Genomic DNA, 228,408 nt, shown 5'->3' with positions numbered 1-228,408 from the left:
CCGCCCCGGCCCGGACGGCACGCCGGTTCCCGGCAGCAACTACGCCCGGGCCGGCACGGAGGAGATCGACCGCCTCTTCGACCGCGCCGCCGCCGAGCCCGACCCGGACGCCCGCCGCGCCCTGATCCAGGAGACCGATGTGCGGATCTGGCAGCTCGGCCACTCGGTGCCGCTGTTCCAGCGCCCCGAACTGGTGGCCGTCCGCGAGGGCCTCACCGGCGCCGGCGTCTGGGGCTTCACCCGCCCGCGGCTGCGGGACATCGGCTGGTCGGGGCCCAGTTCCTAGCGGACCTCCACCGGGAGGGCGGCGGACCAGTCGTCCAGCTGCCGTGCGACCAAGGCGGTCCGGGCCAGCTCCGGGCATTCCCTCCGGGCCCGGGACAGCGCCTCGTGCGCCTCGTCGAGGCGGCCGACGGCGCCGAGCGCGGCGGCCAGGGCACAGCTCGACTCGGCCCGCCAGACACGGGACATGTGCAGTCCGCGCTGCTTGCGCCCGAGTGCCACCGCGTCGTCCGGTCGACCCTCCCAGCGGGCCAGGTCGATCGCGGCGGGGACGGTCACGTCCACGGAGCGCGGGTCGCCGTCGAACATGCCGACGGCGGCCATCAGCCGGGGCAGCGCGTTGGTCCGCGGCAGCTCGCCGGAGTCCCCGGCGCAGACGACCGCACTCGTGACCACCAGACCGATCTCCACCAGGAGGCCGGGCGACTGCTTCTCGGCCAGTTCCGTCCGGGCGAGCTGCTCCGCCTCCGCGTACCGGCCGGCACCGAGGGCGAGCTTGGCCCGGGTGATCCCGGGGTTGTCGGTGGGCCTCATGTGCGGGGCCGCGGCCCCGGCGTCGGAGAACCGGCCCTGGAAGAGCGCCGCCGTCGCCAGATGGCCCGACTCGGAGGCCGGCTCGACGGAGGAGGGCCGGAACGGGAGCCTCAGCAGCTGCGAGCCGAAGCAGTACGGATCGCGGAGTCCGGTGACGATCCGGCTCATGAGCGCCAGGGCGATGCCGGCGGCCGCGTGCCGTTGGCCGGAGTTCCAGAGCCACCAAGCGAGCGCGGCCGGTCCTGCCGTCAGGAGGACGGCCGAGAGCCACAGCCGCAGCCGTACCAGCCGACCGGACGCGATCGTCCAGAAGACGTGCAGCGCGGTCGGGAACGGGCGGAGCTGGACCAGCACCCCGCCGAGCACCGCTTCGGCGACCACCCGGCCGGTGCCGATGGTGACCAGCAGCTTGCGCTTGCCGCCGAGCCGTCCGGTCAGCAGGACCCAGATCTCCGCGGACACCCGGGGCACCGCGTAGCCGAGCGCGAACGCCAGCACGGGTCCGAGTATCCGGGACCGGACCGAGGCGTCGTCCTCGACGAGGAAGGCGACGAGCGCCGCGAGGAGGCCCAGCGGGGCCAGCAGGGGGAGCATCTTCTTCACAGCCGAGAACCCTGGAGTACGGCGCTGACCGGCGGAAGTAAAGTCACCGACCTGTGATCTTGCTCCCCCGGACGGCTCCCGTTTCGGCCGAGCTGGGCGGTTCCCCGTACGATAGGAGGAAGCCGTGGCATGTCGTGCCCGGCGGGTGGACCGGTAGTAGCAGGCGGAACGGGCGGCGGCGATCAACAGGGATCGCCGGTCGGCGTCACGCAGCCGGGCGCCGTAACCCACGATTCCGGGAGAATCCGCTCAGCATGCCCACGCGCAATGACATCCGCAACGTTGCCATCGTCGCCCACGTCGACCACGGCAAGACCACCCTGGTCGACGCCATGCTGAAGCAGGCCGGCGCCTTCGCCGCCCACCAGCACCTCGACGACCGGATGATGGACTCCAACGATCTGGAGCGCGAGAAGGGCATCACCATTCTCGCGAAGAACACCGCCGTCAAGTACCACCCCAAGGAAGGTGGCGCGCCGATCACGATCAACATCATCGACACCCCCGGCCACGCCGACTTCGGTGGTGAGGTCGAGCGCGGCCTGTCGATGGTCGACGCGGTCGTGCTGCTGGTCGACGCCTCCGAGGGCCCGCTGCCGCAGACCCGCTTCGTGCTCCGCAAGGCCCTGACGGCCAAGCTTCCGGTCATCCTCTGCATCAACAAGACCGACCGCCCGGACTCCCGGATCGACGAGGTCATCAACGAGACCTACGACCTCTTCCTGGACCTCGACGCCACCGAGGACCAGATCGAGTTCCCGATCGTCTACGCCTGTGCGCGTGACGGCGTCGCCTCGATGACCAAGCCGGAGAACGGCACCGTGCCGGCCGACAGCGACTCGCTGGAGCCGTTCTTCTCCACCATCCTGGAGCACGTGCCGGCCCCGACCTACGACGAGGACGCGCCGCTCCAGGCGCACGTCACCAACCTGGACGCCGACAACTTCCTCGGCCGTATCGCGCTCTGCCGGGTCGAGCAGGGCGAGCTGCGCAAGGGCCAGCAGGTCGCGTGGATGAAGCGGGACGGTTCGGTCCAGCAGGTCAAGATCACCGAGCTGCTGATGACCGAGGCGCTCACCCGCAAGCCGGCCGAGGTGGCCGGCCCCGGCGACATCTGCGCCGTCGCGGGCATCCCGGAGATCATGATCGGCGAGACCCTGGCCGACCTGGAGAACCCGGTCGCGCTGCCGCTCATCACGGTGGACGAGCCGGCCATCTCGATGGTCATCGGCACCAACACCTCGCCGCTGGTCGGCAAGGGCGGCAAGGGCCACAAGGTCACCGCCCGCATGGTGAAGGACCGCCTGGACCGCGAGCTGATCGGTAACGTCTCGCTCCGCGTGCTGCCGACCGAGCGTCCGGACGCCTGGGAGGTCCAGGGCCGCGGCGAGCTGGCGCTGGCCATCCTGGTCGAGACCATGCGCCGGGAGCTCTTCGAGCTGACCGTCGGCAAGCCGCAGGTCGTCACCAAGGTCATCAACGGCAAGACCCACGAGCCGGTCGAGCGGATGACCATCGACAGCCCCGAGGAGTACCTCGGCGCGATCACCCAGCTGATGGCGACCCGCAAGGGCCGCATGGAGACCATGACGAACCACGGCTCCGGCTGGGTCCGCATGGAGTTCATCGTCCCGTCGCGCGGCCTGATCGGCTTCCGGACCCAGTTCCTGACCGACACCCGCGGCACCGGCATCGCGCACAGCATCTTCGAGGGCCACGAGCCGTGGTTCGGCGAGCTGCGCATGCGCAACAACGGTTCGCTGGTGGCCGACCGCGCGGGCGTCGTGACGCCGTTCGCGATGATGGGCATCCAGGAGCGCGGCACGCTCTTCGTCGAGCCCACCACCGAGGTGTACGAGGGCATGATCGTCGGCGAGAACTCGCGCCAGGACGACATGGACATCAACATCACCAAGGAGAAGAAGCTCACCAACATGCGTGCGGCTTCCTCCGACACCACCGAGAACCTGGTGCCGCCGCGCAAGCTCTCGCTCGAGCAGTCGCTGGAGTTCTGCCGCGAGGACGAGTGCATCGAGGTGACCCCGGAGACCGTGCGTATCCGTAAGGTCGTCCTGGACCAGAAGGAGCGCGGGCGTACCGCTTCGCGCGCCAAGAAGGCCTGATTCTGGCCTTCTGAGCTTCTCCGGCCGTGCTTCGGCCGGAAACAGTCGCCCCCCTTTCCGATGGAGAGGGGGGCGAACTTTTTCAACTACTCGATGATGTCGGCGCAGGTATAAACCGAATAGCGCTTACCACGTCAAGGTGTCCGCTGAGCGAACGTGACAGTCCGTCATTCATGACGACTGTCCGTTTGATGCCTGTCTGAGTATGTCTCTTATGTCCGATTTTCGAAACTTACCGACCGTTCATGTGACCTAATTGAGATCGGCAGTGGTCACTTTCGTGTCCATGGGTGACACATAGTGGGTGCAGTCAGGCTCGGGTCAAGGGTTAACGCGCAGGGGTGCGCGCCGAAACCACGAGCGCGGACGGCACAGCGGAGCGGTGACAACCGACCGCGGTGCTCTCCTCGTTGGAAAGTCGAATTCAGGAGGCATCCCCCCATGCGTGGTGCAACCCAGACCAAGTGGCTCGTGGCAGCGACCGCGATCGCTCTCGCGGCGACCGCCTGCAGCACCAGCTCGAAGAGCAGCGACAAGGCTGCCTCCGGCGGCGGCACCATCGCCGTTCAGCTCGGTGAGCCGCAGCACGGCCTGATCCCGCAGAACACCGCGGAGTCCGAGGGTGCCGAGGTCCTGGGCGCGCTGTTCGCCGGCCTCATCGAGTACGACAGCAAGACCAACGAGCCGAAGCTCCGCGTCGCCGAGTCGATCGAGTCCCCCGACAGCAAGCTGTGGACGATCAAGCTCAAGGACGGCTACACCTTCCACAACGGTGAGAAGGTCACCGCGCAGTCCTTCGTCGACGCGTGGAACTGGGGCGCCAACCAGGACAACGCGGCCGAGGGCCTGCCGTTCTTCGCCAAGATCGACGGCTCCGCGGACCTGGCCCCGGGCAAGGACAAGAAGCCGACCACCGACAAGCTCAAGGGCCTGACGGTCGTCGACGACAAGACCTTCACGGTCGCGCTGACCGCCCCGTTCTCCCAGTTCAAGACCATGCTGGGCTACAACGCGTTCTACCCGCTGCCGAAGGCCTTCTTCCAGGACAAGAAGACCTTCGAAGAGGCCCCCATCGGCAACGGCCCGTTCCAGATGGACGGCAAGTGGGAGCACAACCAGCAGATCAAGGTCAAGCGCTACGACAACTTCCCGGCCTCCGACGGCAAGGCGAAGCTGCAGGGCGTCACCTTCAAGATCTACGACAAGCTGGAGACGGCGTACAACGACCTGCGCGCCGACAACATCCAGGCGACCGACAAGCTCCCGATCTCGGCCATGGGCACGGTCAAGGGCGAGTTCGGCGACCGCTACATCTACAAGCCGGAGTCCGGCGTCGGCTACATCGGCTTCCCGATCGCCACCAACCCGGCCACCTACGGCAAGCCCGAGGTCCGCAAGGCGATCTCGATGGCGATCGACCGCGAGGCGATCACCAAGACCATCTTCTCGGGCACCCGCGTCCCGGCCGACGACTTCGTCAACCCGCTGATCCCGGGCTACCGCAAGGGCGCCATGGGCGACGCGGCGAAGTACGACCCGGCCAAGGCCAAGGCGCTGTGGGACTCGGTCGGTGGCGTCCCGAACAACACCATCGAGCTGGGTTACAACGCCGATGGTGGCCACAAGGAGTGGATCGAGGCCGTCGCCAACCAGCTGAAGAAGAACCTGGGCGTCGAGGTCACCACCAAGCCGTTCGAGAAGTTCGGCAAGATCCTGGACGCGCTGGGCGAGAAGCAGTACTCCGGTGCCTTCCGCATGGCGTGGTCGATGGACTACCCGTCGATCGAGAACTACGAGCGTCCGATCTTCTCGAAGGTCGCGATCGAGAACGGCTCGAACTACGGCGGCTACGTCAACGAGAAGTTCGAGTCGCTGCTGGACCAGGCCGACCAGGCGAAGAGCCCGGAGGAGGGTCTGAAGCTGTACCAGCAGGCCGATGACGTCCTCATCGAGGACCTGCCGTACATCCCGGTCTACACCTACATGTCGTCCGCGGCGTACAGCAAGAAGATCAAGAACTTCGACACCGACGCCCAGGGTCGCATGAACCTGGACGAGGTCGAGCTCGCCGGCTGATCCGGTTAATCAGACGATCGGGGGCGGGCGGACCGGACTACAGTCCGAGTCCTCCCGCCTCCCTTCCTTGTCCGAAAGTGTGGAGGTCTGATGGGCCGCTATGTGATCCGCCGACTGATACAGGCGATCCCTGTTCTGATCGGCGCGACGTTCCTGATCTACTGGCTGTGCTTCAGCCTGCCCGGCGACCCGGTGCAGGCGCTGGCCGGTGAGAAGAAGGCCGACCCGATCGTGGCGGAGATGATCCGCCAGAAGTACCACCTGAACGACCCGTTCCTGCTCCAGTACTGGAACTACATCACGGGCGTCTTCCAGGGGAACCTGGGCGAGAGCCTGACGGGTCGCCAGGTGAGCGACATGATCAGCGAGGCGTTCCCGTTCACCGTCAACCTCGCCATCGTGGCTTTCGTCATCGAGGCGATCATCGGTGTGCTGGCGGGCGTCATGGCGGCCCTGCGCAAGGGCAAGTTCCTGGACCAGCTGGTCCTCATCAGCACGCTGTTCGTGATCTCGATCCCGGTCTTCGTCACCGGCTTCGTGCTCCAGCTCGTCCTCGGCGTCAAGCTGAAGAACGACTACGGCATCGAGATCTTCTCCGTCTCGTTCAACGAGGAGGACGGGCTGCGCGGCTACCTGCTGCCGGCCTTCGTCCTGGCCTCGACCTCGCTCGCGTACGTGGCCCGACTGACCCGCACCAGCCTGATGGAGACCATGCGCGCGGACTACGTCCGCACCGCGGTCGCCAAGGGTCTGAAGAAGCGCCGGGTCATCGGTCGGCACGCCCTGCGCAACGCCCTGATCCCGATCGTCACCTTCCTCGGTGCCGACCTCGGCGGTCTGATGGGCGGCGCGGTCATCACCGAGAAGATCTTCAACATCCACGGCATCGGCGGTCTGCTCGCCCAGGCCGTGTACCAGAAGCAGGGCACCATCATCGTCGGCGTCGTCACGCTGCTGGTGATGATCTACCTGGTCACCACCCTGCTCGTGGACATGCTGTACGCCGTGCTCGACCCGAGGATCCGCTATGAGTGAGACCATCACCAAGGGCGCCGAGGCCCCTTCCGGGGACAACACCCCCAAGTCCTCGCCGGAGAAGAAGCAGAAGCCGGAGCGCGTCGCCAGCCTCTGGTCGGACGCTCTGCGCGACCTGCGCCGCAACCCGGTCTTCATCATCGGCGCAGCGCTGGTGTCCTTCCTGATCATCCTGGCCGTCGTGCCGGGCTGGTTCACGGACGGGAGCCCGTTCGACAACAACGCCTGCGACCTGGCCGACTCGCTGAAGCGCCCGAGCGCCGAGCACTGGTTCGGCTTCGACGTCCAGGGCTGCGACATCTACACCCGCACGGTGTGGGGCGCCCGCAACTCGATCATCGTCGGCGTGCTGACCACCTCGATGGTCACGCTGGTCGGTGCCCTGCTCGGCCTGCTGGCCGGCTGGAAGGGCGGGATCGTCGACTCGATCCTGTCCCGCTTCACCGAGATCTTCTTCTCGATCCCGCTGCTGCTCGGCGGCATGCTGATCATGTCGATGCTCGGCAAGGGCAACGCCTGGACCGTCTCGGTCGTCATGACCGTGCTCGGCTGGCCGCAGATCTTCCGCATCATGCGTGCCTCGGTGCTGGCCAACAAGAACAACGACTACGTGATGGCCGCCCGCGCCCTCGGCGCCGGCGCCGGCCGGATCACCTTCCGGCACATCCTGCCGAACGCCATCGCGCCGGTGATCGTCGTGTCCGCGATCTCGCTGGGTGTCTACATCGGCGCCGAGGCCGCCCTGTCCTACCTGGGCATCGGCGTCCAGCCGCCGGAGATCTCCTGGGGCCTGATGATCAGTGACGCGTCGGTCCGCTTCCTCGACGCGCCGCACGTCCTGCTCTTCCCGTCGGCCGTACTGAGCGTCACCGTTCTGGCCTTCATCATGCTCGGCGACGCGGTCCGCGACGCCCTCGACCCGAAGCTCCGCTGAGAGAAGAGGTGACGACCCGATGACCACCGTGATCGAGAAGAACCAGAAGAACGGCCGCCTGGAGGTTGGCACCCCGCTGCTGGAGGTCAAGGACCTCCACGTGGAGTTCCACACTCGGGACGGCGTCGCGAAGGCCGTGAACGGAGTCAACTACTCCGTGGCCGCCGGTGAGACGCTGGCGGTGCTCGGCGAGTCCGGCTCCGGCAAGTCGGTGACCGCCCAGACCATCATGGGCATCCTCGACATGCCGCCGGGCAAGATCAGCCAGGGCCAGATCCTCTTCCGCGGGCAGGACATGCTCGCGATGAGCGAGGAGGACCGCCGGCAGATCCGAGGCCAGAAGATCGCGATGATCTTCCAGGACGCGCTGTCCTCGCTGAACCCGGTGATGACCGTCGGCGCCCAGCTCGGCGAGATGTTCCGGGTGCACCGCGGCGCCTCCAAGAAGGAGGCCCGGGAGAAGGCCATCGAGCTGATGGAGCGGGTCCGCATCCCCGCCGCCAGGCAGCGCGTCGGCGACTACCCGCACCAGTTCTCCGGCGGTATGCGCCAGCGCATCATGATCGCCATGGCGCTCTCCATGGAGCCGGACCTGATCATCGCGGACGAGCCGACCACCGCGCTGGACGTCACCGTCCAGGCCCAGGTGATGGACCTGCTCGCGGAGCTGCAGGCCGAGTACAACATGGGCCTGATCCTGATCACCCACGACCTCGGCGTGGTCGCCGACGTCGCGGACAAGATCGCCGTGATGTACGCCGGCCGGATCGTCGAGACCGCCCCCGTGCACGAGCTGTACGCCAACCCGGCGCACCCGTACACCAAGGGCCTGCTCCGCTCGATCCCGCGCCTGGACCAGAAGGGCCAGGAGCTGTACGCGATCAAGGGCCTGCCCCCGAACCTGCTCAAGGTCCCGGCCGGCTGCGCGTTCAACCCCCGCTGTGACGTCGCCACCGACGTGTGCCGCACGGACATCCCGAAGCTGCACCAGGTGACCGACAAGGACGGCAAGGAGCTCACCGGCCGCCGCAGCGCGTGCCACCTCTGGAAGGAGACCCTCCATGGCTGAGCCCATCCTGGAGGTCAAGGACCTGGTCAAGCACTACCCGCTGACCCAGGGCATCCTGTTCAAGAAGCAGGTCGGCGCCGTCAAGGCCGTCGACGGCGTCTCCTTCGACCTGGCGAGGGGCGAGACCCTCGGCATCGTCGGTGAGTCCGGCTGTGGCAAGTCCACGCTGGCCAAGGTGCTGATGAACCTGGAGCGGGCCACCTCCGGCCAGGTTCTGTTCAAGGGCGAGGACATCTCCAAGCTGTCCGGTGCCGGCCTGAAGGCCGTCCGCCGGAACATCCAGATGGTGTTCCAGGACCCGTACACCTCGCTGAACCCGCGGATGACGGTCGGCGACATCATCGGCGAGCCGTTCGAGATCCACCCCGAGGTGGCGCCCAAGGGCGACCGCCGCAAGGCGGTGCAGGACCTGCTCGACGTCGTCGGTCTGAACCCGGAGTACATCAACCGGTACCCGCACCAGTTCTCCGGCGGTCAGCGCCAGCGCATCGGCATCGCCCGCGGTCTGGCGCTCAAGCCCGAGATCATCATCTGCGACGAGCCGGTCTCGGCCCTCGACGTCTCGGTCCAGGCCCAGGTGATCAACCTGCTGGAGCAGCTCCAGAACGAGTTCGAGCTCTCCTACATGTTCATCGCCCACGACCTCTCCATCGTCCGGCACATCTCCGACCGCGTCGGCGTGATGTACCTCGGCAAGATGGTCGAGATCGGCACGGACGAGGAGATCTACGAGAACGCCACCCACCCGTACACCCAGGCGCTGCTGTCCGCGGTGCCGGTGCCGGACCCGACGGCCCGTGAGTCCCGCGACCGGATCATCCTGACCGGTGACATCCCCTCGCCGGCCAACCCGCCGTCCGGCTGCCGCTTCCGCACCCGCTGCTGGAAGGCGGAGGAGCGCTGCTCGACCGAGGTCCCGCTGCTGGCGGTGCCCGAGGTGCTGAGCGGTGCGGCCAAGCACGAGTCGGCCTGCCACTTCGCGGAGGTGCGGGAGCCGGCCGCGGCCTGATCCCGCGTCCGACCCCGCCCGGAGGGGCCCGTAGCCGTTCGCGGCACGGGCCCCTCCGGCGTTCCCGGCCCGGTCGGGCGGGGCGTCAACCGGACGCGGCGGCCGTGCACCCGTCCGGGGGTACCCGACTCGCGCCGCCACGGTGCCGCGCTTCTCATGGGGTGTGATGCGTCACACACCTTGAGGAGGGACCTCCATGCCCGTGGCCACCCGTGCTCGATGGGTCCTCGCCGCAGCGACGTCCGTGGCCCTGGTGGCCAGCGGGTGCAGCAGCAGCAGCGACGGCAGCAGCGGCTCGTCGGACACCAGCAAGACCTTCAGTTACCAGAGCAGTGAGCCGCAGAACCCGCTGCAGCCGGCCAACGCCAACGAGACCGGCGGCGGACGCATCATCCAGAACCTCTTCAAGGGGCTGGTCGACTACGACCCCTCGAACGCGAAGATCCGGATGCAGGTCGCGGACAAGATCGACACCAGCGACTCGCAGACCTTCACCATCACGCTGAAGGACGGCTGGACCTTCCACGACGGCACCCCGGTGCACGCCAAGAACTTCGTGGACGCCTGGAACTGGGCCGCGACCACCGCGAACAACCAGATCAACAGCACCTGGTTCTCCGACATCGAGGGCTACCAGGACGTCCACCCGGCGAGCGGCCAGCCGGCCACCAACAAGATGTCCGGGCTCACCGTCGTCGACGACCTGCACTTCACGGTCAAGCTGAGCGGCAAGGTCTCGTACTTCGAGTACAAGCTCGGCTACATCGCCTTCTCCCCGCTGCCGGACGCCTTCTTCAACGACCCCGCCGGGTACGGGCAGAAGCCGGTCGGCAACGGCCCCTACCAGTTCGTCAGCTGGGACCACAACCAGCAGCTGGTCACCAAGGCGTACCCGGGCTACCAGGGCGTGGACAAGCCGAAGAACGGCGGCGTCGTCTTCAAGATGTACAGCACCGCCGAGGCCGCCTACGCCGACCTCCAGTCCAACAACCTGGACGTGATGGACCAGGTGCCGCCCTCCGCCCTGGCCACCTACAAGACCGACCTGGGGGACCGGGCGGTCGACTCGCCGCAGGGCGCCATCCAGAACATCGGCTTCACGCTCTACCAGGCGGACTGGGCCTCCCCGGACAAGGCGAAGGTCCGGCAGGGCCTGTCGATGGCGATCGACCGCGACACCATCACCAAGACGGTGCTCCAGGGCTCGCGCAAGCCGGCCACCGCCTGGGTGGCCGAGGGCGTCGAGGGCTACAAGGACGGCCAGTGCGGCCAGTTCTGCACGTTCAACGCGGCCCAGGCCAAGCAGCTGGTCACCGAGGGCGGCGGCGTCCCCGGCAACCGGCTGACCATCACCTACAACGCCGACGGCGGCCACAAGGAGTGGGTCGACGCGGTCTGCAACTCGATCCGGCAGAGCACCGGCGTGGACTGCGTGGGCGACCCCCGGCCCGACTTCAAGACCGCCCGCGCGGCGATCACCGGCCACCAGATCAACGGCGCCTTCCGCACCGGCTGGGTCCAGGACTACCCGCTGAACGCCAACTTCCTGGCCGACGTCTACCGCACCGGCGCCGCGTCCAACGACTTCGGCTACAGCAACCCGCAGTTCGACCAGCTCTCCACCCAGGCCGACCAGGCCGCCAGCGTGGCCGACTCGGTGACCGGCTACCAGCAGGCCGAGGCCGTGCTGGCCGGCGGCATGCCGGCCATCCCGCTCTGGTACTACCGCACCAACTCGGGCTACTCCACCAAGGTCCAGAACGTGAAGTTCGACTCCTTCGGCAACCCGGCCTGGACCCAGGTCGAGGTCAAGGGCTGACGAGCTCCCCCGCGCAGGCCCCGCCCTTCCCGCACGGAGGGCGGGGCCCCGGGCACTCGACCACATCCCTAGGAAGGAGGCTCGAATGGGCAGTTATGTGCTGCGGCGGGTGCTGCAGATGATCCCGGTGTTCTTCGGCACCACGCTGCTGATCTTCCTGATGGTCTACACGCTGCCGGGCGACCCGGTCTCGGCGCTGTTCGGGGACAAGGCAGCGGACCCCGCCGTGGTGGCCAGCATCAAGCACAAGTACTACCTGGACCAGCCGATCTGGAAGCAGTACCTGCACTACATGGGGAACCTCTTCCAGGGGGACTTCGGCACCAGCTTCACCGGCCGTCCGGTCAGCGACATCATGGCGGACGCCTTCCCGGTCACCATCCGGCTGGCCCTGATGGCCTTCGCCTTCGAGCTGGTCTTCGGCCTGCTGCTCGGCCTGGTCTCCGGCCTCAAGCGCGGCAGCATCCAGGACACCCTGGTGCTGGTGCTCACCCTGCTGGTGATCTCCATCCCGGTCTTCGTGCTGGCGTACATCGCCCAGACGGTCTTCGCCACCAATCTGGGCTGGGTCACCCCGACGGTGCAGAACTCCAAGGACCTCTCGCAGCTGATCCTGCCCGCCGTCGTGCTGGGCTCGCTCTCGCTCGCCTTCGTCGCCCGGCTCACCCGGACCTCGATCGGTGAGAACCTGCGGGCCGACTACATGCGCACCGCGGTCGCCAAGGGGCTGCCCCGGCGCACCATCGTCACCCGCCACCTGCTGCGCAACTCGCTGATCCCGGTGGTCACCTTCCTCGGCACCGACCTCGGCGCGCTGATGGGCGGCGCGATCGTGACCGAGGGGATCTTCAACGTGCAGGGCATCGGCAACGTCCTGTACCGGGCGATCAACCAGAAGGAGGGGCCCACCGTGGTCGGTATCGTCACCGTCCTGGTGATCGTCTACCTGGTGGCCTCCCTCGTCGTCGACCTGCTCTACGCGGTCCTGGACCCGAGGATCCGCTATGCCTGACATCCACGACGAGAGTTCCTTCGAGCGGCATCCCAAGCCGGGGGTGGACCACCTGGACTACGCCGGCGAACAGGGCATGGCGGTCGAGCAGGAGACCCTGGTCGAGCCGGACCCGGAGAAGCGGGAAGAGGCCCGCAGCCTCTGGGGCGACGCCTGGCGGGACCTCCGGCGGCGCCCGATCTTCCTGATCTCGGCGGTGCTGATCCTGCTGCTGATCGTGATGGCGATCTTCCCCGGGGCGTTCACCGACGCCGACCCGCGCAAGGCCGACCTGGTGAACGACTACCTGAAGCGGCCGGACTGGACGGACTTCTTCGGCGCGGGCTGGTTCGGCTACGACGGCCAGGGGCGCTCGATCTACGCCCGGGTCGTCTACGGCGCCCGGGCCTCGATCACGGTCGGCATCTTCGTGACCGCCATCGTCACCCTGCTCGGCGGGCTGTGCGGCATGGTGGCCGGCTACTTCGGCGGCCCGGTGGACGCGCTGCTCTCCCGGATCATCGACATCTTCTTCGGCATCCCGCTGCTGCTCGGCGCGCTGGTCCTGCTGAACGCCTTCTCCACCCGCACGGTGTGGACCGTGGTCGTCGCGCTGGGCGTGCTGGGCTGGACCCAGATCGCCCGGGTCATGCGCGGCGCGGTGCTGACCGTCAAACAGGCCGACTACGTGATGGCCGGGAAGGCGCTCGGCGCCGGCACCGGGCGGCTGATGTTCCGGCACATCCTGCCGAACGCGGTCGCGCCGGTGATCGTGGTGGCGACCATCGCGCTCGGCGGCTACATCGCCACCGAGGCGACGCTGAGCTTCCTCGGCATCGGCCTGCAGGACCCGACCATCTCCTGGGGCATCGACATCTCCTCGGCCCAGAAGGTGATCCGGACGGCGCCGTACGTGCTCTTCTTCCCGGCCGCGGCGCTCTCCATCACCGTCCTGGCCTTCATCATGCTGGGCGACGCGGTGCGCGACGCCCTCGACCCGAAGCTGCGCTGAGCGAGGGGACGCATCGTGACCACAGCAGTCGACACCGGTACCTCCCGCCGGGAGGCACCGTACGAGGGCCCGTTGCTCGACGTCCGCGACCTGCACGTCGAGTTCGTCACCCGGGACGGCGTGGCCAGGGCCGTCAACGGGGTGAGCTACTCGGTGGCGGCGGGGGAGACGCTGGCGGTGCTCGGCGAGTCCGGTTCGGGCAAGTCGGTGACCGCACAGGCGATCATGGGCATCCTCGACATGCCGCCGGCCCGGATCCCCCGCGGCGAGATCCGCTTCCGCGGCGAGGACATGCTGGCGATGGACAAGGAGCGGCGGCGCCGGATCCGGGGCCAGAAGATCGCGATGATCTTCCAGGACGCGCTGTCCTCGCTCAACCCGGTACTGACCGTGGGCTTCCAGCTCGGCGAGATGTTCCGCGCCCATCACAAGAGCTCGCGCAAGGAGGCCAAGGAGAAGGCCGTCGAGCTGATGGAGCGGGTGCGCATCCCCGCCGCCAAGGACCGGGTCAACGACTATCCGCACCAGTTCTCCGGGGGCATGCGCCAGCGCATCATGATCGCGATGGCGCTGGCGCTGGAGCCGGACCTGATCATCGCCGACGAGCCGACCACCGCGCTGGACGTCACCGTCCAGGCCCAGGTGATGGACCTGCTCGCGGAGCTGCAGGCCGAGTACCACATGGGGCTGATCCTGATCACGCACGACCTGGGCGTGGTCGCGGACGTCGCCGACAAGATCGCGGTGATGTACGCGGGCCGGATCGTGGAGACGGCACCCGTGCACGAGCTGTACGCCCGCCCCGCCCACCCGTACACCCGGGGCCTGCTGGACTCGATCCCGCGCCTGGACCAGAAGGGCCAGGAGCTGTACGCGATCAAGGGCCTGCCGCCGAACCTGCTGCGGATCCCGCCGGGCTGTGCCTTCAACCCGCGCTGCCCGCGGGCCCAGGACGTCTGCCGGCAGGAGGTGCCGGAGCTGTTCCCGGTCACCGCGGAGGACGGCACCGAACTGGCCGGGCGGGGCAGCGCCTGCTTCTTCTGGAAGGAGACCCTCCATGACCGATGACGGGGCCGGCGCACTCGACTCGCCGGCGGAGGCCGCCTTCGCCCAGGAGGTGGCGAGCGGCGAGCCGATCCTCGAAGTCCGTGACCTGATCAAGCACTTCCCGCTCACCAAGGGCGTGCTGTTCAAGAAGCAGATCGGTGCGGTGAAGGCGGTCGACGGGGTCTCCTTCGACCTCATGCAGGGCGAGACGCTGGGTGTCGTCGGTGAGTCCGGCTGTGGCAAGTCCACGCTGGCCAAGGTGCTGATGAACCTGGAGCCAGCCACCGGCGGCTCGGTGAAGTACAAGGGCGAGGAGATCTCCAAGCTGTCCGGCGCCGGGCTGAAGGCGGTGCGCCGGAACATCCAGATGGTGTTCCAGGACCCGTACACCTCGCTGAACCCGCGGATGACGGTCGGCGACATCATCGGCGAGCCGTTCGAGATCCACCCCGAGGTGGCGCCGAAGGGCGACCGCCGCAAGGCGGTGCAGGACCTGCTCGACGTCGTCGGTCTGAACCCGGAGTACATCAACCGGTACCCGCACCAGTTCTCCGGCGGTCAGCGCCAGCGCATCGGCATCGCCCGAGGTCTGGCGCTCAAGCCCGAGATCATCATCTGCGACGAGCCGGTCTCGGCCCTCGACGTCTCGGTCCAGGCCCAGGTGATCAACCTGCTGGAGCAGCTGCAGGGGGAGTTCAACCTCTCCTACATGTTCATCGCGCACGACCTCTCGATCGTGCGGCACATCTCCGACCGGGTCGGCGTGATGTACCTCGGCAAGATGGTCGAGGTCGGCAGCGATCTGGAGATCTACGAGCACGCCACCCACCCGTACACCCAGGCGCTGCTGTCCGCGGTGCCGGTGCCGGACCCGGCGGCGCGCGAGGTCAGGGACCGGATCGTGCTGACCGGCGACGTGCCCTCGCCGGCCAACCCGCCGTCCGGCTGCCGCTTCCGCACCCGCTGCTGGAAGGCCCAGGAGCGCTGCACCACCGAGGTGCCGCTGCTGGCGGTGCCGGGCGGACTGGCCGGGCTCGCCGCACACGAGTCGGCCTGCCACTTCGCGGCCGAGCGCGCGGGGACGACCCCGGGGGAGCCGTCGGAAAGCGGTTGACAGCGGGGCCCCGCCCCGTCGGACGAGCGCGTCCTCCTTTCGGAGGGCGCGCTCCCTTTTTGTCCACCCGCCGACCTGCGGGAATTCCGGCGGATGCCCGCGGGCGATCATCGAAATTGATCATTACGCTTCGTAAATATTCGAATACCGGTGTTATCGGTTCGCTATCCGGAAAGCGGAACCGACGACTCCGCGCGCGATATGGCGGAATTTGCCGAGTATTGTCACGGGTTGGTCCCGGCCTGTAATTGAAAAGAGATGTGACGGCGATTCCACCGAAGGGGTCGGGTGATCGATAGTTGCTCTGCGCGTATCAGTGGTCACCTCGCCGGCTGTGCGGATCGGCCCTGAGATGTCGACCCCCGCCGTGCGCGGCACACCGACTGGCGGGGCGCCGTTCGTTCCCAAGCCCCTAAATCGAGGAGCAGTTGAATGAGGCTCACCAAGACGATGCGCTGGACCGCGCTGGCCGCGTGCACCGCGCTCGCGATCTCCGCGTGCACCACCGGCAGCGGCAAGAAGTCCACGGACGGGGCGAACGCGTCGGGCAAGAAGGGCGGCTCGATCAGCATCGAGTCGGGTGAGCCGCAGCACGGTCTGATCCCGCAGAACACCGCGGAGTCCGAGGGCGCCCAGGTGCTGGCGCAGGTCTTCGCCGGCCTGGTCGAGTACGACCGGAAGACGAACGAGCCGGGGCTGCGCGTCGCCGAGTCGATCGAGACCCCCGACAGCAAGGTCTGGACGATCAAGCTGAAGGACGGCTACACCTTCCACAACGGCGAGAAGGTCACCGCGCAGTCCTTCGTCGACGCGTGGAACTGGGGCGCCAACCAGGACAACGCGGCCGAGGGCCTGCCCTTCTTCTCCAAGATCGAGGGCTCCGAGGAGCTGTCCCCGGGCAAGGACAAGAAGCCGACCACCGACAAGCTCAAGGGCCTGAAGGTCGTCGACGACAAGACCTTCACCGTCACGCTGAGCGCCCCGTTCTCGCAGTTCAAGGTCATGCTCGGTTACACCGCCTTCTACCCGCTGCCGAAGGCCTTCTTCCAGGACAAGAAGAGCTTCGAGGAGTCCCCGATCGGCAACGGCCCGTTCCAGATGGACGGGAAGTGGGAGCACAACCAGCAGATCAAGCTCAAGCGTTACGAGAACTTCCCGGAGGCGGACGGAAAGGCCAAGCTGGATTCCGTCACGTTCAAGATTTACGACAAGCTGGAAACAGCCTACAACGACCTCCGGGCCAACAACATCCAGATCACCAACAAGCTCCCGATCTCGGCGATGGCGACCGTCGCCCAGGAATTCGGTGACCGCTACATCTACAAGCCGGAGTCGGGCGTCGGCTTCATCGGCTTCCCGATCGCGACCAACCCGGCCGCGTACGGCAAGCCGGAGATCCGCAAGGCGATCTCGATGGCGATCGACCGCGAGGCGATCACCAAGACCATCTTCTCGGGCACCCGCGTCCCGGCCGACGACTTCATCAGCCCGATCATCCCGGGCTACCGCAAGGGCGCCATGGGTGACGCGGCGAAGTACGACCCGGCCAAGGCCAAGCAGGTGTGGGACGCCGCCGGCGGCGTCCCGAACAACACCATCGAGCTGGGCTACAACGCCGACGGCGGCCACAAGGAGTGGATCGAGGCGGTCGGCAACCAGCTGAAGAAGAACCTGGGCGTCGAGGTCACCTTCAAGCCGTTCGAGAAGTTCGGCAAGATCCTGGACGCGCTGGGCGCCAAGGAGTACTCCGGCGCCTTCCGGATGGCCTGGCAGATGGACTACCCGTCCATGGAGAACTACCTCCGCCCGATCTTCTCGAAGGTTGCGATCGAGAACGGCTCGAACTACGGCGGTTACGTCAACGAGCAGTTCGAGTCGCTGCTGGACCAGGCCGACCAGGCGAAGTCGGTGGAGGACGGCCAGAAGCTGTACCAGCAGGCCGACGACATCCTGATCAAGGACCTGCCGTACATCCCGGTCTACACCTACATGACCTCGGCGGCCTACACCAAGGGTGTCAAGAACGTGGTCGTGGACGCCCAGAACCGCATCGACCTGGCCAACGTCGAGCTGGCCTGACCTCCGTCCAGTCCGAACGGCACGCCGTGACGGGCGGCGCGGGCAACCTCCGCGCCGCCCGGTGCCGGCGTGCCCCGATCATGAGGAGACCGCATGGGCCGCTATGTGGTCCGCCGGATCATCCAGGCCATACCTGTGATCCTCGGCGCGACGTTCCTGATCTACGCACTGGTCTTCCTGCTGCCTGGTGACCCCATCGCCGCACTGGCCGGTGAGAAGAGGCAGGACCCCGCCGTCGTGGCCGTCCTGCGGGACCGGTACCACCTCGACGACCCGTTCTTCGTCCAGTACTGGGACTACCTGACCGGCCTGTTCAAGGGCGACTTCGGCGAGGACTACCGGGGCAACCAGGTCGTCGACGTGATGCAGCGGGCCTTCCCGTACACCATCAACCTGGCGTTCGTCGCCCTGGCCATCGAGATGGTGGTGGGTGTCACCGCCGGCGTGATCGCCGCCCTGCGGCGCGGCAAGTTCATCGACAACGTGGTGCTGATCTCGACCCTCATGGTCATCTCGATCCCGGTCTTCGTGATCGGCTTCGTGCTCCAACTGGTCATCGGGGTGAAGCTCAACACCGACTACGGCATCGACTTCTTCCCGGTCTCCTTCAACGAGGAGGCCGGTTTCCGTTCGTACCTGCTGCCGGGCTACGTCCTGGCCTCGACCTCGCTGGCGTACGTCGCCCGGCTCACCAGGACCAGCCTGATCGAGGTCATGCGGGCCGACTACGTCCGTACGGCGGTGGCCAAGGGGCTCAGCCCGCTGCGGGTGGTGGTCCGGCACGGCCTGCGCAACGCGCTGATCCCGATCGTCACCTTCCTGGGCATGGACCTCGGCGGCCTGATGGGCGGCGCGGTCATCACCGAGGGCATCTTCAACATCCCCGGCGTCGGACACCAGCTCTTCCAGTCCGTCTACCTGCGGGAACGCACCATCGTCGTGGGCATCGTGAGCGCCCTGGTGATGGTCTACCTGTTCGCCAACCTGGTGGTCGACCTGCTGTACGCCGTCCTGGACCCGAGGATCCGCTATGAGTGAGCCGACGAAGAGCGAGAACACGGGCGCGGCGATCCCGGGGCAGTCCGGCTCCGGGCCGGCCGCGGCGGCGGCCCCGGCGACCGGCAAGGGTTCCGGCGCGCCGGACGCCGGCAGCGAACGGGTCGCCAGCCTCTGGACCGACGCCTGGACGGACCTGCGGCGCAGCCCGCTGTTCCTGATCGGCGGCTTCCTGGTGCTGTTCATGGTCGTCCTCGCGATCGCCCCGCAGCTGTTCACCGACGGGGACCCGCGGGCCGGCGGCTTCTGCAACCTGGCCGACTCGTTGAAGCGGCCCAGCGGTTCGCACTGGTTCGGCTTCGACGTCCAGGGCTGCGACATCTACACCCGCACCATCTGGGGCGCCCGCAACTCCATCATCGTCGGCATGGTGACCACCACGCTGGTGGTCCTGGTCGGCGGCAGCCTCGGTCTGTGGGCCGGCTGGATCGGCGGGATCGGGGACAGCGTGCTCTCCCGGGTCACCGAGATCTTCTTCGCGATCCCGCTGCTGCTCGGCGGCATGCTGATCATGTCCACCTGGGGCGAGGGCAACGCCTGGACCGTCTCCGCGGTGATGGCCGTGCTCGGCTGGCCGCAGATCTACCGGCTGATGCGCTCGGCGGTCCTGGCCAACAAGCACAACGACTACGTGGTGGCCGCCCGGGCGCTCGGGGCGGGCACCGGCCGGATCGTCGGCCGGCACATCCTGCCGAACGCCGTCGCGCCGGTGATCGTGGTCTCGACGATCAACCTGGGCGTGTACATCGGCGCCGAGGCCGCGCTGTCCTACCTGGGCATCGGCATCCAGTCCCCGGCGATCTCCTGGGGCCTGATGATCAGTGACGCCCAGGCCCGCTTCCTGAACGCCCCGCACGTGCTGCTCTTCCCGGCCGCGGTGCTGAGCGTCACCGTCCTGGCCTTCATCATGCTCGGCGACGCGGTGCGCGACGCCCTCGACCCGAAGCTGCGCTGAGGAGGGCCGCGGACCATGACTGACATGACGAAACCGGCGAGGGACGGCGCCGGGCCGGGCCCGGACGCGGTGCAGCTGCTCGGCAGGGGCCGGGAGAGCCTGGTGCCCGGAACGCCCCTGCTGGAGGTCGACGACCTGCACATCGAGTTCCACACCCGGGACGGCGTGGCCAAGGCCGTCAACGGGGTGAGCTACTCGGTGGCGGCGGGGGAGACCCTGGCGGTGCTCGGCGAGTCCGGTTCGGGCAAGTCGGTGACCGCGCAGGCGATCATGGGCATCCTCGACATGCCGCCGGGGCGGATCACCAACGGCTCGATCCGGTTCCGGGGCGAGGACCTGCTCACCATGAGCCCCAAGGCGCGGCGGGCGGTGCGGGGCCGGAAGATCGCGATGATCTTCCAGGACGCGCTGTCCTCGCTCAACCCGGTGCTCAGCGTCGGCTACCAGCTCGGCGAGATGTTCCGGGTGCACCAGGGCGCAAGCCGCAAGGAGGCCAAGGAGAAGGCCGTCGAGCTGATGGAGCGGGTGCGCATCCCCGCCGCCAGGCAGCGCGTCGGCGACTACCCGCACCAGTTCTCCGGCGGTATGCGCCAGCGCATCATGATCGCGATGGCGCTGGCGCTGGAGCCGGACCTGATCATCGCGGACGAGCCGACCACCGCGCTGGACGTCACCGTCCAGGCCCAGGTGATGGACCTGCTCGCGGAGCTGCAGGCCGAGTTCAACATGGGGCTGATCCTGATCACGCACGACCTGGGCGTGGTCGCGGACGTCGCGGACAAGATCGCGGTGATGTACGCGGGCCGGATCGTGGAGACCGCCCCGGTGCACGAGCTGTACGCCCGCCCGGCGCACCCGTACACCAAGGGCCTGCTCAACTCGATCCCGCGGCTGGACCAGAAGGGCCAGAACCTCTACGCGATCCAGGGCCTGCCGCCGAGCCTGCTGCGGATCCCGTCGGGCTGTGCCTTCAACCCGCGCTGCGACCGGGCCCAGGACGTCTGCCACACCGAACTCCCGCGCCTGGTCCCGGTGCTGGACGCCGAGGGGGCCGACCTGCCGGGCCGCCGCAGCGCCTGCCACTTCTGGAAGGAGACCCTCCATGGCTGAGCCGATCCTGGAGGTCAGGGACCTGGTCAAGCACTACCCGCTGACCCAGGGCATCGTCCTCAAGAAGCAGGTCGGCGCGGTGCGGGCGGTGGACGGCGTCTCCTTCTCGCTGGTCAAGGGCGAGACGCTGGGCATCGTCGGCGAGTCCGGCTGCGGCAAGTCCACGCTGGCCAAGGTGCTGATGAACCTGGAGAAGGCGACGTCGGGCCAGGTGCTGTTCAAGGGCGAGGACATCACCCGGCTCACCGGGGCCGGCCTGAAGGCGGTGCGCCGGAACATCCAGATGGTGTTCCAGGACCCGTACACCTCGCTGAACCCGCGCATGACGGTCGGCGACATCATCGGCGAGCCGTTCGAGATCCACCCCGAGGTGGCGCCCAAGGGCGACCGCCGCCGGGCGGTGCAGGACCTGCTGGACGTGGTGGGTCTGAACCCGGAGTACATCAACCGGTACCCGCACCAGTTCTCCGGCGGTCAGCGCCAGCGCATCGGCATCGCCCGGGGCCTGGCGCTCAAGCCGGAGCTGATCATCTGCGACGAGCCGGTCTCGGCGCTGGACGTCTCGGTCCAGGCCCAGGTGATCAACCTGCTGGAGCAGCTGCAGAACGAGTTCCAGCTGTCGTACATGTTCATCGCGCACGACCTCTCGATCGTGCGGCACATCTCCGACCGGGTCGGTGTGATGTACCTCGGCAAGATGGTCGAGATCGGGACGGAGGAGGAGATCTACTCCCACCCGACCCACCCGTACACCCAGGCGCTGCTGTCCGCGGTGCCGGTGCCGGACCCGACCGGGCGCGAGCACCGCGAGCGGATCCTGCTCAGCGGTGACATTCCCTCGCCGGCCAATCCGCCGTCCGGCTGCCGCTTCCGCACCCGCTGCTGGAAGGCGGAGGAGCGCTGCTCGACGGAGATCCCGCTGCTGGCGGTGCCGTCGACGCTGCGCGGGCCGGCCGCGCACGAGTCGGCCTGCCACTTCGCGGAGGTGCGGGACGTGATCGGTTCGGGCTGACCGCGCCCGGCACCGCCCCCGGGGCCCCGGAGTCGACGCGACTCCGGGGCCCTTCCGGTGGCCGGACCGGCGTCACTTCTGGAAGCCGACGTTCTCCCAGACGATGTCGGACAGGCCCTGGGCGCCGATGTTGGCGAGGTCGGCGCGGCTCCCGTACAGCTGCGGGCGCTGGTAGAGCGGCAGCACCCCGGCCACCTTCCACAGTTCGGCGTCGGCCTGGTTGATGGCCTCGAAGGCGCCGGCCGCGTCGCCCGCGGCGGAGGCCCGGTCGAGTGCGGCGTCGACGGAGGGGCTGCCGGACTGGGAGTGGTTGGTGCCGCCGTTCTGGACGAAGTTGGCCCGGTTGCCGCTGGCCGGGAACGGCGTGCCGAGCAGCGAGTAGGCGGCGATGTCGAAGTCCCGCCGGTTGACGTACTTGTCGAAGTACTCGTTGGGGTTGGCGGTGACCGTGGTGACCTTCACCCCGACCTCCTTGAGCATGCCGGTCGCGACGGCGGCCTCGTTCTGCGCCTGGGTGACCCCGGCGGGGATGACCAGCCGCAGATTGAGCTCCTTGCCGTCCTTGCGGCGGACGTCGCCGTCGAGCTTCCAGCCGGCCGCGTCGAGCTTGCGCACGGCCTCGGCCGGGTCGTAGCGGCTGAGGCCGAGGGAGTTGTCCCGGTAGGCGTTCTGGTTGGCCACCAGCAGGTGGTTGTTGAGGGTGACGGTGGGCCAGTCGAGCCCGGCCAGGTCGGAGCGGGCGATGACGTCCCGGTTGATCGCCTGGAACACGGCCTGGCGGACGGAGGGATCGGTGAGCGCCGGGCTGCGGCCGTTCAGGGTGAACTGGCGGAAGTCGGGCCCGCCGGCCCGGCGGACGGCGGCCCCGGGGGTGCTGCGGATCAGCTGGTAACCGGCCACGTCCGGGCCGTTGTTGAACAGGTCGATCTCGCCCTTGTTGAAGGCGGCGGCCATCGTGTTGGGCAGCATCGCGCGGAAGACGATCCGGTCCAGCAGCGGCTTGTCGCCCCACCAGGCCGGGTCGGCGACCAGGGTGACGGTCTGTGCCGCCCGGTCCATCCGCTCCACCTTGAACGGGCCCGCGGTGACCGGGATGGCCTCCAGGTAGGAGGTGTTGAAGAGCTCGGGGGTGGAGATCCGGCTCGCGGGCAGCAGCGGGGCGTTGGCGGCCCCGTTGAACATCGACTGCCACTCGGAGAACGGCCGCTCGAAGGTCATCACGGCCTGGAAGTCGTCCTTGCCGCGCTCGACCGCCGAGACCAGCTCGAAGCCGGTGCTGCTGGCCGACCGGTAGGCCGGGTCCTTGCCGTTCAGCGCCCGCCAGTTGGCCTCGATGTCGCGCCAGGTGATCGGGACGCCGTCGGACCAGTGGGCCTTCGGGTTGAGCGTCCAGACCACCACCTGCCGGCCGTCCCGCTGCTCGCTGTGCGCGTCCTGGAGGTAGGCCGGGTTGGGGGTCTGGGTGCCGGCCGCGTCGGAGCGGAAGAAGGTCGGCAGCAGCGGCTTGGTGACGGCGATGGTGGACGACTCGCCGCCGTCGGTCTGGACCGGCGACCACTGGGTGGAGTACTGGGCCACCGCGACCCGCAGGGTGCCGCCCTGGCGCAGCTCGGCGCGTTCGTGCGGATTGATGTCGACGGCGGTGAGCTTGGGCGTCTCGAGCGAGCTGGGGAGGGCCCGGGCGTCGGCTCCGGAGCCGTTGCCGGGACCGCAGGAGCACAGCGTCAGCGAGAGCGAGACGGCGGTGAGACCGGCGAGCAGGGCCGTGCGGTGGTACAGGGGGCGGCCCATGGTGGTTCTCCCGGGACGGATGCGGCGGACGATAGGCGTCACATCTTGCTGACCGGGGACCGGAGTTGTCGAGGGGCGGGTCCGGATCCGGACCCGCCCCCGGGTAACGGTTCGATCAGACCGGGAACTTGAAGGTCCGGTCCTTGTCGCCGCTCTTCTCGAACAGCGCGGTCACCTGGTCCGCGACGTCCTGCGGGGTGATCGGGACGAGCTGGCCGTTCTTCTTCGTCTTCACCTTGTCGAAGGCGCCGGCGAGCTGGCGGTTCAGCGCGTCGAGGTCCCACTTCGGCACGAGCTTGCCGTTGGCGTCCGGCACGAGGGTGAGCGCCGCGGCGGCGGTCTTCGGGCCGAAGTCGAACTTCTTGGCGCCGGCCGTGATGTGGATCTGGCCGTTCGTCACCGACTTGCCGAGGGTGTCCGCCGCGCCCTGGAGGGCCTGCGGGGAGGTCTTCGGCTGGGCGGCCGTGACGGCGAGGGCGATGGGCTGCTCCGGCTTGCCCGCGGCGCGGTCGCGGTAGGCCGTGTCGACCAGGTCGACGGCGGCGGCGGAGTCCACCGCCTGGCCGGCCTTGCCCGGGACGACGACGGCGTCGCCGTTCTCGGCGAACTTGACGTAGCCCTCCTGGAGCCCCTGGCCGGATCCCCCGGCCAGCGCCTCCAGCGCGGACTTGAGCTTGGCCCGGTCGACCTTGACCTCCGGCGGGACGGCCTTCTCGCTGCCCTTGAGCGACTTGAGGACGTCCACCGGGTTGTAGGAGTGCTGGGTGAGCCGGTCGACGGTGGCCGTGGTGTCGAAGGCCAGCCCGGCGGCGGTCGGGTCGAGGTCCACGGTCTGCTCGCCGACCTTCAGCTTGACCGGCTGCTGGCCGGCCTTGCCGACGCTCTCGTCGAGCTGGTGGATGGCCTGGTCGCGGTTGCTGCCACCGATGTCCGTGCCGAGCACCACGGTGCCCTTGGGGATGTCGGACTGGTTCAGCATCAGCCCGGTGCCGTAGGCGGCGGCGCCGAGGAAGGCCACGCCGACGACCGCGTAGGTGGTGAGCTTGACCAGCTTCTTGGCGGCGCTCGGCCGGGGCTTGGCGGCCGCGGCGGGCTTGGCGGCCGGCGCGGGCTTCGGGGCGGACGGGCCGTCCGCCGCCGGTGCGGCGGGCGGTGCGGAGTCCGCGCCGCCGGGGTGCGGGTGGGCCCGGGGGGCTCCGGGGTGCGGGCCGGCGGGCGCCCCCATGGCGTCGGGGACACCGGGGAACAGGCTGCCCGGGGCGCCCTGCGGGCCGGCGGCCGGCGGGCGCTGGGCGGCGAACGGGTCGGCGCCGGCCGGGGCGGAGGCGAACAGGCCGGGCTGCGGGCCGCCGCCCGGAGCGGCCGGTCCGGCGGGGGCCCCGGGTATGGGGCCGGCCGGGGCGTTGCCGCGGACCGGGGCGAAACCGTCGACCGAGGTGTCCTCGGGGTCCGCGGTGCCGGGCCCGGCGGGGGCCTGGCGGCCCCGGCCCTGCGCGGCAGCGCCGGGCAGGCCCGGGCCGGGGTTGAACGGGTCGGCCCCGGGGTTGAACGGCTCGGGGCCGGGGCTGAACGGGTCGGCCGGGCCGCCGGTGGCGAAGGGATCGGCCGGGGCGCCCGGCGCGAACGGGTCGACCGGGCCGCCGGTGCCGAAGGGGTCGACCGGGGCACCGGGCGCGAACGGGTCGGCCGGGGCGTCCGCGTAGACGCCGGCCTCGTCGGCGGGCAGCTCGCCGCCGGCGCCGTACGGCGAGGCGGGCGCGCCGGTCGGGCGCGGACCGGGGGCCTGCGCCTGGGCCTGGGCGGGCACCGGGCGGCCGTTGGCACGGGCCGCGGCGGGGCGCTCGGTCTGCGGGCGGCCGCCCTCGGGACGGGCGCCGTTCGGCCGGGCGGTGCCGCGCTGGGCCCCGGCGGGCGCCGCGGCCGGGGCCGCCGCGGCGGCGGCGGGAGCGCCGGCCGGCACCGTGGCCGGGGCGGCACCCTCGCCGGGAGCGGCCTTCTTCTGCCGGGGGCGGAACCAGGCACCGGTGGACTCGGCCTCGGAGGTGGCCGGCGGGATCTGCCACTCCGGCGGCAGGTCCGGCGGGGTGGAGCGGCCGCCGCCGTCCATCACACCGAGCACCGGGGAGGCGGGCGCGGCGGACCGGTGGCGGGGGCCGGCCGGGTCGGCGGCGGGCGCGGGGGCCTCCTCGCCGGTGCCGTCCTCGTTCTTGACCGTGCTGCGCACCACCACCGGCGGGATCGGGCGCGAGCCGGGGATGTTGATCCGGACGCGGGTGGTGAGGGTGGTCTCGGTCTTCGGGCTCTCGTCCTCGGCCTCCGGAGCCGAGCCCTTGGCGGCGGCGCCGGCACCCGCGCGGTCGCCGCCGGGGAACCCCGGTGTGCCGTAGGGCGGGGTGCCCGACGGGTAGGCGTCCGGTCCCGTGCGCCGAGGCGTCGGGTGGGCGTTGTCAGATTCGCGGCTGCTCAATGCTGCTCTGCTCCGGGTTCGCGGGCCGGGCCGTGCGGCGCGACCGCGGTTGTCGGCGCCGGACCAGGCGGGCGGCGTCGGGTACGGCGTTCTGCGGCACCACCATACTGGGAAGAACCGGCCGGTGAACCGGTTCGGACAGATCCCGATACGTCCGGTTCCTCCGGTATGAGAGTACGACCGGACGGTATTGACTGCCCGTCGTACCGGCCACCGTACGCGGATCCGCTCAGGGGCGGCGCGGCGGCCCCGGAACGCCGGGGAACCAGCCGGCGCGGGTCGGCAGGGTGGCGCAGATCACGCCGAGGATCGAGCCGACGAACAGCCAGCAGAGCGACGTGGCATTGGTCCAGAGCACGTTGTCCCCCTCCGGGCGGGGCACCATCACCAGCAGCAGGGCCAGGAACCAGCCGGCCGCCGGGACCCCCGCGCCGAGCCGGGTGCCGGTCACCCGCAGGCCGCCGTAGAAGGTGGCGGCGGTGGCGGCGAGTGCCAGCAGGACTCCCACGGGCGGCCACAAGGCCTGCACAAATGCTCCGCAGATCGACACCGCGATGCCCAGCAGGAAGAACAGGACATAAGCCGCGATCCGTGCGACGCGCGGGGGCTGGGACTCCTTCAGCCGCTCGTCCCGGCTGCCGAGCAGCGCCGCCGGGATCGAACGGCGCGCGGGCCGGGCGTCGGTCGCGGTCATCGGGCGGGCTCCTCGGGGGTCGCGGTGGGGGCTTCGGGGCCGGGGCCGCCCGTGGTGGCGTCGGCGTCGGAACCGGCGAAGAGGTCCTCCTCCGGCAGTCGCGACCCGGCCCGGCCGCGCACCAACTGGTAGTACTCGGTGGCGAGCAGCGGCTGGCCGAGATCGTTGGAGAGCGCGAAGAAGGTGCCGTCCACGGTGATCTGGGTCGCGTGCGCGGCCATCGCGGCGGCCTTGCGGTCGGCGTACGCGGTGCCGTCCACCACGGTGGTGACCAGCTCGTCGGCCACCACGCCGGGGACGTCGGCGGCCTGCGCCACGCCCGGGAACGGCGCCTTCGCGGCGGTCTCGGCGAGGCCCCGCTCGATCACCGACCTGGGCACCCGGTTCCAGTAGACCTTGGCGATCCGCCAGGCCGGGCCGAGGTCGGGCCGGTGGGCGGGGTCGGCGGCCAGCTCGTGCGCGCGCATCGCGACCCGGTGCGCCTGGATGTGGTCGGGGTGCCCGTAGCCGCCGTCCTCGTCGTAGGTGACCAGTACCTGCGGGCGCACCTCCCGGACCACCGCGGCCAGCCGGTCGGCCGCCTCGTCCACGTCGGCCTGCCAGAAGCAGCCGGGCACGTCGTTGTCGGGCACGCCCATCATCCCGGAGTCGCGGTAGCGCCCCGGGCCGCCGAGGAAGCGGAAGTCGGTGACCCCGAGTTCGGCCATCGCCCGCGTCAGCTCGCCGATCCGGTGGGCGCCGAGGGCGTCCTCCCGGTCGGCCGTCAGCCGGGCCAGCTCGGGCGGGATCACCTCGCCGCCCTCGCCGAGGGTGCAGGTCACCAGGGTGACCCGGGCGCCCTCGGCGGCGTACCGCGCCATCGTGGCGCCGTTGTTGATCGACTCGTCGTCGGGGTGCGCGTGCACCAGGAGCAGGCGGCGTCCGGTAGTCGCGGTCATGGGGCGAAGCCTAACGACCGTACGGCGGGGGTCAGAGCTTCAGGCCGTTGATCATTCCGGCGAGGTTGCTGGTGACCTGGCTGATCGAGGGGGCGATGGAGCTGGACGCCAGGTAGAAGCCGAGCAGCGCGCAGACGATCGCGTGCGCGAGCTTCAGGCCGGAGCGGCGGATCAGCACCACCACGATGACCAGCATCAGCATGGCTGCGGAGATGGACAGGGCCATGGCTCACACCCCTTCCGGGTGCGCCGCTCCTCCCGGGGAGGGGCGGCGGTCGTACCGTGCGGGACTTGCGGTCGGGCGACCGGGGCCCGGGACGGAGCCTGACGATCACTCGTGGACCAGTCATACCCGATCAGTGAGGCGGGCATTACGTTGAGTGAGGCCGCGCACCCCGGGGCACAGTCGCACGCAAGGGGCGCATGGGCCGGTCGGAGGGGGTGCGACCCCCGTCCGGGCGTACTTGCGCACGATGCTCCGAACGAGTGATCACCACCGGTGCGGCGGCGTCATAGGGTCTGGTGCCATGACCACCCACACCCCAGCGGACACCTTCCCGAGGCAGTACGCGCGCACCCTGCGCTACACCGTCGGCGCTCCCCGGTCGTTCTCCGTCGCACCCGACGGCTCCCGGGTCGTCTTCCTGCGCTCGCCCTCCGGCGGCGACCGCGCCAACCTGCTCTGGACCCTCGACACCGCCACCGGCGAGGAGCGGATCGCCGCCGACCCGGCCGTCCTGCTCGGCGGTGGCGAGGAGGACCTCTCCCCGGCGGAGAAGGCCCGCCGCGAGCGCAGCCGCGAGGGCTCGGCCGGCATCGTCGGCTACGCCCTGGACGGCGCGGGCCGGCTCGCCGCCTTCGCCCTCTCCGGCCGGCTGTTCGTCGCCGACCTGGTCGCCGGCACCGCCACCGAGCTGCCCGCCGAAGGCCCGCTGGTCGACCCGCGGCTCTCCCCGGACGGCGTCCACGTCGCCTACGCCAATACGGCCGGCGAGCTGCGGCTCACCCGTACCGACGGCACCGGCGACCGCGCCCTCGCCTCGCCCGAGGGCCCGAACGTGACCTGGGGCCAGGCCGAGTTCATCGCCCAGGAGGAGATGGACCGCGACCGGGGCCACTGGTGGTCCCCCGACAGCGACCTGCTGCTGGTCGAGCGGGCCGACGACACCCCGGTGCGCCGCTGGTGGATCGCCGACCCGGCCAACCCGGACCGCGAGCCGGCCGAGGTCGCCTACCCGGCCGCCGGCACCCCGGACGCCGAGGTCGGCCTCTGGCTGCTCGGCCTGGACGGCAGCCGCACCGAGGTGGTCTGGGACCGCGCGGCCTTCCCCTACCTGGCCCGGGTGCACTGGTCCCGGGGCGGCGTGCCGCTGCTGCTGGTCCAGTCCCGCGACCAGCGGGTGCAGCGGATCCTCGGTCTGGACACCGCCACCGGCGCCACCGAGCCGCTGCACGAGGAGCGGGACGACATCTGGCTGGAGCTGTTCCCGGGCGTCCCGGCCTGGACCCCGGACGGCAAGCTGGTCCGGATCTCCGACGAGTCGGGCGCCCGCGCCCTGGTGATCGGCGGGAACACCGTCACCGGCCCCGACCTGCACCTGCGCTCGGTGCTCGCGGTCACCGCCGATGAGGTCCTCTTCACCGCTTCCGGCGGCGCCGCCGAGACCGACCCCGAGCCCGGCTGGGTCGCCGTCGGCCGGATCGGCCACGACGGCAAGCGGCTCTCCTGGGAGGCCGCCAACGGTCGCCCGTTCACCTCCGTCACCACCGCCGTGCACGCGGCGGGCATCACGGTGCGGGCCACCGCCGAGCCCGATCTGCCCGGCACCCTGGTGCGGGTCTCCCGGGACCTGCCCGAGGGCGTCGCGGTCGACGACATCGCCACCGTCGCCTCCTACGCGGAGACCCCGGTGATCACGGCCAGGCCGGTGTTCCGCTTCGCGGGCGAGCGCCGGATCCCGGCCGCGGTCTTCCTGCCCACCGGCTACGACCGGGAGCGGGACGGCCTGCTGCCCGTCCTGATGGACCCGTACGGCGGCCCGCACGGCCAGCGCGTCGTCCAGGCGCACAACCCGCACCTGAACTCCCAGTGGTTCGCCGACCAGGGCTTCGCGGTCGTCGTCGCCGACGGCCGGGGCACCCCCGGACGCGGCCCGGCCTGGGAGAAGTCGATCGCCTTCGACTTCGCGGGGGCGACCCTGGACGATCAGGTGGACGCGCTGCGGGCGCTCGCCGCGGAGTTCCCGCTGGACCTCGACCGGGTCGCGATCCGCGGCTGGTCGTACGGCGGCTACCTGGCCGCGCTCGCCGTGCTGCGCCGCCCGGACGTGTTCCACGCGGCGGTCGCGGGCGCGCCCGTCACCGACTGGCGGCTCTACGACACCCACTACACCGAGCGCTACCTGGGCCACCCGGACGAGCGGCCCGAGGTGTACGAGGCCAATTCGCTGACCGGCTACGCGGCGGGCCTGGAGCGGCCGCTGATGATCATCCACGGCCTCGCCGACGACAACGTGGTGGCCGCGCACACCCTGCGGCTCTCCTCGGCGCTGCTCGCCGCCGGTCGCCCGCACACCGTGCTGCCGCTGTCGGGCGTCACCCACATGACGCCGCAGGAGGAGGTCGCGGAGAACCTGCTGCTGCTCCAGGTCGACTTCGTGAAGAAGTCGCTCGGCGGCTGAGTCAGGCCGCCGGTCCGGTGGGGGACGAGGGAGGGGGAGCGGAGCCGGAGCAGGGTGCCCGGGCCCGCGGACGAGCGGTGCCGGGGCGTACCCATCCCGCTCCCCCTGGGCCGCGTGTACCCGCACGGGGTCGATCTGTCCGGCCTCGACGTGGCCACACCGTAGCCCCGGCCACCGACAACCCCTCGGCCGCCGCCCGCTCCGTGCGTTCGGCATGACATCCGTCATGCCGAACGCACGACGGCGGTTACTGCCGCCGGACCCCGGTCGCGCGGGACTCTGAGGTGGTGCGAAGGACACCAGCCGCAGGGGAGAGGACCGGGACGATGGACACGGGAGAGGTCGCCGCCTTCAGGGGCGTCGGCAAGAACTACGGACGGGTACGGGCGGTGGACGGCCTGGACCTGGTGCTGCGGCCGGGCGAGACCGTCGCCCTGCTCGGCCCGAACGGCGCCGGCAAGTCCAGCAGCCTGGACCTGCTGCTCGGCCTGCGCGAGCCCGACCGGGGCAGCGTCACCCTGTTCGGCGGCACCCCGCGGGCCGCGATCGAGGCCGGCCGGGTCGGCGCGATGCTGCAGAGCGGCGGCCTGATGACCGACGTCAAGGTCCGCGAACTGGTGCGGCTCGCCTGCGAGGTCCACCCGCGCGGCCGGTCCGTCGCCGAGGTGCTCGAGGACGCGGGTGTCACCGAGCTCGCCGAGCGCCGGGTCGACAAGCTCTCCGGCGGCCAGGAGCAGCGGGTCCGGTTCGCCCTCGCCATCGCCGGGGCCAACGACCTGATCGTGCTGGACGAGCCCACCACCGGTATGGACGTCTCGGTCCGGCAGTCCTTCTGGGCGAGCATGCGGGCCCAGGCCGACGCCGGCCGCACGGTGCTGTTCGCCACCCACTACCTGGAGGAGGCCGACTCGATCGCCGACCGCGTCCTCGTCCTGCACCGGGGCCGGCTGATCGCCGACGGCAGCTCGGCCGAGATCAAGGCCCGGGCCGGTGCCCGCCGGATCACCTTCGAGCTGCACGAGGCGGACGGCCCGTTCGACGAGGCACCGCTGCGCCGGCTGCCCGGCACGCAGGGACTGGAGGTCACGGCCCGCGTCCCGGGCGTGCGGACGGTGCGGATCCGCACCGCCGACGCGGACGCGGCCGTCGCCGCCGTCTACCGGGCGGGCCTGTACCCGCGCGGTCTGGAGGTCACCGGACTGGGTCTGGAGCAGGCCTTCCTGACCATCACCGGCGAGCAGGACGCCGCCGGGGCCACCGAGTCCACCGGGACCGCCGGGTCCGCCGAGAACGTGCTGGAGCGTGCGCGATGACCACCCTGATCCGGCTGGAGATCCTGCGGACCTTCCGCAACCGGCGCTACCTGCTCTTCACGATCGCCTACCCGGCGCTGATGTACTTCTTCTTCATCCACGCCTACAGCGGGGACGAGCTGGCCGGCGGCCTCCCGGTGAAGACCTACTTCATGGTCTCGATGGCCACCTTCGGGGCGGTCGGCGCGGTGCTGACCGGCAGCGCGCAGCGGATCTCGCTGGAGCGCAAGAGCGGCTGGGTGCGCCAGCTGCGGCTGACCGCGCTGCCCGGGCGGGCGTACACCGTCGGCAAGATCGCCGCCGCCGCGGTGACCACCCTGCCCGCGATCCTGGTGGTCTTCGCGGTCGGCGCGAGCCAGGGCGTCTCGCTGACGGCCGGGCAGTGGGCCGGTCTGGTGGTCGCCCTGTGGCTGGGCAGCTTCGTCTTCGCGGCACTCGGGGTGGCGCTCGGGTACGCGGCGGCGCCGGACTCGGTGCAGAGCATCGTCATGATCGCCTACATGGCGATGGCCCTGTTCGGCGGGACGTGGTTCCCGGTGAGCGGCTCGCTGGAGTCCTTCGCCCGGTTCGACCCGGTGTACCTGTACAACCGGCTGGCCGGCTTCACCCGGCCCGGACACTCCCTGGACACCGTCGCCGTCGCCGGGCTGGCGGCCTTCCTGGTGGTGTTCGTCGCCGCCGCGGCGGCCCTGTACCGACGCGACACCCGCCAGGCATGATGACCGACATGATCGAGCCGCGCCGGACCCACCGCACCGACGAACAGCCGGAGGCGGGGCCGGCGCGCTCGTCGTTCATGAACGTCCCCGGCGCCTCGGTGGAGACCGGACGGCAGCTGCTGGTGAAGGTCGCCTGGATGCTGCTATGGATGATCTACCTCGCCTACCCGGTGGGCGACCTGCTGAACGGCGGTCACAGCGCCGGTGCCCGGGTGCTCGGCTGGATCTGCCTGGCGGTCTTCGTCGTCGGCTACGTCCTGCTGGTCGTCCTCCGCTCGATGCCCGGGATGCGGCCGCGGACCTGCCGGGTGATCGTCGCGACGATGGTGGCGCTCGCCGTGGCGTCCACCTTCGTGCTCGGCACCGCCTTCCTGTCCCTGTTCATCTACGCCTCGGTGTGCGTCGCGATCATCAGCCCGGCCCGCCACGCCCTGCGCGCGCTGCTCGCGATGGCGGTGCTCACCGCCGGGGTCGGCGTGCTGGCCCACGCCGACATGGACAACGTGTGGACCTTCACGCTCAGCGCGTTCCTCGCGGGCGCCGCGATGAGCGGCCTGCAACGTCTGGTCGGCACCATGAAGGAGCTGCGCGAGGCGAGGGCCGCCGTCGCGCACCTGGCCGCCTCCGAGGAGCGGCTGCGGCTCGCCCGCGACCTGCACGACCTGCTCGGGCACTCGCTGTCGCTGATCACCCTGAAGAGCGAGCTGGCCGGGCGGTTCATGGACGCCGGCAAGGACGAGGCGGCGCGGGCGCAGGTCGCCGACATCGAGAACGTCGCCCGGCAGTCGCTGATCGACGTCCGGGAGGCGGTCACCGGCTTCCGTCGGCCCACCCTGCCGGTCGAGCTGGCCGCCGCCCGCACCGCGCTGGCCGCCGCCCAGGTCACCCTGGAGACCGCGCCGGAACTGCTCGACGCCTGGCCGGGGCTGGCCGCCGAGGAGGCCGGCGCGCTCGCCTGGGCGCTGCGCGAGGCGGTCACCAACATCGTCCGGCACGGTGAGGGCGCCACCGTCTGCACCGTGCGGTCCGACGAGGCATGGGAGGGGGACGGCGAGCGCTACGCCGTCCTGGAGGTCACCGACGACGGGCGCGGCCCCGGCAAGTCCCAGCCCGGCAACGGCCTCTCCGGGCTGGAGGAGCGGCTCGCCCTGGTCGGCGGCCGGCTGGAGACCGGTCCGGGCGAGCGGGGCCGGGGCTTCCGGCTGCGGGCCCTGGTGCCGCTGCGGACGACCTCCGTCGCCGCCCCGTAGCCGACTGGTCCGGGCGGCCGTACCCCGTCCCCCGGGTGCGTCGGCGCACGGGCGCCCGCCGCCGGCGGCGGGCAGCATGGCAGGCATGCCGAAGCCGGTCCTGGCGGTCCTCGTGGTCCTGTTCCTCTCCCTGCTGCTGTGCGCCGCGTTCACCGAGGCGGCCGGCCCGGCCCCGGGGGCGGCCCCCGGCGGCACCCGGACCGCGCCTCCCGGCCACCCCCGCTGACCTCCGCCCCCCGCCGGGGCGGGGACGCCGTAGGGTCGGGCGGCATGAGTGACAATCAGGGCGACCGGCCCACCGTGCGGGTGCTGTTGGCGGAGGACCAGGGGATGGTCCGGGAGGCGCTGGCCGCGCTGCTCGGGCTGGAGGGGGACATCGACGTCGTCGCCCAGGTCGGGCGCGGGGACGAGGTGGTGGACGCCGCGGTCGCGCACGACGTGCAGGTGGCGGTGCTGGACATCGAGATGCCGGGAATGACCGGGATCGAGGCCGCCGCACTGCTGCGGCAGCGGCGGCCGCAGACCAGGGTGGTGATCGCGACGACCTTCGGCCGCCCCGGCTACCTGCGGCGGGCGATGGAGTCCGGCGCGGACGCCTTCCTGGTGAAGGACGCGCCCGCCGCCGAGCTGGCCGAGGCCATCCGCCGGGTGCTGCGCGGCGAGCGGGTGATCGACCCGGTCCTGGCCGCGGCGGCGCTCGCGGAGGGGGCGAACCCGCTGACCGCCCGCGAGCGGGACGTGCTGGCGGCCGCGGCGGACGGCGCGGTGAACACGGACATCGCCCGGCGGCTGCACCTGTCCGAGGGCACGGTGCGCAACTACCTGTCGATGGCGATCCAGAAGACCGAGGCCCGCAACCGCGCCGAGGCGGTCCGGATCGCCCGCGAGAAGGGCTGGCTCTGAGCCGACCGGCCGGTCGCCGCCCGGCACCGGCTCAGTTGAGCCGGTGCCGGGCGGCGCGGGCCTCCTGCCGGACCTTGGCGGCGGAGTCGGGGTCGAAGGCGTCCAGGATCGCGGCGTACTCGTCCATCTCCCCGGCCCCGCCCAGGAAGTCGCCGGTGCGCACCAGCAGTTCGGCGCGTTCGAGCCGCAGCTGGGCGGGGTGGCGGGGCAGCAGCAGCGCGAGTTCGGTGGCCCAGAGCTGGGTGCGGGCGTGCTCGGGCCGGTCGGCGGCCCAGCCGCGGATGTTGCCGAGCACCCGCAGCACGGTGTCCAGCGGCTGTGCGGGGGTGAGCAGTTCGGGCGTGAACTCGTGCCCGGCGGCGCGCACCAGCTCGGCCACCCCGTCGAGGTCGAGCAGCCGGCCGCCGTGGAAGGGGTCGGCAAGCACGTAGTCCTCGCCGCCCGCGGGCCCGCCGACCGCGACCACGAAGTGGCCGGGCAGGGCGATCCCGTGCACCGTGATCCCGGCCCGGCGGGCGACCGCCCACCAGACCAGCGACAGCATGATCGGCAGTCCGCGGCGGCGCCGCAGCACCTCCGGCAGCAGCGAGGACTCCAGCCGCCGGTAGTCGGACTTCCGCCCGTGGAAGCGCTCTCGGCCGCCGAGCACGGCGGCCAGCAGGGCCGCGGTCTCCTCCGGTCCGGCCGGGGCGCGTTCGGCGACGGCGCGCCGCACCGCGGCCGCGTGCCGTTCCAGCGCCGCCTCGCAGGCGGCGAGCAGGGCGTCGAGCGCGGGCGGTCCGTCGAGGCCGTCCGGGTCGGAGGGGTCGGGGGCGGGGGTGTGTTCGGCGGCCGCGAGCAGACAGAGCAGCACCGGATCGGGGTGCTCGGCCCTGGCCTCGGTCCGGAAGCGTGCTCTGCTCTGCTCGGTCACGGCGGTGGCGGCGGCTTTCGTACGGACGGGCGGGGAGGACGGGACGCGCGGGGGAGCGGCCGGGACTCCTACCCCTGCGGCAGGAGTGCGTACTGGTAAGTGTGACTGGTCGTGAAGCCCAGCTCGTCATAGAGCGCGATCGCCCCGGAGTTCTCCGCCCCGACCTGCAGGTACCCGCCGGTCGCGCCCTCCTCGGCGGCCCGTGCCGCGAGCACCGCCATGACCGCGGTGGCCAGTCCGGCCCGGCGCGCGTGCGGGGCGACCTCGACCGCGCCGAAGCCGGCCCACGGCCCGTCGACGACGCAGCGTCCGACGGCCTGCGGCGTCCGGTCGGGACCGGTGCCCGGCACGTCGGCGAACCAGACCGACGGCCCGCCGTTGACCACCCGCAGGGCGGCCTCCTCCTCCGCCGGGCCGCCGCCCGCCCGCCGGTACAGCGACAGCCGGGCCGCGTCGGCGGTCCGGGAGAGCCGCACCCGGTCGAGGGCGGCGGGCGCGCCGCTGCGGGCGAGTCCGGCCAGCGGCGCGACCCGGACCAGGGTGCGCGCCGCCCAGGTGGCCCCCCGGCGCTCCAGCTCCTCCCGCAGGCCCTCCGGCGAGCCCGGGGCGCTGACCTCCAGCAGGGCCGGCAGCCCGCGCGCCGCGTACCAGGTGCGGACGGCCGCCAGTGCCCGGTCGAGCGGCAGGCCGGGATCGCCGAGTGCCAGGGCGGAGTTGGCCCGCCGGGTGAAGCCGGCCGAGGCCCGCAGGGTCCATTCGCCCAGCTGCTCCTGCTCGACGGCCGGCCAGCCGCGGGCGGCGGTCCGCCGGAGCCCGACCGGGTCGACCGGCGGCAGCGGCGCGCGCCGGGCGGGGAAGAGCGGCACCGTCTTGCCCGCGACCAGCAGCCGCTCGTCGAAGGAGACCGGTCCGCCGGTCCGCGGCACCACCGTCAGGCCCTCGTCGTCCCAGGAGACCAGCACGCCGATCACGTCGCGGAAGACTGGCCGGTTGTTGTCGGCGAAGCCGGTCAGCCGTCGTACGGAGACCCTCCGGCCCACGTCGGAACGATCCATCCGGACCTCCGGACGGTCCTGAACCGGCCCTTCGACGGCCATCTGGGCACCTCCTGTGCATTTGCGGTCTCCGACCCGCGATACTAGGGGCGGGCATCGACGACACCGCGCTCACCCGCGCACGCGAGAAAACAGAATGGGCCTCCGAGCCCTTCCGAGGAGGAACGACAGCGTGACCTACGTCATCGCGCAGCCTTGTGTCGACGTCAAGGACAAGGCCTGCATCGAAGAGTGCCCGGTTGACTGCATCTACGAGGGCGAGCGATCGCTCTACATCCACCCGGATGAGTGTGTCGACTGTGGCGCTTGCGAGCCGGTCTGCCCGGTCGAGGCGATCTTCTACGAGGACGACACTCCGGAGGAGTGGAAGGACTACTACAAGGCGAACGTCGAGTTCTTCGACGACCTCGGTTCGCCCGGCGGTGCCTCGAAGCTCGGCCTGATCGAGCGCGACCACCCGTTCATCGCCGCTCTGCCGCCGCAGAACGCCGACCACTGACCGGATCGGTGGCAATTCAGCTGTGACTACCAAGAACAGCACGCTCGCGCCGTTCCCGGGCCACCCGGGGGCGGCGCGCCGCGTTTCCGACCTCCTGCCGGTGTTCCCCTGGGACAAGCTGGAGCCCTACAAGGCCACCGCGCTCGCCCACCCGGGCGGGCTCTGCGACTTCTCCGTGGGCACCCCGGTGGACCCGGTCCCGGAGGTGATCCAGAAGGCGCTCGCCGCCGCCACGGACACCCCCGGCTATCCGACCGTGTGGGGCCCGGCGGAGCTGCGCGGGGCCGTCGCCGGCTGGCTGCGGCGCCGGCTCGGCGCGGAGATCGGACCGGAGGCCGTTCTGCCGACCGTCGGCTCCAAGGAGCTGGTGGCCTGGCTGCCGACCCAGCTCGGCCTCGGCCCCGGCGACCAGGTCGCCTACCCGCGGCTGGCCTACCCGACGTACGAGGTGGGCGCCCGGCTGTGCGGTGCCGAGCCGGTCGAGTACGACTCGGTGGACGAGCTGGACGGCTCCCGGGTGCGCCTGCTGTGGGTCAACTCGCCGTCCAACCCGACCGGGCGGGTGCTCGGTGCCGAGGAGCTGCGCCGCACGGTGGCGTGGGCGCGCGAGCACCGGGCGCTGCTGGTCAGCGACGAGTGCTACTTCGAACTCGGCTGGGAGGCGGAGCCGGTCTCGGTGCTGCGCCCGGACGTCTGCGGGGAGGGCCACGAGGGCCTGCTCGCGGTGCACTCGCTGTCCAAGCGCTCCAACCTGGCCGGCTACCGCGCCTCCTTCGTGGCGGGCGACCCGGTGGTGGTCAGGGAGCTGCTGGAGGTGCGCAAGCACGGCGGCATGATCGTGCCGGCCCCGGTGCAGGCCGCGACGGTGGCCGCGCTCGGCGACGACGCGCACGTGGCCGAGCAGCGGGAGCGCTACGCGGCCCGGCGGGCGGCGCTGCGGGCGGCGCTGGAGGCGTACGGCTTCCGGATCGAGCACTCGGAGGCGAGCCTCTACCTGTGGGCGACCCAGGACCGGCCGTGCTGGGAGACCGTCGCCGAGCTCGCCGCACTGGGCGTCCTGGTGGCGCCCGGCGACTTCTACGGTCCGGCCGGCGACCGGTTCGTCCGGGTGGCGTTCACCGCGACCGACGAGCGGGTCGCGGCGGCGGTGGAGCGGCTGAACGCGGCGCGCTGACCGGCGGGAAGGCCGAAGGGGCCGGTGTTCCGAGGAGGAACACCGGCCCCTTCGCCGTCGTCGTACCGGGGTGCCGCCGACCCCGGGGGGCACGCGAGCGGCGGGGGGAACGCGCCGGGGCCGGACTAGAGACCGAGGCCGCCGCCGTTGACGCCGCCCAGCAGGCCGCCGATCGGGCCGAGCGCGCCGGTGAGGCCGCCGAGGCCGTTCAGCGGGCTGTTCGGGCCGAGGTCGGCGCCGCCCAGGCGGTTGGCCGAACCGTGCTCGGCCAGGCCGAGCACGTCGGCGCCGGGCAGACCGGAGGTCAGGCCGCCGGGGACGGCGCGGCCGACGGCGCCGAGCGGCAGCGCGTCGGTGACGGCGTTGGTGCTGGGGACGGCCTGGGTCAGCCCGCCCGCGCCCGGGACGGCGTTGGCGACCGCACCGGCCTGGGAGAGCCCGCCGACCGGGTTCGCGCCGCTCTGCGCGCTGCGCTGCGGGCCGGCGGCGTGGCCGGTGACGGCCTCGCCGAGCTTGCCGGCCAGGGTCTTGGCGACCTTCGGGGTGACACCCGACAGCTGGCCGGTGGTGGCGGCGGTCTGGTCCACCGGGGCGGTCAGCGAGCTGGCCTTCTCGTTCGCCTCCGGGAGCTGCTGGGCGACGATGTTGCCGGTGGCGTCCGCGGTGGCGGGCACACCCGCGGCGACGGTCGCGGCGCCGGTGGTCCCGGCGGCCTGGCCCAGCTCGTGGGTGGTGTGCTGCAGGGTGGAACCCGTGTCGGTGTTGGTCAGCTGGCCCAGTGGGGCGGCCAGGTCGCTCTTCGGCAGCAGGGCGTCCGCGGCGGACGCGGAGCCGGCCGCGACCAGCGGGGTCGCGCCGGCCGCCACGAGCAGTGCGGCCTGGGCGATCCGGCGCGTGAGGGGGTGAGACATGGGGCTCCTCGAAAGGGGTCTGGGTCCGTTCCGTCCGCCGGGCGGACGACGGTGTTACCGCTTGAGAAGCCAGAAGGTTTCGGCCGGTGCAAGGAAAACGTCGTACCGACCATCCGACGGTATGACCGCGCGAGGAGCCGCTCCCGGGGCCGGGCCGGAGCCGCGGGCGCACGGCGGGCCAAGGGGAGTGACGGTTCTGCACCCCGTCCGGCCCGGCGGACCGTCCGTCCACCTGCGTTGACGCGAATCACTCGTACGGCGGCAACCCGGACACCAGTGCGTCAGCGGCCCGCAGGCCCCGGTCTCAGCCCTTCGCGGGAGCCGCCAGCGAGACCAGCACCAGCTTGGTCGACGTCCCGGTCGACTGCGGCTTCCAGCCGTCCTCGGACTTCGCCTTCCGCCAGATCCGGCCGTCGTAGGCGACCGTCTCGATACCCAGCCGCTGCGCCTGCGTGACCGCCCAGTGCGCCACCGCCCAGCCGTTCTGCCGTTCGGCCTCCGGCCCGGAGTCGGTGGACGCGGTCGGGTCCGGGGTCAGCGAGACGGCGTTCTCGGCGCCCTTCACCGTGGAGGTGTAGCCGGCCGCCGGGGTCACCGTCCGGCCGAACTCGCGGCGCACCCGGTCGCTCAGCACCTGCGCCCGGTCCGGGCGGGCGGCCGCCGTCGCGTCGGAGGTCGGCGCGGCCCCGGCCGGGGCCGGCGGGAACTGCTCCTCGTCGGTGTCCGCGGCGGCGAAGTCGTGCACCACGCAGTTCAGCGAGGCCGCCTCCCGGCCGGTCAGGGCCGAGGCCAGCAGGGTGGCCTTGGTCTCGTGCTTGGCGTAGGCCTGCGGGTACCCGCTCTTCTGCACCTGCTGGGCCGCGTCGGTCAGCGGCAGCCGGGTGTAGCCGGGCACCTTCACCAGGCCGTCCAGGAACTTGTTGGTCGCGTAGACCGGGTCCATGATCTGCTGGACGGTGCCCCAGCCCTGCGAGGGCCGCTGCTGGAACAGGCCCACCGAGTCCCGGTCGCCGCCGGCCAGGTTGCGGATCTTGGACTCCTGCATGGCGGTGGCCAGCGAGATGGTCACCGCCCGGTCCGGCAGGCCGCGGGCGTGCGCGACGGCGGCGATGGTGGCGGCGTTGGCGGCCTGCGGGACCTCCAGCGTCCCCTCGCCGGCCGGGGTCTTCACCGAGCAGCCCTCGGGGGTCAGCAGCTTCTGGTCGCGCAGCCAGTAGAGGCCCACCGCGACCACGGTCAGCACCAGCAGGACGATCAGCACCGCGCGCACCGGCCTCCGGCGCCGCGGCGGCGCCGCGTCCCCGTCCTCGCCGCCGCTCTTCCGCCTGGCCACCGCCGCCCCTCTCCACCGAGCACTCCGAACCGACACCGTACCCACTCGGACGGGTGTGCGGCGGCGGACGGTTGCCCCCGGACCGCACCGAAGGCGTCACGGCCCGGCCACGGCCCGGACCCGTCCGGGAGCGGGCGGGGCGCCGGTCAGGAGCGGGCCGGGAGCGGTGCGGGATCCGTCCGCGCCCCCGGACGGGACTACGCTGGACGACCATGAGCAGCTCGAAGACGCCCCTTGACCTCACCCTCGACGGCGGCGCGCTGACCGCCCAGCTGGTCGACTTCCCCTCCGTCAGCGGCGACGAGCAGGCGCTCGCCGACGCCGTGGAGGAGGCCCTGCGGGCCCTCCCGCACCTGACCGTCGACCGCTACGGCAACAACGTCGTCGCCCGGACGGACCTCGGCCGCGCCGAACGCGTCCTGCTCGCCGGCCACATCGACACCGTGCCGATCGCCGACAACCTGCCGTCCTGGGTCGAGGGCGACCTGCTCCACGGCTGCGGCACCTCGGACATGAAGTCCGGCGTCGCCGTCCAGCTCCGGCTCGCGGCCACCCTGCCCGAGCCCAACCGGGACCTCACCTTCGTGTTCTACGACTGCGAGGAGGTGGAGGCCCACCGCAACGGCCTCGGCCACCTCGCCCAGGCCCACCCGGACTGGCTGGCCGCCGACTTCGCGGTGCTCATGGAGCCCAGCGGGGCGGTCGTCGAGGGCGGCTGCCAGGGCACCCTGCGCGCCCAGGTCCGGCTCACCGGCGTCCGGGCCCACTCGGCCCGCAGCTGGCTCGGCGACAACGCCATCCACCACGCCGGCGAGGTGCTGCGCCGGCTCTCCGAGTACCGGGCGCGCAAGGTCGACATCGACGGCCTGGAGTACCACGAGGGCCTCAACGCGGTGCGGATCGACGGCGGAGTGGCCGGCAACGTGATCCCCGACGAGTGCGTGGTGACGGTCAACTTCCGTTTCGCGCCGGACCGCGACGAGGCCGAGGCCGAGAAGCACGTGCGCGAGGTCTTCGACGGCTTCGAGGTCACCGTCACCGACTTCGCCCCGGGCGCGCTGCCCGGCCTCAACCAGCCGGCCGCCAAGGCCTTCCTCGCCGCCACCGGCGGCACCGCCCGGGCCAAGTTCGGCTGGACCGACGTGGCCCGGTTCAGCGCGCTCGGTGTCCCGGCGGTCAACTACGGCCCGGGCGACCCGAACATGGCGCACAAGCGCGACGAGCACTGCTCGCTGAGCGCGATCGCCGAGACCGAGGAGCGGCTGCGCGCCTGGCTGACGGCCTGAACCCGGCGGACGGCCGGACCGGTCCCGCGGCCGGTCCGACCGTCCGACCATCGGCCGAACGCCATCTTCCGGTTGCCCAACCGACCTTCCACCGTTGCCTGAAAAAGGGGAGGCCGGGGCGTAGGGTTTCGTCATGACAGGCACTGGAGACGAAAAGCACTACGGCCACGGTCCTGAGCAGGTGGGCGAGCCGCGCCCGAAGAAGGCGTGGCCCGAGAAGCAGAAGGGCCCGGTGCTGGTGCGCCGGGACCAGGTCGGCGAGAGCACCACGGACCAGCGGCTGCTGGACACCACCGGCCCGACCGACTGGCTGCACACCGACCCCTGGCGGGTCCTGCGGATCACCTCGGAATTCGTCGAGGGCTTCGGCGCGCTCGCCGAACTCCCGCCCGCGATCAGTGTCTTCGGTTCCGCGCGGACCCCGGTCGACTCGCCCGAGTACGCCGCGGGCGTGGCGATCGGCCGGGCCCTGGTGGAGGCCGGCTTCGCGGTGATCACCGGTGGCGGCCCGGGCGCGATGGAGGCGGCCAACCGGGGCGCCTCGGACGCCGGCGGGCTCAGCGTCGGGCTCGGCATCGAGCTGCCCTTCGAGCAGGGGCTCAACGAGTTCGTCGACCTCGGGCTGAACTTCCGTTACTTCTTCGTCCGCAAGACGATGTTCGTGAAGTACTCGCAGGGCTTCGTCGTCCTGCCCGGCGGCCTCGGCACCCTGGACGAGCTGTTCGAGGCACTCACCCTGGTGCAGACGAAGAAGGTCACCCGCTTCCCGGTGATCCTCTTCGGCAGCGCGTACTGGGGCGGACTGGTCGACTGGCTGCGGAACACCCTGGTCGCCCAGGGCAAGGCGGCCCCGCACGACCTGGAGCTCTTCCACGTGACCGACGAGATCGACGAGGTCATGAAGATCCTCGCCGACGCCCGCCGGCCCGTGAACGAGATCTAGGGGCCGGAAGGGCGCCCCGGGAGGGCGCCTACGCCAGCCCCCGGCGGGCCACGGCCGGCGGACGGGTGCCGCGGATCGACGCGACCATGTCGAGCACCTGCCGGGTCTCCGCCACCTGGTGCACCCGGTACACCTGGGCGCCCAGCCAGGCGGAGACCGCCGTGGTCGCCAGGGTGCCGAGCAGCCGCTCGTCCACCGGCCGGTCCAGCGTCTCGCCGACGAAGTCCTTGTTGGACAGCGACACCAGCACCGGGAAGCCGGTCGCGGTCATCTCCGGCAGCCGCCGGGTCGCCTCCAGCGAGTGCCGGGTGTTCTTGCCGAAGTCGTGCCCCGGGTCGATCAGCACCGCGTCCCGCCGGACCCCCAGCCCCACCGCGCGCTCGGCCAGTCCGACGGTGACCCGCAGGATGTCCGCCATCACGTCCTGGTAGCCGGCCCGGTGCGGCCGGGTGCGCGGCTCCGCGCCGCCGGCGTGCGTGCAGACCAGCCCGACGTCGTGGCGGGCGGCCACCTCGGCCAGCCCCGGGTCCACCCCGCCCCAGGCGTCGTTCAGCAGGTCGGCGCCGACCTCGCAGACCGCCTCGCCGACCTCGTGCCGCCAGGTGTCCACACTGATCACGGCCCCGGGGTGGCGCTTGCGCAGCTCCGCCACGAACGGCACCGTGCGCCGCAGCTCCTCCTCGACGGTCACCTCGTCACCCGGCCCGGCCTTCACCCCGCCGATGTCGAGGATCGCCGCACCCTCCGCCATCGCGCGGTCGGCGGCCTCGAACGCGGCCTCGTCGGCGAAGGTCGATCCCTTGTCGAAGAACGAGTCCGGTGTGCGGTTGACGATCGCCATGATCACAAGCTCGTCGTCGCCGAATTCCCGTGGTCCCAGGCGCAGTGCCACCGATGTCTCCTCCACAGCTGCTGCGGGTGCGATGATGGCCCCCGGCCCATCGGGACCATGATCCCACTCCTGTCGGGGCCGGCCGGAGAATCGGGAGGACCGCTCGTGTTCTGGGTGATCGTGGTGGCCATGGCCGTAGTGGTCGGCGGCGCCGCGCTGGTGGCGCTGGGCGGCGGCGGTTCGCTGCCGGAGGCCGTGCAGGACCGGATCTCCGCCCGGCTGCCGCAGGACCGCCCGCTGGGCCGGGCCGACGTCGACGCGCTGCGCCTGCCGATGGCCCTGCGCGGCTACCGGATGGACGAGGTGGACGACGTCCTCGACCGGCTGGGCGCCGAACTCGCGCACCGGGACGACCGGATCGCCGAACTGGAGGCGCTGGCCGCCGTGCACGGCGCCGTCGGGGCGACCGACCGCCCCGAGCCCGGCGCCGAGCCGCTGCCCGGCCTGGAGGAGTTCGCGCTGGTCGTCGAACCCGCCGTCGCCCTCACCAAGTCCGCCGCGGCCCCCGCGCCCGGCGGCCCCGAGGACGCCGTGCCGGACGGGGAGCGGTGAGCGCCGGCACCGGCGCCGTCCTGGGTGCGGACGGGCTGCGCCGCTGCGCCTGGGGCGATTCGGCGGACGACTACCGGGTCTACCACGACACCGAGTGGGGCCGCCCGGTCCGCGGCGACGACGCCCTGTTCGAGCGGGTCTGCCTGGAGGCCTTCCAGTCCGGCCTGTCCTGGATCACCATCCTGCGCCGCCGCGAGGGCTTCCGGGCCGCGTTCGCCGGCTTCTCGATCGCCGAGGTCGCCGGGTTCGGCCCCGCCGACGTCGAGCGGCTGCTCGCGGACACCGGCATCATCCGCAACCGGGCCAAGATCGAGGCCTCGATCGCCAACGCCCGGGTCGCCCGCGACCTCGACGGCGGACTGGACGCGCTGATCTGGGGGTTCGCCGGGGACCCGGACCGGCCGGCGCCCCGCACCCCGGACGAGGTGCCGGCCGTCACGCCCGAGTCGACGGCGCTCGCCAAGGCGCTGAAGAAGGCCGGCTTCCGGTTCGTCGGCCCGACCACCGCGTACGCGCTGATGCAGGCCTGCGGGCTGGTGGACGACCACCTCGCCGACTGCCACGTCCGCACCGCGCTCCGCACCGCGCCCACGGGCCCGGGCCGGGCCTGAACCGCTCCCGACCCCGGCCCGGGTCCCCGGGCCGGGGCTACCGGCCCAGGTAGGCCGGCTTCTCCTTGGCGATGAAGGCGCGGACCGCGATCCGGTGGTCCTCGCTCTCGCCGGCCAGCGTCTGCAGCTCGTCCTCCTTGTCGAGCAGCTCGCTCAGCGAGTGCGAGGCGCCGTACGCCAGCGACTCCTTGATCGCGCCGTAGGCCACCGTCGGGCCCTCGGCCAGCTCCTTGGCGAACACCCGGGCGGTGGCGGCCAGTTCGGCGGCCGGCACGACCTTGGTGGCCAGGCCCAGCTCCATCGCCTCGGCCGCCTTCACGGTGCGCGGCAGCATCAGCAGCTCGGTCGCCCGCGCGTGGCCGACCAGCCGCGGCAGGGTCCACGAGGCCCCGGAGTCGGCGGTCAGCGCGATGCCGGCGAACGCGGTGTTGAAGCCCGCGGTGTCCGCCACGATCCGGAAGTCGCAGGCGAAGGCCAGCGAGGCGCCCGCCCCGGCCGCCACCCCGCCGACCGCGGCCACCGTCGGCTTGCGCATCCCGGCCAGCGCCCGCAGCAGCGGGTTGTAGTGCTCGGCCACCGTCCGCAGCGCGCCCTCGCCGGTCTCCTCGGCCCGCTTCAGCAGACCCAGGTGCTCCTTGAGGTCCTGTCCGACGCAGAACGCCCGGTCGCCCGCACCGGTCAGCAGCACCGCGCGCACGGCCGGGTCCTCGGCGGCGGCCGTCACGGTGTCACGCAGCGCCACCTTGGTCGGGACGTCCAGCGCGTTCATCGCCCCGGGGCGGTTGATCGTGATGACGGCCAGGCCGCCGTCCAGCTCGTACAGCACCGAATCGGACATGGACGAGAGCTCCCTTGCTCGTGGTCGTGGGCTGCCAGGATGCCGGAGCGCCGGGCCGCCTGGGGAGTGTGAGGTATCGCACCTTCCGGTGGCGTACGGACGGGCGCCGCGCCGGGGCTTATGCCGGTTATTGGGATGGATTGCGGCGGTCCGGACGAGGTTGCACCGAGAGTGATGTTGGTCATCAGGCCGTGGCATGCGGGATAATGGCTTCCGATCAATGCGTTCGATACCGGCGGTGGACGGACTGCCGGTGCGTAGCTGAGCGGTTGCAGGAAGGGGAACGAGCATGGCGGCCATGAAGCCGCGGACGGGTGACGGCCCGCTCGAAGTCACCAAAGAGGGGCGGGGCATCATCATGCGCGTTCCGCTCGAAGGCGGCGGACGCCTCGTGGTGGAGCTCACGCCCGACGAGGCCCACGCCCTCGGCGAGGCCCTGAAGAAGGCCTGCGGCTGACCGCAGCAGGTGCTCGCCATCTCCTGGAGATGTGCCGCCGGGCCCGGGTACGACCATCGCGTCGTCCCGGGCCCGGTACGTTCCGCCGCCGGTCCGGGCCCCGTGTTCCCGCGGCCCCGTGCTGCCGCTACCGCTTCACGGCGCAGAGCAGCCCGTCCGACACCGGCAGCAGCGCGGGCAGCAGGGCGTCGCTCTCCCGGACGTCCCGGACGAGGTCGCGCACCGACCTGGTCCGCGGGTCCTGGAGCTCCGGTTCGGCCAGTCGGCCCTCCTGGAACACACCCTCGAAGCAGACCATCCCGCCCGGCCGCAGCAGCCGCAGCGACTCCTCCAGATAGGCGCCGGACTCCGCCGGGTCCCCGTCGCAGAACACCAGGTCGTACTGGCCGTCGGCGAGCCTCGGCAGCACCTCGAGGGCCCGGCCCGGTATGAACCGGGACCGGTTGGCCGCGAACCCGGCGGCCTGGTAGGCCTCCTTCGCCAACTGCTGGCGCACCGGCTCCGAGTCGACGGTGGTGAGCACGCCGTCCGACCGCATCCCGCGCAGCAGGTACACCCCGGAGACGCCCGTCCCGGTGCCGATCTCGGCCACCGCCTTGGCCCCCAGCGCGGCGGCCAGCAGCCGCAGACAGGCGCCGCCGCTCGGGCCGATCGCCCTGATCCCGGTGCGCGCGGACTGCGCCCGGGCGTAGGTCAGCACCGCGTCCTCGCCGACGAAGGTGTCGGCGAGCGCCGCACGCGCGGGCCCGAACTCGCTGATGGCTGCCTCTTTCGGAGCCCCGGGTGGCGGCCCGGCGCCGAGCGGATGTCGATATTTCCTGCCACAGATTACTGGCCGGGCGGGAACCGCGTACGGCGGCGGGCCGTTGAGGGAGTAGGGACCGGGTGAACAGGCCGTCCCGGGCACCTTCCGGGAGCCGCTTCGGCGGGCCGGACGGTGCCGCGGACGCCGGAGGCGGTCCCGGACACACTTCTTATCCGGGCTTGACGGGCGAGGTGGATATGGTGGTGGCCCTGCTGGGCAGAAGAGCCGACCGAGGAGGTGTGGCCGAGGGCGACGTCCCCGTGCGGCGGCACCCCCGCGGCACCGCGTCGGCCCGTACGCCGAAGCCCGTGATGAACCAGCCTGCGCACTCCACCCTGGACCAGTCGGCCGCCGCGCCCGAGGCGCCCGCCGGCACTGCCGAGGCCCCCGCCCTCGCGACCTTCGCCGAGGGCCCCGACGCGCAGACCTGGACTCCGCCCAGCTGGGAGGAGATCGTCGAGGCCCACAGTGCGCGCGTCTACCGTCTCGCCTACCGGCTGACCGGTAACCAGCACGACGCCGAGGACCTCACCCAGGAGGTCTTCGTCCGGGTCTTCCGTTCGCTGTCCACCTACACCCCCGGCACGTTCGAGGGCTGGCTGCACCGGATCACCACCAACCTCTTCCTGGACATGGTCCGCCGCCGTCAGCGCATCCGTTTCGACGCGCTCGGCGACGACGCGGCGGAGCGGCTCGCCTCCCGCGAGCCCAGCCCGGCCCAGCACTTCAGCGACACCCACTTCGACGCCGACGTCCAGCACGCCCTGGACACCCTGGCGCCCGAGTTCCGTGCCGCCGTGGTGCTCTGCGACATCGAGGGCCTCTCCTACGAGGAGATCGCGGCCACGCTCGGCGTCAAGCTCGGCACCGTCCGCAGCCGCATCCACCGCGGCCGCTCGCACCTGCGCGCCGCGCTCAAGCACCGCGCCCCCGGCTCGGCCCCCGGCCGTGAGCGCCGGGGCGGCGGCGAGGAGCAGCCGGTCCCGGTCGGCGCCGTCGCCGGCGAGGCCCCGGCCGCGCCGGGCGGGCGTGGCCGGAGGCGATCGTGAGCGGAACCGGTCGGTCCGGGCCGGGCCACTCGGACACCCCCGGCCGTACGGCCGCCCGCCGGGCCGGCTGGCCCGCGCTGGGCCGCCGGGGCCAGGACGGGCCGGGAGCGGCGGACGGGCCCGCGCTGCCGGCCGAGCCGGCCCTGCGCGCCGTCGCCGTCCGGTCGGCGGACCCCGCGGAGGAGCACCATCTCGGGGAGCGGCTGTCCGCCTTCGTCGACGGTGAGCTCGGCCACGACTCGCGCGAGCGCGTCCAGGCCCATCTGGCGACCTGTCCGCAGTGCCTCGCCGAGGCCGACGAGGGCCGCGCGGTCAAGCACCTGCTGACCCGGACCGGCACGCCCGGTCCGTCCTCCGGGCTGATGGCCCGGCTGATGGCCGTCGGGGCGCTCCCGGAGGACGAGCCGCAGCCGCGTGCCGACCGGCCGCGCCGGGACGACGACGACTTTCCCGGCGGCGGCGTGGCCGGCACCGGGACCCTCGGCGGCAGCCGGCTGAACGGCGGCTCCTTCGGCCGTGGCGCCGGCGCCTCCTTCGGCGGCGGCGCGCTCGGCGCCGACACCCCGGTGCCCGGGGTCGACCCGCGCGCCTTCGGCCGCGGCGGCGCGGTGCTGCGCCCGCTGATGGGACGCCGCACCGTCCGTCCGGAAGCCCCGGTCCAGCCGCTGGCCGCGGCCGCGGCCGCGATCACCCCGGTGGTCCGGCCCGTCCCGGCGCGCGGCCGGCGCTTCGTCTTCGCCGCCGCCGGTGCCTTCTCGGTGGCCGCGGTGACGCTCGGCGGGGTCGGCGGCGTGGCCGGTCCGGGCGACGACCAGCACGGCACCGTGATCAGCCCGGCCGGCGGCGGCCGGGGCGGCATGGTCCCGATGAACGCCCAGGTGCCGGCGGCGGACCTGCCGGTCCGCCCGGTGGCGGTCACCCGGGGCGCGATGCCGCCGCGCGACCTCCCCGAGCGCACTCCGAGCTCCGGTGTGGCCGGGCTGCACCACGAGAACAGATAGGCCTCACCGGGCCCTTCGGGTCCGCGGTCATCGGCGGGTCTTCACCACGGCTTCATCACACCGGGGGTCATGGACCCGCCGATGGCCATTACGCTGTGGGGAGCGTTTGTCCGATCCGCCCGCGACCGTAGGGAGCTTTGGTGTTCAGTGACGTGGGCACACTGGAGGTCCTGACCCTGGCCATCATGGCCATCGTGATCTTCGGTCCGGACAAGCTGCCGAAGCTGATCCAGGACACCATGGGGTTCATCCGGAAGATCCGGTCCTTCGCGGACACCGCGAAGGAGGACATCCGCAGCGAGCTCGGTCCCGAGTTCAAGGACTTCGAGTTCGAGGACCTCAACCCGAAGACCTTCGTCCGCAAGCAGCTGATGGGCGGCGAGGAGGACCCGCTGGGCCTCAAGGACATGCGGGACTCCCTGGACATCCGCTCGGTGCTGGACGACAAGCCGGCCGCCCCGGTGAACGGGCACGGCCGCAGCGGCAGCGTCTCCTTCGACAAGTCCGCCGCCGCCCCGGCCGCCGCGGCGGCCGCCCCCCTCGCCCCGGGCGAGCGGCCCCCGTTCGACCCCGACGCGACCTGATCCGCCCGCCCGCTCTCCTGGTCCCCGGCCTCCGGCTCCCGGGTCCTTCGCGCCCCGCCGAACCGCACGGCTGAGCGGGCCCCGGCGCGTGCGCCGCTATTGTGCTGATTGTTCCCGCTGTGCCGTCCGTCACTTCCGGGCCCGTCCGGGCCCGAGTCGGCCGGCGGGGGCGCCGGGGTGCGCCACGATGGGAGCGCACCACGGCAGGCAAACGTCGTTGAGGAGGCCCCGGGGATGGACGCGACGAGTCAGGCGGTGGGAACGGCCACGGCCGGCGGACCCATGGTCGGCGGACAGGCCGGCCCGGCGGACCCGCTGGTGCCGTACCTTTCCGCGGACTTCCCCTGGTACGGACTGGACGACGGCTGGTCCGGCCGCCGCTTCCTGCTGCCGAGCGGCTTCGGCGGCCCGCGTTCCGGCGCGCACGGCACCGTCGACTACGGCAGCCTGGGCCACGGCGAGGAGCCGGCCCGTCAGTACGAGCCGCGCGACATGCGCAAGTTCGCGGTGGTCGTCACCGTCGCCCGCCGGGACAGCCGGCGCAGCGCCGACAACACCGGCACCCTGGAGGCCACCTCCGCCGCCTCCGCGGCCTGGCTGGCCGGCTCCGGCCTGCTGGCCGCGACCTGGCCGGGCCAGCTGGACCGCGCGCTGCGCCAGGACTGGCTGGACCAGCAGTCCGCGCTCGCCTGGGATCTCGCCGACGACCTGGACGGCCCCGGCTGGTCCACCCTGAGCCTCCCGGTGAACGGTCTGCCGCAGCCCTTCCGCTACCGCGAGTCCGAGTACGGCTGGGTCCTGGCCGGCGAGGCTCCCGGCGTCCTGCTGGGCGCCTACGGCCGCGGCGTCAGCGCCTACGGCGCCGGTTTCGCCACCGTCCCCGACCTCACGGCCTACACCCGCCCGTAGGGCCGGGACGCACGACAGGGGCCCGCCGGTCCGGACCGGCGGGCCCCTGTCGTGCTCGCGTGCTGCTGCCGCGTCAGTTGTCGCGTCAGTTGTCGCGTCAGAACTTGTTCTTCGGGGTGAGGCCCAGGGAGAGGCCGGAGAGGCCGCGCTGGCGGCCGCCGAGCTTGCCGGCGACGGCGCGCAGGGCGGTGCCGGCCGGGGAGTCGGGGGCGGCCAGGACGACCGGGCGGCCGTCGTCGCCGCCCTCGCGCAGGCGGACGTCGATCGGGATCGAGCCGAGCACGGGGACGGTGGCGCCGACGGTGCGGGTCAGCGCGTCGGCGACGGTCTGGCCGCCGCCGGTGCCGAAGACGTCGATCATCTCGTCGCAGTGCGGACAGGGCATGCCGGACATGTTCTCGATCACGCCGACGATCTTCTGGTGGGTCTGCACCGCGATGGTGCCGGCCCGCTCGGCGACCTCCGCCGCGGCCATCTGCGGGGTGGTGACGATCAGGATCTCCGCGTTGGGGACCAGCTGGGCGACCGAGATGGCGATGTCACCGGTGCCGGGCGGCAGGTCCAGCAGCAGGACGTCGAGGTCGCCCCAGTAGACGTCGGCCAGGAACTGCTGCAGCGCGCGGTGCAGCATCGGGCCGCGCCAGACCACCGGCGCGTTGCCCGGGGTGAACATGCCGATCGAGATGACCTTCACGCCGTTCGCCTGCGGCGGCATGATCATGTCCTGGACCTGGGTGGGCCGGCCCTCGACGCCCAGCATGCGGGGCACGCTGTGGCCGTAGATGTCGGCGTCCACGACGGCGACCTTCAGGCCGTCGGCGGCCATCGCGGCCGCGAGGTTGACGGTCACCGAGGACTTGCCGACGCCGCCCTTGCCGGAGGCGACGGCGTAGACACGGGTGAGGGTGCCGGGCTTGGCGAACGGGATCTCGCGCTCGGGGGCGCCGCCGCGCAGCAGCTGGGAGAGCTCCTTGCGCTGCTCGTCGCTCATCACGTCGAGCTCGACCTCGACCCCGGTCACGCCGGGGACGCGGCCGACGGCCTCGCGGACCCGGGCGGTGATGGTGTCGCGCATCGGACAGCCGGAGACGGTCAGGTAGACCGCGACCCGTACGGCGCCGTCCTCGCCGATCCCGACCGATTTCACCATGCCGATCTCGGTGATCGGGCGGTTGATCTCCGGGTCGTTGACGGTCGACAGCGCCTGGCGTACGGACTCTTCCGTGACGCCGGCCGCGACCTCTGTCTCGTTGGCCATGACTTGATGGTACGGCGCCGCGCGGGGGCCTCGTCCGGTCGGTGGCGTGCCGCCGGTCACAGCGTCCTGGGGGCCTCCTGCCGCTCGTCGATCTCCTTGAGCAGCGACTGGATCTCGGAGCGGACGCTGCCCAGCTCGGAGGCGATGAAGGCCCGGGTGGCGACCTCGCCGAGGCCCTGGCGCAGGGCGGCGACCTCGCGGGTGAGGTACTCGGTGTCGGCGATGTTGCGGTCGCTGCGGGCCCGGTCCTGCTCCATGTTGACGCGGTCCCGGTTGTCCTGGCGGTTCTGCGCGAGCAGGATCAGCGGCGCCGCGTAGGAGGCCTGGAGCGAGAGCATCAGGGTGAGGAAGATGAAGGGGTAGTCGTCGAACCGGACCACGTCGGGCAGCAGGGTGTTCCAGGCGACCCAGAGGATGATCACCACGGTCATCCAGACGATGAACCGTCCGGTGCCGAGGAAGCGGGCGATCCGTTCGGAGAGCTTGCCGAAGGCCTCCGGGTCGTAGGCCGGCAGGTTGATCAGACCGGTGCGGGCGGTGCGCGGCTGGTCCAGCCGGCTGCGGGCGGACGACCCCGAGGGGGCGGGCTCGGTCCGGCGGTCCCTGGCGCCCTCGCGGGCGCGCAGTTCGCGCAGCTGGCGCAGTTCCCGCAGCTCGCCCTGGAGCCGCTGGCGCGGGGTCTCCTCGCGCCGGCCCTTGCGGTCAGCGTCCACCGGTCACCTCCCTCTCGTCCCGTCCGTCGGCGCCGTCCTCGGCCGGACCGCCGTGCAGCGCGGCCTCCCGCCAGTCCTCCGGCAGCAGGTGGTCGAGCACGTCGTCCACGGTGACGGCGCCGACCAGGTGGTCCGCCTCGTCGACGACCGGCGCGGCGACCATGTTGTACGTGGCCAGGTAGCTGGTGATCAGCGACAGCGGGGTGTCCGGCGGCAGCGGGTCGAGGTCGTCGTCGACCAGCGAGCCGACCAGGGTGTACGGGGGCTCGCGCAGCAGCCGCTGGAAGTGCACGGTGCCCAGGTACTTGCCGGTCGGGGTCTCGTTCGGCGGGCGGCAGACGAAGACCTGCGCGGCCAGCGCCGGCTTGTGGTCGGAGACCCGGACCCGGGCCAGCGCCTCGGCCACGGTGGCGTCCGGCTCCAGCACGATCGGCTCGGTGGTCATCAGGCCGCCGGCGGTGTTCTCCTCGTAGCTCAGCAGACGGCGGACCGGCTCGGCCTCGTCCGGCTCCATCAGCTGGAGCAGCCGCTCGGCCTCGTCGCCGGGCAGTTCGGAGAGCAGGTCGGCGGCGTCGTCCGGGTCCATCGCCTCCAGGACGTCGGCGGCCCGTTCGTCCTTCAGCTTGCCGATGATCTCGACCTGGTCGTCCTCGGGCAGCTCCTCCAGGACGTCGGCGAGCCGTTCGTCGTCGAGCGCGGCGGCGACCTCGGCGCGGCGCTTGGCGGAGAGGTGGTGCATCACGCTGGCGAGGTCGGCGGCGCGCAGCTGGTCGAAGGTGGCGAGCAGGTTGGCGGCGCCCTGGTCCTCCTCGGGCAGGGTGAAGCCGGTGACGTCCTGCCAGTCCAGGGTGACGGTCTCGCCGCGGGCCTTGCGCAGCCGGCCGACCCGGCCGACCTGGACGAAGACCTTGCCGATCTCCCACTCGCGGAGCCGGGTCTGGGTCATCGCGACGTCCAGGACGGTGACCTCCTGGCCGGTCTTGGTCCAGGTGACGGTGCGGTCGAGCAGTTCGGCGAGCACGAGGGTCTCGGCGGGGCGCTGCTCGAAGCGGCGCATGTTGATCACGCCGGTGGTGATGACCTGGCCGGACTCCAGGCTGGTCACCCGGGTCATCGGGAGGAAGATCCGGCGCCGGGCGACCACCTCGACGAGCAGGCCGAGCACCCGGGGCTGGCGGCCGCCGGTCCGCAGGGCGACCACGACGTCCCGGACCCGGCCGACCTGGTCGCCGTTCGGGTCGAAGACGGCGATGCCGGACAGGTGCGAGATGAAGACGCGGCTGCCTGGTCCTGCCATGGACTCCGGTCTCCCTCGCCTCGCTCGACGCGCCTCGTTCGACGCCCGGCCGGGCGCGGCCACGCCCCGCGGCCAAGGCTACTCGGGCATCTCCGCCCGGGCTCGGTGAAAACGGGCGAACCGGGCGACCGGGGGAGGCGGTCCCGGGGCGGGCCGCGGTGAGGGCGGGCCGCGGTGCGGGCTGAGCCGCGGTGAGGGCGCGTCAGCCCCTGCGGCGCTTCAGCAGCAGCTTCGGGAGTCCGGCGGGGACGGGCCGGCGGGTGGTGGCCGGGGTGGGCATCGGCGCCGCCGCGTGCGGCTCCTCCGGCATCGCCCCGGGCCGTTCGGTGAGCTCGGCGCCCGCCGTCCCGGCCGGCTCCAGCCGCAGCACCCGGCACTCGCGGGCCCAGCGGTCGGTGATGGCGTCGGTGTCCGGCGCGTTCAGCCGCTTGCCCTTCAGCTCCTCGACGGCGCCCTGCCAGGCCTCGCTCCGCGGGGCCAGTTCGACCACCCGGGCCGGCCATCCGGTCAGCCGGCCGCCCTTGTCCTTGCTGCGGACGGTGACGGTCGCGCCCGCGCCACCGGTGAGCCCGTGCAGCGGCTGCTCGGCGCCGTCGCCGACCACCACCACGGCGCCGTCGTGCCAGGCGTGCCAGAGGGCCCGCCCGTGCTCCTGGCCGTCCGCCCGGACCCAGAGCAGGCCGGACTTCTTCGCCGCCTCCTCCAGCAGGGCCCGGTCGAGGAAGTCGTCGGCGGTCGCGGCTGCGGCAGGCGTACGGTCCATGGCGCACAGCGTACGGCCTGCGTCACAGGGGCGATGTCTCGCGGTTCGGGCGACAGTTCCATGAGTGCCGCACGGGCCTTACGGTAGGAGCCGCCCGTACCGCCGACCGGATCCAGAGGAGCGCCGTGCCCGCCGCCCGGCCCGAGAGCGACGCCGCCGCCGTCCCTGTCGCCACCGTCCCCGTCCCCGCTGCCGCTGCCGCCGGCGCTGCCGTCCCCGACACCGCCGCGACCGCGCGCCCGCTCCCCAGGACCGACCTGCTGCTGCTGGCCGTCTCGGTCGGCGCGATCTCGCTCTCCGCCCCGCTGATCAGTGCCACCGCCGCACCCGCCCTGGCCATCGCCTTCTGGCGCAACCTCATGTCGGTCGGCGTGCTCGGCCCCTACGCGCTGCTGCGCCACCGGGCCGAACTGCGTGCCGTCCCCAGGCGCGCGCTGCTGCTGGCCGCGGCGGCCGGGGTGCTGCTCGCCGTCCACTTCGCGCTGTGGATGCCCAGCCTTCGGATGACCTCGGTGGCCTCCGCGACCGCGCTGGTCACCACCACCCCGCTGTGGACGATCGTGCTGATGCGGCTGCTCGGGGTGCGGGCGCCCCGGATGGTGTGGCTCGGCACGGTGACCGCCTTCGCCGGTGTCCTGGTGCTCACCGGCGTGGACCTGTCGCTCTCGCCGCGGGCCCTGGCCGGTGACGCCCTGGCGCTCGGCGCGGGTCTCGCCGCGGCCGGCTACATGCTGCTCGGGGCCGAGGTCCGGCGGACCGTCAGCACCACCGCGTACACCCTGGTCTGCTACGCCACCACGGCGGCCGTACTGCTCGTGGTCTGCCTGGTCGCCGGGACGCCGCTGTCCGGCTGGTCCGCCGGCGCGTGGTGGCAGATCGTGCTGCTGATGGCCACCGCCCAGTTGCTCGGCCACTCGCTCAGCAACCGGGTGCTGCGCACCCTGGGCCCCTCGGTGACCTCCACCGCGATCCTGCTGGAGACCCCGGGGGCCGCGCTGATCGCCGCGTTCTGGCTGGGCCAGTGGCCGCCGGCCGCCGCCTACCCGGCGGTGGTGCTGATCCTGCTCGGTCTGGTCGTGGTCGCCCGGGCCGACCGGAAGTAGTCCGGGGCGGCCGGGCGGCCGGGGGCGCCCCCGGCTACAGCCAGCCGTTGCGGCGGAAGCCCCGGTACATGCCGATGCAGATCAGCACCACGCTGCCGAGCACCATCGGGTAGCCGTAGCGGTGGTGCAGCTCGGGCATGTAGTCGAAGTTCATCCCGTACACGCCGGTGATCATGGTGGGCACCGCGAAGATCGCCGCCCAGGCGGTGATCTTGCGCATGTCCTCGTTCTGCGCCACCGAGACCTGCGCCAGATTGGCCTGGAGCAGCGAGTTCAGCAGCTCGTCGAAGCCGTGCACCTGCTCGGTGACCCGGGCCAGGTGGTCCGCGACGTCCCGGAAGTACTTCTGGATCTCCGGGTCGACCAGTCGCTGCAGCGGCTCGGACAGCTGCTGCATCGGCCGCAGCAGCGGTGCCACCGCCCGCTTGAACTCCAGCACCTCGCGCTTGAGCTGGTAGACCCGCCCGACGTCCGCGCCCCGGCCGCCCCGGTTGGAGAACACCTCGAACTCGATCTCGTCCACGTCGGTCTGCAACTGGTCCGCGACCAGCATGTAGTTGTCCACCACGTGGTCGGCGATCGCGTGCAGCACCGCCGACGGGCCCTTGGCCAGCAGTCCGGTGCCGTCCGCGTCGGCCTCCAGCCGGTGCCGCAGCTCCTTGAGCGAGCTGTGCCCGCCGTGCCGCACGGTGATCACGAAGTCCCGCCCGGCGAACACCATCAGCTCACCGGTCTCGACCACCTCGCTGGTCGGGGTCAGCTGGTCGTGGTCGACGTACCGGATCGTCTTGAACACCGCGAACAGCACGTCGTCGTACCGCTCGACCTTCGGCCGCTGGTGCGCGTGCACCGCGTCCTCCACCGCCAGCGGGTGCAGCCCGAAGCGCTGGGCGATGCCCTCGAACTCCGCCTCGGTCGGCTCGTGCAGCCCGATCCAGCTGAACGAGCCCTCGCCCTCCGGCAGTTGCTTCGAGGCCTTGACCAGCCGGGCGGCATCGCGCGGGCTGCAGGTCTCGCCGTGCCGGCGGCCGTGCTGGTAGACCGCGCAGTCCACCACCGCCGACGGGGTCTCACCCGGGTGGATGGAGTCGAACAGGCCGGCCGCGGAGCGGCGGCGGTTGGTGCGGACGGCTGCGCGCAGGCTGTTGATCATCGACATGGCAGGCTCCCTGGGGCAGGAACCGCCGCACGACGGCGTGGTGACGAACGGCCGCGGTGCGACGGCGGAGGAACACCGATGGAATCCGGCGCCTGCGGTCGCTCCCGGGCCTTGCTGGGGCACACGGAACGGAGCGACCGGACGTCGGTGGGGTGCTCTCCCGGCCGGAGCGGAGGACCGCCGTGCCGTCCGCACGGGACGGACGGAACCAGGGTGCCGGTGGGGAGGCCGGTCGGCTGTCGCCGAGGCTCCCGGGGGTCCGCTGTTTCAGTCCGCGTGGCGAGGGGTACGGGGAAGGCGTCCGGGCCGGGTAGAGCTGCCGGTACTGCATGGTCGGCTGGTATCCACCGCAACCACCTCCTTCGCGCCGCTGCCCCGGAGGAGGGGAAACTCCCCGGTGGCCAGTCGCTCACACTAACATCCGATCGGCCTCCGTCGCGCCCGCGTTCACGTAAAGGCCGTGCCAACGGCCCGGGGAGCGCGGGTTACGCTCACCGGCATGGCCCACGACTTCCCGCTCTTCGGCGACCCTTCCGGCGGCAGCGCGCACGGCCCCTCCCGGACGGCGGTCCTGGCCGCCGTCGAGGCCCGGCTGCTCACCACCTTCGGCGAGCCGGGCGGCCGCGCCGCCGTGACCTTCCTCGGTGCCGACCGGATCGAGGTGCTGCGCTTCGGCCCCGACGCCGAGGGACTGGTCCGGTACGCCACGCTGGGCATGTCCGCCGCGCCGATGGCCGACCCGGGCGCCGCGGTCGCCGACCAGGTCCGCGGCCCGCGGGCGGAACTCGTGCTGACGATCCGGGGCGGGCGCGACGGCGTGCTCCGCCCGCTGGCCACCTTCGCGGCGACGCCGCAGGTGGAGGGCCTGGTGGTGGCCCCCGGTGGCTCGCTGGACCTCGGCGCTCCGCTGTGGGACGGCGCGCCCTTCACCTCCGTCCTGGCGGCCGAGCCCGGCGGGCTGGTGGAGGACCTGGAGCTGGACGAGCCGGCCGACCCGGTCCACTTCCTGCCGCTGCTGCCGATGACCCCCAACGAGGCGGGCTGGAAGCGGGTGCACGGGGCGGCGGCGCTCCAGGAGCGCTGGCTCCAGCACGGGACCGATCTGCGCGACCCGGAGCGGCGGGGCGTCGCCCTGGACTGACGCCCGGGCAGGGGTGGGCGGGCACGCGACGGGTGGACGGGGCCGCGAGGAACGGGACCGCCCGCCCGGGGTGCCCGCCGGGATCAGCCGCCGATCGGCTTGGCCCCGGTCGCCTGGTCCACGAGCGCCTCGTACACCTGGGGGTCGGTGGTGTGCTCGCCCAGCCGGACCGTCTTGCGGCCGCCGTGGTAGTCGCTGGACCCGGTGGTGAGCAGCCCCAACTCGGCGGCGAGGCCGCGCAGGTGGGCCCGGGTCGGCTCGTCGTGGTCGATGTGGTCGACCTCCAGCGCGGCCAGCCCGGCCGCCGCGAGGTCGGCGATCACCTGGTCGGAGACGGTCTGCCCGCGCTTCACCGCCCCCGGGTGGGCGAAGACCGGCACCCCGCCGGCCGCCCGGACCAGCCGGACCGCCGTGACCGGGTCGGTCTCGTGCTTGCGGACGTCCGCCCGCCCGCCGTTGGCCAGCCAGTCGGCGGTGAACGCGTCCGACACCGAGGCCACCACGCCCGCCTCGACCAGCGCGCTGGCGATGTGCGGACGGCCCACCGAACCTTCTCCTGCGATCCGCTCCACCTGCTCCCAGCTGATGTCCGCGCCCAGCTCGCGGCAGCGCTCGACGATCGCCCGGCCCCGGCGGAACCGGTCGGTGCGCACCAGCTCGCGCTCCGCCGCGAAGGCGGGCTCGGCCGGGTCGAAGAGGTAGGCCAGCAGGTGCATCGAGATGTCACCGGCCACGCAGGAGAGCTCCGCGCCCGGGACGAGCGTCAGCCGGGTGCCGGCGGGCAGGGCGTGCACCGCGTCCGCCGCCTCGGTGTGCCCGGCCACCGTGTCGTGGTCGGTCAGCGCCACCACGTCCAGCCCGGCCCCGACGGCCGCCGCGACCAGTTCGGCCGGGGTGTCCGTGCCGTCGGAGGCGTTGCTGTGGGCGTGGAGGTCGATGCGCACGGACGGTGCTCCTCGGAGTCGGCGCGGCGCGGGCCGGCGCTCGGGGCCGGCGCGGCGGGCCGGCGGGGTGCCGCCCAGGATAGTGCTGCCGCGGTGGTCGGCCCGCCCGGCGCGGACGGCGCGTCAGCCGAGCAGGTGCGGGGAGAGGGCGCCGCAGGGCAGCAGGTCCAGCTCCGCGCCGGCCTCCCGCAGGTCCGTCAGGACCAGTTCGTCGTACATCACCAGCGCGGACTGCTCGGGCCAGGCGACGGCCCAGAGCCAGAGTCCGCGGGCCTCGCCGACGAACACCGCGCGGTCCGCCGGGGCGTCCGGCACGTGGAACATCGGGGTCGGCCGGCCGGCCGCCATCAGCTTGGCGTCGGCGGGCTTGTAGAGGGCCACCGACTCGCCCGGGTCGGGGCCGGACAGCCCGGCGTACCGGGCACCCAGGCCGACGCCCAGTTCCTCGGCCACCAGCACGAGTTCGCCGAAGCCGCCCAGCGGCGCCGGTCCCGAACAGGCGACGGCGGTGGCCCGGGCGCCGGAGACGTCGTCGCCGACGTGCGCGATGCCGGTGTAGAGCCAGCCCACCGGGAGCGGCCAGGGCAGCCAGACGGGGACCTGGGAGCGGGCGACGGCGACGCCGAGTGCCTCGATGCTCGGGGGCAGTACCGGCTGCATCGGGTGCACGGCTCCGTGCCGGTCGCACTGCCAGGTGTCTGAGAACAGACCGGGAGCGCGGACCCGACCGGCGCACCTCGGGCAGCTTGGCTCGCCCCTCATAGCCGACAACGCTCCTCCCTCCGGGCCGCCGCGTCAAGGACGATCACCCGTACGGAGGGCGGCTCGGCGGCACCTGTCGGTGGCGGCTGCCCGTCCGGCGCGGGTGGGCGTGGTGCCGGCGGCTCCCGTTGGGAAATGTCCAGCGGGGGGCGGCGGCAAACGTCGGGGGTGTGCGCCGGGGTGCGCCCCGGCCGAGTTCGAGTCGTGTTCGATCCGCGGCCGCGTCGAGGGGCGGGAGCGGGAGCGGGGGTGGGGCCGAGGGGCCGGAACGCGCTGACGCCCCGTGCTCGCTGCGGCGATGACGGGGCGTCAGTCGGGTATCGGGACGTCCGGATCGGACGGGTCGGGCTCGGCGGCGGGGGAGTCCGGGGACTCCGCGGCGGCCGGCCCGGTCAGACGGCCGGGCACGGGCGGATGAGCAGGCGTTCGCCGGTGCGGGCGGCGGCCTGGACGAGCTCGCGGACGGTTTCGGCGTCGGCGATCAGGCGGTCGGTGGCGGTGCCGTGGGCGTCGTCCAGTCGGAGGATCTCGAAGCGCATGGGCGTCTCCTTTCCTGGCCCCGCGGTGCGGGGCGGTCGTGGCTGAGTGGGTATCAGCCCTTTCGGGGTCTGTCGGGTCGAGTCGTCGACCGGCTGCTGTCGCGGCAAAGAGGGCTCCCCCCTGATTGCCAAGGGCGCCGATGGCCCTCGTGAACCACACTGCGGTGGCGCTGCTACCGGGCCGTTGCCCGTCCGTAACGTCCTGGTTTCGGATGGATCGTGTCGACCGCGTGCCGACGTCGATGTCGACGATGTTTCCAGGACCGAATCAAATATTACCGCAACTAACGAATTTTGTCGCCCCCTTGTACCAGGGGGCCGCGGGAGCCGGTGGATCGGGGTCCCGCTCCGGGCCGGTCCGGGGTGCTGCCGGGCGGGCGGGAGCCGGGTGCCGGGCGGTACGGAGCGGTGGGGGAGGTGGCGGTGGCCGGGGCGGGCGTGTCAGCCCCAGTGCGCCAGCAGTGCCTCGGCGGTGGCGGCCGGCTGCTCGGCGTTGGGGGAGTGCCCGGCGTCCGCGACGACCACCCGGCGGGCCCCCAGCCGCTCGGCCATCGCGGTCTGCTCCGGGACGGGCCAGGCGTAGTCCTGGACGCCGGAGAGCACCAGGGAGGGCAGTCCGGCGGTGACCGCGGCGGCCAGCTCGGCCACCCGGTCCGGCGCGGCGACCAGGTGGCCGCCGGTGGTGATCAGCGCCTGCGGCACGTTCGCCAGCCAGCGGCGGTGCAGGAACGCGGCCACCTCGGGGGACGGCAGGCGGCGCGCCCGCGTCCCGTCGGCCTCCTCCATCTGCTGCATCACCTGCCAGATCTCCTCCAGGCCCATCGTGGGCAGGACCTCGACCAGCAGCCGGGTCCGCTCCGCCTCGGCCGGATCGATCGGGCCGGGGCCGGTGGACATCAGCGTCAGCGAGGCCCACGGCAGCGGAGCGCCGCCGGGGGCCGCCGCCCCGGTCGCCGCGGCCAGGACGGCCTCGCGCACCACCTGACCGCCGAAGGAGTGGCCCAGCAGGTGCAGCGGGCCGGTGCCGCCCTCGGCCGCCAGGGCCCCGGTCAGGGCCCGGACGTCCGCACCCAGGGCGGCCACCGTGTAGGCGGCCGGGTCGTCGTGCGGCCCGCCGGTCTCGTACTGGCCGCGCTGGTCGACCGCGGTCACCCGGTAGCCGGCCGCCGCGAGCGGCTCCAGCAGCGCGATGAAGTCCTCCTTGCTGCCGGTGAAGCCGGGCACCAGCAGGGCCGAGCCCCGCACCGCCCCGGCGGGCTCGGCCCGCAGCGCCGCGAACCGCCCGCGTGCCGTCGCCACCCGCAGGGCACGGGCCGAGGGCGGCAGGGTGAGGAACGGCGGCGTGCTCATGGACGGACCTCCGGCGACCGGTGCGAACTCGTGGGTGACCCGAGCATAGGGGCGTCCGGCCGGTCGTTCCGGGGCCCGGCGTGCCGGGACGTCGCGCGGCCGCCGGGCGTCCCCGGGGCGCGCGCGGGACGCCGAAGGGGCGGTCCGGAGGTCCGGACCGCCCCTTCGGGGAGCGCGGGTCAGCTCTCCGGGGTCGCCTCGGCGGCGGCCGGACGGCGGGCCCGGGTGCGGCGGCGCGGGGCCGGGGCCTCGACGTCGGCGGCACCTTCGGCCGGAGCCGGTGCGGTGCCCGCCTCGGCGGCGGCCTCGGCCGGAGCCGCGGCCTTGGCCCGCGAGCGGGTGCGGGTACGCTTCGGCTTCTCCTCGGCGGCCGGGGCCTCGGCGACGGCCGGAGCGGCGGTGGCCGGCTCGACCGCGGCGGCCTCGGCGACGACGGCGGCGGCCTCGGTGGCCGTGCCCTCGCCGGACGCCGGACCGCGCGAGCGGCGGCGACGGCGGCGCGGGGCGGCGCCGTCCTCGGTGCCCTCGACGGCCGGGGCCTGCGGTGCCGCGGGCGCCGCGGTGGCGTCCGCGGCCTCGTCGACGAGGCCGCCCTCGACCGAGCTGCCCCGGCGGGTCCGCCGACGCTCACGGGTCTTGCGGGAGGCCTTCTCCTCGGCCGCGGCCGGCTCGGCGGCCTCGGGCCGGGCGGAGCCGCCCCGCCCGGCGGGGCGGGCGCCCCGTCCGCCGGAACGCGAACCGCGCCCGCCGGTCTCGCCGAGGTCCTCGACCTCCTCCGCGCCGAGCCCGGCCCGGGTCCGCTCCGAGCGGGGCAGGATGCCCTTGGTGCCCGGCGCGATCTTCAGCAGCTCGTAGAGGTGCGGCGAGGTGGAGTAGGTCTCCTCCGGCTCGTTGAAGGACAGCTCCAGCGCCTTGTTGATCAGCTGCCAGCGCGGGATGTCGTCCCAGTCGACCAGGGTGACCGCGGTGCCCGAGGCGCCGGCCCGGCCGGTGCGGCCGATCCGGTGCAGGTAGGTCTTCTCGTCCTCGGGGCACTGGTAGTTGATCACGTGCGTGACGCCCTCGACGTCGATGCCGCGGGCGGCGACGTCGGTGCAGACCAGCACGTCGACCTTGCCGTTGCGGAACGCCCGCAGCGCCTGCTCGCGGGCGCCCTGCCCGAGGTCGCCGTGCACCGCGCCGGCCGCGAAGCCGCGCTGGGTGAGCTGGTCGGCGACATCGGCGGCGGTCCGCTTGGTCCGGCAGAAGATCATCGCCAGCCCGCGGCCGTCGGCCTGCAGGATGCGCGCGACCATCTCCACCTTGTCCAGCGAGTGCGCACGGAAGATGTGCTGCTCGGTGTTGGCGACGGTGGTGCCGGTGTCGTCCGGCGCGGCGGCCCGGATGTGGGTCGGCTGGCTCATGTAGCGGCGGGCGAGGCTGATGACCTGGCCCGGCATGGTCGCCGAGAACAGCAGGGTCTGCCGCTTCGCCGGCAGCATGGTGATGATCTTCTCGACGTCCGGCAGGAAGCCGAGGTCGAGCATCTCGTCGGCCTCGTCCAGCACCAGCGAGCGGACCTTGGAGAGGTCCAGCTTCTTCTGGCCGGCCAGGTCGAGCAGACGGCCCGGGGTGCCGACGACGATGTCGACGCCCTTGCGCAGCGCCTCGACCTGCGGCTCGTAGGCACGGCCGCCGTAGACGGCCAGGACGCGGACGTCACGGACCTTGCCGGCGGTCTGCAGGTCGTTGGTGACCTGGGTGCACAGCTCGCGGGTCGGGACCACGATGAGCGCCTGCGGCGACTCGGTGAGCTGCTCCTCGGTGGCGCGGCCGGCGTCGACGTCGGCGCGCACGACGACCCGCTCGATCAGCGGCAGGCCGAAGCCGAGCGTCTTGCCGGTGCCGGTCTTGGCCTGGCCGATGACGTCGTGGCCGGTCAGCGCGACCGGGAGGGTCATCTCCTGGATGGGGAAGGGGTGGACGATGCCGACGGACTCGAGGGCCTCGGCGGTCTCCGGGAGGATCCCCAGGTCCCGGAACGTCGTCTTCATGGGTTCAGCGGTGGTGGACAGGGTGCTGCCTCTTCCGTGTGGAGGGGCCGAGAGCGAGCGACGGGCGGGCAGTCCGCGCGACTGTGTACGGGCCTGGACGGCCTCGAATACAGCTGCGCGGACGCACAACCGCGCCGGTCCCTGCGGCCGGCCGGTGCGCGCGGCCCGGTGAAGGGGCGCGTCGCCGGCGGCGTCGGGGAGGATTCCCGTGAGGGACCTGCGCGGGACCTGCGCCGACCGGCGCGGTCTCGGCGGCCCTCGCTCGGCCACTGATGCGGTGCCAAGGCTTGAAGTCCAAGCCCTGGTCGGAGCCGATCGGCTCTCCGACCGGGCATCCGCGTACGTTGAGGTCCCGGCTTCCGTACGACGCGTCCGGAGGGACGGCGGCGTTCCGGAGCGGGCTCGCCCGGCACACCGAGACGGCGGTGACACCGTGCGAGCACGACGGGCCTCCGTACCACCATACAGTCACCCGACGACTCGAACACGTGACGCGGGCGACATCGCAGGTCGGAGAGGTGGGTGAGGTGCCCGGGGACGGACCGGGAGCGGGAGCCGCCCCCGGTGCGGTCGCCTGGCCCCACCGTGGAGACAGCGCCTAAGGTGGCGGGTCATGGAGAACCGTGGTGAGACGCAGGACGACGTGGCGGCCGGCTCGATCGGCGACTGGGCGACCTGCTCGGCCGAACCCGGCTACCGGGCCGCCGTACTGGACCTGCTCGGTGCCCTCGCGTACGGCGAGCTGAGCGCCTTCGAGCGGCTGGCCGAGGACGCCAAGCTCGCGCCCGGCCTCGCGGACAAGGCGGAGCTGGCCCGGATGGCCTCCGCCGAGTTCCAGCACTACCAGCGGCTGCACGACCGGCTCGCCGAGATCGGGGCCGAGCCGGAGGAGGCGATGCGACCGTTCGTCGAGCCGCTGGAGCTGTTCCACCGGATGACCGCGCCCTCGGACTGGCTGGAGGGCCTGGTCAAGGCCTACGTCGGCGATGCGATCGCGACCGACTTCTACCGCGAGGTGGCCGTCCGGCTGGACGACGACACCCGTGAGCTCGTCCTCGGCGTGATGTCCGACACCGGCCACGCCCAGTTCGCGGTCGACAAGGTCCGGCAGGCCATCGAGGCCGATCCGCGCTCCGGCGGCCGGCTCGCCCTGTGGGGCCGGCGGCTGATGGGCGAGGCGCTCAGCCAGGCCCAGCGGGTGGTCGCCGAGCGGGACGCGCTGTCCAACCTGCTGGTCGGCGGCGTCCAGGTGCAGGGCTTCGACCTGGTCGAGGTGGGCAAGATGTTCAACCGGATCACCGAGGCGCACACCCGGCGGATGGCCGCCCTGGGCCTGGCCTCCTGATCCGCCGACCGCACCGGGGCGGCCCGTCCGCCCGGGCCGGGACGCTCAGGCGGGCCGGTGGCGCCGGTGCGCACCCGTGCGGTGCCCGCCGGCCCGGTGCCCGCCCGTCCGGTGCTGGCGGTGCCGGTGCGCCGGTGCCCGCCCGGCCGCGAGGTCGGGCCGGGCCAGTACCGAGGTGAGCAGGGCCGAGGCCACCGCCGAGACCGCGATGCTCGCCGCCGGGTACCGGCCGTCCATGGTGAAGTGCGCGATCACGCCGGTCAGCAGCGCCGACCCGAGGGCGGTGCCCAGGGTCAGTGCCCGGGGGGCCGGGAAGTACGCGGGCAGCGACAGCAGGGCGGCGGCGCCGACGATCAGGCCGACGAGGGCGAAGGCGACGGTCTCGACCAGCAAGGATGCCTCCCCGGGGTACCGGTGCGCGGCCTGCGGTCGGCCGCACTGTCGCCGTACCCCGGGTGTCCCGCCGCTACACCCCGTGCGCACCGCCCGCCCCGGGAACGCGCTCCGGGAACGCGCTCCGGGTACGCGCTCCAGGTACGGGCCCCGGGAACGGGCCCCGGGAACGACGGTGCCCCGCCCCCTCGACCGAGGGGACGGGGCACCGGGCGAGGCCCGTCGGGCTCAGAGCGTGCCGAAGCCGACCTTGCGCACGGCCGGCTCGCCGATCTCCACGTACGCCAGGCGGTCCGCCGGGACGATGACGCGACGCCCGTGCTCGTCGGCCAGGGTGAAGAGCTTCTCGGTGCCCTCCAGCGCCTTGGCGATCGCGTTCTGGATCTCCTCGGCAGTCTGCGAGCTCTCGATCACGATCTCGCGCGGCGCGTTCTGCACGCCGATCTTGACCTCCACGGCTTCCGTCCCTCCGGGGTTGCAGCCATCCACGCGCGGCACCGGACCGCCTGGGACAAGCGTTCACGTCTACCGCGCCGTACGGCTTCACCATAGAGCACCGGATCGGTGCCCAGACGAAGGTCAGTGGATCACCGGTCGGAGGACCCGTCCGCGGACTCCGCGTGGGGGTGCATCGGGAAGCCCTTGAGTCCGCGCCAGGCCAGGCTGGCGACCAGCCGGACCGCCTCGTCGCGCGGGATCTCCAGACCCTGCGACAGCCAGTACCGGGCGGTGATCTGGGCCAGGCCGCAGACACCTGCGGCGAGCAGCTTGGACTCCGCCTCCGGGAGGTCGGTGTCCTCCTGGATCACCGTGCTGACCAGCGTCGCACTGGCCTCGGCGGCCCGCTCGACGCGCTCGCGCACGGCCGGTTCGTTGGTCAGGTCCGACTCGAAGACCAGCCGGAACGCACCGGACTCGCTGGAGACGTAGTTGAAGTACGCCTCCATCGTCGCCGCCACCCGGAGCTTGTTGTCGGTGGTGGTCTCCAGCGCCTCGCGGGTCGAGTCGACCAGCGCGTCGCAGTGCTTGTCCAGCAGCGCCAGGTAGAGCTCCAGCTTCCCGGGGAAGTGCTGGTAGAGGACCGGCTTGCTCACCCCGGCACGATCGGCGATGTCGTCCATGGCGGCCGCGTGGTAACCCTGCGCGACGAACACCTCCTGGGCGGCACCGAGCAGTTGTTCACGGCGGGCGCTTCGCGGCAGGCGGGCACCGCGCGGGCGCTCCTGCGCCTCCTGGATGGCCGTCACGGCGCTCCTCACTTCACGGGTCGTACGGGGTCGGCGGGATGGCCGATTCTACTTTCGGGTAACCGCGTCCGCGCTTGCCAGGCGCGAGAAAAGCGGCCGTCCCCCTTGTCAGGAGCCCACAATACGGCGCGCACCACGGCCGTCGGCAGTGCTGCGGACCGCTGAATGGGACACCTTCCGGCCCCGGGCGGTCGAGGGGCCGCGACCGCACCGGCTCACTACCATCGTCCACCATGAGCGGTGCTGAGCAGCAGATACTTCCGGAACCGGTCTCCCCGGCGCCCTTCCGGGCCGTCGAAGTGCCCGGAGCGGTCCTGGCCGTGCACCGGCCCGCGACCGGCTCCGGCGCCGTTCCGGCCGCTCCCGCCCCGGCCGGCGGACGGGCTCCGGCCCTGTTCGTGCACGGGCTCGGGGGCTCCGCCGCGAACTGGAACGCGCTGATGGCCCGGCTCGGCGGGGAGCTCGACGGCGAGGCCGTGGACCTCCCCGGCTTCGGCGAATCCGCCCCGCCCGCCGACGGCGACCTCGGCCTCTCCGGCCACGTCCGGGCCGTCACCGGCTACCTGGAGGCCGCCGGCCGGGGGCCCGTCCACCTCTTCGGCAACTCGCTCGGCGGAGCGGTCTCCGTCCGGCTCGCGGCGCTCCGCCCGGACCTGGTCCGCAGCCTGACCCTGGTCTCGCCGGCCCTGCCCGAACTGCCCCCGCAGCGCTCCGCCTGGCCGACCGCGCTGCTCGCCGTCCCCGGCGTCCCCGGGCTGCTGCGCCGGCTGCCGAGCGGTGCGCGCGAGCCCGAGCGGGCCGCCGACAGGCTGCTCCGGCTCGTCTACGGGGACCCGGACAGCCTGGGCCCGGCCGCCCGGGCCGAGGCGGTGGCCCAGTACCGCCGGCGGACCGAGCTGCCCTGGGCGGCGGGGGCCCTGGTGGGCTCGGCGCGCGGGATCGTCTCCGCGTACACCGAGCGCGGCGAGCAGGCGCTGTGGCGGCAGGCGGCCCGGGTGACCGCGCCCGTCCTGCTGGTGTACGGGCTGCGGGACAAACTCGTCTCCTACCGCTCCGCCCGCCGGGCCTGCGCGGCCTTCGTGGACTCCCGGCTGCTGGTGCTGCCGGACTCGGGGCACGTCGCGATGATGGAGCACCCCGACGCCGTCGCCAGGGCGGTCAAGGAGCTGCTGGGCCGGGCCTGACGCCCGCCCCCGTCATGGTGGGGCGGGGGTTACCCCGTGCGGGGCCGCCGTTAACGCCATGATCGGGAAGAGGTCACTCCGGTTCACTCGTTCAGGTGGCAACCAGGCATGTGACCGATGGATTGCCCCGGGCCGGTCCTACCTTTCTGCTGTCGGACCGAACAGGTGTGGGGGAGCCGCGGCCGCCGGAGAACCCGGAGGGCGGCCGCGCGAGGGACGCCGACGGCCGGTGGCGGCCGACGGCGGCCACCGGTCCGGGCCGCCGTGTCTGCGGCGGAACGCCTCCTCCGCCCCGGGCCGCCCCCACGTCGCACGCGCCGCACGCGTCGCCGTGGGGCGGCCGGGCGCCGACCGGCCCGCTCGGCCGGCACCGCCCGCTCGGCCCGGCCATCCGTCGATCCGTTCTGTCCTGGAGGTCTCCCGTGCGCGTAGCACTGCTCACCGAGGGTGTGCGCCCGCGCTCCCCGCGTGGCGCCGGCGGCTGGTGCGACCGGTTGGTGGACGGCCTGCGCGAGCACGACTTCGCGTGGTACGTCCTCGCCGGGACGGCGGGGTCCGCGGGGCCCGCGCGGCCGACGGGGCCCGGCGGATCGTCCCGGCCGGCCGGGGGAGCGGGCGCGGCCGACGCGGAGGGCACGGCCGGGCCCGCGATCCACGAGCTCGCCCTCTGGGGACGCCGCCCGGCCGGCCGCGCGCCCGGTGCCCTGCGCGGCCGGCAGTACGCCGCCGCCTACGACCGGCTGGTCCGGTCCCTGCTGCGCCCCGGCGAGCGGTCCGGCTTCGGCCCCGGCCTCTACCGGCTCGCCGAACTCGCCCGGGCCGACGGCGCGCTGCCCGCCTTCCTGGTCTCCGACCGGGCCCGGCGGGTGCTGGAGCGGGTCTGGCGCTCGCCCGGCGCCGACACCTCCGCCGGCCAGCCGCTGGTCTGCGACGTCCTGGTCGCCGCCGACCTGCTCGAACAGTGCCTGCGGCCGCTCTCCGCCCCCTGGTACGGCACCGCGCCCGGCGGCCTCGGCGCCGCCGACCTCTGCCACGTCGTGGGCGGCGGCCCGGCCGCGCTGCCCGCGCTGGTCGCCAAACAGCTGCACGGTGTGCCGTTCGTGGTCACCGAGCACGGACTGCACCTGCGCGAGCAGTACCTCGGCTACCGCGAGGCCCCCTACCGCTGGCCGGTCCGGGCCCTGCTGCTCGCCTTCTTCCGGGCGCTCACCGAGGAGACCTACCGGCAGGCCGCGATACTCACCCCGGGCAGCGCCCACGACCAGCAGTGGCAGCGCCGCTGCGGGGCCGACCCGGCGCGGACCCGGGTCGTGTACGAGGGCACCCCGGCCGTGGAGCGGCCCGCGGCCGGCCCCGAACCGGCGGCCCCCACCCTGGTCTGGGCCGGCGCGCTGGAGCCGGGCCGCGACCCCGAACTCGCGCTGCACGCCTTCGCCCGGGTCCGCGCCGAACTGCCCGCCGCGCGCCTCGTCCTGCACGGGGAGGAGGCCGTCCCCGGCTACCGCGCGCACTGCGCGGCCGTCGCCGAACGGCTCGGGGTGGCGGACGCGGTCGAGTTCGCCGGGCGGCCCCGCTCGGCCGCCGACGCCTGGGCGGACGGCACCGTCGTGGTCTTCTCCGCCCTCTCCCAGCGCCGCCCCCGCCTGCTGGCCGACGCGATGCTGAGCGGCCGGGCGGTGGTCAGCACCGATGTCGGGGTGGCCCGCGAGGTGGTCGGCCCGACCGGGCTGCTGGTGCCGCCGCGGGACCCGCAGGCCCTGGCCGGCGCCTGTCTCGCCCTGCTGCGCGACGGCGAGCGCCGGGCCCGGCTCGGGCTGGCCGGCCGCCTGCGGGCGCAGGAACGCTTCGCCGTCGAGCCGGTGACCGGTGCCTTCCGGGAGATCTACCTGGAGCTGGTCTCCCAGTGGCCGGCCTTCCCGGCCGCCGCGCCCGACGCCGGTGCCGGCCCGCGGCCCCGCCCGTTCGCCCGGCCCGCCGAGTACTGGATCACCGACCGCCGTCGCACCGGGCCGGAGGAGTCCGCCGCGGAGTCCGCCGCCCCGGGGACGGCGGACCGGGCGACGGCGGAGCCGGCGGCGGCCGAGGGCGAGGACACCGGCGGCACCGACGCCGACGGCACCGGGACCGCCGGCAGCGCGGACCCGGGTGACGGGGCCGGCGCCGTGCTGGCGCTGGCGCGGGGGCGGCTGCCGGTGACGGGCGAGGCGCCGGACCGGGCCGGGTCGTTCGCGGAGGCGGTCTGATGGCGGGCGGCGGGCGAGCGGCGGCCGTGGGGCTCGCGGACGGGTCCGGTGATCCGGTCCGGGAGGTGATGGCCGAGCACCGAGTGCTGTGCGAACGGGCCGTGGACCCGCTGGAGATCGCCGCCGGGCTGGCGGAGGCCGGGCTCGGACCGGACGCCGCCGCCCGGTGCCGGCACGCCGACCTGTTCTCGCTCGCCGAGGAGCTGTACGCCCGGGTGCCACGCCGGCCGCCCTCGGCGGAGCCGGTCGAGCCCGCCCGGGGCCGTCGGCGGCGGCGCGGGGCGGCGGTGCGGACGGCGGGGCTGGCCGTGCTCCCGTGCGCGGCAGCGGCCGCGCTCGGCGCCGGCCGGCCCGTCCTGCTGGCGGCGGCCGTTCCGCTGGCCCTGGTCCCGGCCGCCGCCGGGACCGCCGGCGCGGGCGGTCCGGCGGCCGCGCCCTGGGTCGGCCCGGGCCCCGGGGAGGGGCCGGAGGCGGAGCTGGGCCCGCCCGGACCGGAGCGACGGCCGCCGGGCCCGCCCGCCGGGGCCCGCCGCTGGTGGGACCCGGCCGCGCGGGGGGCCGGGCTGGCCGCCCTGCTGCTGGTGCCGCTGGCCGTCGCGGCCGACGGGCCGGAGCAGCGGCGGGTGACGGCCGCGCTGGTGCTGGCGGCGGCGATCTCCACCGGGTCCGCGGAGTGGGCGGCCCGGTGGTACCGGCATGTCGGCCGGGGGCACCTGGGGGCGGCGGCGACGCTGGCCGAGTTCAGGTCCCGGATGCGGCCGGTGCTCCCGGTGGCGCTGGCGCTGCACCTGGCGGTGCTGGCCGTGCTGAGTTTCGCGGCGCTGGCCGTGCTGACCGCGCTCGCCCCGCGCCCCGGCCCGGCACCCGGCGGTGGGCTGCTGCACCTGGCGGCCGAGCGCGCCGGGCCCGCGCAGTGGGCGGCGCAGGGCGTGCTCGGCCTGCTGCTGGTGCTGCCCGTGCTGCTGGCGCGCTGCGGCCGTCCCGCGGCGGCCGCGCTGGGCGCGCTGGCCGGAGCGGCGGCCACGGCGGCGCCGCCCGCACCGTACGCCGGGCCGCTCGGCGGCGGCGCGGTGGCGCTGGCCCTGCTGCTGTACGCCTGGCCGGTGCTGGGCCGCCCCGATGCGCACCGCTGACCGCCGTCCGGGCCGGACGGCGCCCAGGGGCCGTCCGGCCCCTCGAACTCCCGCTTTCCCGTTGTTCACTCGGACCCGCCAGACCGTGCCCGGTCTGGCTTCGTGGAAGGACGCCCCCCGATGAGGGTGCTGCTGCTGGGCGCCGACGGCTTCATCGGCCGTCGGGTCACCGATCGCCTGCTCGTGGATCCGGAACTGCAGGTGACGGTACTCGGCCGGCGTGACTCCGCCGACATCCGTTTCGACCTGACCACGGGCAGCCCCGGGGCGCTGGCCCGGTTCCTGGACGCGGTCGCGCCGCAGGTGGTGATCAACTGCGCGGGTGCCACCTACGGCAGTTCGCGCACGCTGATCCGGGCCAACACGCTCGCCGTGGCGACCGTCTGCGAGGGGATCCGGCGCAGCCGGGAACCGGCCCGGCTGGTGCACGTCGGTTCGGCGGCCGAGTACGGGCCGGTCCCGGGCGGGGTGCCGGTGTCGGAGAGCGCCGAGCCCCGGCCGGTGGGGCCGTACGGGGTGTCGAAGCTGGCCGGGACGGAGCTGGTGCTGGCCTCCGGGCTGGACGCCGCGGTGCTGCGGGTGTTCGACGTGGTCGGGCCGGGGGCGCCGACGGCCTCGCTGTTCGGGCGGTTGGCGGAGGGGCTGCGGCGGGCGCTGGAGCGCGAGGAGTCCCAGGTGCGGATGCCGGACCTGTCCGGATACCGGGATTTCGTGGATGTCAGGGACGTCGCGCGGGCGATCCAGGCGGCCGCGGTCTCGGCCGCCACCGGGGTGATCAACGTCGGCAGCGGGCATGCCGTCCGGGCCCGGGAGGCGGCCCAGCTGCTGGTCCGGGCGTCCGGCTTCGAGGGGTCGGTGGTCGAGGAGAACCGGCAGGTCGTCCTGCCCGCGCAGGCCGGCGGGCCGGTCGAGCACGTGCCGGGGCACGTGCCCGCGCACCACCTGCCCGGCCACCGTCCGGCGGAGCCCCGCCCGGGCGAGGGGCGGGCGCCGGCGGGGGAGCCGGTGCCGTGGCGGCAGGCCGACGTGCGGACCGCCCGGGACCGTCTCGGCTGGCGGACACAGGTGCCGCTGGAGGAGTCACTGGGGGACGTCTGGCTGGAGACGGCCTGCCGGGTCTGAGCCGGCGCCGCCGCCGCGGTCCGGACCGGTCCGGACCGCGGCAGCACCGGGAACCCGCTGTTTCCGGGCCCCGGGACGGTCCGCGGCGACCGTTCCGGGGCCCGGTGCGTGGTCCCACCATCCGGCGCGGCCCGTCTCGTCCTTCGGACGGGCTGTCTCGGAATACCGGGGCGGCGTGACACTGTTGGCCTAGCAGAGCCACCGCGGTGGCGGAGCAACAAGCCCCAAGAGGTTGGCCCCGGCCACCCGAACCGACGAGCAACGGAGAACCCGTGTCGCTGCCACCCCTGGTCGAGCCGGCCGACGAGCTCACCGTCGACGAGGTCCGCAGGTACTCCCGCCACCTGATCATCCCCGACGTGGGCATGGCCGGGCAGAAGCGGCTGAAGAACGCCAAGGTGCTGTGCGTCGGCGCCGGCGGTCTGGGCTCGCCCGCGCTGATGTACCTGGCCGCGGCCGGCGTCGGGACGCTGGGGATCGTCGAGTTCGACGTCGTCGACGAGTCGAACCTGCAGCGGCAGATCATCCACGGCCAGTCGGACATCGGCCGCTCGAAGGGCGAGTCGGCGCGGGACTCGGTCAAGGAGATCAACCCCTACGTCGAGGTGATCCTGCACGACGAGCGCCTCGACAACTCCAATGTCATGGAGATCTTCTCCGGCTACGACCTGATCGTGGACGGCACCGACAACTTCGCCACCCGTTACCTGGTGAACGACGCCGCGGTGCTGCTCGGCAAGCCGTACGTGTGGGGCTCGATCTACCGCTTCGACGGCCAGGCGAGCGTGTTCTGGGCCGAGCACGGCCCCTGCTACCGCTGCCTCTACCCGGAGGCGCCGCCGCCGGGCATGGTCCCGTCCTGCGCCGAGGGCGGCGTGCTGGGCGTGCTGTGCGCGTCGATCGGCTCGATCCAGGTCACCGAGGCGATCAAGCTGCTGGCCGGGGTCGGCGACCCGCTGGTCGGCCGGCTGATGATCTACGACGCCCTGGAGATGAACTACCGCCAGGTGAAGGTCCGCAAGGACCCGAACTGCGCGCTCTGCGGCGAGAACCCGACCGTCACCGAGCTCATCGACTACGAGGCCTTCTGCGGCGTCGTGTCGGAGGAGGCGCAGGCCGCGGCCGCCGGTTCGACGATCACCTCGAAGCAGCTCAAGCAGTGGCAGGACGAGGAGGAGGACATCTTCCTGATCGACGTCCGCGAGCCCGGTGAGTACGAGATCGTCAGCATCCCCGGCGCGGTGCTGATCCCGAAGAACGAGTTCCTGATGGGCAACGCGCTGGAGCAGCTGCCCCAGGACCGGAAGATCGTGCTGCACTGCAAGTCGGGCGTCCGCTCGGCCGAGGTGCTGGCCGTGGTCAAGTCGGCGGGCTTCTCCAACGCCGTCCACCTGGGCGGCGGCGTGCTCGGCTGGGTGAACCAGATCGAGCCGCACAAGCCGGTGTACTGACCGCACCGCGCGGTACCGACCACCGTGAAGGGCCCGCTCCGGCGGGCCCTTTCCGCGTTCCGGCTTCCGCGTTCCGGCTGCCGCGTTCCGGGCTCCTTCGTTCCGGGCTTCCTCCCGAAGGGGACCGGAACGAGGGGCTAGAGCGCGCCCTTGCGCTGGAGCACGTTGTAGGAGATCCAGCCGGGCACCACCGGCAGCCAGAAGGTGAGCGCCCGGTAGAGGAACACCGCCGGGGTGGCGACGGCGGCCGGCACGTCGGCGACGGTGAGCGCGCCGATCAGGGCGACCTCGACCGGGCCGATGCCGCCCGGGGTGGGGATGGCGGAGCCGGCCGCGTTGGCGGTCAGGAAGACCACGGCGACCGCCGAGAAGGAGATCGAGCCGCCGAACGCCTGCACCGAGGCGTCCAGGCAGGCGGTGAACGACAGGGTCAGCAGCAGGATGCCGCCGAAGCCGGTGACCAGCTTGCTGGGCGTCTGCATGAGGTCGAGCATCCGCGGCACCACGCCGAAGAACAGCGAGCGCAGCCGGTTCAGCACGAACCGCCGCAGCGGGGCGACCGCGGCCACCACCAGCGCCAGCACGGCCGCGCTCAGCACGCCGATGATCACCGCGCGGGAGGCGGAGAGGTCGCCGTTGGTCTGGCTGCCGGTGATCAGACCGAAGCTGAACAGCAGCAGCAGGTGCCCGGTCAGGCCGGCCAGCTGGGAGGCGCCGACCGAGGCGACCGCCTGGCCGGAGCGGATGCCCGCCTTCTGCAGGTAGCGGGTGTTCAGCGCGATGCCGCCGATCGCGGCCGGGGCGACCAGCTTCACGAAGGACCCGGCGATCTGGGCGGCCACGGTCCGGCGGAACGGCAGCTTCTCCGGGACGAAGCCGGTCAGGCTCATCGCCGCGGCCACGTAGGAGAAGCCCGCCGCGGCGAGCGCCACCGCCGCCCAGGCCCAGTCCATCTGGGAGAGCTTGAGCTGGGCCGGCTTGACGGTGGTCAGCGTCAGATAGGCCGCGAAGGTCAGCGCGATCACCATGATCAGCGTCTTCGGCTTGAGCCGCTCCAGCCTGGCCGGCTCCATCGGCGCCTCGGGCGCGATCTGCAGGATCTGGCCGCGGATCCGGCTGAGCAGGTCCTCACCGGCGACCGCGATGTCCTCCTCGGCCTGTTCCTGGGTGCGCTCGCCCGCGGCGACCTGCTCCAGCGCCTTGGCCTGGGCGGCGGCCTTGCGCTCCTTGCCGAGCTTCTTCAGGTCGACCCGGGTCGAGCGGCTCATCCCGACCGGCTGGAGCAGCGGCAGCGCCTGGGCGACCCGCTCGGCGCCGAGCACCGCGTTGGCGGTGGCGACCGTGCGCTCCGGGCCGATCCGCAGCGCGAAGGTGGTGAGCAGCTGGGCGACGTCGATGCGCAGCGTGAGGTCGGTGGCCGCGATGTCGCCGCCGGAGAGGTTGACCAGGCAGGCCGTCTTCCCGTCGACGACCAGCAGCGACTCGCCGGTGAGCCGGCGGTGCGCGATCCGGCGCTCGTGCAGGGCGGCGACCGACTCCCACAGCGAGGCCATCACCCGGTCGGTCACCTCCTCGTCGGCGAGGTCGTCCAGGGTGCGGCCCTCGACGTTCTCGTAGACCAGGATCGCGGCGTCCGGGCCCAGCTCGGAGGTGGCGACCAGCTGCGGGGCGCGGGCGCCGGAGGCGGCGGCCGCGTAGGCGATCAGCGCCTCCTGCTCCAGCGCCTGGCGCAGTGACTGCGGGCTGCGCCGCACGGCCACCGAACGCAGCCGCAGCCGGCGCCAGGCCCGGTAGAAGAAGCCGGAGGCCTGCTGCTCGCGGTCGACGATGTGGACGTCCAGCGGCGGGCCGCTCTGCTGGGCGACCAGGTAGCGGCGGGTGCCGCCGGGGGCGTCGGGGGCGCGGTGGGCGCTGGCCGGGGTGAAGCCGACCTTGCGCAGGCCGATCATCAGGTGCTGCCCGGTGGGCCGGATGTTCGGCGAGCCGATCGCGTAGAGGGTGCCGTAGGCGACGGACCAGCCGATCAGCACGGTGAGCAGCAGGGACAGCGGGGTGGTGTAGCCGCCGAGCAGTTCGGTGATGCCGCTGAAGACCACCACCACCCACAGCGCGACCCGCCAGCGCGGTCTGCTCGACATCCCGACCGCCGTCATGTAGGCGATCACCGGGGCGAGGTAGCCGTGCACCGGGTCGGTCAGGGTGCCGACGGAGTCCAGCGGGAAGCGGGTCAGCGCGTCCCGGATGTGGTCGGAGGCGCCCTCGGCCACCCACCAGTCGATGCCCAGCGAGACGCCGTAGGCGAGGACCGAGGCGAGGACGCCGTCGGCGACCCGCAGCCCGTCGCGCTTGATCAGCCGCTCGACCGCGAAGGCGAGCGGCACGGCCAGCACCGCGACGTTGGAGACCAGGCCGGTGATGGTGGACAGCACCGGGGAGAAGCGCGGCGCGTTCTCGGCGATGTCGATCTCGATGCCGGTGGTGGTCGAGGTCGCCACGCCGGCGAGCACGAACACCGCGACGATGCCGAAGACGCCGGCCAGGAAGCGGATGAGGTCCGAGGGGCGGTGCGCGCGGGCGGCGAGCAGCGGTTCGTCGACATCCAGGTGCGGGGCGTCGTCCAGGGGGTCGTGCGCGAGCTGCGGGGCCGGGGCCCCGTCGGTCACGGTGCCCGGTCCGGGGTCGGCCGCGGTCGGTTGGCCGGGTACGGCGGCGGGCGCCCCGGTCGCGGGGCCGGTCGGCTGGGGGCTCTTGATCGTCCGGTCCTTGATCAGGGAGACTTCCGGTGACGGCGCGGCGGCGGGCTGTCCGCCGCGACCTGCGGGCATGCTGTCGGAGGACTCGTCGGAGCCCTCGTCCACGCCCACGTCAGCCGTCCCGGTCATCTGGTCTTGTCCTCGTATCACCACTCACCGCCCCGAAGATGGTGGCATGCCTCGGCGCCCCGCGCTGGACAGGGGCCGGATCGGGCGCGGCGGATCGTTCGCACGGGCCCCGTCGTCCGGCCGGATGCGGAAGAATGCCGCAGGTGACGGACGCCCCCGAGGAGGCAGGCCGCGGCGAGCTGCCTCCCTTCGCCGAACTCGTGCTCGACCTGACCGAGCGGATTCCACCCGGCCGGGTGATGACCTACGGGGACATCGCCGAGTACCTCGGGCAGGGCGGGCCCCGGCAGGTCGGCCGGGTGATGGCCCTCTACGGCGGCGCCGTCCCGTGGTGGCGGGTGGTCCGCGCCGACGGCCGCCTGCTGCCCGGCCACGAGCACCGCGCCCTGGGTCACTACGGCGACGAGGGCACCCCGCTGCGGGAGCTCGCCGACCCGCCCCGGGTCGACCTGCGGCGCGCCCGCTGGGACGGCGGAGCCGACGGGGAGTAGCAGGGGGCGCCGGGGCCCGGATCGGGCGGAATCACGTGCGCGGACGGGAATGACGGGGCAGGATCGTAGGCTCGATGTACGGCGGGCCCCTCGGCGGGGCCCGCCCGCAGTTGCCCGAGCACGACCCCCAGGACGTCCGTGAGCTCCCCCTACCGTCTGGTGCGCAGCCCCCTCGTACCGCCCGTACCGCCCGAACTCGACGCCTACCAGCGCGCCGTGGTCGAGCACACGGGCGGTCCGCTGCTGGTGCTCGCCGGTCCGGGCACGGGCAAGACCACGACGCTGGTCGAGGCCGTCGCCCGCCGGATCGAGAACGGCACCGACCCGGAGCGGATCCTCGTCCTCACCTTCAGCCGCAAGGCCGCGGTGGAACTGCGGGACCGGATGGCCGGCCGGCTCTCCGCCACCCCCGCCGGCGCCCGCGCCGCCGCCCCGCAGGCCACCACCTTCCACTCCTTCTGCTACGCCCTGCTCCGCGCCCACCAGGACCCGGCCGACTACGCCGAGCCGCTGCGGCTGCTCTCCGGGCCCGAGCAGGACGTCATGGTCCGCGAGCTGCTCGCCGGCGGCGCCGAGGACGCCCGGCGCGGCCGTTCCCGGATCGCCTGGCCGCTCGACCTGCGCGCCTGCCTGACCACCCGCGGCTTCGCCGACGAGGTCCGGGCCGTCCTCGCCCGCAGCCGGGAGCTCGGGCTGGGCGAGGCCGAGCTGGCCCGCTTCGCCGAGGGCGTGCGGCGCCCGGACTGGGCCGCCGCCGCGCACTTCCTCGCCGACTACCTCGACGTGCTCGACCTGCGCGGCGTCCTCGACTACGCCGAGCTGGTGCACCGCGCCGTGCTGCTCGCCGAGCGCCCCGAGGTCGAGCGGAGCCTGCGCGAGCGCTACGACGCGGTCTTCGTCGACGAGTACCAGGACACCGACCCGGCCCAGGTCCGGCTGCTCCGGCGGCTGGCCGGCGGCGGGCGCGAGCTGGTCGCCGTCGGGGACCCGGACCAGTCCATCTACGCGTTCCGCGGTGCCGACATCAACGGCATCCTGGAGTTCCCGCAGACCTTCCGGCACGCCGACGGCCGTCCCGCCGAGGTCAAGGTGCTGCGGGTGTCCCGCCGCTCGGGCGCCGTGCTGCTCGCCGCCGCCCGCGAACTCACCCGGCGGATGCCGATGGGCCGGCTGCCCAGCGACAAGCTCGCCCAGCACCGCGCCCCGCTGCCCGCCCGGGAGGGCGGCCGGGTCGAGGTCCGCACCTACCCGACCCCGGGCGCCGAGCTGGACTCGGTCGCCGACCTGCTGCGCCGGGCCCATCTGGAGGACGGCGTGCCGTGGGGCGAGATGGCGGTGCTGGTCCGGGCCGGCGCCCGGTCCATCCCCGGGGTGCGGCGGGCGCTCGGCGCGGCCGGGGTGCCGCTGGAGATCGACGGCGACGACCTGCCGCTGCGCGAGGAGCCGGCCGTCGCCCAGCTGCTGCTGGCGCTGCGGGTCTGTGCCGAGCAGGCCGTCCGCGACCGCCGGGACGACGCCGAGGACGGCGGCCCCGGCCCCGGCGGGCCCGACCCGCTCACCACCGAGCTCGCGCACGCCCTGCTCACCGGTCCGCTCGGCGGCCTGGACGGCGCCGACCTGCGCCGCCTCGGCCGGACCCTGCGCGAGGAGGAACGCGCCGCGCTGCGCGCCGAGGCCGCGGACCGGGCCCGTGCGGCCGGGCGGGCCCGCACCGCCGCCGGGACGGACGCCGAGCCGGACGGCGACGAGCGCGGCGACGAGGACGGCGAGGGGAACGGCGGGGCCGCCCCGGCCGCGCCCGCCCCGGTGGCCACCGTCCCGCGCCCGGCCGGCGAACTGGTCCGCGAGGCCCTCGCCGAACCCGAGCGCCTCGCCGTCCTGGACACCCCCTACGCCCGCCGCGCGCACGCCCTCGGCAGCCTGCTGCGCAAGGTCCGCGAGGCCCTCGCCGGCGGCTGCACCGCCGAGGACGCCCTCTGGCAGCTGTGGGAGGGCTCCCGCCGCTGGCGCGAACGCCTGGAACGCGCCGCCCTGCGCGGCGGCGCCGCCGGCCGCAACGCCGACCGGGACCTCGACGCCGTCTGCGCCCTCTTCGAGACCGCGGCCCGCGCCGAGGAGCAGGTCACCGGCCACCGCGGCGCCCTCGACCTGCTCGCCGAGCTGGAGGCCCAGGACATCGCGGCCGACACCCTCACCGTGCGGGCCGTGCGCCCCGAGGCGGTCCGGCTGATGACCGCCCACCGCGCCAAGGGCCTGGAGTGGCGGCTCGTCGTCGTCGCCGGTGTCCAGGACGGCCTCTGGCCCGACCTGCGCCGCCGCGGCTCCCTGCTGGAGGCCGACCGGATCGGCCGCGACGGCCTTGCCGAACCCCTCACCCCCGCCGCGCTGCTCGCCGAGGAACGCCGCCTCTTCTACGTCGCCGCCACCCGGGCCAAGGACCGGCTGGTCGTCACCGCCGTCAAAGCCCCCGCCGACGACGGCGACCAGCCGTCCCGCTTCCTGCGCGAGCTCTACCGCGAGGACGTCGATCCCAGGACCGGCCGGGTGCTGAGCCGCACCCCGGCCGTCACCGTCGAGGACGTCACCCACCGCCCGCGCCGCCCGCTCGCCGTGCCCGCGCTGGTCGCCGAGCTGCGCGCGGTCACCGTCGACCCCACCCGCTCGCCCGAGCTGCGCCGCGCCGCCGCCGAACGGCTCGCCACGCTCGCCCTCGCCACCGACGACGAGGACCGCCCGCTCGTCCCCGCCGCCCGCCCCGAGGCCTGGTGGGGCCTGGACGACCCCACCGCCGCCCCCGCCCCGCTGCGCGACGCCGCGCTGCCGGTGCGGCTGTCCGGCAGCGGCCTGGAACAGCTGGAGAGCTGCTCGCTCCAGTGGTTCCTGGACAAGGAGGTCAAGGCCCGCGGCACCTCCTCCGCCGCGCAGGGCTTCGGGAACGTCGTGCACGCCCTCGCCGACGAGGTCGGCTCCGGCCGCACCCCCGCCGACCTCGCCGTCCTGATGGAACGCCTGGACACCGTGTGGGACGCGCTCGCCTTCGACGCGCCCTGGAAGTCCCAGCAGGAGAAGTCCGAGGCCCGCGACGCCCTGGAGCGCTTCCTCACCTGGCACGTCATGGCCCGCGGCCGCGACGTCGTCGCCACCGAGCACGGCTTCGACGTCACCCTCGACGCCGGCGGCGTCCAGGTGCGGATCCGCGGTTCGATGGACCGGGTCGAGCAGGACGAGGCCGGCCGCGCCTACGTGGTCGACTTCAAGACCGGCAAGCAGGCGCCCACCGACAAGTCCCTGCCCGACCACAAGCAGCTCGCCGTGTACCAGCTCGCCGTCCGCTCCGGCGCGCTCAACGGGCTGCCCGGCTTCGACGCGGCCACCGCCGCCGAGTCCGGCGGCGCCGAACTCGTCCAGCTCCGCAAGCCCGACAAGGCCGTGCCCGAGGCGCCCAAGGTGCAGCGGCAGGACCCGCCCGACGGCGAGCCGTGGATCGAGAACCTGCTCGCCGACGCCGCCGGGCGGATCCTCGCCGAACGCTTCGTCCCGCAGACCGGCGGCGGCTGCGACCGCTGCACCTTCCGGCGCAGCTGCTCCGCCCAGCGCGAGGGCGTCCAGGTGGTCGAGTAGCCCGCCCCTCCGCCTCCGTGACCCGGGCGGCGGCAGCGCGGCGTGGCCCTCGCAACACGTGGCCGTCGCCACAGCGGCGCCCGGGCTGTCGGCGGGCCCCGTTACCGTTGCGTGGTGACCGCCGTGCTCAGCCATCCCGATCAGCTCAAGGAGCTGCTGGGCATCCCCTTCAACCGGGAGCAGATCGCGGCGATCGGCGCCCCGTTGCGGCCCGCCGTCATCGTCGCCGGCGCCGGCTCCGGCAAGACCACCGTGATGGCCGCCCGGGTGGTCTGGCTGGTCGGCTCCGGCGCCGTCCGCCCCGAGCAGGTCCTCGGCCTCACCTTCACCAACAAAGCCGCCGGCGAACTCGCCGAGCGCGTCCGCGCGGCCCTGCGCCAGGCCGGGGTCGGGCAGCCCCCGGCGGACGACGACCGGTACGCCGCCCCCGCCGACGAGGCCCTCGGCGAACCCGAGATCTCCACCTACCACGCCTTCGCCGGTCGCCTCCTCAAGGAGCACGGCCTGCGCATCGGCATCGAGCCGGACGTCCGGCTGCTCGCCGACGCCACCCGCTTCCAGCTCGCCGCCAAGGTGCTGCGCTCCGCCCGGGGCCCCTTCCCCGCCCTCACCGGCACCTTCACCGGCCTGGTCGCCGACCTCACCGCCCTCGACGGCGAACTCGCCGAGCACCTCGTCACGCCCGAGCGGCTGCGCGCCCACGACGAGGAGCTGCTCGACACCCTGGCCGGCGTCCGGCTGAGCAACGAGGACCTGCGGGCGGTGCCCGCCGGCGCCCGGGCCCGGCTGGAGCTGCTGCGCCTGGTCGAGGACTACCGGCGCCGCAAGAGCGCGGCCGGTCTGATGGACTTCGGCGACCAGATCGCCGCCGCCGCCCGGCTCGCCCAGCAGCGGCCGGAGGTCGGCGCCCTGCTGCGGGACCAGTACCGGGTGGTGCTGCTCGACGAGTACCAGGACACCTCCGTCGCCCAGCGCCTGATGCTGGCCGGTCTGTTCGGCGCCGGCCCGGACGGCCCCGCCCCCGGCCACCCGGTCACCGCCGTCGGCGACCCCTGCCAGGCCATCTACGGCTGGCGCGGCGCCTCCGTCGCCAACCTCGACGACTTCCCGCACCACTTCCCCGCCGCCGACGGCACCCCCGCCGACCGGTACGCGCTCAGCGAGAACCGGCGCAGCGGCGGCCGGCTGCTCGCCCTCGCCAACGGGCTCGCCGCGCCGCTGCGTGCCATGCACGAGGGCGTCGAGGCGCTGCGCCCCGCCCCCGGCGCCGAACTCGACGGCCGGGTGCTGGCCGCGCTGCTGCCCACCCACGCCGAGGAGATCGACTGGCTCGCCGACCGGATCGCCCACCTGGTGCGCACCGGCACCGCCCCCGGCCGGATCGCCGTGCTGTGCCGGGGCGGCGCGGCCTTCCCCGACGTGCACGCCGCGCTGGTCGCCCGCGAGGTACCGGTCGAGGTGGTCGGCCTCGGCGGGCTGCTCCACCTGCCCGAGGTCGCCGACCTGGTGGCGGTGTGCGAGGTGCTCCAGGACCCGACCGCCAACGCCGCGCTGGTCCGGCTGCTGATCGGCCCGCGCTGGCGGATCGGCCCGCGCGACCTCGCGCTGCTCGGCCGGCGCGCCGCCGAACTGGTCCGCACCGCGCGCCCCGAGGGCGTGGAGCCGCTCGCCGCCGCCGTCGCCGAGACCGACCCGACCGAGGTGGTCTCGCTCGCCGACGCCCTGGAGAGCTTCCTGGACGGCGAGGAGCCCGAGGAGCCGGACGCCCCGCAGTTCTCCGCCGAGGCCCGGATCCGCTTCGCCCGGCTCGCCCGCGAACTGCGGGAGCTGCGCCGCTCGCTCGCCGAACCGCTGATGGACGTGCTGCACCGGGTGCTCGCCGTCACCGGCCTGGAGGTCGAACTCGCCGCCTCCCCGCACGCGCTCGCCGCCCGCCGCCGGGAGACCCTGCACGCCTTCCTCGACGTCGCCGCCTCCTTCTCCGACCTCGACGGCGACCCGGGCCTCGCCGCCTTCCTCGGCTTCCTGCGGGCCGCCCAGGAGCACGACCGGGGTCTGGACGCCGGTCTGCCCGGCGGCGAGGACACCGTCAAGGTCCTCACCGCGCACAAGTCCAAGGGCCTGGAGTGGGACGTCGTGGCGGTGCCCGGTCTGGTCCGGGGCGCCTTCCCGTCCTCGACCCCGCGCGAGCGGTGGACCAGCGCCAAGCGGGTCCTGCCGCACGCCCTGCGCGGCGACGCGGCCACCCTGCCCGATGTGCGGGGCGGCTGGAACGCGAAGGCCATGAAGGAGTTCAAGGCCGCCCTGGCCGAGCACTCCGCCACCGAGGAACTGCGCCTCGGCTACGTCGCCTTCACCCGCCCCCGCTCCCTGCTGCTCGCCTCCGGCCACTGGTGGGGGCCCAGCCAGAAGACCCCGCGCGGCCCCTCGGCCTTCCTGGAGCAGCTGCGCGAGCACGCCGAGCTGCCGGGCAACGGCGAGATCGACCACTGGGCCGAGCCGCCCGCGGAGGACGCCGAGAACCCGGCGCTCGCCGCACCCGTCGAACGCCCCTGGCCGCTGCCGCTGGACCCGGCCGCCCAGCACGCCCGCCGCCGGGTCGCCGAGGTCGTGCACCGGCGCCTGGCCGGGCAGCCCGCCCCCGAGCCCGGGCCGATGGCGCCCGAGGACCGCCGGCTGGTCGAGTCCTGGGACCGCGACCTGACCGCGCTGATCGGCGAGTTGGAGCGCTCCCGCGGCCGGGTGCGGGAGGTGCCGCTGCCGGCCTCGCTCTCCGCCACCCAGCTGCTGCGGCTGGCCGCCGACCCGGACGGCTTCGCGCACGACCTCGCCCGCCCGATGCCCCGCCCGCCGCAGCCCGCGGCCCGGCGCGGCACCCGCTTCCACGCCTGGGTGCAGTCGCGGATCGAACCGCTGATGCTGATCGGCCCGGGCGCGCTGCCCGGTGCCGACGACGACGGAATCGAGGACGAGCAGGACCTGGAGCGCCTCAAGGAGGCGTTCCTGCGCACCCCGTACGCGGACCGGGCCCCGCTGCGGGTCGAGGCACCGTTCCAGCTGGTGCTGGCGGGCCGGGTGGTGCGCGGCCGGATCGACGCGGTCTACCGTGACGGTGACGGCGGGTCAGAAATCGGCGGCGCGTCACGCTACGAAGTGGTGGACTGGAAGACGCACCGCGAGGAGACCGCCGACCCGCTCCAACTCGCCGTGTACCGACTGGCGTGGGCCGAACAGGCCGGCGTTCCGCCGGAGCAGGTCACGGCCTCGTTCCTGTACGTCCGGAGCGGCCGGATCGAACAACCCGCAGGACTTCCCGACCGAAAAGAGTTGGAACGGCTCCTGATCGGGAACAGTGAAGAATGAGTCACAGAGAGCATTCAAGTCATCACGGCATCGGGCGAAACCTGTGCGTAGTGCACGTTTCGCGCCTATTGTGGGGTCGGTAACCGGTCAACCCCCGTGCTCCGGCCGCCAGCGAGGCCCGTATTCCCTAACCCTCAGTCATCACCGCAGGTGCCCCCGGGCATCCGCGTCTTCTGCTGGAGAACCGAAGTTGAGCGCGACCGGATGGATCAGAGAACGGTTCGCCGGGCCGACCCCGGGAACCGCACCCGGCGCGACCGGCACCTGGCCGAGGACGGCGTTGTCGCTGCCGTTCATCGGTATGGCGCTGGTTGTCGTCCTCGACTACTTCACCGACGCCGCGGTGACCGTCGAACCGGCGCTCACCGCCGTCCCCGCGCTGGCCGCCGTGGTCAGCCGCCGCACCTGGTACCCCCTCGCCATCGGCGCCTGCACCGAGCTCGCGGCCTTCGCCATGGCCGTGCGCAACGACGTGCTCGCCGAGTCCGTGCACAGCGCCACCGTCTTCGCCATCGTCCTCGTCGCCGTGATCAGCTGGGTCAGTGCCACCCTGAGGCTGCGCCAGGAGCGCCTCCTCGCCGACGCCCAGCTGGTCGCCTCCATCGCCCGGCGCGTCCTGCTGCGCCCCGTCCCCGACCGGGTCGGGACCGTCCGCGCCGCCGTCCACTACGCGGCCGCCGCCGCCCACGCCCGCATCGGCGGCGACCTCTACGAAGTCGTCAACACCCGGCACGGTGTGCGCGCCGTCGTCGGCGACGTGCGCGGCAAGGGTCTCGGCGCGGTCGAGACCGCCGCCGCCGTGCTCGGCGCCTTCCGCGAGGCGGCCCACCAGGAGGCCGCCCTCGACAAGGTCGCCGGCTGGCTCGCCGACAGCCTCGACCGCGCCCTGCACGAGAACGACCACCCCGGCGTCGAGGAGGAGTTCGTCACCCTCGTCCTGATCGGCGTCGGCCCCGACGGCACCGCCGAGATCGTCAACTGCGGCCACCCCGCCCCGCTGCTGCTGCGCGGCGGCGAGGCCGTCCGTCCGCTCGAACTCGCCGAGACGGTGCCCCCGCTCGGCGTCCTCGACCCCCTCGACGTCCGGCCCCCGGTCCACCGGGTCCCGCTCCGCCCCGGAGACCGGGTCCTGCTCTTCACCGACGGCGTCATCGAGGCCCGCGACCGGGCCGGCGTCTTCTACCCGCTCGCCGAACGCTTCCCCCGGCACGCCGACGGCGGACCGGTGGAGGTGCTGCGCCGCCTGCACGAGGACGTCGTGCGCCACGTCGGACGCCAGCTCGGCGACGACGCGGCCATGCTGCTGCTCCAGTACGACCCGCCGCCGGTCACCGACCGGCCCGTCACCGCCACCGCCGTCGCGGCCGCGCCGGCCCCGGCCGATCCCGGCGGGCAGCCCGCCCCGCCGGCCCCGCGCGCGCCGTCCGTCCCGCACGTCCCGCAGCAGAACGCGCACCTGACCCGGCAGTAGCGCGCCCTCTCCCGGCGGCGGGATCCGCTACAGCGAGACCCGGACCACCAGCGGGCGGTGGTCCGACACCGCCGTGCGCGGCGCCGTCGCCGGGCCCACCGCCGTCCGCGGCACCCCCACCGCCAGCACGTGGTCGAACTGCACCGCCGGCCGGTGCGAGGGGTAGGTGGGCGTGCGCGCCAGGTCGTACCAGCCCTGGAGCCGCGCCCGCGGCTCCCGCACCCGCCGCCGGCGCGGCTCCACCAGTGCGGGCCGGGCCCGCCGGGCCGCCCGCAGCTCCCGCACCCGCGCCCGGGGGGCCGAGCGCTCCAGCGCGCTCGCCCCGCCCAGCACCGTGCGCGGCACCGCGCCGACCAGGTTGAAGTCCCCCAGCACCAGGTACGGCTGCGGCAGGTCGGCGATCCACCGGCGGATCGCCGCCAGCTGCGCCATGTTCCAGCCCGGGACGAACGAGAGGTGCGCCGCGACCACCGTGAACGGCCCCTGCCCGCCCTCCAGCACCGCCGCCAGTGCCGCGCGCGGCTCGTCCGGAACGGGCGTCAGCCCGCGCCGGCCGGCCACCCGCAGCGGGAGTCCGAACGGCGCCGGCGCGAACCGGCGGGCCCGCCAGTGCAGCACCGGCAGCCGGGTCAGCAGCGCGGTGCCGTAGGCGGGCGGTGCCTGCCCGTCGAGGTCGGCCGGTCCGTACACCTGGATCCCGGGCGGCGCCGAGGGCTCCGGCAGCCAGCCGGCCACCGGCGCGGGGCGGCCGTGCAGGGCCGCGGCGAAGCGCCAGTCGGTGGCGCCCATCGCGGCGGCGGCGACGGCCGCCTGGTCGGTTCCGCCCGAGCGGGCCTGGTGCCGGTCCACTTCCTGGAGGGCCAGTACGTCGGCGTCCAGCGCGGCCACCGCCTCCGCGAGCGGTGCCGCGGGGTCGGGCGGGAAGGGCCGCGGGGCGCCGTCGGGGGCCAGCGGTCGGCCGTGCAGCAGGTTGAAGGTGGCGATGCGCAACTGGCTCACGCGGTACGACGTTACCGGTCGCCGTCGGCCCGCCCGCGTCGGCTCCCGCTCCGGGGGTCCGGGCGGAGGTCTCCGCTGGGTCCCGGCAGGTCCTCGGCGGGGCGTCCCGGCAGGGCTTCTCGGCACGGCGCCCCTCGGGGTCCCGGCTTGACCCGTCGAGCATACCGGGTATACATACTCGGTATGTCCATTCGCCACGGCCTGCTCGCCCTGCTCGACCAGGGGCCGCGCTACGGCTACCAGCTGAGAACCGAGTTCGAGGCGCGCACCGGCGCCACCTGGCCGCTCAACGTCGGCCAGGTCTACACCACCCTGGCCAGGCTGGAGCGCGACGGACTGGTCGTCCCCGCCGGCGAGGACGAGGAGGGCCACCAGTTCTACGAGGCCACCGAGGCCGGCCGGGCCGAACTGCGGACCTGGTTCGACACCCCGGTGCCGCGCACCAACCCGCCCCGGGACGAACTCGCCATCAAGCTCGCCATGGCCGTCACCGTCCCGGGCGTCGACGTCCCCGCCGTGGTCCAGGGCCAGCGCCGGCACAGCATCAAGGCGCTCCAGGACTACACCCGGCTCAAGGCCCGCGCCCTGGCCGGGGAGAGCCGGCCCGGCGGGCCCGGGCAGCCCGGCGCCGACCTCGCCTGGCTGCTCGTGCTCGAACAGCTGATCTTCCAGACCGAGGCCGAGGTCCGCTGGCTCGACCACTGCGAGTCCCGGCTCGCCCAGCACGCGGAGACGGAGCAGGCCCGCGCGGCCGAGCAGCGCGCCGCGGGGGCGGGTGACGGCGCTGCGGCCGCGCCCGCCCGCTTCGGCCGCCGCCGCAGCAAGGCCTGACACCCGGCCCGCCGCGTCACCGGCGGGCCGGACCCGAACCGGCCCGAACGACCGGCCGGCCCGAACCGAAGCACCGGCCGAACCGGCCCGAACCCGAACCACCGGCCCGAACGACCGGCCGGCCCGAACGCGAACCACCGGCCCGAACGACCGGCCGGCCCGAACCGAAGCACCGGCCCGACCGCCGCCACCGCGCGACGGGCCCCACCACAGCAGGGGGAACCGTGTCCCACACCGATCCGACCAGCAGCGGCGCCGCCGTCCTGCACCTGGACAACGTCACCCGTGTCCACGGCCAGGGCGCCGCCGAGGTCCAGGCACTGCGGGGTGTCGACCTCAAGGTCCGCCCCGGCGAGTTCGTCGCCGTCATGGGCCCGTCCGGCTCCGGCAAGTCCACCCTGCTCACCCTCGCCGGCGGGCTCGACACCCCCAGTACCGGCCAGGTCCTGGTCGAGGGCGTCGCGCTCGGCGGCCTCAACCGCAAGAAGCTCGCCGAGGTCCGCCGCCGCTCCGTCGGCTACGTCTTCCAGGACTACAACCTGATACCGGCCCTCACCGCCGCCGAGAACATCTCGCTGCCGCGCGAACTCGACGGCGTGTCCGCCCGCGCCGCCCGCCGGGAGGCCCTCGTCGCCCTGGAGGAGCTCGGCATCCCCGAACTCGCCGACCGCTTCCCCGACGACATGTCCGGCGGCCAGCAGCAGCGCGTCGCCATCGCCCGCGCCCTCATCGGCGACCGCCGTCTCGTCCTCGCCGACGAGCCCACCGGCGCCCTCGACTCCACCACCGGCGAGTCCGTGCTCGCGGTGCTGCGCGCCCGCTGCGACGCCGGCGCCGCCGCCATGATGGTCACCCACGAGGCCCGGCACGCCGCCTGGGCCGACCGCGTGGTCTTCCTCCGCGACGGCCGCATGGTCGACGAGAGCGCCAGCCAGGACGCCGGCAGCCTGCTCGTCGCCGCCGCCACCAACGCGAAGGGCCCGGTGGCGGAGTGAAGCTCAGCTCCTGGCGGGTCGCCCTGCGCATCGCCCGCCGCGACGCCCTGCGCGCCAAGGGCCGCAGCGCCCTCGTCGTCGCCATGGTCGCCCTGCCCGTGCTCGGCGTCGCCGGCGCCGACGTCGTCTTCCGCAGCGCCGAACTCGACCCGGTCGAGAAGGTCGTCCGCACCATGGGCCAGTCCTCCGCCGACCTGCGGATCCTCGACCGCGGCGCCGTCGTGCTCCAGGCCCCCGACCCCGAGGAGGACTTCCGGGTCACCGACGCCGGGGAGACCAAGAAGGAGAACGGGCAGCCCGCCTACACCCCCGAACAGCGGCTCAGCCTCGACACCGAGCCCGCCGACCTCGCCCGCCGACTGCTGCCCGGCGCCACCCTGGTGCCGTACCGCGAGGGTCCCTTCACCGCCACCAGCACCGCCGAGGGCCTCACCAACGTCCGGATCACCGAGGCCGACCTCGCCGACCCCGTCTGGCGCGGCCGCTACAACATCGTCAAGGGCCGTGCCCCCAGCGCCGACCACGAGGTGGCCGTCAGCCAGGAGTTCCTGAACACCTCCGGGCTGAGGATCGGCGACCGCACCGCGCCCCGCGGCCTCCAGGCCACCCCGTACACCATCACCGGCGTCGCCGAGTACCCCGGCGAGCTGCGCTCCGCCGTGCTGTTCGCCCGCCCGGGCGCCCTGATCGACAAGCTCGAGAACCCGTCCGGCGCGCCCCGCGGCACCACCTCGGTGAGCGAGGGGGTCAGCCACTGGCTGGTCAAGCTCCCGGCCGGGGCCGGTCTCGACTGGTCCAAGGTGATGGAGCTCAACAAGTACGGCTTCATCGCCTCCTCGCGCGCCGTGCTGCTCGACCCGCCGGCCCGCTCCGAGGTGCCCTTCTACGCCTACCTGGACAGCCGCGGCAGCGGCAGTCCCACCCCCTTCTTCGACCGGACCGCGGTCGTCATTCTCGGCACCGTGGTCGGCATGGCCCTGCTGGAGATCGTCCTGCTGGCCGGTCCCGCCTTCGCCGTCGGCGCCCGCCGCTCCCGCCGCCAGCTCGGTCTGCTCGCCGCCGGCGGCGGTGACCGTGCCCAGGTGCGGGCCGTCGTCCTCGGCGGCGGTGTCGTGCTCGGCCTCACCGGCGCCGTCGTCGGCCTGGTCGGCGGCATCGGCCTCGTCGCGCTGTTCCGCACCCGCGCCGAGGCGGCCGCCGGCGAGCGCTTCGGCCACTTCGACCTGCAGCCGCTCGACCTGCTCGGCATCCTGCTGATCGGTCTCGTCACCGGTCTGCTCGCCGCCGTCGTGCCCGCCGTCCAGGCCTCCCGGCAGGACGTCGTCGCCGCCCTCACCGGGCGCGACACGCTCAAGCCGCCCAGCCGCAAGCTCGCCCTGCTCGGCCTGCTGATGCTCGGCGGCGGCTCCGCCCTCGCCCTGCTCGGCTCCACCGGCGGCTTCGGCGGCCGCTCCCTCTCCGTGCTCGGCGGCTCCGTGGTCGCCGAACTCGGCATGGTCGCCCTCACCCCCTACCTGGTCGGCCTGTTCGGCCGGATCGGCCGCTGGCTGCCGCTCGGCCCCCGCCTCGCCCTGCGCGACTCCGTCCGCCACCGCGGCCGCACCGCCCCCGCCGTCGCCGCCGTCATGGCCGCCGTCGCCGGCAGCGTCGCCGTCGGTGTCTACGTCGCCAGCAGCGACGAGCAGCACCGCCGCGAGTACGTGGCCGCCGGACCGGCCAACGCCGTCATCCTGGCCAGCGGCTGGGGCGCCTCCGCCGACGGTTCGATGCTGGCCCAGCAGCGCGGCGCCGTGCAGAACTCCGTCCCCGGCCTCGGCGCCCGCGCCGACGTCCAGCGGGTCACCTACCTCGGCGACTGCCGGGCCGGCGGCAACAGCTGCGGCAGCGTCTCGGTGGCCCTGCCCGAGGAGCGGCAGTGCCCGATCTGGGGCAAGAACCGGCGCAGCCTCACCCCGGAGGACATCGACCGGCTCGGCCGTGAGGACCCGCGCTGCAAGGAGGACCGGATCAGCCGGGGCAACAGCTTCGGCTCCGTCCAGGTCGGCGACGCGAACCTGCTGCGCAACCTCTACGGCATCGCCGACCCGGCTTTCGGGCAGGCGGTCGCCGCCGGCAAGGCCGTCGTCTTCGACGAGCGGTACCTCAAGGACGGCAAGGTCTCCATCGACCTCACCGAGCCCTACCCGGCCGGGCCGATGGACGCGAACTTCGAGCCCGCCGTGCGCACCGTCACCGTCGACGCCGTGCTCGCGGCCGGAGACGCCGCCCTCGGCGGAACCGCCGTGGTCGGCGCCGACACCGTCCGCCGCCTCGGCCTCACCAGCACCGACGCCGGCTCCGTCTGGCTGCCCGACACCGCGCCCACCGACGGCAGCGAGCAGCGGGCCCGCGCGGCCCTGGCCAAGCTGTCCGACGGCATCGACTTCGAGGTCGAGCGCGGCTACCGGTCCCCGGGCGACCTGATCAGCCTCGGGCTCACCGCGTTCGCCGGCCTCGTGGCCCTCGGCGCCGCCGGGATCGCCACCGGCCTCGCGGCCGCCGACTCCCAGCGCGACCTCACCACCCTCGCCGCCGTCGGGGCCGCGCCCCGGATCCGGCGCACCCTCTCCGGGTTCCAGTGCGGGGTCATCGCCGCCATGGGCGCCCTGCTCGGAGCGGTCGCGGGCGTGGTGCCCGCGGTCGCCCTGCGCAAGGTCGAGGCGGCCTCGGCGGCCTACCCCGGGATGAGCCTCCAGGAGGAGGCGGCCAAGGGCGCCCTGGTGTTCCCCTGGTTCACCATCGCCGGCACCGTGATCCTGCTGCCGCTGCTCGCGGTCGGGCTGGCCGCGCTGCTCACCCGCTCGCGGATCTCGCTGCTGCGCCGCTCCGGCTGATCCGGGCGGTCCGTCCCGTCGTCCCGTCGACCTCTCCGTCGACCCGTCGCCCCCGGCGCCGCTCCCCGCGCGCGTCCGGGGGTGACGGACGTTACAGGCCCCGCGACGGCCACCGGGTGGGACCGGGGCCGCTGCGGGGTGCCCGGGCGAACTAAAGTCGTCGGTATGACGAGAACCCCGGACAGCGTCGTCCGCTCCTTCATCGACCAGCACCAGACCGCCTTCCTCGCGGACCTCGCCGACTGGCTGCGCATCCCCTCGGTGTCCGCCGACCCCGGCCGGGCCGGGGACGTGCGGCGCTCCGCCGAGTGGCTGGCCGCCAAGCTGCGCGACACCGGCTTCCCGGTGGCCGAGGTGTGGGAGACGGACGGCCTGCCGGCGGTCTTCGCCGAGTGGCCGTCCGGGGACGCGTCCGCGCCGACCGTGCTCGTCTACGGGCACCACGACGTGCAGCCCGCCGCCCGTGAGGACGGCTGGGCGACCGACCCGTTCGAGCCGACCGTGGTCGGCAACCGGCTGTACGCCCGGGGCGCCGCCGACGACAAGGGCCAGGTCTTCTTCCACACCCTCGGGGTGCGGGCCCACCTGGCCGCCACCGGCCGCACCGCGCCGGCCGTCAACCTCAAGCTGCTGGTCGAGGGCGAGGAGGAGTCCGGCTCGCCGCACTTCGCCGAGCTGGTCCGCCGCGAGGCCGAGCGGCTGGCCGCCGATGTCGTCATCATCTCGGACACCGGCATGTGGTCCGAGACCACGCCGACCGTCTGCACCGGCATGCGCGGTCTCGCGGACGCCCAGATCGACCTGTTCGGCCCGGACACCGACATCCACTCCGGCTCCTTCGGCGGCGCCGTGCCCAACCCGGCCGCCGTCGCCGCCGAGCTGGCCGCCGGCCTGCACGACGCCGACCACCGGGTCGCCGTGCCCGGTTTCTACGACGGCGTGGTCGAGCTGACCGACCGCGAGCGCGAGCTCTTCGCCGAGCTGCCCTTCGACGAGGCCGCCTGGCTGAAGGTCGCCAAGTCGTACGGCACCCGCGGCGAGGCCGGCTACTCCACCCTGGAGCGGATCTGGGCCCGCCCGACCGCCGAGGTCAACGGCATCTGGGGCGGCTACACCGGCCCCGGCGGCAAGACCATCGTGCCCGCCTCGGCCCATCTGAAGCTGTCCTTCCGGCTGGTCGCCGGGCAGGAGGTGGAGAAGGTCCGCGAGGCCGTCCGCTCCTGGGTGGCCGACCGGGTGCCCGAGGGCATCAGGTACGAGCTGGTCTTCCCGGGCGCCACCAGGCCCTGCCTGACCCCGCTGGACCACCCGGCCCTGCAGTCCACCGTCCGGGCGATGGGACGGGCCTTCGAGCAGCGGATCCTGTTCACCCGTGAGGGCGGTTCCGGCCCCGCCGCCGACCTGCAGGACGTGCTCGGCGCGCCGGTGCTGTTCCTCGGCATCTCGGTGCCCTCGGACGGCTGGCACTCGGTGGACGAGAAGGTCGAGCTGGACCTGCTGGCCAAGGGCGTCGAGACCGCCGCCTACCTGTGGGCCGACCTCGCCGAGAACTGGCGGCCCGGCGGCGGGCAAGAGTGAATCGGCAGCGCGCGGCCGGGGCGCCGGGGGACGCCCGTCGCCCCGCCCGCGCGGCGCACCCGACCCGTCCGGAAGACTCATCACGTGGGGATGGAACAGTTGAGCACCGTGCCTGAGACCGAACACCCGCTGCACCTGGCGCTGGCCCGGGCCGGGGTGGACCGGGCGGCCCAGCACCGGTTCGACGAGCCCTGGCTGGCGGCCGCGTGGAGCCACCCGTCCACCAAGGTGCTGCCGATCGCCGGCGGCGAGGCGTTCGTGGTGGACAGCGGGCAGGGGACCGAACTGGTCCTGCTGCCCTCCTTCGAGGCACCGCAGACCGGCGACCGGTACTTCCTCGGGACCGACGAGGACGGCGTCTCCTACTTCGCGCTGGCGGGCGAGAGCCTGCCGGGCCGGCTGGACGGCGACGCCCGTCCGGCCGGGCTGCGCGAGGTCGGGGCGCTGCTCTCCGACCGGGACGCCGGGCTGCTGGTGCACGCCGTCGCCCTGGAGCACTGGCACCGGCTGCACAGCTTCTGCTCGCGCTGCGGCCACCCGACCGAGAAGGCCGGTGCCGGGCACGTGCGGCGCTGCACCTCCTGCGCGGCCGAGCACTACCCGCGCACCGACCCGGCCGTGATCATGATGATCACCGACGAGCAGGACCGCTGCCTGCTCGGCCGCCAGGCGCTCTGGCCCGAGGGCCGCTGGTCGACGCTGGCCGGTTTCGTCGAGCCGGGGGAGTCGATCGAGCAGGCGGTCGTGCGCGAGGTGTTCGAGGAGGCCGGGGTGAAGGTCGCCGAGGTCTCCTACGTGGCCAGCCAGCCGTGGCCGTTCCCGTCCAGCCTGATGCTGGGCTTCCTGGGCAAGGCGCACCCGGACGGCACCGCGATCACCGTGGACGGGGAGGAGCTGGCCGAGGCGCGCTGGTTCTCCCGGGAGGAGCTGCGGGCGGGCATGGCGGCGGGGGAGATCCTGCCGCCGTCCGGGATCTCGATCGCCCGGCACCTGGTCGAGCTCTGGTACGGCGAGCCGCTGCCGTCGGCGGCCCGCTGGTAGTTCCGGCGGCGGTCCCGCGGGGCCGGTCCGGATCCTGGGTTCCGGGTCCGGATGTTCGGAACTGTTCGGGGCCGGGGCCCGGATCCGGGGTTCCGGTCCGGGGTTTCGGAGCGTTCCAGGGATTGGGGGCGCGCGGAGTTGATTCGCGCGCCCCCAATTTCCATTCCGAACCCGTCTCCCCAGGATGTTCGTAACCGGAGCGGCCCTGCCCGGAAGGGGCGGGGGGCACCGACCGGACACCGTCACCGATCCCGGGCGACTTTGCGGCAAACGCCTGAAAGCCGCTCACCCGTCTCGCTACATTCACTCGGGTGACAATCCCCCGGGGCACCGCCCAATCCCCCAAATACCAGCGCCTCGCCGCGGACCTGCGCCGCCGGATCGCGGAGGGCGAGTTCACCACCGCCGCCGCCCTCCCGGTCGAGAGCGAGCTGGAGCGCCAGTACGGCGTCGCCCGCAACACCGTCCGCCTCGCCGTCGACGTCCTCGTCAACGAGGGCCGGCTCGTCCGGCTCCAGGGCAAGGGCACCTATCTGCGCGAGCACCCGGTGCTCGATCACCGCGCCTACGGGCCCGCCCCCCGCCTCGAACCGCAGGGCCCCGCCGCGCTGGACTGCCTGGCCACCCCCAGCGAGGTCTACCGGGGCGAGGCCGACGACAGTGGCCGCGAGCTCACCGTCGACTTCGAGATGATGATCGTCCGGGCCCGCGTCGACATCGCCGAGCGGCTCGGAATGCGTCCCGGCGAGGCGATCGTGGTCCGCCGCCAGCTGCGGCTGCTCGACCGCGAGCCGTACTCCATCGAGGAGAGCCACTACCGGGCCGGTCTCGCGGCCGGCACCCCGCTGATGGAACCCGACCAGATCGACGGCGGCGACGAGGCCGTGCTCGCCGCCCTCGGGCGCACCGAGGTCGGCGCCGTCGACCACCTGGTGGCCAGGATGCCCGGTCCCGAGGAGGCCCAGTGGTTCCAGGGCGGCCCCGGGGTGCCGCTGGTGGTCCAGACCCGGGTCACCTACGACCGGCGCGGGCCGGTCCGGGTGATCGAGACCCGCTACTCGGCCGACCGCAGCCGGCTGGTCTACGGGGTCGGCGACCTCGCCGCCCGGACCACGCTGCCCGCGCCGGCCGCCCCCGTCGACCCGGCCCGGGCCGACGCGCAGTGACCCGCGGGGCGGGCGCGCGCCGGCCGGGACCGCCCGGGGCCGGGCCGCCGGGGCCCTGCCGTCGGGCGTCGGGGCCGTACCGCCGGGTGTCGGGCCGCCGGGGCCGTACCGCCGGGTGTCGGACCGTCCGGCGTCAGGACGCCAGGGCCTTCTTCACCTGGAGCAGGCTCGGGTTGGTCATCACGACCCGCTCGCCACCGGCGGTCGGCGTCACCAGCACGGTCGGCACGGTCTGGTTGCCGTTGTTCACCGACTCCACGAAGGACGCCGACGCCGGGTCCTCCTCGATGTTGATCTCGGTGTAGCCGATGCCCTCGCGCTCCAGCTGGCTCTTGAGCCGGTTGCAGTAGCCGCACCAGGTCGTGCTGTACATCGTCACGCTGCCGGACATCGAGGGGACTCCTTCGGATAGCGAATCGGGTGGAGAGGGCGTGCGGACGCCAACGCGCGCGCGTACCGGTACCGCGTGCGTTCCACGGCTCCGGGGGGAGAACGTCCACCGCCCGGCGGTCATTCCACGGCGTCGGCCCCGCCGTACCGGCGCATGCCCCGGGGCACGCGCCCCGAGTGTGCCACCACCCGCCGTCCGCGCCGCGATCATCCGGCGATCGCACCGGGCTTGTGGACAACCCCGCCCGGGATGTCCGCCCGGGCTGAGAGGATGGAACGCATGCAGGAAGACCTCTTGAGCGGCAGCCCGTTCGACGGACACCAGGACGCCCACCGGACCGGTCACCCCGCCGCCGGCGGCCCCGACGCCGTCCTCGCCGGACTCGACCCCGAGCAGCGGGCCGTCGCCACCGCCCTGCACGGTCCCGTCTGCGTCCTCGCCGGCGCCGGCACCGGCAAGACCCGGGCCATCACCCACCGCATCGCCTACGGCGTGCGCAGCGGTGTCTACCAGCCCCAGCAGGTGCTCGCCGTCACCTTCACCGCCCGCGCCGCCGGCGAGATGCGCGGCCGCCTGCGCCAGCTCGGCGCCGAGGGCGTCCAGGCCCGCACCTTCCACGCCGCCGCGCTGCGCCAGCTCCACTACTTCTGGCCCCGCGCCATCGGCGGCCCCGTCCCGCAGCTGCTCGAGCGCAAGGTCCAGCTGGTCGCCGAGTCCGCCGGCCGCTGCGGCCTGCGCGTCCAGCGCACCGAGCTCCGCGACCTCACCGCCGAGATCGAATGGGCCAAGGTCACCCAGACCGGCCCGGACGACTACCCCGCCGCCGTCGCCAAGTCCGGCCGCGACGCCCCCCGCGACCCCGCCGAGACCGCCCAGGTCTACCGCGTCTACGAGGAGACCAAGAGCCGCCGCGGCAACATCGACTTCGAGGACGTGCTGCTGCTCACCGCCGCCATCCTGGAGGACCGGCCGGACATCGCCGACCAGGTCCGCGCCCAGTACCGGCACTTCACCGTCGACGAGTACCAGGACGTCTCCCCGCTCCAGCAGCGCCTCCTGGACCAGTGGACCGGCCCCGGCGGCGGCACCAGCCTCTGCGTCGTCGGCGACGCCAGCCAGACCATCTACTCCTTCACCGGCGCCACCCCGGACTACCTGCTCGGCTTCCGCGCCCGCCACCCCGAGGCCACCGTCGTCAAGCTGGTCCGCGACTACCGCTCCACCCCCCAGGTGGTCCACCTCGCCAACGGGCTGCTCGCCCAGGCCCGGGGCGAGGCCGCCCGTCACCGCCTCGAACTCGTCTCCCAGCGCGAGGCCGGCCCCGAGCCCCTCTACACCGAGTACGAGGACGAGCCCACCGAGGCCGAGACGACCGCCCGGCGGATCAAGGACCTCATCGCCGCCGGGGTGCGCGCCAGCGAGATCGCCGTCCTGTTCCGCACCAACGGCCAGTCCGAGGTCTACGAGCAGGCCCTCTCCGACCTCGCCGTCCCCTACCAGCTCAAGGGCGCCGAGCGGTTCTTCGAACGCCCCGAGGTCCGGGACGCCGGCGTCCTGCTCCGCGGCGCGGCCCGGGCCGGTTCCGACCCCGTCACCGACGGCGCCCCCGACCTCGCGGGGCAGGTCCGCGCCGTCCTCGCCGCCCGCGGCTTCACCCCCGAACCCCCCGCCGGTTCCGGCGCGGTCCGGGACCGCTGGGAGTCCCTCGCCGCCCTGGTCCGGCTGGCCGAGGAGTTCGAGCGGGGCCGCGCGGCCGAGGGCCTGACCACCGACCTCGCCGCCTACGTCGCCGAACTCGACGCCCGCGCCGCCGCCCAGCACGCCCCCGCGGTCGAGGGCGTCACCCTGGCCTCCCTGCACGCCGCCAAGGGTCTCGAGTGGGACGCCGTCTTCCTCGTCGGCCTCACCGAGGGCACCATGCCGATCATCTACGCCAAGACGGACGAGCAGGTCGAGGAGGAGCGCCGCCTCCTCTACGTCGGTGTCACCCGCGCCCGCAAGCACCTCACCCTCTCCTGGGCGCTCTCCCGCTCCCCGGGCGGCCGGGCCTCCCGCAAGCCCACCCGCTTCCTGGACGGGCTGCGGCCCGGCTCCAGCGCCCCCGGCAGTCGCCCCGCGAGCCGCGGCGGACGCGGCGGGGCCGAGGGCGGCGAGCGCTCCGCCGGGCGCCGGGTCCGCGGCCCGGTCACCTGCCGGGTCTGCGAGCGCGTCCTCACCGAGGCCGTCGAGCGCAAGCTCCGCCGCTGCGAGACCTGCCCCTCGACCATGGACGAGGCGCTCTACGAGCGGCTGCGCGAGTGGCGTGCCGCCCAGGCCAGGGAACAGGGCGCGCCCGCCTACGTCGTCTTCACCGACGCCACCCTGATGGCCATCGCCGAGGACGTCCCCGCCAACCGCCAGGAGCTGGCCTCGATCTCCGGGGTCGGGGCCATGAAGCTGGACAAATACGGGGCGGCCGTGCTCTCGTTGTGTGCGGGGGAGGAGCCCGAGGGGGATCCGGCGGACGTCATGGACGGTCGGTCGGACGAACCGGCCTGAGCCGGTCCGGGGCGATCACAGCCGGCGCCGGGGAGCGCCGAGGAGACCGTCGGGAAACTCGCCGGAAAAATAGTTTGCGCGCCGTACCGGGAGCGCAATAGCCTGCCGGAGCGGTCAAGGGGACGCGGTCGCACGGGGTGAAACCTGTCGCTGTGCCCCCCTGCCCCACCAGCTTCACCGAGACAGACATCCGAACAGTTCGGAGCCCGGGAGACCAGGCTCCGCGAGACGCCGAGAGGAGGCGAAGACAGTGGACATCATGAACACCAAAGTGACTGGCCAGACCGTCGACGCTGCCTCCCTGCGTGCCGCCAGCCTGCGGATCACCGCCGAGCTGTGCGGAACCGGTCTGGGTCTCGACGCCACCCGTGTCGCAGTCGCTCCCGTCTTCGCCGCCTCCGTTGTCAGTGGTCTTGGACACACTGGCCTCGGCAGCAATGGCAATGAGGGCGGCAGCTTCGACGGCACCCGTGTCGAGACTGGTCTGTCCCGTGACTGGGCCTCGGTCGATGCGTCGCGCTCCCCGCGTGACGAGCGACCGACCCAGGCACCGAAGGCGGCCGTAGCCGCCGCCATGCATGGCGGCTATGCGCAGGTCATCGGTGCCGGAAACGCCCAGAAGCAGAACGAGCAGCAGATCAAGCAGGCCATGGCCGTCTTTACGGACGCCACGGCCGTCCGGATGCGGGCCTTCCGCGGGCCTGAACCCTGGAGAGAACGAACCTGAGCAACCTCAGGTCGGCGCCTCCAGGGCCGCGGAACCCCGTCACACCGGGATCCGCGGCCCTTCTGTTTTGTCCGGTACGCAAGACCACCCAGGCCCTCCGGGGCCTCCGGCCCAGCCCCACCAGTCAGCTGAGCCGGACCCACTGAGAAGACGAGGAAGACGCACACAGTGTCCACGGTCATCACACCGCCCACCCCGTCCGTACCGCCGACAAGCCAGATCAAGGCCGACCAGGCCGACCCCCCGGAGGTTCTCCCCATGCAGTTCACCTCGATCGACCAGGCCGAGCAGCTCGGTCTCCCCATCCCGTGCCGCGCCTTCGACCCCGAGGTCTTCTTCGCCGAGACGCCCGCCGACGTCGAGTACGCGAAGTCCCTCTGCGGCACCTGCCCGGTCAAGGACGCGTGTCTCACCGGTGCGGTCGAGCGCCGCGAGCCGTGGGGCGTCTGGGGTGGCGAGCTCTTCGTCCAGGGTGTCGTCGTGGCCCGCAAGCGGCCCCGCGGCCGCCCGCGCAAGACCGAGGTCGCGGCGTGAACCCCGCGTCCGGGGCCGAGGCCGTCCGCCGGGGAGAGCAGCCCCTGCCGGACAACTCCCTCCGGCGCTCCGTACGCCTCGCGGCCGCCAAGGCCGACGCCGCCCGCATCCACCCCTTCCCGACGACGCACCCCGAGCAGGACCACCACATGACCGCCGCCGCCATCGATCCGACCGTCCGCGCTGAGCAGACCACCGAACTTCAGATCCAGAACAGGACCCTCGAAATGCAACTTCTCCACGAATCCCTGGCCCGGGCCCATATGCAAGAGCGCCTCCAGGAGGCCGAGCACCAACGGCTCGTCGGCCGGGTCGCCCGGGCCCACCGGCTCAAGCAGAAGGCCGAGCGCGCCTCGCTGCGGGCCCGCAAGGCCATCGCCGTCGCCCTGATGTGACATCGCCCCGAGGTCGGACCGCCGAAAGGTGGGGACGACCCGAGGCGATGTCGCCATGCCCGGGCAGTGCCGCCGGGTGACCGGGACGCCGGCACCCGCCCGGCCCCGCCGGACCCCCGTCGCGCCGCAGGCCGCCCCCCGACATCGGGGGGCGGCCTGCGGCCGTTGCCGCCGCGCCGCGCGGCGGGGCGAACGGTGGGGCGAGTGGTGGGGCGGCGGACGACGCCGCGGTCAGCCCTCGGCCGAAGGGCCCCGGCGCCGCGGGGCCGTCGACCGCTTCGCCGCCGCGGCCTTCCGGGTCGGGGCCTTCGGGGCCGTGCCCTTCGGGGCCGCCGCCTTCGCGGTCGGTCGGCCGGCCGCCGAGCCCGGCGCCGCGAACTCCGGCAGCCACTCCAGCATCTCGACCCGGAACGGCGCCTTCGCACCCAACTGGCACAGCACCCCGATGGTGCTCAGCGTCACCCGATGGATCAACAGGTACGACGGCGGCAGGTTCAACTGCTTGCCCAGGTTGTACGCGGGGGAGCGCGGATCCGCGATCCGCGCCGCCTGGGCCCGCATCCACGCCCGCGTGAAGTGGAACGACTCCACCGCCGCCGGCTCGATGATCGGCACCAGGTAGTCCAGTACCGCGTCCGGGTCCAGCTCGATCGAGGGCTTCACGAAGCCCTCTTCGCGCAGCATCGCCAGCACCCCTGCCGCGTCGCCGGCCAGTGCCATCCGCAGGGACGCCCCGATCGGCGCCGGCAGCCCGCCCGGCAGTCGGTCGACCGTGCCGAAGTCCAGCACCCCCAGCCGCCAGCCCTCCACCGGGCCGTCGTCCTTCAGCAGCCGGAAGTTGCCCGGATGCGGATCCGCGTGCAGCAGCCCCGTCCGCGACGGACCGGCGAACAGGAACCGCGCCAGCAGCTTTCCCGCCCGGTCCCGCTCCTCCTGCGACCCCGAGGCGATCACCTCGGCCAGGGGCGTGCCGTCCATCCACTCCGACACCAGGACCTGGTCGGCCTGGGCGACCACCCCGGGCACCGCGATCTCCGGATCGTCCGCGAACTCCTCGGCATGACGGCGCTGGGCCTGGGCCTCCAGCTCGTAGTCGAGCTCCTCGGCGACCCGCTCCCGCAGCTCGGTGATCAGCGGCTTGATGTCCAGGCCCGGAATCAGCGGTCCCAGCAGCCATGCCACCCGGCTCAGCTGCGACAGGTCCGCCAGCAGCGCGTCACCGGCTCCCGGGTACTGGACCTTGACCGCGACGGTGCGGCCGTCGTGCCACACCGCCCGATGCACCTGGCCGATCGACGCGGCCGCCGACGGGCGGTCCTCGAACTCCAGGAACAGGCTCCGCCAGTCCGCGCCCAGCCGCTCCGCCAGCGCCGCGTGCACCTTCGCGGCCGGCATCGGCGGCGCGGCGTCCTGCAGCTTGGTCAGCGCCGCCCGGTACGGTCCGGCCACCTCCTCGGGCAGCGCGGCCTCGAAGACGGACAGCACCTGTCCGAACTTCATCGCCCCGCCCTTGAGCTCGCCCAGGACCTTGAACAGCTGGTCGGCGGTCGCCTGTTGCAGTTCGGCGGTCACCACCTCGGCCGACCGGCCGCCGATCCGCTTCCCCAGCCCCAGGGTGGCCCGGCCGGCTATCCCCAGCGGCAGGGCGGCGAGTCTTGCCGTGCGGGTCATTGCCTTGCGCGGAAGATCGCTCACCCGGGCCTCCAAGTCGACATGCCCCAGGCCCCCGCGGCGGGGGCCGACCGTCATACGCCATTGTGCCCGCTCGACGGTGCGGCCCCGGCCGGAATCGGCCGCCCCGCCGGGGCGGTGCCGGTCGCGGTCGGGCCCGGACCTCGGGCCCGGACCTCGGGCCCGGACCTCGGGCCCGAACCTCGGGCCCGAACCTCGGGCCCGAAGATCCGAGTCCGGAGATCCGGCCCGGCCGTGGGGCACGGGCCCCACGGCCGGGCCGGATCAGGCGCCGACGGCCTGGGCGAAGGAGAACAGCCGGTGCGGGTCGTACCGGCGCTTCACCGCGACCAGTCGGGGATAGTTCTCCCCGTAGTAGGCGTGCCGCCAGTCCGGCAGCCCGGGATCGACGAAGTTCTGGTAGGTCTCGCCGGAGGAGTGCGGGTCGAGCACTGCGAAACCGGCGTCCGCCCAGCTCCGGGCCGCCGCGATCGCCGTCGCGTCCACCGGCCCGGAGGCGATCACCGCGCCGAGGCTCGCGTTGAACAGCGCGTTCCGGTGGACGTAGGCGGTGGCCGTGCGCGCCGGATCGTTGGCGGCGCCGCCGAGCGCGTTCAGCTGCACCATTCGCTGCTGCCCGGCCAGCCGGTCCCGGTCCAGCAGGCCGACCGCGGCCTCCCAGACCGAGCGCGGCGGCGGGGCGTCGAACAGCCGGCCCCGGTCCACGGCCGCGGTCGGCCGGGGCAGCACGGCGGCCGGCCCGGTACCCGTCCGGTGGCACTGGTCCTGGGTGTAGGAGCCGCAGCCGTAGAAGCCCATCATGACGGACAGGTAGGGGGCGGTGTAGCCGCTCCGGGAGGCCGGCACCGCGCCCACCAGGTCGACCAGTCGGCCTGTCTGGGTGTTGAGTTCGGCCTCGGTGCCGATCGAGCCGACCAGTACCGAGACGAACGGGGTGGCGCCGGGCGCGGCGTCACGAAGGCCGACCACCGCCCCGCCGCCCAGGGTCCGCGGGGCGTCGGGGAGCCAGTGCGTCCAGGCGTCCAGCACATCCACCGCGCGGTCGAAGGACCAGCTGAGGCTGGCCATGGTCAGGGTGGTCACCGGCACCGGGGTCACCGTGTAGGAGGTGACGACACCGAAGTTGCCGCCGCCACCGCCGCGCAGCGCCCAGTACAGGTCGTCGTGCTCCTCGGCCGAGGCGGTGACGGTCCGGCCGTTCGCCAGCACCACCCGGGCCGAGGTCACCTTGTCGCTGGAGATGCCGGCATGGCGGGTCAGCAGGCCGATTCCGCCGCCCTGGAGGAAGCCGCCGAGGGACACGGTGGGGCAGAAGCCGCCGGAGACGGCCAGGCCGTGCGGGGCGACCGCGTTGGTCACGTCGACGAGCTGGGTGCCGCCGCCGAAGGTCGCGGACCCGGGCGTCACCGCGGCGCTGTTCAGCCGGGAGACGTCGACCACCAGGCCGGTGCCGGTGGACCAGCCGCCGCCGCTGTGCCCGCCGGCGCGGACGGCGATCGGCAGGTCGTGGTCCTGGGCGTAGCGGAGGCAGAGCGAGACGTCGGCCTCGTCGGCGCAGTAGGCGACGGCGGCCGGTTCGACCGAGTCGAAGCGGGCCTGGCCGATCTGCTTGGCGACGCCGTAGGTCGGGTCACCGGGGAGGACCAGCGTGCCGTGCAGTCGGTCGGACAGCCGGGACCATCGTCGCCGCCGGGCCTCGGCCGCGGTGGCGACGGCGGGCAGGGCCGGGACGGCGGCCAGCGGGACGGCCAGGGCCCCGGCGCCGATGAGCGATCTGCGAGTGATCATGTCGATACCTCTCGGTGAGGTCGTGCACGAGCGTTGCGATCGTTGCGCGGGCCACTCTCGGCGTCCGCCGGGCGGCCGACGCCACAGTAGTAGCTCCGGGGCCTCGTGGTGCCCTCTTTTCCCGTGCGACTGACGAATGATCAAGACTCCACCCCTGTCACCCGGTTGGCGCTCCGTCCTAGTGCGGCGCGGTCGGTTGCCAGAGGCATCCGCACTCCGGGTGGCCCTTGAGCCGCAGGCGGCGGGACGTCCCGTCGACGGCCGAGATCTCGCACCAGCCGTCCAGGCTGGGCGGACGCCCGCCGTCCAGGAACACCTGGGCGTGCAGCGCGGCCAGCCCGGCGACCGAGGTGGCGAGCGCGATGTCGCAGGCCGGCGTCGGGGCCCGCCCCGGGCCGCCGTCGGCGAGTTGGGCGAGGATCCTCGGCCAGGCGGCGTCCTGGTCCTCCCGGGTCAGGACCAGGCAGTGACCGCAGGCCGACACTCCCGGCGCGACCAGGGGGCCGACCACCCCGTACTCCTCGACCACACCGACGTAGAGGTGCGGAACGCCGGCCCGCAGCAGCTCCCGGGCCAGTGGTGTGCCGCCGGCGAAGGCCGCGCTGCCGTCGCGGGGCGTGAGCACCACCAGGTCGGGCGGCCCGGGCCTCGGGCGCCGCTTGCGCCGGGCCGGGCTCCGGGCCGCCGCCCGGTCGACGGCCTCGCGGGCGGCGGTGGCACGGACCCGGCCGACGTCGGCCGGCGGGAGCCCGGCGGGGGAGCAGTCGCCCGGTGCGACCCGGCCGGAGTCGACCACGGTGACCGTGCCGACGCCGCCCGCGGCGAGCACGGCGCCGACGGCCGCCCCGATCCGGCCGGCGCCGCGGACCTCGACGGCCTGCTCGGGCCGCCGGGCCAGGACGGCGGGTGCGGCACCGGGGCCGGGGTGGATCAGCGACAGCGAGGCGAGGTCCGGGCCGAGCAGCTCGCGGTGCGGCTGCGGGAAGAGGGCGAGGGCGCCGGCCGCGGCCTCGGCGTCGTCGAGCACCCCGGCTTCCTCCAGGAGGTCGAGGAGGGAGTCGGCCGGGTCGCGCCCGAAACCGATCCGCTCGCTCTCGGCCAGGAGGGCGGGCCGGTCGCGAGTGCCGTCGACGAGGTCGAGGAACTCGCGCAGCATCGTGCCGGAGGCGCGGGCGAGTACGCCCGCGTGCTGGGGGACGGTGCCGAACTGCAGGGTGTCCGAGTCCCGCCAGCTGCGGGAGAGGGCGGGCTTGAGGGCGAGGCGCACGGTGGTCTTCCTCCCGATCGTTTCCGGACGGCCGACGGCAGCATGCCCGATCGGGGAGCCGCGGTGCGGCGGGTTGTCCACAGGTGCGGGGCTATGACCGGATGATCTGTTCGCATGCCCTGTGGATAACTTTCCGTCCGGACCGATGTCCGATTCCGGACACCTTCCGTCGGCCTTTCGTTCCCGATCGCTCCACGAAAGATTTCGGCCACGGCAGCGGACTTCTGTCAGGGGTAACGGGTAACGTCGTGTGCCATGGCAGCCGAACGGGACTCCCATCCCTCGGCGTCGCCTCGGCGTGCCCGTGCAGCGTCCGGGTCGCAAGTGGCGGCGCCGAGCACGCGTGGGCGTCCGGAACAGCAGTGTCCGGAGCAGCAGCCGTCGCCCGCACGGGAGCCCTTCGACCGCTCCCGGGTGGAGGTGCGGCGCAGTGCCCGCCGCAGCCGGACGGTGTCCGCGTACCGCGAGGGCGATCGCACGATCGTGCTGATCCCGGCCCGGATGTCGCACGCGGAGGAGCAGCGCTGGGTCGCGCAGATGCTGGAGAAGCTGGCGGCCCAGGAGAGCCGCCGGGTGCTCGGCGACGATGCGCTGGTGGCCCGGGCGCGGGAGCTCTCGGTGGCCTATCTGGACGGTCGGGCCCAGCCCGCCCAGGTCCGCTGGGTGACCAACCAGAACTCGCGCTGGGGTTCGTGCACCCCCAGTGAGCGGACGATCCGGCTCTCGCACCGCCTGCAGGGAATGCCGGAGTACGTGGTCGACTACGTGCTGCTGCACGAGCTGGCGCACCTGCTGGTGCCGGACCACGGCCCGGACTTCTGGGCGCTGCTGGAGGCGTACCCGCGGACGGAGCGGGCGCGGGGCTATCTGGAGGGTGTGGTGTCGGCGGCCAGGTTGCCGCACATCCCGGGGGCCCGGCACGAGGATCCGGCGGAGCCCGGTCCGGCGGAGTCCTGCGGCTGAGTCCTTCGGCCGAGTGTCCTGAGGCCGGGTGCCTCCCGGGGCCCGGCGGGAGACGGCCCGGGGACGGCCGGGAGACCGAGGAGCGCGACGGCAGGAGGGGCGCGGGCCACAGTGGCCCGCGCCCCTCCTGCCGTGCTCGCGCTCCTGAACGCCTCAGCCGGTGAGGTCGCGCGCGCGGGCGACGAGGTCGCGCACCGACTGGTCCGTGAGCTCCGGCAGGCGGTCGTAGTCGAACCAGCGCAGGTCGAGCGACTCCTCGCTGATCAGCGCCTGGGCGCCGGGCGGCGCCACCGCGATGTACTGGACGTCGAGGTGGGTGTTCTCCGGCCGGTCCTTGCCGGTGCAGCGGACCTGATGGCGGTCGAGCTTGACCGGGACCGGCGCGCCGTCGCGGGTGAGCAGCGCGAGGTCCGGGATGCCGGACTCCTCGGTGGCCTCGCGCAGGGCGGCCGCGGCGAGGTCGGGATCGCCGGGTTCGCAGTGGCCGCCCATCTGCAGCCAGCGGCCGACCTTGGGGTGCAGCGTGAGCAGCACCCGCCCGGCGGCCGGGTCGACGACGGCGGCGCTGGCGGTGATGTGGGCGGGCAGGCAGGAGCGGTACATGCCCCCGGGCTGCTCGGCGAGGTGGCGCAGGTAGTCGAGGCGGAGCCGGTCCTGCTCGGGCTCGGCGGGCCGCCAGTCGGTCAGCGCGCGGACCGCGTCGGCGTGCAGCCCGCCCGGGGCGTCCGGTCGGAGGGTGTCGGCGCGGTCCGTGTCGGTGGTCGTCACGCGGTGGGCTCGCCCTTCCCCTGGTTGCCGTTGCCGTCGTCGTCGCCGCCGTCGGCGTCGTTCTTCGTCAGGTCGGGCCGGGCGGTGCCGGTGGCCCCGCCCGCGGCGGCTTCGCCGAGCAGTTTGTCGAGGGCGTCGAAGTCGATGCCGCCCTCCAGGTCGTCGGCGCTGCCGCGGTGCACGAAGGCGTCCGGGTCGTCGAGGTCGGCGGCGGTGGGGAGCATGTCGGGGTGCTGCCAGAGGTCGTCCCGGCCCTCGGTGCCGCGGGCGTCGGCGAGCAGCGCCCAGAGGCGGGCGGCGTCGCGCAGGCGGCGGGGGCGCAGTTCGAGGCCGACCAGGGTGGCGAAGGTCTGCTCGGCGGGCCCGCCGGCGGCGCGGCGGCGCCGGACGGTCTCGCGCAGGGCGCCGGCCTGCGGCAGGTGGGGCTCGGCGGCGGCGTGCACGACGGCGTCGACCCAGCCCTCGACGAGCGCGAGGGCGGTCTCCAGGCGGGCCAGGGCGGCCTTCTGGGCGGGGGTGTCCTCGGGCTGGAGCAGACCGCCGGCGAGGGCTTCCTGGAGGGCCTCGGGGTTGCCCGGGTCGAGCTGGCCGACCAGCTCCTCCATCCGGGAGGTGTCGACCTTGATGCCCCGGGCGTACGCCTCGACGGCGCCGAGGAGGTGGGCGCGCAGCCACGGCACATGCGCGAACAGCCGCTGGTGGGCGGCTTCGCGCAGGGCGAGGTAGAGGCGGACCTCGTCGGCCGGCACGCTGAGGCCCTCGCCGAACTCGGCGACGTTCTGGGGCAGCAGCGCGGCCTTGCCGGCGGGGGCGAGCGGCAGTCCGACGTCGGTGGAGCCGACCACCTCGCCGGCGAGGGCGCCGAGGGCCTGGCCGATCTGGGTGCCGAACATGGCGCCGCCCATGGACCGCATCATGCCCATCAGCGGGCCGGCCATGGCCTGCATCTCCTCGGGGAGGACGCCGCCCATGGCGTTGCCGACGCGTTCGGCGACGGGGTCGACGAGGTCCTTCCAGACCGGGAGGGTGGCCTCGATCCACTCGGCGCGGCTCCAGGCCACGGCGGCGGCGGCGCCGGAGGGGAAGGTGGTGACACCGTCGAGCCACAGGTCGGCGAGGCGGACGGCCTCGACGACGGCGGAACGTTCGGCGTCGCCGACGGAGCGGTCCTTGCTCTTGCCCTCGGCGGGCTCGGCGACCACGGTCTGCCGGGCGATGTCCTTGGCGAGGTCCCAGTTCACCGGGCCGCCCTCGAACGAGAGCATCTGGCCGAGCTGCTGGAAGGCGGCGCCGAGGTCGTTGGGGTTGAGGCCGCCGAACATCGCCGCGAAGGGGTTGTCGCCCGCGCCGGGAGCGCCGGGGCCACCCGCGCCGGGGCCGCCGGGCATGCCGGGCAGGCCCATGCCGAACAGGGCGCCCAGCGGGTTGTTCCCGCTGAAGCCGAAGGGCTGCGGACCGGCGGGCTCGTCGCCCTGGTCCTTCTTCTTCCGGTCGTCGTCGGGCTTGGCCTTGCCGTCCTCGGGCTCCTCGGGCGGAACGCCGAATCCGAAGGGAAGGTCGCTCACGGGGTCCTCGATCCGGTCGGCCGTCATACGGGTGGTGGCGGTGTTTCCTGCTGCCCGGGGCGGTCGGCGGAGCTGGGGGACTCCCCGCCGGCGGGCGGCTCCCGGACGGCTGGCCCGCGCCGGGTGCACCGCCGGGCCTCAGCCTCGGGCAGGATGGACGTACGTGACACACGTACGTACGCACATAAGCTAACCGTGGAGGATGGCCGGTGAGTTCCCCGCCTTCGGACGTTCGCTCTGGGCTGACCGGAGGAGAGGACGCCCCGGACACCACGGCGTCGCCGCCTCCAGCCTATGCCGGAAGACCCCTCACCGTGGCGGTCACAGGTGCCGCCGGGGTGCTCGGCGAACGGGTCGCGGCCCGGCTGGTGGCCTCGCCGGGGGTCCGGAAGGTGCTGGCCGTCGACGACCGGCGCGGTGAGGTGCCCGGTGTGCAGTGGCGGGTGCTGGACGTCCGCGACCCGGCCGTGGCCGAGCGCCTGGCCGGGGTCGACGTGGTGGTCCACCTCGCGATGGACCTGGGCATGGAGTCCGACCCGAGGGCGCGCAGCGCCTACAACGTGCGGGGCGCGCAGACGGTGCTGACGGCGGCCGCGGCGGCCGGGGTGCACCGGGTGGTGCTGTGCACGTCGGCGATGGTCTACGGCGCGCTGCCGGACAACGAGGTGCCGCTGGCGGAGGACTCGGAGCTGCGGGCGACCGAGGAGGCCTCGCTGGTCGGCGACCTGCTGGAGATCGAGCGGCTGGCGCGCCGCGCGCCGAGGGCGCACCCGGGGCTGCAGGTGACGGTGCTGCGGCCGGCCGTGGTGGTGGGCCCCGGGGTGGACACCGTGCTGACCCGGCACTTCGAGGCGCCGAGGCTGCTGGTGGTGGCCGGGTCCCGGCCGTGCTGGCAGTTCTGCCACGTCGACGACCTGGCGGCGGCACTGGAGTACGCGGCGCTCGGCCTGGTCGAGGGCGAGGTGACGGTCGGCTGTGACGGCTGGCTGGAGCAGGAGGACGTGGAGCGGCTGTCGGGGATCCGGCGGATGGAGCTGCCGGCCTCGCTGGCGCTGGGGACGGCGGCGCGGCTGCACCGGCTGGGGCTGACCCCGGCTCCGGCGGGGGACCTGGCGTACACGATGTACCCGTGGGTGGTGTCGGGGAGCCGGCTGCACGAGGCGGGCTGGCGTCCGACGCACACCAACGAGGAGGTGCTGGCGGAGCTGCTGGCGCAGGTGTCGGGCAAGCACGCGGTGGCGGGCCGGCGGCTGGGCGGCAAGGAGGCGGCGACGAGTCTGGGCGCGGCGGGCGCGACGGTGGCGCTGGTGGGCACGGCGGCGCTGGTGCGGCGGGCGCGCAAGCGGCGCCGGTTCTGAGCGGCTCCGGTCCCGGGCTCCGCGGCCCGGGCCCGGCTCCGGCTCCGGCTCCGGCTCCGGCTCCGGTCCCGGTCCGGGGCCGCGGCCGGACCCGCGCTCTTGAGCTCGTCGTTCTCACGATGCGAAATTTCGCAATCGTGATGCGGAAGGTACTTGCCCCGGCCCGCCCGGCATGGGCAATCATGGGGGCATGTCCGAGAACCACGACCCGATCCGCCTGCTCGCGATCCGCGACACCCCGCTCTCCCTCGACGAGGTGTACGAGGCGGTGGGTGACGACGCGGCCGGCGGGACGACCGTCTTCGTCGGGACGGTCCGCGACCACGACGGCGGCAAGCACGTCACGGCGCTGGAGTACAGCTGCCACCCGACGGCGGAGCGGGAGATGCGCCGGGTGGCCGAGAAGGTCGTCGCCGACTTCCCGGTCCGCGCGCTGGCCGCGGTGCACCGGGTGGGCCGGCTGGGGATCACCGACAAGGCCGTGATCGTCGCCGTCTCCTGCGCCCACCGGGGCGAGGCGTTCGCCGCCGCCCGGCGGCTGATCGACGACCTCAAGCACGAGGTGCCGATCTGGAAGCACCAGGTCTTCGCCGACGGCGAGGAGGAGTGGGTGGGCGCGGGGAGCTGCTGAGCAGCCGTCCGCACAGTCGTCCGCACAGCCGTTCGTACGATCATCCGCACGGTCGCCCGCGAGTCCACCTGTGCACCGCTCGCGCCCCGCGACGCGCAGGCGCGCCGGTCGCTCACTCGAACGGGTGCGGGCCGCTGCGCCGGATACTCCCTGGCAGTGAGCCGATCGGCCGTGCCGTAACCCGGACGGCGCCCGCAGCGTTGTCCGTCGGGATGGTTAATCTGCTCATAGACACGACGAGCTGGGAGTACTGAGATGGCTGTGCTCGCCTGGTTGATCATTCCCTGCGTCGCCGCGGTGCTGGCCACCGTGTGGGCGGGTTGGGCCCAGCGGTCCCCGAGAGCGACGGGGGACCCGGCCTCGCTGGCGGAGCACCAGCGGTTCATGGCCGCGATGCAACGCACCACCGCCGGCGGCGGCTCCGAGGAGCGCTCCGGCCGCTGACCCCGCCCGGCGGTCCCGACGACCCGCCGGGCGCACGGTCACCCGCGTCCCGTACTGTCGAGGCATGCCACGCCGCTCTGCGACGATGCTCGCCGCCACCCTGCTGCTCATAGCGCTGCTCTGTGCCTCGGTGCTGATGAAGGTGCCGTACACCGAGATGAGCCCGGGCCCGACGTACAACACGCTCGGGGTGCAGGAGAAGACGGGCACACCGGTGATCACCATCACCGGCCACGAGTCGTACCCGGCGAGCGGTCACCTCAACATGACCACCGTCCAGGTCACCGGCGCCAAGTACGAGCCGAGCCTGGTCAACGCGGTGGTGGGCTGGCTGCGCGACGACGTGCTGGTGGTGCCGCACGACAACGTCTACCCGAAGGGCCAGTCCGACGCCGACGCCAAGCGGCAGAACGCCGAGGAGTTCGCGCTCTCCGAGGACCACGCCCGCACCGCCGCGCTGACCCAGCTCGGGATTCCGATGGGCAGCGAGCTGATCGTCCAGGCCGTCACCGCCGGTGCCCCGGCGGAGGGCCGGCTGCACGCCGGGGACCAGATCGTCGCGGTCGACGGCACCCCGGTGGCCGACGCGGACGCGGTCGCCAAGGCGGTCACCAAGCACCAGCCCGGCGAGCCGGCGGTCTTCACCGTGGTGCCCCGGGTCAAGGAGGGCTCGGCCGAGCCCGGGACCCGCACCGACGTCAGCGTGCCGACCGTGAAGTCCCCGGACACCGGCGCCGCGATGGTCGGCATCCGTCCGGGCCTGCGGCACACCTACCCGTTCCGGATCGACATCGGGCTCCAGGACGTCGGCGGGCCCAGCGCGGGCCTGATGTTCTCGCTCGGCATCATCGACAAGCTGACCCCCGGCGACCTGACCGCCGGACGGTTCGTGGCCGGCACGGGCACCATCGAGGACACGGGCCAGGTCGGGCCGATCGGCGGCATCTCGATGAAGCTGATCGCGGCCCGGGAGGCCGGCGCCGAGTTCTTCCTCACGCCGGCGGCGAACTGCGCCGAGGCCGCCAAGAACACCCCGTCCGGGCTGCGGCTGGTCAAGGTGGAGACGCTGGACGGCGCGCTCAAGGCGCTGGAGCAGGTCCGGGACGGGCAGAACTCCGCCCTGCCGTCCTGCGCCTCCTAGTACCTGCTCACGCCCACCTGCTCACGCCCACCTGCTCACGCCCACCGGCTTCCGCAGACCGGCTTCCGCCCACCGGGTCCGGCTGTGACCGGACCCGGCCGGGAAGTACGTCAGGAGAAGGTCGCCAGCAGCGCCTCGGTGAGGCCCGGCACCAGGTCGGGGCCGGTGAGCACCTCGCGCGCGACGTCCTTGGAGCGCAGCCGCAGCGCGATCTCCCGGCTGCCGTCGCGCAGCACGGCGGCGGTGATCCGCACCTCCTCGCGCTTGGGGTGGTTGGCCACCCACTCGGCGAGCTGGGCGTCGTTCGCGTTGCGCGGGCGGGACTGCTCGGCGCCCGGCGGCAGCATCAGGCGCTCGACGACCAGCGCGCAGCCGACCACCGCGGCGGGCCAGGCGATGGTGCCGAGGAACTTGTCCAGCTCCATGCCGGCGGGCAGCTCGTCCTGCTCGACCGGGGTGAGGCCGGGCTGGTCGCCGTCGGCGAGGCCGAGCTGATCGGCGATGCGGGGGTCGGCCTTGCGCAGCGCGGCGCTGTCGACCAGGGCGAAGAGGCGGGCCGGGAGGTCCCAGCCGAGGGTGGCGGCGTACTCGTCGATCTCCAGCGCGGCCCGGGTCAGCGGGCTGCCGGCCGGGAGGGTGGAGACGTCGTCGGGGAGGTTGGATCCATCGGACATGCCTCAATCCTCACACGCCGGACGGTGCGCGCGGCGCGGCGCCGGGCCGCGGCCGGGCCCCGGGGGAGGGCCCGTGCCGGGCGGGGTTGTCGTAACCGTCTGCTAACGGTGGGAACTCGACCAAAGACTGGTTAAGTTGCACTGAGGACCGACCGACTCCAGACGACACAACTGAGGTGCCACCGTGGTATTCCAGATGCCGGAACGCTCAGGGCCGGGGTTCCGGCGCAGGGTAGGCCCGCCCTCCCGGCGGGCGCGGGTGCTCCTGCTGACCCTGGGCGTACTCGCGGTGCTCTTCCTGCTGTTCGTCATGTTCGCGGGGTTCTGGACGGACTGGCTCTGGTTCAGGTCCGTCCACTACTCCTCGGTGTTCACCACCCAGCTGTGGACGAAGATCGGCCTGTTCGCGGTCTTCGGCCTGCTGATGGCGGTGATCGTCGGCTTCAACGTGTGGCTGGCGCACCGGCTGCGGCCGCCGCTGTCGGCGATGTCGGTCGAGCAGCAGAGCCTGGACCGGTACCGCTCGGGGCTGGCGCCGTTCAAGCGCTGGGCGCTGCTCGGGGTGTCGCTGGTGATCGGGCTGGTGGCCGGTGCCGCGGCCTCGGGCCAGTGGCGGACCTGGCTGCTGTGGACGAACGGGACCTCGTTCGGCGAGAAGGACGCGCAGTTCGGCAAGGACGTCTCGTTCTACGCCTTCGACCTTCCGTTCTACGAGTTCCTGCTGGGCTTCGCGTTCAGCGCGGTGATCGTCTCGCTGCTGACCTCGGCGCTGGTGCACTACCTCTACGGCGGACTGCGGCTGCAGGGCCCCGGCCGGCGGGCGAGCACGGGCGCGCAGGGGCACCTGGCGGTGCTGCTGGGTGTCTTCGTGCTGCTGAAGGCGGTCGCGTACTGGCTGGACCGGTACGCGCTGGCGGTGAAGACCGGCGCCTACCGCGAGGTCTCCGGCTGGACCGGCCTGCGGTACGTGGACGCCAACGCGTTCCTCCCGGCGAAGACGATCCTGTTCTTCGTCGCGGTCATCTGCGCGGTGCTGTTCTTCCTGACCCCGGTGCGGCGCACCTGGGCGCCGGCCCTGATCGGGCTGGGCCTGATGGTGCTGTCGGCGGTGCTGATCGGCGGGGTGTACCCGGCGATCGTGCAGCAGTTCCAGGTCAAGCCGAACGAGCAGGCCAAGGAGACGCCCTACATCCAGAAGAACATCGACGCGACGCGCCGGGCCTACGGGATCGCGGACAGCCAGACGACTCCGTACACCCCGAAGGGCAGCACCGACGCCGAGTCGCTGAAGCCGGACGCGCAGACCATCGCGGACATCCGGCTGATCGACCCCAACGTCGTCTCGCCGACCTTCCAGTCGATCGAGCAGCAGCGGTCGTACTACGCGTTCCCGCAGACCCTGGACGTGGACCGGTACGGCAAGGGCGAGGGCGCCCAGGACACCGTGATCGGCCTGCGCGAGCTGGACCTCAACGGTGTGCAGCGGAACTGGATCAACGACCACTTCAAGTACACCCACGGTTACGGCGCGGTCGTGGCCAAGGGCAACCAGGTCAACGACAAGGGCCAGCCGGTCTTCACCGAGTCCGGCCTGCCGGCGACGGGTTCGCTGGGCGACTACCAGCAGCGGATCTACTACGGCGAGAAGACCTCGACGTACTCGATCGTGGGCGGCTCCAACCAGGAGATCGACTACACCACCGACTCCGGTGAGAACAAGCAGTACAAGTACACCGGCGGCAGCGGCGTCTCGCTGGACAACCCGCTGACCCGGGCCGCGTACGCGGTGAAGTTCGCCGAGCCGCAGATCCTGTACGCGGGGGCGATCACCGACGGCGCCAAGGTGATCTACGACCGGACGCCCAAGGAGCGGGTGGAGAAGGTCGCGCCGTGGCTGTCGATCGACGCCGACCCGTACCCGGTGGTGGAGAACGGCCGGGTGGTCTGGGTGCTGGACGGCTACACCACCTCGGACGGCTACCCCTTCTCGTCCAAGACGACGCTGGGCACGGCCACCAAGGACTCGCTGACCAACCAGCGCGGTGAGCTGCTGACCGTCGCCAACCAGGTCAACTACATCCGCAACTCGGTCAAGGCCACCGTGGACGCGTACACCGGCGAGGTGACGCTGTACCAGTGGGACGAGAACGACCCGGTGCTGAAGACCTGGATGAAGGCGTTCCCGGACACCGTGAAGGCCAAGGCGGAGATCCCGGGCACGCTGCTGTCGCACCTGCGGTACCCGCAGGACATGTTCAAGGTGCAGCGCGACCTGCTGGGCCAGTACCACGTGACGGACGCCGACTCGTTCTTCAACGGCAGCGACATCTGGCAGGTCCCGGTGGACCCGACCAGTGACACCAAGCAGTTCCAGCCGCCGTACTACCTGACGGTCCGGATGCCGGACCCGGCGGTCACGTCGGCGAGCTTCTCGCTGACCACCACCTTCGTGCCGCGCGGCCGGGACAACCTGGCGGCGTTCATGGCCGTCAGCGCGGACCCGGGGCCGGACTACGGCAAGATCCGGATCCTCAAGGTGCCGGGGGACTCCAAGACGCTCGGCCCCAACCTGGTGCAGTCGCAGTTCAACTCGCGGCAGGAGGTCGCGCAGCAGATCACCCTGCTGAAGAGCGGCGGCGACTCGGAACTGGAGTACGGCAACCTGCTGACGCTTCCCGTCGGCGGCGGGCTGCTGAACGTGGAGCCCGTGTACGTCCGCGGGCGGGGTGCCAAGTACCCGACGCTGCAGAAGGTGCTGGCGGTCTACGGCAACGACAACGTGGCGTTCGAGAACACGCTGGAGGAGGCGCTGCGGAAGGTGTTCGCGGGCGCGGCTCCGGCGACCACGCCGACCGCGCCCACCGCGCCGGGGACGCCGACGACGCCCACCACGCCGACCACCCCGACGCCGGGGGTCACCCTGACGCCGGAGCTGCAGAAGGCGATCACGGACGTGCTGAAGGCGCAGACCGACGCGGACGCCGCCGCCAAGGCCGGCGACTGGGTGGCCCTGGGTCAGGCGCAGAAGGCGCAGAGCGAGGCCGCCAAGGAGCTGGCGGCGGCCCAGCAGAAGGCCGGGATCACCCCGGCCCCGACGCCGTCGGGCACGGCACCGGCCACCCCGCCGGCCACCCCGCCGGCCTCGCCGGCACCGACCGGCGGCCCCTGAGCTGCGCTGATCCCGCGGTAACCGATTTCGGCCCCACCCCGCGCCCGTGCTATGGTTCAACTACCGACGCGGGGTGGAGCAGCTCGGTAGCTCGCTGGGCTCATAACCCAGAGGTCGCAGGTTCAAATCCTGTCCCCGCTACTCAGTAGCAACGAAGGCCCGGAGGACTCGTCCTCCGGGCCTTCGTCGTTCGTCCGCACGGGTGGCCGGGAACGCTCCGGTACCATCGAGCGTCGCCAAGGACGACGGCAACGGGGTTTGTGAGGGGCGAGTGTCGGGAAATCGACAAAGCGCCGAAGCAATCTCGTCGGCTCAGGTCCGCCTCGCCGAATTCGGCCGGGGCAGGTGTACGCGGGTTGCGGGTGATGCGACGATGGGACACATGGGGGACGTTGCACGGCCGCTGACCGGCCGTCGGGTCGATGCGGCCCCCGTGGAGCTCCCCCGGCCCAGAGCCGGAGGACGACGCCGCGACACTCAGGGGGAGCGGGAGTCGGCATGAGGCTGATCGGCAGGAACGGGACGGGAGCGGGGCCGGCGGCGACCACCGAGGCGGACACCGAGACCTGGGCGGAGAGCCCCGAACGGCGGCCCGGCGCCCTGCCCGCGCAGCGCACCAGCGGTCTGGCCGAGCGCCGGCCCGCGGGCGGCTACGGCCCGGACTCCCTGGTGCACGTCCCGGCCGGCGGCCTCGCCGCCGCGCTCGGCGCCCACGGCGCGTCCGACGGCCCGGCCGGCCCGGACGTGGAGGGCGACCCCGGCTTCGACTCGGCCAGCTTCGAGACCGCGCTCGCCGCCCGCGAGCAGGCCGCCCTGGAGGCCCGGCACCGGCGCGCCGCCGACGACGGCGACCCGGACGCGGCCGCGCGGCTCGGCACCCTGCTGCTGCGCCGCGGGGACCTGGCGGACGCCGAGCCCTATCTGCGGGCCGCCGCCGCGGCGGGCCTGCGCGCGGCCGCCAACAACCTGGGCGTGCTGCTGCACCAGCGCGGCCACCGGGCCGAGGCGGCCCAGTGGTGGCGCCAGGCGGCGGTGGCCGGCAGCGCGCCGGCCGCGCACGCGCTCGGCTTGCAGCTGCGCGACCAGGGCGAGGAGGAGGCGGCCGAGTACTGGCTGCACTTCGCCGCCGACCACGGCCACCCGCTGGGCGCCTACGCGCTGGGCGACCTCATGGAGCACCGCCGGGACGTCCGCGCCGAGCGCTGGTTCAAGGTGTCCGCGGACGCCGGGCACCGGGAGGGCGCCTACCGGCTGGCCCGGATGCGCGAGGCGGCGGGGGACAAGGAGACCGCCGAGGCCTGGTACCGGATCGCCGCCGCCCGCAGCCACGCCCGGGCCGCGCTGCGGCTGGGCGTGCTGCTGGAGGACCGGTCCGGCGGGGAGGCGCCGCTGCTGGACGAGGCCGCCCGCTGGTACCGGCAGTCGGCACAGAACGGCGAGCCCCGGGCCGCGTGCGCGCTGGGCTACCTGCTCCGCGACTCCGGGGACCTCGGCGCGGCCGCCGAGTGGTGGCAGGAGGCCGCCGAGGCGGGTGACGGCAATGCCGCGAACGCGCTGGGCGCCCTGCACGCCTCGCGCGGAGCGGCCGCCGAGGCGGAGCGCTGGTACCGCAGCGCGCTGGAGGCCGGGGACCACAACGGGGCGTTCAACCTGGGGCTGCTGTGCGCCGGGGCGGGCCGTGACCAGCAGGCCGAGCAGTGGTACCGCCGGGCCGCGTACGCCGGGCACCGGGAGGCCTGCAACGCGCTGGCCGTGGTGCTGCTGCAGCGCGGCGACGAGTCGGGTGCCGAGCCGTGGTTCTCCAAGGCCGCCGAGGCGGGCAGTGTGGACGGCGCGTTCAACCTGGGCGTGCTGCACGCCGGGCGCGGTGAGCAGCGGCAGGCGCAGGAGTGGTACGCGCGGGCCGCGGCGGAGGGGCACGGCGAGGCCGCGCTGCAACTGGCGGTCGTGCAGGAGCAGCGGGGCAACGCGGCGGGCGCGCTGGAGCGCTACCGGCAGGCGGCGGCGGGCGGTTCGGCGGAGGGCGCGTTCCGGCTGGCCTCGGTGCTGGACCGGCGCGGGGACGCGGACGCGGAGGCCGAGCACTGGTACGCGTCGGCGGCGGACGCGGGGCATCGGCGGGCGCAGGTCCGGATGGGGGTGCGGGCGGCCGAGCGGGGGGCGCTGGAGATCGCGGAGAGCTGGTACCGGCGGGCGGCGGAGGCGGGCAGCCGCAGCGCGGCCTTCAACCTGGGACTGCTGCTGGCGCGGCAGGACAGCGAGGCCGAGGCGATGCTCTGGTACACCCGGGCGGCGGACGCCGGGCACGGGCGGGCGGCGCTGCGGCTGGCCCTGCTGGCGCTGCGCCGGGGGGAGCCGGTGCAGGCGGAGGGCTGGTGCCGGCGGGCCGCGGACTACGGTCCGGCGGAGGTCGCCGAGCGGGCGGGCCGACTGCTCGGCGCGCTGCACGCGGAGCTCAGCGCGTAGCAGTTCCCCGTCGGAGGTCCGCGCGGCTCAGGGTCTGTTCGCACACTGCGGACACAGCCCGCGGTAGGTGATCTCGGCGCCGGAGACGGTGAAGCCGAACCGCTCGGCCTCGGGCAGCGCGGCCAGCGGGTCCCCGAGCGGGTGGACGTCGCGGATGGCGCCGCAGCCCGAGCAGATCAGGTGCTGGTGCGCGTGGTGCGCGTTGGGGTCGTAGCGCTTGGCGCGGCCGTCGGTGGCCACCTCCAGCACCTCGCCGATGCAGACGAGTTCGCCGAGCGTGTTGTAGACGGTGGCGCGGCTGATCTCGGGCAGCCGTTCCACCGCGCGGGCGTGCACCTCGTCGGCGGTCAGGTGCACGTGCTCGCCGTCGAGCACCTCGGCCACGACCCGGCGCTGCGCGGTCAGCCGCCATCCACGTCCACGAAGTCGTTCCAGCAGGTCACTCATGGACCAAGGGTAAGTGAGACTCCGAGTTTGGTTCCAGTGTTGACTTGGACAAAGTCCAAGTTAGGATCGGTTCGTCACGACCGGATCACGCGGAGGCCCCTCACATGACTACCCAGGACGAGCTGCGCCCCACCCTCACGACGGAGGCGGGTGCCCCCGTCGCCGACAACCAGAACACCGAGACCGCCGGTGTCGGCGGTCCGGCGCTGATCCAGGACCAGCTGCTGTTCGAGAAGCTCGCGCACTTCAACCGCGAGCGCATCCCGGAGCGCGTGGTGCACGCCCGCGGCGCCGCCGCCTACGGCACCTTCACGCTGACGGCCGACGTCTCGCGCTGGACCCGGGCGGCCTTCCTGTCCGAGGTCGGCAAGCAGACCGAGACCTTCCTGCGGTTCTCCACCGTGGCGGGCAACCTCGGCTCGGCGGACGCGGTGCGCGACCCGCGCGGATTCGCGCTGAAGTTCTACACCGAGGAGGGCAACTACGACCTCGTCGGCAACAACACCCCGGTGTTCTTCATCAAGGACGCCATCAAGTTCCCGGACTTCATCCACACCCAGAAGCGGGACCCGTACACCGGCTCGCAGGAGGCGGACAACGTCTGGGACTTCTGGGGCCTGTCGCCCGAGTCCACCCACCAGGTGACCTGGCTGTTCGGCGACCGCGGCATCCCCGCGTCCTACCGCCACCTGAACGGCTACGGCTCGCACACCTACCAGTGGCAGAACGAGGCCGGCGAGTACTTCTGGGTGAAGTACCACTTCAAGACCGACCAGGGCATCAAGAACCTCACCGCGGACGAGGCCAACCGGCTCGCCGGCGAGGACCCGGACAGCCACCAGCGCGACCTGCGCGAGGCCATCGAGCGCGGCGAGTTCCCGACCTGGACGGTGCAGGTCCAGATCATGCCGGCCGAGGACGCGGCGAACTACCGCTTCAACCCGTTCGACCTGACCAAGGTCTGGCCGCACGAGGACTACCCGCCGATCGAGATCGGCAAGCTGGAGCTCAACCGCAACCCCGACAACGTCTTCGCCGAGGTCGAGCAGTCGATCTTCTCCCCGGGGCACTTCGTGCCCGGCATCGGCCCGTCCCCGGACAAGATGCTCCAGGGCCGGCTGTTCGCCTACGCGGACGCCCACCGCTACCGCGTCGGCATCAACGCCGACCACCTGCCGGTGAACCGCCCGCACGCCACCGAGGCGCTCACCAACAGCCGGGACGGCCACCTCTACGACGGCCGCCACGGCCGCCGCAAGAACTACGAGCCGAACAGCTTCGGCGGCCCGGTGCAGACCGGCCGCCCGCTGTGGGCCCCGACCCCGGTCACCGGGGCCACCGGCAACCACGAGGCGCCCTCGCACGCCGAGGACGACGACTTCGTGCAGGCGGGCAACCTCTACCGGCTGTTCTCCGAGGAGGAGAAGCAGCGGCTGGTCGCCAACCTGGCCGGCTTCATCGCCAAGGTCTCGGCCGACCGCGACGACATCGTCGAGCGGGCGGTCGAGAACTTCCGCAAGGCCGACGCCGACTACGGCCGGCGCCTCGAGACCGCGGTGCGGGAACTGCGCAAGCAGGGCTGACGCACCGCGAGGCGGGGCCCGGTGAGGGGCTCCGCCGAGCAGCGGGCCCCGGATGCCGAGGAGAACCGGCATCCGGGGCTGTGTTGTCGCCCGCTCGCCTCCGGGGCGCTCTGCTCCGGTGCCGACGGTCGCGCTCCGAGGCCCCTTCGTTCCTCAGGGGCCTCCTCGCTGCTCCCTTTCGGCACCGGCGCGCCCCTTCGGCTCGGGGCGGTGTTGTCGCCCGCTCGCCTCCGGGGCGCTTCGGTCCGGTGCCGACGGTCGGCGCTCCAACGCCGCTCTCCCCCAGCCTTCGGCCGGGAGGTGCCCCCACCCTCGCGTCGTCCTCGCTTCTCCCTTTCGGCACCGGCGCGCCCCTTCGGCTCGGGGCGGGAGTCGCCCGCTCGCGGGCGGAGGCTGTCAGACGCTCAGGCGGTCCAGGGCCTCCTGGTGGAGCAGGCCGTTGGAGGCGACGGCGTCGGCGCCGCCCGGGCCCGGGACGCCGTCCAGACCGGTGAAGCGGCCGCCGGCCTCCTCGACGATGACGCTGTTCGCGGCCATGTCCCACAGCGACAGCTCCGGCTCGGCGGCGATGTCCACCGCGCCCTCGGCGACCATCATGTAGGACCAGAAGTCCCCGTAGGCGCGGGTGCGCCAGCAGGCCCGGGTGAGGTCCAGGAACGGCTCCAGCCGTCCGCGCTCCTCCCAGCCGGACAGCGAGGAGTAGGAGAACGAGGCGTCCTCGATCCGGGAGACCCCGGACACGTGGATCCGGGACGCCTTGGCGAGGCTGCGGCCCGCGTACGCGCCGAGGCCCTTGGCGGCCCACCAGCGGCGCTGCAGCGCGGGCGCGGAGACGATGCCGACGACGGGGCGCTCCACACCGTCCGGGCCGTCCTCCAGCAGCGCGATCAGGGTGGCCCAGACCGGGACACCGCGGATGTAGTTCTTGGTGCCGTCGATCGGGTCGATCACCCACCGGCGCGGGCCGGAGCCCTGCAGCCCGAACTCCTCGCCGAGCACCGCGTCGCGCGGGCGGGCCCGCTGCAGGATGCTGCGCACCAGCTCCTCGGCGGCCTTGTCTGCGTCGCTGACGGGTGTCAGGTCGGGCTTGGTCTCGATCCGCAGGTCGAGTGCGCGGAAACGCTCCAGGGTGACCGAGTCGGCCGAGTCGGCGAGGACATGGGCGAGTCGGAGATCGTCGTGGTAGTCGGCCATGCCGGAAACCCTAGCGCGGACCCGCCCCCGGACCCGGGCTCCGGCCCCGTCGGGTGTCCGTCAGTGGGCCGAGCCGCTGAGCTGGAGACCGATCACCCCGGCGATGACCAGGGAGATCGAGACCAGCTTGAGCACCGAGGTGGTCTCCTCCAGGAAGAGCATGCCGTAGATCGCCGTGCCGGCGGCCCCGATCCCGGTCCACACCGCGTAGGCGGGGCCCACCGGGAGGGTCTTCAGCGAGATGGTCAGCAGGCCGAAGCTGCCCAGGGCGAAGACGCAGAAGCTGACGGTGGGCCAGAGCTTGGTGAAGCCGTCGCTGAGCTTGAGGTTGATCGCGAAGCCGGTCTCCAGCAGTCCGGCCAGGATCACCAGGGCCCATGCCATCGCGTGCTCTCCCTGTCGGTCGGGGATCGGTCGTGATCGGTGGGAACGGTCGGGACCGGTGGGCGGGCCCGGGTGCCGGGCGGACCGTGATCCGGCCCGACTTTCCTATGATCACCACGAGCGGGCCGTCCGACACCTCGAACACCGGAACCGGTCCGCCGCACCGGCCGTCAGTCGCCCTCCCGGGCCTCCTTGCTGGCGAGCAGCCGGCGCAGCGAGTAGAGCCGGGCCTGCTCGGCGTGGCCGTCGGCGACCCAGGCGTCCAGCGCGCAGTCCGGCTCGTCGTGGCTGCACGCGCGCGGGCACTCGACGGTGCCGGGCTCCAGGTCGGGGAAGGCCAGGATGACCCGGGACGGGTCGATGTGGGAGAGCCCGAAGGAGCGGAAGCCGGGGGTGTCGATCACCCAGCCGGTGTCCAGCGCCTTCTTCGAACCGGGCTTGGCACCGGGCGGCGGCGGCAGCCGCAGCGCGAGCGCCGACACCGTGGTGTGCCGGCCCCGGCCGGTGACGGCGTTTACGTGGCCGGTGACCCGCTGCCGCTCCGGGACGAGAGCGTTGACCAGGGTGGTCTTGCCGACACCGGAGTGGCCGATGAACACCGTGCGCAGCCCGCGCAGGTGCTCCCGGACGGCCTCGGCGCCGGCGCCCTCCAGCTCGTCCCGGCGGGTGACCACGTACTCGATGCCGAGCGGGGCGTAGGCCTCCAGCAGCGGTTCGGCCGGGGCCAGGTCGGCCTTGGTCAGGACGAGCAGCGGCTCCATCCCGGCGTCGTAGGCGGCGACCAGGCAGCGGTCGATCAGCCGGGGCCGGGGCTCCGGGTCGGCCAGCGCGGTGACGATGGCGAGCTGCTCGGCGTTGGCGACGACGATCCGCTCGTAGGGGTCGTCGTCGTCCGCGGTGCGCCGCAGCACCGAGGTGCGCTCCTCGACCCGGACGATCCGGGCCAGGGTGTCGGCGTCCCCGGAGAGATCGCCGACCAGGGAGACGATGTCGCCCACGACCACGCCCTTGCGGCCCAGCTCACGGGCCTTCATGGCGGTGACCTGGCGCTCCTGCTTGGTGCCCGGGTCCACCAGGCAGGTCACCCGGCCGCGGTCGACCGTGAGCACCATCGCCTCGTCGGCGTCCTCGTGCTTGGGCCGGATCCGGGTCCGCGGCCGGGAACCCCGGCGGGCGGGGCGGTTGCGGATGTCGTCCTCGTCGGCGTCCTTGCCGTAGCGGCGCATGTGCCCAGTCCCCGCTCAGCCGCCCGCCACCGGTCCGGTGAGCAGCTCGTCCCACATGGCGGTGAAGTCCGGCAGGGTCTTGGCGGTGGTGGCCACGTTCTCGACCTGGACGCCGGGCACGGCGAGGCCGAGCACGGCGGCGGCGGTCGCCAGCCGGTGGTCCTCGTAGGTGTGGAAGACACCGCCGGTCAGCTTGCGCGGGCGGATCCGCAGGCCGTCCTCGGTCTCGCTGACGTCGCCGCCGAGGCCGTTGATCTCCTTGGCGAGCGCCGCCAGCCGGTCGGTCTCGTGCAGTCGCAGGTGGGCGATGCCGTAGAGGTGGGACTCGGAGTCGGCGAGGGCGGCGACGGCGGCGATCACCGGGGTGAGCTCGCCGACGTCGTGCAGGTCGGCCTCGATGCCGTGGATCCGGTCGCCGCCGGTGAAGCGCAGGCCCTCGTCGGTGAACTCGCAGCTGCCGCCCATCCGGGTGTACAGCTCGCGCAGCTGGTCGCCCGGCTGGGTGGTGTGCCGGGGCCAGTCGCGGACGGTGACCCGGCCGCCGGTGACCAGGGCGGCGGCGAAGAACGGCGCGGCGTTGGAGAGGTCGGGCTCGACCACCAGGTCGCGGCCGAGCAGGGCGCCGGGGGTGACCCGCCAGACGTCCTTCTCGCCGCCGTCCTCGGGGGCGTCGACCTGGACGCCGGCCAGCCGCAGCATGTCGACGGTCATCCGGATGTGCGGCAGCGACGGGACGGGGCCGCCGACGTGCCGGACCTCGACACCGTTGTTGTAGCGGGCGCCGGAGAGCAGCAGGGCGGAGACGAACTGGGAGGAGGCGGAGGCGTCGAGCTGGACGGTGCCGCCGTCCAGGGCGCCGGTGCCGTGCACGGTCAGCGGGAAGCTGCCGCGGCCGCCGTCCTCGATCCGGGCGCCGAGCGCGCGCAGGGCGTCGATCACGCCGTGCTGCGGGCGCTCGTGGCTGCGCGGGTCGCCGTCGAAGTGGACCGGGCCGTCGGCGAGGACGGCCAGCGGGGGCAGGAAGCGCATGACCGTGCCGGCGTTGCCGACGTCGACCGAGGCGGGGCCGCGCAGCACGGGGGCGGGGATGACCCGCCAGGCCTCGCCGCCGCCGGTGCCGCCGGTGTCGTTGTTGACCTGCTCCTCGATGGTGACGCCGAGGGCGCGCAGGCCGTCGGCCATCAGCTGGGAGTCGCGGCTGCGCAGCGGGCGGCGCACCCAGCCCGGCCCGTCGGCGAGCGCGGCCAGCACCAGGGCCCGGTTGGTGACCGACTTGGAGCCGGGGATGGTGACGGTGGCGTCCACGGGGGTGGTCGCGACGGGGGCGGGCCACAGGGTCTCGGTCATGCGGCCAGTCTAGGGGCCGTGGTGGGGCTCGCCCGTTCGCCTCCGATGCGCGGACCGGGGCGGGCGGCGCCGGCCGGTGCGCGGGCGCCGGGGCGGGGGCCCGGAGCGGGGATCAGAGCGGGCGCAGCAGCCAGTCGGCGCCGAGGGCGAGGGCGGCGAGGGCGGTGACGAGGAAGAGCGCGACCCAGGCGAGGCCGGGGACGCCGGTGAGCCGGGCGAGCTGGTCGGCGTCGGAGTCGTCGGCCCGGCCCTGCCGGCGCTGCCGCTGGAGTTCGAGCACCGGCCGGACGGCGCCGAACAGCAGGAACCAGGTGCCGAGGTAGGCGAAGCCGGCCTGGACCTCGGCCGAGCCGAACCAGCTGACCAGGAAGAACGCGCCGCCGGTGAGCAGCACGCTGAGGAAGCCGAAGGCGTTGCGGATCCGCACCAGCAGGGCCAGCAGCAGGGCGATGGCCAGCCACAGCAGCAGGGTGATCCGGTCGGCGGCGAGCAGGGCGGCGCAGCCGAGGCCGAGCAGGGCAGGAGTGAGGTAGCCGGCCGCGGCGGTCAGGACCATGCCGGGGCCGGTGGGGCGTCCGTAGGACAGGGTGAGGCCGGAGGTGTCCGAGTGCAGCCGGATGCCGGCCAGCTTGCGGTTGGTGGCGAGGGCGGCGAGGCCGTGGCCGCCCTCGTGGGCGATGGTGACGGCGTTGCGGGCGATCCGCCACAGCGGGCGGGCGAGCACGGTGAGCAGCGCGACACCGCCGGCGGCGAGGACGAGCCAGCCGGGCGGGTCGGGCTGGGTGCCGGTGACGGCGGTCCACAGCTCGTCGAGGGTCCTGGCGTCCATGGGTCTCCTCCGCCTCGGTTCGGCCGCTCCTTCGGTACGGCAGCCTGTCATGGAGGGGACGGCGGTCCCGGGGCGGGTGGTTCTGGGCGGGTGGTTCCGGGGGGGCGGCCGGGACCGTGGCAAGCTGACGGCATGTGTGGTCGCTTCGCCGCGAGTAACAGGCCCGAGGACATCGTCGAGCTGTTCGGCGTGCAGCAGTGGGACCCGGCCGAGACGCTGGACCCGAGCTGGAACGTCGCCCCCACCCAGAGCGCCCTGGTGGTGCTGGAGCGGCTGCCGAAGGGGGCGGCGCGGCCGGTGCGGCAGCTGCGGGCGCTGCGCTGGGGGCTGGTGCCGCAGTGGGCGAAGTCGCCGGAGACGGCGGTGAAGATGATCAACGCGCGCTCGGACACGGTGCACGAGAAGCCCTCCTACCGGCAGGCGTTCGCGTCCCGCCGGTGCATCCTGCCGGTGGACGGCTACTACGAGTGGCAGACGGTGCCGGCGGAGCGGGGCCGGCCGAAGAAGAAGCCGTTCTTCGTGTCCCGGGCGGACGGTGCGCCGCTGGCGCTGGCGGGGTTGTACGAGTTCTGGCGCAACCGGACGGTGCCCTCGGACCACCCGGAGGGCTGGCTGGTGACGTTCACCGTGGTGACGACGGAGGCGGAGGAGCTGCTGGCGCCGATCCACGAGCGGATGCCGCTGTTCCTGGACCCGGGGTCGTTCGACGACTGGCTGGACCCGGGGCTGGCCGACGGGGAGGCGCCGGAGCTGCGGCGGCTGCTGATACCCCCGCCGCCGGGCGCGCTGCGGGCGACGCCGGTGTCGCCGGACGTCGGCAGCATCCGCAACAACCACGCCGGGCTGACCGAGCCCTGGGTCGAGGTCGAGTACGAGACCACGCTGTTCTGAGGCCCGACGCTGTTCCGAGCCCCGCCCGCACCCTTCCTGTGCACCCCTTCCTGTGCACCCCTTCGTGCGCGCTCCTTGCTGCGCGCCGCCGAGCCGAGAGGACCGCGACCGCCGTGACCGCCGACCCCGACCCCGCCCCCGTCACCGTCATCCAGGAGCTCGTGCCCACCCCCGCCGGGGACGCCCGGATCACCCTGCACCCGGCGGCCGGGCCGCGGGCGGTGCTGGCACTGGGCCACGGCGCCGGGGGCGGGGTCGAGGCGCGGGACCTGGCGGTGCTGGCCGCCGCGCTGCCGCCCCGGGGGGTGTCGGTGGCGCTGGTCGAGCAGCCGTGGCGGGTGGCGGGGAAGAAGGTGGCGCCCGCGCCGCGCACCCTGGACACCGGGTGGACGCCCGTCGCCGAGCGGCTGGCGGAGGCCGGTCCGCCGCTGGTGGTGGGCGGCCGCAGTGCGGGCGCGCGGGTGGCCTGCCGGACCGGGCTGGCGACCGGGGCGGCGGGGGTGCTGGCACTGGCGTTCCCGCTGCACCCGCCGGGGAAGCCGGAGCGCAGCCGGGCGGAGGAGCTGCTCGGCACGGGGCTGCCGACGCTGGTGGTGCAGGGCGCGGCGGACCCGTTCGGCGGTCCGGCCGAGTTCCCGGAGCTGCCGGCCTCGCACGAGCTGCTCGCGCTGGAGTACGGCAACCACGGCTTCGAGGTGCCGAAGCGCGCACCGGTGGAGCGGGAGGAGCTGCTGGAGCTGATCGCGGCCGCGGTGGGGGACTGGGTGCTGCGGCTGGTGTGAGGCGGCCCCCGGCGGACCCGGCGGACCCGGCGGGCCCGCGCGCAGGGGGCGTGGATCCGCCCGTGGGGGCCGGGAATGCGCGCGGGGCCGACGTGGTTGACGCCCTTGTCAGCATGAGTCCCGGTGGAAGGCAGGGCAGATGGGTTCGATCGCGTGCCCCGAGCGGCTTGAGGAGCGCGAGGCCGAGTCGGCGTTCGTCCCCTCCTGGTCCGACTGGATCGCCGCGGGCGAGAAGCCCGTCGGCCCGATATCCTCGCTTTCGGGGCGGCCCGCCGTGGGCCGTGTCCGTCATGCCGAGGAGGTGGGTCCGGTCGTCGGGACCGAGCACGAGGCCGAGCCGGGCCGGGGCCCGGACGAGAGCCTGCCCGCGGGCGAGGCGCTCACCGGTGAGGAGCTGGCCGAGGCGATCGGTGAGGACACCTTCCGGGTGTCGGCCGAGGAGACCGAGGAGGCCCGGCGGGAGCGCTTCGAGCGCGACGCCCTGGGCTACCTGGACCCGATGTACTCGGCGGCGCTGCGGATGACCCGCAACCCGGCCGATGCGGAGGACCTCCTCCAGGAGGCGTTCGCGAAGGCGTACGCGTCCTTCCACCAGTTCCGCGAGGGCACCAACCTCAAGGCCTGGCTGTACCGCATCCTCACCAACACGTTCATCAACTCGTACCGCAAGAAGCAGCGGGAGCCCCAGCGCACCGCCGCCGAGGAGATCGAGGACTGGCAGCTGGCCCGGGCCGAGTCGCACATGTCGACCGGTCTGCGCTCGGCCGAGACCCAGGCCCTGGACCACCTTCCGGACAGCGATGTGAAGGACGCCCTCCAGGCCATTCCGGAGGAGTTCCGCATCGCGGTCTATCTCGCGGACGTCGAGGGCTTTGCGTACAAGGAGATCGCGGACATCATGGGTACTCCCATCGGTACGGTGATGTCCCGACTGCACCGCGGCCGCCGTCAGTTGCGCGGCATGCTGGAGGACTACGCCCGTGAGCGCGGGCTGGTCCCGGCCGGCAGCGGGGCAGGGCAGGAAGCGAAGGGCTCGGGTTCATGAGCTGCGGCGATCCGCACGACACCGAGTGTGGCGAGGTCCTCGACCACCTCTACGAATTCCTCGACAACGAGATGGCCGAGGGCGACTGCGACAAGCTGCGCGTGCACTTCGAGGAGTGCTCGCCCTGCCTGAAGCAGTATGGGCTGGAGCAGGCGATCAAGGCGCTGATCAAGCGTTCCTGCGGCTGCGACGACACCCCGGCCGATCTGCGCGGCAAGGTGCTGGCCAGGATCGATTCGATCCGGGCCGGGCAACGGACGGGCGAGGCGCTGGTGGTCTCGGTCGAGACGACCATCGAGGTGCACGCCGAACCGGTCCCGGAACCGGCGGCGGACCCGGACCGCGCCGCACAGGCGGCGGCCGGCACCCAGCGGTAGGCCCTCGGCGGTAGGCCCTGCCGCGCCCGCCGTGCCCGTCGTGCGGCGAACGGCTCACACCGGACGGCCCCGGGAGCACCCGCTCCCGGGGCCGCTCCGTGTCCGCGCCCCTTCCACTCGGATGCGCCGTCACTCGTTCGAGTGAGTTGGTGGTGTGCCAGCAGCGGCATTGCGCGATCATGCGTCCCCGTGCCGGAGCGGCGCCCTATCCTCCTGACGGACGCTCACCGTCACCCGACCGCCGCCCCTCCGGCGTGCGACCGGCCGACGGGCCAGGACGGCGCGGGCCAGGACGCGGGGAGGTCGAGATCGCTACCGACAGCGTGGACGCGGACCTGCCGCGGGGCGCCGCGGGCTACCTCGTGGCGGTGCCGGTCGCGGCGCTCTGCTGTCTGCTGCCGCTGCTGCCGTTCCCCGCGCCGCCGGCCGGGCCGCACTGGCTGGGTGCCCCGGTGGACTGGCCGAAGGTCGGACTGCTGGCCTTCCTGCACGGCTGCTGGGAGTCGCTGGCCCAGGGGCTGCCCAGCCCCTGCCTGCGTCTGGTCCGGCTGCTGCTGCGCCGTCCGCAGCCGGCCGGCCGCCCGCCGGCCCGGCCCGACGTCAACGCCTTCTTCCCGGTGCTGTTCGCCGGGGTGCTGATGCTGCCGCCGGCCGCCGCCGCACTGGTCGCGGCCCCGGCCGCCCTGCTCGGCGCCGCCGAGCCGACCTGCCGCCGCCGGCAGGTGTGGAACGGCTCGCAGCTCGCGCTGTCGGCCTTCGCGGCCTCGGTGGTGTTCCACCTGCTGGCCGGTCCGCAGCTGCTGCTCGGTTCCCGGTTCCCCGCCGCGCTGCTGCCCGGGTGTGCCGCGCTCGCCGCGTTCTGCCTGGTCAACGGGGTTCTGGTGGGCGTCATGCGGCTGCTGGCCGAGGGCCCCCGGCGGCCCTCGGCGCACCGCCCCCCGGCCCACCGCCGGGCGGCCGCCGTCCCCGGTCTGCCGGTGCTGGTGCACGCGGCCGGCGGGCTGATGGTGGCGGTGCTCTGGCAGGGGCCGTACGGTGCGTTCGCGGCGTTGCTGGCCCTGCTGCCGCTGTCCATCTCGGCCTGGGTGTTCGCCCAGGGGCACCGGGAGCGCGACGCCCACCAGGCCACCGTCCAGGCCCTGGTCCAGGCGGTGGAGATCAAGGACGCCTACACCCGGGGCCACAGCGAACGGGTCGGCCGGGCCTCGGTGCTGATCGCCGGTCAGCTCGGCATGGAGGCCGAGCGGCTGCGGACGCTGCGGTACGCGGGCGTCCTGCACGACGTCGGCAAGCTCGGCGTCGCCACCGAACTGCTGCGCAGAAACGGTCCCCTCACCGAGGCCGAGCGGCGGGCGGTCGAGGTGCACCCGGTGCACGGCTACGAGCTGGTGCGCGGGATCGCCTTCCTCGGCGAGGCGCACGCGGGGATCCTGCACCACCACGAGCGGATGGACGGCCGCGGCTACCCGAGCGGGCTGGCGGGGGAGCAGATCCCGGAGTTCGCCCGGATCATCTCGGTCGCCGACGCCTTCGACTCGATGACCTCCACCCGCTCCTACCGGCGCGGTCGGCCGGTCACCGAGGCGGTCGCCGAGCTGGAGCGCTGCTCGGGCAGCCAGTTCGACCCGGTGATGGTGCGGGCGCTGGTCGACGCGCTGGCCGTGCACGACTGGCAGCCGGTGCTGCCGCCGCCCGACACGATCGGGGCGGTGCCGGACATCCCGCTGGGCGTTCCCGAGCCGGCCCGGGCCGCGCCGCGCGGAGTGCCCGCCCAGGGCGGCGGCTCCGTGCCGACGGCCGGACCGTCGTGAGCGCGCGACGGGGCGCGGAGCCGACGGCGGTCGCCGGGCGCGGCGGGGACTCCGAGGGATGCGCCGGGGTGGTGTGCGCGGTGCACGGCGCGGCGCTCGCGCTGCTGGCCGCGTCCCTCGGCGCGGTCGCGGTGCGGGGGCTGTCCGCGCCGGGGGTGGCGCTGGCGTTCCTGACGCTGATCACGCTCGGCGAGTGCGTCCGGATCACCCTTCCGGGCGATCGTGAACAGGCGCCGATCGGGGCTGCGGGGGCGCTGGCCTACGCGCTGCTCGGTCCGCTGCGCGGGCTGCCGACCGGGCACGGGGTGCTCCAGGTGGTGGCGGTGACCGGCGCGGGCCTGCTGCTGGCGCTGCTGCCCGGGGCGCTGGCGCCGCTGCTGGGGCCCAGGCACGGGGTCCGCCGACGGGTGCGGGCGCCGTGGCGGGAGCGGGCCCGCCGGGACGGCGCGGCGCGGCGGCTGCTCGGGGCGGCGTTCGCGGCCGCCGTGTTCCAGCCGCTCTACAACAGCGGGGTGGTGGACCGGTTCTCCGCCGACGGCCCGGCCTACGGGGCCTTCCTGACCGCCGTGGCCGCGCTCGCCGCACTGTGCGACGCGGTGCTGGCGGCGGTGCTGCGGCGGGCCCGCAGCGGGCTGCGGTTCCCGGCCGGGCTGGAGGACGAGCTGCGCTCGCTGTTCGGGATCGGCTCGGCGATCGCCGCCACCGGGATGCTGGTCAGCCTGGCCGCCGGGGAGGTGGGCCTGTGGGCGCTGCCGCTGTTCTGCGCGCCGCTGCTGCTGGCACAGGTGTCGTTCCGGCGGGCGGCGGCGGTCCGGGCCACCACCGGGCAGACCATCGCCAGCCTGGCCAAGGCCACCGAGGTGGCGGGCTACACCCCGCCGGGGCACGCCCGCCGGGTGGCCGACACGGCCTGCGCGGTCGGCCGGGAGCTGGGCCTGGGCACCCGGGAGCTGGCCCTGCTGGAGTACGCGGCGCTGATGCACGACGTGGGGCAGCTGTCGCTGGTGGAGCCGGTGCCCGGCGGGGCGACGGCGCTGCTGCCGGACGCGGAGCAGCAGCGGATCGCCCGGCTGGGCAGTGAGGTGATCCGGCGCACCGGGGTGCCCCGGCAGGTGGCCGAACAGGTCGCCCGGCTGGCCGATCCGCACCCCGGGCCGGAGGGCGGCGGGCGGGCGGTGCCGCTGGCGGCGCGGATCATCCGGGTGGCGAACGCGCACGACGACCTGCTGACGGCGGCGCGGGGGCGCGGGCTGGGGGAGGCCGTGGGCCGGCTGGAGGTGCTGGAGGCGCTGCGGCTGGGGCGGGGGCGGCTGTACGACGCCCGGGTGGTGGACGCGCTGGTCCGGGTGCGCGGCTGAGGACCCGGCGGGCGGTGGCGGGCGTCGCGGGGGCGCTCGTGGGCGTCCGCGCGCGCCCGTCCGGCGTCGTCACGGCGGGCTCGCGGTGTGCGTGGGGAGGGCGCGGGGCGTGCACAGGGAGGGCGCGGGGCGGGCCGGAGCCCGGGCCCGACCGGTGCGGCCCGGGGTTGAGGAGCCGGGGCGCGGCGGGCAGGCTGGGGTGGGGGTCGGTTACGGGCAACCTCGGCGGTGGGGAGCGCGGGCAGTGGCCGTCGTGGTTGGATGCGGTCGTAGCGTGGAAAACCGACCCGGGACACCGGGCCCGTGGCGCGGGAGCGGACACGGGAACGGACACCGGACTTGAGCGGACGACGACGGCAGGGACGAACGTGAGGATCTTCCACCGGGCACGGCACCGGCCGTCCGCCACCTGGCGGCAGACGACCGACCGGGCATTCACGCTGATCGGCGACGGACGCTACGAGGACGCCGGCGCGCTGCTGGTCATGGCGGCCGACCTGGAACCGTGGCTCTCCGACTCGTGGTTCAACCTGGCGCTGCTGCACAAGTTCCGCCGCGACTGGGAGCAGGCCCGGGCGGCCGGCCTCCGGGCGGTGGCGCTGCTCGACCGCGAACAGGGCGCACCCGACTGGTGGAACCTCGGCATCACCGCGACCGCGCTCCAGGACTGGCCGCTGGCCCGCCGGTCCTGGCAGGCGTACGGGCTGAAGCTGCCGGGCGGCCAGGGCACCCACGGCGACGGCCCGGTCAGCCTGGACCTGGGCACCACCCCGGTGCGGCTCTCCCCCGAGGGCGAGTCCGAGGTGGTGTGGGGCCGGCGGCTGGACCCGGCCCGGATCGAGGTGCTGTCGATCCCGCTGCCCTCCTCCGGCAGACGCTGGGGCGAGGTCGTGCTGCACGACGGCGCCCCGCACGGGGAGCGGGTCACCGACGGGGTGGCGTACCCGGTGTTCGACGAGATCGAGCTGTGGGCGCCGTCGCCGGTGCCGACCTACGTGGTACTGCTCCAGGCGGCGACCGAGGCGGACCGGGACGCGCTGGAGCGGCTGGTCGCGGACGCCGGCTACGCGGCCGAGGACTGGACGTCCTCGGTGCGGCTGCTCTGCCGGGCCTGTTCGGAGAGCCGGATGGCCACCGACGACGGGCACACCGCCCACCACGACCCGCACGACGACGGCGACGCCGCGCACCCGGGCCACCTCAGCCACCTGACCCCGGGCGCGGGCGGGATGTCCTGGCTGGCCGAACGCGAGTGCGGGATCGCCGCGCCGGCGCACCTGGTGCGCACCCTGCTGGACCGCTGGGCGGCGGCCGCCCCCGGGACCCGGGCTTACCGGGATCTCGAAGAGGTGTGCTGAGTACCCTGGTGAGGTACGCGTAGACCTATGGAAGCGGAAGACATGGCCGAGCAGCACGACCACGAGCACGAGCACGACGTGGAGGGGGCGGCGCCCGAGGCGCCCGCGAAGGTGGTCGGAGCGGAGCCGGACCTGACCAAGGGCACCGCGCGCCCGATCACGGTCTTCGGCAACCCGGTGCTGCACCGCGAGGTCAAGGACGTGACGGCGTTCGACGCCGAGCTGTCCGCGCTGATCGACGACATGTTCCAGTCGATGTACGCGGCGGAGGGCGTGGGCCTGGCCGCCAACCAGATCGGTGTGGACCTCAAGGTCTTCGTCTACGACTGCCCGGACGACGAGGGCGTGCGCCACATCGGGCACGTGATCAACCCGGTGCTGGAGGAGTTCCCCAAGGACCGCCAGCGGGTCCTGGACGACGGCAACGAGGGCTGCCTGTCGGTGCCGACCGCCTACGCCGAGCTGCCGCGCCCCGAGTACGCGGCGGTGACCGGCCAGGACAAGGACGGCAACCCGATCCGCGTCGAGGGCACCGGCTTCTTCGCCCGCTGCCTCCAGCACGAGACCGACCACCTGTACGGCTTCCTCTACATCGACAAGCTGTCGAAGCGCGACCGCAAGGACGCGCTCAAGCAGATGGGCGAGGGCACCCCGCGCTACGCGACCGTCCCGAACAACTAGGGGCCCGAAGGTTGTTGGACGGAGGCCGGTGCGGGAGCGATCCCGCACCGGCCTCCGTCCCGTTCGGGTGCTGCTTGCACGATCCCGCCCTGCCGTGTCCGGTTGCCCGGTAGCCTGCCGGGCAGTGGAGCCACGGGTGGCGAGGAGGGCCGGCGGTATGCCGATCTGCGCGGAGTGCCGCACCGCTGAGGCGGTCATCGAGGACCTGGACGTGGACCCGCCCCGGCCGTGGTGCGGGGGATGTGCGACCGCCCTGGTCACGGCGGGCGATCCCGTGCTCAACTACCGCGCCCTGGACGGTGGGGCGTTCGCGTACGCGCGGGCCCTGATGCGGCGCAGCACTGCGGTCCTCCCGTTCGGGTGATCCAACTGATGCGCCCCGCCCGGTGGTCCGGGCGGGGCACGCGAGAGGTGGTGAGCGCAATGACCGTACCGGAAGCCGCTGTTCAGAATTGGTACAGGAGCAGCTACAGCGCACAGGCCAATGAGTGCGTGGAGGTCCAGCAGCCGGCACTCAGCGCAATGGCAGTCCGTGACTCGAAGGATCCGGAGGGCCCGGCGCTGGTGTTCGGAGCCGCTGCCTGGTCCTCGTTCCTCGCTGGGGTCAAGGGTGGGGAGTTTCCGACCGGCTGACACAACAGAGGTGCCCCGCCCGGCTTCGCGCCGGGCGGGGCACCTCTGTCTGTTCCTTCTGTCCTCTTCTTCTGCCTTTAGAAGTCGTCGTCGAAGGCGACCGAGCCCTCGACCGCGACCTGGTACGCCGACACCCGGCGCTCGAAGAAGTTGGTCAGCTCCTGGACATTCTGGAGCTCCATGAAGCCGAACGGGTTCGTCGATCCGTACCGGATCGGCATCCCCAGCCGCGCCAGACGCTGGTCGGCCACCGCCTGCAGGTACTCCCGCATCGACGCGGTGTTCATGCCCGGCAGACCGTCGCCGCACAGGTCCTGGGCGAACTGGAGCTCGGCCTCGACGGCCTCCTCCAGCATCTCCGTCACCTGCTGGGCCATCTTCTCGTCGAAGAGGTCCGGCTCCTCCTCGCGCACGGTGTCGACCACCGACATCGCGAAGTCCATGTGCATGGACTCGTCGCGGAACACCCAGTTGGTCCCGGTCGCGAGACCGTGCAGCAGGCCCCGGCTCCGGAACCAGTACACGTACGCGAACGCGCCGTAGAAGAACAGACCCTCCACGCACGCCGCGAAGCAGATCAGGTTCAGCAGGAACGCCCGCCGGTCGTCCTTGGTCTGCAGCGAGTCGATGTGGTCGACCGCGTTCATGTACTTGAAGCAGAACTGCGCCTTCTGGTGGATGGAGGGGATGTTCTCCACCGCGGCGAAGGCCGCGTTGCGGTCCTCCGGGTCCGGAAGGTAGGTGTCCAGCAGCGTCAGGTAGAACTGGACGTGCACGGCCTCCTCGAACAGCTGACGGCTCAGGTAGAGCCGCGCCTCCGGGGAGTTGATGTGCTTGTACAGGCTCAGCACCACGTTGTTCGACACGATCGAGTCGCCGGTCGCGAAGAACGCCACCAGCCGGCCGATCATGTGCCGCTCGCCCTCACTCAGCTTCGCCAGGTCGGCGACGTCCGAGTGCAGGTCCACCTCCTCCACCGTCCAGGTGTTCTTGATGGCGTCGCGGTACCGGTCGTAGAACGACGGGTAGCGCATCGGGCGCAGGGTCAGCTCGAACCCGGGGTCGAGCAGCATCTTCTCGCGGTCGTCGGACATTACTGGCAGGCCTCGCAGGACTCGGGGTTCTCCAGGGAGCAGGCCAGTGCGGCCTCCTCCTCCGGGGTCATGGTCGGGGTGTTCACCGGCACCGGCGCGGCGGCGCGGGCGGCACCCGACGCGGCCTGGGCGATCCGGGTGGCCGGACGCGAGCGCAGGTAGTAGGTGGTCTTCAGACCGACCTTCCACGCGTAGGCGTACATCGAGCTGAGCTTGCCGATGGTCGGCGCGGCCATGAACAGGTTCAGCGACTGGCTCTGGTCGATGTACGGCATCCGGGCGGCCGCCAGGTCGATCAGCGCGCGCTGCGGCAGCTCCCAGGCGGTGCGGTACAGCGAACGCACCTCGGCGGGCAGCCAGCCGAGCTCCTGCACGGAGCCGTTGGCGTCGCGCAGCGAGTCCCGGGTCTGCTGGTCCCAGACGCCGAGCTCCTTGAGGTCGCGCACCAGGTACGGGTTGACCTGGAGGAACTCACCGCTCAGGGTCTCGCGCTTGAACAGGTTGGACACCTGCGGCTCGATGCACTCGTAGACGCCGGCGATGGACGCGATGGTCGCGGTCGGCGCGATCGCGAGCAGCAGCGAGTTGCGCAGGCCGGTGGTGGCGATGCGGGCGCGCAGCGCGTTCCAGCGGTCGGCCCACTCCGGCGCGGCGGTCGGGAAGTGGTCGATGTGCAGCTCGCCGCGGGCGGCGCGGGTCTCGTCGTACGCCTCGTGCCGGCCCAGCTGCTCGGCCAGGTCGGCGGAGCGCTCGTAGGCGGTGAGCATGATGCGCTCGGAGATGAGGGTCGACAGGGTCTTCGCCTCGGCGGAGTCGAAGTCGATCCGCAGCTGGAAGAAGACGTCCTGCAGGCCCATCACGCCGAGGCCGACCGGGCGCCAGCGGTTGTTGGAGGCGCCGGCCTCGGGGGTCGGGTAGAAGTTGATGTCCACCACGCGGTCGAGGAAGGTGACGGCGGTGCGGACGGTCGCGTCCAGCCGGTCCCAGTCCATCGCGTTCAGCAGGTCGGCGGCGGTGGCACCGGCGGCGACGTGGGCGCCGAGGTTGACCGAGCCGAGGTTGCAGACCGCGGTCTCGGAGTCGTCGGTGACCTCGAGGATCTCGGTGCAGAGGTTGGAGCTGTGCACCGTGCGGCCCGGCAGCGCGGTCTGGTTGGCGGCGCGGTTGGAGGCGTCCTTGAAGGTCATCCAGCCGTTGCCGGTCTGCGCCAGGGTGCGCATCATCCGGGCGTAGAGGGTCTGTGCGGGGATGGTGCGGACGGCCTTGCCGGCCAGCTCGGCCTTCAGGTACGCCTCGTCGAACTCGGCGCCCCACAGGTCGACCAGCTCGGGCACGTCGGCGGGGGAGAACAGCGACCAGTCGGCGTTGGCGTTCACCCGGCGCATGAACTCGTCCGGGATCCAGTGCGCCAGGTTCAGGTTGTGGGTGCGGCGCGCCTCCTCACCGGTGTTGTCGCGCAGCTCGAGGAACTCCTCGATGTCCGCGTGCCAGGTCTCCAGGTAGACGCAGGCCGCGCCCTTGCGGCGGCCGCCCTGGTTGACGGCGGCGACCGAGGAGTCGAGGGTGCGCAGGAACGGCACGATGCCGTTGGACTTGCCGTTGGTGCCGCGGATCAGCGAGCCGCGGGAGCGGATCCGGGAGTAGGACAGGCCGATGCCGCCGGCGTGCTTGGACAGCCGGGCGATCTGCGCGTAGCGGGAGTAGATCGAGTCCAGGTTGTCCAGCGGCGAGTCCAGCAGGTAGCAGCTGGACATCTGCGGGTGCCGGGTGCCGGAGTTGAAGAGGGTCGGCGAGGAGGTCAGGTACTCCAGCCGGCTCATCAGGCGGTACAGCTCGGCGACCTCGCGGACCGACTGCTCGGTGTCGCCGACCGCCAGGCCACAGGCGACACGGAGCAGGAAGTACTGGGGGGTCTCGACGACCTTGCGGGTGATCGGGTGGCGCAGCAGGTAGCGGCTCTGGACGGTGCGCAGGCCGAAGTACTCGAACCGGTCGTCGCCCTTGGTGTCGACCAGCGCGTCCAGGGTGGCGGTGTGCTTGGCGACGAAGGCGGCGGTGGTGTCACCGATCAGGCCCTCGGCGTGGCCGACGGCGATCGAGGTGGAGAAGGAGACCACGCCCTGGGTCGCCGCCTCGTCGACGATCTCCAGCGCGAGCAGCCGGGCCGCGAGCTTCGAGTACTGCGGGTCCTCGGCGATCATCGACGCGGCGGCGTCGACGGCGAGGCCGCGCAGCTCGGCGAAGTCGGAGCCGGCGTGGCGGCCGCGGAGCGCGGCGGCGGCGACGTGACCGGGGTCCACCTGGGGGAGGTCGGCGCTGCGGTCGGTGAGAAGCCGCAGGAGCGAACCGCCGGGGTCGGCGACCGTCGGGTCGGCGGGGACGGAGCTGGAACCCTGGGCGGGCAGGACGACTGAGGCAGCGGTGGTCAAGGCGCTTCTCTCCTGGCGGCGGTCGACGGAGGTGGATCGGGGACCGGACCGTTCGGGGCAGGGGAGTACGCCGCGCGAGCCCGTGGGCGCCGCGCGCGATTCGTCCCCGGCCCGCCCGCGAGGCCCGGAAATTGGTGCTGGTGCGCATGGCCTCTGCGGGGAGGCGCCGGCACGCTGTCGGCAGGTACTCGGACTCGCGGGCTCCCGGGGGAGGCGGCCGCACACCGCTGCGGGGCAGTCCCGGATTCACACCGGGTTCCCCTGCTTCGACAGCAGGAGTGAGCATACATCTAGTGGCGCTCGTCCGACGAAGCACCACATGTAGTGTCGCGGCGCTGCGTGTCGCGGGTCGGGTGCGATAGGCTGCGGGGGCTTTCGGCGCCCCTCAGAGCGGCCTGTGCCACTCCTGGGCGGGCTTGGCGGCGCACAGCCTCATCCGCACCTGGGGGCCGTTCCCGGTGCCCGTGGGGCCCGTCGCGGGGTTCTCCAGGCACTTCCCGGAGTCCTCGTTGAGCAGCTGCCCGGCGTCGTTGGCCCGCCACCGCTGGTCGGGTCTGCGGGTGCAGCCGGTGAGGACCGGGAACCCGATGTCGGGGTCCTCCAGACAGCGTCCGGCCTGGCTCACCGAGCCGTCCTCGCCCATGGTCCAGCTCTGCGCCGGGGAGCCGTCGCAGGTGGCGGCGCCGATCGCGGCCGGATCGCCCGCCACCCGGCTGTCCAGGCAGTAGCCGGGCACCGCGGAGGTGATCGCGCCGCTGGGACGGCCCGCGGCGACCTCGAACGAGAACGTGTCGGTGCCGAGGCCCGCGCCGCCCTCCCAGATCTCGAAGCCGGCCTGGACGGCGCACAGGTACGAGCCGGCCGGGACGTAGCCGCGCTGGACCGCGTCGCGGGTGAAGGCGCGCAGGTCGAGGTCGGTGACGACGTTGGTGGCGGAGGCCGCCTCGTAGGTGATCAGGGTGTGGCTGCTCTTCTTCGGCGCCTCGTACACCCGGTAGGCCTGGCCGCCGCTGCGCAGCTCGCCGGACTGCTTGCCGAACGGCGAGGTGCCGTTGCCGCGCAGCCAGATCATCACCTCGGCGCTCTCGGTGAACGAGCAGCTGCCCCGGGTGGTGCTGTACCAGAGGTCGTAGGAGGCGTTCCAGACGCCGCCGTCCACCTGGGTGGTGCGCCAGGTGCTGGTGGCGTACCGCAGGTCGTCGACGGCGATGGGCAGCGGGCTGACGCCGTCGCCGCCGAGCGGGGTGCTGATGTGGGGGTAGGCGCCGGGGCCGCGGGCCGGGTCGGTGAGGTTGCCGCGGGCGACGGCGCTGCGGGTGACCGTGAAGGCGGCGCTGTCGCTGCCGCCGTGCACGCACAGGCCGCCGGTGGCGTTCCACTCGTTGGGGTTGATGACGTAGCGCCCGGAGTCGACCGGCTGCGAGGGGTAGCGGTTCTGCGCGGTGGAGCACAGCTCGCCCGGCTCGGCCGAGCTCAGCGGGGGCGGCGGCGGGGCGACGGCGGCGGTCGAGGGGGCGCTCTCGCGCGGGATCAGCACGGCGCACAGGCAGAGCACCAGGAGGGCGGTGGGCGCGAGCCACCACCAGGCGCGCGGCCGGGGACGCCCGGGGCCGGGCAGGAACGGGCGGACCATGCTCTTCGCCTCCCAACGGGGACTGGTGTTCCGGTACCGGTGTTCCGGGTACTGGTGTTCGGTGTACGGGCCGGCCGGTGCCCGGCGGCCTCCCGCGGGCGGACGGGCCCGCGGTGGGTCGGGCCCGCGGTCGGCCGGGGCTATCCGGCGTCGGCCGCCGGGGAGCTGCGCGGCTTGGTGGCGGTCGGCTTCCGGGTCGGGACGGGCGCCCCGGAGGGCTTGGTGCCGGTACCGCCGGTCGGCTTGGCGCTCGGCGAGGGCGCCGCCGGGGCCGACGGCGAGGGGGTGACGGCGGGCGGAGCGGCGGGCGGCGGGGGCGGCGGCACGGTGAGCAGCGGCTGCGAGCGGACGCTCCACTGCCCGGCGTACCGGGGTGCGGCGACGCCGGCCGCGTACGCCGCACTGGCCGCGCCGGACGCGGTGACCCGCCAGTCGACCTCCTTGACCGCCTCGTACCAGATCAGGCCGATGATGTCCGGGTGCCGGGGGAGCTGCTCGAACATCTCGGTGATCCAGCGGGCCTTCTGGCCGGAGCTGTCGGTGGCGGCGGTCTCGGTGATCACCACGGGCTTCTGGCTGAAGGTCCTCAGCTTCTTCAGCGTCGGTTCGAAGATCTGCTCGAAGGAGGCGTACTTCTCCAGGCCGACGGTGCCGTAGTAGCCGGACAGCCCGATCCAGTCGACGTAGTCGTCACCGGGGTAGAGCGAGTCCAGCGGGGTGGCGTTCTCGTAGTCGATGTTCGGGCTCCACACCCAGACCACCTTGTCCGCGCCGGCCTGCCGGAAGAGGTCGTGGACGTGCTTCCAGGCCTGCACGTACTGGCCCCGGCGGTTGCCGTTGGCCTGCTCGGCCCACGGGTACCAGTAGCCGTTCATCTCGTGGGCGAAGCGCAGGGCGATCGGGTAGCCGAGGCTCTTGACGCCCTCCGCCCACTGCTTGATGTAGGAGTCGAACTCGCCGCCGACGATGCGGCTCAGCGCGTAGTCCGGCTGTTCGCCCCGGAGCTTGTCGACCTTGGACTCCTTGTGGAAGTCCCAGGGCTCCCAGGCGACCATCGGCATGATGCCGCGCTCGGCCACGGTGTCGAAGACCCGGCGGTCGAACCGCTTGTCCCACCAGCCGACGGAGAACTCCAGCACGTTCGGCTGGTGCTTCACCGCGGTCGCGAACTCCTCGACCGGGGCGAGGTCGTAGGGGCCGGCCTTGGTCATGAGGCCCATGAAGGCGCCGCCGGGGGCAGGGAACGGGGCCGGGGCCGGGGCTGCCGGGGACGGTTCGGCGGGCGCCGGGGCGGGGCTGCCCGCGGTCTCGCCGCCCGTCGGGGCGGGCGTGGGCGCGGGGGGCGCGACGGGGCTGCCGGTGGGTGCCGCGGCGCCGGTGGTGGCGGTCGGGGCCGGCTCGGCCAGTGCGGCGACCAGCCAGTCCGGCATCGCGGTCGGCGCCTTGCCGGAGAAGGCGTAGGGCTCGGGCGCGTGGCGGGCGTTGTACTTCGGCGCCAGCACGAAGGCGTAGCTGACCAGCAGCGTGAGTGCGAGCAGGCCGACGATCCGGGGCACGGTGATCCGCAGCATCAGCGACCGCCCTTCCGGCCGCCGCCGGCCGGGGCCGGCTCCAGCAGCCCCGCGAGTTCCCGCTCGGGGTCCGTCCCGGGGCCTCTCGCGGCTGTTCCGTGCCTGTCGGGTCCGACCGGTTCGGCCTCGTCGTCCGTCTCGTCCGCGGCACGGTCGTCGGCCTCGGCGGCGCGGCGCGGGGCGGGCAGCCCGGCGGCGGCCCGGCGCTCGGCCCGGGCGATCCGGCGCGCGCTGACGACGGAGATGACCGGCGGCGCGATGCCGGTGAACATGCTGAGGCCGGCCCAGAACCGCAGCAGCCAGATGCCGTGGTGCAGGGTGAAGCTCGCGGCGAGCAGTCCGGCCGCGACGGCGGCCCACAGCAGGTGCAGCCGGAAGGTCGACAGCCGCTCGGCACTGCGCAGGTCGCCCTTGGCGGTCACCGCGTAGGCCAGCGGGCGGCGCAGCAGCGCGGCGATCGCGGCCGCGAGGTACACCGGTCCGGCGAACAGGGCCAGGCCCATGCCGGCCATGCCGATCTCGCGCCGCTCGTGGGCGGCCAGGTTGAAGCGCCGCAGCCAGAGCCAGAGCAGGAACCAGCTGCCCATGCTGGCACCCCAGAGCGAGGCCCAGAGCACGGTGTCGAGCTGGATCGAGGTGATCCCGCAGGCCAGGTAGACACCGGTGGCGAGGCTGCCCAGGACGGTGGTCACGGCCACGCTGGGGTAGTAGAACTGGACCAGCCCGTACAGCACCCGCTGGCGCGTCCGCAGCCGGATGCCCTTGCGCAGCCGGGTCTTCAGCAGGATCTCCCAGATGCCGAACGCCCAGCGCTTCTGCTGGTTGAAGTAGTCGGTCCAGGAGGTCGGGCCCTCGCCCACGGCCAGCACGTCGGGGGTGTAGACGCCCTTCCAGCGGCGTCCGGTGGCCGGGTTCTCGGTGGCCTGCACCCGCATGCTGGTCAGGTGGTCCTCGATGATCGAGTCCTGGTAGCCGCCGATCTGCTGCCAGGCGGCGGGCCGGTAGAGGTGGTTGGTGCCGATCAGCAGCGGGGCGTCCATGCCGTTGCCGCCGCGCTCGACCAGGCCGGAGAAGAGGTACTGCTGCACGGAGGCGCCGTGCGCGACCCAGTTGTCGTACATGTTGCCGTACACCTGGGGGGCGACCACGAAGGCGGTGTCGGGGTCGCGGAAGTAGCCGAGGGTGCGTTCCAGGAAGCACGCCAGGGGGACGTGGTCCGGGTCCATCTGGGCCACCACGTCGTACTTGTGCTCGTGCTCGGCCCGCCAGGAGTTGTGGTTGCCGGACTTGGTCTTCGCCCGGAACTCGCCCTCGGCCCGGTTGTACTCGGGCCGGCCCTTGCGGCTGAAGTGGTGCACGCCGAGCCGGGCGGCCATCGCCTTCACCCGGTCGTCGTCGCCCTCGTCGAGGATCCAGACGTCGACCTCGCCGTCGTACTCGATCTCCAGCATGGCCGCGAGGGTCTGCTCGACGATCTCGATCGGCTCCTTGGACGGCACGATGGTGGTGAGCACCGCGACCTTGAGGCCGGGCGGGGCCGTGACGGGTATCGGGTCCTTGGCGCGGAAGGCGAACACCCAGACCGCGAGGTTCTGGACGAGCCGCACCAGTTCGACGGTGACCACGGCGCAGAAGCAGAGCCGGGCGACGTTGATCCGCCAGTCCGGGGACCAGCCGACGCCCGGCCCGGGTATGTGCGAGGGCAGCAGCAGCCAGCCGACGAACACCAGGCCGGCCACCGCGTTCAGGGCGACCAGCAGGGTCAGCACGACCTTGACGCCGGGGGAGGAGACGGTGCGGTAGCGGACCGTGTCGACGCCCTCGCCGTCCCGCAGCGGGCCGGTGGCCTCGGCGCAGGCCAGGTAGTTGCGCCGGGCCGAGGCGTTGCGGGACTGGCTGCGGGTCGCCCGCCGCTCGTGCGGGGCCTCGGGGAGGAGTCTGCTGTGGCGTCCTCGTCCGCGCCGGCCGCCGGTGTGCGTCGTCCGTTCGTCGGTGGAGTCCACCAGCCCAATCCCCCGTTGTGGGCCGCCCCGTGATCGGGCGGCTGCGGTCGTTCTCGTCCGGCCGGTGCGTCCGCGGTGCCCGCGGTGCGGGCCGCGTCCGTGGTGCCCGCCGTGTGGGCGGCGGGCCCGGTGGCCGCTAGTGAGCATAAGGGCACCCCCCGGTGACGGGTCACCGGGGGGCGGGGAGAGCCTCCGGACCCCGTTCGTCCGGATGTTTCCGGATCAGGGGGTGATCTTCACCGAGTTGGCGATCTGGTCCATCAGCGTCAGGGCCGGCGCCTCGGGGGCCTGGTCGAGGCAGATCTGCAGCACCGGCACGGTGGTGGCACCGGCCGCCGGGGTCACCTCGAGGACGCCGCAGTAGGCGTCGGGCGTCGAGGAGCCGCTGGACATCGGCACGTGCCAGAGCGCCAGGTAGCCGTCCATGCCCTGGATCTTGACGGCGGACTGCTTCAGCGGCTCGGGCGGCGCGGGCGCGTCGGAGCCGAAGCGGGTGTTGTAGAGCAGCTGGCCCATGCCGAGGACCATGGACTTCGGGTCGGCCCAGCCGCCGTTGAACACCCGGAGGTTCTGGACCACCAGGCCGCGGGTGCAGGCGCCGCTGCCGTGGCCGACGCAGGCGTACGGGGAGACCGCGTAACGCACGTCGGTGGGGTTCTTGGCGTCGCTCTGGACCTGCCAGTCGGCCGGCAGCAGGAAGTTCATCTTCGACTCCTGGCCGGTCACCTGCTTCCCGCCGGGGAACTGCTGACCTCCGGTCAGGGTGGCGCCCATGAAGCCGTTGGGGCTCTTGGGGTCGGCGGTGCTGGTGGGGTTCGCGCTGCCGCCGGCCTGCGGGGAGTCGGTGCCCTTGTCGGCGCTCCGGTGGCCGACGACGTAGCCGGCGCCCGCCATGACCACGGAGAGCAGGACGGCGCCGACGCCGAGCAGCAGCTTGCGGCGGCCGGTGTTGGGCTCGACGGTCTCGAACACGACGGAGGTCGGCGTGAACGGCTGCGGAGCGGCCGGCGCGGCGGCGGGCGTGACCACCGTGGGCGTCGCGGCGACCGAGGGGGCGGGGCCGAACGCGCCCGGCACGCCCTGGCCCGGGGCGCCGCCGGTCCCGGAGCCCACCGTCGCGGCGTCGGCCGCGGACTTGGGCCGGGTGCGGCCGCTCCACGCGGAACCGTCCCACCAGCGTTCCGTATTGGGCTGGCCGGAAGGATCGTCGTACCAGCCAGCCGGCGTGTTCCCCGTCGTCATGCGGCGGATCCTAGCAGCGCCCAAATCCGATCGTCATACCCGATGGTGGATCGCAACCCTGGCCTCGGACGTCGTCCGGCCGGTGCCCGACAGCCGCTCAGAACACCATGCTGTAGACCATCAGATCGACGCCCGGCACCGGAGACCAGTCCCGCCCGGGGGCGCGGACGAAGCCGACCCGCTGGTAGATCCGGTGGGCGGTGGTCATCGCCGGCTGGGTGGAGAACGCCATCCCGGCCAGACCGAGTTCGCGGCTGCGGGCGAGCGCGGCGCGGACCAGTGCCTCGCCGACGCCGCGCCCGCGGGCGGCCGCCGCGGTGGCCAGCATCCGGATCTCGCCCTCCTCCGGGGTGGCGATGTCCGCCCAGGTGGTGCCGCCGACCGCGAAGGTGACGCAGCCGAGGACGGTGCCGGTGGCCGGGTCGACCGCGACCAGGAGTTCGGCCTCCGCGGCCCGGCGGGCCGCGTCGCGCAGCCGGTGGACGTAGTCGCCGTCGGGTGCGGTGTGGCCGTCGCCGACGAAGGCCTCGACGGTTATGCGGCCGGCTTCCTCGAACTCCTCGGGCCGGGCCGGGCGGATGACGATGTCCATCCGGCCAGTCTGCCGGAGCCACCGGGGAGGACGGAGAGCGGGGGTCCGGCATCGGCGCCGCCGGCGGGAGCGGCGGGATGGGCGGAAGTGGTGGAAGTGACGGGAGCGGCTGAGGCGGCGGGGTCGGCGGACGGGCGGAGCGAGGCGGCGGGCATGGTGCCGTGCAGCCGGTCGGGCAGGGCGGGGTCGACGGGGTAACCGCCCTGGCGGTGCCAGTTGTCGCGTCCGGTGGCCTTCTGCCCGGCCACCTCGCGTCCGATCAGGGCACCGAGCAGACCGAAACCGCCGACCGTCCCGAGCAGGGCCAGTGCGCTGGCGAGCGTGTCGGAATCCATGTCTCCACTCTCCCGTCGGCGCCGACGACGGACGAGTGGCAGGAATGACCGAATGCATCGAAAAACTGCCAACGCCGGGGCTACCCTGTCGGCATGCTCAAGAACGTGGTCGCGGTCGTGATGGAAGAGGTCCACCCCTTCGAGCTCGGGGTGGCCTGCGAGGTGTTCGGCCTGGACCGGACCGAGGACGGACTGCCCGGCTACGACTTCGCGATCGCCGGCGCCCGCCCCGGCCCGCACCGCACCCATGCCGGCTTCACCATCGACGTCCCGCACGGCCCCGAGCGGATCGCCGCCGCCGACCTGGTGGTGGTCACGGCCACCACCATCAGCCGGGAGTACCCGGAACCGCTGCTGGAGGCACTGCGGGCGGCCCACGCCCGCGGCGCCCGGGTGCTGTCCATCTGCAGCGGCGCGTTCGTGGTCGGCGCCGCCGGACTGCTGGACGGCCGCCGCTCCACCACGCACTGGCGGTACAGCGCCGAACTCGCCGCCCGCTACCCGCGGACCACCGTCGAGCCGGACGTCCTGTACGTGGACGACGACCCGGTGATCACCTCCGCCGGTACCGCGGCCGGCATCGACGCCTGTCTGCACCTGGTCCGCCGGGTGCAGGGCGCCGAGGTGGCCCGGGGCATCGCCCGCCGGATGGTGGTGGCCCCGCACCGGGAGGGCGGGCAGGCCCAGTTCGTCTACCGGCCGCTGCCGGAGGGGGACGGCGATTCACTGGCTCCGCTGCTCGACTGGATGCGCCACCACCTGGACGAGGAGTCGACCGTCGAGCAGCTGGCCGGACGGGTCCACATGTCGCCGCGCACCTTCGCCCGGCGCTTCCACCAGGAGACCGGCACCACCCCGCACCGCTGGCTGATCGGGCAGCGGCTGCTGCTCGCCCAGCGGCTGCTGGAGTCGACCAGCGAGCCGGTGGACACGATCGCCGCCCGCTGCGGCTTCGGCAACGCGGCCACCCTGCGGCACCACTTCGGCCGCCGGCTGGGCACCACACCGCTGGCCTACCGGCGCTGCTTCGCCGAGCCCGCCGCCAGGGTCGCCGTCCGGGCCTGAGGGCCGCCGCCCGGGTCGCCGTCCGGGCCCGGGGGCCGCCGTCCGCCCGGTCCGCCGCCCCGGGCCCGCCGCCCCCGTCCGGCGGTCCGCGGGCTCCGTTCAGTCCGTGGGCTCCAGGTGCCCGGTGGTGTTCCAGTGCTCCGGCCGCAGCCGGCCGGCCTCGGCGCGCCAGAGGCTGGTGGAGCAGTTGCGCACCGGCTCCAGCGCGGTCAGCTGCTCCTCGGAGAGCCGGTCCAGCGCGTAGCGGAGCATGAGCACGGTGCAGTCGTGCGCGACCAGCAGGACCGGCCGCCCGGCGTCCTCGGCGCAGATGTCGCGCAGCACGCTGCGCACCCGCAGCGCCACGTCGGCCCAGGACTCGCCGCCGGGCGGGCGGTAGTACAGCTCGCCCATCTTCCGCCGCCGGGCCGCCTCCCCGGGGTGGTCGGCCTCGATGGCGGCCCTGGTGAGCATCTCCAGGACGCCGAGCTCGCGGTCGCGCAGCCGCTCGTCGTAGCGGACGGCGAGCGAGACCGGGACGGCGCCGAGGCCGGCGGCCTGGGCGAGCGCGATCCGGGCGGTCTCGGCGGTGCGCACGTACGGCGAGCACCAGACGCTGCGCGGCCGGTCGGCGCTCGGCAGCCCGGCCCACCAGCGGCCGAGGGCCTGCGCCTGCTGCTGGCCGTGCATCGAGAGCGGGATGTCCGCGTCCCGGCAGCTGATCGGGACGCTGAGCGCGCCGGCCGCCTCGGCGTGCTGGAACTCGACGTTGGCGGTGGACTCGCCGTGGCGGGTGGCGATCAGGACGGAGGGGACGGAGGACAGGCCGGGAGCCGCGGTGGGACCGGCGGGCCGGTGCGGGGCGGCCGTCCGGTGCCGTCCGTCGGTGTGGTGGTGCTGGCCGTTGAGGGTGGTGCCGAGTTCTGCCATTGCCGCCGCTCCCCGTGGGTCGATCAGTTGCCGGCCGGCTGTCGGTCCGGTCTGGTTGGTGCCCTGGTGTGGTGCCCAAATCACGCGGCCGTTCATACATATGATCGCGCCGTCCCCTCCAGTGTTGACGGAGGGGACGGCGCGAACACAGGGCGCGCACAGCACGTATCAGCGCGCTGCCACGGGCTCCGGCGCGTTCTTCGGCTCCACGTCGCCGCTCTCGGCGCTGTAGTCGCCCGGCCGGGTCTCGTCCGTCCCGGGGGGCGCGTCGACGGCGCGCAGGACCAGCGTCAGCACCACCGCGACCAGCAGGTTGAGCACGAAGGCGGTGAGCCCGATGTAGCCGATCTCGCCGATGCCGGGGATCTCGGCCGCGTTCCCGCCGAAGTGCTTGGTCTTGGGGCTGGCGATCCCGTAGGCCTTCCAGGTGCCGTAGACCATGCCGGCCGCCCAGCCGGCCAGCAGTGCCCAGTGGTGGAACCAGCGGGTGAACAGGCCGCCGACGATGGAGACGAAGGTCTGCAGGATCCACAGACCGCCGAGCAGCTGGAGGTTGATCGCCGCCTGCTTGTCCATGCCGAGCACGAAGACCAGCGCGCCGACCTTGACGAGCAGCGAGACCAGCTTGGCGACCCGGGTCTCGTCGGCCGGGGTGGCGGCCGGCTTCAGGAACTCCTTGTAGACGTTGCGGGTGAACAGGTTCGCCGCCGCGATGGACATGATCGCGGCCGGGACCAGCGCGCCGATCCCGATCGCGGCGAAGGCGACGCCGGTGAACCAGTCGGGGAACATGTTCTCGAACAGCTGCGGCACCGAGAGCTGGGTGTTGAAGCCCTTGTCGCCCTGGCCGACACCGGCCGCGATCGCCATGAAGCCGAGCAGCGCCAGCAGGCCGAGCATCAGCGAGTAGGCGGGCATGATCGCCATGTTCCGGCGCACGGTGTTGCGGGACTTGCTGGCCAGCACGCCGGTGACCGAGTGCGGGTACATGAACAGGGCCATCGCCGAGCCGAGCGCCAGCGTCGCGTACGTCCACTGCTTGTTCTCCGGCACGGTGAGCGAGCCACCGGACTTGGGCGCGGCGAACTTCTCGCCGACCGCGTCGAAGATGTGGCCGTAGCCGCCGAGCCGGATCGGGATGTAGATCACCGCGACGATGATCACCACGTAGACGAGGGCGTCCTTGACGAAGGCGATCAGTGCCGGCGCGCGCAGCCCGGAGGAGTAGGTGTACGCGGCGAGCACCCCGAAGGCGATGAACAGCGGCAGGTCCTTGACGAACCAGTTGGCGTTCTCGCCGCCGCCGACGCCCAGCACGTCCAGCACCGCCTGGATGCCGACCAGCTGGAGCGCGATGTACGGCATGGTGGCGAGGATGCCGGTCAGCGCGACCATCAGCGACAGCGGCCGGGAGCCGTACCGCCCGCGCACGAAGTCGGCGGGCGTGACGTAGCCGTGCACCCGGGAGACCGACCAGAGCCGGGGGAGGAAGAGGAAGACCAGCGGGTAGGCGATGATCGTGTAGGGGACGGCGAAGAAGCCCGCCGCACCGGTCGCGTAGACCGCGGCGGGCACGGCCACGAAGGTGTAGGCGGTGTAGAGGTCGCCGCCCAGCAGGAACCAGGTGACCCAGGTCCCGAAGCTGCGTCCGCCCAGGCCCCATTCGTCCAGGTGGTGGGCGTTGTCGGCGCGCCGCCACCGGGAGGCCAGGAAGCCCATCACGGTGACCAGCAGGAAGAAGAGGACGAAGACCGTCAGCGCGGGCACGTTGACCCCGTTCACCGGACCTCACCCGCCTTCCCGGCGCGGGCGGCCCGGCGGGCCTTCTCGTCGCGGTTGATCAGCAGGTAGGCCGCGACCGTGAAGACGGCCGAGGCAGGTACCCAGAGCAGCTGGTACCAGTAGAAGAAGGGGACGCCGCCCACCTCGGGGCCGAGCTTGTCGTACGAGCCCACCCAGAGCATCGCGACGATCGGCACCAGCAGGGCGAGCACGGCCAGCACCCGCTCGGGGGTGACCGCCGGCAGGAGGTGACCCGGTGGCTCTTCTGGCTCGGGCATGACAGGCAGGTCGGTGTCGAGATCTGACGACATGGTTCGGCTCCGCTCCGGAGGGTCTCACCTCGCCGGCGCCGCAGCCCCGGGGAACCGCACACCCCCGTGGCCCGCCGAGCAGCACCACTGGTGATCGGCAGTCAGTATGGATGCGGAATCTAGAGCATCGCGTGATCCATGTCACCGGATCGGTGCAGATTCCCGCCATCCGGACCTGTCGTGCGCCCCGGACGCACCGCGGGCCCCGGCGCGTACGCCGGGGCCCGGAAGCGGTGGAGGGTGGTGCGGAAAGCAGCTGGGGCGGTGCGGGAGGCCGTACGCTACGCCGGCTCGGGCCGCTGGAGGCGGGTGATGAACTTGTAGCGGTCGCCCCGGTAGATCGAGCGGACCCACTCGACCGGGTCGCCCTCGGCGTCGAAGGAGTGCCGGGACAGCTGGAGCATCGGCAGGCCGAGGTCGGAGCCGAGCAGCCCGGCCTCGCGCGGGTCGGCCAGGGTGGTCTCGATGGTCTCCTCGGCCTCGGCCACGGTCACCCCGTAGACCTCGCGCAGCGCCGTGTAGAGGGAGTTGTGCTTGGCCAGGTTGCGGCGCAGGGCCGGGAAGCGCTTGGCGGACAGATGGGCCACCTCGATGGCCATCGGGTCGCCGTTGGCCAGCCGCAGGCGCTCGATCCGCAGCACCCGGCCGCCGGGCTTGATGTCCAGCAGCGGGGCCAGCCGGTCGTCGGCGGTGATGTAGCCGATCTCGATCAGCCGGGAGGTGGGCTCCAGCCCCTGGGCGCGCATGTCCTCGGTGTAGGAGGTCAGCTGGAGGGCCTGGGCGACCTTGGGCTTGGCGACGAAGGTGCCCTTGCCCTGGATGCGCTCGAGCCGCCCCTCGACGACGAGCTCCTGCAGGGCCTGCCGGACGGTGGTGCGCGAGGTGTCGAACTGCGCCGCCAGTGCCCGTTCGGGCGGTACCGGGGTACCGGCGGGCTGGGTCTCGGTGAGCTGCAGCAGGTGGCGCTTGAGGCCGTAGTACTTCGGCACCCTGGCGGTCGGGTCCGAGCCGCCCTGGGCGGCGAGGCTCTTCGCCTGGGGGTCGTTGACCTGGGCCGTGCTGCCCCCGTCGCTGCTCATCGGACGTGTCTCCCGCTTCTCGCGGGGCCCCCGGGGGGCCTCGCCACTTCATTAACGGCTCACATCGTTGCATGTATGGCTACGGAACGAATACCTCATCACGCGATGAACGATGTGCGGTGTCGGCTTGATAACGGGTGGTCCTGATCGGTCGAACAGCCGTTGACAGGCCCATTGGTCTAGGCCAAGCTCCAGGCATCTGGTCTACACCACTAGGCCGGTCACTATGAATCCCCCCACCCGTTCGATGGAGTCCGCGGCACCATTCCTCCCACCTCGTGTGGGTATGCCGCTGCCACCCGACGGGGGTAACCAGGCATCCCTCAGGAGGATGGCGTGAAGCGTCAGCTCATCGCGGCGGTCGGCGTCGCGGCCATGGTTGTTGGTCTCGCGGCCTGTGGCTCGGACGCCAAGAAGGACGACAGCGGCAGCAACTCCGCGTCCGGCAGCTCGACCGCCGCGGCCGGCAAGAAGGACTACAACGGCAAGACGCTCAAGGTGTGGCTGATGACCGGCTCGGCCCCCAAGGGCTGGGAGGACTCGGTCAAGACCGAGTTCGAGTCGACCTACCCGGGCTCCAAGGTCGAGTTCCAGACCCAGGAGTGGACCGGCATCGGTCCCAAGGTCACCGCCGCGCTCTCCGAGGGTTCCGTCGACGTCCTCGAGGTCGGCAACACCCAGACCGCGGGCTACGCCGCCACCGGTGGTCTGCTCGACATCACCAAGGACAAGGCCGCCATCGGCGGTGCCGACTGGGCCGCCAACCAGAGCGAGTCCGCGATCCTGGACGGCAAGCAGTACGCCGCCCCGTGGTACGTCACCAACCGCGTCGTCTCCTACAACAAGGACCTCTGGACCAAGGCCGGTCTGAGCATCCCGAAGACGCTGGACGAGTTCTACACCTCGCTGGAGAAGCTCAAGACCACCGAGGGCGTCGCCGACCCGATCTACATGCCGGGCCAGGAGTGGTACGTCTACTTCGGTCTCCTCACCAGCGAGGGCGGCAAGCTGGCGAAGAAGGACGGCGACAAGTGGACCGGCGGTCTGTCGACCCCCGAGGCGCAGAAGGCGTTCGACGTCTACAAGAAGCTCCAGGGCTACTCGACCACGGGTGCCAAGGACAAGGACGAGGCCAAGCCGCAGCAGAAGGACGTCTTCGGCAAGGGTGACGTCGGCGCGATGATCGGCCTCGGCTGGGAGCTCCCGGACGAGAAGGCCATGGCCAAGGACAAGATCGGCTTCTTCCCGCTCCCGGGCAAGACCGCCGACAAGCCCTCCGGCGCCTTCCTCGGCGGCTCGAACCTGGCCGTCGCCTCGGCCAGCAAGAACACCGACATGGCCAAGGACTTCCTGAAGGTCGCCCTCAACGACAAGAACGAGGGCATCGTCGCCGCCTCGGGTCTCATCCCGAACAAGACGGCGCTGAACGACAAGGTCGTCGGTGACTTCGCGTCCGCCGCGAAGCTGGCCGCGGTCGTCGGTGGCATCACCCCGACCACCCCGAACTGGGCGAGCGTCGAGAACGACCCGAACCCGATCAAGGAGTTCCTGACCGCTGCCCTGACCGGCGACTACGCCGCCGCCGCCAAGAAGGCGGACGACGAGATCGCCAAGCGTCTCAACGCCAAGCAGTAGCAGTCGAGCGGCGTCGCTCACCGGCTCCCGGCGGGGGGCCGGTGGGCGGCGCCTGTCCGTCGTGGTCGGGTTGTCAGGAAGAGAGAACGATGGCTGTGCATTCGGAGCGGGTGCAGACACAGTCCCCGGAGTCAGGGAAGGCTGCTGTGGCCACTATTGAGACGAGCGCCGCCCGCAGCGGCGGCGCCGGCACCGCGAAGAAGAAGAGCGCCAGACCGGCGGACGGGCGGAGCATCGGCTCCCGGTTCGCGCCGTACCTGCTGCTCCTGCCGGCCACTCTGGCCACCCTGGCCCTGTTGGGCTGGCCCCTGCTGAAGACCGTCCTGGTCTCGTTCCAGAACCTGAACGCGCGCCAGCTCGTCCAGCACCTGACCGAGTGGAACGGCTTCGAGAACTACACCGAGCAGCTCAAGGACGAGCAGTTCTGGGCCGTCACCGGCCGCTCGGTCGCCTTCACGGTGCTGAACGTCTTCCTGATCATGGTCGGCGGCGCGCTGGTCGGCCTGCTGCTCAACCGGCTCGGCAAGAAGATGCGGCTGCTGCTGTCGATCGGCCTGCTGCTCGCCTGGGCGATGCCGGTGGTCGCCTCGACCACCGTGTACACCTGGCTGTTCGAGACCCGGTTCGGTGTCGTCAACTGGCTGCTCGACGCCCTGGGCTGGCACTCGATGGCCGCCTACAACTGGACCGGCAGCCAGTACTCGACCTTCTTCGTGATCCTCCTGCTGCTGGTCTGGGGCTCGATCCCGTTCGTGGCGTTCAACATGTACGCGGCGCTGACCACCATCCCCAAGGAGCTCTACGAGGCGGCCCGGATGGACGGCGCGGGGCCGGTGAAGATCTTCACCGCGGTGATGTTCCCCAACCTCAAGCCGTTCTTCCTCGCCACGACCTTCCTCGAGGTCATCTGGATCTTCAAGGCCTTCACCCAGATCTACGCGATCAAGGCCGGCGGTCCCGACGGGCTCACCCGCACCCTGCCGATCCACGCCTTCCTGGAGGGCTCGGGCCGCCAGCACTACGGCACCGGTGCCGCGATCGCGGTGCTCACCATCCTGATCCTGGGCGTCCTGATGGCGTACTACTTCCGGATCATTCTGAAGCAGGAGGACGAGCTGTGAGGCGCTCGCTCATCGGACGCACCTGGCCCAACGTCGTCGCGGTCGTCCTCTTCGTCTTCTTCGCGTTCCCCGTCTACTGGATGATCAGCACGGCCTTCAAGCCGTCCAAGGACATCATCAGCAAGACGCCGGTGTTCGTGCCGCTCGACGCGACCCTGGAGCACTTCAAGACCGCGGTCAACGTGCCGAAGTTCTGGACGTACACCGCCAACAGCTTCATCGTCACCGTGCTCGCGGTGGTCATCTCGCTGGTGATCGCCACCCTGGCCGCCTTCGCCGTCGCCCGGATGCGCTTCCGCGGCCGCAAGGCCTTCGTGCTGGTCATCATGGCCGCGCAGATGGCGCCCTGGGAGGTCATGACCATCGCGGTCTACCTGATCTCCCGCGACAACGAGATGCTGAACAGCCTCGTCCCGCTCACCGCCTTCTACATGATGATGGTGCTGCCCTTCACCATCTGGACCCTGCGCGGATTCATCGCGGCGGTCCCGAAGGAACTGGAGGAGTCGGCCATGGTGGACGGCTGCACCCGCACCCAGGCCTTCGTGAAGGTGATCTTCCCGCTGCTGGCGCCGGGCCTGATGTCCACCTCGCTGTTCGGCTTCATCACCGCCTGGAACGAGTTCCCGCTCGTCCTCATCATCAACAAGACCGACGGCCAGACCCTGCCGCTGTGGCTGTCCTCGTTCCAGACCGCCTTCGGCAACGACTGGGGCGCCACCATGGCGGCGTCGACGCTGTTCGCCCTCCCGGTGCTGATCCTGTTCGTCTTCCTGCAGCGCAAGGCGGTCGGTGGCCTCACCGACGGCGCCGTGAAGGGCTGATCCCATCGTGAGCATCCTCGTTCCCACCCTCCCGGCCTCCGACCAGCTGCACCGCGACGCGCTGACCGTCCTCCAGCCCGGCTTCGTCGGCACCGAGCCGCCGGAGTGGCTGCGCCGCCACCTCGCGGCCGGCCTCGGCTCGGTCGCGCTGTTCGACCGCAACGTGGCCGACCTCGGCCAGCTGGCCGCCCTCACCGCCGCGCTGCGGGCCGAGAACCCCGACCTGCTGATCGCCATCGACGAGGAGTCCGGCGACGTCACCCGGCTGGAGGCGGGCTCCGGCTCGTCCTGGCCGGGCAACCTCGCCCTCGGCGCGATCGACGACCCGGCGCTGACCCGCGACGTGGCCCGTGAGCTGGGCCGGGCCCTGGCCGCCGCCGGCGTGAACTACAACTGGGCGCCCACCGCCGACGTCAACTCCAACCCGCGCAACCCGGTGATCGGCGTCCGCTCCTTCGGTGCCGACCCGGAGCTGTGCGCCCGGCACACCGCCGCCTGGGTCGAGGGCCTGCAGTCGGCCGGCGTCGCGGCCTGCTCCAAGCACTTCCCGGGCCACGGCGACACCGCCGTCGACTCGCACCACGGGCTCCCGGTCATCGACGTCGACCTGGACGTGCTGCGCGCCCGCGACCTGGTGCCGTTCCAGGCCGCCATCGCCGCCGGGACCAAGGCCGTGATGACGGCCCACATCATGATCCCGGCGCTCGACCCGAAGCTGCCCGCCACGCTCAGCCCCACCGTGCTGCGCGACCTGCTGCGCGCGGCCCCGCAGGACGGCGGCCTGGGCTACCAGGGCCTGATCGTCAGCGACGCGATCGAGATGGGCGCCATCGCCGACACCTTCGGCATGGGCGAGGGCACCGTGCTGGCCCTGGCGGCCGGCGCGGACGCGATCTGCGTGGGCGGCGGGCTGGCCGACGAGGCCACCGTGCTGATGCTGCGGGACGCCATCGTGGCGGGCGTGCAGTCCGGCCGGCTCCCGGAGGAGCGGCTCGCCGACGCGGCCGCCCGGGTGCGCGCGCTGGGCAGCTGGGGCCGGATCGCGGCCCAGGGCGAGCGGCCGGAGGCGGACCTCGCGGTCGGCCTGCGGGCGGCCCGCCGGGCGCTGCGGGTGGTCCGCGCGCCGGGCCGGGAGGTCCTGCCGGTGACCGAGCGCCCGTTCGTGGCCTCGTTCTCCGCCGAGCCCAACATCGCCGTCGGCGACGTGACCCCGTGGGGCGTGGCCGGCATGCTGGCCGACCGCTTCCCGGGCACCCGGACCCGTGAGGTCGGCCCGGAGGCCGCCGAGCCGCAGGTGCTGGACGCGACGGTGGCCGAGGTGCTGGCCGAGGCCGCGGACCGCCGCCTGGTGCTGGTGGTCCGGGACGTCCACCGGCACGAGTGGATGTCGGCCGCGCTGGCCCGCCTGGTGGCGGCCCGGCCGGACGCCGCGGTGGTCGAGATGGGCCTGCCGCAGTCCGAGCCGGTCGGCGCGCTGCACATCGCCACCCACGGCGCGGCCCGGGTCTGCGGCCTGGCCGCGGTCGAGGTGCTCACCGGGCAGCCGGGGGCGATCGGCTGACTCCCCGCCGGACCGTGACACCGGGGGCCGCGAGGCACCCCGCCGACGGGCCCGTCATGCGCATGCCGCATGGCGGGCCCGTCGGCGTCCCCGGACCCCGGCGGGCCGGTTGACCTGCCGATTCGAACAACCTGACGGTGTTCCCTCAAATCCTCCTTAAGGCACCCTTAAGTTCTACTTAGGGTGACCGCCGCGCAACTGATCGCCCACGGGGTACAACAGGTCTGCAACGGCCGTTCCTGCCAGGTCATTTGGCGTTGACACCAGCAGTGGTCTAGGCCAGGCTCCAGTCCATCCGGTTCGAATTTCAATTTCCCCGGATGTGGTATCGGCCCACCCCGAAGCTCTTCGCCGCCCTCCCCGGACACCGTCCCGTCGGGCAGCCAGCACGCTGCCGGCGGGCACAGCTCAAACACCTCGGAGGATGGCGTGGGAAAGCCTCGGTTCATGGCGTCGGTCGGCATCATGGCGCTGGCCGCGGGTCTGACGGCCTGTTCGTCGGGCGGTCCGGCCTCCGGCGGCAAGTCGGCCTCGGCGGACCCGCAGTCCGCCACCGGCACCGTCACGGTCTGGCTGATGGACGACGCCCAGAAGAGCTGGCCCGACCTCGTCCAGCGGGTCAACGACGAGTTCGCGGCCAAGTACCCCAAGGTCACCCTGCGGCTCGCCTACCAGGGCTGGGCCGACAAGGTCGCCAAGCTCGACAAGGCGATCGCCGACGGCACCGCCCCGGACGTGGTCGAACTCGGCAACACCGAGACCATGAAGTACGTGCTCTCCGGCCAGCTGGCGCCGGTCGAACGGACCACCTTCGACAACGCCGACAGCTGGATCAAGGCGCTCGCCAACACCTGCACCTACCAGGACAAGCTCTGGTGCGTGCCCTACTACGCGGGCGCCCGGGTCGCGATCTACAACGCGGCGGCCCTCCAGCAGGCGACGGGCAGCGCCGACTTCCCGAAGACCGAGGACGAGCTGCGCACGGCGCTGGACCGGATCGCCGACAAGAACAAGGCCGACAAGACCTACTCCCCGCTCTACCTGCCCGGCCCGTACTGGTACGCCGCGATGAGCTACGTCTCCGCGTACGGCGGCGCCATCGCCCGCTTCGACAGCGGCGGCAACTGGCACGGCACCCTGAGCGACCCCAAGTCGCAGCAGGGCATCAACCACTTCGTCGACCTGGTGCGCAAGTACAACAAGGGCGATCTGACGCTCAACGAGCAGAACCAGTACGAGGCGATGGCCCGCGGCCACGCGGCGACCTTCTACGGCAACGGCTACGAGGCCGCCAGCGTCGCCGCCCCGGTCACCGGCGACCCGAGCCTCAAGGACGCCGTCAAGGTGGCCACGATGCCCGGGCCGGGCGGCAAGCCGCTGCCGACCTTCATCGGCGGCTCGGCGCTCGCCGTCACCGCGAAGTCGCCCGCCGCGGCCCTGGCCACCGACTGGGTCCGGATGTTCACCAGCACCAAGTCCGAGCAGGCACTGGCGGACAAGGACATCCTGCCGAACAACCTCACCCAGCTGAACCCGCTGAAGAGCAAGCCCGCCACCGCCGCCGCGGCCAACGCGGTGCCGGACGCCTGGTTCACCCCGCTGGCCCCCGGCTGGGGCCTGGTGGAGAAGCAGAAGATCCTGCCGGACATGCTGACCGCGATCCTCAAGGGCAAGCCGGTGGACCAGGCCACCAAGGAGGCGGACGCCGCCATCGACCAGCTGATCAACAAGGCCGGCTGAGCAGTCGCCGCCCCGGAACCGGAGCCCCTCCCCGCACCGCCGGGAGGGGCTCCGCACTCCCGGGGGCACCCCCGGCGGCCGCCGGACCGGGCGTGACCACGTCCTCGGATGTGCCGCACCCGGGCGGCCCCCGTAGGATTGCCGCAGCAATCACCGGAGCGAGTGTGCGGACTCGCCGCCGTAGAGGTCCCCGCCGGGCATTCCCGCCCGGGCGGGGTGGAACCATCTCATCGGAGGCACCCCACGATGTCCGACACGCAGACCGTCCCTGGCCGGATCATGGCGGCGGAGATGGCCGAGCAGCCGGCCGTCCTGCAGCGCATCCTCGACGAGGGCGCCCCCAAGATCTTCGAGATCGCCGGGCAGATCGCCGCCCGCAAGCCGCGCTTCGTCCTGCTGACCGCGCGCGGCACCTCGGACAACGCGGCGCTGTACGCCAAGTACCTGATCGAGATCCTGCTCGGCAAGCCGGCCGGTCTCACCTCGATGTCCACCACCACCGCGTACGGGGCCAAGCCGGACCTGACCGACGTGCTGGTGATCACCGTCAGCCAGTCGGGCGGTTCGCCCGACCTGGTCGCCTCCACCAAGGCGGCCCGCGAGGCCGGGGCCATCACCCTCGCCGTCACCAACAACGCGGGCTCGCCGCTGGCCGAGGTCTCCGAGTTCCACATCGACGTGCTGGCGGGCCCGGAGAAGGCCCTCCCGGCCACCAAGACCTACACCGCCGAGCTGCTCGCCCTCTACCTGCTGATCGAGGGCCTGCGCGGCGGCGACGGCGCGGCCGCCAAGGACCTGCCGGAGCTGGCCGCCGGGATCCTGGCCCGCCAGGACGAGGTCAAGGCCCTGGCCGACCGCTACCGCTTCGCCCAGCGCCTGGTCATCACCTCGCGCGGCTACGGCTACCCGACCGCCCGCGAGGCGGCGCTGAAGCTCATGGAGACCACCTACATCCCGGCCTCCCCGTTCTCCGGCGCCGACCTGCTGCACGGTCCGCTGGCCATGGTCGACAACGTCTCCCCGGTCATCGCGATCGTCCCGGACGGCAAGGGCGGCGAGGCCCTGCAGCCGGTGCTGGACCGCCTGCGCGGCCGCGGCGCGGATCTGGTCGTGGTGGGCCAGCAGGCGCAGGTGGAGTCCGCCTCGGCGGGCTTCGCGCTGCCGGCCGGCGTGCCGGAGGAGGTGCAGCCGATCCTGGAGATCCTGCCGCTGCAGCTGCTGGCCTACGAGGTCACCATCGCCCGGGGCCAGGACCCGGACGCCCCCCGCGCCCTCGCCAAGGTCACCGAGACCCACTGACGCCACTGACGCGCAGAACGCCGGGACCCCCGTCCACAGCCTGTGGACGGGGGTCCCGGCGTTCCGGCCTGCGCCTGCGGGGCGGAACGGGCCCGGACAGCACGACGGGCCGCGACGTGACGTCGCGGCCCGGGGCCTGGAAAGCACTACGGGCCACGGCGCCGACACGGGACCCTCAACCCATGCGGCACCGCAGCCCGGAGCTGTCGTCGGGCGCCGTGTATGACCGAGAACTGTGCGGGGTCCTCGCTCGGCGGCGTCCGACCGAGGAGGGGCCTCGCGCGGTCAGGGCAGTTGCGCGGTGGGCCTCTCCTTGGTGCCCTTTCATTGTGGACTAGACCAATCTGGCTTGTCCAGGCCGGCCCGCAAATTGGTCTGGACAACTTGGTGGAGCGGCCGCGGCACCCGTCGGCCGGGGGTGGGCCCGGGCCGTTCCCGCGCCCCTGGAGCTACGCTCAGCCTGTGCCCTCGCTGAACGAACTCGTCCGCCGCCACACCACCCTGACCGGTGCCGATGTGGAGTGGCTGCACATGCTGGTCTCGGAGTGGCAGCTGCTCTCCGACCTGTCCTTCGCCGACCTGGTCCTGTGGATCCCCACCTGGGACGGCATCCGGTACGTCTCGGTCGCCCAGATGCGGCCCAACACCGGCCCGACCTCCTACCAGGACGACATGGTCGGCCACCTCGTCCCGCGCGGCCGCCGCCCCCTGCTGGACGCCGCCTACGACGAGGGCCGGATCGTGCGCGAGGGCGACCCGGAGTGGCGCGAGGAGGTGCCGGTCCGGGTCGAGTCGATCCCGGTGCGGCGCGAGGGCAAGGTGCTCGGGGTGATCGCCCGCAACACCAACCTGCTGACCGTCCGCACCCCCAGCCGGCTGGAGCTCACCTATCTGCAGAGCGCCTCCGACCTGGCCCAGATGATCGCCGCCGGCACCTTCCCCTACCCGGGGGTCGAACAGACCGACATGGACGCCGCGCCCCGGGTCGGCGACGGCCTGATCCGGCTCGACGCGGACGGCGTGGTCACCTACGCCAGCCCCAACGCGCTCTCCGCCTACCACCGGCTCGGCCTCACCGCCGATCTGGTCGGCAGCCACCTGGGCCGGGCGACCGCCGAACTGGTGCCGCCCTCCCGGGCGGCCGTGCACGAGGCGCTGGTCAAGCTGGCGAGCGGCTGGGCGCCCCGGCAGACCGAGGTGGAGGTCCAGGGCGGGGTGGTGACTCTGCGGGCCATCCCGCTCAAGCCCAAGGGCACGCTGACGGGCTCGCTGGTGCTCTGCCGCGACGTCACCGAACTGCGCCGCCGCGACCGCGAACTGATGACCAAGGACGCCACCATCCGGGAGATCCACCACCGGGTGAAGAACAACCTGCAGACGGTCGCCGCGCTGCTGCGCCTGCAGTCCCGCCGGATGGACTCGGAGGCCGGCCGGGCCGCCCTGGACGAGGCGGTCCGCCGGGTCGGCTCGATCGCGATCGTGCACGAGACGCTGTCCCAGGCGCTGGACGAGAAGGTGGCCTTCGACGAGATCGCCGACCGGGTGCTGGCCATGGTGGTGGAGCTGTCCCAGGACGGCCGGGTGGCGACCCGGCGCAGCGGCAGTTTCGGCATCCTCTCGGCCGAGGTGGCCACCCCGCTGGCGATGGTGCTCACGGAGCTGCTGCAGAACGCGCTGGAGCACGCGTTCGGGCCGAGCGCCTCCGGCAGCCTGGAGGTCAGCGCGCTGCGCGGCCGGGCGCCGGCCACCGGGATGGGCTGGTCGGACAGCTGGAACGGCGGGGCGCGGCCGGAGGAGTACCTGCTGATCACCGTGCAGGACGACGGCAAGGGCATGCCGGAGGGCTTCGATCCGCAGCAGGCGGGCAACCTCGGGCTGCAGATCGTCCGGACACTGGCCACCGGGGAGCTGGGCGGCACCTTCGACATGGTGGCGGGCCCGAACGGCGGCACCAAGGTGGTGCTGGAGATCCCGGTGCGCTGAGACGTACCGGGGTGTGGGGGGAGCGTGCGACTGGCGTGAGCGCCGGTGGCCCGCTCCTTCACCACCGTCCGCGGCGTGAAGTCGGCGAAGGAAAAAACGAGGCCCTGTCGACCGGGGGGGGTGGGTCGACAGGGCCTCTCAACCCGTTCCGGCCGTCGGGGGGAGTCGGCCGGAACGGGGGCTCAAGTGGTGCGCCACTCGCCGGTGCGTTGCACACGGTGAGCGCCACAGCTCCACAATATTGCTCTAAGTGAACAGTATCAAGTGGCTGGGCGGGCAAGTGTCGCAGGACCTTTTCGGGCAAGGTCCTTTGTACGGAAGGCTTCACCAGGAAGTGCAGGCGAAGCCTTTGATCATGTGTTGATCGGTGCGGTGGTTACTGCTGGTACTACGGCGTGTGATCAGGCGGTGCGGGTCAGGCCGTACGGGCGCGGTTGCGGGCGGCGCGACGCTTCATCGCACGACGCTCGTCCTCGCTCATGCCGCCCCAGACGCCGGCGTCCTGGCCGGTCTCGAGGGCCCACTGGAGGCACTGCTCCATGACCGGACAGCGGCGGCACACGGCCTTGGCTTCCTCGATCTGCAGCAGAGCAGGACCGGTGTTCCCGATCGGGAAGAACAGCTCCGGGTCCTCTTCGCGGCAGACAGCGCGGTGGCGCCAGTCCATGGTCGTCCAACTCCTCCTGCCGACGGGGGTCACCCGCACGGCACATCGATGGTCCTTGTGAATGTGAACGCTTTCACGAATCCCGCAACAGCAAAAGAGACCAAAGGCCCATCGGGCCCGGGAGGTCTGTGCTGGGGAGGGATTCGGCGATTCGAGGGACACTCCGCGGTCGGCACCCAACAGGTTCTGAGGTTGCCGTCGCTGCGATGTGTCCCGATCGCCATGTAGAGGTTCGCAAACCTCGAGCCCGGATACAACCCCCTTCAGGGAGGAATTTTTGATTCTTCGGTGTCGCCTAGCTCACAGCCAGTACTTCTATGGAGTGAAGGGGGCTTGTGCGTTCGAGAAGAAGGGGGAAGGGCCCTTCTAGTCACACAATCACACGCAGTGCCCGCCGTACGCCTGTGAAACTGACGCGACTCCTGGACCCAAGGTGGTCCCCGTCGACCTGGAACGGGGCCGGTTCCTCCGAAACCAAGGTGAAGTGACGGACGTCGTGATAGGAGACGACATGCTTCCCGGAAGGGCCCGGCGATGCGGCGCCGTCGCTCGAAGGCCCGTGCGACCGCAGGATCTGACGGACCGTTCGAGCGGTGCCGAACGCCGTCATCCGGGTGATGCCGAAGACGTCGAGGTCCGCGTCGAAGGAGGCGAGCGGCGAGGGATAGACCGGGCGGTTGCCCAGGAACGTCCAGGGCGAGGTGTTGCTGACTATCGCCAGCGCCAGGCCGGGCACCGGCCCGTGGCCCGCCAGCTCCAGGGAAACCGGGCCTGATCTGCGCTGCTCACGCTGGGTGACGAAGTGGCGGAGCGCCTGCGTGACATAGAGCGCGTGCGTGGACTTGCGCCCCGCCCGGCGCTGCTCCTCGACCCGGCCCACCACTCCGGCGTCGAAGCCGAGCCCCGCGGTGAAGGTGAACCAGCGGTCCGGCAGCCCCTCGGTCATCGCCTTGCCCAGCCCGATCGGGCGTTCCCGCCGGTTCTCCAGGGCGTTCAGCAGCGCGCCGGTCGCCTCCACCGGGTCGTTCGGCAGTCCCAGCGCACGGGCGAACACATTGGTCGAACCGCCCGGGACCACGGCCAGCCGGGGGACCTTCTCGCCCGGGCCGTGCGAGAGCAGGCCGTTGACCGCCTCGTTGACGGTGCCGTCGCCGCCCAGGGCCACCACCAGGTCGACCGTGCCGTCCTCGACCGCCTGGCGGGCCAGGTCGCGCGCGTGGCCCCGGTACTGGGTCTGCGCCACCTCCAGCTTGAGGTCGCTGCGCAGGGCGTGGATCAGGACGTCCCTGGTGCGACCGCTGGTGGTGGTCGCTTTCGGGTTGACGACCAGGAGAGCGCGCATGTGCTCAGCCTACGGGTCGGTACGGACCTCCCGGCGGCTACCCTGCTGGAGTGACCGCAGAATCCTCCGCACCCGTACCCGCGCCCGGTGCCGGCCGTCCGACCGCCCTCACCGTGGGCGCCGCCATCACGGCCGTCGCGGGCGCCGCGCTGGCCGTCGTGGGCGTCTGGGACATGGTCGCCGCCCTGTCCGGCCAGTCCAAGCAGCTCGCCCTGAACGAGTTCGGCGGCCTGGTGATCGTGCTGCTCGGCGTGCTGCCGCTGCTCGCCGCCCGGGCGCTGCTCCAGGGCCGCCGCTGGGGCCGCAGCCCGGCCGTGCTGACCAACTCGATCTGCCTGCCGGTGGCCTACTACATGTGGCAGAGCGGCGGCGCGATGGCCGCCGTCGGCGCGGGCGTCGGCCTGCTCGGCCTGGTCGGCATCGGCGCCCTGCTCAGCCCGAAGTCGACGGCGGCCCTCTACGCTCCGCACAAGGGCTGAGCGCGGAGGGCCGCCGCCTTCCGGTACCGCGTCCTGCCGACGGCCGCCGCCCGGCGGCCGTCGGTCCTGTTCTCCGGCCCTACTCCTCCACCAGCAGCTTCTCCCGCAGCTGCGCGAGCGTCCGGGCGAGCAGTCGGGAGACGTGCATCTGGGAGATGCCCACCTCGGCCGCGATCTGCGACTGCGTCATGTTGCGGAAGAACCGCAGCACCAGGATCTTCTGCTCCCGGGGCGGCAGTTGGGCGAGCAGCGGCTTGAGCGACTCGCGGTACTCGACGCCCTCGAGGGCCTCGTCGGTGGCGCCCAGGGTGTCCGCGACGGCCGGCGACTCGTCGTCGTTGTCCGGCACGTCCAGTGACAGCGTGGAGTACGCGTTGGCGGACTCCAGCCCCTCCAGCACGTCCTCCTCGGAGATCCCGAGGTGCTCGGCCAGCTCGTGCACCGTGGGGGAGCGGCCGTGCCGCTGGGAGAGCTCGCTGGTCGCCGTGGTGAGCGACAGCCGAAGCTCCTGGAGCCGGCGCGGCACCCGGACCGCCCAGCCCTTGTCGCGGAAGTGCCGCTTGATCTCGCCGACGATGGTCGGCGTCGCGTAGGTGGAGAACTCGACCCCGCGCTCGTGGTCGAAGCGGTCCACCGACTTGATCAGTCCGATGGTGGCGACCTGGGTGAGGTCGTCCAGCGGCTCGCCCCGGTTGCGGAACCGCCGGGCCAGGTGCTCGACCAGCGGGATGTGCATCCGCACCAGCTGGTTGCGCAGCTCGACGCGCTCCGGGGAGCCCTCGGGCAGCGCGGACAGCCGGACGAACAGCGCCCGGGCCGCCTCGCGGTCCGGGGCACCGCTGCGCTGCGGACCCTGGGCGGGCACCGCGGCACGCAGCGCCCGCGCCGCCTCGTCGGCGGCGCCGTCCTCCGGGCCGTCGCTGTCCGGACCCCCGTCCGGGCGGTCGGCCGGCGGGAGGTCCGCGGCCGACGGCACGGGCGGGGGCGACTGATCGGGCGACGACTCGGGCGTCGGCTCGGTCGGCTGGCTCATCCGGTGGGCGTCCTTCGGGTGCGCTTCGTCGTTGGCGGCGAGGCCGGGGACGCTCGCCTGGGTCGGTACGGCAGGGCCCGCCGTCGCGAGGCCGGTACGGTCCAGATCACTCACGGCCATTCCCCCGTTCCGTTCCGGGAGCACCGGGACCGCCGGTCCCGGTTCGTCTCGATGGTCGTACCGCCGGGTGGGGGCGGTACCGGGAGCCGTCCGTCCGGCCCGGTGGTGCCGGGCGGACGGCCCTTGTTCGGTGCTGCTGCCGCGCTGCCGCGGCCGGCCTAGTGCGCGGCGGAGCCGCCGCGCTTCTTGTGCAGGCTGATCGACACGGTGTTGTCCTCGGCGACCGAGGACTCCACCTCGCCGGCCAGCGCGGAGAGCACGGTCCAGGCGAAGGTGTCGCGTTCGGGCGCCCGGCCGTCGGTGGTGGGCGCCGAGACGATCACCTTCAGGGAGTCGCCGACCAGGCGGAACTCGCAGGAGAGGACCGAGCCGGGAACGGCCTGCTGGAGCAGGATGGCGCAGGCCTCGTCGACCGCGATCCGCAGGTCCTCGATCTCGTCCAGGGTGAAGTCCAGCCGGGCCGCGAGGCCCGCCGTGGCTGTACGCAGGACCGAGAGATAGGCCCCGGCCGCGGGCAGTCGGACCTCTACGAAGTCCTGGACCCCGGGCTCGCCGTCGATCTGGGACACCCTCACCTCCTGGGTGACGCGCTGTGCTTCCGGGCCGGTGGCCGCGGCACTGTCTGTTGCTTGGCTCAACTGCTTCGCCCCAACTGTCCAGAGGGGTGGTGCGGTACGTACCGGTCATACCCCTCGGGGGTCGCCCGGACGCCGCCGTCCGCCCGAGACGTTACCGCGTTAGTGCCCCGGAGCGGGAGTCACTCATGGTAAGGCATCGCGACTCAGGGTGGCAGGGGTCCGACGAGGACCGTGCGCGCCCTCCGCGTACGCCCTCCGCGCGCCCGGACCGGAGCGTCCGGGAGGGCGGGCCGGGGTCAGCGGGTGCCGGCGGCGACGAGGGCCTCGTCGGTGAGACGGTAGACGGTCCACCCGTTCATCGGCACCGCGCCGAGCGCCTCGTAGAAGTCGATCGAGGGGCGGTTCCAGTCCAGTACGGACCACTCGACCCGGGCGTAGCCGCGCTCGACGGCGATCCGGGCGAGTTCCAGCAGCAGCGCCTTGCCGTGGCCGCCGCCGCGGGCGGTCGGACTGACGTAGAGGTCCTCCAGGTAGATCCCGTGGCTGCCGCGCCAGGTCGAGAAGTTGAGGAACCAGAGCGCGAAGCCGACCGGCTCGCCGGTGGTGTCGTCCTCGGCGATCAGGCCGAACACGGCCGGCTGCTCGCCGAAGAGGGCGGCCCGCAGCTGCTCCTCGGTGGCGACCGCCTCGTGCGGGGCCTTCTCGTACTCCGCGAGCTCGTGGATCATGCGGTGGACGACGGGGACGTCGGCGGGGACTGCGGTGCGGATCATGCCTCCGAGCCTACTGGGGCCGTCCCCGGGCCGCCCCGGGCCGTCGGGTCGGGGCCGGGACGGCCGGTGCCTCAGCGGGCCGGGACGGTCCGCAGATAGGCCGCCAGCGCGGTGATCGCGGCCGGGTTGCGGGGGCTCTCGACCAGGTCGACGTAGTCCAGGACGAGGATCCGGTCGTTGCGGACGGCCGAGACGCCGGCCAGCGGCGGGAAGGACTTCAGGAACCGCCGCTTCGCCTCGGCGTCCGGGGTGCCGTAGTTGTTGATCACGATCACCTCGGGGTCGCGCTCGACCACGGTCTCCCAGCCCACGGTGGCCCAGGAGTCGGCGAGGTCGCCGGTCACGTTCCGCCCGCCGGCCTTGGTGATGATCTCCTCCGGGGCGGCGAACCGGCCGGAGGTGAAGGGCTTGTCCTCGCCGCTGTCGTACAGGAAGACGCCCGGGCGGTAGGCCGGCTCGGGGACGGCGGCGATCTCCGTCTTGAACCCGGCGACCAGCCGGTCCGCCCGGTCCCGGACGTCGAAGATCTCGCCCAGGTTGGTGAGGTCCGTGTACAGCGCGTGCAGCGGGGACATCACCCCGCGCTCGGTGCCCTTGCCGCTGCGGCAGGACTCGGTGAGCACGTAGGAGCCGATGCCGAGGCCGGCCAGCGCCTGCGGGGTGACGCCGCTGCTCTCGTCGAAGCCGTAGTGCCAGCCGGCGAACACCAGGTCGGCCTTCGCCTCCAGCGCGATCTCCTTGGTGATCTGCTTCTTGGAGAGCCACGGGGCGCGCTGGTAGGCGTCCTTCCAGGCCACCTTGTCGACCTGGCCCTTGTCGTCCGGCATCACGTAGCCGGCCATCCGGTCCTCCAGCCCGAGCGCGAACATCAGCTCGGTGATGCCGACGTCGTTCGTCACCACCCGGGCGGGCTTCTGCGCGAAGGTCACCGGGGCACCGCAGTTCTCGACGGTCACCGGGTAGTGGGCGGAGGCGGCGGCGTCGCCGCCCGGGGCTATCTCGGCGCCGCAGCCGGTCAGGACGAGGGCGAGCAGAGCGGCGGTGGCAACGGCCTTGGTGCGCATGGTGGATCCTCGGGGCGGTGGACGGTCGGTGGTACGGGGAGCGGGCGGGGCCGGTCAGGACAGGCGGTCGAACAGCAGCTGGACGGCGCCGGTGACCGGGTGCCGGACCGGCGTCGCGCGGACCTTGAACACCTCCGCCAGCAGCGCCGGTTCGAGCGCCTCGGCGGGCGTTCCGGAGGCGACGATCCGCCCCTCGGCGAGCACGTACAGCAGATCGCAGTGACCGGCGGCCAGATTGAGGTCGTGCAGGGCGGTGAGCACCGTCGTCCCGGTCTCCCGGACCAGCGCCAGCACCTCCAGCTGATGGGTGATGTCCAGGTGGTTGGTGGGTTCGTCGAGCACCAGCACCCGGGGTTCCTGGACCAGCGCGCGGGCGATCAGCACCCGCTGCTTCTCGCCCCCGGAGAGGCTCAGGAAGCCCCGGCCGGCCAGGTGCCCGGCGCCGACCCGGCCGAGCGCGGCGGCGCAGTGCTCCTCGTCGGCCGCGGACGGGCCGCCCAGGGCGCCGCGCCGGTGCGGCAGCCGGCCCATGCCGACCACCTCGGCGACGGTGAAGTCGAACTCGGCGGAGTGCTCCTGCGGCAGCGCCGCCACCCGCCGGGCGGCCTCGCGCGGGGCGAGCCGGTGGATCTCCTCGCCGCCGAGCAGGACGGCCCCGGCGGCGGGCCGCAGCGCCCGGTAGACGCAGCGCAGCAGGGTGGACTTGCCGCTGCCGTTCGGGCCGACCAGGCCGACCACCTGGCCGGCGGCGGCGGTCAGGGTGACCTCGTGGACCAGTCTGACGCCGGCCAGGTCGACCGAGACCCGGTCGACGGCGAGGTCCAGGGCGCCGGTGCCGGCGGCGCTCACCGGCCGCCCCCGAAGGCGTAGCCGCGACGGCGCATCAGCAGCAGGAAGCAGGGCACCCCGACGGCCGCGGTGACCACGCCGACGGGCAGTTCGGCGGGGGCCAGCAGGGTGCGCGAGACGATGTCCACCCAGACCAGCAGCAGGGCCCCGGCGAGCGGCGCGACCAGCAGCAGCCGGCGGTGGCCGGCGCCGACCAGCATCCGGGCCAGGTGCGGGACCATCAGTCCGACGAAGCCGATCGCCCCGCTGACCGCGACCACGGTGCCGGTGACGGCCGCGGTCACCACGAACAGCGCGCGCCGCAACCGGTCCGGGTCCACACCGAGCGAGGCGGCCGTCTCGTCGCCCATCGCCAGCGCGTCCAGCCGCCCGGCGGCCCGGGCCAGGTACGCCAGGCCGGCCAGGACGGTGACGGCGGCGATCGGCACCGAGCCCCAGGTGGCCCCGCCCAGGCTGCCGAGCAGCCACATCATGGCCGAGCGGGCGGCCTCGCCGCGGGCGGCGGCGAAGACCATCAGCGCGGTCACGGCGGAGAAGCCGTAGGACATCGCGGTGCCGGTGAGCACCAGCCGCAGCGGCGTGAGCCCGTGGGCGGTACGGGCCGTCAGGTAGACCAGCACCATGGCCAGCAGGGCCGACACGAAGGCGGAGGCGGAGAGCGCCCAGACGCCGAGCGAGGCGAAGGCGCCGAACATCAGCACGGCGTTGGCGCCGACGGAGGCCCCGGAGGAGATGCCGAGCACGAAGGGGTCGGCGAGCGCGTTGCGGACCATCGCCTGGACGGCGACCCCGGTGGCGGCGAGTCCGGCGCCGACCACGGCGGCCAGGACGGCGCGCGGCAGCCGGATCTCCCAGACGATGGCGTACGCGGCCGCCTCGTCGGCCTCCAGCCGGCCGCCCGTCAGGCCCGCGCCCAGGAGCCGCAGGACCTGTCCCCAGCCGAGGCCGGCGGAGCCCACCGCGACGGCGCAGACCAGTGAGCCGAGCAGGGCCGCGGCGAGCGCGACGGCCAGTGGGAGGGCGGGTGTCCGGCGGTGGCCCGGTGGGGCCGCGGCGGTGGCCGGTGCGACCGCGGTGGTGCTGCTCACTGGTGGCACGCCTTGCCTCGGGCCGGGTGCGGCGAGGGGCGGCGCGGCCGGTCGCGGGTGTGCCGGGGCGCCATCCCCTCGCAGTCCGCGGCGAGTTGTCGGGAGGTCGGCGCCCCCGGGCGATCGGGCTCACGGCCGCGGGGGCCGCTTACCGTTGCGGGTCAGCGCCGGATTCGCACCGGCTTCCCCCGCGGGACGCCCTGGCAGCATAACAAGCACTCCCGTGCTGAGACCCTTACCGCCCGAACGCTCGTGCCCGTCCGGCCCGAACGCGCGACCGGCCCCGGACGCACGGCCGCCCCCGTCCGGATCCGGACGGGGGCGGCCGAAAGGCGACCGGGCGGGGATCAGCCCTGCTTGGTCTCCCAGAAGATCTTGTCCACCTCGGCGATGAGGTCGAGCAGCGCCTGGCCGGTGGCCGGGTCGGTGGACGCCTTGGCGGCCGAGGCGGCCTTCAGGGTGTCGTTGATGAGCTGGTGCAGCTGCGGGTACTTCTCGAAGTGCGGGGCCTTGAAGTAGTCGCTCCACAGCACCGAGATGTGGTGCTTGACGGCCTCGGCGCGCTGCTCCTTGATGATGACCGCGCGGGCGCGGAAGTGCGCGTCCTCGTTGGCCTGGTACTTCTCCTGGGTGGCCTTGACCGACTCGGCCTCGATCCGGGCCTGGGCCGGGTCGTAGACACCGCAGGGCAGGTCGCAGTGGGCGTGGGCGGTGGCGCGGGGTGCAAACAGACGAGAGATCATGGGAGTCCTTCCTTGGATCGTCTTCCCGCGCCCGAGATTACCTGTCGGACCGTCCGGTTTCCCGGCCGGGCGGCCCGCCCGGGGCAAATGACGGAGCCGGAACCGGATCAATCCGGACATCGGCGGGCGTCGGCCGGTGCGGCAGACTGGTGCCCGACAGTGCGACGGCCCGACAGGGCGACGACACGACAGCAGGACGCGGGACACGGCGGGACGCGAGCCGGGAGGAGGAGCCGTGGCACGGAGCGCGGAACCGGAGGACGGTCCGCCGGGCGGCGGCGCGCCGTTCGGGCTGATCGACGTGGCGGGGGACTCGATGGTGCCGACGCTGCGCGACGGGGACCAGCTGCTGGTCCGTTACGGCGGGCGGATCCGGCCCGGTGCGGTGGTGGTGTTCCGTCACCCGTTCCAGCAGAACCTGCTGGTGGTCAAGCGGGCCGACGGTCGTCGCCCCAAGGGCTGGTGGCTGCTCTCCGACAACCGGCCGGTGGACAGCGACAGCCGCAGCTACGGTGCGGTGCCGGACGAGCTGGTGCTCGGCCGGGTGCTGCTGCGGCTGCGCCCGCGTCCGGCCTGGCTGGCGCCCGGACGACGGCTGGAGCGGCTGTTGCTGGCCGCCCCGCTGGCACGGGTGCCCGGGCTCGCCCGCCGCCTCGGCGTCTGGATCCGCCCGGAGGAACTCCCGGTCCGCTAGGCTGCGGCCTCGTCCCCGTGCCGACGGGACTCCCGGTCCGCCGCCGTCAGCGCCCGGCCGCTGCGGCCTCCTGGGCCTCCAGGCGCTTGCGGGCCCGGTAGGCGGCGACATTGGCGCGGGTGGCGCAGCGGTCCGAGCAGTACCGGCGGGACCGGTTGGTCGAGGTGTCCAGATAGGCGTTGCGGCAGGGCGCGGCCTGGCAGATGCCGAGCCGGTCGGCACCCAGTTCGGTCAGGTGGACGGCCAGGCCCATGCAGGCGACGGCGCTGAAGTGCGCCGTGGCGGTCGGCGAGTTGTCGGCGAGGTGCAGGTGCCAGCGGGGCCGGCCGGCCGCGTCGAGGTAGTCGTGCCCGGAGACCAGCGGGCTGACCGGGAACTCCATCAGCAGGCTGTTCAGCAGGTCGACGCTGCGCACCTCCTCGCCCTCGGCGGCGGCCTCGAAGACCCCGCGCAGCCGGGTGCGGACGGCCCGCAGCCGGGGCAGGTCCGATTCGTCGGCGAGGGAACGGGCACGGGAGGAGTCGGAGAACAGCGCCCGCACCCCGTCCACCGAGGTCAGCGAGTCGGTGCCGCGCTCGGGCTCCTCGGTGTTCACCAGCCGGACGGCCAGATCGGCGTACGAGGCGAGCTCCACGGTGGTCCTTCCAGAGATCGGTAACGGGCTGATTGCCTTAAGCCTATTACCCGCGGGGCGAAAGCGGGAAAAGCGCGGCGCCCGGCAGGATCGGCCTGCCGGGCGCCGTCGAAAGGGTGGGCTCAGAGCACCTTGGAGAGGAAGGCGCGGGTGCGCTCGTGCTGCGGGTTGCTGAGGACCTCGCGGGGGGTGCCGGACTCGACCACCACACCGCCGTCCATGAACACCAGCGCGTCGCCGACCTCGCGGGCGAAGCCCATCTCGTGGGTGACCACGATCATGGTCATGCCCTCCTCGGCGAGCCCGCGCATGACGTCGAGCACCTCGCCGACCAGCTCGGGGTCGAGCGCCGAGGTCGGCTCGTCGAAGAGCATCAGCTTGGGCTTCATCGCGAGCGCCCGGGCGATCGCCACCCGCTGCTGCTGGCCGCCGGAGAGCTGGGAGGGGTAGTTCCCGCTCTTGTCGGCCAGGCCGACCCGCTCCAGCAGGGCCATCGAGCGTTCCCTGGCCTCGGCCCTGGACTCGCGCTTGACCTGGACCGGCGCCTCCATCACGTTCTCCACCGCGGTCATGTGCGGGAAGAGGTTGAAGCGCTGGAACACCATGCCGATGTCCCGCCGCTTGAGCGCGACCTCGCGGTCCTTGAGCTCGTAGAGCTTGTCGCCGCGCTGCCGGTAGCCGACCATCTCGCCGTCCACCCAGAGGCGGCCGCCGTTGATCTTCTCCAGGTGGTTGATGCAGCGCAGGAAGGTGGACTTGCCGGAGCCGGACGGGCCGACCAGGCAGAACACCTCACTCTGCTCGACCTGCAGGTCGATGCCCTTGAGCACCTCCACCAGGCCGTAGGACTTGTGCACGCCCTCGGCCTTCACCATCGGGCCGCCGTTGCCGGCCTCGGCCGGGGTCTTGGTCAGGTCGGTCATACGTGGCCGCCTCCCTCGAGTCCGGGGACCACGTCGTTCTTGGCCTTCGGGGTGGGCCTGCCGCGGAACAGCAGCCGCAGCCGCTGGATCGGTGTGGGCGGCAGGGTCCGGTTCGCACCTCGAGCGTAGTGCCGCTCGATGTAGTACTGCCCCACGGTGAGGATCGAGGTCATGAGCAGGTAGTAGATGCTGACGGCGACCAGGACCGGGATGGTCTGGAAGGTCCGCGAGTAGATGTCGTGGCCGGCCGTGAACAGCTCGGCCAGCGAGATGACCTGGACCAGCGAGGTGGTCTTGAGCATCGAGATGGTCTCGTTGCCGGTCGGCGGGATGATCACCCGCATCGCCTGCGGGAGCACGATCCGGCGCAGCGTGGCCGCGCGGCTCATGCCCAGCGCGTGGGCGGCCTCGGTCTGGCCCTCGTCGACGGACTGGATGCCGCCGCGGACGATCTCCGCCATGTACGCCGCCTCGTTGAGGCCGAGGCCCAGCAGGGCGGCGGTGAAGGTCGGGATCAGGGTGTTGGTCGACTCGGACCAGAACTCGGGCCCGAACGGGATGCCGATCGACAGGTTCGGCCACAGGGCGCCCAGGAAGTTCCAGAACACCAGCTGCACCAGCACGGGGGTGCCGCGGAAGATCCAGATGTAGAACCAGGCCGTCCCCGACAGCAGGGGGTTCGGCGAGAGCCGCATGATCGCGAGGAGCACGCCGCCGACCACGCCCATCAGCATGGACAGGGCGGTCAGCTCGAGCGTCACCCAGATTCCGTGGATGATCTGCTCGTTGGTGAGCGTGTCTCTGACGACGTCCCACTGGAACGCGGGGTTGAAGATCAGGGCGTGGAGCAGCATCGCCGCCAGGACGACGATGACTACTGCTCCGGCCCAGCGTCCGGGGTGGCGCACCGGGACGGCCTTGATGGTCTCAGGCCGTCCCGATTTCACCGCCCCCTGCTCGGAAGATTTCACCTTGGGGCCTCAGGGGGTGTGGTGGTGCGGAGGATCAGCTCTTGGCGGCGTTGATCTCGGACTTGTCGATCGCGCCGGCCTCGACGCCCCACTTCGCCAGGATCTGCTTGTAGGTGCCGTCGGCGATCAGCGACTGGACGGCGCCCTGGACGGCGGGGGAGAGGGGGGACCCCTTGTCGACGACGACGCCGTAGGGCGCGCTGTCGTAGGTCTCGCCGAGCTTCTCCAGCTGGCCGTTGGTCTGCTTGATCGCGTAGTCGACGACCGGGGAGTCGGCCATCATCACCTGGTCGCGGCCGGAGACCAGCGCGGTGGTGACGTCGGTCTGGAGGGTGAACTTGTCACCGTCGTTGGGGATGGTCGGCTTGCCGGCCTTGGTGCACTCCGGGTTGCGGACGTCGGTGATCTCCTGGGCCTGGGTGGTGCCGGTCTGGACGGCCACCTTCTTGCCGCAGAGGTCCTTGGGGTCGATCTTGTCCGGGTTGCCCTTCTTGACCGCGACGGCGCTGCCCGCGGTGAAGTAGGTGACCATGTCGACGGTCTGCTCGCGCTCCTTGGTGTCGGTGAAGGAGCTCATGCCGAGCTGGTACTTCTTCGCCGTGATGCCCGGGATGATCGAGGTGAAGTCGGCGTTCTGCACGTCGGCGGTGAGACCGAGCTTCTTGGCGATCGCGTTGGCCAGGTCGACGTCGAGGCCGACGATGTTGCCCTTGTCGTCCTTGAACTCGTTGGGCGCGTAGGAGGCGTCGGCGGCGACGATCAGCTTGCCGGAGGACTTGACGTCGGCGGGGACGAGCCCGGCGAGCGCGGGGTCGGCGGACACGGCGGCGACGCTGACGCTGGGGTTGGCCGCACTGCTGCCGCCGCTGGAGGAGGACTTGCTGCTGCCGCAGGCGGTCAGCACGAGCGACGCGGACGCGAGCACCGCCGCGGAGGCGAGGAGGCGGGTGCGCTGGGTACGGGCGATCATGGGGGATCTCCTCCTGAGGGAGAGGTCGGACGGGCGTGCCACGGGGGAGCGGCGCGCCGGAGCAGCAGAGCCGTACGGCGCTGTACGGCCGGGCAGGGAGAACACGCAAGGTGGTACCGGGTACTGCTCTCCGCCACCGTCCGCCGAGGTGGGCGTTGACCGAACCGCCTCGACCAGTGGCCGGCTCGATCCGAGATGGGGGGAATCCTGCCATCTGATGACGCTCGGGTGGCCCTCATTCAGATCAAAATCGGATAACGGGGGGCCGCGCTGTCCGCTATTCGGACGAATACCGTGTCCCTGTCACCCTGCGTATAAGTATGCAGATCTCCCTGCGGTCCGCCCGGAGGCCCGGCCGCGCACTCGCCCGATCGTGCGCCCGCTCCGCGGCGGCCCGGACCCCCGCCCGGCCCCCTGCCCGGACCTGGCTCAGATGCCTCCGTTGACCACCGCGTTCTGGGCCGCGCCGGCGGTGACGTTCCACTTGGCGAGGATCTTGTCGTACTCGCCGCTGCGGATCAGCTGGTCGATCGCCTTGGCCAGGACGTCGCGCAGCTCGGTGTCCTCCTTGCGCAGCGCTATCCCGTACGGGTTGGACCGGGACTGCGCGCCGGTGACCTCGAAGCGGTTGCCGCCGTCGGTGTTCTTCGCCGCGTAGGCGGCCACCGGGAAGTCGTTCAGGCCCGCCTGCGCCGCGCCGGAGGCGACCTCGGCCAGGGCCTTGGCGTCGTTGTCGAACTTGTGGACGGTGAGCGGCTTGTTGGCCCGGGTGCAGGCGGTGACCTGGCGGGCGACGATCTCGTCCTGGGTGGTGCCGCTCTGCACCGCGACGGTCCGGCCGCAGAGGTCGTCCAGGCCGCGGATGCCCTTGGGGTTGCCCTTGGGCACCACGATCGAGGTGCCGGCGATGAAGTAGTCCACGAAGTCCACCGCGAGGCCGGTCGACTTGCCGGCCTCGTCCACGCCGTCCCGGCGCTGGCGGATGTCGCTGAGCGCGGACATCGCCACGTCGTACTGCTTGTGGTGGAGATTCGGTACGAGCTTGTCGAAGGGAGTGTCGACGTACTCGATCCGCAGGTCGAGGATCCGGCCGAGCGCCGCGGCGATGTCCGGGTCCAGGCCGTCGGGCTTGCCGTCGGAGCCGCGGAACTCCACCGGCGGGTAGTTGACGTCCATCCCGATCCGCAGCACCTTGCCCGCCTGCTGGGCGCTCGGGACCTTCGCCCGGAGCTGCTGGAGCGGGTCCTCGGCGACCTTCTCGTCCCCGCCGCAGCCGGTCAGCAGCAGGGTTCCGGCGGTGGCGACGGCGAGCGCGGCGGGGGCCCGGCGGTGGGACTGGGCACGGTGGTGCATCGGTTGCTCCTGAGGGAGGGAGGGGGAGGCGCCGCGGCGTCGCGGAGATGGACGCGAGATGGCGGAACAACGGATCCTCCCATCCCGACCTGCCGCGTCCGTGGGCGGGTGTGTCAGAATTCGGTACCGGGTGACCCCCGACGCTCGAACCGGACCGCCGGGCCGCAATCAGGCCCGGGGTGCACAGGAACGGAAGTCCAGAACGTCGACTCCGTATCCGTCGGCACCGGCCTCCCACCGTGTCCGTGTTCACTCCCGCGGGTGTGCGTACGTGTGCGCCATTGCCGCGGCCGGGGTCCGGTTCTCATGGTTCCTGGTGCCCACAGGTGGCCGTGAGGCGTACGACAACCATGTGACTTGGACGAAAAGGCATGGGTGCGATGCCCTCGTCCGACCTACGCTCGGCCCGGAAGCACAGCGCGGACCACACGCGGACAACTCCATAAACCCTCATTTCGAGGCGCCCGTCCGACGGCGGCGCCCCGACCCAGCCTTCCCCCGGGGGTGCTTCGGCGTTCCCGGGTTCCGCTGACCGGCCGCCGGTCACCGGATGCCGGGACCGGCCGGGTCGTCCGCACCGTCGGCCGGGTGTCCTCGCTCGATCAATGACGAAGAGGTCATCGTGGCAGCGGAGATCATCCACAGCAGTACTCAGGACACCGACGATCCGGTCGACGCCGTGTTCGCGCTCCACCGCGGCGGCAAGATGGAGGTCCGGGCGACCGTCCCGGTGCGCGACGCGGACGACCTGTCCCTCGCCTACACCCCCGGTGTCGCCCGCGTCTGCACGGCCATCGCCGAGCAGCCCGAGCTCGTGAACGACTACACCTGGAAGGCCAACACGGTGGCCGTGGTCACCGACGGCACCGCCGTGCTGGGCCTCGGCGACATCGGCCCCGAGGCCTCGCTCCCCGTCATGGAGGGCAAGGCGATCCTGTTCAAGCAGTTCGGCGGCGTGGACGCCGTGCCGATCGCGCTCGCCTGCACCGACGTGGACGAGATCGTCGAGACCGTGGTCCGGCTCGCCCCGTCCTTCGGCGGCGTCAACCTGGAGGACATCTCGGCCCCGCGCTGCTTCGAGATCGAGCGCCGGCTCCAGGAGGCCCTGGACATCCCGGTCTTCCACGACGACCAGCACGGCACCGCGATCGTCACCACCGCCGCGCTCTGGAACGCGGCCGAGGTGACCGGCCGCGGGATCGGCTCGCTGCGCGCCGTCATCTCCGGCGCCGGCGCGGCCGGCATCGCCATCGCCAAGATGCTGCTGGCGGCCGGCATCGGCGACGTGGCCGTGTGCGACCGCAAGGGCGTGGTGCACGAGGGCCGCGGGGACCTGACCGACGTCAAGGCGGAGATCGCCGGGCTGACCAACCGGACCGGCCTCAAGGGCACCCTGGCCGACGCGATGGCCGGCGCCGACGTCTTCATCGGCGTCTCCGGCGGCACCGTGCCGGAGGAGGTCGTCGCGACCATGGCCCCGGGTGCGTTCGTCTTCGCCATGGCCAACCCGAACCCGGAGATCCACCCCGAGGTCGCGCACAAGTACGCCGCCGTGGTGGCCACCGGGCGCAGCGACTTCCCGAACCAGATCAACAACGTGCTGGCGTTCCCGGGCATCTTCGCCGGCGCGCTGCAGGTCCGGGCCACCCGGATCACCGAGGGCATGAAGCTGGCCGCCGCCAAGGCGCTGGCCGGCGTGGTGGCCGACGAGCTGACGCCGCAGAAGGTCATCCCCTCGCCGTTCGACGAGCGGGTCGCCCCGGCCGTCAGCAAGGCCGTCGCCGAGGCCGCCCGGGCCGAGGGCGTCGCCCGCCGCTAGCCGGTCCGAGCACCGGAACCCCGCCCGGGCCCGGGACACGCGTCACACTCACGCGTTGTTCCGGGCCCGGGGGCGTTCTGGCTATCGTCCGGTGCATGTTTGCTGCCTATGCCGCACGAATCGACGCCGCCGACCCGCTGGGCGGGCTGGAGCTGGGCGAACGCCCCGAACCCGTGGCCCGGCCGGGCTGGAGCGTGGTCACGGTCCGGGCCGCCAGCCTGAACCACCACGACCTCTGGTCGCTGCGCGGGGTCGGGCTGCCCGCCGAGAAGCTTCCGATGATCCTCGGCTGCGACGCCGCCGGCATCGACGAGCACGGCAACGAGGTGGTCCTGCACTCCGTCATCGGCCAGAGCGGGCACGGGGTCGGCCCGGACGAGCCGCGCTCGATCCTGACCGAGCGCTACCAGGGCACCTTCGCCCAGCAGGTGGCCGTCCCCACCTGGAACCTGCTGCCGAAGCCCGCCGGACTCTCCTTCGAGGAGGCGGCCTGCCTGCCCACGGCCTGGCTGACGGCCTACCGGATGCTGTTCACCAACGCCGGGGTGAAGCCCGGTGACACCGTGCTGGTGCAGGGCGCCGGCGGCGGGGTGTCGACCGCGCTGGTGGTGCTCGGCAAGGCGGCCGGCCTGCGGGTCTGGGTCACCGGCCGGGACGCGGCCAAGCGGGACCGGGCGCTGGAGCTCGGCGCCGACGCGGTGTTCCCGGGCGGGGCCAGGCTGCCCGAGCGGGTGGACGCGGTGATGGAGACGGTCGGCGCCGCGACCTGGTCGCACTCGGTGAAGTCGCTGCGGCCGGGCGGCACGATCGTCATCTCCGGGGCCACCTCGGGACCCAGCCCGGCGGCCGCCGAACTCAACCGGATCTTCTTCCTGGAGCTGCGGGTGGTCGGCTCGACCATGGGGACCAAGGAGGAGCTGGCCGGGCTGCTGTCGTTCTGCGCCACCACCGGGGTCCGGCCGGTGATCGACTCGGTGCTGCCGCTGGACGGGGCGCCGGAGGCGCTCGCCCGGCTGGCCAAGGGCGAGGTGTTCGGCAAGCTCGTGCTGACGCCGTGAGCCGCTGACGGCGGGACCCCGTGAGCCACTGACGCCGTGAGCCGCTGACGCCTTGGGCCGCCGACGGCCGGGCGGCGCGGGCCCGGCACGCCGTGGGCCCGTGACGCGCCGGTGCCCGGCTCCCTGTGCGGGGAGCCGGGCACCGGGCGGGCCGGGTCAGGAACGGTCGAGCAGACGCCTCAGCCGCTCGCCGGCGGTGCCGAGCACGGCGCGGGCCTCGGCCAGCCGGGCGGGGGTCACCCCGCCGTCCCTGGCCGCGTCGCGCACCTGGTCCCGGAAGCGGTCGAGCAGCCGCTCCAGTTCCCGGGCCGGGTCGCCGGCCGGGTCGACGGCGGTCCACCCGGGCAGATCGGCCGGGACCGCGTCGGGCGGCCCGTCCAGGTCGGTCTTGTCCAGGTCGATCCGGGTGACCGTGACCCGCTCGGCGGCGGGGTCCTCCTTGGACTCCCCGGGCTGTCCCCAGCGGGCCGCGTCGGCCAGCCCGGCCAGGCCCTTGGTCAGCTCCGAGAGCCCCTCGGCCAGCCCGGTCGGCCAGTCGCCGCGGGCCGCGTGCTCGCGGACCTGCTGTTCCACCCGCCGCTTGATCCGCAACGCCTCCTGCTGGGCCGCGGTCCGGGCCGCCCGGGACTGCTCGCGCAGCCGGCGGGCCTCCTCCTCGGCGGCCTTCGCCTTGGCCTTGGCGGCCTTCTCCTGCTCCTTGGCGCGCTTCGCCTGCTCCTTGGCCTGCCGCTTGAAGGTGGCGAACTCCTCCTTGGCGCGCTGCCAGGCGGCCTGGTCGCCCCACGGCCCGGCCCACGGGTTCCCGCCGTTCTCCCGGCCCGTCCCCCCGGCGTCCGGGGTGCCGTGCCCGGCCTGCTCGGCCGCCGCGCCCCAGAGCTGCTCGCGCAGGTCCTGGGCGCTGTCCCGGACGTCCTCGCGGATCGCCCCGGCGAGCTGGGTCACCGAGTCGTGGATCTCCAGCTCCAGCTCGTCCAGCTCGCCCTGCCGGGTGGCGAGTTCGGCGCGCCCGGCGTCGGTGAGCCGGTAGACCTTGCGACCGCCCTCGGTGCTGTGGGCGACCAGCCCCTCCTGCTCCAGCTTGGCGAGCCGCGGGTAGACGGTGCCGGCGGAGGGCGCGTACAGGCCCTGGAAGCGCTCCTCCAGCAGGCGGATGACCTCGTAGCCGTGGCGCGGGGACTCGTCGAGCAGCTTGAGCAGGTAGAGCCGGAGCCGGCCGTGGCCGAAGACGGGGGTCATGTCAGGCCTCCTTGGTGAGGTCGGGGCCGGTGCCGGGGGTGTCGGACTCGGTGAGGTCGGGGGCGGACAACTCCCGGGGGGCGCGGGTGTCCTCCTCGGCCTCCGGCCGCTGGAGCACGGTGACCGCGCCGGAGACGGTGGTGACCGAGAGGCTGCCGCTGCCGTCGCCCAGCTGGCCGGAGAGCCGCTTGGTGCCCCAGTTGCCGGCGACGGTGAGCTCCTCGAAGCCGGAGGAGAGGTCGCCGCTGGTGGTGCCGGCCTCGACCTTGGTGCCGGTCAGGGCGGGCAGCCGGACACCGACCGCGCCGCTGACCGTGTTGACCTTGATCCGGGCGGGGGTGGCGGCCGCGAGGTCCAGGGTGACCGCGCCGGTGACGGCGTTGGCGCTGACCTGCTCGGCGGTGCCGGCGAGCACGGTGAGCCGGCCGGAGACGGTGTTCAGCCTCAGCTGCCCGGCCACCGACTGGGCGTCCACGTCACCGGTGACGGTGTTGGCGTCGGTCCGCCCGGTCAGGCCGACCAGGGTGATGTCGGCGTTGGCGGTCTGGGTCGAGACGTGCTCGGTGAAGCCGGAGACCGTCGTCGCGGCGGAGACGGTGCCGACCTTGACCTCGGTGCCGGCCGGGACGGTCACGGTGACGGCGGCGGTCCGCTTGCGCTTGAAGGAGGAGAAGAAGCCCTTCACCGACTCGACCGACTTGAGCACGTCGCCGAACTCGTTCCAGCTGCTGAGGTCCTTGTAGGTGACGGTGAGGACGCCGTCGACCAGGGTGACGTGCAGCGGCTCGCCCTTGAGCTCGGTGACCTCGAGCCGGGCGGGGCCCTCGGCGGCGACCACGTTGACCGTGCCGTCGATGGTCCGCACCTGGAGCGTCCGGACCGTCTCCTCGATGGTGATCCTGTCGGGTCCTTCGACCGTCCACTGGCTCATCTCTGCCGCCTCCCGTTGACTGGACTCGCGATGTATCGCGTCCTCTTCCAAAGACGATATATCGCGTGACGGCGAAGTCAAGGGAGTCCGACCCCGAGGCCGACCCGGAGCGAACCCCGAGACGTGCCCCTACGGGAGCATGCGAGAGGGCCCGGAGGCGGTTGCCTCCGGGCCCTCGGGACCAGCGTTTCACCAGGTCACTCGTCGTCCTCGTCGTCGAGCCTGGCCAGCCAGGTGGCCAGCCGCTCCACCGGGACCTCGAAGTCCGGGTTGAGGTCGACGAACTCGCGCAGGCGCTCGGCCAGCCACTCGAAGGTGACCTCCTCGTCGCCGCGCCGGCTCGCCAGCTCCTCGATGCCTCGGTCGGTGAAATACACGGTTCGCTCCGGTCCGGTGGGGATTCGACCTGGTCAGGATAGACCGGGTCAGCTGGCGCGCCAGGTGCTCACGGTGAGCTTCACCGCGCCGGTGGTGACGTCGGCGACCTCGATCACCGCGACGGCGATGTTGCGGGTGACCCGGTCCCGGATGCACAGCAGGCGGCCCGGCGAGACCCGGTTGAAGGACAGGTCGGTGTCGGGCCGGGAGTCGATCGCGACGGCGCACTGGTCGGGCGTCACGGTGGACTCGGTGATCACCGCGAAGTCCGACTTGTTGTCGCCCGCGGTGACGAAGGAGTTGGCCTTGCTGCTGCTGCCGGTGGCGTTCAGGCCCAGGCCCCACTTGAGGTCGGTGCCGCGCGGCACCACCGTCCCGGCGTCCAGGTCGATCCGGTAGGAGTCGTAGTAGGCGTCGGTGCCGGGGATCGACAGCGGCTTCTGCGCCAGCAGCGGGGAGTAGCCGGTCGGCCGGGCCGGCGCGGTCACACCGGGGCCGCCCGCGGCCGACGGGGCCGAGGTCACCGCTCCGGAGGAGGAGTCGGAGGACTTGGTCGCGGACGGAGTGGGGGTGGTCGCGGGCGTGGTCGCGGGGGTGGTCGCCGCCGCGGTGGCGGCGCCGGCCGGCGGCGCGGCCGGCTGGGAGCCTCCCGAGCCCGAGCCCGACTGGTGGGCGGAGTTGGTCTTGTCGTCGTCCTTGCTGAACTTGGCCATCAGCGCGACACCGCCGGCCGTACCGCCGACCGCCATCACCAGGGCGACGGTCAGCAGCACCTTCCAGGAGACACCGCCCTTGCTGCGGGCCTGCGCGGGCGGGGGCGCCGGGCTGTCGGTGACCACCGGTCCGGGCGGCGGGGTGTCGTAGGAGGGCGGCTCCTGCCGCAGCTGGAGGGTGGGCGGAGTGCCGAGCAGCGGGCCGGTGGGGGCCTCGGTGGGCGGCTGGGCGGCGCCGTACGCGCCGAGCGGCGGCGGGACGAAGCCGGGCGGCGGGGTGTCCGGCCGCACCGGGCCGAAGCCGGGCGGCGGCGGGCCGAAGGACGGCGTGGTGGCCGCGTGGGTGGCGGGTGCCGAGGCGGGCGGCGGCGGGGTCAGCGGGGTCAGCGGGGACGACCCGGACGGCGGTCCCGACGGCGGCGGGGGCGCGGCCGGCAGCGGGGTGGGCGGGGTCTTCGGCAGGTCGGAGCGGCGGGTGATCTCGGTGTTGACCTGGCGGGGCAGCCAGTCGTCGGCGAAGCGCAGCTGGCCGCCGACGCTCGGGTGGTTGCGGGCGACGTCGATGATCTCGGCCGGCCGGGGCCGGTCCTCCGGGGACTTCGCCAGGCAGCGCAGGACCAGCTCGCGCAGGTCGGCCGGCACGGCGTCCAGGTCGGGCTGCTCGTGCACCACCCGGTAGAGCACGGCGGTGTCCGGGCCGTCGCCGAACGGCGCGCTGCCGCCGGCCACGTACGCGGCCAGCGCGCCGAGCGCGAACACGTCGGTCGCCGGGGTGACCGGGCGGCCCTGGGCCTGCTCCGGCGACATGAAGGCGGGCGAGCCGATCCGGTAGCCGGTGCCGGTCAGGGCGGTGGCGTCGGCGGCCCGGGCGATGCCGAAGTCGATCACCCGCGGGCCGTCGCCGGCCACCAGCACATTGGCCGGCTTGAGGTCGCGGTGGACCACCTCGACGCTGTGGATGGCCTGCAGCGCCTCGGCGATGCCGCCCATCAGCAGCAGCACGGTGCGCACCGGCAGCGCGCCGTTCTCGCGGACCACCTGCTGCAGCGAGGGTCCGGGGACGTAGGCGGTGACCAGCCACGGCGCGTCCGAGTCCAGACCGCCGGAGTCGATCACCTGGGCGGTGTAGAGGCCGTGGATGCGCTGGGCGTTGGAGACCTCCTGGGCGAACCGGCGGCGGAACTCGCCGTCCTCGGCGAACTCCGGGCGGACCACCTTCAGCGCCACCGGCCGGCCGCCGGGCGTGTAGGAGAGGTAGACGCGGCCCATGCCGCCGGCCCCGAGCCGGGCGAACAGCCGGTAGCCGCCCACCTCCCTGGGGTCGTCGGGAAGCAGCGGCTGGAAGACCGGCGGGAGGGGTGGGGCGGCGGCGTCCCGTGGCGTGTCGGCGGTCATGCGGTTCTGATCCCCCTGGGAGAGCGGTGAGGTCCACCGGACGCCGCCGGTGGGCGCGACGACGGGCACCCGGCCGACGGTCCGGCGAGGCATAACCTATCGACCCGTCAGCCGGCCGCGCAGGCCGGTGCCGCTTTGGTTGCAGAGCTGGGACCTTCGCACACGGCGCGGGCACGGCCCGTCCGGGCCGGTCGCCGCCGTCCGGGCCCACGGTTCGTCCGGGCCCGCCGGTTCGCCCGGGCCGGTCGCCGCCCGGGAACGACGGCGGCCCCCCGCCTTCCTGGGATCCAGGGAGACGGGGGGCCGTTGCCGTGTCGGCGGACGTCCGGTGGGAACCGGTGCGTCAGATCGTGAAGATCTCCTCCAGCAGCGCCTGCTGCTCGGCGCCGTGGCGCTTGGCCGAGCCGACCGCGGGGGCCGAGGAGGCGGTGCGGGCGACGCGGCGCAGTCGCGGGCCGTCGGCGCTGCGGCCGATGACGACCTGCAGGTGGTCGACCAGGTTCATCGCGATGAACGGCCAGGCACCCTGGTTGGCCGGCTCCTCCTGCGCCCAGACGAACTGGACGTCGTCGCCGTACTTGGCCAGCTCCTCCTGGAGCTCGGCCACCGGCAGCGGGTAGAGCCGCTCGACCCGGACGATCGCGGTGTCGGTGATGCCGCGCTCGGTGCGGGCCGCCTCCACGTCGTAGTAGAACTTGCCGGCCGTGATGACGACCTTGCGGACGTTCGCCGGGTCGACGGTGGTGTCGCCGATGACCGGGCGGAACGAGCCGGACATGAACTCCTCGGTCGCACTCGCCGCCGCCTTCAGACGCAGCATCGACTTCGGGGTGAAGACGACCAGCGGCTTGTGGTGCGGGTTGTGCGCCTGCCAGCGCAGCAGGTGGAAGTAGTTCGACGGCAGGGTCGGCATGGCGACCGTCATGTTGTCCTGCGCGCACATCTGCAGGAAGCGCTCCGGGCGCGCGGACGAGTGGTCCGGTCCCTGGCCCTCGTAGCCGTGCGGCAGCAGCAGGGTGACGCCCGAGTGCTGGCCCCACTTCTGCTCGGCGGAGGCGATGTACTCGTCCACCATGGTCTGCGCGCCGTTGACGAAGTCGCCGAACTGCGCCTCCCACATGACCAGCGCGTTCGGGCGGGTCAGCGAGTAGCCGTACTCGAAGCCCATCGCCGCGTACTCGGACAGCAGGCTGTCGTACACGGTGTAGCGGGCCTGGTCCTCGGTGAGGTACTGCAGCGGGGTGTAGTCCTCGCCGGTGGTCCGGTCGATCAGGACGGCGTGCCGCTGGCCGAAGGTGCCGCGGCGGCTGTCCTGGCCGGCCAGGCGGACCGGGTGGCCCTCCATGAGCAGCGAGCCGATGGCGAGGGTCTCGCCCATCGCCCAGTCGATGGTGTTGTCCTCGACCGAGGCGGCGCGGCGCTGCAGCTGCGGCAGCAGTCGCGGGTGGACGGTCAGCCAGTCCGGCAGGTTGACCTGCGAGGCGGCGATCCGCTTGACCATCTCCTGGGAGATGCCGGTCCGGATGGTGACCGGGAAGTCGGCGACCGGCTTGCCGTTGGTGGCGGCGGCCGGCGTCTGGGCGGCGTCGCGGACCTCGGCGAACACCTTCTCCAGCTGGCCCTGGAAGTCCTGGAGCGCCTGCTCCGCCTCTTCCATGGTGATGTCGCCGCGACCGATCAGGCCCTCGGTGTAGAGCTTGCGCACCGAGCGCTTCTTGTCGATCAGGTCGTACATCAGCGGCTGGGTGAACGACGGGTTGTCGGCCTCGTTGTGACCGCGGCGGCGGTAGCAGATGAGGTCGATCACGACGTCCTTGTGGAACTCCTGACGGAACTCGAAGGCGAGCCGCGCGACGCGGACCACGGCCTCCGGGTCGTCGCCGTTCACGTGGAAGATCGGCGCCTCGATCATGCGGGCCACGTCGGTGCAGTACATCGAGGAGCGGCTGGAGGCCGGGGCGGCGGTGAAGCCGACCTGGTTGTTCACCACGACGTGCACGGTGCCGCCGGTGCGGTAGCCGCGCAGCTGCGACATGTTCAGGGTCTCCGCGACGACGCCCTGGCCGGCGAAGGCCGCGTCGCCGTGGATCTGGATCGGCAGCACCGGGAAGGTCGTGCCGCCCTGGTCCAGGATGTCCTGCTTGGCGCGGGCGATGCCCTCGACGACCGGGTCCACGGCCTCCAAGTGGGAGGGGTTCGCGGCCAGCGAGACCTTGATGGTCTCGCCGTCCAGGCCGGTGAAGGTGCCCTCGGAGCCGAGGTGGTACTTGACGTCGCCGGAGCCGTGCATCGACTTCGGGTCGAGGTTGCCCTCGAACTCGCCGAAGATCTTGCCGTACGGCTTGCCGACGATGTTGGCCAGCACGTTCAGGCGGCCGCGGTGGGCCATGCCGATGACGGCCTCGTCCAGGCGGTGCTCGGCCGCCGAGTCGATGGTGGCGTCCAGCAGCGGGATGAGGGACTCGCCGCCCTCCAGCGAGAAACGCTTCTGCCCGACGTACTTGGTCTGCAGGAAGGTCTCGAAGGCCTCGGCCGAGTTCAGCCGGCGCAGGATGCGCAGCTGCTCCTCGCGCTCCGGCTTGGTGTACGGCTTCTCCAGGCGCTCCTGCAGCCACTTGCGCTGCTTCGGGTCCTGGATGTGCATGTACTCGATGCCGACCGTGCGGCAGTACGTGTTGCGCAGCAGGCCGAGGATGTCGCGGAGCTTCATCATCCGCTGACCGCCGAAGCCGCCGACCGCGAACTCGCGCTCCAGGTCCCACAGGGTGAGGCCGTGGGTGGTGACGTCCAGGTCGGGGTGCTTGCGCTGCTTGTACTCCAGCGGGTCGGTGTCGGCCATGAGGTGGCCGCGGACCCGGTAGGAGTGGATCAGCTCGATGACGCGGGCGGTCTTGTTGACCTCGTCGTCGTGCGTGGTGGCGACGTCGGTGGCCCAGCGGACGGGCTCGTACGGGATCCGGAGGGACTCGAAGATCTCGTCGTAGAAGCCGTTCTGCCCCAGCAGCAGCTGGTGGATCGTGCGCAGGAACTCGCCCGACGCCGCGCCCTGGATGACCCGGTGGTCGTAGGTCGAGGTCAGCGTCATGATCTTGGAGACGCCGAGGCGGGCCAGGGTCTCCGGGGCGGAGCCCTGGAACTCGGCCGGGTACTCCATGGCGCCGACACCGACGATGGTGCCCTGGTTCTGCATCAGGCGCGGCACGGAGTGCACGGTGCCGATGCCGCCGGGGTTGGTCAGCGAGACCGTGACGCCGGTGAAGTCGTCCATGGTCAGCTTGTTGGCGCGGGCCCGGCGGACGATGTCCTCGTAGGCCTGCCAGAAGCCGAAGAAGTCGAGGGTCTCGGCCTTCTTGATGGCCGCGACGACGAGCTGGCGGTCGCCGTTCGGCTTGACCAGGTCGATGGCCAGGCCGAGGTTCACGTGCTCGGGCTTGACCAGGTAGGACTTGCCGTCCTCCACCTTGTAGCTGTGGTTCATGCCCGGGGAGGCCTTGACGGCCTGGACCAGGGCGTAACCGATCAGGTGGGTGAAGGAGACCTTGCCACCGCGGGCGCGCTGCAGGTGGTTGTTGATGACAATGCGGTTGTCGATCAGCAGCTTGGCCGGGACGGCGCGGACCGAGGTGGCGGTCGGCACCTCCAGCGAGGCGTCCATGTTGGTGGCGACGGCCTTGGCCGGGCCGCGGAGCTGAACCAGCTCGGGGCCCGCGCTCACGGGGGCCGGCGCCGGCGCAGGGGCGGCGGCCTTGGGCGCCGGGGGCGCGGCCGGGGCGGCGGCGAGCGGCGCGGGCGCCACCGGGGCCGCGGGAGCCGTCGGGGCCTGCTGCGCCGGCGCGGGGGCGGCCGGGGCGGCGGGGGCCTGGACGGCCGGAGCGGCGGCGGGCGCGGGGGCGGCGGCGGGGGTCGGCGTCACGCCGACCTGGGTCGCGGCCTGGGTCACTGGGGTCACCTCGGTACCGGGCTTGTAGTCGGCGAAAAAGTCCCACCAGGCTCGGTCGACCGAGTTCGGGTCCTGGAGGTACTGCTGGTAGATCTCGTCGACGAGCCACTCATTGGGGCCGAAGCCAGTGGAGCTAGCCGAGCTGTTGGGGTGTTCAGGGGACTGTGGCGACACGGCGGCAACCGCCCTCTTCCGCTTCCTTTTGGGATGTTTGGACAGCGGGGATTAAGGCTACGCCTCCGACCAGTGATCGCGCAGTCCCCGGGGGGCAGGCGTCGCCCAGATCACAGTCCTGACCTGCTGTTTGGCTGGAAATGTGCGTTAGAAAGCCACATCGGCGGGGAACCGACCGCTTCCGATCGCCATCCAAAGGATGCCAAATACGGACAAATCGGGGCGCAGGTCCTGTTTGTGCACTGTGTCGGATCTGTGACATCCGTCCCGGTGCCGAGGGTCCGCCCGCGTCCCGGTGCCGACGTCCGTCCGCGTCGTCGGTCCGGGGTCGGACCGACGACGCGGACGGACGTCAGCGCGGGCCGGGCAGCCGGACCTCGATCCGGCAGCCGCGCTCGGCCTCGGCCACCTCGATCCGCCCGCCGTGCAGGTCCACCGCCCAGCGGGCGATGGCCAGGCCGAGGCCGGTCCCGCCGTCGGCGCCGGGGCCGGCCGCGGTCGCGGTGCCGCTGCGGCCGAACCGCTCGAAGACCCTGGCCCGGTCCGCCGCCGGGATGCCGGGACCCTGGTCCTCGACCTCCAGCAGCAGGGCCCCGGGGCCCTCGTCGGGCCTGGCCCGCACCGTCACGGTGCCGCCGGGCGGGGAGTGCTTGCAGGCGTTGTCGACCAGGTTGGCCACCACCTGGTGGAGCCGTTCGGTGTCGGCGACGCCGGTCAGCCCGGCCGGGCTGACCTCCAGGGCGAGCCGGACGTCGCCGCGCCGGGAGAAGGCCCCGCCGGCCGTCGCGCCGTCCACGGTGACCCCGCGCAGCACGCCGTCCAGGAACTCGCGCACCTCGAACGGGCGCGCGTCCAGGTCGACCACACCGTCGTCGATCTTGGAGAGGTCGAGCAGGTGGGTGACCAGCCGGCCGAGCCGCTCGGTCTGCTCCAGCGCGGCACCCAGGGTCGCCGGGTTGGGCTGGACGACGCCGTCGACCACGTTCTCCAGCACGGCCCGCAGTGCGGCGATCGGCGTGCGCAGCTCGTGCGAGACGTTGGCGACCAGCTCGCGCCGGTGCCGGTCGGCGGCCTCCAGGTCGGAGGCCATCTGGTTGAAGGTCGCGGCGAGCTCGCCGATCTCGTCCCGCGAGTTCACCTCGACCCGGCGGCTGTAGTCGCCGGAGGCCATCGCGCGGGCGGCGGCGGTCATGTCGCGCAGCGGGGCGGTCAGCCCGTGCGCGAGGAACTGCATGAAGAGCAGCGAGGCGATCATCGAGAAGATCATGATGATCCGGATCTGGGTCTCGGACCGGATCGCCACGACCACCATGCCGGTGGCCAGGAAGACCGAGACGATCACCAGGAGGGCGAGTTTGCCCTTGATGGAGCGGACCGGGTCGAGCGGCCGGATGTCGGCCCAGACCCGTTTCGCGGCGCGGGCGGCCAGGGTGGGCGGCCGACCGCCGTCGATGTCCCCGTTGCGTTGCTGTGGAAAGGTCATTGGTCCTGTGGTCCCCCGCATGGGTCCGCCGCACGGCGGTTCGGGACAGCGGGCCCCCCGGCGGCCCGGTGTCCGAGGGTGGTGCCGCTACGAGAGCGGGGCCTCCAGCGCGTACCCGACACCGTGCACGGTGCGGATCCAGCTGGCGCCGATCTTGCGGCGCAGTGCCTTGACGTGGCTGTCGACGGTGCGGGTGCCGGACGCGTCCGTCCAGTCCCAGACCTCGGCCAGCAGCTGCTCACGGGTGAGCACGGCGCGCGGCTGGGCGGCCAGGCAGGCGAGCAGGTCGAACTCGGTCGGCGTCAGGTGGACGTCGCCCGAGGCCAGCCGGACCCGGCGCTGCACGTGGTCGATCTCCAGCTCGCCGAAGCGCAGGCTGCCCAGCGCGGGCGTCCGGGCGGCCTGCTGGGCGCGCTCGACGCGGCGCAGCAGCACGTTGACCCGGGCGGCCAGTTCGCGCATGGAGAAGGGCTTGGTCATGTAGTCGTCGGCGCCGACGCCGAGGCCGACCAGCAGGTCCGTCTCGTCGTCCCGCGCGGTGAGCATCAGGACCGGCACCGGGCGCTGGGCCTGGATCCGGCGGCACACCTCGAGGCCGTCGAAGCCGGGCAGCATGATGTCGAGGACGACGAGGTCCGGCTGCCAGGTGTGGAAGCCGTCGACGGCGCCGGGGCCGTCGTGGGCCACCGCCACCTTGAAGCCCTCCGCGCCCAACCGGGCCGCGATCGACTCGGCGATCGTGGGTTCGTCCTCCACCACCAGCACTCTGCGCTGGCTGCTCACCGTGCCGCCGGTGTTCTGGTTGTCCTGCTGAATTTCTGTCACGGTCACGCCACCGCCCCCAGGGCTGCGGGCCGGCCACCTGTGGGGATGGCGAAGGCTCCGCTTCGTAGTCTTGTTCCGTCGTGGACTGTGCCGGGTCCGCCGTCCCGTCGCGTGCGCGGGCGACGGCGAGGGCGTGGGCCGCTCTCCGTCTCCCGTACACCTCGCAGCGTACGGACCGCAGGTGATTCCCGGCAGGTGGACCGGACATTTCCGGCCCGCGGGCCGGACTGTCGGACCGGCTTTCGGGCCCACCGGGAAGTGGGCACGGGCCGATACCTTACCCGGCGTTTTTTCACTCCGTAACGGTACGTATGCACATGAGTTGACGCCAAGCCGCCGGTCAGGGCGGAAAGCGGTCCCGAAAGGGAGGGAAGGTCTGGACCAATGCGGACCTCTGTGGACCCCGGATCCTCACGGCGTTCTCCCAGCGGACTCCCAGGCACCGGACGTACCGTGGCCACGACAAATTCGTGGGGGTGGGATTTCCGGTACGCGCCGGTACGTTGGACACGCGCGGGTGACGGCTGCGGGCGTTGGAGCGGAGGCGGCATGACGGAGCGGCAGGTGCCCGCCGGGCGCGGCGGGCCGCCCTACGGGATGCTCCGGGCCGGTCTGCGGACGGGCGCGGTCGACTGGATCCTGGCCCGGGTGCCGACCCTGCGCCGCAATCCCTTCGCCCTCGGCTACCTCGCCGTGGTCGGCGCCACCACCACCTTCGCCGGGCTGGCCGACCCGGAGCTCGTGCTCCGGCTCCAGGAGGCGTCCAGCTCGGACGGGCACAACCTGCTGCAGCATCCGCTGCGTGCGCTGCTGTTCAGCGGCTTCTGGGTGGCCGGGCCGGTCTGGATGCCCTACCTCTGGGCCTTCGCCCTCACCGTCGCACCGCTGGAGCGCCGGGTCGGCCCCGGCCGGGCGGCCGTCGTGTTCGCGGCCGGGCACATCACCGCCACCCTGCTCTCCCAGGGCGTGGTCGTCGTCGCGGTGGCGAGCGGGCGGCTGGAGCCGGCCGCCATGGACTACCTCGACATCGGTGTCAGCTACGGCGTGCTCGCCAGCCTCGGCGGGCTGGCCGGGCTGCTCCGGCCGGCGGGGCGCGCGGTCGCGCTCGCGCTGGCGGTGGCGATGATCGCCGACCAGATCGCCGCCGACCGGGACCTCGTCACCGGGGTCGGGCATCCGGTGGCGCTGCTGGTCGGGGTGGCGCTGTGGCGGTGGCTGCGCCGCTGGGAGGGGCACCGGCCGCGCCGTGCCCCGTTCGGCCTGCCCGCCGAGCTGTCCTCCCGGCCGGCGCCCGCGTCCCCGGCCCGCCGGGCCGCGCCCGGGCCCGTGTGGCCGGGCCGCTCCTGAGTCCGCGCGCCGGAGTCGCTCCCGCTCGCCGGGAGGGGCCGCTCGCCGGTCCGCGCGGCGGCGGGTGCTCCCCGGGCCGTCCGGTGGGACCGCTTCCCGGTCCGCCCACCGGGTCTTTTTGACGGCCCCGCGACGGGCCGCGCCGACGCCGTTCTGTTCGCTCACGGCGAACAGCTGGAGGGGAACATCCGGCGGCCGCTAAGCCTTAGTCAGGTCGACTCAAGTTCACTGACTGGGGAGAGATCATGGCATCGACGTCCACACCGCTCACCCTGCCCGTGCTGCCGCTCGACGACGAGGTCGTCCTGCCGGGCATGGTCGTCCCGCTGGACCTCAAGGACGCCGAGGTCCGCGCCGCCGTCGAGGCCGCGCGCGCCGCCGCCACCGGCACCGCCGGGAAGCCCCAGGTGCTGCTGGTCCCGAGGGTGGACGGCTCCTACGCGGCGGCGGGCACCCTCGCCACCGTCGAACAGGTCGGCCGACTGGCCGACGGCCCGAACGGGATCGGGCAGCCGGCCGCGCTGGTCCGCGCGGTGCGCCGGGTGCGGATCGGCGTCGGCACCACCGGCCCGGGCGCCGCGCTCTGGGTGGAGACCACGCCGTTCCGCGAGTCCTCCGTCGGCACCCCGGTGGCCGGCCGGGCCGCCGAGCTGGTCAAGGAGTACAAGAGCCTCTCCACCCAGTGGCTGCGCCGCCGCGGCGCCTGGCAGATCGTCGACCGGGTGGCCGCGATCGAGGGCGTCGGCGAACTCGCCGACAACATCGGCTACGCGCCCTTCGTCACCGCCGAGCAGAAGCTCAAGGTGTTGCTGGAGGCCGACCAGGTCGCGCGACTGGAGTACGCGCTCGGCCTGCTCCGCGACCACCTCGCCGAGGAGGAGGTCAACGACACCATCCGCAAGGACGTCGAGGAGGGCGTCGCCAAGCAGCAGAAGGAGTTCCTGCTCCGCCGCCAGCTGGAGGCCGTCCGCAAGGAGCTGGCCGAGCTGAACGGCGACCCGGCCGACGAGGAGGACGACTACCGCACCCGGGTCGAGGCCGCCGACCTCCCGGAGAAGGTCCGCGAGGCCGCCCTCAAGGAGGTCGACAAGCTGGAGCGGGCCAGCGACCAGTCGCCCGAGGGCTCCTGGATCCGCACCTGGCTGGACACCGTGCTGGAGCTGCCCTGGAACGAGCGCACCGAGGACAGCTACGACATCGCCGGCGCCCGCGCGGTGCTGGACGCCGACCACGCCGGCCTGGCCGACGTCAAGGACCGCATCGTCGAGTACCTGGCCGTCCGCAAGCGCCGGGCCGAGCAGGCGGCCGCGGGGCAGGCGGCCGCGGGGCAGGCGGCCGCGGGCGAGCAGGACGGCCGGGTCGGGACGGTCGCCCCGAAGAGCGGCGGGCGGCGGGCGGGCGGCGCGGTGCTCGCGCTGGTCGGCCCGCCCGGGGTCGGCAAGACCTCGCTCGGAGAGTCGGTGGCCCGTGCCATGGGCCGCAGCTTCGTCCGGGTCTCGCTCGGCGGCGTCCGGGACGAGGCGGAGATCCGCGGTCACCGGCGCACCTACGTCGGCGCGCTGCCCGGCCGGCTGGTCCGGGCCCTCAAGGAGGCCGGCTCGATGAACCCGGTCGTGCTGCTCGACGAGATCGACAAGGTCGGCTCGGACTACCGGGGCGACCCGGCCGCCGCCCTGCTGGAGGTGCTCGACCCGGCGCAGAACCACACCTTCCGGGACCACTACCTGGAGGTCGAGCTGGACCTCTCCGACGTGGTCTTCCTCGCCACCGCCAACGTGCTGGAGTCCATCCCCGAGCCGCTGCTCGACCGGATGGAGCTGGTCCGCCTGGACGGCTACACCGAGGACGAGAAGGTCGTCATCGCCCGCGACCACCTGCTCCCGCGCCAGCTGGAGCGGGCCGGGCTCAAGGACGAGGAGGTCGCGGTCGACGAGCCGGCGCTGCGGAAGCTGGCGGGCGAGTACACCCGCGAGGCCGGCGTCCGGAACCTCGAACGGGCGATCGCCCGGGTGCTGCGCAAGGTCGCCGCGCAGACCGAGCTGGGGGAGCGGGAGCTGCCCGCCGCGATCGGCGCCCAGGAGCTGCGCGCCCTGATCGGCCGGCCGCACCACGTGCCGGAGGCGGCCCAGGAGCCCGCCGAGCGCCGCACCGCGGTGCCCGGGGTGGCGACCGGCCTGGCGGTCACCGGGGCCGGCGGCGACGTCCTCTACATCGAGGCCTCGCTCGCCGACGCCGAGACCGGCGGCACCGGCCTGACCCTGACCGGCCAGCTGGGCGACGTCATGAAGGAGTCCGCGCACATCGCGCTCTCCTACCTGCGTTCGCGCGGGGCCGAGCTGGAACTGCCGGTCACCTCGCTGCGCGACCGCGGCGTGCACCTGCACGTCCCGGCCGGGGCCGTCCCCAAGGACGGGCCGAGCGCCGGCATCACCATGACCACCGCGCTGGCCTCGCTGCTCTCCGGGCGCAAGGTGCGCACCGACGTGGCGATGACCGGTGAGGTGTCGCTGACCGGGCGGGTGCTGCCGATCGGCGGGGTGAAGCAGAAGCTGCTCGCCGCCGACCGGGCCGGGGTCACCACGGTGATCATCCCCAGGCGGAACGAGGCCGATCTGGACGACGTCCCGGCGGAGGTGCTGGCGCGGCTGACCGTGCACCCGGTGGCCGACGTCCGGGAGGTGCTGCGGCTGGCCCTGGAGCCCGCCGAGGTGCTGGCCGCCGTCGCCTGACCCGGTCCGCCGGGGCCGGGGCCCCTTCCCCGGCCCCGGTCCCGGCCCCCGCACGGAGCCCGTCCCGCCCGGTCCGCCGGACGGGACGGGCTCCGTGCGCCGTGCCAGACTGCGAAGATGCCGTCCCTCACCCAGCGCGCCCTGGCCCGGGTACCGGGCCGGGTCCGTCCGGCCCTGGTCCGGCACCGGCGGCTGGTGAAGTTCCTCCTGGTCGGCAGCGGCTGCTTCGCCCTGACGGTGCTGATCAACTACGCGCTGCGGTTCACCGTCATGCCGAGGAAGCCGGTGCTGGCGCTCACCGTGGCGACCGTGGTCGGCACCGTCGTCTCCTACCTGCTCAACCGGCGGTGGTCCTTCCGCTCCTCCTGGCGCCGGCGCGAGCCTCTGCTGTTCGTCCTGGTGAGCGCCGTGGCCGTGGCGGTGAACGACCTGCCGCTGATCGCCTCGCGCTACCTGCTGGACCTGCGCGAGCCCTGGGTCAGCCCGTTCACCCAGGAGCTGGCCGACTTCCTGAGCGGGATGGTGCTGGGCACCTTCGTGGCGATGCTGTTCCGCTTCTGGGCCATGCAGCGCTGGGTCTTCACCCGGGTGGAGGAGGCCGGGGCGGGAAGCCCCGCGGGCGTCGGGGCCCTAGGCTCGGAGGGGCAGTAGCCGCGGCGGGAGCGGGTGAGGGTGATGCGTGAGACGGACGGCGCCCCGACCGGGCCCGCGAGCCAGCAGGGGATGCGCCGGGCCAATCTGGCGCTGGTGCTCGGTGTGATCGCGCACGCCCCGCGCTCGCGCGCCGAGGTGGCCGCCGGAACCGGGCTGACCAGGGCCGCGGTCTCCTCGCTCGCCGAGGAGCTGATCGGAGCCGGACTGGTGGTCGAGGAGGGCCCGGCCGCACCCAGCGGCAAGGTCGGCCGCCCCGGCACCGCGCTCGGACTCAACCCGGACGGCCCCGGCGGCCTCGGCGCCGAGATCGGGGTGGAGCACCTGGGCGCCTGCGTGGTCGACCTGCGCGGCGAGGTCCGCGCCTGGCACCGCCAGGAGGTCCGCAACCGGGGCCGGCGCCCCGCCGCCGTCATGGCCGACCTCGCCGAACTCGTCTGCCGCGCCGCCGCCGAGGCCGGACCGCGCCCGGCCGGGCTGGCCCTGGCGGTGCCCGGACTGGTCGGGATCGACGGCGCACTGCTCCGGCGGGCCGCCAACCTGGGCTGGGAGGAGGTGCCGCTCGCCGCCGAGCTGCGGCTCGCGCTGCGCGCCGCCGGCGCCGGGGAGCTGGCCGAGCTGCCGCTGCGGGCCGACAACGAGGCCAACCTGGGCGGGCTCGCCGAACGCTGGCTCGGTGGCGGACCGTCCGACTTCCTGCACGTCTGCGCCGAGGCCGGGATCGGCGCGGCGGTCGTGGTCGAGGGGCGGCTGCTGCGCGGCGCGCGCGGCTTCGCGGGCGAGCTGGGGCACGTCCCGGTGCATCCGGACGGTCCGCGCTGCGCCTGCGGGGCGCACGGCTGTCTGGAGCAGTACGCGGGGGAGGCGGCGGTGCTGCGCGCGGCCGGTCTCGAGGGCGTCCGGGGCGACTGGGTGGCGCTGCTCGCCGAGCGGGCCGGGGCCGGGGACGAGGAGGTGCGGCGGGCGCTCGCCGGGGCCGGGGCCGCGCTGGGGATCGCCGTGGCGGGAGCGGTCAACCTGCTGGACCCGGCGGAGGTGGTGCTGGGCGGCGGCTACGCGCAGCTGGCGCCCTGGCTGCTGCCCGCGATGCGGGCCGAGCTGGCCGCCCGGGTGACCGTCCGTCCCTGGGCGGACGAGCGGCTGACGGTCTCCCGGCTGGGCCGCCGCGGCCCCCTGCTGGGGGCCGCGGCGGGCGTGGTCCGGTCGGTGCTCGCCGATCCGGGCCGGCCGGGGGCCTGAGGGCCGGCGGCGGTCAGCTCTCGACGAGTTCGCGGCTGCGGTGCGAGGGCCGGCGCAGGACGGCGGCGAAGGTCACCGCGATCCCGGCCAGGGCCCAGGCGAGCAGGACGAGCAGCGGCCGGGTCAGCGCGCTGCCGTCGAAGTAGGCGACGGAGCGGGTGGCGTCGGTGCCCGCGCCGTTCGGGAACCAGGCCCCGATCGCCCGCCAGAACGGCGGCATCAGCGGCGGCGGGAAGACTCCGCCCGCGCTGGGGTTGCCGAGCACCACGAAGAGCAGCACCGCGACGCCGATGCCGATGATGTCGAACAGGCACTGCAGCGCCATGGTGAACGCGCCCACCGCGAAGACCACCAGCGCGCCGACGGCGGACATCGACCAGAACGGTCCCGGCAGCGCGTCCAGCACCGACTTGACGATGATCGCGCCGCCGATGCCGGCCGCGACCGAGTAGAGCGCCAGCGTGCCGAGCCGGATCACCGCCCGGTTGCTGTTGGCGGGCTTCGCCCCGGCGCTGACGCCGAGGATGGAGGCGACCAGGTAGCCGCCGACGCACCAGCCGATCACCAGGTAGAAGGAGGAGAGGCCGTTGGCGTCGCCCTTGGCGAGCGGCACCACGTCCTCGACCTTCACGGTGCGGCCCTGGGTCTTCTCCAGGCCGGTGACGATGCTCTCGGCGGCCCGGGCGGCGGACGGGCCGCGCGCGTTGGCGACCAGCAGCACGTCCTCGGTGGAGGCTGGGTCCACCACCAGCGCGGCGTAGACCTTCTGGTCCTTGATCTGCTCGGTTGCGGTCTCCGCGTCCGGCGCGGTGACGGCCTTCACGGCCTGGTCCGGGACGGACTCCAGGCCCTGGACGAACTTGGGGGCGACCTGCGGCGGGGCGACCACCGCGATCGACAGCTCGTGCGGGGTGGGGTGGTGCAGGGCGCCCACGTACGAGGTGACGAAGCCGAGCTGGAGCAGCAGCACGCCGATGACCAGCATCGCCGCGCGCGGGGTGACCGCGCCCTTCAGCTCGGCGGCGAAGCCCTTCCGCGGCTCCGGGGCCGATGCCCGCGCCGGCTCCGGTGTGGGTTCCTGCCCTGCCTGTTGCCCGGGGGCGGAGGTCATGCACATCTCCTTGTGTATCGGGGGAAACCGGATACTTAATAGCATGAACTAGTTTCCTCCGTGTTTCTCCCGCGCCGCAGTGCCCCGGGCGGGCTGCGGGATACTGGCGCGGTGAAGGTGCCGAACGAGGAGCGCGACGAGCAGCCCCTGCTGGCCGTGGAGCGCGAGGTCGGGGTGTTGTTCCGGCGGGGCCGGGCCCGGGTGGCGGAGCTGTCCCGGCGGGTCCATCCGCAGCTGGAGGGCATGGCGTACAGCCTGCTGGCCCATGTCGAGCAGGCCGGGCCGGTGCGGGTGACCGATGTCGGGGTGCACTTCGCCGTCGGCAAGGCGACCGTCAGCCGGCAGATCCGGGCGCTGGAGGAGCTGGGCCTGCTGGCCCGGGAGGTGGACCCGCTGGACCGCCGTTCGGCGCTGGTGTCGCTCACCGAGGACGGCCGGCGGCGGTTCCTGGCGGCCCGGGACGCCCGGATGGGCCGGGTGCGGGAGCTGATGGCCGACTGGTCGCAGGAGGACGTGGTCCGCTTCGCCGAGCTGCTGCACCGCTTCAACGACGTGGTGGGCGAGGCGGCCGTGCCGAGCGCCTGAGCGCCCGGGTGCGCGGGTGCGCGGGTGTGCGGACGTGCGGTGTGCGGGTGCGTGGGTGCGTGGAAGTCCGAGCGGTCTGCCGGGAGCCCGGGCCGAGGGTCGGTCCGGGCTTTACTTGTTCTTGAAGAATGTTGCCCAAGTCAACCATCTCGGCCTATGGTTGTGTCAGGCAACTATCCCGAAGGACCTCGATGACCGCCACCGCCACCCCGACCGCCACGACCGGAGCCGCCGCCGACACCGACCAACCGATGACGCACCGGCAGGTGATGGAGGCGCTCTCCGGCCTGCTGCTCGGCCTCTTCGTCGCCGTGCTCTCGTCGACCGTCGTCTCCAACGCGCTGCCCCGGATCCTCACCGACCTGCACGGCGGGCAGTCCGCCTACACCTGGGTGATCACCGCGACCCTGCTCACCCTCACCGCCTCCACCCCGATCTGGGGCAAGCTCTCCGACCTCGCCAGCAAGAAGCTGCTGCTGCAGATCGCGCTGGTGATCTACATCGCCTCCTCCGCGCTGGCCGGCTTCTCCCAGAACACCGGCCAGCTGATCGCCTGCCGCGCGCTCCAGGGCATCGGCGCCGGCGGAGTCACCGCGCTCGCCCAGATCTGCCTGGCCGCGATGGTCCCGCCGCGCGAGCGCGGCCGGTACAGCGGCTACTTCGGCGCCGTCTTCGCCCTCGCCACCATCGGCGGCCCGCTGATCGGCGGCGTCATCGTGGACACCTCCTGGCTCGGCTGGCGCTGGTGCTTCTACGTCGGCATCCCGTTCGCGCTGGCCGCCATCCTGGTGCTGCAGCGGACCCTGAAGCTGCCCGTGGTCCGGCGCAAGGTCCGGATCGACTACCTGGGCGCCCTGGTGATCACCGGCGCGGTCAGCCTGCTGATGATCTGGATCACCCTGGCCGGCAAGAACTACGCCTGGCTCTCCTGGCAGACCGCGGCCATGGTCGGCGGCGGACTGCTGCTCGGCGCCCTCGCCGTGGTGGTCGAGCGCCGCGCCGCCGAGCCGATCATCCCGCCGCACCTGTTCCGGCACCGGACGGTCACCCTGTCCGCGCTGGCCAGCGTCCTGGTCGGGATCGGGATGTACGGCGCCACCACGTTCCTCAGCCAGTACTTCCAGCTCGCCCGGGACAAGTCCCCGACGGTGGCCGGCCTGATGACCCTGCCGATGATCCTCGGCCTGGCCGTCTCCTCCACCGTGGCGGGCCGGCTGATCACCAAGTACGGCCGCTGGAAGGCCTACCTGGTCGCCGGCACCCTGCTGCTCGCCGTCGGGTTCGCCCTGCTCGGCACCGCCCGGGCCGACACGGCCTACGGCCTGCTCTCGGTCTACATGGCGGTCACCGGCATCGGTCTCGGCCTCACCATGCAGAACCTCGTGCTCGCCGTGCAGAACACCGTGCCGCGCGCCGAGCTCGGCGCGGCCAGCTCGGTGGTCACCTTCTTCCGCACCATGGGCGGCGCGATGGGCGTCTCCGCACTCGGCGCGCTGATGAACAACCGGGTCGGCCACTACCTCGCCGAGAACCTGGCCGCCGCGCACGTCCCGGTCCCCGGCGGCGCGCTCGGCGGCGGCATCCCGGACCTGCACAAGCTGCCCGCGCCGCTGGTGCCGCTGGTCACCGACGCCTTCGGGCACGGGGTCGGGGTGGTGTTCCTGGTCGCGGCGCCGTTCGCGCTGCTGGCCTTCGTCACGGTGCTGTTCGTGCGGGAGACGGTGCTGCGCACCGCTCAGGACTGATCCCGGGACGGGCGCCGGTTCCGTACGGATGCCCGTCCGGTCGTGCGGACGCCTGCCCGATCGCCGGGCGGGCGTCCGCTGCGTCGTACGGGTGCGCGGCCGCGGTCCTGGCACGTGTCCGCCCGGCGCCCGGGGCCGTCCCCGTGCCGGCCGTCCTCGTGCCGGTCGTCCCCGCGACGGCCGTCCCCCGCCGGTTGTCCGCCCGACGCCCGGGCGGGTGTCCGGCACGCCGTCGGGGCGTCGGACGCCGGTACCGAAACGGCCGGAGGGCCGGGAGTGGTGATCCACTCCCGGCCCTCCGGCCGTTTCGTGCGGGGCCGCGCGGTCCGGCTACTTGCCCGCGATCAGCGACAGCCCGTAGAGGACGGCCGCGCCGCAGACGGCGAAGCAGGCGTAGGCGCCGGCCAGGGCCAGTCGGCCGCCGTTCGCCGGGGCGCCCGGTCCGGCCGCCTCGCGCTGCGCGGTGAGCGAGGCCTCGCGGCGGGAGAGGGCCAGGATGCCGAGTGCGAAGACGGCGACGACGGCGACGGTGACGCCGAAGCTGACACCTGCGGTCTGGGCCAGGGCGTTCCACTTGATGTGCATGGTGTTTCGAGCTCCTCAGCCGGCGGCGGTCAGGCCGCGACCGTGGTCGAGGCGGGGGTCGGGGTGGCGGGCGCGGCCGGGCCGACCTCGACCGGGGTGACGTCGGCGACCTCGGTGACGTCGTCGGAGGTGACGTTGTCCGCCCCGACCGGCTGGCGGCGGGAGATGACCCACATCGCGCCCGAGCCGGCCACCAGGGCGACGCCGACCAGCGCCACGCCCCAGTTGCCCTGCTCGGCGAGGAAGGCCGCGAGTCCGCCCACGGTGGCGGCGGCGGGCAGCGTCAGGCCCCAGGTGTAGACCATGCGGCGGACCATGCCCCAGCGCAGCTCGGCCTTCGGGCCGCCGAGGCCGGCGCCCATGATGCCGCCGGAGCAGACCTGGGTGGTGGAGAGGCCGAAGCCCATGTGCGAGGAGGTCAGGATGACCGTCGCGGCGGCCGACTCGGAGGCGAAGCCCTGGCGCGGGGTGATGTCCGCGAGGCCCTTGCCCATCGAGCGGATGATCCGCCAGCCGCCCATGTAGGTGCCGATCGCGATCGCGGCGCCGGCCGAGACGATGACCCAGGTGGGGGGCAGCGCGCCCTTCGGCAGGGCGCCGACCGAGACCAGGGTCAGGGTGATGATGCCCATCGTCTTCTGGGCGTCGTTGGTGCCGTGCGCCAGCGAGATCAGCGAGGAGGAGAAGATCTGGCCGGTGCGGAAGCCCTTGCCGACGGCCTCGTCCTTGCTCTTGCGGGTGATCGCGAAGGCGAGCTTGGTGGCGCCCCAGGCGGCCAGGCCGGCCACCAGCGGGGAGGCGACGGCCGGGATGAGGATCTTGCTGACGACAGTGTCGAAGTTGACGCCGTTGACGCCGACACCGACCACGGTGGCGCCGATCAGGCCGCCGTAGAGCGCGTGCGACGAGCTGGACGGCAGACCGCGCAGCCAGGTCAGCAGGTTCCAGAGGATCGCGCCGGCGAGTGCGGCGAAGATGATCTCCGGATGGATGCCCGCCTTCTCGTTGACGATGCCGCCGGAGATGGTGGTGGCGACCTTCACGGAGAGGAACGCACCCGCGAAGTTGAGGACGGCCGCGATGGTGACCGCGACCTTCGGCCTGAGGGCTCCCGTGGCGATGGAGGTGGCCATCGCGTTGGCGGTGTCGTGGAACCCGTTGGTGAAGTCGAAGGCGAGCGCCGTGATGATCACAACGGCCACCAGGAACGAGATGTGTTCCATACCCAAACAATCGTCGTAGTTGTCGCACAGACGTTGGCGTCGTTCGCGACCGTAGGGATGCTGGATGAACGGAAGGTGAACAGGTGTCGGAATCGTGGTTCCGATGGTGACTCGGGGGTGGCCGAGACCTTTCCGCAGGGTGTCCGCGACCGCGCTGAGCTGGACATTAGTGGAGATCCGCCCGGTTCGCCCGTTTTGCTGAGAGCTGTCTCACAGCCGGGGCGAAAAATTCATCGAGCCGTACGGGTGCGGTCTGTTTCCGGCGAGTAACCCATGGCAGGATCTGCGGAGGTCCGGGGACCCCGGAGCAGGGACGGGCGGGGAGGGCGGGACCCATGGGCGGCGGCGTACGACGGGCGGAACCGACGGACGGACGACGGGCGGGCAGCCGCGGCGGCGGACAGCCGGCCTGGGTACGGGCCGCACTGCGCTGCGGCGCGGTCCTCGCGGCCGCCGCGCTCGCGCTGCCGCTGGCCGCGGGTGCGGCCTGGGCCGACCCCGCACAGCCGGTCCCCGGCACCACCGCGCCCGGCGCGCCGGTGACCGACCCCGGCGGCGACCCGCTGGCGGCCGCCAAGGCCACCCTCGGCCCGCTGCTGGACCAGCTGCACTCGCTCTACCAGGGCGCCGAGGCCGCCACCGAGCAGTACAACGCGGCCGTCACCAAGGTCACCGAGCAGCAGGCCTCGCTCGCCGAGCTCAAGTCCAAGCTGGAGCGCCAGGAGAAGCAGGTCGACGCCGGCACCGACATCGCGTCCCAGCTCGCCGCCGCCCAGTACCGCAATGGCGCCGCGTCCGCCTACGCCGAGCTGCTGCTCTCCAAGGACCCGTACGAGGCCGTCACCATCGCCGAGCTGCTCGCCACCGCCAGCCGCTCGCAGAACGAGTTCCTCGCGAAGCTGACCTCCGACCGGGACGCCCTGGGCGTGCTGAAGAAGCAGAACGAGGAGGCGCTCGGCACCTCGCAGACCCTGGTCAGCCAGCAGGACGCGGCCAAGGCGAAGGTCGCCGCCGACCTCGCCGCCGTCGAGCAGCTGGTCTCCTCGCTCACCGGGGCGCAGCGCGCCGAACTGGAGCAGGTCGAGAAGGCCAAGGCCGACGAGGCCCAGCTCGCCTTCCTCGCCTCCGGTGTGCTCGGCCAGGGCGAGCGCACCCCCTCGCTGGCCGGGCGGGCCGCCGTCGCCTTCGCGCTCGCCCAGCTGGGCAAGCCGTACGTGTGGGGCGGGGCCGGGCCGGACGTGTTCGACTGCTCCGGGCTCACCTCGCAGGCGTGGCTGCACGCCGGCAAGCCGATCCCGCGCACCAGCCAGGAGCAGTGGGCGCAGCTCCAGCACATCCCGCTGAACCAGATGCGGCCCGGGGACCTCGTCATCTACTTCGAGGGCGCCACGCACGTCGCGATGTACATCGGCGGCGGGCTGGTCGTGCACGCGCCGCGGCCGGGTTCGTACGTCAAGGTCGGGCCGATCGGGGCGAACCCGATCCTCGGCGCCGTCCGGCCGGACCCGAGCGGCGCCGCCGACGAGGCGGGCGGCACCTGGAAGGTGCCGGACCTGCCGGCCGGCTGGGACGCGGTCACGCCGATCGCGTCCAGCCCGCTGAACCAGCCGCCGGTTCCCGAGGGCACCGTGGTCCCGCCGGTCGTTCCGGCCCTGCCGGGCACGCCGACCGCTCCGGGCACGCCCGTGCCGGGTACGCCGACGCCGGGCACGCCCGACCCGTCCAACCCGGGCACCCCGACCGGCACCCCCACGGGGACGCCGACCGGGACGCCGACCGACCCGGGGACGGGCACGCCGACCACCACGCCGACCGGGACTCCGACGGGTACGCCCACGGGCACGCCCACGGGCACGCCCACGGGTACGCCGACCGGGACACCGACGGGTACGCCCACCGGGACGCCGACCGGCACGCCCACGGGTACCCCGACCGGCACGCCCACCGAGACCCCGACGGGCACCCCGACCTCGACCCCGACCGGCACCGGCTCGCCCACCGCTTCGGGCTCCGCCGCGGCCACGGCCTCCGGTACCGCGTCGGCGACGGCCTCCGGCACCAGCACGGGCACCCTCCCGCCGAACCAGCACTGACCTCTCGGCAGGGCCGGACTCCCGGAGGTCTCCGGGAGTCCGGCCCTGCCGCCTTTGCCGGTGCGGTCGCGTGGGAGGCTCGCCCCATGACAGGGGTGGAGACGTTCGGGGCGCATCTGCTGCGGGCGAGCACGGGCATCCTGGAACGCCTGCCCGAGCCGGTGAGGGCCGAGGTCTACGTCCTCGCGCTCAACATCTGGCGGGTGGACGCCGACGACCGGCGCCCGTACGTCGACATCGGCCACAACACCGAGAGCCAGTACCAGGCGGCGGCGGAGTCCGACCGGGACGAGGCCCGATGGTTCTACGCCCACTGGATCCTCGACGGCTTCGACCGGCTCGGCAACGTGCCCGAGGACCAGGCCGGCGGCGCGCTGTGGGAGGCGGAGGCGGGGCGCCTCGGCCTCTGGTACGACGGCCCGTTCGACCTGGACCGACGCCTGGACGACCCCGCGGTGGCCGCCAGGGCGAACGGGCTGCGGCGGCATTTCCACGCGAGCGTGATCGACCTCGCCCGCCGGCTGAACGAGAGCGGCGAGGTGGAGCGGATCTTCGGCCGCCCGCTGCCGGTGGTGGTGTTCGACATGGACTGCCCAGGTTGGGAGGAAGAGGCCACGGTGGCCGCCAACCCGCCCGAGCTGATCACCGGGTTCCTGGGCCTCTACAACTGATCGCCACTTCCCCCGAGCCAGTGCGGTGCGGGAAGTCGGAGCAGTCGATTGCCCGCACCACGATCCATCTCCAGCTCAGGCTGCCCCTCGCTCGGCCCGAGCGAGGGGCAGCCACTCATGACCCGCTGTTCCTCGGTGCGATCGGGTGAGGTCGAGGCTGGTTGGAGTGAAAAGTCGGTGCCGCCGACTTTCCACTCCGGGGTCTTTTCCGGTTGCCCCTTGCTGGCTGCAAGGGGCAACCGCTGGGGTGCGGTTCTGGGGTCAGTGGGGCTGTGGATTGTCGGGGTCGGGCTGGTGGGGGGTCCAGGTGTGTTCGGTGGTGCCGTCGGGGTGGGTGTGGGGTTCCCAGTGGCCGTGGCGGGTGATCGGGGGTGGGGGCGGACCGATCCTGAGGGCGGTGACGACGCCGGTGATCACGGTGGCGATGGCGAGGGCGAGGAGGACGGTGAAGGCGGCGCCGACGAGGAAGGTGCTCATTCCCGGGTCACCTCGCGCAGCAGGGTGAGGAGGTTGAGGAGGGTGGAGACGGGGGCGTCGCCGAAGTCGACGAGGAGGCGGCCGTCGATGGTGGGGTCCGAGACGGCGGCGGAGCCCCAGCGCAGGCCGAGGGGTCTGCCGCGTTCGTGGAGTTCACGGAGGAGGGCGGTGACCTCGGGTTCGGTGTAGGTGCGCAGGATGCGGTCGTGGGGGTCGATGGGGGTGTTCACGCGGCGAAGTCCAGTTCGAACCAGACGACCTTGCCGGTCTTGGTGGGGTCGACGCCGAGGCGGTCGGCGAGGGCGCGGACGAGGTGGAGTCCGCGCCCGGAGACCGCGTAGGGGTCGGCGGAGATCCGGGGTTCGGGCAGCTCGGGGCAGTCGTCGCAGACGGCGACGCGCAGGGTGCTCGGCCGCAGGCAGACCAGGACGGCCGGGGCGGGGCAGCCTCCGTGCTGCCACGCATTGACGAACAGTTCCTGGAAGGCGAGTTCGGCGTCGGCGATGCTGTCCGGCGGCCACCCGGCGGTGCGGAGGAGGGAGCGGAGTTCGGCCCGGACGGCGGAGCAGTCGGGCGGGTTGCAGGCACGCATGGCGAACCTCCAGGGGGAGGGCGAGGGAGAGGGAGCGTCGACGGACGCGTCACCGTGAACGAGGCCAGCCCGGACTGGCTGCTCTGCGGTGCAAGAGGGCAGCATGCGCCTACTGCCCGGATGAACAGGCATTACTGACGACCCGTCGGATCGCTGTGATGCAGACCATAGCCCACTGCAGTATCTAATTTTTACGCTCGCGAGATATTCACCCGTGAGGGGTAACGGCGGCTGGAACATCGCACTCTGGTGGACCGTCGCCCGAACGGCGCGGCACACTTGGCCCGACCGCGCCCCGGAAGGAAGCCATGCCTCCACGCCCGAACCCGACCGTCCGTCAACGCAGGCTCGGAACGGAGCTGCGGAGGATGAGAGAGCAGGCAGGCCTCGGCGGGTCCCAACTCGGCCGTGCCGTAGGAATGAGCCCTGCCCAGGTGACGCAAATGGAATCCGGGCGGATCGGCATCAGCGCCGAGCGGCTGAACACCATCGCTGCTGCCTGCAACTGTGCCAACCGGCCGCTGATCGACGCGCTTGGCAGCATCATCGGTGAACGTGGAAAGGGCTGGTGGGAGAACTATCGCGAGGTGCTGACGACGGACTTCCTGGAGGTGGCTGAGGTCGAGGCGCACGCTCAGGAGATCGCCATCTGCACCACTACCTATATTCCGGGGCTTCTGCAGACCGGCACCTATGCCTCTGCCGTCTTCACGCGAATCTATCCGCCGTTGTCCCGAACCGAGATCGACATCAGGACTGCCTTCCGGGTCCAGCGGCAGCAGATCGTCCGCTCCGGCAGGACGCCGTTGCGGACGTATGTCCATGAAGCAGCTCTGCGTATGCAGTTCGGGGGTCCGAGGGTTCTCGCTCAGCAGCTTGAGGCTCTGGTTGAGGACTCCACTCGGCCGGGGATCTCTGTTCGGGTGGTGCCGTTCGCGCTTGACACCTTCCCGGGATCCGGCGAGAACCTTACCTTCGCCAAGGGGCTGGTGCCCGAGCTGGACACTGTTCAGATGGACGTGTCACAGGGGACGCTCTTCTTCGACTCTCCGGCAGATCTGGCTAAGCAGCGGATCATCTTCGACCGGCTGGACTCCACTGCGCTCTCCGAGGGCGGATCGCGCGACTTTATCCGTTCCCTCATGAAAGAAATAGAGGCCAGCTATGCCTGACGCAATATGGCAGAAGTCCAGTTACAGCGCGGCGAACAACGAGTGCGTCGAGGTCCGGGCTGGCGCCGAGGCAGTTGAGCTCCGAGAATCCGATGCGCCTGGCCTGGTCCTCAAAGCAGACCCCGCCGTCTTCGCCGATCTCCTCCGCACGATCAAGGCCGGCGAACTCGACCGCCACGTCTGATCTTGCTGCTCCCTCGCTCGGCCCGAGCGAGGGAGCAGCCGCCCGCAGGCCGGGGAGTAGGTGGTCGGAGTCGCCGAATTCCTGCTCCGCGCCTCCATAGCCTGAACACCATGTTGCCTCTTGCAGCAGGCGTCCAGTCACTGATTGGTCAACCTGTTCCGACTTGGTTCATCCAGTCTGTAAGAAGGAAGTGAACAGCGATCATGGCGAACGGCGCATGGCAGAAGTCCAGTCGCAGTGCCTCGAGCAACGAGTGTGTCGAGGTCCGGGCCGGTGTCGAGGTAGTCGAGTTCCGCGAGTCCGACTACGGCGAGACCATCCTCCGTGTCACCCCTGCCGCCGCAACCGCCCTCCTCCACGCCATCAAGGCTGGAGAACTCGACCACCACGGTTAGCTTCTTGTGGCCCCTCGCTCGAAGCGAGCGAGGGGCAGCCGGATGAAAGCGGGTGGCCGAGTGAGAAATCGGTCGGGCCGACTTCCTACTCCGGGGCGGCGGCTTCCAGTTCCGAGACGGTGCCGGACATGATCGTCCTTACGTGCGCGGTGATGTGCTCGGCCGGCCAGTCCCACCAGGCCACGGCCAGCAGGCGGGCGATTTCGTCCTCGCTGTACCGGGAGCGGATCACCCGGGCCGGGTTGCCTCCGACCACCGCGTAGTCCGGGACGTCCGCCGTCACCACGCTTCCCGTGGCGACGATGGCGCCGTGGCCGATGCGGATGCCGGGCATCACCGTCACGCCGTTGCCGAACCACACATCACTGCCCACCACCGTGTCGCCCCGGTTGGGGAGATCCGTGAGCAGGTCGAAGGAATCGGCCCACGAGCCGCCCATGATCGGGAACGGGAAGGTCGACGGCCCGTCCGTCCGGTGGTTGGCGCCGTTCATGATGAAGCGCACGCCGGTGCCCAGGGCGCAGTACCGCCCGATGACCAGCCGTTCCGGCCCGTAGTGGTACAGCACGTTGCGGGTCTCGAACGCCGTCGGGTCGTCCGGGTCGTCGTAGTACGTGAACTCCCCGACCTCGATCAGCGGGGACTTCACCAGCGGCCGGAGCAGCACCACGCGGGGCTGCTCCGGCATCGGGTGGAGAACCGTGGGATCAGGCTCCACTGTCGGCCTCGAAGCGGATGACCACGGCCTTGGAGGTCGGCGTGTTGCTGATGTCGGCCGTGGAGTCCAGCGGCACCAGCACGTTCGTCTCCGGGTAGTACGCGGCCGCGCCGCCCCGGGCCACCGGGTAGTGGACGACGCGGAAGTGCGGGGCGCGGCGCTCCACGCCGTCCTTCCACTCGCTGACCAGGTCGACGTACTGGCCGTCGGCAAGGCCCAGATCGGCGCCGTCGGCCGGGTTGACGAGCACCACCCGCCGCCCGCCCTGGATGCCGCGGTAGCGGTCGTCGAGGCCGTAGATGGTGGTGTTGTACTGGTCGTGCGACCGCAGCGTCTGCAGCAGCAGCCGCCCTTCCGGCACCTCCGGCGCGGTGAGCGGGTTGACCGTGAAGTTGGCCTTGCCGGTCGCCGTCGGGAAGGTCCGGGTGTCGCGCGGGCCGTGCGGGAGGGTGAAGCCGCCCGGGCGGCGGACCTTGTCGTTGAAGTCCTGGAAGCCGGGGACGACCCGGGCGATCCGGTCGCGCAGGGTGTCGTAGTCGTTCGCGAAGTCCTCCCACGGCACGGTGTCCTGCGGGCCGAGGGCGGCGCGGGCGAGGCGGCAGACGATGGCGACCTCGGACAGCAGGCCGGGGGCCGGCGGGCGCAGGCCGCCGCGCGAGGAGTGGACCTGGCCCATGGAGTCCTCGACGCTGACGAACTGGGCGCCGTGGGCGGTGATGTCCCGGTCGGTGCGGCCGAGGGTGGGCAGGATCAGCGCGCGGGCGCCGGTGATCACGTGCGAGCGGTTGAGCTTGGTGGAGACGTGCACGGTCAGCCGGCAGCGGCGCATCGCCGCCTCGGTGACCTCGGTGTCCGGGGTGGCGGCGACGAAGTTGCCGCCCATCGCGAAGAAGACGCCGACCCGGCCGTCCCGCATGGCCCGGATGGTGTCGACCGAGTCGAAGCCGTGCTCGCGCGGCGGTTCGAAGGAGAACTCTCGGCCGAGCGCGTCCAGGAACGCGGCGGACGGGCGTTCGAAGATGCCCATCGTCCGGTCGCCCTGGACGTTGCTGTGGCCGCGCACCGGGCAGACGCCGGCGCCGGGGCGGCCCACGTTGCCGCGCAGCAGCAGGAAGTTGACCACCTCGCGGATGGTCGGCACCGAGTGCTTGTGCTGGGTGAGGCCCATCGCCCAGCAGACGATGACCTTCTCGGAGGCGAGGACCATCCGGCCCAGCTCCTCGATCTGCTCCCAGGGCAGGCCGGTGGCGGCGAGCACCTCCTCGCGGGAGGTGGTCCGGGCCTCGGCGGCGAACTCCTCGAAGCCGTGGCCGTGCTCGGCGACGAAGGCGTGGTCGACGGCGTCCTTCTCCAGGATCAGCTGGTTCAGGGCGCGGAACAGGGCGAGGTCGCCGCCGAGCCGGATCTGCAGGAAGAGGTCGGTCAGCTTGGTGCCGTGGCCGACCAGTCCGCGGGCCTGCTGCGGGTTCTTGAACCGCTCGAGACCGGCCTCGGGCAGCGGGTTGACGCTGACGATGGTGGCGCCGGCGCGCTTGGCCCGCTCCAGGGCGGAGAGCATCCGGGGGTGGTTGGTGCCCGGGTTCTGGCCCGCGACGATGATCAGATCGGCCTGGTAGAGGTCCTTGAGGCTGACGCTGCCCTTGCCGACCCCGAGGGTCTCGGTGAGTGCCGAGCCGGAGGACTCGTGGCACATGTTGGAGCAGTCCGGCAGGTTGTTGGTGCCGAGCCGGCGGGCGAACAGCTGGTAGGCGAACGCGGCCTCGTTGCTGGTCCGGCCCGAGGTGTAGAAGGCGGCGCCGTCCGGGGTGTCCAGGGCCCGCAGCTCCTCGGCGATCAGCGCGAAGGCGTCGTCCCAGGAGATCGGGGTGTAGTGGGTGGCGCCCTCGTCGAGGAACATCGGCGCGGTGAGCCGGCCCTGCTGGCCGAGCCAGTAGCCGGAGCGCTCCGCCAGCTCGGCGACCGGGTGCGCGGCGAAGAACTCGGCGCGGATCCGGCGCTCGGTGGCCTCCTCGGCGACGGCCTTGGCACCGTTCTCGCAGAACTCGGCGGTGTGCGTCTTGCCCGGCTCGGGCCAGGCGCAGCCGGGGCAGTCGAAGCCGTCGGGCTGGTTGACCTTGAGCAGGGTGCTGAGGGTGCGGCGGGCACCCATCTGCTCGGCGGCCATCCGCAGGCTGTGGCCGACCGCGGGCAGCCCGGCGGCCGCGTGCTGGGGCGCGGACACCCGGGGGGCGTCCTGCGCCGGATCGCTCTGCGGGGCCTGCTTGGCCATGACTGCGCTCCTCGCTGTGCGTGCGGTCCGCGCGTCGTCGCGGGCCCGTTGCCATCCTCCCACCAGGGCACTCGGGCGCGGCAGGGGAGAGGTGGGGGAAGGCCGGAAGTGGAGGGCGGAGAAAGAGCGGACGAAGGGACGGCCGGAGCGGGCCGTCCCGTGGATAGAGTGCGGAGGCGGCACGAGTGCGGGGGTGGGGCGGGTGATGATCGGCGACGTGCTCGACGGTCGGTACGAGCTGGTCGAGCGGCTGGGCCAGGGTGGCTTCGGCGTGGTGTGGCGGGCCTTCGACTCCCGGATGCGGCGCCCGGTGGCGGTGAAGGTCATCAACCACCACGGCGAGGAGCAGCAGAAGGCCGCGCTGCGGTTCGTCCGCGAGGCGACCGCGGCGGGCAACCTCTCGCACCCGCACATCGTCACGGTGCACGACCTCGGCGAGGGTGAGCTGGGCGGTCGCAGGGTGACGTACCTGGTGATGGAGCTGATCACCGGCCGCACCCTGACCTCGGTGCTCCGGGACGGCCCGCCCGGTCCGGAGCGGAGCGTGCGCTGGGGGCGGCAGATCTGCTCCGCGCTGGCCGCCGCCCACGACGCGGGCATGGTGCACCGCGACATCAAGCCCGAGAACATCATGGTCACCGACGCCGGCGCGGTGAAGGTGCTGGACTTCGGCATCGCCCAGCTGGACATCGGAGCGGGCGGGCTGACCACCACCGGGACGGTCGTCGGCAGCCCCGCGTACATGGCGCCGGAACGCTGGACCGGCGGCCGGGTGGACGGCCGGGCCGACCTCTACGCCTTCGGCTGCGTGCTGGTGGAACTCTGCACCGGGGCGCGGCCGTTCAGCGGCGACTCGACGCCGGTGCTGATGTACCAGCACCTGAACGCGCCGCCGCCGGCGCTGGACCCGGCGGAGTTCGGGCTGCCGGCGGACCTGGCCGGACTGGTCACCGAACTGCTGGCGAAGGACCCGGAGCACCGGCCGGCGGACGCGCGGACGGTGGAGCGGCGGCTCGCGGAGCTGGAGGGCGGTGCCCCCGGGCGGACGGGCCCGGAGGAGCCGGTGACGGAGGCGCCCGCAGTGGAGGCGCCCGCCGAGCAGCCGGGGTTCGGGCCGGTGGTGGTGCTCGTCCCGCCGGTGCCGGTGTTCCCGCCGCCCGTCGTGTTCGCACCGGTGCTGCCGCCGCCCGTGGTGTTCGGGCCGCCCGTGCTGCCCCCGCTCACCACGCCGCCGCAGGGCGCAGTGCCGCCGACCCCGCACGACACCGTCCGCTCCGCCCTGAGCGAGCGCCGGAGCGCCGCGCACCGGGCGGCGACGCCCGAGGAGGCCGCCGGCCTGCTCCACGCCCTCGCCCAGGAGGCGCTGGCCGCGCTCGGCCCCGCGGACCGCGAGACCCTCGCCGCCTGGCGCGACTTCGCCTGGTTCCTGAGCCGCACCGGCGACCTGGACGGCGCGATCCGGCTGCTGTCCACCGTCGCCGAGGACCTGGCACGCGCCCTCGGCCCGTCCGACCCGGACAGCCTCACCGCCCGCTACCACCTGCTCCGGTGCATCGGCGAGAGCGGCGAGACGATCAGCGCGATGCGCCGGCTCGCCGAACTGCTGCCGGAGCTGCACGCCGTCTGGGGCCCGCACGATCCGCGGGTGTTCCAGGCGCGGCACGACCTGGCGGTGTACACGGCCGAGCGGGGCGACCCGGAGGCCGCGGTGCTCCAGCTGCGCACCCTGCTGCCGGAGCTGGCCGCCGTCCTCGGCGAGCAGCACCCACTCACCGCGCGCGCCTGGCAGGACCTCGCCGCCCAGCAGCAGCGGCTGGCGGCGGCCCCGGCCGGGCGGCCGAAGCCCGGCAAGCGGCCGCGGATGCACCCGGCCGAGGCGCTGGTGCTGATCCGCCGCGTGCTGGCCTGGGAGTTCGCCTCGGAGCGGGAGGCCGACGCCTGTCTGGACGCGCTGGAACGGGGCACCGGGATCAAGCGGATCGGCGAGTGGATCCTCGCCGCGCCGGACCACGTCACGGCCGAGGACCTGGTGGAGGAGATCTACGGGCCGTGACGCGGCCCGACGGCGGAGCGTCTACACGGCCGCCGTCACCACCTCCGCCGCCACCACCTCCGCCGCCGCCCCCGCCCCGGCGAGCGCGCCCAGCAGCGCCCGCGCCGCCGCGTCGTTCTGCCGGAAGCCGGGCGAGTCGGTGCGCGGCCGGGCGAACGCGGCCGCCGCCCGCACGCTGGTGTGCGGGCCGAGCGCGGTGCGCCGCGGATGCGGCTCCCCGCCGAGCGCCGGGTCGAGCACGAGGCCGTCCCGGGGCCGGATCGTGAGCAGACCCGATCGGTGGGTGTGCTCGGGGTCGCTGACCACCTCCTCGACGATCCGCCCCTCCCGGTGCAGTTCGCGCAGCAGCGGGTCCCGGGTGCGGGCCAGCACGTGCTTGGGCAGGTACGCCTCGACCAGTGCGGTGGCGGTCACGGTGCGGCCGGGCACGGTGGTGCCGGAGGCCAGCCAGCTGCCGGTGCGCTCGTCCCGCTCGACCCGGACGCCCGCACCGAGGAAGCGGACCACCCCGGCCTCGGAGAGCGCGAGCAGCTGCCGCAGCCGGAAGCCGGGCGGGCCGGACGCCAGGTAGCTGAAGTAGCCGAAGAACCACTCGTCGACCTCCTCGCCCACCGAGCGGGCGGTGAGCCGGCCGGAGGCGAGGATCCGGGGCAGCTGGCCGAACAGCGAGAGCAGGGCGAGGAAGGCGCCGAGGTCGGCGCTGTGGGCTGGGTCGGCGCGCCGGTCGGCGTCCTCGGCGATGTAGCGGCGCAGGTAGCGCTGGAGTTCCTCGCCGGAGCCGAGTTCCAGTCCGGCCAGCGGGTGGTCGAGGCGTTCGAGGTCGAGCCGGTCGGCCGGGTCGGGGACGGCGCGTTCGACCAGCGCGCCGAGTCCGGGGGACGCCCAGGGGTGCGCGTCGAGGCCGGCGAGGAACTCCGCCCAGGGCAGGGCGGTGCGCCCGGGGTGGGCGTGGAACAGCTCGTGGTAGTGGCCGAAGGCGATCTCCTTGGCCATCAACGGCCAGGCGTCGCGCCGCAGTTCCAGTGTCCCCGGCCGGTCCAGCAGTTCGTCGACGGCGGTGGCGTCGAAGTACCGGGGGAACGGCGGCGGCGGTCCGGCCAGGCGGTAGCCGGTCTTGGAGTGGTACGGGACGCCGCGCCGCGAGCCGACGTGCACCACCGGTTCGCGGCCCGAGGGCCGGTAGACCAGGCCGCCACCGCCGTCGGCCGTCTCCTCGAACCGCCCGCCGCGGCCCTCGGTGAGCAGCGAGACCAGGTCGACGAAGGCGAGTCCGAAGCCGCGCAGCACGGTGTGCTCGCCGGGGGCGATGCGCTCCAGTTCGGCGGCGACGTCGGCGGAGTGCGCGGGCGGCAGGTGGAAGCGGCCGTGCCGGGTGGCGAAGGCGGCGTCGGCGGCGTAGCGGGGGTCGGGGGAGGAGTCGAGGTGGCCGAGGGTGAGGACGACGTGGTCGGCGGTGAGCACCCGGTCGGAGAGGTGGACCAGCTGCGGGCCGTCCGCCGGGCCCTCGATCCGCCGCGCGGTGTCCCGGTGGACGGTGACCGTGACGTGCGGCGGCAGGTCGGCGACGGCGCGCCGGAACACCCAGTCCAGGTAGGCGCTCTGGGCCCGCCGGGTGGGGAAGTCGGTCGGTGCGAGGGTGCGCAGCTCGGCCCGCAGGGCGGGGTCGGCGATCTCCCGGTGGGGGGCGAAGTCCTCGGGGCGCGCGGCCCATTCGGCCAGCGAGGGGCCGGGGCGGACCGGCCCGTCGAGGGTCGAGCGCTCGTCGGTGAACATGGTGACGTCCTCCGCCATCGAGTTCATCCGCAGCAGCGGGGACTGCTCGTGGCGCCAGATCCGGCCGCCGCCCGGTGGGTGCGGGTCGACCAGGTGGATGTGCAACGGCCGGTCGGCGGGCAGCAGTTCGGGGGCGTTGGCGGCGATCCGCTCCAGCACCCCGGTGCCGCGCGGCCCCGCGCCCACCACGACCAGGACGGCGCTCATCGGGCAGCCTCCCCACCGGTCGTGTCCGACGGGGCGGCCTGGTCCGCGACGGCGCGCAGCCGCCGGTACGCGGCGCGGGCCCGGTGCAGCGGCGTGGGCGGCAGGCCCTCGCGGGTGGCGCCCTTCGCGAAGTGGCGTTCGACGTAGTACTGCCCGACCGAGAGCACGGTGGTGATCACCACGTACCAGAGGGTGGCGACCATCAGCATCGGGATGACCTGGTAGGACTGCAGATAGACCAGCTGGACGGAGTAGAGCAGGTCGGAGACGGCCAGCACGCTGATGATGCTGGTCCCCTTGAGCGCGCTGATCAGCATGTTCCCGGCGGTCGGCACGATCGAGCGCATCGCCTGCGGGACGACGATCCGGCGCAGCACCCGCCACCGGCCGAGGCCGAGCGCGGCGGCGGCCTCCAGCTGGCCCCGGTCGACGGAGAGGATGCCGCCGCGCACCACCTCGGCGGCGTACGCGGCCTCCAGCAGGGTCAGTCCGACCACGGCGGTGAAGGTCGGGCCGAACAGGTCGACGGTCCGCACGGTGACGAACTCAGGGCCGAACGGGACACCCAGGCCGAGGGTCGGGTACAGCGCGCCTATGTTGAAGAACAGCAGCAGCTGCACCAGGGCGGGGGTGGAGCGGAAGATCCAGATGTAGGTCCAGCTGAGCGTGCGCAGCACCGGGTTGGCGGACAGCCGCATGGTGGCGAGCACGGTGCCGAGCACGAAGCCGAGGGCGAGGGTGACGGCGGTCAGCCAGAGGGTCAGGGTGAGGCCGTTCATCACCGAGGTGGCGGTGAACCAGTCGGCGACCACGTCCCACTGGAACGCCCGGTTGCGGGCCAGGGAGTTGACCGCCATGGCGAACAGCAGCAGCGCGACGGCGGCGGAGATCCACTGGCCGGTACGGCGGCGCGGGACGATCCGGGCGGTGGCGGCCGAGACGTCGGGGGCGGTGGCGGGTGCTGCGGTGGTGCCGTCCGGGCGTGGGACCGGGGGAACGGGCGGGGAGGAGGGGGCGGGCAGGACGTCCGGCGGGGTGGCCATGCGGAGGCTCCAGGCGGGAGGGCGGAGACGCGGGGTGCGCGCGGGCGCACGGGGCGGGGTACGGCGTGGTCACGTACGGCCGTTGCGGCCGGCCCGCGTCCCTCAACGCGTCCGGCGGGGCACTGCACTCCGCTTTCGATCGTACGCGTGCGCGATCGGCGGGTGTCAAGGGCCGCCGGCGACGGGGCGGCCGGGGCGGGGGAGGCGTCGCGTGGCGACAGGAGATCGCAACAGAGCGGCAATGGTGGACGGTTGACGGGTGCGGGGTTCACTGCTCAACTTGAGGCCATGTACGCCGAGCAGCCCCTGGTCACCCGCGACCACATCGACTTCGGTCGGGTGTGGTCCGCGGCGTGTCGCGGCTGACCCGGCAGCGGGCCGCCCGTCCGGCCCCGTCCTCCTCCGGAGCGACCTCCCTCGGTGCCCCGCCCCGGGCCGGGACGGCCGTCATCTCCTGACGGCCCGTCGGCCGCGCGCTGCCGCCCACCTCTCTTCCTCCCCGCCCCGCTGCGCTCCGGCAGTCCTCCGCACCGCCCGGGCCGTCACGTGCCCGCCGCTGCTCCGTTCCCGTTCCCGTACGACACTCCTGTTCCCGCACGGCCCTCCCGACGCCGTACGGCCGTCCCGCTTCCGCACGGCCCTCCCGCCCCCGGCCGCCGGCCGGCGGTGCCCCCTGCCGTCCCCCGTTCCCGCACCCACCGGCCGGCCGCCCGCCTCCGGCCGGCCCGCGGACGACCCGAAAGGTTCCGCCACCATGCCCGTCGAATTCCTCGGCATCGCCGCCACCGCCGACGGTACGGAGACCACCGCCCGCACCACGGCCGCGTTCGACCGCGACTACACCCTGAAGCTGGCCCGCGCCCACGAGGATCACGACTGGGACCGGGTGCTGTTCGCCTACGGCTCCGGCTCGCCCGACCCGGCGCCCGCCGCCGCGTTCATCGCCTCCCGCCTCGACCGCCTGCAGATCCTGCTCGCCCACCGCCCGAACGTCTCGTACCCGACCTTCGCCGCCAAGACCTTCGCCACCCTGGACCGGATCAGCGACGGCCGGCTCACCGTCCACTTCATCACCGGCGGCAACGACCACGAGCAGCAGCGCGAGGGCGACTTCCTCACCAAGGACGAGCGCTACGACCGCACCCGGGAGTACATCCGGATCGTCAAGAAGGCGTGGACCAGCCGGGAGCCCTTCGACCACGAGGGCGCCCACTACCGCTTCCACGACTTCGTCTCCGACGTCTTCCCGGTGCAGCAGCCCCGGCCGGGCGTCTCCTTCGGCGGCTCCTCGGAGGCGGCGTACGCGGCCGGCGGTGCCGAGGCCGACATCTACTGCCTCTGGGGCGAGCCGCTGGCCCGCACCGCCGAGCAGATCGAGCGGGTGCTGGAGTCGGCCCGGCAGGCCGGGCGGGCGGACGCGCCGCGGATCCAGGTGGCGTTCCGGCCGATCATCGCGCCGACCGAGGAGCTGGCCTGGGAGAAGGCGCACCGGACGGTCGCCGCGATCAAGGCCCGGCGCGAGGGCGGCGAGCTGGTCCGCCGCAGCCGCCCGGCCGGCTCCGGGCCCGAGAACGCCGGTTCGCAGCGCCTGCTGGAGATCGCCGAGGCCGGCGAGCGCTACGACCGGGCGCTGTGGACGCCGACCGCCGCCGCCACCGGTGGGGCGGGCAACTCCAACGCGCTGGTCGGCACCCCGGAGACGGTCGCCCAGGCGCTGCTGGACTACTACGACCTGGGCGTGGACATCCTCTCCGCCCGCGGCTACCACCTGGTGGACGACGCGATCGACTTCGGCCGGTACGTCATCCCGATCGTGCGCGAGGAGGTCGCCAAGCGGGACGCGGCCAGGGCGGCGGCCGAGGCGGCGGCGGAGGCCGAGCGGGCCGCGCGGGCCGAGCACGACCGGCACCAGCTGATCGCGGCCCAGGCGTGAGCGGCGCGCCGGCGCTCGACGTCGAGGTCCGCCGGGTCGGCATCGACGACCCGCTCGCCGGGCCGCTGGTGCGCGAGCTCACCGAGGAGTACGTGCGCCGCTACGGCCCCGAGGCGCACGAGGAGATGACCCGCTACCCGGCGGACAGCTGGACCGCGCCGCACGGCCTGCTGCTGCTCCTGCTGGAGGACGGCGAGCCGGTGGCCGGCGGCGCGTACAAGCGGTACGACGAGCGGACGGCGGAGGTGAAGCGGATGTGGACGGCCTCGGCGCACCGTCGCCGGGGGCTGGCGCGCCGGGTGCTGGCCGAGCTGGAGCGGGCCGCCGCCGGGGCCGGCTACCGGCGGATCTTCCTCACCACCGGCCCGCGCCAGCCCGAGGCCAGGGGGCTGTACCTGGCCGCCGGCTACACCCCGCAGTTCGACGTCGACGCCGATCCTCTGACGATCGGACCACTGCCGTTCGAGAAGCGGCTGCCCTGAGTCCACCCGCCCCCCGCCCCCCGTCCTGCCCGCACCGCCCCCGCACCTCCCGAAAGGCACTTCCGTGAGAACCACCACCGCCCGCCCCCGGCTGCTCGCCGCCACCGCCCTGCTGCCGGTGCTGGCCCTGGCGGCGTGCAGCTCGGACCCGAGCACCGGCACCGCGGCGGGCGGCTCCGCCGGGCCGGCCGTCTCCGCCGCCGCCGAGGACCTCGTCTCCGGCCTCAAGAAGTCGGACACCGCCGCCGCGCTGCTGCCCGCCGACGTCCGCGCCGCCGGGACGGTGAAGTTCGGCTCCTCGATCGGCGCCCCGCCCTCGGCGTTCTACGCCGACCAGGCCACCAAGAAGGCCGCTGGGGTGGACATCGACTTCGGCGACGCGGTCGGCCGGCTGCTCGGCCTGACCGTGCGGCGGGAGGAGGCGGCGTTCGAGACCATCCTGCCCGCGCTCGACAGCGGCAAGTACGACGTCGGCACCGGCAACTTCGGGGTGACCGCGGCCCGGCTGAGGACCATCGACTTCGTCACCTACATCGACGACGGCCAGGGCTTCGCGGTCAAGAAGGACAACACCGCCGTCAAGCCGGTCACCGACCTGGTCCAGCTGTGCGGCCTGACCATCGGCACCGGCGCCGGAACCACCTTCGAGACCACCCTCAACGCCAAGAAGAACGTCTGCACCGACGCCGGGAAGCAGCCCTACGAGGTCAAGGCGTTCAGCGACAACGGCGCCACCCTGACCAGCCTCCAGCAGGGCCGGGTGGACGTCGTGATGTCCACCATCAACGGCCTGCGCTACCAGGCGGCGCAGGAGGCCTCCGGCACCAGGTTCCTGGGCGAGTTCCACCGGCTCGACGTCGGCTTCGCGTTCAAGAAGGGCTCGGCGCTGACCCCGGCCTTCCAGGCGGCCGTCAACGAGCTGATCAAGGACGGCACCTACGACCGGATCCTCAAGAAGTGGGGAGTGACGGACTCGGCCGTCAAGGAGTCCCTGATCAGCCCGCCCGAGCACGCGTGATCCCCTGTCCCCCCGGGAGGAGTCCCCCATGACCGCCGCCACCACCGCCGTCGCCCCGGCCCGTTCGAAACCCGACCGCGCGCCCGCCACCGCCCCGCTCGACCTCGGCGAACTGGCCGGCCTGCGCACCGTCCGCGCCCGCTACCCCTGGCGCTGGGCGGCCGGCCTCGCCGCCCTCGTCGTGCTGGCCCAGTTCGCCCACGGCCTGGCCACCAACCCCGGCTGGGACTGGGCCACCTTCCGGGTCTACTTCTCCGCCGACACCATCCTGCGGGCGGTCGGCCGCACCGTCGAACTCACCGCGTACGGCACCGTGCTGGGCTTCCTGCTGGGTGCCGTGGTGGCCGCGATGCGGCTCTCCCGCAGCACGATCCTGCAGACCGTCGCCTGGGCCTACGTCTGGGTGTTCCGCTCGATCCCGCTGATCGTCCAGCTGGTCTTCTGGTTCAACCTCTCCTACCTCTACAAGCGCTTCGGCTTCGGCATCCCGTTCGGCCCCACCTTCGGGGACTTCGAGACGGTCGGGGTGCTGGGCGCGCTCGGCGCGGCCGTGCTCGGCCTCGGACTGCACCAGGCCGCCTTCGCCGCCGAGATCATCCGCGGCGGCATCATCGCCGTCGACCCCGGCCAGCGCGAGGCGGCCGCGGCGCTCGGCGTGCCGCGCTGGCGGCAGGCCCGGCGGATCGTGCTGCCGCAGGCGATGCGCGGCATCCTGCCGTCCGCCGCCAACGAGGTGATCTCCCTGTTCAAGGGCACCTCGGTGGTCTACGTGATGGCGATCGGCGAACTCTTCTACCAGGTGCAGGTGGTGTACGGCCGCACCGGCCGGGTGGTGCCGCTGCTGATGGTCGCCACCGTCTGGTACGTGCTGCTGACCACCGTGCTGTCGATCGGCCAGTACTACGTCGAGCGCTACTTCGCCCGCGGGGCCGACCGCACCCCGCCGCCCACCCCGCTCCAGCGGGCCCGCTCCCTCGTCCGGGGCCTGCGCGCCCGCACCGCCACCGCCGTCGCCCTCGGAGGCCGCTCATGACCACCGTCGTCAAGGAACCGCTCGTCCAGGACACCCCGGCGGACGAGCCGGCCGCCGCACCGTCGATGGTGCAGGTCCGCGGCCTGTGGAAGAGCTTCGGTCCGAACGCGGTGCTGCGCGGCGTCGACCTCGACGTCCCGGCCGGCTCGGTGACGGTGGTGCTCGGGCCGTCCGGCTCCGGCAAGTCGACCCTGCTGCGCGCGATCAACCACCTGGAGAAGGTCGACCGCGGCTTCGTCGCGATCGACGGCGAGCTGATCGGCTACCGCCGGTCCGGGGACAAGCTGCACGAGCTCAAGGAGCGCGAGGTCCTGCGCCAGCGGACCGGCATCGGCTTCGTGTTCCAGAACTTCAACCTCTTCCCGCACCTCACCGTGCTGGAGAACATCGTCGAGGCGCCGGTCAGCGCCCTGCGCCGGCCGAAGGCCGAGGCCCGGGCCGGGGCGCGGGAGCTGCTGGAGCGGGTGGGCCTGGCCGACAAGGCGGACGCCTACCCCCGGCAGCTCTCCGGCGGCCAGCAGCAGCGGGTGGCGATCGCCCGGGCGCTGGCGCTGGAGCCCAAGGTGCTGCTGTTCGACGAGCCGACCTCGGCGCTGGACCCGGAGCTGGTCGGCGAGGTGCTCGACGTCGTCAAGGACCTCGCCCGGGCCGGCACCACGATGATCGTGGTGACCCACGAGATCGGCTTCGCCCGCGAGGTCGCCGACACCGTGGTCTTCATGGACGGCGGCGTCGTGGTCGAGCAGGGCCCGCCGCAGGCCGTCCTGGACGAGCCGAAGCACGAGCGGACCAGAGCCTTCCTGGCCAAGGTCCTCTGAGTCCACCCACCCCTTCCCCCTTCCCCCTTCCCCCTTCACCCGCAGGAGTTCCGCCGTGTCCCTACCCCGTCGCGCCCTCGTGACCGCCGCCGCGCTCGCCGCCTCCCTCACCCTGGCCGCCTGCGGCAGCTCCACGGACGCGGCGGCGGACCTCGCTCCCGCCAAGGGCGGCACCGCCCCGGACGGCACCGCGGTCAACCTCACCCCGCGGCAGAACCGGGTGACCACGCCCAAGGTGGACGCCCTGGCCGCCCTGGTGCCGGAGGAGATCAGGAGACGCGGGACGCTGACCGTGGTCGACTCGCTCGGCACCACGCCACCGCTGGACTTCTACGCCGACGACGACCGGACGGTGATCGGCGTCGAGCCGGACATCGCCTCGCTGATCGGCAATGTGCTCGGCCTCAAGGTGGAGTTCAACCCGGTCTCCTGGGAGAACATCTTCGTCGGCCTGGACAGCGGCAAGTACGACGTCGGCATCTCCAACATCACCGTCACCGAGGCGAGGAAGGAGAAGTACGACTTCGCCACCTACCGGCTGGACGTCCTCGGCTTCGAGGCGAAGAAGGGCACCGGCTGGAAGGTCACCGGGCCCGAGGACATCGCCGGGAGGACCGTCGCCGTCGCCTCCGGCACCAACCAGGAGAAGCTGCTGATCGCCTGGAACGAGGAGAACACCAAGAACGGCCTGAAGCCGGCCGACATCAAGTACTTCCAGAACTCCTCGGACTACTACCTGGCGCTCTCCTCCGGCCGGATCGACGCCTACGTCGGCCCCAACCCGGTGGCCGCCTTCCACGCCGTGCAGAGCGGCGAGACCGAGGTGATCGGCACCTACTCCGGCGGCGGCGCCGAGGTGCTCGGCAAGATCGGGGCCACCACGAAGAAGGACAGCGGCCTGGTCGGGGCACTGAACGGGGCGATCAACGAGGTGATCAGGAACGGCAGCTACGCCCAGGTGCTGAAGCGCTGGGGCCTGGACGCCGAGGCGGTGCCCGCCTCGGAGGTCAACCCGGTCGGCCTGCCCAAGCCCAAGCAGCCGTAGCGAGGGCCCGGGGGCGGCCCCGGAACCGCAGCGGGGGAGCGGTCCCGGGGTCGTTCACCCGGGTGCCGCTCCCCGCCGCTATCGTGACCCGGTCAGGATGAACGGTGTTCGATTCCGGCGGACTTGGTGGGGGAACGCATGCAGGCGGGCGATGTCGTGGGCGGCCGCTACCGGCTGGACCGGGAGCTGGGCCGGGGCGGGTTCGGTGTGGTCTGGGCCGCCCACGACGAGACCATCGGGCGGGCGGTCGCGCTCAAGCTGCTCTCCGACGAGAAGGCGGGCGACGAGGAGGCGGTCGGCCGGTTCGTCCGCGAGGCCAGGACGGTCGGCGGGCTGTCCAACCCGCACATCGTCACCCTCTACGACTACGGGCGGATGCAGGACGGCGTCCGGTCGACCCACTACCTGGTGATGGAGCTGGTCCGGGGCCGCTCGCTGGCCCAGGTGATGCGCGACGGCCTGCCGGAGCCGGCGGTCTCGCTGCGCTGGGTGCGGCAGATCTGCAAGGCGCTGGACGCCGCGCACCGCAACGGTGTGGTGCACCGGGACATCAAGCCCGAGAACATCATGATCACCGACGGCGGCGAGGCCAAGGTGCTGGACTTCGGCATCGCCCGGCTGCTCTCCCAGCCCGCCGCCGGCGGACTCACCTCCACCGACGTGGTCATCGGCACGCCGGTGTACCTGGCGCCGGAGTGCTGGGCGGGTCTGCGGATCGACGGCCGGGCCGACCTCTACGCCCTCGGCGTGGTGCTCTACCAGCTGTGCACCGGCCGCCGCCCGTTCAACGCCGACCAGGCCGTCACCATGATGTACGCGCACCTCCACGAGCAGCCGCTGCCCCCGGCCACCGGCGACCCGGCCCTGGACCGGCTGATCCTCCAGCTGCTCGCCAAGAACGCGGAGGACCGGCCCGCCGACGCCGCCGAGGTCCGGCAACGGCTGCGCGACCTCAAGGCGCTGCGGGACCGCAAGGGCGGCACCGACCCGGAGGCGCTGCGGCAGAAGGCCGACGACGCCTGGCGGCGCGGCGCGGCCGGCTCGCCCGAGCGCGCCGCCGAGCAACTCGTCGCCCTGATCCCGCAGTTCGCCCGGGCCTTCGGAGCGGACGATCCCCGGACCCTGCGCACCTGCCACGACCTGGCGCTGTGGCTGGCCCGCTCGGGCCGACCGGGGGCGGCCGTCGCCCTGCTGCGCGAGCTGCTGCCCGCACTGGACGGCCACCCCCGGGCCCGCGAGGACGTCGGGCGGGACCTCGAGCGGTGGGAGCGCGAGAGCGCCGGCGCCGCGCCCGACCCGGCCCGGCCGCTAGTGCTGGCCGAGCTGCTCGACGGCCCGGCGCAGCGCGGCTGAGCCGCCCTCGGCGATCGGCTCGCCGTGCCCGAACAGCACGGTGTCGGCCTCCAGCTCCGACAGCCGGCGGAAGGACTCCACGGCCAGCGCCGGATCGGCGTTGAAGACGCCGGGCATGGTCCGCCGCTCGACGTTGGCGGCGAGGTCCCCGGTGAACAGCACACCCCGCTCCGGCAGGTGCAGTGCGATCGAGCCGTCCGTGTGGCCCGGTACGTGCACCACCACCGCGCCGCCGCCGAAGCCGAGCACCTCGCCGCCGGCCACCTCGCGGTCGACCGCGCACGGCGGGGCGGGCGGCAGCTTCGGCAGGCTGTCCCAGATCTCCTGCTCGAAGGGGCTCAGCACCATCGGCCGGGGCTGCTGCTCGCCCCGGAGCACCGGGGCCTCCAGCCGGTGGGCCACCACCTCGGCGCCCAGCCGCCGGGAGAGTTCGGCCGCCGATCCGGCGTGGTCCTCGTGGTAGTGGGTGAGCACGATGCTGCGCAGCGCGGCCGGGTCGGCGCCGTCGGCGCGGATCGCCTTCTCGATGGTGTCGGCCTGTCCGACGGTGCCGGTGTCGATCAGGGTGAGCGAGCCGTCCTCGTCGCGCCAGAGGTAGACGGTGCCGAAGTCCAGGTTGACGACGGTCAGTTCGGGGCGGATGCGGGTGATCTCCATGGGATCGAGCATGCCCCGCGGGTTGCCCGTTCGACCGGGTGTTCGCCCCGGGCGTGACGGCCCGGCGGGACGGCCGGCCGGCTGTCAACCGTACGGCCGCCCAGTGCGGCCGGTGCCGGGCTCGGACGGTTGGGAGGATTTCGCCGATCGGGACGGTCTGGTCCGGGGCGGCGCGCCGTTGATATACCTCGCAGCACAGGGGCCGGGCACGGTCCGCGCCGCCTCCGGGCGGCCCGGTCCGGAGCCCGGCGAGCTGCGACGAATTCGACGAACTAGGAGGTGGGGATCGGATGAAGCTTCTCCGCGTCGGCCCGCCGGGCGCCGAACGCCCGGTCGCGCTGGGCCAGGACGGCACCGCGTACGACCTCTCCGGGGTGACCGCGGACATCGACGGCGGCTTCCTCGCCGGGCTGGCCGGTGACGGCGCGGCCGCGCTGGCCGGGCGGCTGGCGGCCGGCCGGCTGCCGGTGACCGAGATCGGCGGGCAGCGGGTCGGTCCGCCGGTGGTGCGCCCCGGCAAGGTGGTCGGTATCGGCCTCAACTACCGGGACCACGCGGCCGAGGCGGGCGCGGCGATCCCGGACGAACCGGTGATCTTCCTCAAGCCCGGCTCGACCGTGGTCGGCCCGTACGACGAGGTGCTGGTGCCGCGCGGCGGCGAGAAGACCGACTACGAGGCCGAGCTGGCCGTGGTGATCGGCCGGACGGCCCGCTACCTGCCGGACCACGCGGCGGCGGCCGGGGTGATCGCCGGCTACACCATCGCCAACGACGTCACCGAGCGGGCCTTCCAGTTCGAGCGCGGCGGCCAGTGGGACAAGGGCAAGTCGGCGGAGACCTTCACCCCGCTCGGCCCGTGGCTGGTCACCACCGACGAGGTGGCCGATCCGCAGCGGCTGCCGCTGCGGCTGTGGGTCAACGGGGAGCTGCGCCAGGACGGCTCCACCGAGCGGATGGTCTTCCCGGTGCTGGAGCTGGTCCGCTACGCGAGCCAGTTCATGGTGCTGGAGCCGGGCGACGTGATCGTCACCGGGACCCCGGCCGGGGTCACCCTGGGCCGCCCGGGTACGCCGTACCTGGCGCCCGGCGACATCGTCGAGATCGAGATCGACGGGCTCGGCCGGCAGCGGCAGGTCCTCGGCAAGGCGTAGCGCTCGGCCGTCCCGACCCTTGGCACGGGGGTCGGGCCGGACCCCGTACCCGGCCCGCCGCGCCGGGCCACTCGGTCGGGCCGCGCCTCCGGCGCACTGCTCGGCCGGCGGCAGATCCGGCGCCGCTACCCGACCGGTCCGCCCAGCGCCGCCCGCAGCCGGGCCGTCCGCGGCGAGTCCGCGCCCTCCAGGGCCAGCAGCCCGGCCAGCACCTCGGCGGTCTGCGGGTCGTGCAGCGAGGTCGCCGCCGCCATCGCCACGAACTGGTCCACCAGCCACTCCCGCAGCTCGTCCACCGGGACCGCCCGGCCCTCGTCGAGCCAGCTCAGCGAGGCCCCCTCGACCACCGCGATCCACGAGCGCACCAGCAGGGTCAGCCTGGGCCCGGCCTGCCGCACCCCGAGGTGGCGCAGCGTGCGCTTCAGCGCCGCCCGCCGGACCTCGTCCACGATCGCCGAGGTGCGGGCCGTCTCCACCACCGATCCGCCGCGCAGCAGCGCCGAGTAGCCGGTGCCGTGCTCGGCGACGAAGGCGAAGTAGCTCTCCAGGACGGCGGACAGCTGCTGGGTCGGGGTCCCGGCGAGCGGGACCACGAACCGGCCGGTGAGCTCCTCGGCCGCGCTGCGCAGCGCGGCCTCGTAGAGCTGCTGCTTGCCGCCCGCGAAGTAGCGGTACACCAGCGGCCGGGAGGCCCCGGCGGCCTGCGCCACGTCGTCCAGCCCGACCTCCTCGGGCGCCCGGTGCGCGAACAGCTCCAGGGCCACCGCGATCAGCTGCTCGCGCCGCTGCTGCACCGGCAGCCGCCGGTACCCGGCGCGCCGCGGTCTGGCGGCCGGTTCGGGGGCCGGCGGTACGGGGGCTGAGCTGGCTTCCATGCCGGTCAGCGTAACGGCCCCGGGCCGGATCGGAGCCGGGTGTGCACCGATCTTCCGAACGGGCGTTTGTGCCTGTCCGGGCGGTCTCCCGGACCCGGGGACGGTCCGCCGGCGGCCGCTGCCGGGGCGGCCCGGGGGAGGCCCCGGGAGGCGCTCCGCCGGGCTCCGGCCGAGGATGGGCCGAGGATGATGGGAGGCACCCCGCCGCCCTGCCGAGGAGGCCCGCCGGATGGCGCACACGCTGGAACGGCCGCCCCGCGCGCGCCGCCTGCGCGGGGCGCTCCTGGCATGGGTGCGCTCGGCGCCGGGGACGTACCTGTGGCTGTTCCTGCTGGGGGTGACCAGCCTGGTGGTGGCCCGGATGGACCAGCACACCCTGGACTGGTTCCTGGCCGCCCGCTCGACCAACCTGGAGCAGCTGCGCTCGCGTCCGGTGCACGCCCTGGTGGCCAGCGCGCTGTGGACCGAGACGTCCAGCTGGCCGCTGTACGCGGTGCTGTTCACGGTGTTCCACGCCAACGCCGAGCGCTGGCTGGGCACCGCGCGCTGGTTCGCGGTGGCCGCGACCGCGCACGTGCTGGCGACCCTGGTGAGCGAGGGTGTGGTCGCCTGGGGGATCGTCCGGGGGACCCTGCAGCGGAGCATGGCCGAGACGGTGGACGTCGGGGTCTCGTACGCGCTGGCGGGGGTGGTCGCGGTGCTCACCTACCGGTTCGCGGGCGGCTGGCGGTGGCTCTACGGCGCCGGGGTCGTCGTCTTCTACCTGGTGCCCCTGGTGGTCTCGCACACGTTCACGGACCTCGGGCACTTCAGCGCCGTACTGATCGGTCTCTGCTTCTTCCGCTTCGCACACGGACGGTCCAGGTGGGACCCGGGCCGGGCGCTGCGGCGCCGGTGGCGGCGCCGCCCGGGCGGGTGAGGGCGCGCCGGCAGTAGCGAATTGGCCGGTCCATGCCACCGGGTAGGGGCTTGCAAACGGCGCGCGCCACGAAATGATGTCCGGATGGTTGAACTGATCAGCTCCGACGGCATCACCCCCCGCCGTGTCGCCGACGCCTACGTGCGGGACCTCGCCGAGCTCGACCCGCTGACCGCGGTGTATCTGGGCCTGAACCCCGAGGACGACCGCCTTCCCGACCTCTCCCCGGCCGGGGCCGAGGCGATCGCGGAGCTCGGGCGCTCCACCCTGGCCCGGCTCGACGAGGCCGAGGCGGCGCTCGACCCGGCCGCCGCGGCCGACGCCGCCCGGGACGAGGCCGAACGGCGCTGTGCCCGTCTGCTGCGCGAGCGGCTGGTCGCCGAGCTCGCCGTCCACGACGCGGGCGAGCGGTTCCGGGCCGTCCACAACCTGGGTTCCCCGCTGCACAACCTCCGTGACGTCTTCACCCTCATGCCCACCGACACCGAGGAGCAGTGGGGCATCCTCGGCCGCCGCCTGGCCCGGGTGCCGGAGGCGCTCGCCGGGTACCGCGCGACCCTCGCCGAGGGCATCGAGCGCGGCCTGCTCTCCGGCCCGCGCCAGGTGACCACGGTGATCGGCCAGCTCGGCGAGTGGCTGGCCGGCGACACCCCGGGCGGCTGGTTCGGCGACCTGGTCGAGGAGGCCCCCGAGTCGCTGCGCGCCGAGCTGTCCGCGCGCGCGACCGCCGCCGCCGAGGGCCTGGCGGCCCTGCGGGACTGGCTGGGCGAGGTCTACGGACCGGCTGCGGCCGGTGCCCCGGACACCGTCGGCCGCGAGCGCTACGGCCGCTGGGTGCGCTACTGGACCGGTGCCGACCTCGATCTCGACGAGGCCTACGCCTGGGCCTGGCAGGAGTTCCACGACCTGCTGGCCCAGATGCGCACCGAGGCCGAGAAGGTGCGGCCGGGCGCCGACCCGATGCAGGCGATGAAGTGGCTGGAGACCGACGGTCCCGCGCGGTTCGGCGCCGAGGCCGCCCGTGAGTTCCTGCAGGGGCTGATGGACGGCGCGATCGCCGACCTCCAGGGCATCCACTTCGACCTGGCCGAGCCGATCACCCGGGTCGAGTCCCGGATCGCCCCGGCCGGCAGCGCCGCCGCGCCGTACTACACGGCCCCCTCGCTGGACTTCAGCCGTCCCGGCCGGACCTGGCTGCCCACCCTCGGCCGCGAGCGCTTCCCGGAGTGGGACCTCGTCTCGACCTGGTACCACGAGGGCGTCCCCGGCCACCACCTGCAGCTCGCGCAGTGGAACTACGTCGCGGACCGGCTCTCCACCTACCAGGTCAGCCTCGGCGGGGTGAGCGCCAACCTGGAGGGCTGGGCGCTCTACGCCGAGCGCCTGATGGACGAGCTCGGCTACCTCACCGACCCGGGCCACCGGCTCGGCTACCTCAACGCGCAGATGATGCGGGCGCTGCGGGTCATCGTCGACATCGGCATGCACGCCGGACTGGACTTCCCGGCCGACTCGCCGTACCGCCCGGGGGAGCGGGTCGAGCCGGACGCCGCCCGTGAGTTCTTCGGCCGCTACTGCGGGCTGTCCGCCGACTTCCTGGACAGCGAGCTGGTCCGCTACCTGGGCCTGCCCGGTCAGGCGATCGGCTACAAGCTGGGTGAGCGGGCCTGGCTGCGCGGCCGGGCGGCGGCCCGGGCGGCGCACGAGGCGCGCGGCGAGGTGTTCGACCTCAAGGCCTGGCACATGGCGGCGCTGTCGCAGGGCTCGCTGGGCCTGGACGACCTGGTCGCGGAGCTGTCCGCGCTGTAGTCCGGTCCGGCGGCCTCCGTGCCGTCCGATCGCGGCGCGGGGTCCCGGGCATGTCCCGGGGCCCCGGGCCGCGGTCCCGGTCGATCTGGTTCTTTGGTCCCATTTCAACCGATTTGGTGAGCTTTTTCCTTGCCATTCGCCGCGAGGCGAGTTTGGCTTGAAGACGACTGCGTGACCTTCCCGCACCTCTCCGGAAAGGCTCCCCCAGTGTCCTCCCAAGCCCAAGCTGCCACCGGTCATGGAACGGCGGGTTCCCGCCGCTGGTGGGCCCTGGCCGTCATCGCCATCGCCCAGCTGATGATCGTCCTCGACATCACCATCGTGAACATCGCCCTCCCGTCGGCCCAGAAGGATCTCGGGATCTCGGACGCCGACCGCCAGTGGGTGATCACCGCCTACACGCTGGCCTTCGGCGGACTCCTGCTCCTCGGCGGCCGGCTCGGCGACCTCTTCGGCCGCAAGCGCGTCTTCACCATCGGCCTGCTCGGCTTCGCCCTCGCTTCGGCGATCGGCGGCGCCGCCAACGGCCCGACCATGCTCTTCGCCGCCCGCGCCCTCCAGGGCGCCTTCGGCGCGCTGCTCGCCCCGTCCGCCCTGGGACTGCTCTCCACGACCTTCACGGATCCCAAGGAGCGGAGCACCGCCTTCGGCATCTTCGGCGCGATCGCCGGCGGCGGCGCCGCGATCGGCCTGCTCCTCGGCGGTCTGCTCACGGAGTACCTGAACTGGCGCTGGTGCCTGTTCGTGAACACCCCGATCGCGATCGCCACCGCCTTCGCGGCGTTCTCCGTGCTGACCCGCGACCACATCGGCAAGGACACCCGGACCAGACTCGACCTGCCCGGCGCCGTGCTCGGCTGCGGCGGTCTGCTCGCCATCGTCTACGGGACCTCCGAGGCCGTCACCCGCGGCTGGGGCGACTGGCTGGTGCTCGGCTCGCTGGGGCTCGGCGTGCTGCTGCTCGTGGTGTTCGTCCTGGTCGAGAAGCGCACCCCGCACGCGCTGCTGCCGCTGCACATCGTGGCCGAGCGCAACCGCGGCGGCGGTGCCCTCTCGGTCGGCCTGGCGATGATCGGCATGTTCGGCCTGTTCCTGTTCCTGACCTACTACCTCCAGGTCATCAAACACTTCTCGCCGGTGATGTCCGGGGTCTCCTTCCTGCCGATGACGGCGGCCATCATCATCAGCTCCACCGGTTTCGCGGCCCGGCTGATGACCAGGGTGCCGTCCCGCAACCTGATCGGTCCGGGGCTGCTGCTCGCCGCCGCCGGCATGGCCTGGCTGACCCAGATGAAGGTGGACAGCCCCTGGGCCGGCATGGTGCTGCCCGCCGAACTGCTGCTCGGCTTCGGCATGGGCCTGATCTTCATGCCGTCGATGAGCCTGGCCACCCTCGGCGTCGCGCCGAACGAGGCCGGCGCGGCCTCGGCCACCATCAACTCGGCCCAGCAGGTCGGCGGCTCCTTCGGCACCGCACTGCTCAACACCATCGCGGCCAGCGCCACCGCGAGCTGGCTCGCCGCCCGGATCACCACCGCCGGGGACCCGGCGGTCCAGGCCCAGGGCGCGGTGCACGGCTACGTGATCGCCACCTGGGTGGCCATGGGCATCCTGCTGCTGGCCGCGGTGATCGCCTTCGTGATGATCGACCACCGGCCCGCGCCGGGCGAGGCCACCGGGGCGACCGGCACCGCCGCCGAGGCCCCGGCGAGCGCCGGCGCACCGGCCCAGACCCCGGCCCACCAGCAACAACGGGCCACCTGACCCGATCCGTCGCCCCCGCCCGCGGACCTCCCGGACGGGGGCGACCGGCTGAATTCTCATGCCGTTCCCAGCGACGCATCACCACCCTCCCAGTTCGGGGCGCCATAGTCGGGACCGACCTCGCACCGCCGCCGACCAGGGCAGGAGCCGACCGAGCATGGGCCAGCACCGCCGCCGTACCCCCCGTCGCCGCCGTCTCCTGGCGCCGACCCTGGTCACCACGGCCCTCTCCGTGCTCACCGTGGCGGCCGTGGTGGTGGGCACCCACAGCCTGACCCCGCGGGCCACCGCCGTCGCCTCCCCGGCCACCTCGGCCGCCGTCGCGCCGCCGGTCCCGGGCACCCCCACCGTCCCCGCCGCCGTCCCGGTCGCCGGCACCGAGCCGTCGGCCTCCGCGGAGCCGTCGGAGCCCCCGGGCCCCTCGGCGCCGGACCCGGTCACCGGGTCGGCCACGCCCACGCCCACCGCCACGCCCACGCCCACCGCCACGCCCGCGCCCACGACGGCCGCCCCCACCCCCGCCGACGGGCCGCTCGGCACCACCGCCACCGCCCCGGCCACCCCCGAGGCGGCCACCGTCGGCGCCCTGTTCACCGGCACCGTCCGCCCGGGCAACCACTTCTGCACCGCCAGCGTGCTGCACAGCGCCACCGGCAACCTGCTGCTCACCGCCGCCCACTGTCTGGACGACCCGGGCGGCGTCACCTTCGCCCCGGGCTACCGCGACGGCAGGGCCCCGTACGGCACCTGGCGGGTCACCGCCGTGCACACCACCACCGGCTGGTCCCGCGGCGGTGACCAGGACGAGGACTTCGCCGTCCTGGAGACCGCCGCGGACGACAGCGGCCGCCGGGTCGAGGACGTGGTCGGCG

Annotated in this window: 196 protein-coding genes, 1 tRNA gene and 2 riboswitches (2 of these 199 only partly in view); of the genes, 111 read left to right on the top strand and 86 right to left on the bottom strand. The window is 73.2% G+C overall.

Features of this window, described 5'->3' with window-relative positions:
* Positions 1-286 carry the 3' end of an ABC transporter family substrate-binding protein gene (locus tag ACIPYS_RS11525; protein ID WP_400745448.1) on the top strand. 1,466 nt of this gene lie to the left of the window's left edge, so the window shows 286 of its 1,752 coding nt (coding positions 1,467-1,752); the start codon falls outside the window, past its left edge; the stop codon is at positions 284-286.
* Here the strand turns inward: ACIPYS_RS11525 and ACIPYS_RS11520 are convergent.
* Positions 283-1,419 carry a hypothetical protein gene (locus ACIPYS_RS11520; protein WP_400745446.1) on the bottom strand — a complete coding sequence of 379 codons (1,137 nt, stop codon included), beginning with the start codon at positions 1,417-1,419 and terminating at the stop codon, positions 283-285. The genes ACIPYS_RS11525 and ACIPYS_RS11520 overlap by 4 nt on opposite strands.
* A gap of 254 nt (positions 1,420-1,673) precedes the next feature.
* On the opposite strand from ACIPYS_RS11520, the gene typA reads away from it, so the two are divergent.
* From typA to ACIPYS_RS11440, 16 genes are all read left to right on the top strand, one after another.
* Positions 1,674-3,542, top strand: coding sequence for a translational GTPase TypA (typA, locus tag ACIPYS_RS11515; RefSeq protein WP_093860691.1), 1,869 nt, complete (start codon positions 1,674-1,676; stop codon positions 3,540-3,542).
* A 441-nt stretch (positions 3,543-3,983) separates the two neighbouring features.
* Positions 3,984-5,618, top strand: coding sequence for an ABC transporter substrate-binding protein (locus ACIPYS_RS11510; RefSeq protein ID WP_400745445.1), 1,635 nt, complete (start codon positions 3,984-3,986; stop codon positions 5,616-5,618).
* 90 nt (positions 5,619-5,708) lie between these two features.
* Positions 5,709-6,653: an ABC transporter permease gene (locus tag ACIPYS_RS11505; protein WP_093860689.1), complete on the top strand. Its 945-nt coding sequence runs from the start codon at positions 5,709-5,711 to the stop codon at positions 6,651-6,653.
* Positions 6,646-7,587, top strand: a complete 942-nt coding sequence (locus ACIPYS_RS11500) for an ABC transporter permease (RefSeq protein WP_093860688.1) — start codon at positions 6,646-6,648, stop codon at positions 7,585-7,587. Before ACIPYS_RS11505 ends, ACIPYS_RS11500 begins: the two co-directional genes overlap by 8 nt.
* Before the next feature lie 19 nt (positions 7,588-7,606).
* Positions 7,607-8,656 carry an ABC transporter ATP-binding protein gene (locus ACIPYS_RS11495; protein WP_093860687.1) on the top strand — a complete coding sequence of 350 codons (1,050 nt, stop codon included), beginning with the start codon at positions 7,607-7,609 and terminating at the stop codon, positions 8,654-8,656.
* Positions 8,649-9,665 (top strand): ABC transporter ATP-binding protein, encoded by a 1,017-nt coding sequence (locus ACIPYS_RS11490; RefSeq protein ID WP_093860686.1) that lies wholly within the window; start codon positions 8,649-8,651, stop codon positions 9,663-9,665. The genes ACIPYS_RS11495 and ACIPYS_RS11490 overlap by 8 nt, the downstream gene beginning before the upstream one ends.
* 196 nt (positions 9,666-9,861) lie before the next feature.
* Positions 9,862-11,484 (top strand): ABC transporter substrate-binding protein, encoded by a 1,623-nt coding sequence (locus ACIPYS_RS11485; protein ID WP_093860685.1) that lies wholly within the window; start codon positions 9,862-9,864, stop codon positions 11,482-11,484.
* An 85-nt stretch (positions 11,485-11,569) separates the two neighbouring features.
* Positions 11,570-12,496, top strand: coding sequence for an ABC transporter permease (locus tag ACIPYS_RS11480; protein ID WP_030397125.1), 927 nt, complete (start codon positions 11,570-11,572; stop codon positions 12,494-12,496).
* Between the two features lie 76 nt (positions 12,497-12,572).
* Entirely contained in the window at positions 12,573-13,487 is a 915-nt protein-coding gene (locus ACIPYS_RS11475) for an ABC transporter permease (protein WP_400745483.1), read from the top strand.
* A 15-nt stretch (positions 13,488-13,502) separates the two neighbouring features.
* Positions 13,503-14,555, top strand: coding sequence for an ABC transporter ATP-binding protein (locus ACIPYS_RS11470; protein ID WP_093860684.1), 1,053 nt, complete (start codon positions 13,503-13,505; stop codon positions 14,553-14,555).
* On the top strand, positions 14,545-15,648 hold the full coding sequence (locus ACIPYS_RS11465; RefSeq protein ID WP_093860683.1) for an ABC transporter ATP-binding protein: 1,104 nt from the start codon (positions 14,545-14,547) through the stop codon (positions 15,646-15,648). Before ACIPYS_RS11470 ends, ACIPYS_RS11465 begins: the two co-directional genes overlap by 11 nt.
* A gap of 432 nt (positions 15,649-16,080) precedes the next feature.
* Positions 16,081-17,727, top strand: coding sequence for an ABC transporter substrate-binding protein (locus ACIPYS_RS11460; RefSeq protein WP_093860682.1), 1,647 nt, complete (start codon positions 16,081-16,083; stop codon positions 17,725-17,727).
* Positions 17,728-17,820: 93 nt separating this feature from the next.
* Positions 17,821-18,765 (top strand): ABC transporter permease, encoded by a 945-nt coding sequence (locus tag ACIPYS_RS11455; RefSeq protein WP_093860681.1) that lies wholly within the window; start codon positions 17,821-17,823, stop codon positions 18,763-18,765.
* Positions 18,758-19,738: an ABC transporter permease gene (locus ACIPYS_RS11450; protein ID WP_400745441.1), complete on the top strand. Its 981-nt coding sequence runs from the start codon at positions 18,758-18,760 to the stop codon at positions 19,736-19,738. The genes ACIPYS_RS11455 and ACIPYS_RS11450 overlap by 8 nt, the downstream gene beginning before the upstream one ends.
* Positions 19,739-19,753: 15 nt before the next feature.
* Positions 19,754-20,848: an ABC transporter ATP-binding protein gene (locus ACIPYS_RS11445; RefSeq protein ID WP_173862060.1), complete on the top strand. Its 1,095-nt coding sequence runs from the start codon at positions 19,754-19,756 to the stop codon at positions 20,846-20,848.
* A complete protein-coding gene (locus ACIPYS_RS11440) occupies positions 20,841-21,860 on the top strand; it encodes an ABC transporter ATP-binding protein (protein WP_093860678.1) in 1,020 nt (339 codons plus the stop codon). The genes ACIPYS_RS11445 and ACIPYS_RS11440 overlap by 8 nt, the downstream gene beginning before the upstream one ends.
* A gap of 72 nt (positions 21,861-21,932) precedes the next feature.
* Here the strand turns inward: ACIPYS_RS11440 and ACIPYS_RS11435 are convergent, their stop codons facing one another.
* The 5 genes from ACIPYS_RS11435 to ACIPYS_RS11415 form a co-directional block, all read right to left on the bottom strand.
* Positions 21,933-23,651 carry an ABC transporter family substrate-binding protein gene (locus ACIPYS_RS11435; protein ID WP_400745439.1) on the bottom strand — a complete coding sequence of 573 codons (1,719 nt, stop codon included), beginning with the start codon at positions 23,649-23,651 and terminating at the stop codon, positions 21,933-21,935.
* Between the two features lie 115 nt (positions 23,652-23,766).
* Positions 23,767-26,118 (bottom strand): hypothetical protein, encoded by a 2,352-nt coding sequence (locus tag ACIPYS_RS11430; protein ID WP_400745437.1) that lies wholly within the window; start codon positions 26,116-26,118, stop codon positions 23,767-23,769.
* Between the two features lie 229 nt (positions 26,119-26,347).
* A complete protein-coding gene (locus ACIPYS_RS11425) occupies positions 26,348-26,812 on the bottom strand; it encodes a DUF6113 family protein (protein ID WP_400745435.1) in 465 nt (154 codons plus the stop codon).
* Entirely contained in the window at positions 26,809-27,750 is a 942-nt protein-coding gene (gene mshB, locus ACIPYS_RS11420) for an N-acetyl-1-D-myo-inositol-2-amino-2-deoxy-alpha-D-glucopyranoside deacetylase (RefSeq protein ID WP_400745434.1), read from the bottom strand. The genes ACIPYS_RS11425 and mshB overlap by 4 nt, the downstream gene beginning before the upstream one ends.
* Before the next feature lie 31 nt (positions 27,751-27,781).
* Positions 27,782-27,976, bottom strand: a complete 195-nt coding sequence (locus tag ACIPYS_RS11415) for a DUF2304 family protein (protein WP_030307746.1) — start codon at positions 27,974-27,976, stop codon at positions 27,782-27,784.
* A 301-nt stretch (positions 27,977-28,277) separates the two neighbouring features.
* On the opposite strand from ACIPYS_RS11415, the gene ACIPYS_RS11410 reads away from it, so the two are divergent.
* The 6 genes from ACIPYS_RS11410 (at position 28,278) to ACIPYS_RS11385 (ending at position 34,616) form a co-directional block, all read left to right on the top strand.
* Positions 28,278-30,431 (top strand): prolyl oligopeptidase family serine peptidase, encoded by a 2,154-nt coding sequence (locus ACIPYS_RS11410; protein ID WP_400745431.1) that lies wholly within the window; start codon positions 28,278-28,280, stop codon positions 30,429-30,431.
* A gap of 326 nt (positions 30,432-30,757) precedes the next feature.
* Positions 30,758-31,744, top strand: coding sequence for an ABC transporter ATP-binding protein (locus ACIPYS_RS11405; RefSeq protein WP_093860673.1), 987 nt, complete (start codon positions 30,758-30,760; stop codon positions 31,742-31,744).
* Complete coding sequence (locus ACIPYS_RS11400; protein WP_231978596.1) at positions 31,741-32,463, top strand: ABC transporter permease; 723 nt, start codon at positions 31,741-31,743, stop codon at positions 32,461-32,463. Before ACIPYS_RS11405 ends, ACIPYS_RS11400 begins: the two co-directional genes overlap by 4 nt.
* An 8-nt stretch (positions 32,464-32,471) precedes the next feature.
* Positions 32,472-33,713, top strand: coding sequence for a sensor histidine kinase (locus ACIPYS_RS11395; protein ID WP_400745429.1), 1,242 nt, complete (start codon positions 32,472-32,474; stop codon positions 33,711-33,713).
* 85 nt (positions 33,714-33,798) lie between these two features.
* Positions 33,799-33,939: a hypothetical protein gene (locus ACIPYS_RS11390; protein WP_159424902.1), complete on the top strand. Its 141-nt coding sequence runs from the start codon at positions 33,799-33,801 to the stop codon at positions 33,937-33,939.
* A 44-nt stretch (positions 33,940-33,983) separates the two neighbouring features.
* The gene (locus tag ACIPYS_RS11385; RefSeq protein WP_400745427.1) at positions 33,984-34,616 is read left to right on the top strand and encodes a response regulator; all 633 of its coding nucleotides are present in this window, start codon (positions 33,984-33,986) and stop codon (positions 34,614-34,616) included.
* Positions 34,617-34,647: 31 nt separating this feature from the next.
* Here the strand turns inward: ACIPYS_RS11385 and ACIPYS_RS11380 are convergent, their stop codons facing one another.
* Positions 34,648-35,529, bottom strand: a complete 882-nt coding sequence (locus tag ACIPYS_RS11380; RefSeq protein WP_093860670.1) for a transglutaminase-like domain-containing protein — start codon at positions 35,527-35,529, stop codon at positions 34,648-34,650.
* Between the two features lie 68 nt (positions 35,530-35,597).
* Positions 35,598-36,584, bottom strand: coding sequence for a GNAT family N-acetyltransferase (locus ACIPYS_RS11375; RefSeq protein WP_400745425.1), 987 nt, complete (start codon positions 36,582-36,584; stop codon positions 35,598-35,600).
* A 172-nt stretch (positions 36,585-36,756) separates the two neighbouring features.
* Between ACIPYS_RS11375 and fdxA the strand changes: the two genes are divergently transcribed.
* Together fdxA and dapC are read left to right on the top strand one after the other, a co-directional pair.
* Positions 36,757-37,083 (top strand): ferredoxin, encoded by a 327-nt coding sequence (fdxA, locus tag ACIPYS_RS11370; RefSeq protein ID WP_030061559.1) that lies wholly within the window; start codon positions 36,757-36,759, stop codon positions 37,081-37,083.
* A 22-nt stretch (positions 37,084-37,105) separates the two neighbouring features.
* Positions 37,106-38,257: a succinyldiaminopimelate transaminase gene (gene dapC, locus ACIPYS_RS11365; protein ID WP_093860668.1), complete on the top strand. Its 1,152-nt coding sequence runs from the start codon at positions 37,106-37,108 to the stop codon at positions 38,255-38,257.
* Between the two features lie 125 nt (positions 38,258-38,382).
* Here the strand turns inward: dapC and ACIPYS_RS11360 are convergent, their stop codons facing one another.
* Positions 38,383-39,168, bottom strand: a complete 786-nt coding sequence (locus tag ACIPYS_RS11360) for a hypothetical protein (protein ID WP_052708937.1) — start codon at positions 39,166-39,168, stop codon at positions 38,383-38,385.
* A 304-nt stretch (positions 39,169-39,472) separates the two neighbouring features.
* On the bottom strand, positions 39,473-40,501 hold the full coding sequence (locus tag ACIPYS_RS11355) for a hypothetical protein (protein ID WP_093860667.1): 1,029 nt from the start codon (positions 40,499-40,501) through the stop codon (positions 39,473-39,475).
* Between the two features lie 212 nt (positions 40,502-40,713).
* On the opposite strand from ACIPYS_RS11355, the gene dapE reads away from it, so the two are divergent.
* Positions 40,714-41,787, top strand: a complete 1,074-nt coding sequence (gene dapE / locus ACIPYS_RS11350) for a succinyl-diaminopimelate desuccinylase (RefSeq protein ID WP_093860666.1) — start codon at positions 40,714-40,716, stop codon at positions 41,785-41,787.
* A gap of 133 nt (positions 41,788-41,920) precedes the next feature.
* Positions 41,921-42,730 (top strand): TIGR00730 family Rossman fold protein, encoded by an 810-nt coding sequence (locus ACIPYS_RS11345; RefSeq protein ID WP_093860665.1) that lies wholly within the window; start codon positions 41,921-41,923, stop codon positions 42,728-42,730.
* Between the two features lie 28 nt (positions 42,731-42,758).
* Here the strand turns inward: ACIPYS_RS11345 and folP are convergent, their stop codons facing one another.
* Positions 42,759-43,571: a dihydropteroate synthase gene (folP, locus tag ACIPYS_RS11340; protein ID WP_093864917.1), complete on the bottom strand. Its 813-nt coding sequence runs from the start codon at positions 43,569-43,571 to the stop codon at positions 42,759-42,761.
* Between the two features lie 156 nt (positions 43,572-43,727).
* On the opposite strand from folP, the gene ACIPYS_RS11335 reads away from it, so the two are divergent.
* The gene (locus ACIPYS_RS11335) at positions 43,728-44,174 is read left to right on the top strand and encodes a DivIVA domain-containing protein (RefSeq protein ID WP_400745421.1); all 447 of its coding nucleotides are present in this window, start codon (positions 43,728-43,730) and stop codon (positions 44,172-44,174) included.
* Positions 44,171-44,785, top strand: coding sequence for a DNA-3-methyladenine glycosylase I (locus tag ACIPYS_RS11330; protein WP_093860663.1), 615 nt, complete (start codon positions 44,171-44,173; stop codon positions 44,783-44,785). Before ACIPYS_RS11335 ends, ACIPYS_RS11330 begins: the two co-directional genes overlap by 4 nt.
* A gap of 37 nt (positions 44,786-44,822) precedes the next feature.
* On the opposite strand, the gene ACIPYS_RS11325 is transcribed toward ACIPYS_RS11330, so the two are convergent.
* Complete coding sequence (locus ACIPYS_RS11325; protein WP_093860662.1) at positions 44,823-45,623, bottom strand: enoyl-CoA hydratase-related protein; 801 nt, start codon at positions 45,621-45,623, stop codon at positions 44,823-44,825.
* Between the two features lie 289 nt (positions 45,624-45,912).
* Here ACIPYS_RS11325 and ACIPYS_RS11320 point away from each other — a divergent pair, with 289 nt between their 5' ends.
* Positions 45,913-46,080 (top strand): DUF3117 domain-containing protein, encoded by a 168-nt coding sequence (locus tag ACIPYS_RS11320; RefSeq protein WP_078880497.1) that lies wholly within the window; start codon positions 45,913-45,915, stop codon positions 46,078-46,080.
* 127 nt (positions 46,081-46,207) lie between these two features.
* Here the strand turns inward: ACIPYS_RS11320 and ACIPYS_RS11315 are convergent, their stop codons facing one another.
* On the bottom strand, positions 46,208-46,840 hold the full coding sequence (locus tag ACIPYS_RS11315) for an O-methyltransferase (protein ID WP_093864916.1): 633 nt from the start codon (positions 46,838-46,840) through the stop codon (positions 46,208-46,210).
* Positions 46,841-47,196: 356 nt separating this feature from the next.
* On the opposite strand from ACIPYS_RS11315, the gene sigE reads away from it, so the two are divergent.
* The 4 genes from sigE (at position 47,197) to ACIPYS_RS11295 (ending at position 50,428) form a co-directional block, all read left to right on the top strand.
* Positions 47,197-47,934, top strand: coding sequence for an RNA polymerase sigma factor SigE (gene sigE, locus ACIPYS_RS11310; RefSeq protein WP_400745481.1), 738 nt, complete (start codon positions 47,197-47,199; stop codon positions 47,932-47,934).
* Positions 47,931-48,935: a zf-HC2 domain-containing protein gene (locus ACIPYS_RS11305; protein WP_231978594.1), complete on the top strand. Its 1,005-nt coding sequence runs from the start codon at positions 47,931-47,933 to the stop codon at positions 48,933-48,935. The genes sigE and ACIPYS_RS11305 overlap by 4 nt, the downstream gene beginning before the upstream one ends.
* Positions 48,936-49,075: 140 nt before the next feature.
* Complete coding sequence (locus ACIPYS_RS11300; protein ID WP_093860661.1) at positions 49,076-49,519, top strand: sec-independent translocase; 444 nt, start codon at positions 49,076-49,078, stop codon at positions 49,517-49,519.
* 234 nt (positions 49,520-49,753) lie between these two features.
* A complete protein-coding gene (locus tag ACIPYS_RS11295) occupies positions 49,754-50,428 on the top strand; it encodes a hypothetical protein (protein WP_093860660.1) in 675 nt (224 codons plus the stop codon).
* A 97-nt stretch (positions 50,429-50,525) separates the two neighbouring features.
* On the opposite strand, the gene ACIPYS_RS11290 is transcribed toward ACIPYS_RS11295, so the two are convergent.
* From ACIPYS_RS11290 to ACIPYS_RS11275, 4 genes are all read right to left on the bottom strand, one after another.
* Positions 50,526-51,686 (bottom strand): Mrp/NBP35 family ATP-binding protein, encoded by a 1,161-nt coding sequence (locus tag ACIPYS_RS11290; RefSeq protein WP_093860659.1) that lies wholly within the window; start codon positions 51,684-51,686, stop codon positions 50,526-50,528.
* A 56-nt stretch (positions 51,687-51,742) separates the two neighbouring features.
* A complete protein-coding gene (locus tag ACIPYS_RS11285) occupies positions 51,743-52,339 on the bottom strand; it encodes a DUF1003 domain-containing protein (protein WP_400745479.1) in 597 nt (198 codons plus the stop codon).
* 49 nt (positions 52,340-52,388) lie between these two features.
* Positions 52,389-53,696: a magnesium transporter MgtE N-terminal domain-containing protein gene (locus tag ACIPYS_RS11280; protein WP_093860657.1), complete on the bottom strand. Its 1,308-nt coding sequence runs from the start codon at positions 53,694-53,696 to the stop codon at positions 52,389-52,391.
* 202 nt (positions 53,697-53,898) lie between these two features.
* Positions 53,899-54,459: a hypothetical protein gene (locus ACIPYS_RS11275; RefSeq protein ID WP_093860656.1), complete on the bottom strand. Its 561-nt coding sequence runs from the start codon at positions 54,457-54,459 to the stop codon at positions 53,899-53,901.
* Positions 54,460-54,584: 125 nt separating this feature from the next.
* On the opposite strand from ACIPYS_RS11275, the gene ACIPYS_RS11270 reads away from it, so the two are divergent.
* Positions 54,585-55,562, top strand: a complete 978-nt coding sequence (locus ACIPYS_RS11270; protein ID WP_093860655.1) for a DMT family transporter — start codon at positions 54,585-54,587, stop codon at positions 55,560-55,562.
* Positions 55,563-55,596: 34 nt separating this feature from the next.
* Here ACIPYS_RS11270 and corA read toward each other — a convergent pair whose 3' ends face one another.
* A complete protein-coding gene (gene corA / locus ACIPYS_RS11265) occupies positions 55,597-56,721 on the bottom strand; it encodes a magnesium/cobalt transporter CorA (RefSeq protein ID WP_093860654.1) in 1,125 nt (374 codons plus the stop codon).
* Positions 56,722-57,220: 499 nt separating this feature from the next.
* Here corA and ACIPYS_RS11260 point away from each other — a divergent pair, with 499 nt between their 5' ends.
* Positions 57,221-57,862, top strand: a complete 642-nt coding sequence (locus ACIPYS_RS11260) for a suppressor of fused domain protein (protein ID WP_400745416.1) — start codon at positions 57,221-57,223, stop codon at positions 57,860-57,862.
* Between the two features lie 83 nt (positions 57,863-57,945).
* Here ACIPYS_RS11260 and ACIPYS_RS11255 read toward each other — a convergent pair whose 3' ends face one another.
* From ACIPYS_RS11255 to ACIPYS_RS11235, 5 genes are all read right to left on the bottom strand, one after another.
* Entirely contained in the window at positions 57,946-58,806 is an 861-nt protein-coding gene (locus ACIPYS_RS11255) for a PHP domain-containing protein (RefSeq protein WP_093860652.1), read from the bottom strand.
* Between the two features lie 123 nt (positions 58,807-58,929).
* Positions 58,930-59,568, bottom strand: a complete 639-nt coding sequence (locus tag ACIPYS_RS11250) for a DUF6758 family protein (protein WP_375921661.1) — start codon at positions 59,566-59,568, stop codon at positions 58,930-58,932.
* A 392-nt stretch (positions 59,569-59,960) separates the two neighbouring features.
* Positions 59,961-60,107, bottom strand: a complete 147-nt coding sequence (locus tag ACIPYS_RS11245; protein WP_093860651.1) for a hypothetical protein — start codon at positions 60,105-60,107, stop codon at positions 59,961-59,963.
* A gap of 441 nt (positions 60,108-60,548) precedes the next feature.
* Positions 60,549-61,457 carry an alpha/beta fold hydrolase gene (locus ACIPYS_RS11240; RefSeq protein WP_093860650.1) on the bottom strand — a complete coding sequence of 303 codons (909 nt, stop codon included), beginning with the start codon at positions 61,455-61,457 and terminating at the stop codon, positions 60,549-60,551.
* A 179-nt stretch (positions 61,458-61,636) separates the two neighbouring features.
* Positions 61,637-63,490 (bottom strand): DEAD/DEAH box helicase, encoded by a 1,854-nt coding sequence (locus tag ACIPYS_RS11235; RefSeq protein WP_093860649.1) that lies wholly within the window; start codon positions 63,488-63,490, stop codon positions 61,637-61,639.
* A 613-nt stretch (positions 63,491-64,103) separates the two neighbouring features.
* Between ACIPYS_RS11235 and ACIPYS_RS11230 the strand changes: the two genes are divergently transcribed.
* A complete protein-coding gene (locus ACIPYS_RS11230; RefSeq protein ID WP_093860648.1) occupies positions 64,104-64,835 on the top strand; it encodes a ferritin-like fold-containing protein in 732 nt (243 codons plus the stop codon).
* Positions 64,836-64,880: 45 nt separating this feature from the next.
* On the opposite strand, the gene ACIPYS_RS11225 is transcribed toward ACIPYS_RS11230, so the two are convergent.
* The 3 genes from ACIPYS_RS11225 to ACIPYS_RS11215 all read right to left on the bottom strand — a co-directional run bounded on the left by ACIPYS_RS11225 (position 64,881) and on the right by ACIPYS_RS11215 (position 66,475).
* Positions 64,881-65,228, bottom strand: coding sequence for a hypothetical protein (locus tag ACIPYS_RS11225; protein WP_093860647.1), 348 nt, complete (start codon positions 65,226-65,228; stop codon positions 64,881-64,883).
* 228 nt (positions 65,229-65,456) lie between these two features.
* Positions 65,457-65,684, bottom strand: a complete 228-nt coding sequence (locus ACIPYS_RS11220) for a DUF3107 domain-containing protein (protein ID WP_030392940.1) — start codon at positions 65,682-65,684, stop codon at positions 65,457-65,459.
* A gap of 131 nt (positions 65,685-65,815) precedes the next feature.
* On the bottom strand, positions 65,816-66,475 hold the full coding sequence (locus ACIPYS_RS11215) for a TetR/AcrR family transcriptional regulator (RefSeq protein ID WP_093860646.1): 660 nt from the start codon (positions 66,473-66,475) through the stop codon (positions 65,816-65,818).
* A 233-nt stretch (positions 66,476-66,708) separates the two neighbouring features.
* On the opposite strand from ACIPYS_RS11215, the gene ACIPYS_RS11210 reads away from it, so the two are divergent.
* The 5 genes from ACIPYS_RS11210 to moeZ all read left to right on the top strand — a co-directional run bounded on the left by ACIPYS_RS11210 (position 66,709) and on the right by moeZ (position 73,608).
* The gene (locus ACIPYS_RS11210; protein ID WP_400745413.1) at positions 66,709-67,659 is read left to right on the top strand and encodes an alpha/beta fold hydrolase; all 951 of its coding nucleotides are present in this window, start codon (positions 66,709-66,711) and stop codon (positions 67,657-67,659) included.
* Between the two features lie 422 nt (positions 67,660-68,081).
* Positions 68,082-69,902 carry a DUF3492 domain-containing protein gene (locus ACIPYS_RS11205; protein ID WP_400745412.1) on the top strand — a complete coding sequence of 607 codons (1,821 nt, stop codon included), beginning with the start codon at positions 68,082-68,084 and terminating at the stop codon, positions 69,900-69,902.
* Between the two features lie 68 nt (positions 69,903-69,970).
* Complete coding sequence (locus ACIPYS_RS11200; protein WP_400745410.1) at positions 69,971-71,035, top strand: hypothetical protein; 1,065 nt, start codon at positions 69,971-69,973, stop codon at positions 71,033-71,035.
* A 120-nt stretch (positions 71,036-71,155) separates the two neighbouring features.
* A complete protein-coding gene (locus tag ACIPYS_RS11195) occupies positions 71,156-72,157 on the top strand; it encodes an NAD-dependent epimerase/dehydratase family protein (RefSeq protein ID WP_400745408.1) in 1,002 nt (333 codons plus the stop codon).
* Positions 72,158-72,429: 272 nt separating this feature from the next.
* Positions 72,430-73,608, top strand: a complete 1,179-nt coding sequence (gene moeZ / locus ACIPYS_RS11190; protein ID WP_093860642.1) for an adenylyltransferase/sulfurtransferase MoeZ — start codon at positions 72,430-72,432, stop codon at positions 73,606-73,608.
* A gap of 137 nt (positions 73,609-73,745) precedes the next feature.
* On the opposite strand, the gene ACIPYS_RS11185 is transcribed toward moeZ, so the two are convergent.
* The gene (locus ACIPYS_RS11185; RefSeq protein ID WP_400745406.1) at positions 73,746-76,490 is read right to left on the bottom strand and encodes a flippase-like domain-containing protein; all 2,745 of its coding nucleotides are present in this window, start codon (positions 76,488-76,490) and stop codon (positions 73,746-73,748) included.
* A 134-nt stretch (positions 76,491-76,624) separates the two neighbouring features.
* On the opposite strand from ACIPYS_RS11185, the gene ACIPYS_RS11180 reads away from it, so the two are divergent.
* From ACIPYS_RS11180 to ACIPYS_RS11165, 4 genes are all read left to right on the top strand, one after another.
* A complete protein-coding gene (locus ACIPYS_RS11180) occupies positions 76,625-76,981 on the top strand; it encodes an MGMT family protein (protein WP_400745404.1) in 357 nt (118 codons plus the stop codon).
* Positions 76,982-77,119: 138 nt separating this feature from the next.
* On the top strand, positions 77,120-80,602 hold the full coding sequence (locus ACIPYS_RS11175) for an ATP-dependent helicase (protein WP_400745402.1): 3,483 nt from the start codon (positions 77,120-77,122) through the stop codon (positions 80,600-80,602).
* 114 nt (positions 80,603-80,716) lie between these two features.
* The gene (locus tag ACIPYS_RS11170; protein WP_400745400.1) at positions 80,717-83,965 is read left to right on the top strand and encodes a UvrD-helicase domain-containing protein; all 3,249 of its coding nucleotides are present in this window, start codon (positions 80,717-80,719) and stop codon (positions 83,963-83,965) included.
* 190 nt (positions 83,966-84,155) lie between these two features.
* A complete protein-coding gene (locus tag ACIPYS_RS11165; protein ID WP_159424901.1) occupies positions 84,156-85,436 on the top strand; it encodes a PP2C family protein-serine/threonine phosphatase in 1,281 nt (426 codons plus the stop codon).
* A 27-nt stretch (positions 85,437-85,463) separates the two neighbouring features.
* Here ACIPYS_RS11165 and ACIPYS_RS11160 read toward each other — a convergent pair whose 3' ends face one another.
* Positions 85,464-86,435, bottom strand: coding sequence for an endonuclease/exonuclease/phosphatase family protein (locus ACIPYS_RS11160; RefSeq protein WP_093860638.1), 972 nt, complete (start codon positions 86,433-86,435; stop codon positions 85,464-85,466).
* A gap of 183 nt (positions 86,436-86,618) precedes the next feature.
* Between ACIPYS_RS11160 and ACIPYS_RS11155 the strand changes: the two genes are divergently transcribed.
* The 6 genes from ACIPYS_RS11155 to ACIPYS_RS11130 all read left to right on the top strand — a co-directional run bounded on the left by ACIPYS_RS11155 (position 86,619) and on the right by ACIPYS_RS11130 (position 94,919).
* The gene (locus ACIPYS_RS11155) at positions 86,619-87,266 is read left to right on the top strand and encodes a PadR family transcriptional regulator (protein WP_093860637.1); all 648 of its coding nucleotides are present in this window, start codon (positions 86,619-86,621) and stop codon (positions 87,264-87,266) included.
* Between the two features lie 224 nt (positions 87,267-87,490).
* The gene (locus ACIPYS_RS11150) at positions 87,491-88,261 is read left to right on the top strand and encodes an ABC transporter ATP-binding protein (protein WP_093860636.1); all 771 of its coding nucleotides are present in this window, start codon (positions 87,491-87,493) and stop codon (positions 88,259-88,261) included.
* Positions 88,258-91,134 carry an FtsX-like permease family protein gene (locus tag ACIPYS_RS11145; protein WP_400745396.1) on the top strand — a complete coding sequence of 959 codons (2,877 nt, stop codon included), beginning with the start codon at positions 88,258-88,260 and terminating at the stop codon, positions 91,132-91,134. The genes ACIPYS_RS11150 and ACIPYS_RS11145 overlap by 4 nt, the downstream gene beginning before the upstream one ends.
* A gap of 165 nt (positions 91,135-91,299) precedes the next feature.
* Positions 91,300-92,712: a dipeptidase gene (locus ACIPYS_RS11140; RefSeq protein ID WP_093860634.1), complete on the top strand. Its 1,413-nt coding sequence runs from the start codon at positions 91,300-91,302 to the stop codon at positions 92,710-92,712.
* A 90-nt stretch (positions 92,713-92,802) separates the two neighbouring features.
* Positions 92,803-93,753, top strand: coding sequence for an NAD(+) diphosphatase (nudC, locus tag ACIPYS_RS11135; RefSeq protein WP_093860633.1), 951 nt, complete (start codon positions 92,803-92,805; stop codon positions 93,751-93,753).
* A 311-nt stretch (positions 93,754-94,064) separates the two neighbouring features.
* Positions 94,065-94,919: a GntR family transcriptional regulator gene (locus ACIPYS_RS11130; protein WP_400745394.1), complete on the top strand. Its 855-nt coding sequence runs from the start codon at positions 94,065-94,067 to the stop codon at positions 94,917-94,919.
* Between the two features lie 133 nt (positions 94,920-95,052).
* On the opposite strand, the gene ACIPYS_RS11125 is transcribed toward ACIPYS_RS11130, so the two are convergent.
* Positions 95,053-95,310, bottom strand: coding sequence for a mycoredoxin (locus ACIPYS_RS11125; protein WP_030392921.1), 258 nt, complete (start codon positions 95,308-95,310; stop codon positions 95,053-95,055).
* Between the two features lie 270 nt (positions 95,311-95,580).
* On the opposite strand from ACIPYS_RS11125, the gene ACIPYS_RS11120 reads away from it, so the two are divergent.
* From ACIPYS_RS11120 to ACIPYS_RS11105, 4 genes are all read left to right on the top strand, one after another.
* Positions 95,581-97,848, top strand: a complete 2,268-nt coding sequence (locus tag ACIPYS_RS11120; protein WP_093860631.1) for an ATP-dependent DNA helicase UvrD2 — start codon at positions 95,581-95,583, stop codon at positions 97,846-97,848.
* 250 nt (positions 97,849-98,098) lie between these two features.
* Positions 98,099-98,575 carry a hypothetical protein gene (locus ACIPYS_RS11115; RefSeq protein WP_093860630.1) on the top strand — a complete coding sequence of 159 codons (477 nt, stop codon included), beginning with the start codon at positions 98,099-98,101 and terminating at the stop codon, positions 98,573-98,575.
* 168 nt (positions 98,576-98,743) lie between these two features.
* The gene (locus ACIPYS_RS11110; RefSeq protein ID WP_369826142.1) at positions 98,744-99,109 is read left to right on the top strand and encodes a WhiB family transcriptional regulator; all 366 of its coding nucleotides are present in this window, start codon (positions 98,744-98,746) and stop codon (positions 99,107-99,109) included.
* Positions 99,106-99,504 carry a hypothetical protein gene (locus tag ACIPYS_RS11105; RefSeq protein ID WP_353653569.1) on the top strand — a complete coding sequence of 133 codons (399 nt, stop codon included), beginning with the start codon at positions 99,106-99,108 and terminating at the stop codon, positions 99,502-99,504. Before ACIPYS_RS11110 ends, ACIPYS_RS11105 begins: the two co-directional genes overlap by 4 nt.
* A 231-nt stretch (positions 99,505-99,735) precedes the next feature.
* On the opposite strand, the gene ACIPYS_RS11100 is transcribed toward ACIPYS_RS11105, so the two are convergent.
* The 3 genes from ACIPYS_RS11100 to ACIPYS_RS11090 form a co-directional block, all read right to left on the bottom strand.
* Positions 99,736-101,199: an ABC1 kinase family protein gene (locus ACIPYS_RS11100; protein WP_400745392.1), complete on the bottom strand. Its 1,464-nt coding sequence runs from the start codon at positions 101,197-101,199 to the stop codon at positions 99,736-99,738.
* 261 nt (positions 101,200-101,460) lie between these two features.
* Positions 101,461-102,984 (bottom strand): FAD-binding oxidoreductase, encoded by a 1,524-nt coding sequence (locus ACIPYS_RS11095; protein WP_093860628.1) that lies wholly within the window; start codon positions 102,982-102,984, stop codon positions 101,461-101,463.
* Positions 102,985-103,162: 178 nt separating this feature from the next.
* Positions 103,163-104,251: a ThiF family adenylyltransferase gene (locus tag ACIPYS_RS11090; protein ID WP_159424900.1), complete on the bottom strand. Its 1,089-nt coding sequence runs from the start codon at positions 104,249-104,251 to the stop codon at positions 103,163-103,165.
* A gap of 255 nt (positions 104,252-104,506) precedes the next feature.
* Here ACIPYS_RS11090 and ACIPYS_RS11085 point away from each other — a divergent pair, with 255 nt between their 5' ends.
* Positions 104,507-105,214, top strand: a complete 708-nt coding sequence (locus tag ACIPYS_RS11085) for a SprT-like domain-containing protein (RefSeq protein ID WP_400745389.1) — start codon at positions 104,507-104,509, stop codon at positions 105,212-105,214.
* Between the two features lie 153 nt (positions 105,215-105,367).
* Here the strand turns inward: ACIPYS_RS11085 and ACIPYS_RS11080 are convergent, their stop codons facing one another.
* Positions 105,368-105,982, bottom strand: a complete 615-nt coding sequence (locus ACIPYS_RS11080; protein ID WP_093860626.1) for an NUDIX hydrolase — start codon at positions 105,980-105,982, stop codon at positions 105,368-105,370.
* The gene (locus ACIPYS_RS11075) at positions 105,979-107,547 is read right to left on the bottom strand and encodes a zinc-dependent metalloprotease (protein WP_400745387.1); all 1,569 of its coding nucleotides are present in this window, start codon (positions 107,545-107,547) and stop codon (positions 105,979-105,981) included. The genes ACIPYS_RS11080 and ACIPYS_RS11075 overlap by 4 nt, the downstream gene beginning before the upstream one ends.
* Positions 107,548-107,756: 209 nt before the next feature.
* Here ACIPYS_RS11075 and ACIPYS_RS11070 point away from each other — a divergent pair, with 209 nt between their 5' ends.
* The 4 genes from ACIPYS_RS11070 to ACIPYS_RS11055 all read left to right on the top strand — a co-directional run bounded on the left by ACIPYS_RS11070 (position 107,757) and on the right by ACIPYS_RS11055 (position 111,121).
* On the top strand, positions 107,757-108,905 hold the full coding sequence (locus ACIPYS_RS11070) for an NAD-dependent epimerase/dehydratase family protein (RefSeq protein ID WP_375976662.1): 1,149 nt from the start codon (positions 107,757-107,759) through the stop codon (positions 108,903-108,905).
* Between the two features lie 190 nt (positions 108,906-109,095).
* Positions 109,096-109,536: a molybdenum cofactor biosynthesis protein MoaE gene (locus ACIPYS_RS11065; protein ID WP_231978589.1), complete on the top strand. Its 441-nt coding sequence runs from the start codon at positions 109,096-109,098 to the stop codon at positions 109,534-109,536.
* A gap of 255 nt (positions 109,537-109,791) precedes the next feature.
* The gene (locus ACIPYS_RS11060) at positions 109,792-109,980 is read left to right on the top strand and encodes a hypothetical protein (protein ID WP_093860624.1); all 189 of its coding nucleotides are present in this window, start codon (positions 109,792-109,794) and stop codon (positions 109,978-109,980) included.
* Positions 109,981-110,044: 64 nt separating this feature from the next.
* The gene (locus ACIPYS_RS11055) at positions 110,045-111,121 is read left to right on the top strand and encodes a PDZ domain-containing protein (RefSeq protein WP_093860623.1); all 1,077 of its coding nucleotides are present in this window, start codon (positions 110,045-110,047) and stop codon (positions 111,119-111,121) included.
* A 110-nt stretch (positions 111,122-111,231) separates the two neighbouring features.
* On the opposite strand, the gene ACIPYS_RS11050 is transcribed toward ACIPYS_RS11055, so the two are convergent.
* Positions 111,232-111,795, bottom strand: a complete 564-nt coding sequence (locus ACIPYS_RS11050; RefSeq protein WP_093860622.1) for a PPA1309 family protein — start codon at positions 111,793-111,795, stop codon at positions 111,232-111,234.
* A gap of 196 nt (positions 111,796-111,991) precedes the next feature.
* Here ACIPYS_RS11050 and ACIPYS_RS11045 point away from each other — a divergent pair, with 196 nt between their 5' ends.
* The 3 genes from ACIPYS_RS11045 (at position 111,992) to ACIPYS_RS11035 (ending at position 117,430) form a co-directional block, all read left to right on the top strand.
* Positions 111,992-114,964: a UPF0182 family protein gene (locus ACIPYS_RS11045; protein WP_093860621.1), complete on the top strand. Its 2,973-nt coding sequence runs from the start codon at positions 111,992-111,994 to the stop codon at positions 114,962-114,964.
* A 67-nt stretch (positions 114,965-115,031) separates the two neighbouring features.
* Positions 115,032-115,105 (top strand) — tRNA-Met (locus ACIPYS_RS11040).
* A 357-nt stretch (positions 115,106-115,462) separates the two neighbouring features.
* A complete protein-coding gene (locus ACIPYS_RS11035) occupies positions 115,463-117,430 on the top strand; it encodes an SEL1-like repeat protein (RefSeq protein ID WP_093860620.1) in 1,968 nt (655 codons plus the stop codon).
* A gap of 27 nt (positions 117,431-117,457) precedes the next feature.
* Here ACIPYS_RS11035 and ACIPYS_RS11030 read toward each other — a convergent pair whose 3' ends face one another.
* Positions 117,458-117,877: a Fur family transcriptional regulator gene (locus tag ACIPYS_RS11030; RefSeq protein ID WP_093860619.1), complete on the bottom strand. Its 420-nt coding sequence runs from the start codon at positions 117,875-117,877 to the stop codon at positions 117,458-117,460.
* A 104-nt stretch (positions 117,878-117,981) separates the two neighbouring features.
* Here ACIPYS_RS11030 and ACIPYS_RS11025 point away from each other — a divergent pair, with 104 nt between their 5' ends.
* Positions 117,982-119,460: a catalase gene (locus ACIPYS_RS11025; protein WP_093860618.1), complete on the top strand. Its 1,479-nt coding sequence runs from the start codon at positions 117,982-117,984 to the stop codon at positions 119,458-119,460.
* 396 nt (positions 119,461-119,856) lie between these two features.
* On the opposite strand, the gene hisN is transcribed toward ACIPYS_RS11025, so the two are convergent.
* The 5 genes from hisN to ACIPYS_RS11000 all read right to left on the bottom strand — a co-directional run bounded on the left by hisN (position 119,857) and on the right by ACIPYS_RS11000 (position 124,440).
* Positions 119,857-120,654 (bottom strand): histidinol-phosphatase, encoded by a 798-nt coding sequence (gene hisN / locus ACIPYS_RS11020; protein WP_093860617.1) that lies wholly within the window; start codon positions 120,652-120,654, stop codon positions 119,857-119,859.
* 60 nt (positions 120,655-120,714) lie between these two features.
* Entirely contained in the window at positions 120,715-121,038 is a 324-nt protein-coding gene (locus ACIPYS_RS11015) for a multidrug efflux SMR transporter (protein ID WP_045939100.1), read from the bottom strand.
* 170 nt (positions 121,039-121,208) lie between these two features.
* Positions 121,209-122,264, bottom strand: a complete 1,056-nt coding sequence (gene rsgA, locus ACIPYS_RS11010) for a ribosome small subunit-dependent GTPase A (RefSeq protein WP_093860616.1) — start codon at positions 122,262-122,264, stop codon at positions 121,209-121,211.
* 15 nt (positions 122,265-122,279) lie between these two features.
* Complete coding sequence (gene aroA, locus ACIPYS_RS11005) at positions 122,280-123,611, bottom strand: 3-phosphoshikimate 1-carboxyvinyltransferase (protein ID WP_093860615.1); 1,332 nt, start codon at positions 123,609-123,611, stop codon at positions 122,280-122,282.
* A 112-nt stretch (positions 123,612-123,723) separates the two neighbouring features.
* Entirely contained in the window at positions 123,724-124,440 is a 717-nt protein-coding gene (locus tag ACIPYS_RS11000; RefSeq protein ID WP_400745381.1) for a M50 family metallopeptidase, read from the bottom strand.
* Positions 124,441-124,572: 132 nt separating this feature from the next.
* Here ACIPYS_RS11000 and ACIPYS_RS10995 point away from each other — a divergent pair, with 132 nt between their 5' ends.
* The 10 genes from ACIPYS_RS10995 to ACIPYS_RS10950 all read left to right on the top strand — a co-directional run bounded on the left by ACIPYS_RS10995 (position 124,573) and on the right by ACIPYS_RS10950 (position 133,376).
* Positions 124,573-125,331, top strand: coding sequence for an SOS response-associated peptidase (locus ACIPYS_RS10995; protein ID WP_093860613.1), 759 nt, complete (start codon positions 124,573-124,575; stop codon positions 125,329-125,331).
* Between the two features lie 113 nt (positions 125,332-125,444).
* Positions 125,445-126,113 (top strand): alpha/beta family hydrolase, encoded by a 669-nt coding sequence (locus tag ACIPYS_RS10990; RefSeq protein WP_400745379.1) that lies wholly within the window; start codon positions 125,445-125,447, stop codon positions 126,111-126,113.
* A 301-nt stretch (positions 126,114-126,414) separates the two neighbouring features.
* Positions 126,415-127,158 (top strand): sigma-70 family RNA polymerase sigma factor, encoded by a 744-nt coding sequence (locus tag ACIPYS_RS10985; RefSeq protein ID WP_369826154.1) that lies wholly within the window; start codon positions 126,415-126,417, stop codon positions 127,156-127,158.
* Complete coding sequence (rsrA, locus tag ACIPYS_RS10980; protein WP_093860611.1) at positions 127,155-127,535, top strand: mycothiol system anti-sigma-R factor; 381 nt, start codon at positions 127,155-127,157, stop codon at positions 127,533-127,535. Before ACIPYS_RS10985 ends, rsrA begins: the two co-directional genes overlap by 4 nt.
* Before the next feature lie 323 nt (positions 127,536-127,858).
* Entirely contained in the window at positions 127,859-129,346 is a 1,488-nt protein-coding gene (locus ACIPYS_RS10975; protein WP_231978588.1) for an HD-GYP domain-containing protein, read from the top strand.
* An 80-nt stretch (positions 129,347-129,426) separates the two neighbouring features.
* The gene (locus ACIPYS_RS10970; protein WP_400745477.1) at positions 129,427-130,704 is read left to right on the top strand and encodes an HD-GYP domain-containing protein; all 1,278 of its coding nucleotides are present in this window, start codon (positions 129,427-129,429) and stop codon (positions 130,702-130,704) included.
* Between the two features lie 368 nt (positions 130,705-131,072).
* On the top strand, positions 131,073-132,062 hold the full coding sequence (locus ACIPYS_RS10965; RefSeq protein ID WP_093860609.1) for a hypothetical protein: 990 nt from the start codon (positions 131,073-131,075) through the stop codon (positions 132,060-132,062).
* A gap of 42 nt (positions 132,063-132,104) precedes the next feature.
* Positions 132,105-132,743, top strand: a complete 639-nt coding sequence (def, locus tag ACIPYS_RS10960; RefSeq protein ID WP_093860608.1) for a peptide deformylase — start codon at positions 132,105-132,107, stop codon at positions 132,741-132,743.
* A 157-nt stretch (positions 132,744-132,900) separates the two neighbouring features.
* Positions 132,901-133,107, top strand: coding sequence for a hypothetical protein (locus tag ACIPYS_RS10955; protein WP_400745376.1), 207 nt, complete (start codon positions 132,901-132,903; stop codon positions 133,105-133,107).
* An 8-nt stretch (positions 133,108-133,115) separates the two neighbouring features.
* Positions 133,116-133,376 carry a DUF397 domain-containing protein gene (locus ACIPYS_RS10950; protein WP_400745475.1) on the top strand — a complete coding sequence of 87 codons (261 nt, stop codon included), beginning with the start codon at positions 133,116-133,118 and terminating at the stop codon, positions 133,374-133,376.
* A gap of 77 nt (positions 133,377-133,453) precedes the next feature.
* On the opposite strand, the gene ACIPYS_RS10945 is transcribed toward ACIPYS_RS10950, so the two are convergent.
* The 8 genes from ACIPYS_RS10945 to ACIPYS_RS10910 form a co-directional block, all read right to left on the bottom strand.
* The gene (locus tag ACIPYS_RS10945) at positions 133,454-134,470 is read right to left on the bottom strand and encodes a ribonucleotide-diphosphate reductase subunit beta (protein ID WP_093860600.1); all 1,017 of its coding nucleotides are present in this window, start codon (positions 134,468-134,470) and stop codon (positions 133,454-133,456) included.
* The gene (locus ACIPYS_RS10940; protein WP_400745374.1) at positions 134,470-136,899 is read right to left on the bottom strand and encodes a ribonucleoside-diphosphate reductase subunit alpha; all 2,430 of its coding nucleotides are present in this window, start codon (positions 136,897-136,899) and stop codon (positions 134,470-134,472) included. The genes ACIPYS_RS10945 and ACIPYS_RS10940 overlap by 1 nt, the downstream gene beginning before the upstream one ends.
* A 161-nt stretch (positions 136,900-137,060) precedes the next feature.
* Positions 137,061-137,223, bottom strand: a riboswitch (cobalamin riboswitch).
* Positions 137,224-137,284: 61 nt separating this feature from the next.
* On the bottom strand, positions 137,285-138,532 hold the full coding sequence (locus tag ACIPYS_RS10935; RefSeq protein WP_400745372.1) for a ricin-type beta-trefoil lectin domain protein: 1,248 nt from the start codon (positions 138,530-138,532) through the stop codon (positions 137,285-137,287).
* 140 nt (positions 138,533-138,672) lie between these two features.
* A complete protein-coding gene (locus ACIPYS_RS10930) occupies positions 138,673-140,103 on the bottom strand; it encodes a glycoside hydrolase family 26 protein (protein WP_400745370.1) in 1,431 nt (476 codons plus the stop codon).
* Positions 140,103-142,106 (bottom strand): glycosyltransferase family 2 protein, encoded by a 2,004-nt coding sequence (locus tag ACIPYS_RS10925; protein ID WP_400745369.1) that lies wholly within the window; start codon positions 142,104-142,106, stop codon positions 140,103-140,105. The genes ACIPYS_RS10930 and ACIPYS_RS10925 overlap by 1 nt, the downstream gene beginning before the upstream one ends.
* Positions 142,107-142,328: 222 nt before the next feature.
* Positions 142,329-143,348: a DUF2510 domain-containing protein gene (locus ACIPYS_RS10920; protein WP_400745367.1), complete on the bottom strand. Its 1,020-nt coding sequence runs from the start codon at positions 143,346-143,348 to the stop codon at positions 142,329-142,331.
* 97 nt (positions 143,349-143,445) lie between these two features.
* Entirely contained in the window at positions 143,446-143,940 is a 495-nt protein-coding gene (locus ACIPYS_RS10915) for a GNAT family N-acetyltransferase (protein WP_093860596.1), read from the bottom strand.
* Positions 143,883-144,275 carry a hypothetical protein gene (locus ACIPYS_RS10910; RefSeq protein WP_400745365.1) on the bottom strand — a complete coding sequence of 131 codons (393 nt, stop codon included), beginning with the start codon at positions 144,273-144,275 and terminating at the stop codon, positions 143,883-143,885. The genes ACIPYS_RS10915 and ACIPYS_RS10910 overlap by 58 nt, the downstream gene beginning before the upstream one ends.
* A gap of 93 nt (positions 144,276-144,368) precedes the next feature.
* On the opposite strand from ACIPYS_RS10910, the gene ACIPYS_RS10905 reads away from it, so the two are divergent.
* Entirely contained in the window at positions 144,369-145,340 is a 972-nt protein-coding gene (locus ACIPYS_RS10905) for a helix-turn-helix domain-containing protein (protein ID WP_093860594.1), read from the top strand.
* 99 nt (positions 145,341-145,439) lie between these two features.
* Here the strand turns inward: ACIPYS_RS10905 and ACIPYS_RS10900 are convergent, their stop codons facing one another.
* The 4 genes from ACIPYS_RS10900 to ACIPYS_RS10885 form a co-directional block, all read right to left on the bottom strand.
* Entirely contained in the window at positions 145,440-146,249 is an 810-nt protein-coding gene (locus ACIPYS_RS10900) for a histidine phosphatase family protein (protein ID WP_093860593.1), read from the bottom strand.
* Positions 146,250-146,417: 168 nt separating this feature from the next.
* Positions 146,418-148,031, bottom strand: coding sequence for a monocarboxylate uptake permease MctP (gene mctP / locus ACIPYS_RS10895; RefSeq protein WP_093860592.1), 1,614 nt, complete (start codon positions 148,029-148,031; stop codon positions 146,418-146,420).
* Entirely contained in the window at positions 148,028-148,342 is a 315-nt protein-coding gene (locus ACIPYS_RS10890; protein WP_400745362.1) for a DUF3311 domain-containing protein, read from the bottom strand. Before ACIPYS_RS10890 ends, mctP begins: the two co-directional genes overlap by 4 nt.
* A 281-nt stretch (positions 148,343-148,623) precedes the next feature.
* Positions 148,624-149,421 (bottom strand): GntR family transcriptional regulator, encoded by a 798-nt coding sequence (locus ACIPYS_RS10885; RefSeq protein WP_231978587.1) that lies wholly within the window; start codon positions 149,419-149,421, stop codon positions 148,624-148,626.
* A gap of 336 nt (positions 149,422-149,757) precedes the next feature.
* On the opposite strand from ACIPYS_RS10885, the gene ACIPYS_RS10880 reads away from it, so the two are divergent.
* From ACIPYS_RS10880 to ACIPYS_RS10850, 7 genes are all read left to right on the top strand, one after another.
* Positions 149,758-151,056 (top strand): extracellular solute-binding protein, encoded by a 1,299-nt coding sequence (locus tag ACIPYS_RS10880; RefSeq protein ID WP_093860591.1) that lies wholly within the window; start codon positions 149,758-149,760, stop codon positions 151,054-151,056.
* Between the two features lie 89 nt (positions 151,057-151,145).
* A complete protein-coding gene (locus tag ACIPYS_RS10875; RefSeq protein ID WP_093860590.1) occupies positions 151,146-152,177 on the top strand; it encodes a carbohydrate ABC transporter permease in 1,032 nt (343 codons plus the stop codon).
* Entirely contained in the window at positions 152,174-153,001 is an 828-nt protein-coding gene (locus ACIPYS_RS10870; protein WP_093860589.1) for a carbohydrate ABC transporter permease, read from the top strand. The genes ACIPYS_RS10875 and ACIPYS_RS10870 overlap by 4 nt, the downstream gene beginning before the upstream one ends.
* Positions 153,002-153,008: 7 nt before the next feature.
* On the top strand, positions 153,009-154,562 hold the full coding sequence (locus ACIPYS_RS10865; RefSeq protein WP_093860588.1) for a glycoside hydrolase family 3 protein: 1,554 nt from the start codon (positions 153,009-153,011) through the stop codon (positions 154,560-154,562).
* 447 nt (positions 154,563-155,009) lie between these two features.
* On the top strand, positions 155,010-156,302 hold the full coding sequence (locus tag ACIPYS_RS10860; RefSeq protein WP_093860587.1) for an extracellular solute-binding protein: 1,293 nt from the start codon (positions 155,010-155,012) through the stop codon (positions 156,300-156,302).
* A 246-nt stretch (positions 156,303-156,548) separates the two neighbouring features.
* Entirely contained in the window at positions 156,549-157,601 is a 1,053-nt protein-coding gene (locus ACIPYS_RS10855) for an SIS domain-containing protein (protein ID WP_093860586.1), read from the top strand.
* 462 nt (positions 157,602-158,063) lie between these two features.
* Positions 158,064-159,584 (top strand): sensor histidine kinase, encoded by a 1,521-nt coding sequence (locus tag ACIPYS_RS10850; RefSeq protein WP_286158633.1) that lies wholly within the window; start codon positions 158,064-158,066, stop codon positions 159,582-159,584.
* 415 nt (positions 159,585-159,999) lie between these two features.
* Here the strand turns inward: ACIPYS_RS10850 and ACIPYS_RS10845 are convergent, their stop codons facing one another.
* Both ACIPYS_RS10845 and ACIPYS_RS10840 read right to left on the bottom strand, forming a co-directional pair.
* On the bottom strand, positions 160,000-160,251 hold the full coding sequence (locus tag ACIPYS_RS10845) for a WhiB family transcriptional regulator (RefSeq protein ID WP_014138019.1): 252 nt from the start codon (positions 160,249-160,251) through the stop codon (positions 160,000-160,002).
* Positions 160,252-160,621: 370 nt separating this feature from the next.
* Entirely contained in the window at positions 160,622-161,593 is a 972-nt protein-coding gene (locus ACIPYS_RS10840; RefSeq protein ID WP_400745357.1) for a diacylglycerol/lipid kinase family protein, read from the bottom strand.
* 50 nt (positions 161,594-161,643) lie between these two features.
* On the opposite strand from ACIPYS_RS10840, the gene ACIPYS_RS10835 reads away from it, so the two are divergent.
* Positions 161,644-162,072 (top strand): hypothetical protein, encoded by a 429-nt coding sequence (locus ACIPYS_RS10835; protein WP_400745356.1) that lies wholly within the window; start codon positions 161,644-161,646, stop codon positions 162,070-162,072.
* A 79-nt stretch (positions 162,073-162,151) separates the two neighbouring features.
* On the opposite strand, the gene ACIPYS_RS10830 is transcribed toward ACIPYS_RS10835, so the two are convergent.
* The 7 genes from ACIPYS_RS10830 to sodN all read right to left on the bottom strand — a co-directional run bounded on the left by ACIPYS_RS10830 (position 162,152) and on the right by sodN (position 168,320).
* Positions 162,152-163,219, bottom strand: a complete 1,068-nt coding sequence (locus tag ACIPYS_RS10830; protein ID WP_231978586.1) for an RNA polymerase sigma factor SigF — start codon at positions 163,217-163,219, stop codon at positions 162,152-162,154.
* A 164-nt stretch (positions 163,220-163,383) separates the two neighbouring features.
* A complete protein-coding gene (locus ACIPYS_RS10825; RefSeq protein ID WP_093860582.1) occupies positions 163,384-163,794 on the bottom strand; it encodes an anti-sigma regulatory factor in 411 nt (136 codons plus the stop codon).
* Between the two features lie 305 nt (positions 163,795-164,099).
* Positions 164,100-164,576, bottom strand: a complete 477-nt coding sequence (locus ACIPYS_RS10820) for a GNAT family N-acetyltransferase (RefSeq protein WP_093860581.1) — start codon at positions 164,574-164,576, stop codon at positions 164,100-164,102.
* Positions 164,577-164,647: 71 nt separating this feature from the next.
* The gene (locus tag ACIPYS_RS10815) at positions 164,648-165,640 is read right to left on the bottom strand and encodes an ABC transporter substrate-binding protein (RefSeq protein WP_400745354.1); all 993 of its coding nucleotides are present in this window, start codon (positions 165,638-165,640) and stop codon (positions 164,648-164,650) included.
* A 54-nt stretch (positions 165,641-165,694) separates the two neighbouring features.
* Complete coding sequence (locus ACIPYS_RS10810; protein WP_400745473.1) at positions 165,695-166,465, bottom strand: ABC transporter ATP-binding protein; 771 nt, start codon at positions 166,463-166,465, stop codon at positions 165,695-165,697.
* A 20-nt stretch (positions 166,466-166,485) separates the two neighbouring features.
* Positions 166,486-167,577, bottom strand: a complete 1,092-nt coding sequence (locus ACIPYS_RS10805) for a FecCD family ABC transporter permease (protein ID WP_400745353.1) — start codon at positions 167,575-167,577, stop codon at positions 166,486-166,488.
* A gap of 117 nt (positions 167,578-167,694) precedes the next feature.
* Positions 167,695-167,766: riboswitch (cobalamin riboswitch) on the bottom strand.
* A 158-nt stretch (positions 167,767-167,924) separates the two neighbouring features.
* Positions 167,925-168,320 (bottom strand): superoxide dismutase, Ni, encoded by a 396-nt coding sequence (gene sodN / locus ACIPYS_RS10800; protein WP_093860578.1) that lies wholly within the window; start codon positions 168,318-168,320, stop codon positions 167,925-167,927.
* Positions 168,321-168,636: 316 nt separating this feature from the next.
* Here sodN and sodX point away from each other — a divergent pair, with 316 nt between their 5' ends.
* Positions 168,637-169,014 (top strand): nickel-type superoxide dismutase maturation protease, encoded by a 378-nt coding sequence (sodX, locus tag ACIPYS_RS10795; protein WP_093864900.1) that lies wholly within the window; start codon positions 168,637-168,639, stop codon positions 169,012-169,014.
* A gap of 46 nt (positions 169,015-169,060) precedes the next feature.
* Here sodX and ACIPYS_RS10790 read toward each other — a convergent pair whose 3' ends face one another.
* The 5 genes from ACIPYS_RS10790 to ACIPYS_RS10770 form a co-directional block, all read right to left on the bottom strand.
* The gene (locus ACIPYS_RS10790; protein ID WP_093860577.1) at positions 169,061-169,648 is read right to left on the bottom strand and encodes a CGNR zinc finger domain-containing protein; all 588 of its coding nucleotides are present in this window, start codon (positions 169,646-169,648) and stop codon (positions 169,061-169,063) included.
* 122 nt (positions 169,649-169,770) lie between these two features.
* Positions 169,771-170,571, bottom strand: a complete 801-nt coding sequence (locus ACIPYS_RS10785; protein WP_093860576.1) for an amino acid ABC transporter ATP-binding protein — start codon at positions 170,569-170,571, stop codon at positions 169,771-169,773.
* The gene (locus ACIPYS_RS10780; protein WP_231978585.1) at positions 170,568-171,518 is read right to left on the bottom strand and encodes an amino acid ABC transporter permease; all 951 of its coding nucleotides are present in this window, start codon (positions 171,516-171,518) and stop codon (positions 170,568-170,570) included. Before ACIPYS_RS10780 ends, ACIPYS_RS10785 begins: the two co-directional genes overlap by 4 nt.
* Before the next feature lie 58 nt (positions 171,519-171,576).
* A complete protein-coding gene (locus ACIPYS_RS10775; protein WP_093860574.1) occupies positions 171,577-172,512 on the bottom strand; it encodes an ABC transporter substrate-binding protein in 936 nt (311 codons plus the stop codon).
* 429 nt (positions 172,513-172,941) lie between these two features.
* Positions 172,942-173,865 carry an ABC transporter substrate-binding protein gene (locus ACIPYS_RS10770; RefSeq protein ID WP_093860573.1) on the bottom strand — a complete coding sequence of 308 codons (924 nt, stop codon included), beginning with the start codon at positions 173,863-173,865 and terminating at the stop codon, positions 172,942-172,944.
* Positions 173,866-174,487: 622 nt separating this feature from the next.
* On the opposite strand from ACIPYS_RS10770, the gene ACIPYS_RS10765 reads away from it, so the two are divergent.
* Together ACIPYS_RS10765 and ACIPYS_RS10760 are read left to right on the top strand one after the other, a co-directional pair.
* The gene (locus tag ACIPYS_RS10765; RefSeq protein ID WP_400745349.1) at positions 174,488-175,684 is read left to right on the top strand and encodes an NADP-dependent malic enzyme; all 1,197 of its coding nucleotides are present in this window, start codon (positions 174,488-174,490) and stop codon (positions 175,682-175,684) included.
* A gap of 95 nt (positions 175,685-175,779) precedes the next feature.
* Positions 175,780-176,742: a zinc-binding dehydrogenase gene (locus ACIPYS_RS10760; protein WP_400745347.1), complete on the top strand. Its 963-nt coding sequence runs from the start codon at positions 175,780-175,782 to the stop codon at positions 176,740-176,742.
* 156 nt (positions 176,743-176,898) lie between these two features.
* Here ACIPYS_RS10760 and ACIPYS_RS10755 read toward each other — a convergent pair whose 3' ends face one another.
* From ACIPYS_RS10755 to ACIPYS_RS10725, 7 genes are all read right to left on the bottom strand, one after another.
* Positions 176,899-177,978 carry a PadR family transcriptional regulator gene (locus tag ACIPYS_RS10755; protein WP_400745346.1) on the bottom strand — a complete coding sequence of 360 codons (1,080 nt, stop codon included), beginning with the start codon at positions 177,976-177,978 and terminating at the stop codon, positions 176,899-176,901.
* A gap of 1 nt (position 177,979) precedes the next feature.
* The gene (locus tag ACIPYS_RS10750; RefSeq protein WP_400745344.1) at positions 177,980-178,909 is read right to left on the bottom strand and encodes a DUF4097 family beta strand repeat-containing protein; all 930 of its coding nucleotides are present in this window, start codon (positions 178,907-178,909) and stop codon (positions 177,980-177,982) included.
* Positions 178,910-179,106: 197 nt separating this feature from the next.
* Positions 179,107-179,286, bottom strand: a complete 180-nt coding sequence (locus ACIPYS_RS10745) for a DUF6104 family protein (RefSeq protein ID WP_030392846.1) — start codon at positions 179,284-179,286, stop codon at positions 179,107-179,109.
* A gap of 48 nt (positions 179,287-179,334) precedes the next feature.
* Entirely contained in the window at positions 179,335-181,395 is a 2,061-nt protein-coding gene (locus ACIPYS_RS10740; RefSeq protein WP_231978584.1) for a serine/threonine-protein kinase, read from the bottom strand.
* Between the two features lie 343 nt (positions 181,396-181,738).
* Positions 181,739-185,509 (bottom strand): multifunctional oxoglutarate decarboxylase/oxoglutarate dehydrogenase thiamine pyrophosphate-binding subunit/dihydrolipoyllysine-residue succinyltransferase subunit, encoded by a 3,771-nt coding sequence (locus ACIPYS_RS10735; protein WP_400745341.1) that lies wholly within the window; start codon positions 185,507-185,509, stop codon positions 181,739-181,741.
* Between the two features lie 352 nt (positions 185,510-185,861).
* Positions 185,862-186,992 carry a cell wall metabolism sensor histidine kinase WalK gene (locus ACIPYS_RS10730; protein WP_093860567.1) on the bottom strand — a complete coding sequence of 377 codons (1,131 nt, stop codon included), beginning with the start codon at positions 186,990-186,992 and terminating at the stop codon, positions 185,862-185,864.
* Between the two features lie 87 nt (positions 186,993-187,079).
* Positions 187,080-187,817 (bottom strand): response regulator transcription factor, encoded by a 738-nt coding sequence (locus ACIPYS_RS10725; RefSeq protein WP_093864899.1) that lies wholly within the window; start codon positions 187,815-187,817, stop codon positions 187,080-187,082.
* A 549-nt stretch (positions 187,818-188,366) separates the two neighbouring features.
* On the opposite strand from ACIPYS_RS10725, the gene ACIPYS_RS10720 reads away from it, so the two are divergent.
* The 4 genes from ACIPYS_RS10720 to ACIPYS_RS10705 all read left to right on the top strand — a co-directional run bounded on the left by ACIPYS_RS10720 (position 188,367) and on the right by ACIPYS_RS10705 (position 193,783).
* Entirely contained in the window at positions 188,367-189,164 is a 798-nt protein-coding gene (locus tag ACIPYS_RS10720) for a rhomboid-like protein (protein WP_093860566.1), read from the top strand.
* Between the two features lie 245 nt (positions 189,165-189,409).
* Positions 189,410-191,893 carry an endopeptidase La gene (gene lon / locus ACIPYS_RS10715; RefSeq protein WP_400745338.1) on the top strand — a complete coding sequence of 828 codons (2,484 nt, stop codon included), beginning with the start codon at positions 189,410-189,412 and terminating at the stop codon, positions 191,891-191,893.
* Positions 191,894-192,010: 117 nt separating this feature from the next.
* Complete coding sequence (locus tag ACIPYS_RS10710) at positions 192,011-192,544, top strand: GtrA family protein (protein WP_093860564.1); 534 nt, start codon at positions 192,011-192,013, stop codon at positions 192,542-192,544.
* Positions 192,545-192,568: 24 nt separating this feature from the next.
* Entirely contained in the window at positions 192,569-193,783 is a 1,215-nt protein-coding gene (locus ACIPYS_RS10705) for an ROK family transcriptional regulator (RefSeq protein WP_093860563.1), read from the top strand.
* 13 nt (positions 193,784-193,796) lie between these two features.
* Here ACIPYS_RS10705 and ACIPYS_RS10700 read toward each other — a convergent pair whose 3' ends face one another.
* Positions 193,797-194,894: an ABC transporter permease gene (locus ACIPYS_RS10700; RefSeq protein WP_400745337.1), complete on the bottom strand. Its 1,098-nt coding sequence runs from the start codon at positions 194,892-194,894 to the stop codon at positions 193,797-193,799.
* A gap of 111 nt (positions 194,895-195,005) precedes the next feature.
* Here ACIPYS_RS10700 and ACIPYS_RS10695 point away from each other — a divergent pair, with 111 nt between their 5' ends.
* Positions 195,006-195,479, top strand: coding sequence for a MarR family winged helix-turn-helix transcriptional regulator (locus ACIPYS_RS10695; RefSeq protein WP_231978583.1), 474 nt, complete (start codon positions 195,006-195,008; stop codon positions 195,477-195,479).
* 191 nt (positions 195,480-195,670) lie between these two features.
* Positions 195,671-197,224 carry an MDR family MFS transporter gene (locus tag ACIPYS_RS10690; RefSeq protein ID WP_231978582.1) on the top strand — a complete coding sequence of 518 codons (1,554 nt, stop codon included), beginning with the start codon at positions 195,671-195,673 and terminating at the stop codon, positions 197,222-197,224.
* Positions 197,225-197,554: 330 nt separating this feature from the next.
* Here the strand turns inward: ACIPYS_RS10690 and ACIPYS_RS10685 are convergent, their stop codons facing one another.
* Both ACIPYS_RS10685 and ACIPYS_RS10680 read right to left on the bottom strand, forming a co-directional pair.
* A complete protein-coding gene (locus ACIPYS_RS10685) occupies positions 197,555-197,809 on the bottom strand; it encodes a hypothetical protein (protein ID WP_093860561.1) in 255 nt (84 codons plus the stop codon).
* Positions 197,810-197,838: 29 nt separating this feature from the next.
* Entirely contained in the window at positions 197,839-199,032 is a 1,194-nt protein-coding gene (locus ACIPYS_RS10680; protein ID WP_093860560.1) for an inorganic phosphate transporter, read from the bottom strand.
* A gap of 335 nt (positions 199,033-199,367) precedes the next feature.
* Between ACIPYS_RS10680 and ACIPYS_RS10675 the strand changes: the two genes are divergently transcribed.
* On the top strand, positions 199,368-201,125 hold the full coding sequence (locus tag ACIPYS_RS10675; protein ID WP_400745336.1) for an NlpC/P60 family protein: 1,758 nt from the start codon (positions 199,368-199,370) through the stop codon (positions 201,123-201,125).
* A gap of 86 nt (positions 201,126-201,211) precedes the next feature.
* Entirely contained in the window at positions 201,212-201,796 is a 585-nt protein-coding gene (locus ACIPYS_RS10670) for a hypothetical protein (RefSeq protein WP_400745335.1), read from the top strand.
* Positions 201,797-202,057: 261 nt separating this feature from the next.
* Here the strand turns inward: ACIPYS_RS10670 and ACIPYS_RS10665 are convergent, their stop codons facing one another.
* The 3 genes from ACIPYS_RS10665 to ACIPYS_RS10655 are packed head-to-tail and all read right to left on the bottom strand — an operon-like array spanning position 202,058 to position 202,865.
* Positions 202,058-202,273, bottom strand: a complete 216-nt coding sequence (locus ACIPYS_RS10665) for a hypothetical protein (protein ID WP_400745334.1) — start codon at positions 202,271-202,273, stop codon at positions 202,058-202,060.
* Positions 202,270-202,503, bottom strand: a complete 234-nt coding sequence (locus ACIPYS_RS10660; RefSeq protein ID WP_400745333.1) for a hypothetical protein — start codon at positions 202,501-202,503, stop codon at positions 202,270-202,272. Before ACIPYS_RS10660 ends, ACIPYS_RS10665 begins: the two co-directional genes overlap by 4 nt.
* Positions 202,500-202,865, bottom strand: coding sequence for an ATP-binding protein (locus ACIPYS_RS10655; protein ID WP_400745332.1), 366 nt, complete (start codon positions 202,863-202,865; stop codon positions 202,500-202,502). Before ACIPYS_RS10655 ends, ACIPYS_RS10660 begins: the two co-directional genes overlap by 4 nt.
* A 308-nt stretch (positions 202,866-203,173) precedes the next feature.
* Between ACIPYS_RS10655 and ACIPYS_RS10650 the strand changes: the two genes are divergently transcribed.
* The 3 genes from ACIPYS_RS10650 (at position 203,174) to ACIPYS_RS10640 (ending at position 204,616) form a co-directional block, all read left to right on the top strand.
* Complete coding sequence (locus tag ACIPYS_RS10650; protein WP_400745331.1) at positions 203,174-204,037, top strand: helix-turn-helix domain-containing protein; 864 nt, start codon at positions 203,174-203,176, stop codon at positions 204,035-204,037.
* A complete protein-coding gene (locus ACIPYS_RS10645; protein ID WP_400745329.1) occupies positions 204,030-204,221 on the top strand; it encodes a DUF397 domain-containing protein in 192 nt (63 codons plus the stop codon). Before ACIPYS_RS10650 ends, ACIPYS_RS10645 begins: the two co-directional genes overlap by 8 nt.
* Positions 204,222-204,424: 203 nt before the next feature.
* On the top strand, positions 204,425-204,616 hold the full coding sequence (locus ACIPYS_RS10640; protein ID WP_400745328.1) for a DUF397 domain-containing protein: 192 nt from the start codon (positions 204,425-204,427) through the stop codon (positions 204,614-204,616).
* A gap of 85 nt (positions 204,617-204,701) precedes the next feature.
* On the opposite strand, the gene ACIPYS_RS10635 is transcribed toward ACIPYS_RS10640, so the two are convergent.
* Positions 204,702-205,304 carry a CatB-related O-acetyltransferase gene (locus tag ACIPYS_RS10635; RefSeq protein WP_400745327.1) on the bottom strand — a complete coding sequence of 201 codons (603 nt, stop codon included), beginning with the start codon at positions 205,302-205,304 and terminating at the stop codon, positions 204,702-204,704.
* 19 nt (positions 205,305-205,323) lie between these two features.
* Entirely contained in the window at positions 205,324-207,603 is a 2,280-nt protein-coding gene (locus tag ACIPYS_RS10630) for an FdhF/YdeP family oxidoreductase (RefSeq protein WP_400745325.1), read from the bottom strand.
* 205 nt (positions 207,604-207,808) lie between these two features.
* On the opposite strand from ACIPYS_RS10630, the gene ACIPYS_RS10625 reads away from it, so the two are divergent.
* Positions 207,809-209,656, top strand: a complete 1,848-nt coding sequence (locus tag ACIPYS_RS10625; protein ID WP_400745323.1) for a protein kinase — start codon at positions 207,809-207,811, stop codon at positions 209,654-209,656.
* A gap of 21 nt (positions 209,657-209,677) precedes the next feature.
* On the opposite strand, the gene ACIPYS_RS10620 is transcribed toward ACIPYS_RS10625, so the two are convergent.
* The gene (locus ACIPYS_RS10620) at positions 209,678-211,636 is read right to left on the bottom strand and encodes an FAD/NAD(P)-binding protein (protein WP_400745322.1); all 1,959 of its coding nucleotides are present in this window, start codon (positions 211,634-211,636) and stop codon (positions 209,678-209,680) included.
* Positions 211,633-212,679, bottom strand: a complete 1,047-nt coding sequence (locus ACIPYS_RS10615) for an amino acid ABC transporter permease (RefSeq protein WP_400745320.1) — start codon at positions 212,677-212,679, stop codon at positions 211,633-211,635. Before ACIPYS_RS10615 ends, ACIPYS_RS10620 begins: the two co-directional genes overlap by 4 nt.
* 754 nt (positions 212,680-213,433) lie before the next feature.
* Here ACIPYS_RS10615 and ACIPYS_RS10610 point away from each other — a divergent pair.
* The 7 genes from ACIPYS_RS10610 to ACIPYS_RS10580 all read left to right on the top strand — a co-directional run bounded on the left by ACIPYS_RS10610 (position 213,434) and on the right by ACIPYS_RS10580 (position 220,361).
* Positions 213,434-214,612, top strand: a complete 1,179-nt coding sequence (locus ACIPYS_RS10610; RefSeq protein WP_400745319.1) for an LLM class flavin-dependent oxidoreductase — start codon at positions 213,434-213,436, stop codon at positions 214,610-214,612.
* Complete coding sequence (locus tag ACIPYS_RS10605; RefSeq protein WP_093860544.1) at positions 214,609-215,094, top strand: GNAT family N-acetyltransferase; 486 nt, start codon at positions 214,609-214,611, stop codon at positions 215,092-215,094. The genes ACIPYS_RS10610 and ACIPYS_RS10605 overlap by 4 nt, the downstream gene beginning before the upstream one ends.
* 64 nt (positions 215,095-215,158) lie before the next feature.
* Positions 215,159-216,112 carry an ABC transporter substrate-binding protein gene (locus tag ACIPYS_RS10600; RefSeq protein WP_093860543.1) on the top strand — a complete coding sequence of 318 codons (954 nt, stop codon included), beginning with the start codon at positions 215,159-215,161 and terminating at the stop codon, positions 216,110-216,112.
* A 28-nt stretch (positions 216,113-216,140) separates the two neighbouring features.
* A complete protein-coding gene (locus ACIPYS_RS10595) occupies positions 216,141-217,145 on the top strand; it encodes an amino acid ABC transporter permease (RefSeq protein WP_400745317.1) in 1,005 nt (334 codons plus the stop codon).
* A gap of 65 nt (positions 217,146-217,210) precedes the next feature.
* A complete protein-coding gene (locus ACIPYS_RS10590; protein ID WP_400745470.1) occupies positions 217,211-217,963 on the top strand; it encodes an amino acid ABC transporter ATP-binding protein in 753 nt (250 codons plus the stop codon).
* A 55-nt stretch (positions 217,964-218,018) separates the two neighbouring features.
* Positions 218,019-219,008, top strand: a complete 990-nt coding sequence (locus tag ACIPYS_RS10585) for an ABC transporter substrate-binding protein (protein ID WP_400745315.1) — start codon at positions 218,019-218,021, stop codon at positions 219,006-219,008.
* A 138-nt stretch (positions 219,009-219,146) separates the two neighbouring features.
* The gene (locus ACIPYS_RS10580) at positions 219,147-220,361 is read left to right on the top strand and encodes a protein kinase (protein WP_400745314.1); all 1,215 of its coding nucleotides are present in this window, start codon (positions 219,147-219,149) and stop codon (positions 220,359-220,361) included.
* Here the strand turns inward: ACIPYS_RS10580 and ACIPYS_RS10575 are convergent.
* A complete protein-coding gene (locus ACIPYS_RS10575) occupies positions 220,317-221,018 on the bottom strand; it encodes an MBL fold metallo-hydrolase (protein ID WP_093864895.1) in 702 nt (233 codons plus the stop codon). The genes ACIPYS_RS10580 and ACIPYS_RS10575 overlap by 45 nt on opposite strands.
* A 290-nt stretch (positions 221,019-221,308) precedes the next feature.
* Here ACIPYS_RS10575 and ACIPYS_RS10570 point away from each other — a divergent pair, with 290 nt between their 5' ends.
* Positions 221,309-222,169, top strand: a complete 861-nt coding sequence (locus tag ACIPYS_RS10570) for a fumarylacetoacetate hydrolase family protein (protein ID WP_093860539.1) — start codon at positions 221,309-221,311, stop codon at positions 222,167-222,169.
* Between the two features lie 125 nt (positions 222,170-222,294).
* Here the strand turns inward: ACIPYS_RS10570 and ACIPYS_RS10565 are convergent, their stop codons facing one another.
* Positions 222,295-223,044, bottom strand: a complete 750-nt coding sequence (locus tag ACIPYS_RS10565; protein WP_400745311.1) for a TetR/AcrR family transcriptional regulator — start codon at positions 223,042-223,044, stop codon at positions 222,295-222,297.
* A gap of 229 nt (positions 223,045-223,273) precedes the next feature.
* Between ACIPYS_RS10565 and ACIPYS_RS10560 the strand changes: the two genes are divergently transcribed.
* The 4 genes from ACIPYS_RS10560 to ACIPYS_RS10545 all read left to right on the top strand — a co-directional run.
* The gene (locus ACIPYS_RS10560; RefSeq protein ID WP_400745309.1) at positions 223,274-223,963 is read left to right on the top strand and encodes a rhomboid-like protein; all 690 of its coding nucleotides are present in this window, start codon (positions 223,274-223,276) and stop codon (positions 223,961-223,963) included.
* Positions 223,964-224,047: 84 nt separating this feature from the next.
* Complete coding sequence (locus ACIPYS_RS10555) at positions 224,048-225,772, top strand: DUF885 domain-containing protein (protein WP_400745307.1); 1,725 nt, start codon at positions 224,048-224,050, stop codon at positions 225,770-225,772.
* A gap of 297 nt (positions 225,773-226,069) precedes the next feature.
* A complete protein-coding gene (locus ACIPYS_RS10550; RefSeq protein ID WP_231978768.1) occupies positions 226,070-227,536 on the top strand; it encodes an MFS transporter in 1,467 nt (488 codons plus the stop codon).
* Positions 227,537-227,693: 157 nt separating this feature from the next.
* Positions 227,694-228,408: the 5' portion of a serine protease gene (locus ACIPYS_RS10545; RefSeq protein ID WP_093860534.1), read on the top strand. The gene runs 314 nt beyond the window's last position; the window shows 715 of its 1,029 coding nt (coding positions 1-715); the start codon lies at positions 227,694-227,696; its stop codon lies beyond the right edge, outside the window.

Origin of the sequence: Kitasatospora sp. NPDC089913, assembly GCF_044748625.1 — a bacterium.
GTDB lineage: Bacteria > Actinomycetota > Actinomycetes > Streptomycetales > Streptomycetaceae > Kitasatospora.
This window is presented reverse-complemented; position numbering and strand designations above follow the sequence as displayed.

Coding starts and splice junctions, on each gene's coding strand:
- typA (WP_093860691.1), top strand. CDS start 1,674: ATGCCCACGCGCAATGACATCCGCAACGTTGCCATCGTCGCCCACGTC.
- ACIPYS_RS11510 (WP_400745445.1), top strand. CDS start 3,984: ATGCGTGGTGCAACCCAGACCAAGTGGCTCGTGGCAGCGACCGCGATC.
- ACIPYS_RS11505 (WP_093860689.1), top strand. CDS start 5,709: ATGGGCCGCTATGTGATCCGCCGACTGATACAGGCGATCCCTGTTCTG.
- ACIPYS_RS11500 (WP_093860688.1), top strand. CDS start 6,646: ATGAGTGAGACCATCACCAAGGGCGCCGAGGCCCCTTCCGGGGACAAC.
- ACIPYS_RS11495 (WP_093860687.1), top strand. CDS start 7,607: ATGACCACCGTGATCGAGAAGAACCAGAAGAACGGCCGCCTGGAGGTT.
- ACIPYS_RS11490 (WP_093860686.1), top strand. CDS start 8,649: ATGGCTGAGCCCATCCTGGAGGTCAAGGACCTGGTCAAGCACTACCCG.
- ACIPYS_RS11485 (WP_093860685.1), top strand. CDS start 9,862: ATGCCCGTGGCCACCCGTGCTCGATGGGTCCTCGCCGCAGCGACGTCC.
- ACIPYS_RS11480 (WP_030397125.1), top strand. CDS start 11,570: ATGGGCAGTTATGTGCTGCGGCGGGTGCTGCAGATGATCCCGGTGTTC.
- ACIPYS_RS11475 (WP_400745483.1), top strand. CDS start 12,573: ATGGCGGTCGAGCAGGAGACCCTGGTCGAGCCGGACCCGGAGAAGCGG.
- ACIPYS_RS11465 (WP_093860683.1), top strand. CDS start 14,545: ATGACCGATGACGGGGCCGGCGCACTCGACTCGCCGGCGGAGGCCGCC.
- ACIPYS_RS11460 (WP_093860682.1), top strand. CDS start 16,081: ATGAGGCTCACCAAGACGATGCGCTGGACCGCGCTGGCCGCGTGCACC.
- ACIPYS_RS11455 (WP_093860681.1), top strand. CDS start 17,821: ATGGGCCGCTATGTGGTCCGCCGGATCATCCAGGCCATACCTGTGATC.
- ACIPYS_RS11450 (WP_400745441.1), top strand. CDS start 18,758: ATGAGTGAGCCGACGAAGAGCGAGAACACGGGCGCGGCGATCCCGGGG.
- ACIPYS_RS11445 (WP_173862060.1), top strand. CDS start 19,754: ATGACTGACATGACGAAACCGGCGAGGGACGGCGCCGGGCCGGGCCCG.
- ACIPYS_RS11440 (WP_093860678.1), top strand. CDS start 20,841: ATGGCTGAGCCGATCCTGGAGGTCAGGGACCTGGTCAAGCACTACCCG.
- ACIPYS_RS11435 (WP_400745439.1), bottom strand. CDS start 23,651: ATGGGCCGCCCCCTGTACCACCGCACGGCCCTGCTCGCCGGTCTCACC.
- ACIPYS_RS11425 (WP_400745435.1), bottom strand. CDS start 26,812: ATGACCGCGACCGACGCCCGGCCCGCGCGCCGTTCGATCCCGGCGGCG.
- mshB (WP_400745434.1), bottom strand. CDS start 27,750: ATGACCGCGACTACCGGACGCCGCCTGCTCCTGGTGCACGCGCACCCC.
- ACIPYS_RS11415 (WP_030307746.1), bottom strand. CDS start 27,976: ATGGCCCTGTCCATCTCCGCAGCCATGCTGATGCTGGTCATCGTGGTG.
- ACIPYS_RS11410 (WP_400745431.1), top strand. CDS start 28,278: ATGACCACCCACACCCCAGCGGACACCTTCCCGAGGCAGTACGCGCGC.
- ACIPYS_RS11405 (WP_093860673.1), top strand. CDS start 30,758: ATGGACACGGGAGAGGTCGCCGCCTTCAGGGGCGTCGGCAAGAACTAC.
- ACIPYS_RS11400 (WP_231978596.1), top strand. CDS start 31,741: ATGACCACCCTGATCCGGCTGGAGATCCTGCGGACCTTCCGCAACCGG.
- ACIPYS_RS11395 (WP_400745429.1), top strand. CDS start 32,472: ATGATCGAGCCGCGCCGGACCCACCGCACCGACGAACAGCCGGAGGCG.
- ACIPYS_RS11390 (WP_159424902.1), top strand. CDS start 33,799: ATGCCGAAGCCGGTCCTGGCGGTCCTCGTGGTCCTGTTCCTCTCCCTG.
- ACIPYS_RS11385 (WP_400745427.1), top strand. CDS start 33,984: ATGAGTGACAATCAGGGCGACCGGCCCACCGTGCGGGTGCTGTTGGCG.
- ACIPYS_RS11375 (WP_400745425.1), bottom strand. CDS start 36,584: ATGGATCGTTCCGACGTGGGCCGGAGGGTCTCCGTACGACGGCTGACC.
- ACIPYS_RS11360 (WP_052708937.1), bottom strand. CDS start 39,168: ATGTCTCACCCCCTCACGCGCCGGATCGCCCAGGCCGCACTGCTCGTG.
- dapE (WP_093860666.1), top strand. CDS start 40,714: ATGAGCAGCTCGAAGACGCCCCTTGACCTCACCCTCGACGGCGGCGCG.
- ACIPYS_RS11345 (WP_093860665.1), top strand. CDS start 41,921: ATGACAGGCACTGGAGACGAAAAGCACTACGGCCACGGTCCTGAGCAG.
- folP (WP_093864917.1), bottom strand. CDS start 43,571: ATGGCGATCGTCAACCGCACACCGGACTCGTTCTTCGACAAGGGATCG.
- ACIPYS_RS11325 (WP_093860662.1), bottom strand. CDS start 45,623: ATGTCCGATTCGGTGCTGTACGAGCTGGACGGCGGCCTGGCCGTCATC.
- ACIPYS_RS11320 (WP_078880497.1), top strand. CDS start 45,913: ATGGCGGCCATGAAGCCGCGGACGGGTGACGGCCCGCTCGAAGTCACC.
- sigE (WP_400745481.1), top strand. CDS start 47,197: ATGAACCAGCCTGCGCACTCCACCCTGGACCAGTCGGCCGCCGCGCCC.
- ACIPYS_RS11295 (WP_093860660.1), top strand. CDS start 49,754: ATGGACGCGACGAGTCAGGCGGTGGGAACGGCCACGGCCGGCGGACCC.
- ACIPYS_RS11290 (WP_093860659.1), bottom strand. CDS start 51,686: ATGGCCAACGAGACAGAGGTCGCGGCCGGCGTCACGGAAGAGTCCGTA.
- ACIPYS_RS11280 (WP_093860657.1), bottom strand. CDS start 53,696: ATGGCAGGACCAGGCAGCCGCGTCTTCATCTCGCACCTGTCCGGCATC.
- ACIPYS_RS11275 (WP_093860656.1), bottom strand. CDS start 54,459: ATGGACCGTACGCCTGCCGCAGCCGCGACCGCCGACGACTTCCTCGAC.
- corA (WP_093860654.1), bottom strand. CDS start 56,721: ATGTCGATGATCAACAGCCTGCGCGCAGCCGTCCGCACCAACCGCCGC.
- ACIPYS_RS11260 (WP_400745416.1), top strand. CDS start 57,221: ATGGCCCACGACTTCCCGCTCTTCGGCGACCCTTCCGGCGGCAGCGCG.
- ACIPYS_RS11250 (WP_375921661.1), bottom strand. CDS start 59,568: ATGAGGGGCGAGCCAAGCTGCCCGAGGTGCGCCGGTCGGGTCCGCGCT.
- ACIPYS_RS11245 (WP_093860651.1), bottom strand. CDS start 60,107: ATGCGCTTCGAGATCCTCCGACTGGACGACGCCCACGGCACCGCCACC.
- ACIPYS_RS11240 (WP_093860650.1), bottom strand. CDS start 61,457: ATGAGCACGCCGCCGTTCCTCACCCTGCCGCCCTCGGCCCGTGCCCTG.
- ACIPYS_RS11235 (WP_093860649.1), bottom strand. CDS start 63,490: ATGAAGACGACGTTCCGGGACCTGGGGATCCTCCCGGAGACCGCCGAG.
- ACIPYS_RS11230 (WP_093860648.1), top strand. CDS start 64,104: ATGGAGAACCGTGGTGAGACGCAGGACGACGTGGCGGCCGGCTCGATC.
- ACIPYS_RS11210 (WP_400745413.1), top strand. CDS start 66,709: ATGAGCGGTGCTGAGCAGCAGATACTTCCGGAACCGGTCTCCCCGGCG.
- ACIPYS_RS11200 (WP_400745410.1), top strand. CDS start 69,971: ATGGCCGAGCACCGAGTGCTGTGCGAACGGGCCGTGGACCCGCTGGAG.
- ACIPYS_RS11195 (WP_400745408.1), top strand. CDS start 71,156: ATGAGGGTGCTGCTGCTGGGCGCCGACGGCTTCATCGGCCGTCGGGTC.
- ACIPYS_RS11185 (WP_400745406.1), bottom strand. CDS start 76,490: ATGACCGGGACGGCTGACGTGGGCGTGGACGAGGGCTCCGACGAGTCC.
- ACIPYS_RS11180 (WP_400745404.1), top strand. CDS start 76,625: ATGCCGCAGGTGACGGACGCCCCCGAGGAGGCAGGCCGCGGCGAGCTG.
- ACIPYS_RS11155 (WP_093860637.1), top strand. CDS start 86,619: ATGTCCATTCGCCACGGCCTGCTCGCCCTGCTCGACCAGGGGCCGCGC.
- ACIPYS_RS11140 (WP_093860634.1), top strand. CDS start 91,300: ATGACGAGAACCCCGGACAGCGTCGTCCGCTCCTTCATCGACCAGCAC.
- nudC (WP_093860633.1), top strand. CDS start 92,803: ATGGAACAGTTGAGCACCGTGCCTGAGACCGAACACCCGCTGCACCTG.
- ACIPYS_RS11125 (WP_030392921.1), bottom strand. CDS start 95,310: ATGTCCGGCAGCGTGACGATGTACAGCACGACCTGGTGCGGCTACTGC.
- ACIPYS_RS11120 (WP_093860631.1), top strand. CDS start 95,581: ATGGAACGCATGCAGGAAGACCTCTTGAGCGGCAGCCCGTTCGACGGA.
- ACIPYS_RS11095 (WP_093860628.1), bottom strand. CDS start 102,984: ATGATCACTCGCAGATCGCTCATCGGCGCCGGGGCCCTGGCCGTCCCG.
- ACIPYS_RS11085 (WP_400745389.1), top strand. CDS start 104,507: ATGGCAGCCGAACGGGACTCCCATCCCTCGGCGTCGCCTCGGCGTGCC.
- ACIPYS_RS11065 (WP_231978589.1), top strand. CDS start 109,096: ATGTCCGAGAACCACGACCCGATCCGCCTGCTCGCGATCCGCGACACC.
- ACIPYS_RS11060 (WP_093860624.1), top strand. CDS start 109,792: ATGGCTGTGCTCGCCTGGTTGATCATTCCCTGCGTCGCCGCGGTGCTG.
- ACIPYS_RS11055 (WP_093860623.1), top strand. CDS start 110,045: ATGCCACGCCGCTCTGCGACGATGCTCGCCGCCACCCTGCTGCTCATA.
- ACIPYS_RS11050 (WP_093860622.1), bottom strand. CDS start 111,795: ATGTCCGATGGATCCAACCTCCCCGACGACGTCTCCACCCTCCCGGCC.
- ACIPYS_RS11045 (WP_093860621.1), top strand. CDS start 111,992: ATGCCGGAACGCTCAGGGCCGGGGTTCCGGCGCAGGGTAGGCCCGCCC.
- ACIPYS_RS11035 (WP_093860620.1), top strand. CDS start 115,463: ATGAGGCTGATCGGCAGGAACGGGACGGGAGCGGGGCCGGCGGCGACC.
- ACIPYS_RS11030 (WP_093860619.1), bottom strand. CDS start 117,877: ATGAGTGACCTGCTGGAACGACTTCGTGGACGTGGATGGCGGCTGACC.
- ACIPYS_RS11025 (WP_093860618.1), top strand. CDS start 117,982: ATGACTACCCAGGACGAGCTGCGCCCCACCCTCACGACGGAGGCGGGT.
- hisN (WP_093860617.1), bottom strand. CDS start 120,654: ATGGCCGACTACCACGACGATCTCCGACTCGCCCATGTCCTCGCCGAC.
- ACIPYS_RS11015 (WP_045939100.1), bottom strand. CDS start 121,038: ATGGCATGGGCCCTGGTGATCCTGGCCGGACTGCTGGAGACCGGCTTC.
- rsgA (WP_093860616.1), bottom strand. CDS start 122,264: ATGCGCCGCTACGGCAAGGACGCCGACGAGGACGACATCCGCAACCGC.
- aroA (WP_093860615.1), bottom strand. CDS start 123,611: ATGACCGAGACCCTGTGGCCCGCCCCCGTCGCGACCACCCCCGTGGAC.
- ACIPYS_RS11000 (WP_400745381.1), bottom strand. CDS start 124,440: ATGGACGCCAGGACCCTCGACGAGCTGTGGACCGCCGTCACCGGCACC.
- ACIPYS_RS10995 (WP_093860613.1), top strand. CDS start 124,573: ATGTGTGGTCGCTTCGCCGCGAGTAACAGGCCCGAGGACATCGTCGAG.
- rsrA (WP_093860611.1), top strand. CDS start 127,155: ATGAGCTGCGGCGATCCGCACGACACCGAGTGTGGCGAGGTCCTCGAC.
- def (WP_093860608.1), top strand. CDS start 132,105: ATGGCCGAGCAGCACGACCACGAGCACGAGCACGACGTGGAGGGGGCG.
- ACIPYS_RS10955 (WP_400745376.1), top strand. CDS start 132,901: ATGCCGATCTGCGCGGAGTGCCGCACCGCTGAGGCGGTCATCGAGGAC.
- ACIPYS_RS10950 (WP_400745475.1), top strand. CDS start 133,116: ATGCGCCCCGCCCGGTGGTCCGGGCGGGGCACGCGAGAGGTGGTGAGC.
- ACIPYS_RS10945 (WP_093860600.1), bottom strand. CDS start 134,470: ATGTCCGACGACCGCGAGAAGATGCTGCTCGACCCCGGGTTCGAGCTG.
- ACIPYS_RS10935 (WP_400745372.1), bottom strand. CDS start 138,532: ATGGTCCGCCCGTTCCTGCCCGGCCCCGGGCGTCCCCGGCCGCGCGCC.
- ACIPYS_RS10930 (WP_400745370.1), bottom strand. CDS start 140,103: ATGCTGCGGATCACCGTGCCCCGGATCGTCGGCCTGCTCGCACTCACG.
- ACIPYS_RS10920 (WP_400745367.1), bottom strand. CDS start 143,348: ATGACGACGGGGAACACGCCGGCTGGCTGGTACGACGATCCTTCCGGC.
- ACIPYS_RS10915 (WP_093860596.1), bottom strand. CDS start 143,940: ATGGACATCGTCATCCGCCCGGCCCGGCCCGAGGAGTTCGAGGAAGCC.
- ACIPYS_RS10910 (WP_400745365.1), bottom strand. CDS start 144,275: ATGGATTCCGACACGCTCGCCAGCGCACTGGCCCTGCTCGGGACGGTC.
- ACIPYS_RS10905 (WP_093860594.1), top strand. CDS start 144,369: ATGCTCAAGAACGTGGTCGCGGTCGTGATGGAAGAGGTCCACCCCTTC.
- ACIPYS_RS10900 (WP_093860593.1), bottom strand. CDS start 146,249: ATGGCAGAACTCGGCACCACCCTCAACGGCCAGCACCACCACACCGAC.
- ACIPYS_RS10890 (WP_400745362.1), bottom strand. CDS start 148,342: ATGTCGTCAGATCTCGACACCGACCTGCCTGTCATGCCCGAGCCAGAA.
- ACIPYS_RS10885 (WP_231978587.1), bottom strand. CDS start 149,421: ATGAGCAGCGACGGGGGCAGCACGGCCCAGGTCAACGACCCCCAGGCG.
- ACIPYS_RS10875 (WP_093860590.1), top strand. CDS start 151,146: ATGGCTGTGCATTCGGAGCGGGTGCAGACACAGTCCCCGGAGTCAGGG.
- ACIPYS_RS10860 (WP_093860587.1), top strand. CDS start 155,010: ATGGCGTCGGTCGGCATCATGGCGCTGGCCGCGGGTCTGACGGCCTGT.
- ACIPYS_RS10855 (WP_093860586.1), top strand. CDS start 156,549: ATGTCCGACACGCAGACCGTCCCTGGCCGGATCATGGCGGCGGAGATG.
- ACIPYS_RS10845 (WP_014138019.1), bottom strand. CDS start 160,251: ATGGACTGGCGCCACCGCGCTGTCTGCCGCGAAGAGGACCCGGAGCTG.
- ACIPYS_RS10840 (WP_400745357.1), bottom strand. CDS start 161,593: ATGCGCGCTCTCCTGGTCGTCAACCCGAAAGCGACCACCACCAGCGGT.
- ACIPYS_RS10820 (WP_093860581.1), bottom strand. CDS start 164,576: ATGATCCGCACCGCAGTCCCCGCCGACGTCCCCGTCGTCCACCGCATG.
- ACIPYS_RS10815 (WP_400745354.1), bottom strand. CDS start 165,640: ATGCGCACCAAGGCCGTTGCCACCGCCGCTCTGCTCGCCCTCGTCCTG.
- sodN (WP_093860578.1), bottom strand. CDS start 168,320: ATGATCTCTCGTCTGTTTGCACCCCGCGCCACCGCCCACGCCCACTGC.
- sodX (WP_093864900.1), top strand. CDS start 168,637: ATGGTGCCGACGCTGCGCGACGGGGACCAGCTGCTGGTCCGTTACGGC.
- ACIPYS_RS10785 (WP_093860576.1), bottom strand. CDS start 170,571: ATGACCGACCTGACCAAGACCCCGGCCGAGGCCGGCAACGGCGGCCCG.
- ACIPYS_RS10775 (WP_093860574.1), bottom strand. CDS start 172,512: ATGATCGCCCGTACCCAGCGCACCCGCCTCCTCGCCTCCGCGGCGGTG.
- ACIPYS_RS10770 (WP_093860573.1), bottom strand. CDS start 173,865: ATGCACCACCGTGCCCAGTCCCACCGCCGGGCCCCCGCCGCGCTCGCC.
- ACIPYS_RS10760 (WP_400745347.1), top strand. CDS start 175,780: ATGTTTGCTGCCTATGCCGCACGAATCGACGCCGCCGACCCGCTGGGC.
- ACIPYS_RS10755 (WP_400745346.1), bottom strand. CDS start 177,978: ATGACCCCCGTCTTCGGCCACGGCCGGCTCCGGCTCTACCTGCTCAAG.
- ACIPYS_RS10750 (WP_400745344.1), bottom strand. CDS start 178,909: ATGAGCCAGTGGACGGTCGAAGGACCCGACAGGATCACCATCGAGGAG.
- ACIPYS_RS10740 (WP_231978584.1), bottom strand. CDS start 181,395: ATGACCGCCGACACGCCACGGGACGCCGCCGCCCCACCCCTCCCGCCG.
- ACIPYS_RS10730 (WP_093860567.1), bottom strand. CDS start 186,992: ATGACCTTTCCACAGCAACGCAACGGGGACATCGACGGCGGTCGGCCG.
- ACIPYS_RS10720 (WP_093860566.1), top strand. CDS start 188,367: ATGACGGAGCGGCAGGTGCCCGCCGGGCGCGGCGGGCCGCCCTACGGG.
- lon (WP_400745338.1), top strand. CDS start 189,410: ATGGCATCGACGTCCACACCGCTCACCCTGCCCGTGCTGCCGCTCGAC.
- ACIPYS_RS10710 (WP_093860564.1), top strand. CDS start 192,011: ATGCCGTCCCTCACCCAGCGCGCCCTGGCCCGGGTACCGGGCCGGGTC.
- ACIPYS_RS10705 (WP_093860563.1), top strand. CDS start 192,569: ATGCGTGAGACGGACGGCGCCCCGACCGGGCCCGCGAGCCAGCAGGGG.
- ACIPYS_RS10700 (WP_400745337.1), bottom strand. CDS start 194,894: ATGACCTCCGCCCCCGGGCAACAGGCAGGGCAGGAACCCACACCGGAG.
- ACIPYS_RS10690 (WP_231978582.1), top strand. CDS start 195,671: ATGACCGCCACCGCCACCCCGACCGCCACGACCGGAGCCGCCGCCGAC.
- ACIPYS_RS10685 (WP_093860561.1), bottom strand. CDS start 197,809: ATGCACATCAAGTGGAACGCCCTGGCCCAGACCGCAGGTGTCAGCTTC.
- ACIPYS_RS10680 (WP_093860560.1), bottom strand. CDS start 199,032: ATGGAACACATCTCGTTCCTGGTGGCCGTTGTGATCATCACGGCGCTC.
- ACIPYS_RS10675 (WP_400745336.1), top strand. CDS start 199,368: ATGGGCGGCGGCGTACGACGGGCGGAACCGACGGACGGACGACGGGCG.
- ACIPYS_RS10670 (WP_400745335.1), top strand. CDS start 201,212: ATGACAGGGGTGGAGACGTTCGGGGCGCATCTGCTGCGGGCGAGCACG.
- ACIPYS_RS10665 (WP_400745334.1), bottom strand. CDS start 202,273: ATGAGCACCTTCCTCGTCGGCGCCGCCTTCACCGTCCTCCTCGCCCTC.
- ACIPYS_RS10655 (WP_400745332.1), bottom strand. CDS start 202,865: ATGCGTGCCTGCAACCCGCCCGACTGCTCCGCCGTCCGGGCCGAACTC.
- ACIPYS_RS10650 (WP_400745331.1), top strand. CDS start 203,174: ATGCCTCCACGCCCGAACCCGACCGTCCGTCAACGCAGGCTCGGAACG.
- ACIPYS_RS10645 (WP_400745329.1), top strand. CDS start 204,030: ATGCCTGACGCAATATGGCAGAAGTCCAGTTACAGCGCGGCGAACAAC.
- ACIPYS_RS10640 (WP_400745328.1), top strand. CDS start 204,425: ATGGCGAACGGCGCATGGCAGAAGTCCAGTCGCAGTGCCTCGAGCAAC.
- ACIPYS_RS10635 (WP_400745327.1), bottom strand. CDS start 205,304: ATGCCGGAGCAGCCCCGCGTGGTGCTGCTCCGGCCGCTGGTGAAGTCC.
- ACIPYS_RS10630 (WP_400745325.1), bottom strand. CDS start 207,603: ATGGCCAAGCAGGCCCCGCAGAGCGATCCGGCGCAGGACGCCCCCCGG.
- ACIPYS_RS10625 (WP_400745323.1), top strand. CDS start 207,809: ATGATCGGCGACGTGCTCGACGGTCGGTACGAGCTGGTCGAGCGGCTG.
- ACIPYS_RS10620 (WP_400745322.1), bottom strand. CDS start 211,636: ATGAGCGCCGTCCTGGTCGTGGTGGGCGCGGGGCCGCGCGGCACCGGG.
- ACIPYS_RS10615 (WP_400745320.1), bottom strand. CDS start 212,679: ATGGCCACCCCGCCGGACGTCCTGCCCGCCCCCTCCTCCCCGCCCGTT.
- ACIPYS_RS10610 (WP_400745319.1), top strand. CDS start 213,434: ATGCCCGTCGAATTCCTCGGCATCGCCGCCACCGCCGACGGTACGGAG.
- ACIPYS_RS10595 (WP_400745317.1), top strand. CDS start 216,141: ATGACCGCCGCCACCACCGCCGTCGCCCCGGCCCGTTCGAAACCCGAC.
- ACIPYS_RS10590 (WP_400745470.1), top strand. CDS start 217,211: ATGGTGCAGGTCCGCGGCCTGTGGAAGAGCTTCGGTCCGAACGCGGTG.
- ACIPYS_RS10580 (WP_400745314.1), top strand. CDS start 219,147: ATGCAGGCGGGCGATGTCGTGGGCGGCCGCTACCGGCTGGACCGGGAG.
- ACIPYS_RS10575 (WP_093864895.1), bottom strand. CDS start 221,018: ATGGAGATCACCCGCATCCGCCCCGAACTGACCGTCGTCAACCTGGAC.
- ACIPYS_RS10570 (WP_093860539.1), top strand. CDS start 221,309: ATGAAGCTTCTCCGCGTCGGCCCGCCGGGCGCCGAACGCCCGGTCGCG.
- ACIPYS_RS10565 (WP_400745311.1), bottom strand. CDS start 223,044: ATGGAAGCCAGCTCAGCCCCCGTACCGCCGGCCCCCGAACCGGCCGCC.
- ACIPYS_RS10560 (WP_400745309.1), top strand. CDS start 223,274: ATGGCGCACACGCTGGAACGGCCGCCCCGCGCGCGCCGCCTGCGCGGG.
- ACIPYS_RS10555 (WP_400745307.1), top strand. CDS start 224,048: ATGGTTGAACTGATCAGCTCCGACGGCATCACCCCCCGCCGTGTCGCC.
- ACIPYS_RS10550 (WP_231978768.1), top strand. CDS start 226,070: ATGATCGTCCTCGACATCACCATCGTGAACATCGCCCTCCCGTCGGCC.